Below are 229,817 nucleotides of genomic sequence, written 5' to 3'. Positions count from 1 at the left end.
CCAGGATGCGCGGCAGCGCGCTGGACGAGGTCTCGTGCCAGAACATGGCGGTGGTGATCAGGTCGAAATGCTCATCCGGGTAGTCCAGCGCTTCGCCGTTGGCCTGCACGAAACTCAGGTTGTGCGCGCCGAGCGACTGCGCGCGCGCATGGGCGTAGCGCAGCATCGGCGCCGACACGTCCACCGCGACCACTTCGGCATCGGGGAAGGCGAGCGCCAGCGGCACCACGTTGTGGCCCACGGTGCAGCCGATGTCGAGGATGCGGCGCGGCCGGAAGCCGGGACGGTTGGCGGCCAACCACTGGACGATCGCCTGGCCGCCGCCGTCGCTGTAGCTGCCCAGCATGCCAGCGGTGGTGACGAAGATGCCGGCGTCGTAGTTGGCGGCGGCCGAGACGTCGCCCTCCACCACCTCGGTGTGATAGCCTCCCGGCATGCAATGGATATCGACCGCGGTGGCGTAGCGCGGCGGCGTCACCGACGGGTCCAGGCGCAGGGTCGGCTTGTCGCGGTTGATTCGTTCGGCCGCGGCCACCAGACGGCCCAGCTGGCGGAACACCAGCGAACGGCCGGCCTGCTGGCGCTGTTCCATCGCGTTGCGGCGCAGCGCGCTCCAGAACTGGAATGCCGGATCCTTCTGCATCGCGCGGCGGATCTCGTGGCGGTCGGCCGGCTCCCGCCCGTGTTCGGCGACGAAGGCGGGCAGGGTGCGCTTTTCGTAGGAGAGGCGCACGCCCGGCGCCAGCTGCTGCGACAGGAACACGTTCATCTGCGCCAGCAGGTCGAAGCGCGCCACCTCGTCGTGGCTTGCTTCCGGCAGCATCGCGTGTCGTCCCAGCTGGGACCAGCTGGGAATGTTTGCCTTGTTGTTCATGGTGCTCGTGCTCCTCCTTTATGGCGTCCCGCGGCCGGCGGCGGGCCCTTCGCGGGCGGCCCCGGCATCCGGTTGCGCATCCTGGTTTATCGGTGGTACGATGTACTTGTCCGGACAAATGTACACGAATCCGGACGAATCGCCAAGAAAATTCTGGAAGGGCGGGACACCAGGCCGGACAGGTTCAGGGCGCAGGCGCAGCGGGCAGGAACGCCCGTCTCCGATTGAAGTCTATTTACGACAAGGCGAGAAATGAAGCCGATTCTACCGCAACAAAATACCGCGTCCGCGCGGTTCTACCCATGGCTGATCGCCGTGCTGGCGATGCTCGTGCTCCTGGTGACCAACGGCCTGGCGACCACCGGTATCACGGCCTTCGATGAGTCGCTGCTGAAGGAATTCGGATGGAGCCGCGGCCAGCTCAAGCTGCGCGACCTGATCACCCTGATGACCGCCGGCCTGCTGGCGCCCTTCGCCGGCGCGATCCTGGACCGCTTCGGCGTGCGTCGCCTGCTGCTGTGCGGCAGTCTGCTGTTCGCCGCGCTGTACTACGCCTACGGCAGCATCACCAGCCTGGCCCAGATGTACCTGATCCACGCAGGCTTCGGCCTGGTGCTGGTATGCGCCGGGATCAACGTGTCGGTGGTGATGGTGTCGCAGTGGTTCGTGCGCCTGCGCGGACGCGCGATCGGCATCGCGCTGGTCGGCAGCAGCCTGGGTGGCGTGGTGTTCCCGCCCCTGATGCTCGACCTGGTCACCGAAGGCGGCTGGCGCTTCGGTTTCCGCACGATGGCCTGGGCCGCCGTGATCCTGTTCGTGATCCTGTTCGTGCTGGCCCGCCGTCCGGAAGACAAGGGCATGACGGCGCTCGGCGCCGGCAGCGCCGCCAGTGCTGCCAGCGCCTCCGGTCCCGCCTCCGGCCAGGATGTGCGCTACCGCGACGCGATCCGCACCCGCAGCTTCTGGGCGCTCACCTTCGTTGCGATCTCCACCTACTACGCGATCCTGGCCATGGCCTCGCACCTGTTCCTGCACATGCGCGACCTCGGCTTCGATCCCAAGACCGCCGGCTCGGCGCTCGGCCTGCTGTTCGGGCTGGGCCTGATCAGCAAGTTCCTGTTCGGCTTCCTGGCCGACCTGCTACCGCCGAAACTGGTGTTCGTCGCCAACGTGGCCGTGATGCTGGTCGGCCTGGTCTTCCTGTCCACCTTCGACCGCCAGCTGGTCTGGGTCGGGATCGTGATCACCGGCTTCGGTTGGGGCGGCTTGTATACGATGATCCAGCTGCAGGCCGTGAACAACTTCGGCGTGACCGACGCCGGCAAGATCCTGGGCACCATCACCGCGCTCGACGCCATGGGCGGTGGTCTCGGCATCTGGCTTACCGGCGTGATGTTCGACCATTTCGGCAACTACCACGCGGCCTTCTATCTGCTGACCGGCCTGCTGGCGGCGGCGCTGCTGGCTTCGACCCAGGTGCGGCGCGAAATCGGCGTGGTGCGCGCCAGCCGCACGGCCGCCGCGCAGGCCGCCTGAGCGATCAGCGGCCGGGACCGGGCAGCAGCTCGGTCCATTCGCCGGCCGTCCCGCGCAGCATGCGCGGCGCCTGGCCGTCACTCACGGCCAGGCCGACCATCGCGATGCCCGACGGCAGACCGCAGGGATTCAGCGGCGCCGCCTCGGCCTGGGCCACCTCGTCGATTTCGATCAGAGTCTGTCCAGCCAGCTGCAGCACCCCAATTGGATAGCGGCTGTCCGCGGGACGCCCGAAGGCGGCGTTCAGCACCGTGATCCGGGTTTCCACACGCAATGCGGCGCCGCCCGCCAGCGCTTCATAAGCCGCCGCCGCTTCGCCGAGGCGCGGTACCGACAGTACCGGGATGAACAGGCGGTCGACCGGATCGACCGGATCGAGCGGCAGCGCGAACGGCGGCACCGGGGCCCGCACCTCGGTCAGGTACAGCACTTCGCCGGCCGGGCCGATGACCTGCATGGCGCGGATCTGGTCGCTGAATTCGAGGAAAGCCGGCTTGCCGATGATGCGGAACGGACTGCCGGGCAGTTCCAGCCGCATGGCCAGCCGGTCGACGTCGCGCACATTGACCTCGAGCGCGATCCAGCCGTGGCGCTTCAGCGGCGCCGGCGGCAGGCAGTCGGGCAGCTCGATCACGCGCAGCCATGCCGCCGCACCGGAGGCGGTGGACATGCACAGCATGCGCAGGCCGGCGACGTCCGGCAGGCCCCAGGCCGCGGCCTGGGCGGCGCCGATGCGGGCGTCGGCGATCGTGCGAAAGCCGAAGCAGCCGGCATAGGCGGCGGCGACGGTGTCGGCGCAGGGCGCCACCAAGGTCCCGTGCAGGACCGGGCCGCACAGCGGTTCACGCGTTTTCATAGGCGGCGCTCCTTTCCAGCAGTTCCGGGGTGCCCAGCAGGGCGTTCAGGCCGGCCAGGTCGAGCATGCGCGCACGGTAGCCGGCGGTGCTGCCGTCGCGCGCCAGGCGGGCCAGGAATTCCTCGGCCATGAAGGTATAGGCGCGCACCAGCGCGCCCGGGAAGATCGCCAGCGAGAACCCGAGTTCCTGCAGCTGCGCCGCCGACTGCACCGGCGTCGCGCCACCTTCCACCATGTTCGCCAGCAGCGGCACGCGCGCGCCGAATTCGCGCACGATGCGCTCCATCTGCGCGACCGATTCGGGCGCTTCGATGAACAGCGCGTCGGCGCCCGCCTCGAGATAGGCGTGGGCGCGCTCGAGCGCGGCCTCCAGGCCTTCGACCGCGATCGCGTCGGTACGGATCAGCAGCACGGTGTCCGGGTTCGCGCGCGCGTCGACGGCGGCGCGCACCTTGGCCACCATCTCGGCCTTGCCGACCAGGCGCTTGCCGGGCAGGTGGCCGCAGCGCTTGGGCAGCTGCTGGTCCTCGAGCTGGATCGCGGAGGCGCCCATGCGCTCGAAATGGCGCACGGTGCGCGCCACGTTGAGCGCGTTGCCGTAGCCGTTGTCGGCATCGACGATCAGGGGCAGGGCGACCCGGTCGCGCATTGCGGCGATGGTATCGGCCACCTCGGTCATCGAGACCAGGCCCAGGTCGGGCCGGCCGAAGCGGGTATAGGCCAGGCTGGCGCCGGACAGGTAGGCGGCGCCGAAGCCGGCGCGCTCGACCAGCGCGGCCGACAGGCCGTCGTAGGCACCGGGGGCGACCAGGATGTCGGGGCCCGCCAGCAGGCGTCTGAGGGTGGAAGCATGGGTCATCGGCGTTTTCCTAGTTGAGGTTCGTTGGCGAGGCGCTGCGCGAGGTGCGGCATCAGGCCGCCGGCGGCCAGCATCTGCAGCAGGAAAGGGGGAATCGGCTGGCACGACAGCGCGATGCCGGGACCGTCGATACGCCCGGCGGCCGGGTCGACCGCCACCCGGACACCGTCGGGAATCGCGGCCGCTCCCTCGCACACCAGCACTGCCAGGCCCAGGTTCAGTGCATTGCGGTAGAACAGCCCGGCGAACGAGGGCGCGACCACGGCCGCGATGCCGAGCCGCCTGAGGGCCTCCGGCGCCTGCTCGCGCGAAGAGCCGATACCGAAGTTGCGGCCCGCCACCAGCACGTCGCCCGGACGCACCGCCGCCGCGAAGCCGGGCAGCACGTCTTCCAGGCAGTGACGCGCGATCTCGTCGATGTCGCATTTCATGTACTTGCCCGGCGCCAGCGCGTCGGTGTCGATGTCGTCGCCGACCTTCCATACGCGGCCGCTCATGCTGCGCCCTCCATGCGGTCTTGCAGATAGGGCCGGGGATCGGCGATCCGGCCTTCCAGCGCCGAAGCCGCCACGGTCCAGGGCGAGGCCAGAAATACCTGGGCCGAAGCCGCACCCATGCGGCCCTTGAAGTTGCGGGCGGTGCTGGAAATCACGCGCGCGTTCTCGCCAAAGCGGTGCGCCCCGTAGCCGGCGCAGGCGCCGCAGGAATTCGGCAGCAGCGTGGCGCCGGCCTCGACCAGCGCGGCGAGCGTGCCCTCGCGCTCGGCCTGGCGCTGGTCGGCGGCGGAAGCGGGCGCCACCATCAGCGTGGTGCCGGCGGCGACCCGGCGTCCGCGCAGCACGCGCGCCGCCATGCGCAGGTCGTCGAGCTTGGCGCCGGTGCACGCGCCGATATAGGCGATGTCGATGGCCTGGCCGGCGTAGTTGCCGACATCGGCGGCGTTGGCCGGGCTGAATGGCGCCGCCACCTGCGGCGCCAGCGCGCCGGCATCGAAACGGTGGTGCGCCAGCAGCGGCGCTTCCGGGTCGCTGAACCAGGGCGCGGCGTCGGCATCCTTCACGCGCCTGGCCGCCAGCCATTCCAGGGTGGTCGCATCGGGCGCCACCAGGCCGGCCTGGCCGCCGAATTCGGCGGTCATGTTGGACAGCGTCATGCGTTCCTGCATCGACAGCGCACGCACCGCGCTGCCGCCATATTCCACCGCCTGGTACTGGCCGCCGTCCATGCCGAAACGGCCGCACAGGAACAGCATCGCGTCCTTGGCGCCGACGCCGGGCGCGAAGCGGCCTTCCCAGTCGATGCCGATGGTGTCCGGCACGCGCAGCCAGATCTGGCCCGTCACCAGCACCCCCAGCATCTCGGTGGCGCCGACCCCGAACATGTAGGCACCGAAGGCGCCGCCGGTCGGGGAGTGGCTGTCGCCGCCGACTGCCAGCATGCCCGGCCGCAGGTGGCCTTGTTCGGGCAGCACCACGTGGCAGATGCCAACTCCATCATGGAAGTGGCGGATACCCTCGCGCGCGACCCAGTCGCGCGTGAAGCGCAGGATCGCGCGGCTCTCGTCGTCGCTGGCCGGCAGGTAGTGATCGGTCACGATCACGTATTTTTCCGGATCCCATACCTTCACGCCGAGGCGTTCGAGCAGCGGCGCGACGCGGCGCGGACCGGAAGAATCGTGCGACATCGCGAGGTCGACATCGCAAGTAACGATGTCGCCCGGCGCGACGTGGGAACGGCCGCTGGCGCGCGCGATCAGCTTCTGGGCCAGGGTTTGGGGAAGAGATGGAGTGTTCATGCCTGGGGAGTCTCCTGGTCGGGACCGGCCGCGTCGCGTCCGAGCGACATGGTCAGCTGAAAGCGGTCGGGCCGGTACAGGGCCCGCAGGTAATCGACCAGGCGGCCCTGGTCGTCGTAGCTGGAACGTTCGATGCGCAGCAGCGGCTCGCCGGCGTTCACCAGCAGGGCCGCCGCCACCTGCGGCGGCGCCGCCACCGCCCCGATGGCCTGGTCGAAGCGTGCGATCGTCACGCCGCACGCGCGGAACAGCTCGAGCCGCAAACCCTTGGCCAGCGCCGCGCGGCTGTAGCGCGAGCCCAGCGGACGGGTCCAGCTCTCGAGCCAGGCGAAGGGCTGGCCCTGGTCGCTGCGCACCCGCACCACGTGCACCAGCGGGGCGTCTTCAGGCAGCGCGAAACGCGCGGCCAGCGCCGGCTCGGGCGCTTCGCGCGCGAACGCCAGCAGCGCCACCTCGGTGGCGCGGCCAAACGCGACCAGGTTGTCGAGGGTGGCGCTGAGCGAGCCTTGCAGCGGGCGGCTGGTGGGGCGGTAGATGACATGCGAGCCGCGGCCGCGGCTGCGCTCGATCAGGCCCTCGTGCGCCAGCTCGGCCAGGGCGCGGCGGCAAGTGATGCGCGATACCGCATGCCGTTCACACAGTTCGTGCTCGCCCGGCAGGCGCGCGCCGTGCGCCAGTTCGCCGGCCAGGATCGCGCCCTTGAGCTGGACATAGAGCTGGTGGTAGAGCGGCACCGGCGAGCCGGCCGAAAGCGCGGCTGGCGAAGGATTCTTTTTGCTGGGCATCGCAAATTCCGGCGTAAATGTTATATTGATAGGACATTTAAACAGAAGCCCGGAATGCGGTCAATGTCCGGACAAATAAACACATGACGGAACAACTCATCTCCCTCTCCATCGAAGACGGCTGCGCGGAACTGCGGATCGAGCGGCCGCACAAGCGCAACGCACTCACGCGCGCCATGTGGGGCGAGCTGCATGCCGCGCTCGGCGCGGTGGCGCGTTCAAGCGCCCATCTGCTGGTGCTGCGCGGCAGCGGCGGCGTCTTCAGCGCCGGCGCCGACATCGAGGAGATGGGCGCGTTCCTGGCCGACCCGGTCCAGCTGGCGGCCAGCAATGCACTGGTGCGCGACACCCAGCTGGCGCTCGAGCGGCTCTCATGCATGACGCTGGCGGTGGTGGAAGGCGCCTGCGTGGGCGGCGGCTGCGGCCTGGCCCTGGCCTGCGATTTCCGGCTGGCCACGGAGAATGCCCGGTTCGCGATCACGCCGGCGCGCCTTGGCCTGTTGTACAGCGCGGAGGATGTACGGCGCGTGGTGGGACTGGTGGGCGCTGCGCGCGCGCGCCAGCTGCTGCTTACCGCGCAGCCGGTCGACGCCGCCACCGCGCTCGGTTGGGGCATGCTCACCGAAGTATGCGATGCGGCCGGGCTGGACGAGCGCATCGCGGCCTGGCGCGCGCTGGCGGCCGAGGTGTCGCCGAACTCGGTGGCCGGCATCAAGCGCAGCATCGGCATGCTGGGCGGCGCCGAGCCGGCCGACTTCCAGGCGCTGGCGGAGCTGTTCGAGGCCGCGTTTGTCCATCCCGACTTCCGCGAGGGTGCGCGCGCCTTCCTCGAAAAGCGCGCGCCGCGCTTCCACCAGCCTTAAAAAAATTCGACGGCGGGCTAGCTCCCGCGCCGACATCGTGTACACTTATTTGTCCGGACATATTTCAATGCCGGGGACAAGGGAGAGTGACGATGGAAATGTCGAACAAGACAGCGCAGCAGATCTATCACGAAATCAGGGCGAATCCCGCGCGCGCGCGCTTCGGTTTCGGCCGCAAGGCGGCCCTGGTCAATATCGACGTGCAGAACGCCTACACGCGCGTCGACGAGTTCAAGACAGCCTACCAGACCGACCCGCGCCAGATCGAATACATCAACGCGCTGGCGCGGCTGTTTCGTGCCAGGGGCTGGCCGGTGGTGTGGACCTATGTCGCCTACATGGAGTCCGGCGAGGACGCCGGCGTCTGGGGCACCCGCACCAACACCGAGGATTCCCTGCAGAACATCAAGTTCGGCTCGCGCCGCGCCGAGTTCGACGAGCGCGCCGAAGTGGACCGCACGCGCGACGTCATCTACTGCAAGAAGATGCCTTCGCCCTTCTTCGAGACCCCGCTGCAGTCGCTGCTGGTGTGGCACCAGGTCGATACCGTGATCATCACCGGCGGGTCGACCTCCGGCTGCGTGCGGGCGATGGCGGTCGACGCGCTGTCGCGCGGCTACCGCACCATCGTCCCCGAGGAGTGCGTGGCCGACAAGCACGAGAGCTACCACTATGCCAACCTGACCGACATGCTGCTCAAGTACGCCGACGTGTTGCCGGTGGCCGAGGTGCTGGACTGGGCCGCGACGGGAGCGCCGGAATGAGCAGCGCGACCAGGGAAGACACCGGCTACTACGACTACTGGCCCTACGAGGGCCGCCCGCGCATCGTATGGCCGAACGGGGCGCGGCTGGCGTTCTGGGTGGCGCCCAACATCGAGTTCTATGAGCTCGACCCGCCAGCCAATCCGCAGCGCGCCCCCTGGCCGCAGCCGTATCCCGCGGTGGCCGGCTATTCGATCCGCGACTATGGCAACCGGGTCGGCCACATGCGCCAGATGGCGCTGCTCGACAAGTACGGCATCCGCGGCTCGATCTCGCTGTCGGCGGCCCTGTGCGAGCACCATCCCGAGATCATCGCCATGTGCCGCGAGCGCGACTGGGAATTCTTCAGCCACGGCATCTACAACACCCGCTACACCTACGGCATGAGCGAGGCCGAGGAACGCGCCATGATCCTCGACTCGATCGAGACCATCGAGCGCCACACCGGGCGCCGGCCGGCCGGCTACCTGGCGCCGGCGCTCTCCCATTCGCCGGTCACGCTCGACCTGTTCGCCGAACTCGGCGGCATCTACAGCTGCGACCTGTTCCATGACGACCAGCCCACCCCGCTGCGCGTGCGCGGCGGCCAGCGCATGATCTCGCTGCCGTATTCGCTCGAGATGAACGACACCATCGCCTACGTGGTCAACAAGATCGCGCCGCGCCAGTATGGACGCAACATCCGCGACTGCTTCGACCGCCTGTACGCCGAAGGCGAACGTTCGGGTACGGTGATGTGCGTGCCGACCCATAACTACCAGGTCAGCTGCCCGCACCGCCTGAAGGCCTTCGAGGAGTCGCTCGACTACATCACCAGCCACCCCGACGTCTGGGTGGCCACCGGGCGCGAGATCGCCGAGTACTACCTGGAGCACTACCACGACGCCGCGCTGGCCGACATCGCCCGCATACAGAAAGGAGGCGCACATGGCGCCCGACGCTGACATGGCCGCCTATCCGCGGCGCCGCTATGGCATGGACCACGAGCGCTACGACTGGCAGATGCTGGCGCACCGGCCGACGCCACCCTGGCCGGGCGACAAGCAGTTGGCGCTGTGGGTCAACGTCAGCCTGCAGTTCTTCCCGATGAACCCGGCCAGCAAGACGCGCCTGCCGGGCAGCATGACGATGCCCTATCCCGACCTGCGCCATTTCACCCTGCGCGACTACGGCAACCGGGTCGGAATCTACCGCTTCTTCGAGGCCTTCGACCACCATGGCGTGAAGCCCACCGTGGCGATGAACGCGCGCCTGGCCGAGCGCCATCCCTACCTGCTCGAGCGCGTTCTGGCGCGCGGCGACGAACTGGTGGCGCACGGCTGGGACATGGACTCGCCGCACGTGGCGCCACTGGCGCCCGAGGCTGAGGCCGAACTCGTGCGGCGCAGCCTGGGCCGCCTGCGCGAACTGTCGGGCCAGCCCGTGCGCGGCTGGCTCGGCCCGGGGCGGCTGGAAACCGCCGTCACGCCCGACCTGATCGCGGCCGAGGGCATCGACTACTTCTGCGACTGGGTCAACGACGACATGCCCTACCGCTTCCGCACCGCGGCCGGGTCGCTGTGGGCGATGCCGCTGTCGAACGAACTGGACGACCGCTTCGTCCTGATGGACAACCTGCACAGCGCCGAGTCGTGGATGGAGCAGGTAATGGACGCCTGCGACCTGCTGCTGGCGGAAGCGCGCGCCGCTGGCGGTGGACGCATCCTGGCCCTGTCCGTGCATCCGTGGATGCTGGGACAGCCGCACCGCATCGGCTATCTCGAGCGCGCGCTCGCCTACATCATGGGCCAGGACGGCGTATGGAGCGCCACCGCGGGCGAGATCGTCGATGCCTTCGCCGCGCGAAGCGGCGTCGAACCGGCGGCGGCGATTGACAGCGGCAATAACACATCCGTATAATTTGTCCGGACAAATGCCGACAACGGTCGGCTGCACCAAGAAGAGGAGCCAGCATGACCACCCTGATCGTCCTGTTTAACCTGAAGCCCGGCGTGTCCGCCGCCGACTACGAAGCCTGGGCGCGCGGCACCGACCTGCCGACGGCGGGCGCCCTGCCTTCGGTGGAAAAGTTCGAAGTGCTGAAATCGGTCTCGGTGCTGGGCAGCGCGGCAAGCGCGCCCTACCAGTACATCGAACGCATCGTGGTGCGCGACATGGCGCAGCTGGGCGCCGACATCGCCACCCCTGCCATGCAGCAGGTGTCGGCCGCGTTCCAGGCCTTCGCCGACAACCCGGTGTTCATCGTCACCGAAACCCTGTGAGGAGCGCCATGTATCCGGAACTGAAGGGCAAGACCGCGATCGTCACCGGTGCCGGCAGGAGTGCCGGCCTGGGCGCCGCGATGGCGCGCCGCCTGGCCGCCGAAGGCGCCCGGCTGGTGCTGGCTGACCTTGGCACCGGTCCCGAACGCACCGGCATGCCGGACGAGCTAGCCGCGCTGGCGGCCGAGCTGGAGGCGGGCGGCGCGGACGCTGTCGCCGTTGCCTGCGACATGCTGGTGCCGGCCCAGGTGCAGGCCCTGGTCGATGCCGCCATCGCGCGCTTCGGCCAGGTCGACATCCTGGTCAACAACGCCGGCGTGGGCGACATCATGAAGCCGATCGTCGAGCTGTCGGTGCAGGAATGGGACACGGTGCTGGGCGTGAACCTGCGCGGCGTGTTCCTCGCCACCCAGGCGGTGGCGCGCCACATGATCGCGCGCGGCGGCAGCGGGCGCATCGTCAACATCGCTTCCCAGGCCGCCAAGTCGGCCTTCCCGCATGCGGCCGCGTATACGGCCTCCAAGCACGGGCTGGTCGGGCTGACCAGGGTGGCGGCGCTGGAGCTGGGGCCGCACGGCATCAACGTCAACGCGATCTGCCCGAACCACGTCACCACCGGCCTTGGCGCCTGGCAGAACGAACACTTCAGCCAGCTGGCCGGCCAGAGCGTCGACGAGTACCTGGCCGACATGCGGCGCCGCATCCCGCTGGGACGCCCCGGCCTGCAGGAAGACACGGCCAATGCCTGCGCCTTCCTGTGCTCGGACCAGTCGCGCTACATGACCGGCGAATCGATGAACGTCAGCGGCGGCGAAGAGTACCACTGAGCCCGACCCCATTTTGAGGAGCAAGCGATGAAAGCAGCAAGCTGGAGCTGGCCGCAGGGCGCGCGCCTGGCGGTATCGATCGTGGTAAACGTCGAAGAAGGCTCGGAATACACGGTCGCCGACGGCGACGGCGTGACCGAGCCGGTCGACGAGCTGTCGGTGGTGCTGAAGAAGCCGGTGCGCAACTACGGCAACGAGTCGAACTACCGCTACGGCATCAAGGAAGGCGGTCCGCGCATCGTCGCGCTGCTGGAAAAATACGGCATCACCGCCACCTGGACCGCGGCCGCGCTGGCGCTCGAGCGCGCCCCCGAGCTGGCGCAGGCGATCCGCGCCGGCGGCCATGAGGCCTGCTCGCACGGCTACCGCTGGGTGCACCAGTACCGCATGAACGAGGACGAGGAGCGTGACTTCATCCGCAAGGCCGCCGACAGCATCGAGCGCACTACCGGACAGCGCCCGGTCGGCTGGCTGTCGCGCTACCTGATCACCGCCAACACCCGCCGCCTGCTGCAGGAAGAGGGTTTCCGCTACCACATGGACGACTACAGCGCCGACACCCCGTTCTGGGATTCGGTGCCCGGTTCTTCCCGGCCGATGGTGATCGTGCCCTATGCGCTCGATTCGAACGACATGAAGATGTGGGTGGCGCCGGCGCTCACGCCCGACCAGTGGCTCAAGTACGCGATCGACACCTTCGAGCTGCTGTATGCCGAAGGCGAAGCCGGGGCCCAGCCGCGCATGATGTCGCTCGGCCTGCACCTGCGCATCGCCGGCCGTCCGGGCCGGATTGGCGCGGTCGAACGCTTCTTCGCCCACATCAGCGCCAAACCGGGGGTCTGGATCACGACCCGGCGCGCGATCGCCGAACACTTCGAAGCCTGCAACCCGGCGCAGGCGGCCGCATGAGCGCCGCCGGCATGCGCTGCCTGCTGTTCGTGCCCGGCAACCGTCCGGAGCGCTTCGGCAAGGCGCTCGCCAGCGGCGCCGACGCGGTCGTGATCGACCTCGAAGATGCGGTGCCGCCCGCCGAGCGCGCGGCGGCGCGGGCGGCGGTGATGGACTACCTGGCAAGGCCGCGCCCGGCGGGCGTGGCGCTGGGGGTGCGCCTGAGCGCACTGTCCACCGCCGACGGCCTGCGCGACCTGCTGGCCCTGGCCGATAGCGGGGCGCGTCCCGATTTCGCCATGCTGGCCAAGGTCGGCGACGCCAGCGAGCTGCGTATCGCCGCCGGCCTGACGCATGCCTCGATCGCCCTGCTGGCGCTGGTGGAAACGCCGGCCGGCCTGGCCCGGGTCGAGGAGATCGCCGGCGCCGGGCCGCGCCTGGCAGGCCTGATGTTCGGCGGCGGCGACTTCGCTGCCGAGGCACGCGCTGAATTCCACTGGGAGCCGCTGCTGTACGCGCGCCAGCGCCTGGCCGCTGCCGCCGCCGCCGCCGGGATCGATGCGATCGACGTGCCTTTCCTGGACGTCGCCGACGCGGCCGGCCTGGAAGCCGAGACGCGCCGCGTGCTCAGCCTCGGCTACACCTGCAAGGCGGCGATCCACCCGGCCCAGGTGGCGCCGATCCAGTCCTGTTTCACCGCAGAACCCGCGCTGCTGGCGCGCGCGCGCGCCGTGGTGGCCGCCGCCGCAAACCATGGCGAGGGCGCATTCAGTTTCGAGGGCCGCATGATCGACCGTCCGGTGCTGCTGGCGATGCAAAGGATCGTCGCTCTGGCGGAACGCCAGGCGGCTCACAGTTGACTTAACAATACCGAGGAAAACAGATGGTACAGAACGTGAAACAGGTCGGCCCGCAGCGCTTTCGCGAGACCTTCGGCCGCTACTACGAGCAGTTCCAGGTCGGCGACGTCTATGAGCACCGGCCGGGGCGCACGATCACCGAGACCGACAACACCTGGTTCACCCTGCTGACGATGAACACCCATCCGATGCACTTCGACGAGCAATACGCCCGCGCGAGCGAGTTCGGCAAGTGCATCGTCTGCAGCCCGTTCACGGTGGCACTGATGGTGGGCATGAGCGTGACCGACGTCAGCCAGAAGGCGATCGCCAACCTTGGCTGGTCCGACATCCGCATGACCTTCCCGCTGTTCGCCGGCGACACCCTGACCTGCGAATCCGAAGTGCTGGAAAAGCGCGAGTCGGCCTCGCGCCCGGGCGCCGGCATCGTCTCGGTGCGCACCACCGGCTTCAACCAGGACGGCAAGGTGGTTTGCCAGTTCACCCGCACCATGCTCATTGCCCGCGACGGTTTCAGCGTCGAGGACAAGGTCAATTACTAGAAGGGCGCCCGATGAGCGATACCACCAGCTGGGACGAGCAGGACGAGCAGGCCATCCTCGACGCGGTATCGGCCTGGGTCGAGAAGGAGGTGCGCCCGATCGCGCGCCGCCACGACCAGGCCGACACCTATCCGCACGAACTGGTCGAGCAGATGAAGGAGCTCGGCCTGTTCGGCGCCACCATCGGCCAGGAGTACGGCGGACTAGGGCTGTCGGCGCGCACCTATGCCAGGATCGTGATCAAGGTGGCGTCGGTATGGATGGCGCCTTCGGGCATCTTCAACTCGCACCTGATCATGGCCTCGGCCATCGAACGCTGCGGCACCGAGGCGCAGAAGCGCCACTGGCTGCCGAAGATGGCCACCGGCGAGTTCCGCGGCGGGATTGGGCTGACCGAGCCGAACGCGGGCACCGACCTGCAGGCGATCCGCACCGTGGCGCGCCGCGACGGCGACAGCTACATCGTGAACGGCGCCAAGACCTGGATCACCAACAGCATGCATGGCCACGGCCTGCTGCTGCTGGTGAAGACCGACCCGCAGGCCGAGCCGCGCCACCGCGGCATGTCGATGCTGCTGGCGGAAAAGGGCGACGGCTTCGTGGTGGCCAACAAGATGAGCAAGCTGGGCTACCGCGCGATCGACACTTGCGAACTCGTGTTCGAGGACTACCGGGTGCCGGCCGATTGCCTGCTGGGCGGCGAGGAAGGCAAGGGTTTCCTGCAGGCGGTCGGCGGGCTCGAGCTCGGTCGCATCAACGTCGCTTCGCGCGGCTGCGGCATCGCCGCCGGCGCGCTCGAACTGGCGCTGCGTTATGCCCAGGAACGCGAAACCTTCGGCAAGCCGATCGCCCAGCACCAGGCGATCCAGCTCAAGCTGGCCGACATGGCGACCCGGGTGGAAGGAGCGCGCCTGCTGATCGAACAGGCGGCGCGCAAGTACGATGCCCACGAGCGCTGCGACCTCGAGGCCAGCATGGCCAAGCTGGCCGGCTCGGAAGCGGGCGTGTTCTGCGCCAGCGAGGCGATGCGCATCTTCGGCGGCTACAGCTACTCCACCGAGTACGAGATCGAGCGCTACTACCGCGACGCGATGCTGATGTGCATCGGCGAAGGCACCAACGAAGTGCTGCGCACCGTGATCGCCAAGCAGCTGGTCGAGAGGAACCGGATATGAGCCTGCCGCTTGCCGGGGTCCGCATCGTCGCGGTCGAACAGTATGGCGCCGGACCGTTCGGCTCGATGTACCTGGCCGACCTTGGCGCCGAGGTGATCAAGATCGAGAATCCGCACAGCGGCGGCGACGTCGCGCGCGCCAGCGGCCCGTTCTTCCTGGGAGAAGGCGACAGCCAGTTCTTCCAGACCTTCAACCGCAACAAGAAAAGCCTGTCGCTCGACCTCAAGCAGCCGGCCGGCCGCGCCGTGTTCGAGCGGCTCGTGATGAGCGCCGACGCGGTGATGAACAACCTGCGCGGCGACCAGCCGGACAAGCTGGGACTGACCTATGCCGCTTTATCTCACCTGAAGCCGGCGCTGGTGTGCGCCCACCTGTCGGCCTATGGCCGCGACAACGAGCGCGCCGCCTGGCCGGGCTACGACTACCTGATGCAGGCCGAAGCGGGCTACATGCACCTGACCGGCGAACCGGACGGCCCGCCAACCAGGATGGGCCTGTCGATGGTCGACTACATGACCGGGATCACCACCGCGCTGGCGCTGAGCGCGGCCCTGGTCGGCGCCGGGCGCACCGGCCGTGGGCGCGATGTCGACGTCAGCCTGTTCGACGTCGCCCTGCACCAGCTGACCTATCCGGGCACCTGGTACCTGAACGGCGGCCACGTCACCACCCGCCAGCCGGCGTCGGCGCATCCGTCGACGGTGCCCTGCCAGGCCTTCGCCACGGCCGATGGCTGGATCTTCGTGATGTGCATGACCGAGAAATTCTGGCAATCGCTGCTGGAAGTGCTGGACGCGCCGGCACTGGCGTCCGACCCGCGCTTCGCCAGCGTGGCCGGACGGGCCGAACACCGCGCCGCGCTGCTGCCGCAGCTGCAGCAGGCGTTCCGGGCGCGCCCGAGCGCGCACTGGCTGGCGGCGCTGGCCGGGCGCATCCCGATCGCGCCCATCTGCGCGCTCGACACCGCGCTCGACAACCCGCATGTGGCGGCCACCGGCATGCTGCAGTCGCTCGACCATCCGCAGGGGCCGTTGCGGGTGCTGAGCAATCCGATCAAGGTGAACGGCGCGCGCCTGCCCGGCCGCGCCTGTCCGCCGATGGGCGCCGACAACGCCGGCCTGCTGGCCGAACTCGGCTACGGCCCCGGCGACATCGCGGCGCTGGCGCAAGCGGGAGTGCTCTGATGAAGCTCGAGGGCATCCGGGTCCTGGACCTGTCGCAGTTCCTGCCGGGACCGCACTTGACCATGATGATGGCCGACCACGGCGCCGACGTGATCAAGATCGAGCCGCCAACCGGCGAGCCGGTGCGCGAGGTCGGGCTGCGCCAGAACGGTCACAGCGTCTGGTTCCGCAACACCCACCGCAACAAGCGCTGCATGACGCTCGACCTCAAGCGCCCCGAGGCGGTGGCCGTGTTCCTCCAGATGGCGGCGTCGGCCGATGTCATTGTCGAGGCCTTCCGCCCCGGCGTGGTGGCGCGCCTGGGCATCGGCTACGAGGCGGTGCGCGCGCGCAATCCCGGCATCGTCTACTGTTCGATCTCGGCCTTCGGCCAGACCGGACCGCTGAGCCGCAAGCCAGCGCACGACCTGTCGATCCAGGCCGAAACGGGCCTGCTCAGCGTCAACCTGGGCGCCGACGGGACGCCGGCGATGCCGGGCATGCCGGCCGCCGACATGGCGGCCTCGCTGATGGCGCTGTCGGCGATCCTGATGGCGCTGCTGCGCCGCGCGTATGGCGGGGGCGGCGACTACATCGATCTCTCGATGCAGGACGCGCTGCTGGCCTGGACCCCGAACGTGATGGGCCCGCCCTTCGCCGAAGGCCGTGATCCGGTGGTGCGTGACGAGCGATCCTGGGGCGGCGCCGCCATGTATGGCATCTACGCCACCGCCGACGGGCGCCACCTGAGCCTGGGCGGCAGCGAACCGAAGTTCGCGGCCAGCCTGCTGGGCGCACTCGGCCGGCCGGACCTGGCCGCCGCCTGCCGCCTGCCACCCGGGCCGGCCCAGGAGGAGGTCAGGCAATTCCTGCGCGCGACCTTCGCCACCCGCAGCCTGGCCGAGTGGACGGCGTTCATGGCGCCGCTCGACGTATGCTGGGCCCCGGTCCGCACGCTAACCGAGGCGCTGGCGAGTGAACAGGTGGCTGCGCGCGGCATGCTGGTGGAAGATCCGCCCGGCCAGCCGCATCTGGGGCTGCCGATCCGCTTCCGCGAAGAGCCAGGCCGATTGGTCCCCCGGCTCGACCAGCCGGGCGAATCGACCGCCGCCATCCTGGCCGAGCTGGGACTGGACGCCGCCGCCGTGGCCGCGCTGCGCGCGGCTGGCGCCGTGTAAGACTCAGGCGCGCTGCAGCACCGTCGAGTAGCTGAACAGGTGGCCCGGGTGCCAGCTGGCGGCATACAGGACGACCTTGCCGCGCCGGTCGACGTAGACCCGGTCGGTGCGGAACACCGGCGCGCCTTCCGCGCAGCCGAGCGCCTGCGCCGTCTCGCGGTCGGCTCCGGTGGCCGAGAAGGCCTGCTCGATATGGTCGACATTCTTCAGGTCGAGCATTTTCAGCATCGTCAGCACGCTGCGCTCGGGGTCGAGCAGCGCCTTGCGCACCGCCGCGCTGCCGGTGACGAAGTAGATGCGGGTAAAGGAAAACACCCGTTCGTCGTTGCGCTGGTGGCGCACCCCGCTCAGCAGGATGGCCTTGGCGCCGGGATTGCTTTTGAGGAAGCGCGCCGGCTCTTCGTCGAGCAATACTTCCTTCGATTCCAGCGCGCGCAGGCGGCTGGCATTGCCGTACTGGAGCAGGTCGTCGATGTTCTGGACATTGTGGTTGTAGTGGACCGGCGGCGTGTTCGACACCACTACCGAGCCCGAGCCCTGGCGCCGCTCGATCAGGCCGGCGGCTTCGACCACGTCGAGCGCCTCGCGCGCGGTATAGCGGCTGATGCCATAGTGCTCGCACAGGATCTTCTCGGTAGGCAGGAAGGAATCGACCGGATAAGTCCCCGCCGTGATGGCGTCGATCAGCTCCTGCGCGACCTGGCGGTAGCGGTGGCGCGGCTGCGCCGTGGTAGCGCCTGCGTTTTTCTTGCTTGCCGTTGCCTTCATGGTGGTCTTGTCGATGGATAGGTTAAAGTTGTTTTTGCAGGAGATGCCACTGCGCCGCCAGGCCGTCGCGGAACTGCGGGGCCGCGATGCCGATCAGCGCCTGGGCGCGGGCGGCCACGCCGAGGTAGCGCAGGTCGGCGCAGCCGTATTCGGTCACGACGCAGTCGACGTCGGTGCGGCCGACGCTGACCAGGCCCCCGAACGAAACGACGATACGCGACAGTGTGCCACCGCGCGCTGTTGCAGGCAAGGCAAGTATTGACATCCCGCCCTCGGACAGGCGCGCACCGCGTACAAAGTCGAGCATGCCGCCCACGCCGCTCACCTGGCGACCGTCGAGCGTTTCGCCATTGACCTGGCCGAGCAGGTCCACGTTCAGCGCGGAATTGATGCTGACCAGGCGCGGCAGCGCCGCCAGCGTGGCGTTGGCATGGGTATAAGCGACCGGGGCAAAGCGCGCCAGTCCGGGCTCGGCCAGGCGCCGGTAGAGCGCATCGGAGCCGAGCGCGACGCCGGTGACGACCGGCGGCGCCGTGCGGTCGGGGGCGGCCAGCGCGCCGCTTTCGGCCAGCCCCAGCAGGGCACTGGACACCATGCCCGAATGGATCCGCAGCTGGCGCCGTCCGGTCAGCTGGCGCAGCAGCGCCGCCTGCAGCCGGCCCAGGCCGAACTGCAGGGTGGCGCCATCGCCGATGCGTTCCGCGACCACGCGCGCCAGCGCTTCCATGGCCGGGTCGGGCGCCTCGTCCTCGACGCTCAGGAGCGGCAGGTCCGCTTCCACCGCGTAGTCGATGTCGTCCCAGTCGATCGAGGGTCCCACGGTGCGCGGCATGCGCGGGTTGACGTGGGCCAGGATGCGCGCGCCGCTGGCCAGCGCGGCCGGGGTGAAGTCGGCCGCCACGCCCAGGCTGCAGCGCCCGTCGGCGTCGGGCGGCGCGACCTGGACCAGCGCCAGGTCGAAACGCCCGCGGCGCGCCAGGTAGGGCGGAATCGCGTGGTAGTGCAGGGGCAGGTAGTCGACCCTGCCGGCGCGGTAGCCGGGATGCAGCAGGGGCGACATGAAGAAGGCGGTGGCGCGGCTGCCGCCGGCCACGGCGCTGAAGTCGACACCGTTGACACCGGGGATCCAGACCCCGCAGTATTCAGCCCCGGCACAGGAGGGCGGCGCGGCGCGCAGCCATGCCTCGAACAGCAGCGAATGGCCGGCGCAGCCGGGGGCGTAGACCCGGGCTTGCGGCGTGAGCAGCTGGTGCAGCCGCGCTTCGGTAAGCGGTTTGGGCATGAAGGAACTGGTTGCGAAATGGCGGACGAGCCGATAATATGTCCGGACAATTTCTATTATCCCAGAATACGGCGCCGTGAGCAAAACTTCGATCGCACCCTCCGCACCTTCCCTCACCGCGCAACTGGCGGCGCTGCTGGCACGGCCGGTCGGCGGCGCCGCCCGTGCCCGGGCGCGCCTGCACCTGGCCGACTGGCTCGGCTGCGCGGTGCTGGGCGCGGCCAGCCCGGCCGGTGCGGCGATGGCGGCGGCACTGGCCGGCGCCAGTCCGGGGCCCTGCCGCGCCCTCGGCCGCGGCGACTTCACACTCGACGCGGCGCTGCGCTTCAATGCCGCCCTCGGCAACGTGCTGGAAATGGACGACGTGCACCGCAGCTCGATCCTGCATCCGGGACCGGTAGTGGTGCCGACCGCGCTGGCGTTGGCGCAGCAGCGCGGGGCGCGCCTGGGCGAACTGCTCGATGCAATCGTGCGCGGCTACGAGGCGACGATCCGGATCGGGCGCGCGGTCGGCCTCAGCCACTACCGCTACTGGCACAACACCGCCAGCTGCGGCGGCTTCGGCGCGGCCGCCGCGGCCGGCTCGCTCTACAGCCTCGACCGGGCGCGCATGACCGACGCGCTCGGCAATGCCGGCAGCCGCAGCGGCGGACTGTGGCAGATGCGGCACGAGGATGTCATGACCAAGCAGTGGCACACCGCCGACGCCGCCGCCAGCGGCGCGGCCGCGGCGCTGCTCGCCTCCTGCGGCGTGACCGGGCCCGCGTTCATCCTCGAGGGCCCGCAAGGCCTGTTCGCCGCCATGTCGGACGATGCCGACCCGGCCCTGGTGACCCGCCCCGAAGTGGACTGGCTGATATTCGACACCAGCTTCAAGCCCTGGCCTGCCTGCCGCCACGCGCATCCCGCGATCGATGCGCTGCTGGGCCTGATGGCGCAAGAGGAAATCGCCGGCCCGGCGGTGGTCCGGGTGACGGTCGATACCTATGAGGACGCGCTGCGCTTTTGCGACCGGCCTGCGCCCGCCACCCCGGCCCAGGCCCGCTTCAGCATCCAGCACGCGCTGGCGGCGGTGCTGCGCCATGGCGCGCCGCGGCTCGAACATTACGCCGAAGCGGCGCTGGACGACCCGGCGCTGGCAGCCCGGCGCGCGACAATCGGCCTGCGCGCCGATCCCGCGATCTCGGCATGCTTCCCGCAGGCCTATGGCGCCCGCGTCGAACTGCTGCTGGACGACGGGCGCACCTTGCGGCACGAGGTGCGCGACACGCTCGGCGATCCGGCCCGCCCGCTGGCGCCGGCCCAGGTGCACGACAAGGCCACCACCCTGATGGCGGCCGCCGGCATCGCGAGCGCGGGCGCGCAGCGCCTGCTCGACATCGTCTTCACCCTGCCCGACGATGCCGATCCGGCGCCGTTCTGGGCGGCACTGCCATGAGGTTCACTTGACTGCCATCGATTCCCTGCTCGACCACGTGCTCGAAACCGGCTACGGCGACCTGCCCCCGGCCGCCGTGCAGGCAGCCCTTACCTTCATCTATGACAGCGTCGGGGTTGGCTTGTCCGGCGCGCGTCATCCGCGCAGCGCCCAAGTGCTGGCCGCCGCGCGCGCCTGGGGCAGCGGAAACGATGCGCAGGTCTGGGCCAGCGGCGAGCGCCTGCCGGCGCAGGCCGCGGCGCTGGTCAATGCCTATCAGGTCCACAACCAGGAATTCGACTGCGTGCACGAGGACGCGGTGGTGCATCCGATGGCCGTGATCCTGCCTTCGCTGCTGGCCTGGGCCGAGCGCCAGGGCGCAGTAAGCGGACGCGAGCTGATCCTGGCGGTGACGCTGGCGGTCGATGTCGCCGCCTTCGTCGGGATGGCGCAGGGCGCCCCGATGCGATTCTTCCGCCCGGCCATGTGCGGCGCGCTCGGCGCCACCGCCGGCCTGGCGCGGCTGGCCGGCGCCAGCCGCGCGGTGCTGCACAATGCGCTCGGCATCGCCTACAGCCAGCTGTCGGGCACGATGCAGGCGCACGTCGAAGGCTCGCCGATGCTGGCGCTGCAGGTCGGGATGAATGCGCGCGCCGCCGTCAGCGCGCTCGACCTGGCGCTGCAGGGCTTCGAGGGACCGAAGGATATCCTCGAAGGCCCCTTCGGTTATTTCGCCCTGTTCGACGGCCAGGCCGACTGGGCGCGCGCGAGCGCCGAACTGGGCCGCACCTTCCAGATCACCCGCGTCAGCCACAAGCCGTTTCCCACCGGGCGCGCCGCGCATGGGGCGCTCGACGCCCTCGCCACCCTGCAGGACCAGGGCGCCTTTTCGCCGTCCGAGGTAACACGCGTGCTGCTGCGCGCGCCGCCGCTGGTCGCGCGCCTGGTCGGACGGCCGCCGCTGCCGTCCATGGACGCCAACTACGCGCGCCTGTGCCTGCCCTACCTGGCCGCCGTCGCGCTGCTCGACGGCGGCGTCGGGCTGGATGCGGTCGACCCGGCCCGGATCGGCGCCGCCGACTGGCAGGCGCTGGCGGCGCGGGTCGCGGTCGAACCGTGGGCGCTGGACCAGCCGAACGCGCTGGCGCCGCAGCGCCTCGAGCTGGCGCTCGCCGACGGGCGCATGCTGGCGCTCGACCTGCCGCAGGTGCTCGGCCACCCCGAGCGCCCGCTGCCGCGCGCGGCGCAGCACGCCAAGTTCGCGGCTTGCTGCCGTTCGGCCGGCTTCGACGCCGCCGCCAGCGCCGGCCTCGAAGCCGCCCTGTCCGGCCTGGAAGGACTGGCCGACGTGCGCAGCCTTGCCGCGCTGCTGGCCGCGCCCCACTGAACACCACCACTGGAGAAGCAATGCATACCACGTACTACGAGTCTTTCGACATCAAGCAGGTGCTGCGCGACTTCCCGCTCGGCGGGCAGTTCATGGAGCGCTACGCCGGTATCGGCCGCGAAGCCCTGCGCGCCGAGCAGAACGCGCGCTTCATGCGCTGCGTGGCGCGCGCCTGGCAGATCCCGTTCTACCAGCGTGTGTGGGGCGCGGCCGGGGTCGAGCCGGGCGACATCCGCAGCCTCGACGACATCGCCAGGCTGCCGATCATCTCGAAGACCGACATCATGGAGAGCGTGCGCCTGCATCCGCCCTTCGGCGACTTCCACGGGCGCGATGTCCCGCTCGACGGCGCCGTGCCGCCGATGATCATGCATACTACCTCGGGTACCACCGGCCGCCCGCAGCCGCTGTTCTTCAGCCCGAAGAGCCGCGAGATCCAGAGCCTGCTGCTGGCGCGCATCTACCGGATGCAGGGCATGCGCCACGACGACGTGGTGCACTCGGTGTACGGGCACGGCATGATCAACGGCGGCCACTACGTGCGCGAGGCGGTCTTGCACTACACCCACGCCACCCTGATCACGCCCGGCACCGGGGTCGAGACGCCGTCGGTGCGCCAGGTCGAGCTGATGCGCGACTTCGGGGTCAGCGCGGTGGTCGGCTTCGCCGACTACATCAAGCGCCTGGCCGACGTCGCCGTGGCCCAGGGACTCGAGCCCGGCAAGGACATCCGCCTGCGCATGATTTCCGGCCACCTCGGGCGCGAGTCGCGCGAGGGGCTGGCCCAGGCCTGGGGCGGCGCGGTCGAGATGTTCGACTGGTACGGGGTCGGCGACACCGGCGCCATCGCCGGCGAGGGGCCGGACCACGACGGCCTGTACCTGATGGAGGACGCCCAGTACGTCGAGGTGACCGACGTCGACAGCGGCGCCCCGGTAGCCGACGGCGGCAGCGGCGACATGGTCGTCACCTGCCTGTACAAGGACGACATCTATCCGATCATCCGCTTCAACACCCACGACGTGACGCGGGTGCTGACCACGCCTTCGGCGATGGGCCTGGCGTTCCGCCGCATCGCCGGCTTCCTCGGCCGCAGCGACAACATGATCAAGCTTCGTGGCATCAACATCTTCCCGCAGGCGCTCGGGCCGCTGCTGGAGGAGCGTCCCGGCTTCGGCGGCGAATTCATCTGTACCGCCTCGCGCGACGCCACCGGGCGCGACGAACTGCTGGTGTCGGTCGAGACCACCGGTGCGCGCAGCGCCGAGGAAACCGCCGCCTACGAGAGCCTGCTGCGCCAGCGCCTGGGCGTCGAGATCCGGGTCGAACTGGTGGCGCCGCGCACGCTGGCCGCGCTGACCGGCACCGAGACGCGCCAGAAGCCGGTGCGGCTGATCGACAGGCGCTTCGCATGAACGGGCCAGCGCAGGCCGCGGCGGCGGTGTGGGACGACCTGGTCGAGCAGGGCGCGGCGCTGGCAGCTGGACACATCACCAGCGTGGAGCTGACCCGCGCCACGCTGGCGCGCATCGAGCAGCTGAACCCGGTGCTGAACTGCTACTTGCACGTCGATGCGGCCGGGGCGCTGGAAGCGGCCGCCGCCGCCGACGCACGGCGTCTTGCCGGCCGTCCACTGGGGCCGCTGGACGGCCTGGCGCTGGCGGTGAAGGACAACATCGATGTCGCCGGCATGCCCACCACGGCTGGCATGGCGACCCGGCGCGGCCGCATTGCCGTCGCCGACGCTTTCACGGTGGCCGGGCTGCGCGCGGCCGGCGCCGTCATCCTGGGCAAGCTCAACATGCATGAAGGCGCCCTCGGCGCCACCAACCGCAACCCCCATTATGGCGACTGCCACAACCCGCACCGCCTGGGCTACACCCCGGGTGGCTCGAGCGGCGGCTCGGCCTGCGCGGTGGCGGCGGGCATGGCGGCGGCGGCGCTCGGCAGCGATACCATGGGCTCGGTGCGCATCCCGGCCTCTTACTGCGGGGTGTCCGGACACAAGCCGAGCCGCGGGCTGGTCAGCACCGGCGGCAGCGTCGCCTGCAGCTACCGGCTCGACACCATCGGCCCGCTCGCGCGTTCGGCACGCGACCTGGCGCTGCTGATGGACGTACTGGCGCAGTTCGATCCGGCCTGCCCCGAAGCGCGGGCGTCCTGGCCGGCGGCCGGCCCTGCGCCGCAGACGCTGCTGGCGCCGTCCGACCTGGCCGCGCTCGGCGTCGATGCGGCGCTGGCCGCCTGCTTCGAGCGGCAGCTGGAGGTGTTCGCCGGACTCGGCCTGCGCATCCTGCGCGCGCCCTTCGCCGACTACGACTTCGGCGCCGCGCGCCGCGCCGGGCTGCTGTCCTGCGAGGGCGACATGCTGCTCGAACACGCGGAGGATCGCGCAGCCCAGCCGGATGCGTTTTCGCCCGAGCTGCGCGCCATGCTCGATTTTGCCGCCGGCAAGGACCTGGCAAGCCTGACGCGCGCCAACCGCACGATCGACCGCGCTGCGCTGCGCAGCCATGCCTGGTTCGACATGGCCGACATGGTGGCGCTGCCGACCACGCCGCAAACGGCGTTTCCGTTCACGGCACCGGTGCCGGCCAACCAGGCCGACCTGACCAGCATCGCCAACATGGCCGGATTGCCGGCGCTGAGCGTGCCGATGCCGGTGGCGCAGGGCGTACTGCCGGCCGGGCTGCAGCTGGTCGGGCCGCATGGCGCCGACCGCACGGTGCTGGCGCTCGGCCAGCGCTACCAGCAGGCCTGCGGCCACGTGTTCGCGCGCCCGGCGCCGGAGGCGCTTCAGGCCGGCTCGTAGAACTCCAGCCAGGCGCCGTCGGGCGCGCGCAGTCCCAGCATGCGCACCTTCCCGTACGGCGCCATCGTCATGGGCAGCGGTCCGAACTCGGGCGCCACGCCGCAGGCGTCCAGGTGCTGCGCGAAGGCGTCCATGCCGCGCACCGGCAGGCGCAGCGCGGCCAGGCCGGTATTCGGCGGGCGTGCCTCGTGCGCCGTGTCGCGGCCCTGCGCGCCGGTCAGTGCCACTAGCTCGATCGATCCCTCCATCGTCCCCTCGGGGTGCACGATCCCGATCTGCAGCCCGACCTGTCCGGCCAGCGAGGACGGCAGGCCGAACAGGTTGGGGCCCGGCCCCAGCGTCGGCACCGCATAGCTGTAGGCATTGCGGAAACCCAGCACGTCGCAGTAGAAGACGAGCGCGCCCTCCATGTCGCGCACCACCTGGCTCGAGTTGAACACCTGGCTCATCGATTTCATGTGGTCGAAACCGCGCAGCGGCGGAGCGACCCGCTCGATCACCGCCAGGCGCACGTTGTCGGGTCCCTTGGCCAGCCACTCGCGTACGTTGACGGCCCCGAAGTCCCACTGGTGGGGCGGGGCGGCGCCATGCCAGCCGCGCAGGCGCAGCGCCGCCGCCGCCGCCTCAACCTCGGGCACGCGTACGTTCAGGTCGAACAGGCCGCCGCTGTCCCAGCACTGGTCGTCGGCACGGATCTGCGGGCGCGCCGCGCCGTGCGCCAGGCGCACCATGCGCACGTGGCCGTTGGTGCAGTCGGGATGGCCGAGCAGCCATTCCTCGCCGGCTTCGCCCGGGCAGCCCCAGGCCGCGGCCAGCGCGGGATCGCATGCCCCCTCGTGGCGCAGGCGCCAGCCGCCGACATCGATCCATGCGGCGAAATGCGGCGCCGGGTCGGTGACCACCACCACCGCTTCGCTGAACCCTCCGATCCTGAATTTTTCCATGCCGGTTCCCATGTGATAATTTGTCCGGACATGTTATGGATGCCACGGACCGCTGTCAATCCTTGCATGCTGCGATTTTGGTTGCGGTCCCGGCCCGGGCGCTGCTATGATGGATAAAAGTTGTACGGACAAATAAACCGACCACAGAGGAGCCGCATGATCGACGAAGCATTTGCCGCAGAACTGACGCGGGTACTGGGACCGGACGGAGTACAACTCCAGCCGGAGCAGCGCAGCCGCTACGACCACGACATTTTCGAGCAGGGCGCGCAGGTTCCCGACGCGGTGCTGGCCCCGACCAGCGTCGAGCAGCTGGCGCAGGCCGTGCGCCTGGCCACGGCGGCCGGGCTGGCGGTGGTGCCGCGCGGCGGCGGCATGTCGTACACCGGCGGCTACCTGTCGGCCCGTCCCGGTTTTGTCACGATCGACCTGCGGCGAATGAACCGGGTGCGCGCGATCAATCTCGAGGACATGTACATCACGGTCGAGGCTGGCTGCACCTGGAACGACGTTTACCGTGCACTGGAAGGCAGCGGCTGCCGTACCCCGTACTGGGGCCCGTTGTCGGGGCTGCTGGCGACAGTGGGCGGCGCGCTGTCGCAGAACTCGATCTTCTTCGGCGCCGGCCAGCACGGATCGGCCGCCGAGAGCGTGCTCGGGATGGAGGTGGTGCTGGCCAGCGGCGAGGTGCTGGCCACCGGCGCCGGCAACCGCGTCGGCGGCACGCCCTTCTCGCGCTGGGGCGGTCCGGACCTGACCGGCCTGTTCGTCGGCGACTGCGGCGCGCTCGGCGTCAAGGCGGTGGCGACGCTGCGCCTGGTTCCCTGCGCGCGTGAGCTGGCGCATGCCTCGTTCGGCTTCGAGACCATCGAACACATGACGCGCGCCCAGGTCGAGCTGACGCGGCGCGGCTTGCCCTCCGAATGCTTTGGCGTGGACGATTACAAGATCCGCAATTCTTCGCAGATGGGCAACAAGCTGATCTCCGGCGCTAAGACCCTGATCGACGTGGCCGCGGCCGGAAAATCGCTGCTGAGCGGGGTGCGCAGCGCCGCCAAGGTGGCCTTGAGCGCCCGCTCGCTGGCCGACTACCCGTATTCGATCCACCTGACGGCCGAAGGGGCGAGCCAGGCGGAGGTCGAGGCCCGCATGGCGGAAATCGAGAAGGTGGCGGCCGAATGCGGCGGCAGCGTGACCGAGGGTGCGATCCCGAAGGTGCTGCGCGCGCGCCCGTTCGTGCCGCTGCGCTCGGTGCTCGGCTTCGATGGCCAGCGCTGGGTGCCCGTGCATGCGGTGCTGCCGCTGTCGCGGGCCGTCGAGGCGGTGGAGGCGACCGAGCGCTTCTTCGCCGAGCGTCGCGCGCTCATGGAAGAGCACGGGATCGTGTACTCGCCGCTAACGTCGAATTTCTATAATAGTTTCCTTCTAGAACCATGCTTCTACTGGTACGATGAAATCCTGCCGCTGCATGTGGAAGTGCTGGGCGAGGAACTGACCCGGCCATGGCGCACGCGCGCCGCCAACCCGGCTGCGCGCGCGGCGGTGCTGCAGATGCGCGCCGAACTGGCTGCCATCTACGACCGCATGGGTGGCATCCACTTCCAGATCGGGCGCGCCTATGCCTACCTCGACACGCTGCAGCCGCAGGCCGGTGCCGCGGTGCGCCAGCTCAAGGCGGTGTTCGACCCGCGCGGCCTGATGAATCCCGGCAGCCTGGGGCTGTAGCGGGGGAGACTGGCGGTGCCGCAGCGCCGCCGTATTGTGCAACGATGGTAAGCGAGACAAGGAACAGAATGGACAAGAAACCAGGCATCATCGCCTTCTCCCTGCTGGGAATGGCATTGGCCCTGCCGGCGGCCCGGGCCCAGACCGACCTCAAGACGCCGGAAGGCCAGATGGAAGCCTATGCGCGGATGCGGGCTGACCTCAGCGGCAAGGAAGTGTTCGCCGACTGGAACGCCACCATTTTCGCCGTGCTGCCGGGCGAGAAGCCGCGCCCGATCCTGAAGACCTACGGCTACAACGTCAGCCGCATGGAGAAGCAGCCGGACGGCGGCTACCACTGGATCTCGCGCGAAGTCTCGTACTACCGCGACCTCGCCACCGGCAAGCTGCTCGAGACCTGGAACAATCCGATGACCGGCGAGAACGTCGAGGTGGTGCACGTGGCCAACGACCCGGTCAACCACAAGTTCCCGTCGCCGAAGGTGGCGCCGCTGAACCTGCCGTTCCAGCAGCACGGCGAGATGACTTCGGTGCTGATCGACATGCCGCTGTCGTATCCGAACCCGCTGCAGCCGGAAGCCTATCCGAAGCAGTCCACCGGCAAGACCTACCTGGCCTCCGAGCACTTCGGCTACATGCTGCGCACCGCCGACCTGGTCAACCAGAAGCTGGATTCGGCGCCGGTGTACTACAACTGGTTCCGCACCGGTCCCTGGCTGCCCTGGATGAACATGGGCGGCAAGCCGGGCTACCTGATCTACAGCGGCGTCGGCAGCAAGCTGAGCGGATGGGACGCACTGCCGGCCGACGTGCGCGAGTTCACGCTCAAGCACTTCCCGCTGTACCGCCATGCGCCGTCGGAATACGTGACGCCGAACGTGACCAGCTGGACCTATTACCGCAAGCTGCAGGAAGCCAAGGCCGCCAAGAAATAAGCAGGCAAGGCAAAAAAAGGGCCGCGGTGCGCAAGCGCCGCGGCCCTTTTCCTATTTCGCAGCCAATTCAAGCCGGCGCGAACCACCAGGGCGAGGGCGCGCCGTCGCCGATCAGGAGCGCCTGCTGGCGGTAGAAGCGCGCCAGGCTGGCCCGTCCCATGCGCGAGCCGCCCAGTCCCGACAGCTTGAAGGACTGCTTCTCGGCGTCCTGCACCAGGCCGGTGAGGGACGCGTCGTTGATCGACACCGCGCCCACCTCCAGGCGTGCGGCCAGCGCCTCGGCGCGCGCGCGGTCGCGCGCGAACACGCAGGCCGACAGGCCGTAGCGGCTGTCATTGGCCAGCGCGAGCGCCTGTTCCTCGTCGTCGAAGGCCATCACCGGCAGCAGCGGGCCAAAGCTTTCCTCGCGCATCACCAGCATCGATTCGTCCACGCCGTCGAGCACCGTGGGCTGGCACCAGGTGCCGCCGCCATGGCGCTCGAGCGCGCCGCCGGTGAGAGCACGCGCGCCGCCGGCATAGGCGTCGGCCAGCTGGGCTTCCAGCACCGCGACCTGGGCCGGCGCGATCACCGGTCCCAGCTGCCCGGAGCGGATGTCCGGCCAGTTCGGACGCAGCGCCGCCACTTCGCGGCACAGCAGTTCCAGGAAGGGCGCATGGACTTCACGCGCCACATAGCAGCGCTCGATCGACATGCAGCTCTGGCCCGCATTGACCATGCTGGCCCAGGCGATGGCGCGCGCGGCCAGCGCCAGGTCGGCGTCGGCGCAGACGATGGCCGGGTCCTTGCCGCCCAATTCGAGGTGGGCCGGGATGAAGCATTCGGCAGCCAGCACCCCGACCTTGCGCCCGGTGGCGACGCTGCCGGTGAAGCACACGACGTCGACCTCGCGCACCAGCGCCTGGCCGGTCGGCCCGGCGCCGGTGACCAGCTGCAGCACGTCGGCCAGGGCCGGCACACGCGCGATCGCCGCTTCCAGCGCCGGGACGAAACGCGGCGTCACCTCGGACGGCTTGATCAGCACCGCGCTGCCGGCCACCAGCGCTGGAATGGCGTCGATCAGCGACAGCAGCAGCGGGAAGTTCCAGGGGCTGATGACGCCGGTGAGCGGGTAAGGTGTCTGCAGCTGGCGGATCGCGATCTTCGCTACCTGGGTCGAGGCGCGCGCAGGCAGGGGCGCGAGCAGGGCCGGCGCCTCGGCCAGCCAGCGGCGCAGGATACCCGCCACCGCATCGATCTCGATTACCGATTCGGTCCAGCGCCCGGTGTCGCGGCTCAGGCTGTCGAGCAGGGGCGCGCGTGCTTCCTCGAGCGCGGCGGCGAACTGGCGCAGGGCGGCCAGGCGCCCGTCCAGCCCGCGCGCCAGCCAGCCCGGCTGGGCGGCGCGCAGGCGGCGCGCGGCGCGCGCCACCTGCTCCCCGGAATGCACGCGCATCCGGTAATCGATCTCGCCGCTGCGCGGATTGCGTACTTCCAGCGTGGCCTTGTCACTCATGGATGATTCCCCTGTCGAGCAGTGCTTCGATGGCGCTGGCCTGGACCCGGCCGAAATGGCTGCGCTCCGGCAGCGCCAGCGCGCCGTCCGGCCCCAGCATGGTGCCGGGCGGGTAGACCGAACCGGCATAGGTGGCGGCGAACAGTTCCAGGCGCTGGCGCGACAGCATGTTGCCCATGCCGGGCTTGCGCCGGTGGCGGCGCAGCGCCGCGATGTCGATCGTGGCGTTGGCCGCCATCGATTCGCCGGCCGCCGCTTCGGCCAGCACCTCGCCGCGGTAGTCGACCACCTTCGACAGGCCGTCGGTGGAGGCGGATGGAATGTCGACCCCGAGGATGGTGGCGGTATTGGCCGAGACCACGAAGGCCGCGTTCTCGTAGGCACGGGCGCGCTTGGCGATGTCCTTCGGCGTCAGGCGCGGGCTCGCCACTTCGCTCGAGGCGTGCAGGATTACCTCGGCCCCGCGCAGCGCCAGGCTGCGCGCGATCTCGGGATACAGGATCTCTTCCGAGGCGACGCAGGCGAGCCGGCCGAGCGGCGTGTCGGCCACCGGGAACACGGCGTCCAGGCCATACACCGCCAGGTAGCGCTCCCACACGTCGTGCGGGGTGGGCGCATACAGCGACACCAGGCGCCGGTAGCGCAGGATCACCCGGCCGCTGTCGTCCAGGATGAAACTGGTCTGGAAATACAGGCCGGGGAAATGTTCGTCGGTTTCATAGGCGTTGCCGGAAAAGTAGACGCCGGTGGCGCGGCACAGTTCGCCCAGGCGCCGGTATTCCTCGCCGCCGGGCGCGATCGCGGCCTTGTCGGCCCAGGCCGGGATGCTGTCGCCCAGCGGGTAGCCGGTCAGGAAATACTCGGGCGCGACCACCAGTTTCAGGTCGGGACCGATGAAGGCCTTGCTGGCGCGGATCTGGCGCTCGACGCGCTCGATGCCAGCCATCATGCGCTCGCGCGCCTCCGCGCGGCTGGCGCAGGCGTTGACGGCGTGACAGGCAGTTTGCAGGGCCAGCGCCTGGTAGGAACCGGCATCCCGGTCGGTAGTTTCGGTGTGCATAAACGTGGGACTCGACATGGAAAAAGGCCGGCGCTGGCGCCGGCCCTTGCGTGCCTTACTGCTTGGCGCGCGAAAACAGGATGGGCAGGATGCGCGGACTCAGCACCAGCCGGATCAGCTTGCGGATTTCCTGCGGCGTCATGCTGGTTTCGCAGGGCATCATGCCGGCGACTCCCTGCATGACGAGTTCGCCGTCCTTGCGCGCCGCCGTATCGATGCGCACGTTCAGTTTCATGGCTGGGGTGGAGACTCGCATGGGATTCCTTGTCCTTGCTTATTGTGCGTCGGTCCAGGGCGCGAGCGCGACCGCGTTCTTGCCGGCGGCCCGGCCCGAGATCATGGCTTCGGTCAGGTAGGAACCGTTCTGGTACAGGTTCGAGAACATCGAGCCCAGCTCGCCCGCCTCGTACAGGCGCGGGATCGGCTTGCCGCCATGGTCGAGCACTTCGGACTCGATGTTGCGGCGCGCGCCGCCGCCGGTGCAGACGATGGCCGGCACCACCTCGATGGCGTAGAACGGGCCCTGCGCGATCGGCATCATGGTGGCGGCCGTGCGGCCGTATTCCGGATCCACGCCGGCGGCGCAGGCGTCGTTGTATTCGCGCACGGTGGCGGCCAGCTGGGCCGGGTCGCGTCCGATCTTGTGCGCCAGTTCCTCGATGCTGTCGGCGCGCACGATCCAGCCCTTGTCGATCTCGACCATGTTGTCCTCGCTCCACGGGTAGGCTTCGACCACGGCGTTCCAGGTCATCACCTTGGTGATCAGGGTGTTGTGGGCGCGCGTGATGTCGTCGAAGATCATGTGGATGCGGCCGACCCGGTGGTGGGCGGTGTCGACCCATTCGCCGCGAATCTTTTCCTTGTAGTGGGTGAGCTGCAGTTCCGCGGTTTCGTTCACGAAGCGGCGGTTGTCCTCGGCCACGTCGATCCAGCTGAAGGTCTGGAAGAACAGCTGGCGCAGGAATACCGTGTCGTGGCCGGGGAAGGAGAAGCCCGGCCAGATGCCGCCGGACTGGCCGCGGTTACGCAGGTGCCACATGTCGGCGCCGGCCTTCTGCAGGATCTTGAGGCCGTCGCCGGTATTGCCGGGCGTGCCCAGCGGATGGGCGCGCGCCAGGCCGAAGTAGTTGCGGTGCATGTCGAGGTTGTTCTCGAAACCGCCGGTGGCCATCACGACGCCGCGCCGGGCGCGGATGTTGCGGCGCTGGCCGTCCTGCTCGATCACCAGGCCGAACACTTCGAGGGTGTCCGGGTCCTGGATCAGGTCGACCACGCGCGAATCGAAGCGGTAGCGCACGTTGCGCTTGTCGACGTTGGCCTTGAAGGCCAGCCAGACGCCGCTCGGCAGCGGCAGGATGGTGGCGGTGTGGTGCACCGCTTCCTCGGCGCCCAGGTCGGGGAATTCGCGCACCGCGGCGCGGTCGGTGAAGCCGGTGCCGTGCAGGTAGGTGGCGCCGACTTCGGCGGCGCGCGCCTCGATCCATGGCTCGAGCCGCACCATGCGCTCGGCCCATTCGACCAGCATGTCTTCCGGAATCGGGTTGCTGGTGCTCATCGCGCGCTGGTACTCGACCAGGGCCTGCACGTTCTGGGAGATCAGCAGCGACTGGCCGGCGACGCGCGAGTTACCGCCCACATACTTCTCGGGCATTTTTTCGAGGATCAGGATCTCGGCGTCCGGATCGTGCTCGCGCGCCTCGATCGCCGTGCAGGCGGCGGCGAGGCCGAACCCGGCGATCACGACATCGGCTTCTTCATCCCATTGTGTCACGCTGTGCAAACTTGCCATTGCCATCTCCTGAGTGGAACCATGAAGCTTCCACTATGCATCGGGTTAGAATTTCAATCCAACAACAGAAGCGTGTGGCTTACAATGATTTCGTGTGGCGTGGCGGCAGCTGCGCCAGCCTTTCATTCGTCACCGGGCATCCATGGAACTTCGCGATCTGCGCTCCTTTCTTTCGGTCGTCGAGCACGCGAGCTTTTCGCGCGCCGCGCAACAGCTGGGCGTGTCCCAGCAGGCCATCAGCCGCCATATCCAGGCGCTCGAGCAGGCGGTCGGGGTGCAGCTGCTGGAACGCGACCAGCGCGCCGTCGTCCTGACGCCGCTCGGCCGTTCGCTGGTGCATTACGCGAACAACATCCTGGCCGAGAGCGCCGGCTTCCAGCGCCAGGTGGCCGACGCGCTGGCCGGCCGGCGCGCGCAGGTGCGGCTGGGGTCGAGCCCGACGGCCTCGACCCAGCTGGTGTCGGAAGCGGTGCTGTCGATGCAGCGCGACTGCGGCCACATCCACCTGGACGTGATCGCCGGCGCGCTCCCCTCGGCCGCGCACAGCCTGATGAACGGCGAGATGGACATCTTCGTCGGCATCGACAACGGCGCGCTCGAGTACGACGGGATCGAACGGGAGACTCTCGGCTCGGAACTGTATTGCATCGTGGCCGGCAAGCAGCACCCGCTGGCGCAGGAGAGCGCGCCGGCAGCGCAGCGGCTGGGCGAGAGCGACTGGATCCTCGGCCGCTACCTGGGCGAGGTCGAAGCCGGCTGGCGCGAGGCCTTCGTCTCCCGCGGCCTGCCGGTGCCGACGCCGAAGATCACCACCACCTCGCTCGATTTCTGCAAGACGGTGCTGGTGTCCAGTCCCTTCCTGTCGCTGCTGCCGAAACAGCTGGTGGAATCGGAGGTCGAGAGCGGCGCCCTGTCCTGCCTGATGACCGAGGGCTTCATGTGGGAGCGCCCGATCGCGCTGTTTTACCGGCGCAATACCACCTTCAACGAGGCCATCATGGCGACCATCGAGGCGATCCGGGTCGCCGCGCACAAGTACCGGCGCGCGCTCGCCGCCGCCCCATCCGGCCGCGCGGCCTAGTTGCGCAGGGTCAGGCCGTCCAGGCTGAAGGGCGGCGCTTCACCGCGCATGGCACCGGCCAGCAGGCTCGCGCTGCCGCAGGCGAAGGTGAAGCCGAGCGGCCCGTGGCCCACGTTCAGCCACAGGTTGCGGTAGGGCGTGGCGCCGATGATCGGGGCGCTGCTCGGGGTGGCCGGGCGCAGGCCGGCCCACACCGAGAGCTGCGAATAGTCGGCCGCGCGCGGCATGGTTTCCCTCACCTGGCGCGTCAGGCCGTCGACCCGCTTCGCATCGTGGCGCAGGTCTTCGCCCACCATGTCGACCATGGCCGCCACCCGCAGCTTGTCGCCGATGCGCGCGTACAGCACCTTGCGCTCGAAGTCGGTGACGCTGATCTCGGGCGCCACGTCGTCGGCGCGGATCGGCGCGGTCAGGCTGTAGCCCTTGAGCGGATACAGCGGCAGCTTGATGCCGACGCTGTCGGACAGGCTGCGGCTCTGGATGCCGGCGGCCAGCACGTAGCTGTCGGCCTGGAGCAGGCCCGTATCGAGCTCGACGCCTGTGATGCCGCGCTTGTCCGCCAGCAGGCGGCGTGCCTCGCCCTGCACGAAGCCCTGGAAGTTCGGGTGCTCGCGCAGGCGCGCGGCCAGCGCCAGGCAGAAGGCGTGACAGTCGGCCACCGCCTCGCCGCTGTTGTAGATGCCGCCGGCCAGCAGGGGCTCGGCCGCCGCCAGGGCCGGCTCGCGCGCGGCGCATTCGGCGGCCGACCAGATCTCGCCGGCGCCGGCCTTGCCGGCCGCCTTCTGGAACAGGTCGCGCGAGCGGTACACCACCAGCTTGCCAGCATCGCGCCAGTCGAAGTCCTCGAGCGGCACCGTCACTTCGAGCTGCTTCATGGCCTGGCGCGACAGTTCGCCCAGCTCCAGCAGCTTGGCCGTGGTCTTGCGGTTGACATCGGCGCGGCAGTGCGCGAGAAAACTGAGGAGCCAGCGGTACTGGCGCAGGTCGGCCTCGGGACGGAAATGCAGCGGCCCGGTTTCCTGGAACATCCATTGCAGGGCCTTCAGGGGCACGCCCTGGTCGGCCAGCGGTGACACGTAGCGGTAGCTGAGCTGCCCGCCATTGCCATAGCTCGCCCCGCTACCGACTTGCGCGGCGCGTTCGAGGACGGTAACGCGGTAGCCGGCCTGCGCCAGCCACCAGGCGGAGGTCAGGCCGACCACGCCGCCACCGATGACGATGATTTGCTGCATTCTAAACTCTTCTTCTTGTAGGATGGATGGAGCTTAGGCGCAGGCCCGCATGGGGGCCAATGAAAGTCGCGCCGCACGCCATAACCGAGGTATATGCGCAGGCATAGGTGTCCGTTGGCTTCATGTTGCCGGGCGTTGGCCGACAATGGCGTGGCGGTACAGCGCCGTGAGGATGCGTTCCTCGTAGCGCGCCAGAGCCGAATAGCGTCCCTTCTGCCGTGCCGGGTCGGCCGCGCTGCCGCCGGCCAGCACGATCATGCCGTCGCCGCGCGCGAGGTCGGCCGCGAACACGGAGCGCAGGCCATAGGCGTCGCCCAGGTGGCCCACCGCTTCGAAACCTCCGCCTTCCACCAGCGCCATGCCCGGACGGTCCGGGAACTGGGCGTTGCCCAGGCCCCAGGCATTGAAGAAGCCGCCCAGCGAGTCGCCATTGGTGCCGCCGGTGCCGCCGGCATCCAGGCTCCAGTGGCGCGCAAACATATGTTCCAGCGTCGCGCGCCCGAACAGGCGGGTGCCCGCGTGGACGCCGCCATTGATCAGCATGCGCATGATGACGCCCAGGTCGCGCGCCGAGATGCGCAGGCCGCCGGTCGGGCTGAAAGGCGTGGCGTTGGTGCCCGGGACGTAGCGTTCCAGGCCGGCCGGCGCGACGGGCGGCCGGGTGTGGTAGTCGTCGACCTGGGCGATCCAGGAACCGGCGGCGTTCCAGACCTCGGTGTCGGTGCTGCGCTTGCGGTACAGGGTGGCCAGCCGCGTCAGCGCCGCCGGCGGCAGTGCCGCGGGCAGGTAGCCGGCCCCCAGGCCGAGCGGCTGCAGCAGCAGGCGCTGCATCAGGAGGTCGAAGCGTTCGCCGCCGGCGCGCTCCATCAGGGTGCCGATCACGCCCCAGCCGAGATTGCAGTAGGTGAAATAGGCGCCCGGCGCGGCGCGCGGCGACCACATCGCGCCATTGCCGTACAGCGGGGCGCCCGGCACCAGCACGTCGCGCAACGCCGTGTCCAGCGGCCAGGAGTAGCCGCCCTCGTCGCGCAGCGAGGAGGTATGGGTGAGCAGGCTGCGCAGCGTGATGGCATGGTCCGGGAAGTGCGGGTTGCGCAGGGTGAAGCCGAGGTAGTCCGAGACGTCGGCGTCGAGCGCCAGCCGGCCCGCTTCCACCAGGCGCATCAGGCCCAGCGTGGTCACCATCTTCGATACCGAGGCGATGCGGAACAGGGTGTCCGGCGTGGCCGGCTGGTCGGGCAGGGCACTATTGCCGATCCAGCGCCGTCCGAAGGCCTGTTCATAGACCGGCTGGCCGCCGCGCAAGGCCAGCACAGACAGGCTGGCCAGCTGCATGGACGGATCGTCCACGATGGCGGCCAGTTCGGCATCGAGTGCCCCGTACGTGCCGCGGCCCGGACTGGCCGAGGCCGCGGCGGAAGAGGGGGCGGCCGCGAACAGTGGCTGGACCGTGCCCAGCAGGGCCATGCCCAGCAGGCTGCGCCTGCGCTCGTTCATCGCGGTCTCCTTGTCGTCTGGTAGCTGGTGATAGGTAAAAATGGGTTGCACCCGAACCAGCATACGGAGTGAGCGGAAGGCTTGCCAAATGAATAGCGGTGCTCGTGGCATAACCCATTTATATTGGTATCAAGTGGTATGCTCACGCGCATGACAAGCCGCCCCGCCTTCCAGGTCGACCTGGACGACAATTCGCCCCTGTACATGCAGCTGGCGCGCAAGCTCGCGCAGGACGTGCGCGACGGGCGCTACCAGGCCGACCAGGCCCTGCCCTCCGAACGCACGCTGTCCGAGCAGCTCGACGTCTCGCGCGTGACCGCGCGCAAGGCCATCGACCAGCTGGTCGAGCAGGGCCTGGTGGTGCGCCGGCGCGGGTCCGGCAACTACATCGCGCCGCGCATCGAGCAGCCGCTGTCCGACCTGTCGAGCTTTTCCGAACAGCTGCAGCAGCGCGGCTACACGCCGGGCAGCCACTGGCTGCGGCGCGAGATCGTGCTGGCCGACGCCGACGAGCAGCTCTCGCTCGGCCTGTCGCCCAACAGCCGGGTGGCGCGCCTGGAGCGCCTGCGCCTGGCCGAGGGCGTGGTGATGGCCTATGAGGTGAGCGTGATTCCCGCCGGCGTGCTGGCGCGCCCCGAACAGGTCGGCGGCTCGCTGTACGCTCACCTGGCCAGGAGCGGACACCAGCCGGTGCGCGCGCTGCAGCACCTGCGCGCAATGAACGCGCCGGCCTGGCTGGCGGCCCACCTGGCCGTGCCGGAAGGACGGGCGGTGCTGTTCATTACCCGCGTCGGCTACCTGGAATCGGGCGAGCCGGTGGAGCTGACCCATTCCTACTGCCTGAGCGACCACTACGACTTCGTCGCAGAACTGCGCCGCCCTGCATAACTTTTCGGCATGATGACGGGTGCAGCTTTCATGAGCTGGCTGCCGCAATTGGTATTACACTGGTTTTATCGATGACTTTGCATTAGAAGATACGGCAATGCTGAAAACCGAAACCCCGGCCGGGGACCATGCTTCCCTCGACCAGTATCCGACCGCGGAGCTGGTCAATGTCCTGGTCGACGACCAGCTGGGCGCGGTCAACGCGGTGCGCGCCGCCGCGCCCGCCATCGCGGCCGCCGTCGGCGCCGCGCTGCCGCGCGTGCAGGCGGGTGGACGCCTGGTCTATGTCGGCGCCGGCACCTCGGGCCGCCTTGGCGTGCTCGACAGCGTCGAGCTGTACCCGACCTTCTCCTGGCCGCACGAGCGCGCGCTGGCGCTGCTGGCCGGTGGTCAGGATGCCATGTTCGTCGCCGTCGAAGGCGCCGAGGACGATTTCGCGCAAGGCGCGGCCGACCTCAAGGGGGCGGGCGTGGATGCCCATGACGTGGTGCTGCTGGTCGCGGCTTCCGGCCACACGCCCTACGTGCTGGGCGCGCTGGGCGCGGCGCGCGAGATCGGCGCGCTGACGATCGGCTTCGCCAACAATCCCGGCGCGCCGGTGGCCACCGACGCCGAGATCGGCATCACGCTCGACACCGGCCCGGAAGTCATCTCCGGCTCGACCCGCCTGAAGGCCGGCACCTCGCAGAAGATCGCACTGAACACCTTTTCCAGCGCGCTGATGGTGCGTTTGAACAAAGTCTACGGCAACCTGATGGTAGACTTGAAGGCTACCAACGCCAAGCTGGTGCGGCGCGCCATCCGACTGACCGTGTTCGCCACCGGTGCCGAGGAAGCAGCGGCCCAGGCGGTGCTGGAACAGTGCGGCTACCACGTCAAGACGGCGGTGGTGGCCTTGGCCAAACAAACCAGTGTCGAGCAGGCACAGGCCCTCCTGGAGGCGGCGCACGGCAGCGTGCGCGACGCCATCGCGTAAGCATCCGCCTGCGCTGACGTCCTTGCAGCGCACCTGCCGGCCACGAAAGAACTATGCAGACTTCGAAAAGCCCGACGCATGCCGCCAGGCCCTGGATGTGGGTGCCGTCCCTGTACTTCGCCCAGGCGATTCCCTATGTGGTGGTAATGAGCCTGTCCGTCGTCATGTACAAGGACATGGGGGTGTCGAACGCCGACATCGCCTTCTATACCAGCCTGCTGTACCTGCCCTGGGTGATCAAGCCCCTGTGGTCGCCCGTGGTCGACATGTTCGGCACCAAGCGCCGCTGGACCGTGCTGCTGCAGCTGGCGGTGGCGGCCGCGCTGGTCGCGGTGGGCCTGTCGCTGCACTTGCCGAACTTCTTCGTCGCCAGCCTGGCCGTGATGTGGCTGATGGCCTTCAGTTCCGCCACCCACGACATCTCGGCCGACGGCTTCTACATGCTCGGCTTGCGCCAGCAGCAGCAGGCGGCCTTCGTCGGCGTGCGCTCCACCTTCTATCGCCTGGCCACGCTGGCCGGCCAAGGCCCGCTGGTGGTGCTGGCCGGCTACCTGGCTACCCAGCTGGGCGACGTCAACCAGGCCTGGTCTATCGTGTTCTTCGTGCTGGCCGCACTGTTCTTCGCCGCCTTCCTGTGGCACGGCCTGGTCCTGCCGCGGCCGGACAGCGACCACAAGGTGCGCGGGACCAGCAACCCGCTGCGCGACTTCTTCGTCACCTTCGCGCTGTTCTTCCGCAAGCGCGACATCTGGCTGATCCTCGGTTTCATTCTCACCTTCCGCCTGGGCGAGGCGCAGCTGCTCAAGCTGGTGGCACCCTTCCTGAAGGACCCCCTCGTCAAGGGCGGGCTGGGCCTCACCACCGAGCAGTACGGCATCGCCTACGGCACCATCGGCATCGCCTTCCTGACCCTGGGCGGGCTGGCCGGCGGCTACCTGATCTCGCGCCTGGGCCTGAAGCGCTGCCTGTGGCTGATGGTGTTCGCGGTGCACCTGCCGGACCTGGTCTTCGTCTACCTGTCGCAGGCGCAGCCGACCAGCTTCGCCGTGGTCTGCGCCTCGCTCGCGGTCGAGCAGTTCGGCTACGGCTTCGGCTTCACCGCCATGATGCTGTACATGATCATGGTCTGCGAGGGCGAGCACAAGACGGCTCACTACGCGATCTGCACCGGCCTGATGGCGCTTGGCATGATGGTGCCGGGCATGTGGAGCGGCGACCTGCAGGAATACCTCGGCTACAAGAACTTCTTCATCTGGGCCTGCCTGTCGACCATCCCCGCCTTCATCATGGCCGCGCTGGTGAAGATCGACCCCGAATTCGGCAAGAAGTAGCTTCCAACGAAAGAGATGCCCCAGCAATGCCCGACGCACCTGTGCGCCTGACCTCGCTCGACGCCTTCCGTGGCTTCACCATCGCCGCCATGGTGCTCGTGAATAATCCGGGCGACTGGGGCAACCTGCACGCGCAGCTGGCCCACGCCAAGTGGCATGGCTGGACCTTCACCGAATGCATCTTCCCCTTCTTCCTGTTCATCGGCGGCGTCGCCATGACGCTTTCGCTGGGCCGCCTGGCCGCCGCCGGCGCCGACAAGCCGCGCCTGCTGGTCAAGCTGGCGAAACGCGCCGCCCTGATTTTCCTGATCGGCTTCCTGCTCAACCTGGTCCCGCGCTTTGACTTCGAGCACGTGCGCATTCCGGGCGTGCTGCAGCGCATCGCCCTGTGCACGCTATTGGCCGCGCCGATCGTGGTCTACCTCGGCTGGCGCGCGCAGCTGGCCGTGATCGCCCTGCTGCTGTCGCTGTATGCGGTACTGATGCTGTGGGTGCCGGTACCCGGCATCGGGGCCGGCGTGCTGGAGCCGGGCCAGGACTTTGGCGCCTGGGTCGACCGGCTGCTGCTCGATGGCCACCTGTGGGTGCAGAGTAAAACCTGGGACCCGGAAGGCCTGGTCAGCACCTTGCCGGCCCTGTGCAGCCAGCTGTTGGGCGTGCTGGCCGGTCGCGTGCTGGCGGCGCAGCTGCCGCGCAGCGAGCAGACGGCGTGGACGCTGTGCGCCGGCCTGGTGTTCCTGGCGCTGGGATCGACCCTCGATGCGCTGCTCATGCCGATCAATAAAAGCCTGTGGACGGTGTCCTACTGCCTGTGGATGAACGGCTGGGCGCTGCTCGCCTTCGGCCTGTTCTACTGGCTGCTCGACGCCAACCCGCATGCGGCCGTGCGCGCCCGCGCCGCCGCCTGGGCCCGGCCCTTCGTCATCTATGGCATGAACGCGCTGTTCATCTTCGCCTTCTCCGGCTTCGTCGCCAAGATGCTCGGCTTTATCAAGCTGGCGCAGCCGGACGGCAGCCAGCTGTCGCTGGGGCGGGTGCTGTACGCGCCGCTCAAGGCGCTGCCGCTGGGCGCCGCCAATACCTCCCTGTTATATGCCATCCTCTTCAACGCCTGCATGTTCGCGATCGCGTATGCCATGTGGCGCAAGCGGTGGTTCGTCAAAGTCTAGAAAGTACAAAGGAACGCATGTGAAGCCCAACCTGAACAAACGCGCGTTCACGCTCGGCGCCCTCGGTAGCGCGCTGGCGCTGGCCGGATTCCTCAGCGCCTGCACCACCCAGCCGACCGTGTCCGAACCGGCCCCCGCCGAGCTGCCGCCGCCGGCGCCGCGCGAATTCCGCGCCGCCTGGGTCTCGACCGTGGCGAATATCGACTGGCCGAGCAAGCCAGGGCTGCCCGCCGCCGTCCAGCAGCAGGAAGCGCTCGCCATCCTCGACCGCGCGCTGGCGCTGAACCTGAACGCGATCGTGCTGCAGGTGCGGCCGGCCGCCGACGCCATCTACCCGTCGAAGATCGAACCCTGGACCGAATACCTGACCGGCGCCCAGGGCAAGCCGCCGGTGCCGATGTACGACCCGCTGGCGTTCTGGGTCAAGGAAGCGCATGCCCGCGGCCTCGAGCTGCACGCCTGGTTCAACCCCTACCGCGCGCGCCACGACAACGCGCGTTCGCCGGCGGCGCCGAACCACATCACCAACACCAACCCGTCCGCGGTCAAGCGCTACGGCAAGTTCATGTGGATGGACCCGGGCGAGGAAGCGGCCTCGAAGCAGACCATGGACGTGATCCTCGACGTGGTGCGCCGCTACGACATCGACGGCGTGCACATTGACGACTACTTCTATCCCTACCCGATCGAGGCGCCGGACGTGGCGGGCAATGCCCAGGCACTGGACGGCAAGCCCACAGCAAAAGCGGAACTCGATTTCCCGGACGGCCCGGCCTGGGAACGTTACCTGCTAGGGGGCGGCAAGCTCGATCGCGCGTCCTGGCGGCGCGACAACGTCAACCGCCTGATCGAAGCCATGTACAAGGGTATCCACCGCGAGAAGAGCTGGGTGCGCTTCGGCATCAGTCCCTTCGGCCTGGGCCGCCCGGACCGGCGCCCGCCCGGCATCGCCGGCTTCTCGCAGTACGACAAGCTGTATGCGGACGCCGAGCTGTGGCTGGAGAAGGGCTGGCTGGACTACTTCACGCCGCAGCTGTACTGGCCGGTGCGCCAGAGCGCCCAGTCCTATCCGGTGCTGCTCGACTACTGGATCGCCCAGAACCCGCTGGGCCGCCACATGTGGCCGGGCCTGTTCACCAGCCGCATCGGCGCACCGGCGCCGACCGTGAACTACGAGCCGCAGGAGATCGTGGAACAGATCGCGCTGACGCGCCAGCGCCCGCAGGCGGGCGGCCACGTCCACTTCAGCATGGTGGCCTTGAGCCAGAACCGCAAGGGCATCAGCGACCAGCTGCGCGCCAGTACCTACCAGGGCCAGGCCCTGGTGCCGGCCACGCCCTGGCTCAAGTCCGAAGGGCCCGGCACGCCCCTGGTCGCGGCCACGCGCGGCAAGGACGGCATCGCGCTCAGGCTCAAGGCCGGCAAGGCCACGGCGCGCTACGCGGTCTGGGCACGCCACGGCGGACAATGGCGCTTCACGGTGGTGCCGGCCGCGCGCGTGGACTGGACGGTGCCGGACGACGCCCGCCTCGGTCCCGCCGAGCAGGTGGTGGTGAGCGCGATCGACCGCCTCGGCAACGAGGGCGCGCGCGTGCACGCGTGGCGCAAGCCGTCGTAAGATCTGGCCATGCATCCACCCGACCAGCAGCAAGACAGTCCCCTCGGCCTCGGCATCGATGCCGGCGGCACCCAGACCCGCTGGGCCCTGGCCGGCCCGGACGGGCGCATCCGCGCCGAGGGCACGGCGTCCGGCCTGTCAGCCCTGCAGATGGGCAGTGCCGAGGGGCGCGAAACGGTGCACGCCGTGTTCGAGACGATCGCGCGCGCGGTACTGGCCCAGGGCCGTCCGGCCGCGGTGCGCGCCGGCATCACCGGCTTCGGCGAGGATGGCGGTGCGCTGCAGCGCTGCCTGGGCGAGCTGCTCGGCCTGGCGCCAGGCGCGGTGGTGCTGAGCAACGACATCGAGATCGCCTACCTGGCCAGCTTCCGGCCCGGCCAGGGCTACCTGGTGTACGCCGGGACCGGCTCGATCGGCGCCTACATCGACGAGCACCATGGCTTTCATCGCGCCGGCGGGCGCGGCGTGGTGCTGGACGATGGCGGCGGCGGCTTCTGGATCGCGCGCGAAGCGCTGCGCCACATCTGGCGCCGTGAAGACGAGTGCCCGGGTGCCTGGGAAGCCTCGCCGATGGCGCATGCCGTGTTCCAGCACGTGGGCGGCGCCGACTGGTCGTTTTCGCGCCAGTTCATCTATGGCCGCGAGCGCGGCGAAGTCGGCAAGCTGGCGATCGCGGTGGCCGCCACCGCCGGACGCGACCCGGCCGCCGCCGCTATCCTGCAGGAAGCGGGACGCGAACTGGCGCGCCTGGCGCAGGCCCTGATCGGGCGTTTCGGCCCGCGCCCGGTAGCGCTGGCCGGACGCGCCGCTGAACTGCACCCGCTGATCGCCACCACCATGCGCGCGGCGCTGCCGCCCGACACGGTGCTGGAACAGGCCAGCCTGCGCGCGCACTATGCCGCCGCGCGCCTGGCGGCCGAATCCATCACCTGAACCCATGACCCCGAACCCATGAACCCACAGGATTTCATCCGATGAAACAGCTGCTCGTCCCCGCCCTCCTGGCCCTGCTGGCCGGCTGCGCTACCACGCCACCGACGCCGCTTGCACCGACCGGCCCGAAGATCGACACCACCTACACGGCCAAGGGCCAGTCGAGCCGCGCGCGCTTCCTGGTGCTGCACTACACGGTGTCGGACAACCCGAGCTCGATCAAGATCCTGACCGAGCAGCAGGTCAGCGCCCACTACCTGGTCACGAACGGACCGCAGCCGGTGATCTACCGCCTGGTGGACGAGAACCGCGCCGCCTACCACGCCGGCGTGTCGAGCTGGAAGAACTACACGCAGCTCAACAGCAGCTCGATCGGCATCGAGATCGTGAACCCCGGCTGGACCAGCACGCCCGAGGGCGGGCGCCTGTTCTATCCATTCCCGCAGGAGCAGATGGATGTGCTGCTGCCGCTGCTGAAGGACATCGTCCAGCGCCACGGCATCGCGCCCGAGAACGTGCTCGGACACAGCGATATCGCGCCGCTGCGCAAGCAGGACCCGGGGCCGCTGTTCCCCTGGCAGCGCCTGGCCCAGGAAGGCCTGGTGCTGTGGCCGGACGCGAACCGCGTCGCCAACGTGCGCCCGATCTTCGAGGCGACGCTGCCCGACCTGTTCTGGTTCCAGCGCAAGCTGGCCACCCACGGCTTCGCGATCCAGCAGACCGGGATGCTGGACCAGCAGACCCGCACCGTGCTGTCCGCGTTTCAGATGAAGTACCGGCCTTCCGACTTCGCCGGCAATCCGGATGCCGAGACCGCGGCCCTGCTCGAAGTGCTGACCACGCCGGCCAATGCGCCGCTGCCGGTGGTGCCGACGCCGGTGACCACCGCGCCGGTGCCGCCGCTGCCGCCCGCCACGCCGCCAGTGCCGGTGGTGCCCGAGACGGCACCGGCGCCGGCCGCGCCGCTGCCGGTACCAACCCCGGTCCCGCCTGCCCCCATGCCCGCGCCTGTGGCTGTGCCGACCCCGGCCACGCCGCCAGTCCCGGCCCCGGCCGTCGTGCCGGCCACGCCGGCTGCCGTGAACACCCCATGACGGTCGCCGCGTCCGTGTTTTCCCTGTATCCTTCGGAAAATCCGCGCCGTGCGCGCGGAGTCTCTACTGAAGGATAAAGCGATGCGCCTGCGTCATATCGAAGTGTTCCACGCCATCATGCAGGTCGGCACCATCAGCGGTGCCGCCCAGGTTCTCCATATCTCGCAGCCCGCGGTGACCAAGGTGCTGCAGCATGCCGAGCTGCAGCTGGGCATGCCGCTGTTCGAGCGCGTGCGCGGCAAGCTGTATCCGAAGCCCGAGGCGCATCGCCTGTTCGCCGAAACCGAGAAGCTGAACCGCGACCTGCAGGGCATCCGCCGCCTGGCCGCCAGCCTGAAGGGGCGGGCGGTCGAAACCGTGCGCCTGGTGTCGACACCGACCATCGCCATCAGCGTGCTGCCGCAGGCGATGACCGTGTGGCGGCGCGACTTCCCGCAGGCGCGCTGCGAGCTGGCGACCCACCACACCAGCGAGATCGTGAACGCGCTGCGCCTGGGCGAAGCCGACCTGGCGCTGTCGCTGCAGGATCCGCGCCACCCCGGCATCGTGGCCGAGCCGATCGCGCACGGCAACCTCACCGTGATGGCGCCCGCCGGCACCTGGAGCGTGGAAGAACTGGCCAAACCCTTCACCGCCGATGGCCTGAGCGGAGAACTGATCGGCCTGAACGACGGCGACCCGCTGGGCGAGATCGTGGTGGCGGCCTGCGAAGCGCAAGGCGTGCAGCCGGTCTACCACACGGTGGTGCAGACCTACCAGATCGCGCGCTCGCTGGTGGAAGCCGGGGCCGGCCTGGCCGTGCTCGACCCGTTCACGGCCGCCTCGGCCGACCCAGGCAGGGTCCAGTGCCGCACCTGGTCGCCGACCATGCCGGTGCACCTGTACCTGCTGAGCGCCAGCCATTCCCCCCTGTCGCACGGGGCGCGCGAGCTGGCCAACTGCATCGGCGCGACCGCGCGCGCCTGTCTCGACAAAGCCTGAACCGAAAATCGCCCATGAGCCTGACCGTCGCCAGCGAGGACATCGCCGGCAGCCCTGAATTCCGCCACCTCACCAGCATCGCCGGCATCGCGATCGACCTGCGCTACGCCAGCAGCAACAACTTCGTCGGCCGCGACCTGTATTCCCCTTTCGACTGCGCCTGGCTGCACCGCGACGCGGCGGCCGCGCTGGAACGGGTGGTGGCCTGGCTGGCCGGGCACCGGCCCGGCTTCACGGCATTGGTGCTGGACGCCCTGCGCCCGCAGCGCGTGCAGCAGCAGCTGTGGGACACGCTGGCCGGCACCGGCCTGCAGATGTACCTGGCCAATCCTGCACGCGGCTCGATCCACTCGTATGGCATGGCGCTCGACATCACTCTGCTGGACGAGGCGGGCCGCGAGCTCGACATGGGCACCGGTTTCGACGACATGACCAACCTGTCGCACCCGGCGCTGGAGGAAGGCTTTCTCATGACCGGCGAACTCAGCGAGGAACAGGTGGCCAACCGGCGCCTGCTGCGCAGCGCGATGCTGCAGGCCGGCTTCGTCGGCATCAATACCGAATGGTGGCATTTCGATTGCGGCGACCGGGAGCTGGTGCGCGCCACCTACCGCCGCGTGCTCTGATCCACGACAATCCCGACCATCCCCCTACCCGCCGGGAATTGCAAATATTGCATCTTTGTGAATAGAATCCATTTCTTTCACTGATAGGAGATCACTATGCGCATGCATCCCTTGCTGGTCCTGTTGTGCGGTGCCGCCATCGCGCCGGGCGCTTTTGCCCAGCTGGCATTCCAGGACGTGAAAGGCGGGAAGGACCATCCGCTGCTCTCGCGCTTCAGCGGATCGGTCATGGTGGGGTACAGCGAGATGCAGTACGAGGAGGCGGAGCTTCCCACTGGCCGCCCCTATTTCAAGAACAACAAGCTGCTGCTCGACCAGGCCTTGAAGCTGGAAGGAAAATACACGCGCATCGCTTACGTGTTTCCAACGGACCGCTCCGGCCTGGAGGTGTTCCGCAATTACCAGGCCGCGCTGGCGAAGGCCGGCATGAAGGTGGTCTATACCTGTGAAAAGGAAGCCTGCGGCTACCTGGGGTCGTATTACAACAGCAGTTATCTGCTGAGGGACGGCTTCCTGAACAGCTCGACCTTCCGCAATGCCTTCAATTCCGGCCTGTCCGAACCGCGCTACCTGGTGGCGAAAGGCGCGAAAGCCGACGGCACCGCCGTCCACGTGGCGCTGCTGGTGGCGCCGCCGCTGCGTGGCGACCTGGGCGGCGTGTCGCTGCAGATCGTCGAAGGCAAGCCGATGGAGACCGGCAAGGTGGCCGCCACCCTGAGCGCGGACGAGATGGCGCGCAGCATCGCCTCGGAAGGGCGGGCGGCCGTGTATGGCGTGTATTTCGACACCAACCGGGCCGCGGTGAAACCGGCATCGAAGGAAGCGCTCGGCGAGATGGCCAGACTGCTGCAGCAGGACGGCAAGCTGAAGGTGCACATCGTCGGCCATACCGACAACCAGGGCGCGCCGGCGCACAACATCGACCTGTCGCAAAAGCGCGCCGAGGCGGTGGTCGCCATCCTGGCCTCCGAATACCGCATCGACGCGAAGCGGCTGAGCGCAAAGGGCGTGGGCGCCTATGCGCCCGTCGCGTCGAACGATGACGAAGCTGGCCGCGAGAAGAACCGGCGTGTCGAACTGGTGAAGCAGTAGCGGCTTGCGTGCCGCTGCCGACGCGCACCGGCGGCCCGGCACTGTACGTCTAGTTCTTGTAGATTCCCGCTTCCAGCGTCACGTCGCCCACCCGTAGGATATACGTCGTCTTCGGCTCGATCTTGCCGGAAGCCGGGTTCTTGTAGGTGTAGTCGACCCAGCCCTTGCCTTTGGTGGCGGCCAGTTCGACGATCTCGCGCCGGTAGTACTTGCCGTTGGTGTCGGGCGCGTCGAGCAGGTCCTTGCCGATCAGGGCCGGGTTGGCCGGGTGCGCCAGCATGACCGCGGTCTTCGCGTCGCGCATGTGCAGGTAGAGCGCGCCATCATTCAGATAAAAGGCCGGGTCCTTGGCGTTGATCCGCTCGATCATGCGCGCCTTGCCTTCGGTGCGCAGCACGGCGGCGCCTTTCTCGACCAGCGCTACCGCTTCTTTTTCGGTGGCCTGGGCAGTCGCAGCCGCAGCTGCGGCCGCATGCGCGGCAAGGACCAGTCCCAACAGTGCTGCAGTCTTGGCAAGCTTCATGTGTGCTCCTGTGTCGTTCTCCGGGAAGACAAGTGTGCAGTCGAATGCTTGCTCAATGGCACCAAAAGCAGAAAGTGTTGCGCTGCTTCAATAGCCAGCTGGACAGCAAGCCAGTACGGGAGCTAGAGTGCCGTTTTCTTCTGGATGGAGCGAGCCATGTCCGATGTCCTGTTGCTGCGCTGGCTGCTCACCGCGCTTGCCGGCGCCTGCCTGCTGGCAGCCCCTGGCCTGCAGGCGCAATCGGTCGCCCTGACTTTCGACGATGGCCCGAGCCTGGCGGCCACTCCACGCCTGTCGCCGCAGGCGCGCAACGCGGCCATGCTGGCCGCGCTGGCCAGGCACAAGGTGAAGGCGGCGCTGTTCGTCACCGCGGGCAATGGAGCGGTGAAGCCGGAAGCACTGGCGCTGGCGCGCGCCTGGGGGCAGGCTGGACATGCGATCGGCAACCATACAATGAGCCACCCCGATCTGGACAATGCGAAGACCACGCTGGCCCGCTACCAGCAGGAGCTGCTCGACTGCGACCGCATCATCGCCACGCTGCCCGGCTACCAGAAATGGTTCCGCTTTACCTATCTGCGCGAAGGGAATACGCCGGACAAACGCGACGGCATGCGCGCCTTCCTGCGCGGACAGGGCTACCGCAACGCCTATGTCTCGCTCGACACCAGCGACTGGCGCCTGAACGACAAGCTGGCCGAGGTGCTGGCCAGGGATCCGCAGGCCGACGTGGAACCGATCCGCCAGGCCTACCTGGCGCACATCCGCCAGCGCGCGCTGGCCTACCGCGAGCTGGCGCAGCGCCTGCAGGGACGCGACATCCCTCAGGTCCTGCTGCTGCACCATAACCTGATCAATGCACTGTGGCTGGACGATGTGCTGCGCCAGTTCAGCGACATGGGCTGGCAGTTCACCACCCCGACCGAGGCCTTCGCCGATCCGGTCTACCAGCTGCAACCGCAGCGCAATGCGCCCGGGCAGAGCCTGCTGATCTCGATGGGGCGTAGCCTCGGCCTGGGCACACAGGACATCGGCCTGCGCCTGATGGACGACGGCGACTTCGAAATCGAAGCTTTGCGCCAGCAGGGCCTCTAGCGCCACCAGCGCCTCTAGCGCCCCGCTGCGGCGGCTTCAGGCAGGACAGGCATGGCAGGCGCGGGCAGCACTTCCGCCCCCGGCGCGGCGCCGGAACGCGCCACCCAGTCCACCAGCGCATCGAGCACCGCGCGGCCGCGTCCGTTGCCGGCCTGCTCGCTGTTGACCATGGCGACGAACACGTTCTGTACGCCGTTCGCGTCCGGCACGTAGCCGGCCAGCGCCACCACGTTGCGCAGCGTGCCGGTCTTCAGGCGCGCGCGGCCGGCCGCCGGGCTGCCCTGCAGGCGGCGGCGCAGGGTGCCGTCGATGCCGGCGATCGGCATGCTGGCCAGGAATTCCGGCATCCACGGGCTGCGCAGGCCGGCCTGCAGCAGGTAAGCCATTTGCTGGGGCGTGATGCGCTCGAGGCGCGACAGGCCCGAACCGTTTTCGATGACGAAACCGGCATCGTCGATGCGCTGGGCGCGCATCCAGGCGCGCACCGCGGCGTCGGCGCGCGCGAAGCTCGTCTCGCCCTCCACCGTCGGGACGGCGCTGGTCGCGGCCCCTTCCGGCGCCAGGCTGCCCAGGCTCAGGAACAGGGTGCGCGCCAGCAGGTTGTCGGACGGCTTGTTGGTGTCGCGCACCAGTTCCGGCAGCAGGCGCGAGCTGTGCTCGGCCAGCAGGGTCGAATCCGCCGGCGTATTGCCAGCCACCACCGTGCCGCTGAACTTCCCGCCCAGCTCTTTCCACTGTTGGCGGAACAGGCGCTCGAGGTAGTCATCGCGGTCCAGCACATTGATGCTGTAGCTGCGCGCGCAGTCCTTCGGGAAGGTGCCGTGCAGCAGCACCTTGATCCGGCCATCCTGCTGGCGCACCGCTTCCGGCAGCTTCCAGCCGTCTTCCCACCTGGCGCAGTCGGCGTCGACCAGGGTCATGCTCGACCCGATCGAGACCCGGTCCAGCGCCGGCTGCATCTGCAGCTGCAGGCGCTTGGCCGTGGAACGCAGGTCGATCTGCAGCATGTTCTTGTTCACCAGCAGCGCGTCCGGGATCACGTTGTAATAGGCCTCGGGCGACTCGTCGAAGGGGGGCTGGCCGAGATCCATGCGGGCCGGCTGCCACAGGCTGCGGTCCAGTACCAGCTTGCCCTCGATACGGCTGATGCCCCGGTAGCGCAGCGCGCGCAGCATGGTTTCCAGGGCCTCGCCGGAAAAGTCGGCGTCCGCGCCGCCCTTCAGGAACAGGTCGCCGCGCAGCACGCTGCCATCGACCTGGCCGCTGGTGCGCAGCTCGGTGCGGGCGCGAAAGGCCGGGCCCAGGCGCTCCAGGCTCACCAGCGTGGTCACCAGCTTCATGGTCGATGCCGGCTGCATCGGCCGGTCGGCCCCGTGCGACAACAGCACGCTGTCGCCTTTGAGCACCAGCACCCCGAGTGCGTCTTCCGGCAGGCCCTGCTGGGCCAGCATCTGGGCTACCGGGGCCGGCAGCTGGGCATGGGCCGCGCCGAACGCGGCGCACAGCACGGAGGCGAGAACGAAACGGCGCAGCATGGACACTCCTTAACCGAAGAACAGGTAGGCGACGAAGATCGCGCCGATCACGCCGGCCAGGTCGGCCAGCAGGCCATAGCCGATCGCATAGCGCGTCTTGCGGATGCCGACCGAACCGAAATACAGCGCAATGATGTAGAAGGTGGTGTCGGCCGCGCCCTGCAGGATGCTGGCCAGGCGGCCGACGAAGGAGTCGACCCCGTAGGTGGTCATGGCATCGATCATCATGGCGCGCGAACCGCTGCCCGACAGCGGCTTCATGAGCGCGGTCGGGAGCGCGCCGACGAAGTCGGTGGGCAGGCCGAGCGCGGTGCAGATCCAGGCGAAGCCGCTGACGATCAGGCCAAGAATGCCCGAGTTGCGCACCACGCTGATCGCCACCAGCATGCCGACCAGGTAGGGGATGATGCGCAGCGAGGTCTCGATGCCGCCCTTGGCGCCTTCGATGAAGGCCTCGAACACGTTGACCTTCCTGGCCAGTGCGCCGACCATGAAGGCGGCGATGATCGAGAACAGGATCAGGTTGGCGGCGACCACCGACACCAGCTGGATCTGCGCCTTGTCGAGGAAGACCGTGAAGTACCAGACCAGCAGGCCGATCAGCGCCGTCAGGCCGCCGATCCAGCCGAACACGGCCGGGTGCAGCAGGTTGATGCGCTGGCGCAGGCTGACCGCAATGATGCCGGTCATGGTCGAGCAGTAGGTGGCGATCAGGGTCGGGATGAAGATGTCCGCGGGATTGGCCGCCCCCAGGATGGCGCGCTGGGCCATGATCGCCAGCGGGATGATGGTCAACCCGGACGTCTGGATCACCAGGAACATGATCTGGGCGTCGCTGGCTTCGTCCTTGCTGGGGTTGAGCGTCTGCAGGCTTTCCATCGCCTTCAAGCCGAACGGCGTGGCGGCATTGTCCAGTCCCAGCATGTTGGCCGAGAAGTTCATCACCATGTGGCCGTTGGCCGGGTGGTCCTTCGGCACGCCGGGGAAGATGCGCGAGAAGAAGGGCGCGATGACGCGTGCGAACAGGTTGATGGCGCCCGCCTTTTCACCCACGTTCATGATGCCGAGCCAGAGCGTCATGACGCCGGCCAGCGGCAGGGCGATGTCCATTACCGCCATCTTGGCTGACGAGAAGGTGCCGTCGATGATGCGCTTGAAGATTTCGGAGTCGCCCAGGAACAGCCACTGCGCGAGTGCCGCCACGAAGCCGACGAGGAAAAAACCGGTCCAGATGTAATTGAGTGCCATGTGATTGCCGCCGCTGAGTCCTACGATTGTGCAGCGAGAGTATAGGCTGGGAATAAGCTGCAAGGATGAAAGAATGCAACAGCGCCATGTTCAAAAGTTATGAGCCCCGGGGTTTTCATAGGGCAGGACGTTTCCGGCAGGGCGCCGCCCGGGGCCGGAGCGGGGCTTCTTTCTTTTAATGGCAGGAAGAATCAGGGCATAATCTTTTCCTATCGCCACGCTTACCGGAGACCAGCATGCAGCGTCCATCCCGTTCCAGCCTGTGCAGCCTCGTGTTCGTGCTGGGCAGCCTTGCCGCCCTCCAGGCCCATGCCGACACCCCGGCCCCGGCTGCGCAGCAAGCCCCGGCTGCCAGCCGCGCCGAACGGGTCGCCGCCCTGCTGCCGGAGATCGACAAGTCCTACGCGGAGCTTGCCGCCAAGGAACACTTGCCCGGGCTGGTGTACGGCGTGGTCCTCGATGGCAAGCTGGTGCACGTCCGTTCGCTCGGCCTGGCCGACGTGGAGCGCAAGATCCCGGTGGACAGCTCCACGGAATTCCGCATCGCCTCGATGACCAAGAGCTTCGTGGCGATGGCGGCGCTGAAGCTGCGCGACGAAGGCAGGCTGCGCCTCGACGACCCGGTTGCCGACTACCTGCCCGAACTGCGCCAGCTACAGCTGCCGACCACCGATTCGCCCGCGCTGACGATCCGCCACCTGATGACCATGTCGAGCGGCCTGCCCGAGGACAATCCCTGGGGCGACCGCCAGATGGCGCGTTCCAACGCCTGGTTCGAGCAGCTGGCCGGCGCCGGCCTGTCGTTCTCGAGCGCGCCCGGGCAGTCCTTCGAATACAGCAACCTCGGCTACATCCTGCTGGGCAAGGTGGTGAGCAAGGCCGCGGGCATGCGCTTCCAGGACTATGTCACGGACCGGATCCTGCGGCCGCTGGGCATGCACAACACCCGCTGGGAATACCGCCAGGCCGCTCCCGGCAAGCTCGCGCTCGGCTACCGCTGGGAGCGCGGGCATTGGGAGCCCGAACCGATCCTGCCCGATGGCGACGGCGCCGCGATGGGTGGGCTGATCACGACGGCGGACGACTTCGCGCGCTACATCGCCTTCCACCTGGACGCCTGGCCGGCCCGCAACGATCCGGACCAGGGACCGCTGCGCCGCGCTTCGGTGCGCGAGATGCACCTGCCGCAGGCGTTCACGGGCCTGGCCGCCAAGGCAACGATGAGCGACCGCAAGACGCCGAATCCGCGCATCCACTTCTACAACTATGGACTGGACTGGACCCGCGACAGCCGCGACCTGGTCACCGTGGGCCATGCGGGCGGACTGCCCGGCTTCGGCAGCCAGTACCGTTTCGCGCCCGAGCACGGGGTCGGCACCTTTGCCTTTTCCAACCTGCGCTACGGGAACGTGTACGGGCTCACCAACCGCATGCTCACCATGCTGACCGAGCGCGCCGATCTCGGCCCGCGGCCGGTGGCGGTCTCGCCGGTGCTGGCGGCGCGCCAGCAGCAGGTGGCGCGGCTGGTCCAGTCCTGGGATGCGGCGCTGGGCAGCACGCTCGTGGCTGACAACTTCTTCCTCGACCGCTCGCGCGAGGACTGGATCGCGCAGGCGCGTGAAACCCTGGCGCCGATCGGCAAGGTCCGCTCGGTCGGTCCGATCACGGCCGAGAATGCCCTGCGCGGCAGCTTCCCGCTGGTCGGCGAGCGCGGCACGGTGAAGGTCCGCTTTACCCTCACCCCCGAGCGCGAGCCGAAGCTGCAGGAGCTCGAGCTGCAGCCGGTCAAGCAATGAGGCCGTCCACCGCTTTTTTCACGACACCATGCTGTTCCGCCTGACCGCCCTGTCACTCCTGTTCCCGCTGCTGTGCGCCGCCAGCGCCAGCGCACAGCCGCCCGCCAGGGCGCCGGAAAAAGTCCTGCGCATGTTCCTGTCCACCAGCGAAACCGGGCTCGATCCGGCCGTGGCCTCGGACAACGCCACGCTGTCGCTGCTGGAAAACCTGTTCGACCCGCTGCTGCGCTACGACTACCTGGCGCGCCCGGCGAAGCTGCGCCCGAATACCGCCAGCGCCATGCCGGAAGTGAGCGCGGACGGGCTGACCTACACCTTCCACATCCGTCCCGGCATCCGCTTCACGCCGCACCCGGCCTTCGGAAGCGGGACCGGCAAGGGGCGCGAGATGACGGCGCAGGACTACGTCTACAGCATCAAGCGCCTGTACGACCCGGCCCTCAAATCGCCCTGGGCCTATATGTTCGAAGGGAAGATCGCGGGCGACGAGGTGCTCAGGAAGGACTACGATGTGGACCGTCCGGTGGCCGGCCTGCAGGCGCCCGACCGCTATACGCTGCGCATCCGCTTGAGCGCGCCGGATCGGAACTTCCTGTTCTACCTGGCCATTCCCGCCAGCGGCGTGGTGGCGCGTGAAGTGATCGAGGCCCATCCGGGCCAGGCCGGCAACCACCCGGTCGGCACCGGCCCTTTCATGGTGGGCGAGTGGAAGCGCAGCGACCGCATCGTGCTGCTGGCGAATCCCGATTCGAGCGCCGTGTTCGAGGCGGCGCCCGAGGCGCAGGCGGGCTACAGCGCGCAGGACCGCGCCATCGCCGCCGCCCTGGCGGGCAAGCGCCTGCCGCGCGTGGACCGGGTCGAGGTGCGCATCGCGGAGGAATTCCAGGGCCGCATGCTGGGCTTCCTGAACGCCGAATACGACTACCTGGAGCAGATCCCGGAATCGATGACCGACATGGTGGTGCGGGACGGCCAGCTGAAACCCGAACTGGCGGCGCGCGGCATCGTGCTGTCGCGCTTCCCGGTGCTGCAGACCTACTACATGTGGATGAACATGGAGGATCCGGTGCTGGGCGGCTACGGCAAGGAGCGGGTCGCGCTGCGCCGCGCGATCGCGCTCGCCTACAACAACGCCGAGGACATCGCGCTCCTGAAGAAGGGCTTCGCGATCAAGGCCGAGTCGCCGCTGCCGCCAAATGTGCTGGGCTACGACCCGGCCTACCGCAGTCCGGTGCCCTACGACCCCGCGCTGGCCAACGCCCTGCTGGACCGCTACGGTTACGGCAAACGCGACCCGGACGGCTTCCGGCGCCAGCCGGCGCCGGGCCGCCCCGGCGACACCGTGCCCCTGACCCTTACCATGCACAGCGAGGCCACGGTCGGCGGCCGCCTGCGCGACGAATTGTGGCGCAAGTGCCTGAACGCGATCGGCCTGCGCGTCGTGTTCCGGTCGGACAAGAAGACCGAGATCATCAAGGCCTCGCGCCTTGGCACGGTGCAGATGTTCGAGAGTAACTGGATTGCCGACTTCCCCGACGGCGACAATTTCTACCAGCTGCTGTATGGCCCGAATGCGGGCCGCGCCAACTATGCACGCTTCAACCTGCCGGCGTATAACGTGCGCTACGAGCAGGCGCGCCAGCTGGCCGACGGACCCAAGCGCCAGCAGCTGTACTTCGAGCTGAACCAGCTGATCCATGCCTATAACCCCTGGGTGCCGCTGACCCATGTGCTGTCGGGTGACCTGCGCCATCCGTGGCTGAAAAACTACAAACGGCACCCGGTCGAATTCACGACCTGGCGCTATCTGGATATCGATGTTGCGCAAAGGGCACGCTCTGGCAGAGGGACGCGTGAGCTTCCGTGAGTTTTTCCTAATTTGAACATTCCCCTTAGTTATACTTGCCTCTGGATATTTCATTGGAAAGCAGCACAGGGCTGCGCATACCCTGAAATCATAAAAATGAAGTAATGGCTACACATTACGACAAGAGCAGTCGGCCAGGACTTCCCTGGCCGCCAAGGGAAAACGTTAGGAGAAACGCGTGAAGTTAAAGAAGCTCGCCCATTTGATCGCCCTGATGGGAGCGGTCGGCCCGGTCGTCGCACAGGATCTGCCTGTCACCGGCAAGATACAGCGTGTCGAGATCACCGGCAGTAGCATCAAGCGCATTGCCAAGGAAGGCGCGCTGCCGGTCGAGACCATCACGGCCAAGCAGTTGCAGGACCAGGGCATCGTCACCGCCGAGCAGCTGATCGCGACCCTGAACGTGAACGGCAACGGTTCCGACAACCTGGCCTCGAACGCCGACGTGACTTCCGGCGCCCAGCGCGGCAACAACGGCGCTTCCTCGGCCAACCTGCGCGGCCAGGGCGCGGATTCGACCCTGGTGCTGCTCAACGGCCGCCGCGTGGCGACCCACGGCATGAAGGGCTCGGCGGTCGACCTGAACTCGATCCCGATGGCGGCGGTCGAACGCGTCGAAGTGCTGAAGGACGGCGCTTCCGCGATCTACGGCACCGACGCGATCGGCGGCGTGATCAACTTCATCCTGAAGAAGAACTACAAGGGCCTGGAAACCCAGGCCTTCATCGACGTGACCGAAGCGGGCGGCAGCGAGATCGGCCGCGCTTCCATTACCGGCGGCTGGGGCGACCTGCAGACCGACGGCTGGAACGTGCTGGCCACCTTTGCGCGCAGCGAGAACAAGGCCCTGCGCGGCGACCAGCGCGACTTCGTGAACACCTTCCAGCCGGACCGCGGCGTCTCGGTGGATACCCGCGGTTCGCCGCACGCCAACGTGTTCGCCACCACCATCGCGCCAACCCTGCTGTCGCGCACCGGCACCGGCCCGACCCTGCCGGGCGGCGGCACCACCGCCTATAGCGGCATCAGCATCCTCGACCTGCCGGGCGGCGCGGGCTGCACCAGCATCGACGGCCAGGGTCCGTATGACGAGAAACTGTGGAACAGCGCCGGCGCCGCCTATGGCTGCGCCTGGGATACCGGCCGCGCTGCCGTGCTGCAGCAGCCGGTCGAGAACAACAACGCGCTGGCGCGCGCCACCTTCCAGTCGGGCGACCACCAGTTCTTCATCGAAGGCGTGGCCTCGAACGTCGAAGTGTCCAAGCGCTTCTCGCCGAACCAGATCTCGCCGGGCACCACCACCTTCAACGCCAGCTCCTTCTACCCGAGCACCGGCGCGGCCTATGACACCGTGTACAACGCGCTGGTCAAGGTGTTCCCGAGCGTGGCCGCCAACTACGGCCTGCCGATCGCCTACCGCTGGCGCTGCATGGAGTGCGGCAACCGCGAGATCGTGACCGAATCGAAGGCCGCGCGCCTGCTGATCGGCGCCGATGGCCCGGTCAACCTGTTCGGCCGCAGCTTCGACTACCGTGTCGGCGCCTCGCGCGCCTTCAGCGAGTCGGAATCGCGCCTGGGTACCGGCTATAACTACACCGCCGCCCTGGCCAGCGCCCTCGGCACCGGCAAGATCAACCCCTTCCTGCTGCCGGGCCAGACCCAGTCGGCGGAAGCGATCGCCCTGATCAACAGCACCTCGGCCGCGGGCGTCACCCTGTACGGCGGCAAGACCGTGCTGACCCAGGTCGACGGCGCACTGTCGGGCGAGCTGTTCAGCCTGCCAGCCGGCGTCGTGATGGGCGCGGCCGGCTTCGACCTGCGCCGCGAAGAGTACAAGTTCAACGGCGACAAGCGCGCCGCGGCCGCCCGTCCGGTGATCCTGAACGCCCCGTTCGACGACACCAATGCGCTGGACAACGTGCACCGCGACATCAAGGCGGTCTATGCCGAGCTCCTGATCCCGGTGGTCAAGAACCTGGATGTGACGCTGGCAATCCGCCGCGACCACTACAGCGGCATCGGCAGCACCACCAATCCGAAGATCTCGTTCCGCTACCAGCCGATTCCGGAACTGCTGCTGCGCGGTTCGTACAACGAAGGCTTCCGCGCCCCGTCGTTCAACCAGCTGTACAACGGCATCACCGAATCGCCGTACGCCGGCAAGGACCTGGTCGACCCGGCACGCTGCCCGACCGGCCTGGTCGACGCGACCAAGCCTGGCTGCGAATCGATCACCCCGAACATCTACACCGGCGGCAAGAGCGACCTGGGTCCGGAAACCGCGAAGCAGGGCACGGTCGGTATCGTGATCGAGCCGTTCAGCTGGTTCTCGGCCAACGCCGACCTGTGGGAGATCCGCAAGCAGAACACCATCGACTCGTTCAGCACCTCGACCATGGTGGCGAACTACAACCTGTTCTCGGACCGTTTCATCCGTGACGCGGCGGGCAACATCGCCATCATCGACCAGCGCTGGGTCAACGCCGGCGAACGCATCACCCGCGGCCTGGAAGTGGGTGCCCGCTTCAACGGCAAGTTCAGCACCGGTTCGCAGTGGACCGCCGGGATCGACGGTTCGCGCCTGCTGGAGAAGAAGTCGCGCGCCACCACCAACGCCGAATTCGGCAAGAGCGAGGTGGGCCGCTTCGTGTTCACCGGCGACCTGGGCCTGAAGTGGAAGCACAGCGCCTACGCTACCTACAAGTACGGCAACTGGAGCACTATGCTGCAGAACATCTACCGTTCGGGCTACACCGACCGCGTGCTGCCGGGCGTGGCCAACGGCCTGGTGAAGCCGGTCAACCTGAACCCGAAAGTGGACGATTACTCGATCTTCCACCTGACGGCGACGTACACCGGCATCAAGAACCTGTCGCTGACCGCGGGCATCAAGAACATCTTCGACGAAGATCCGCCGTTCGCGATCACCTACGACGACAACACCGGCGCGGGCAGCACCTGGGAACCGCGCGTGGCGGACCCGCGTGGCCGTTCCTTCACCCTGATGGCGACCTACAAGTTCTTCTGAACCGATCGCCGCGTTGAGTGAACCGGCGGCCCGCATCGGGAGGCGCAAGCCTCGCGACGCGGGCCGTTTTTCTTTTGTGAGCGTATCGCGTATGACCCTCAGCCGACGCCGCTTCGGCGCACTTGCCGCCGCCGGCTTTTCCGCCCCCGGGCTGGCGGCGGCCGGCCCGCTTTCCGGGCCTTCCTCCCGTCTGCTCAAGCCGCCGCGCCTGCGGCCGGGTGACCTGGTCGGCGTGGTTGCCCCGGGCGGCGTGGTCGACGACCGCCTGATCGAGAAATCGGTGCGCAACATCGAGGCGCTTGGCCTGCGCGCCAGGACCGGGCGCTACCTGCGTGCCAGCTTCGGCAACTACGCCGGCTCGGTGCAGCAGCGCCTGGCCGACCTGCACGCCATGTTCCTGGATCCGGAAGTGAAGATGATCTGGCCGGTGCGCGGCGGGTCCGGCTGCATCTCGCTGCTGTCGAAGCTGGACTACGCCCTGATCCGCCGCAACCCGAAGATCCTGCTCGGCTACTCCGACATCACGGCGCTGCACCTGGCGATCCACAACATGGCGGGCCTGGTCACTTTCCACGGCCCGGTGGCCTCGTCCACGCTGGCCGATTACCCGCGCGAGCACATGCTGGCCGTGCTGTGCGATCCACGGTCGACGTACACGATCCCGATGGCGCCCGAGAATGTCGTCAAGGCGAGGACCATGCCGCACTTCGGCATCCGCACCGTGACCGCGGGCGTCGCTACCGGCCGGCTCCTGGGCGGCAACCTGTCGATCGTGGCGGCGCTCGCGGGCACGCCCTACGCGGCGGACTTCCGCGACAGCCTGCTGTTCCTTGAAGAAGTGGACGAGGCGCCCTACCGGCTGGACCGCTGGATGACCCAGCTCGACCTGTCGACCGGCTTTGCCAATGCGGCCGGGGTGATCGTCGGCGTCTGCGAGGATTGCGCGCCCCAGGATGGGCAGCGCTCACTGAGCCTGGACCAGACCTTCGACCAGCACCTGCGGCCCCTGACGATTCCGGCGGTAACGGGCTACCCGATCGGCCACATCCGCCACCAGTTCACGGCGCCGGTCGGTGTGCGGGCGCGGCTCGACACGACAGCGCAGACGGTGACGCTGCTCGAACCCGCGGTTTCCTGACACCACGCGCTATTCGAGCGTGAAGAGGAATTTGACCGGATAAATCATTTCACAGGGCTTGCCTGCGCACAGGCCTGGCTTATAGCGCTGCATCATCATGGCCATCGCAGCGGCGCGTCCAAACTCCGGGTGGGGGGCGCTGTAGGCCTTGGCCGAAGCCGGTATGCCGTCAGGTCCGACCGTGACATACACCAGCGTCTGGCCTTCCAGCTCCAGGCGCGCGTAGCGGCTGTAGAATTCGCTGAGTGCGTCCTTCAGCTTGCCTTGCTGGCCGGGGAGCGGGTAGGGGGGCTCGTCACGGTCATCCAGGGCAGGATAACTGTTGCGTAGCGCGTTTTGCTGCGCGGCCGGTAGCGCCTCCCATGCCAGGTCGCCGGTGTTGCGAACGTCGTCCCTGCGGGAGTCGCGGCGGGGGCGCGGATTCAGGTCGCTTGCGAAACCGTCACGGAATTCGCCGCTCCAGCGCCGTCCACTGCCGCCATAGACGATCGATCCCTGTCCATTGAATTCGTCGTCGCGCCATTCGCCTTCATAGCGGCCACCCAGGGTGAAGGTTTCCTTGCCGCGGCCATGGCGCTTGCCGGCCTTCCATTCGCCTTCATAGAGGGAGCCGTCGGCACTGATGCGGGTGCCGCTACCATCCGGCTGCCCGTCGGTCACGCCGCCTTCGTATTGCGCGCCATCGCGGTACTCGAAATAACCGGCGCCGTGTGGCACGCCACGCCGAAAGCTGCCGAGATAGCTGCCGCCGGGGTAGGCCAGCTTGCCGGCGCCGCTGACTTCACCGCGCACCAGGTTCGCTTCCAGGCGACGCTTGCCGCGGTCGCCCGCGCCATACCATTCAAGCACGCCTTGTCCTTCCGCATACCCATCCTTGCAGGCGCCATTCCAGGACACGCCGACACGGGTGGGCGCAGGTTCGACGGGGGCAATGCGGCAGTCGGACTTGCCGGCAAATGCCGGCTCGCCCGCCCGCGACGGCGCGGACAGGGCAAGACAGGACAGGAACACAATGGACAAGCGCTTGATCGGCATGGCTGGCTCGGGTGACGGTCGATTTCTTCAATCTACCTGAATGCTCATCGATACAGCGCCGACCTGGCGGCCATCGATGCGGTACAGGTCCGCCACTTCGCCGGTCACATGAAAACCGCTGCGCGCATACAGCGCACGCGCCTTGTGGTTCTGCGACAGCACTTCCAGGTCGACCCAGGCAAAGCCGCGGGCGCGGGCCCAGGCCAGCGCTTCCTGCAGCAGGCGCGCGCCCAGGCCGAGGCGGCGCAAGTCATGGCGCACGCCCATGCCGAGCAGGGTGCGGTGGCCGCAGGCCGGTTCCGGCCGGCCGCGCAGGTCGACGTGGCCGGCCACCGCGCCGGCACCGTCCAGCGCGATCCACACCTGGCGCCAGCCCGGCTGGCCGGCCGGTGTGGCGACGCCGGCCGCGAAGCGTTCCCGCATCGCCAGCGGCACGCCGGCCTCGGTGGGCGCCATCGGCTGGAACAGGACGCCATCGCGCCCGTTCTCGGCCAGCTGTTCGCCCAGGTAGGCGAACAGGGCTGGCAGGTCGTCTGCCGTGGCAGGACGGATCGTGGTCAAGGATGGCGTCACAGCGCGCGCGCGATCAGGATCTTCTGGATGTCGCTGGTGCCCTCGTAGATCTGGCACACGCGCACGTCGCGGTAGATGCGCTCGACCGGGAAGTCGGCCACGTAGCCGTAGCCGCCGAACACCTGCATGGCGCTGGAGACCACGCGCTCGGCCATCTCGGAGGCGAACAGCTTGGCCATCGCGGCTTCCTTCAGGCAGGGCAGGCCCGCATCCTTCATCGCGGCCGCATGCAGGATCAGCTGGCGCGCGGCCTCGATCTGCATTGCCATCTCGGCCAGGCGGAACTGCACCGCCTGGTGCTCGAAGATGGCCTTGCCGAAGCTCTCGCGTTCTTTTGCATACGCCAGCGCAGCCTCGTAGGCCGCGCGCGCCATGCCGACCGACTGCGAGGCGATGCCGATGCGCCCGCCTTCGAGGCCGGACAGGGCGATCTTGTAGCCCATGCCTTCCTCGCCGATCAGGTTCTTGGCCGGCACGCGGCAGTTGTCGAACACGATCTGCGCCGTGTCCGAGGAGTGCTGGCCCATCTTCTGTTCCAGGCCGGCGACGATGTAGCCGGGCGTGTTCGTCTCGACCCAGAAGGCGCTGATGCCCTTCTTGCCGGCGGCTTTATCGGTGACGGCCATGACGATGGCCACGTCGCCGTACTTGCCGCTGGTGATGAACTGCTTGCTGCCGTTGATGACGTAGTGCTCGCCATCCTTGACGGCCGTGGTGCGCAGGGCTGACGCGTCGCTGCCGGTGTGCGGCTCGGTGAGGGCGAAGGCGCCCAGCATCTCGCCGCGCGCCAGCGGCACCAGGTAGCGCTGCTTCTGTTCCTCGTTCGCATACATCATGGCGATCGAGCACACCGGGCAGTTGTTGACCGAGATGATGGTCGAGGTGCCGCCGTCGCCGGCCGCGATCTCTTCCAGCACCAGCGCCAGCGACACGTAGTCCAGGCCCGCGCCGCCGTACTGCTCGGGCACCGCGACGCCGAAGGCGCCCAGGCCGGCCAGTTCCTTCAGCTCGTCCTTCGGAAAATAGTGGTCGCGGTCCCAGCGCGCGGCGTGGGGGGCCAGGCGCTCCTGTGCATAGCTGCGCAGGGCGTCGCGGATCATCTGGTGTTCTTCGCTCAGTATCATCGTGTCTCGTGTCTTGTTATTTGCTTGGCTTACCAGGGAAGCGGCGAGCCGTCGTGGTCAAGGAAGGCGCCGTTGCTGGACGCGTCGATCCGGGCCAGGGTAGCGCGCAGGTCGCGCACGCTTTGTTCCACCGTGAGGCTGGCGCCGGCGCCGCCCATGTCGGTCTGCACCCAGCCCGGGTGGAAGGCCACGCAGGTTGCGCCCTGCGCGCCGTAGGTGATGGCGGCATCCTTCAATACGGAATTGAGCGCGGCCTTGCTGGCGCGGTACAGGGTGCCTTCCGTGGAATTGCGCGCGCCGATCGAACCCATCTTCGAGGAGACCACGCCCAGCTTGCCGCGCGCGGTGGCGACCAGCGGCGCCACGATGGGCAGCAGGCGCATCGCCGCCAGCACGTTGGTGTGCATGACGGCGTCGAATTCGGGGCCGGTCGGAAAGCCCGAGCCGGACGGGCCGTACACGCCGGCCACCAGCCAGGCGGCGTCGATCTTCTCGTCGTCCAGCTTCCAGGCCATGCCGGCGATGGAGTCGGCGCTGGTCACGTCCAGCTGGTGCGATTCGGCGCCGTCGGCGGTGAGGGCATCGCAGTCGCTGGCCGAGCGCGCGGTGGCGATCACGCGCCAGCCGTCGCGGCGGTACTGGCGCACCATCTCGCGGCCGATGCCGCGCGAGGCGCCGAGGATCAGGACGGTAGGCATTGCAGACTCCTTGTACGGGTTGTCGTAGGGTGGACAGGAGACCTGCCCACCCCGGCATTCAGACCAGTTCGATCGCCATCGCGGTCGCTTCGCCGCCGCCGATGCACAGCGAAGCGACGCCGCGCTTGCCGCCGGTACGCTTGAGCGCGCCCAGCAGGGTGACGATGATGCGCGCGCCCGAGGCGCCGATCGGGTGGCCCAGGGCGCAGGCGCCACCATGGATGTTGACCTTGCTGTGCGGGATGCCGAGGTCGCGCATGGCGGCCATCGGCACTGCGGCGAAGGCTTCGTTGATTTCGAACAGGTCGACGTCGCTGGCCTTCCAGCCGGTCTTGGCGAACAGCTTCTTCATCGCGCCGATCGGCGCGGTGGTGAACAGGTTCGGTTCCTGGGCGAACGTAGCGTGGCCGAGCACGCGGGCGATCGGGGTCAGGCCGAGTTCCTTGGCCTTCGACTCGCGCATCATGACCAGCGCCGCAGCGCCGTCGTTGATCGACGAGGACGAAGCGGCGGTCACGGTGCCATCCTTCTTGAACGCCGGCTTCAGCGACGGGATCTTGTCGACCTTGGCCTTCAGCGGGCCTTCGTCCTTCTCGACCACCAGTTCGCCGCTGCGGGTGGCAACGCTCACCGGCGCGACTTCCCAGTTGAACCAGCCTTCGTTGCTGGCCGCCTGCGCGCGCTTCACGGATTCGATCGCGAAGTTGTCCTGCTCTTCGCGGGTGAACTGGTAAGTGGCCACGCACTCTTCGGCAAAGGTGCCCATCGAGCGGCCTTCGCCGGTCTTTTCGTTGCGCGAGTAGGCATCTTCCAGGCCGTCGAGCATCATGTGGTCGAACATCGGCGCGTGGCCGATGCGGTAGCCGCCGCGCGCCTTCGGGATCAGGTAGGGCGCGTTGGTCATCGATTCCATGCCGCCCGCGACCACGATGTCGGCGCTGCCCGCGACCAGCTGGTCATGGGCGAAGATCGCGGCCTGCATGGCCGAACCGCACATCTTGGAGAGGGTCACGGCGCCGGTGGACAGCGGCAGGCCGGCCTTGATCAGCGCCTGGCGCGCCGGGGCCTGGCCCTGGCCGGCCATCAGGCAGTTGCCGAAATAGACGTGTTCGACGCTGTCGGCAGCGACGCCGGCGCGCTCCACCGCGGCCTTGATCGCTACCGCGCCGAGGTCGCTCGCCGATTTCGACGAAAAATCGCCCTGGAAGGCACCCATCGGGGTACGGGCGGCGCCAACGATAACGACTGGATCATTCATGGTTCAGGTTCTCCAAAATGGGTGGCGCTGCAGCGGGTGAGTGAGCATGCATGGTGTGCGCCGTGGTGGGGTTTGCTGGATGACAGAAACGGATCTGCTGTGGGTAAGGGAAGACGTCGTCGACGACGCCTGCCAGGATGCGGTCCTTGTGCGATTGCCAATACGCGCGGGTCAACAGTTCCGCGTGATGCTGCATGAAGTGGTGCCGGATGCCCGGATTTCCAAGCAGGAAGCGGCCAAACTGTTCCGGAAACACGTCGTGCCTGCCGATCGGGTACCAGGGCTCCGAGGCCATCTCGTCTTCCTCGTTGCGCGCCTGGGGTATATCGCGGAACTGGCAGTCGGTGAGGTATTCGATCTCGTCGTAATCATAAAACACAACGCGCCCATGGCGGGTAACGCCGAAATTCTTGTAAAGCATGTCGCCCGGGAAGATGTTGGCGGCGACCAGGTCCTTGATCGCATTGCCATACTCGACGATGCCGTGCTCGACGCGCCCCTCGTCGCCTGCCGCCTGCGCCTCTGCCAGGTAAAGATTGAGCGGCACCATGCGCCGTTCGATGTACAGGTGGCGCAGCACAATGCGCTCGCCCTCGATCTCGACCAGCGAGGGCGCGTGCTGGCGCAGCTCGGCCAGCAGCTCCTCGGAAAAGCGCGCCAGCGGGAAGGCGACGTCGGAATACTCGAGCGTGTCGGCCATGCGCCCGACGCGGTCGTGGTGCTTTACCAGCAGGTACTTTTCCTTGACCTGGGCGCGCGTGGTTTCCTTCGGCGGCGGATACCAGTCCTTGATCACCTTGAACACGTAGGGGAAGGAAGGCAGTTCGAATACCAGCATCACGAGGCCGCGGATGCCGGGGGCGATGCGGAACAGGTCGGAGCTGTGCTTCAGGTGCTGCAAGAAATCGCGGTAGAACAGGGTCTTGCCCTGTTTCTGCAGGCCCAGCACCGTATAGATCTCGCTGCGCGGCTTGCGCGGCATGAGGCTGCGCAGGAAGGCGACATAGGCCGAGGGCACCTCCATGTCCACCAAAAAGTAGGCGCGCGTAAAGCTGAACAGCAGGGTGATGTGGTAGACCTCGAGCAGCACCGTGTCCAGCACCAGCTGCCCGCCGGCGTCGTGCAGCACCGGAATCACGAACGGATAGTCGCGCGGGCCGTTGATGACGCGTCCGACGACATAGGCGCCCTTGTTACGCAGGAAGGGGCTGGACAGCACCTGCAGCTGCAGGTTCGGTTCCGCCCGTTCCAGGCCGCAGGCCTGCACCATGCGCGCCTCCACCAGCGCCAGGTCGCGTTCGAGGTCGGCGAAGGGAACGGCGAACTGGAAGTTGGTCAGCACCCGGCGCAGGGCCGTGCGCAGGCCGTCGGCGGCCGGATAGTACACGCGGTAGGTCGGCTGCGGTTCTTCGGTCTCGATGTACTCGGTGGAGATCACCGGCCGCACGAAGATGTAATCGTTGTGGTAGTAGCTGCGGTGCAGGATATGGCAGCTGACCGAGTTGAAGAAGGTCTCGGCCAGTTCCGGCTGCTTGTGGCCGGCCAGCTGCCCGATGTAGTGCAGCTTGATCTCGCGCCAGACCGGGTCACCCAGTTCTTCCGTCGTGTAGCCGTCCTGCAGGACCTGCACGCATTCCTGCACCCGGCGGTCGTAGAAGTCGATGCGCGCACGCGCGGCCGCCTGCGCGGTGCTCCAGTCGGCGGCCTCGAAATGGCGGCGCGCCTCCTGGCTGGCCTGGCGGAACAGGCGGTAGTGCTTGTCGAAGCCGTCGAGGATGGTGCGCGCGACGTCGAAGGCGATCCGGGAAGACAGCAGTTTGGGGAAGGCTTGCTGGGTCATCGTGCGTCTCGCGCGCCATGTAGCGTTGAACGCGTGGGCGGTGCATCCGCCCACCCTACATTACATCGTCTCGCCAAACAGCTCGCGGCCGATCAGCATGCGGCGGATCTCGCTGGTGCCGGCGCCGATCTCGTACAGCTTGGCGTCGCGCCACAGGCGGCCGACCGGGTACTCGTTGATGTAGCCATTGCCGCCCAGGGTCTGGATCGCCTCGCCCGCCATCCAGGTGGCCTTCTCGGCGCTGTACAGGATGGCGCCGGCGGCGTCCTTGCGCAGGGCGCGCACCTGTTCCGGCGAGGTCGCGCGGTCGCAGGCCTGGCCCACGGCGTACACGTAGGCGCGGCAGGCCATCATGGTCGAATACATGTCGGCGATCTTGCCCTGCATGAGCTGGAATTCGCCGATCGCCTGGCCGAACTGCTTGCGCTCGTGGATGTAAGGCACCACGACATCCATGCAGGCCGACATGATGCCCAGCGGGCCGCCGGACAGCACGGTGCGTTCGAAGTCCAGGCCCGACATCAGGACGTTGACGCCCTTGCCGACGCCGCCCAGTACGTTCTCGACCGGCACTTCGCAGTCCTGGAACACCAGCTCGCCCGTGTGCGAGCCGCGCATGCCCAGCTTGTCGAGCTTCTGGGCAATCGAGAAGCCCTTGAAGCCCTTTTCGATCAGGAAGGCGGTCATGCCGCGCGGGCCCGCTTCGAGGTCGGTCTTGGCGTACACCACCAGGGTGTCGGCGTCCGGACCGTTGGTGATCCACATCTTGGTGCCGTTCAGGACATAATGGTCACCATTCGGGCCGCCCTTCAGTTCGGCCTTGAGCTTCATGCTGACGACGTCGGAACCGGCGTTCGGCTCGGACATGGCGAGTGCGCCCACGTGCTCGCCCGAGATCAGCTTGGGCAGGTACTTGCGCTTCTGCTCTTCGCTGCCGTTGCGCTTGATCTGGTTGACGCACAGGTTCGAGTGGGCGCCGTAGGACAGGCCGACCGAGGCCGAGGCGCGCGAGATTTCTTCCATGGCGACGATGTGCGCCAGGTAGCCCATGTTGGCGCCGCCGTATTCCTCGCCCACGGTGATGCCCAGCAGGCCGAGTTCGCCCATCTTCTTCCACAGGTCCATCGGGAACTGGTCGGTCCGGTCGATCTCCGCCGCGCGCGGTGCGATCTCGCTTTGGGCGAACTGTTGTACGGCTTCGCGCAGCGCGGCGATGTCTTCGCCATGGTCAAAGGTCAGGCCTGGGAGATGCAGCATGGTCGTCCTCACGTGAACGGTGGTTGAGCGGGAATGAAAGGTGCATGATACTCGCCTCTTACGTTAACGTAAACGTCAACCAAAGGGCAAAAAAGGCGGAGCCGCTGCTGCTCCGTTCGCTCAGGCCGCGTCCTGGCGCGCGCTGTTTTCAGCCAGCAGGCGGCGGCATTCTTCCTCATGGGCCGAGATTTCTTCGAGCGCCATCTCGATGTCGGCGCGCTGCTGCTCCAGCGTCACGCGCTGGTGGGCGAGCACGCCGAGGAAGCGGTCGATCTGGGCCACCGTGTCGCGCGGCGATTCGTACATGTCGACAATGCTCTTGATTTCCGACAGCGTCAGGCCGAGGCGCTTGCCGCGCAGGGTCAGCTTCAGGCGGGTGCGGTCGCGCGGGGTGTAGACACGGTTGCGCCCGCCCACGCCTTCGCGCTTGGGGCTGAGCAGCCCCTGGTCTTCGTAGAAGCGGATGGCGCGGGCCGTGATGTCGAATTCACGGGCCAGTTCGGCGATGGTGTAGGTAACCATGGTGCTAGGGTAGAAAACCTGGACAGGAAAGCGGCATGCGCAAATGGCTTACAATCCCGGTTGCGCATTTCCGTTTACGTTAACGTTAATGCATTGTAGCGCGACCGCTTGTCGACGAACACGAAAGTTTTCCATGAATCCGCTCGAAGCCCAGCTGCACTATCCCTTTGGCGACACCATCCCCCTGCCGGGCAGCGTGCAGGAGCTGGCGCCCGGCCTGGCCTGGATCCGCATGCCCTTGCCGTTCGCGCTCGACCACATCAACCTGTGGCTGCTGCGCGACGAACAGGAGAGGCAGGCTGGCTGGAGCGTGGTCGACTGCGGCGCCGCCACCGACGCCACGCGCGCGGCATGGGAGCAAGTGCTCGCTCACGGCCTGGACGGCGCGCCGCTGCTGCGCATCTTCGCCACCCATTGCCATCCGGACCACGTTGGCCTGTCCGGCTGGCTGGGCGAGCGCGTGGCCACCGGTTCGGCTGCGCCATTCTGGACCACGGCCGGCGAGTTCGCCTTTGCCCGCATGATGGCGGCGGCCCTGCCGGGCGTCGACGGCCCATCGGCCATCCCGCACTTCGAGCGCCATGGCCTGGTCGATCCGTCCATGCTCGAGCAGATGCGCAGCCGCAAGAACTACTATCCCTCCCTGGTGCCGGCCGTGCCCGAAGCGTATACCCGCCTGCGTGATGACGACCTGGTCCAGGTCGGCGGCGTGGAGTGGCGGGTGATCACCGGTTTCGGCCATTCGCCCGAGCACGCCGCGCTGTATGCGCAGGCTCTGGGCGTGCTGATTTCCGGCGACATGGTCTTGCCGCGCATATCGACCAATGTTTCCGTGTTTGCGGTCGAGCCGGAAGGCAATCCCCTTGCGCTCTATCTCGCGTCGCTGGAAAAATTCACAAACTTGCCCGAAGACACGCTCGTGCTGCCTTCGCACGGCAAGCCCTTCCGCGGCCTGCATACCCGGATCCGTCAGTTGCGCGAGCACCACGCGGCGCGCCTGGCCGAGGTCCTGGTCGCCTGCGCCACGCCAATGTCGGCGGTGGACATCGTGCCCCTGATGTTCCGCCGCCAGCTCGACGCCCACCAGCTCAGCTTTGCTCTGGGCGAGGCACTGGCCCACCTGCACAAGTTGTGGCACGAGGGCCTGCTGCGCCGCAACCGTGGCGTCGATGGCGTAGTGCGCTTCCAGCGCGCCTGAAATTATCGAAATCAATGCCACAATCACGTGGCATATGACATATTCTTTCCAATAAGATATATTTTCATACCCCAAATGGGGAATGGGAGCGAAATTTCATGGGCTTTTAGCATGGAAATTCTATTAAATAATCACATCTTTGTTACTTTTTAAGGGTATGATTGTCCGTTGCCGGTGCTCAGCAGTCTGGAGCCGGCCATCTGACATGAATCGTAAGTACAATGAATTCGACAAATGAACGGGAGAGCTTCAGTGAGCGCCTGCAGCAGGCGCTGAAGAACGCCCACTACTCGCCCGATAGCCCGACTCGCCTCGCCAGGGAATTCAACATCCGTTTCGAAGGCCGCCCGATCACCGTCCATGCAGCCCGCAAGTGGCTCGTCGGAGAAGCCATCCCGACCCAGGAAAAGCTGCGCATGATCGCGCAGTGGCTGGGCGTGCCGGCCGATTGGCTGCGTTTTGGCGGTGTCGAGCAGGCGAACGGCGGCGAAAGCAGCCAGGGCGCCCGCTTCGAATCGGCCGACGTCAAGCTGATCGCGGACCTGCAGCGCCTGGATGACCACCACCGCCAGCTGGCCCGGGAGTTCATCCGCATGCTGGTGCGCATGAACCACCAGAAGCCCGAGCAAAAATAGTTTCGCAGTTGCACTTTTCGTACGCCTGAGGGCGCACAAACGGCTGGAGCTGGGTCATAATCAGCCTGTGGCAAGCGGGTCCGCTGCCACAGGGTCAGGGACTCATCGAGGAGCAGCCGCCGTATGCGAAACAACTACGCCAACACCGCCCAGCTCAAGGAACTGATGACCGCCCCGCCAATGACGGCGGCGCGCCATGCCGAGGTGATGCGACAACGGAATGCCCGGCGGCGGATGATCGAGGAAGCGCGCGAGGCGAAGAAGGCCGACGACCCGATGTTCGACGGCGACAAGCGCTGACGCGGATACGGGGCGGATCAGCCGTCCCGGCCGTGGGCCGTATCCTTCATCCCGGCCCATCGGGGGGCCTGGGCATTGTCGAGTCCCAGCAGATCGAGCGCACGGTCGACCGTATGTTCCACCATCTCTTCGATCGTCGCCGGCCGCTGGTAAAAACTCGGCAGGGGCGGGAACACGATGCCGCCCATTTCCGTCACGGCCGTCATATTGCGCAGGTGGGCCAGGTTGAACGGCGTCTCGCGTACCATCAGCACCAGCCTGCGTCTCTCCTTCAGCATCACGTCCGCGGCGCGCGTGACGAGGTTGTCCGACAGTCCGTGCGCGACCGCCGCCAGGGTCTTCATGGAACAGGGAGCGATCACCATGCCGTCGGTCTGGTAGGAGCCGCTGGCGATCGAAGCGCCGATGTCGCGGTTGCGGTGGACGACGTCGGCCAGCGCTTCGGCGTCGCGCCGCTGCAGGCCGAGTTCCTGGTGCAGGGTGAGGGAGGCGGCGTCCGACACCACCAGGTGGGTCTCGATTGCGGGCATCGCATGCAGGCGCCGCAGCAGCTGCACGCCATAGACCGCGCCGGTCGCACCGGTGATGGCGACGACGATGCGGCGCCGGTCCTCACCGCGCGCTCGGCCGGTCATGGATCAGCCGTTCTTGAGCAGGGACTGCAGTTCGCCCGATTCGTACATTTCGTTCATGATGTCCGAGCCGCCGATGAATTCGCCGCGCACGTACAGCTGCGGGATGGTCGGCCAGTTCGAGTAATCCTTGATGCCTTGGCGGACTTCGGCGTCCTCCAGCACGTTGACGGTGGCGATGTTATCGACGCCGCAGGCTTTCAGGATCTGGATGGCGCGGCCCGAGAAGCCGCATTGCGGGAACTGGGCGGTTCCCTTCATGAACAGCACCACCGGGGTGTTGGTCACGGTCTCTTTGATCCAGTTTTGAACGTCGCTCATGTGTGTGCCTTCAGTGGGAATGGTTGGATGCCGACATTCTATAAGAATTCGGCAGGGCAGGCATGCAGGCCGCGGCCGGGTGTGACAATCCACGTGTTTTCGCCGCCGAAAATGCCGCTATGATGCTTGCACGCCATCCAAGACCGGAGCCGCCATGAGCACCTACCAAGGTTTTGCGTCCATGCCAACGCCGCTGCTGTGGATCATGGCGGCCCTGTTCACCCTGCCCGGGCTGTACGACGTGCTGCTGCCCGGCGCCGACCAGCCCCCGGAAGACCTGATGCTCGGCGCGGCCCAGCTGCTGGCGGGCGGCTTCCTGCTGTATTGCGCGGTGCAGGCCTGGCGCCAGCGCCGCGCCGACCTCGGATCGAGCCGCACCACTTTGGTCGGCTATGCCTGTTTCGGCCTGTTCTGCCTGTGCTTCATGGTGAAGGTGGGGGCCATCGCCCTGCGCATCGCAGCCTGAGTTCCTTGACCTGGCATCGCCGGCCCGCGACTGCGGTATGATCGCGCGGTTTTCCATCGACTCCAGGCCTGAACCATGCAACAGCCACCGCGCCGCGGCCCTTCCGCCGGCATCAACCTGCTCATTGCCGCCCTGCTCGGGATCCCCGGCGTCATCAACCTCGCCGGCGGCATCCTGCGCGGCGGCGTGGGCGAAATCATCTGCGGCGCGGCGGCGCTCGGCTATGCGCTGTTGCTGCTGCGCGACGCGTTCACCATGCGCAAGACCGGTCGTCCGGCCATGCCGCAAGCGCGCATGCTGATGATCGGCTTCGGCTTCCTGAGCGTGTACATGGTGGGCCTGTTCCTCAAGCACAGCCGCTGACGAGCTGCCGGCCGAGGCAGACCGAGAGCGCGCTGCCGATGTATTTCCCCCACGGCGGCGCATCGGCGTAGCCGTGGCGCCGGTAGAACGCGACTGCACGCAGGTTGGCGCGGCGCGTGGACAGGCGCAGTTCACGGTAGCCCAGCGCTCTAGCCTCGGCTTCGAGCGCGGCCAGCAAGGCCGCGCCTGCGCCGCTGCCGGGGCGCGCATACATGCGCTTGAGTTCGGCCACGCCCGGCAGCAGCGGGCGCAGCGCGCCGCAGCCGAGCGGTTCGCCATGCGCATCGCGCGCAATCAGGAATGCAGCTTGCGGGCCTCGCACCTCGTCCGGATCGAAGGAGGAGGCACCGCTGTCGCCGGTGAGGGCGCGCAGCGTGGCGTCGAGTTCCGCCAGCAGCGCCTGGGCGTCGGGGCTGGCGGGATCGGCCCGCGCGACGCCCGCCGCCATCATTTCTTCAGCTTGGCGAAAGCGGCCGCCATCGCGCCGCCGGCGGCCGGCGCCGGACGTTCCTGGCGCTGGTGCTGGGCAAGGCGCTTGCTGTCGTTGCGGTCGCCGCGCTGTTCCGGACGTGCGCCCGGCTGCGGCGCGCTGTCGCCCAGGCGCATGGTGAGCGCGATGCGCTTGCGCTTGGGGTCCACTTCCAGCACCTTGACCTTGACCACCTGGCCGGCCGTGACCACCGTATGCGGGTCCTTCACGAAGCTGTTCGACAGGGCCGAGATGTGCACCAGGCCATCCTGGTGCACGCCGATGTCGACAAAGGCGCCGAAGGCGGCGACGTTGGTCACCACGCCTTCCAGGATCATGTCCGGGCGCAGATCCGCGATCTCTTCCACGCCTTCCTTGAAGGTGGCGGTGGTGAATTCCGGGCGCGGGTCGCGGCCCGGCTTTTCCAGTTCCTTCAGGATGTCGGTCACGGTCGGCACGCCGAATTTTTCATCGGCATACTTGGCCGGATTCAGCGACTTGATCAAGGCGCTGTCGCCGATCACCGCCTTCATGTCGCGTTTGATATCACCCAGGATCTTCTCGACCACAGGATAGGATTCCGGGTGGACCGCCGAGGCATCGAGCGGGTTCTCGCCGTTCATCACGCGCAGGAAGCCGGCCGCCTGCTCGAAGGTCTTGTCGCCCAGGCGCGGCACCTTCTTCAGCGCCGCGCGCGAGGCGAACGCGCCCTGCATGTCGCGGTAGTGCACGATGCTCTGCGCCACGCTGCCGGACAAGCCCGAGACGCGCGCCAGCAGCGCGCTTGATGCCGTGTTCACGTCCACGCCGACCGCGTTCACGCAGTCCTCCACCACCGCGTCGAGCGAGCGCGCGAGCTGGGTCTGCGACACGTCGTGCTGGTACTGGCCGACGCCGATCGACTTCGGATCGATCTTGACCAGTTCCGCCAACGGGTCCTGCAGGCGGCGCGCGATCGAGACCGCGCCGCGCAGCGAGACGTCCAGTTCCGGCAGCTCGCGCGAGGCGAATTCGGAGGCCGAGTACACCGAGGCGCCGGCTTCCGAGACGACGATCTTCTGAAGCTTGAGCTCTTGATTCTGCTTGATCAGGTCCGCGGCCAGCTTGTCGGTCTCGCGCGACGCGGTGCCGTTGCCGATCGAGATCAGCGACACATTGTGCTTCGCCGCCAGCTGGCCCAGCACGTGCAGGGCGCCTTCCCAGTCGTTGCGCGGCTGGTGCGGGTAGACGGTGGCGGTATCGACCACCTTGCCGGTGGCGTCGACTACCGCCACCTTGACGCCGGTGCGCAGGCCTGGGTCCAGGCCCATGGTGGCGCGCGGGCCGGCCGGCGCCGCCAGCAGCAGCGCCTTCAGGTTACGCGCGAAGACGTTGATCGCATCGCTTTCCGCCTTCTCGCGCAGCGCGCCCATCAGCTCGGTCTCGATGTAGACCGAGGTCTTCACGCGCCAGGTCCAGCGCGCGGTATCGAGCAGCCACTTGTCGGCCGGACGGCCTTGCGCCTTGATGCCGAAGGCGGCGCAGATGCGGTTCTCGCAGGGATTGTGCGGCGCGTCCCACTTCGGCTTCTCGGGCTCCGAATCGAGGCGCAGGACGACGTCCAGCACGCCCTCGCGGCGCCCGCGCATCAGGGCCAGCGCGCGGTGCGAAGGAATCGTGGACAGGGTCTCGGAATAGTCGAAGTAGTCGGCGAATTTCTCGCCCGCGTCCTCCTGGCCTGCCACCACCTTCGACGCGACCACGCCGTGCTCCTGCACGTATTCGCGCAGCGACTGCAGCAGGCTGGCGTCCTCGGCGAAGCGCTCCATCAGGATCTGGCGCGCGCCGTCGAGCGCCGCCTTGGCATCGGGCACGCCTGGATTGGCGCCGCCATCGGCGTTGGTGAAGGCTTCGCGCAGGTAGCCGGCGGCGGTTTCTTCCGGATTGAGCGCCGGATCGTCGAGCAAGGCCTCGGCCAGTGGCGCCAGACCCGCTTCGATCGCGATCTGCGCCTTGGTGCGGCGCTTCTGCTTGTAGGGCAGGTACAGGTCTTCGAGGCGGGTCTTGTCCTCGGCGTGGGTAAGCGCATCGAGCAGCGCCGGTGTCATCTTGTTCTGCTCCGTGACCGAGGCGATGATCGCGGCGCGCCGGTCCTCGAGCTCGCGCAGGTAGCGCAGGCGCTCTTCGAGCAGGCGTAGCTGGATGTCGTCCAGGCCTCCGGTGGCTTCCTTGCGGTAGCGCGCGATGAAGGGGACGGTGGCGCCTTCGTCGAGCAGGGCGACGGCGGCGGCCACCTGGGCCGGTTTGGCGGACAGTTCGAGGGCGAGGCGTTGTTCGATGGAGGGCAGCATGGTGCGTGAATCAGGCGATCGCAAAAAGGTCAAGCGAACAATGATACGCAAACGCGGACGATACGCCAGTCTTGACAGCCGCACCTGAACATGCGAGAACAGTCGGCTGCGCGCGCGCATCGCGGCGCCCCTTGCAAGTTTTGCCTGCTACGTGCGATTCCGAACAAAACAGAAGCGCTCGTATGAAGGATAATGGTATTTATTGTCGTTTTTGATACGAGTCACAAGACCCATGCACACAGTCGATGATCATCGCGAGAACGCCGCCGACGCATCCGCGCTGGCACCCGCGCAGGCACCTGCCGTCGCCCGCGTTCCCGCACGCGCTCCCGCCCTGCCCGCACCGGTGGTGAGCTGGCTGCAAAGGGTCGAAGCGGCTGCCCACCCGCAGCCGAAACTGAGCGACGAGATCGCCGATCCGAAGGCCGTGCAGTACAAGTTCGTCTACGTGATGGCCCCTACCAGCGGCGGGCGCCACGTCGCCATCTGCCTGTGCAAGGCGCGCCTGCGTCCGAACGGCGAGGTCGCCGCCGCCAGTCCGGTGAGCGAAGTGTTCTCGCTGCTGTCGGCGCCGCCCGCTTACCTGGAGGGCGACGACGTCGACCTGGTGCGCTTCTTCATCGCCATGCGCAGCGGCTCGGCGCAGGGTACCAGCGCCACCGAACCGAAAGGGAAAGTGGGCGCCATCCTGCTCCAGATGCTGCTCGAGCAGGGCAAGCTGCTGTGGGCGAACTCCTGGTCCGACATGGCCGGTGGCCTGGTCTATCCGCTGCAGGCCGGCCCGACCCGCCTGGCCAGCCTGGCCTGGCGCGACGAGGGCCGCGTGGCCAAGCTCGGATGGTCGGTGGAACCGGCCAAGGGCGCGACCCACAGCGGGGCTGACCTGATCGACTACATGCTGCCGACCGATCCGCCCTGGTACATCGACAATCTGTCGATCGGTCCGCTCGAACTCAATCGCGGCGGGGTCGACATCTCGCTGGCCGAATTGCAGGCGCTGGTGGCGCAGGCGCCGGCGCTGTCCGGCACCGACAAGAAACGCGTGTCGCAGCTGCTGCTGGCGCACGGCCTGCAGACCTTGATGCCGCTGCCGCAGCCGCTGACCCAGCGCCTGCGCAACGACGTCAAACCGATACCGCACCTGCTGCTCGATTCCGTGCAGATGTCCGAGGGCGGCAGCCCGCGCTGGCACGACTTCGCCGTGCTGGCCTACGACTACGACGGCCAGCGTGTCTCCTTCGATCCGGCCCAGCGCGTGGTGCGCCAGATCGGCGACATCACCGAGGTCATCGAACGCGATCCGAAGGCCGAAGCCGCGGCGCTCAACGCCCTCAACGAGATGGGCTTTCGCAAGCCGGCCAGCGCCCCCTTCAACGCGATGGCCGGCGCGCTGGTGCTGGACAGCCAGGCGCACTGGCTGCGCTTCGCCGAGGGCGACCTCGATGCCCTGTCCGACGCCGGCTGGCACGTGCAGAAGTCGGCCAAGTACCGCTACGACACGGTCGCCGTCGAGGACTGGTATGCCGACATCGATGAACCGGTCGAGGCGGGCAATGCCTGGTTCGAGCTCGAACTGGGCATCATGGTGGCGCGCAAGCGCGTGCCGCTGCTGCCGGTGCTGGTGCAACTGATCCGCAGCGCGCCACTCGAATTCGATCCGGCCGTGCTGGCCGCGCATGGGGAACAGGACCAGATGCTGGCCACGCTGCCGGACGGCGTGCGCGTGGCGCTGCCCTGGGCCCGCGTCAAACCCATCCTGGCCACCCTGGGTGAACTCTACTTCAACGACAAGATCAAGAACCGCCTGCGCCTGTCGACGCTGGACGCGGCGCGCCTGGAAGACCTGGCGCGCGGCCTCGAGCTGCGCTGGACCGGCGGCGAGCGCCTGCGCGAGACCGGCCGCAAGCTGAGCCAGTTCGGCTCGGTGAAGAAGGTCGAGGCGCCGGCAGGACTTCAGGCAACGCTGCGCGACTACCAGCTCGATGGCCTGTCGTGGATGCAGTTCCTGCGCGAGTACGACCTGGGCGGCATCCTGGCCGATGACATGGGCCTGGGCAAGACCGTGCAGACCCTGGCCCACATCCTCACCGAGAAGGAAGCAGGGCGCCTGACCAGCCCGGCCCTGGTGATCGCCCCGACCAGCCTGATGACCAACTGGTTCGATGAAGCCGCGCGCTTCGCGCCCAGCCTGAAGGTGCTGCTCCTGCAGGGCAAGGAGCGCATGGACCTGTTCGACCAGGTCGCGCAGGCCGACATCGTGCTGACCACCTACGCGCTGCTGCCGCGCGACGAGGAAAAGCTGCGCGAGCACCACTACCACCTGGTGATCCTGGACGAATCGCACTACATCAAGAACACCCGCTCGAAGGCGGCGCAGACGGCCGGTTCGCTCAATGCCAACCATCGCCTGTGCCTGTCCGGCACCCCGCTGGAAAATCACCTGGGCGAGCTGTGGTCGCAGTTCCACTTCCTGATGCCGGGCCTGCTGGGCGACGAGAAAAGCTTCAACAACCAGTTCCGCCACCCGATCGAACGCCAGGACGACACGGTGCGGCGCACCCTGCTCAACCGCCGCATCAAGCCCTTCCTGCTGCGCCGCACGAAGGACAACGTGGCCAAGGAGCTGCCGGAAAAGACCGAGATGGTGCGCCGCATCGAACTCTCCGGTCCACAGCGCGACCTGTACGAAACGGTGCGCCTGGCAATGGACAAGAAAGTGCGCGACGAGATCGACCGCAAGGGCGTGGCGCGCAGCCAGATCGTGATCCTGGAGGCGCTGCTGAAACTGCGCCAGGTGTGCTGCGACCCGCGCCTGGTGAAGGCGATGCCGGCCAAGAAGAATTCGGCGCCGGTATCGGCCAAGCTGGCCGACCTGATGCAGATGGTCGAAGACCTGCTGGGCGAAGGACGCAAGATCCTGGTGTTCTCGCAGTTCACCAGCATGCTGTTCCTGATCGAAGAGGAACTGGCCGCGCGCGGCATCCACTATGCGCTGCTCACCGGCGAGACGCGCGACCGCTCGGCGCAGGTCGCCGCCTTCCAGCAGGGCGCGGTGCCGATCTTCCTGATCAGCCTGAAGGCGGGCGGCGTCGGCCTGAACCTGACCGCGGCCGACACGGTCATCCATTACGACCCGTGGTGGAACCCGGCGGCCGAGAACCAGGCCACCGACCGCGCCTGGCGCATCGGGCAGGACAAACCCGTGTTCGTCTATAAACTGATTGCCAAGGGTACGCTGGAAGAAAAGATCCAGCTGCTGCAGCAGAAGAAGTCGGAGCTGGCGCAGTCGATCCTGGCAGAAGGCGAATCGCAGAAGATGGCACTGACGCAGGAAGACCTGCAGGCGATCTTCGCGCCGCTGGAAGAATAGGCACGCGCCAGTAGAAGGACGTGAAAAAGGCGGCTGGTTTGCACCAGCCGCCTTTTGTTTTGAAGCGTCTTGAGCGTCTTACTTGTAGAACGCCTCGACCTTGCCTTTCAGCTTGATCAGCATCGGCTTGCCCTTGCGGTCAAGCGTGCGGCCGGCGGCGACCTTGATCCAGCCTTCGCTGATGCAATACTCTTCCACGTCGTGGCGATCCTTGTCGTTGAAGCGGATGCCAATGTCGCGCTGGAAGACGTCGCGGTCATGAAAAGGGCTGCTCGGGTCGATCGAGAGCCGGTCCGGGAGTGGGGGGAGGGTAGCGGTATCGTTCATAGACGCGAATTATCCACCAACTAGGCGCCGTATGGCGCATTTTTCATCGGTTCGCACGGCGCCGCGCCAGCCGTGGCTATACAAGAGGGCAGCATCGACGATATACTCCTGGCAACTCTCATTGTTTCACCGCTAACAGAAAGTCCAGATGACTCCAAGCCCGGCTGCCGATCCCACCACTGCGGCCAGCTCCGAGCACGCTGGCGCTGCTGACCATTTCCGACTACTTGCCGAACTCGGCGGCGACATCGCCGTCCGCATCGACCTGCCGGATTGCACGCTGCGCTACCTGAGCCCGGGCTTTTCCACGCTACTGGGCGCCGATGGCGCCGCCTTGCAGGCAGTGCTGGCCGGTGGCGGCGCACAGGAAGCGCTGGGTGCGCTCGGCCGGCAGCTCGCGGCGGGCGCGGCGGGGGCGCCGGGTGAACGCCTGGTGCAGGAAGTCGAGGTGCGCAATGCGCACGGCCATCCGCTCGGGCTGCAGGTGATCACCAAGGTCGTGCAGAATGACGATGGCGGCAGCACGCTGCTGGCCCTGTTGCGCGACCTGTCGCCGCAGCGCGCCCACCTGGCCGACCAGCGCCGCTTCGCGAGCCTGCTGAACCACGAATTCCGCACGCCGCTGGCGACCATCGACGGCGCGATCCAGCGCCTGGAGGCGACCGCGCACGGCGCCGACGAAGCGGTGCGCCAGCGCTACCGCAAGATCGCGGTCGCCGTGGACCGCCTGATCGCGATGCTGGACGAATACCTGTCGCCGGACCGGATGGCGGCGATCGGCAAGGTGCGCCAGCCGAACACGATCGTCGCGCGCGAGCTGCTGGAAGCGGGCGTGCAGCAGCTGCGCGCGGCTGGACGCGAAGCAGTGGTCGAGATGGACGGCGACGAGAATGCGGCGGCGCTGCGCGGCGAGCCCGAAGGGCTGCGGCTGGCGCTGAAGGTCCTGGTCGACAATGCATTGCTGTTCTCGCCGGCCGGCACGCCGGTCGGACTCGGCGTGCGGCGCAGCGGCAGCGGCGTCGAATTCACGGTGCGCGACGAAGGTCCCGGCGTACCTGCGCAGGATGCGGCGCACATCTTCGACAAGGGCTACCGCGGCAGCAATGCGGCCGGCCTGCCGGGCAGTGGACTCGGGCTGTACATGGCGCATTCGATCGTCGATGTCCATGGCGGCATGTTGCGCCTGGGCGAGCGGGACGGAAAGCGGGGTACCGAGTTCCGGCTCTGGCTGCCCGCACAGCATATGGGCGGACAACAACAACTTGCCTCATCTCCGCCCAGCAGTGATAATCGGACCGATCATTAACATGGCCAATCCATGACGCAGATACTGATTGTTGAAGACAATGGCGAATATGCCGACGACATGGCGGAATTCCTGAGGGAGCTCGATCATGACGTCACGATTGCCAAGACCGCGAGCGAGATGTGGGCGGCGCTGACGCGCACGCCGGCAGCGGTTGTCGTACTCGACCTCGGCCTGCCGGATGAAGACGGCTTCAATGTCATTCCGCGGATGCGCCAGCTGTATCCCGAGATCGGCCTCCTGGTGCTGACCGGGCGGGTCGCGTTCGACCACCGCATCCTGGGCTTGCGCCTGGGCGCCGACCATTACCTGACCAAGCCGATCAAGTTTCCTGAACTGGCGGCCCACATCGAAGCCCTGGACCGCCGCGTGCGCCCCACCGATCCGGCGCCGGCGCCGAGCAAGTGGACGCTGCGCGTGAGCGCGCGCCAGCTCGAGCTGGGTGGCAAGGTGATCGACCTGACCGAGAAGGAGTGCAATTTCCTGCACCTCCTGACCATCAATACCCGCCCGGTCCCGCGCCAGGTGATCGTGGCTGGCATGGGCGGCGAGGACCCGGATGCCAGCCGCCGGGTCGACATGCTGGTCTACCGCCTGCGCAAGAAAGCCCGCTCCGGCCTCGGCCAGGACCTCCCCCTGCGCAGCGCCTACGGCGAAGGCTACAGCCTTTCCGCCGGCTTCACCCTCTCCTGACCCCTCGGGGTCAGAGTCGAATTTCCAGACAATTTCCCAAAATGCCCTACGATACAAAGAGGGTCAGAGTGCAATTATCGAGTAATTGATCCGAAATCAATGGGGTCAGTGTCGAATTATTGAGCAATTGCTCACTATACTTCCCAGTGGAGCATGTACGGCATGCACCTCCAATGTAATTGGGGACAGAGTCGGCAGCATTCCTCCGAAGTTTGAGCTTAATGGGGGACAGAGTAAAACTTCTCGGCTAAAATGCCTGCTCGACTTTTGAGCACGCCATGGCACGCCTTCCCCGACTCGTCATTCCGCAGCAGCCACACCACCTCATACAGCGTGGCAACAACCGCCAGCCCATCTTCCGGGAAGAGGTGGATTACCAGCATTTTCTTGCCTGGCTCAAGGAAGCGGCGCGCTTCTACCAGGTGGCGATTCACGCCTATGTGCTGATGCCCAACCACATCCACCTGTTGGCGACGCCATCCGACAAGCTCGGCCTGGCACTCATGATGCAGAAGGTCGGGCGCTTCTATGTCCCCTGGTTCAACCACAAGTACGCACGCACGGGCGGCCTGTTCGAAGGGCGCTTCCGCACCTCGCTGATCGATACGGACAGCTATTTCCTGGCTTGCAGCCGGTATATCGAGCTCAACCCGGTGCGCGCCGGCTTGGTGGCCGCTCCCCTGGATTACCCCTGGTCCAGCTATGCCCACCATACCGGCATGCGCACCGACGGGCTGATCACCGATCACCTCCTGTATTGGGGCATGGGCAATACCCCCTTCCAGCGTGAAGCGGCGTATTCGGAACTGGTCATGCAGGGCATTCCACAGGATGAAGTCGACTTCGTGACCACGGCCGTCCTGAAGAACCAGCCCCTTGGCTCGGACACTTTCAAGGCGGAACTGGAGCGCAAGACCAAGCGCCAGATCCTGCCCGCCAAGCGTGGGCGTCCATTCCGGGAACCAATTCCGCCGCTGCCGAGTACATAAGTCGCGGCCAAGGACGAAAAGTCATCGAACGGCACGCCAGGCGTGCCGTTTTTTATGCGGCATAGCATCTAGGAAAAAACAAGTTTTTCTCCTGAAATCAGAGACTTATCAGTAAGCAAGAAGATGTTTGAACAAGTCATTTTACTCTGTCCCCAATTAAATACCGCTTGGGAAAGTTATCAAACAATTCGACTCTGACCCTAATTGTTCTTGTTGCCGATTGTGTTGCATTGCACTATTCTCGATTTTCGACCCCCGAAAAGTTGTGGAGATTGCCTCATGATTGCCCAAGGTTTGTACGATCCAGCCAATGAGCACGATGCCTGTGGCGTCGGTTTCATCGCCCATATCAAGGGCAACAAAAGCCATTCCATCATCGAGCAGGGCCTGCAAATCCTGAAGAACCTCGACCACCGCGGCGCGGTCGGTGCCGACCCGCTGATGGGCGACGGTGCCGGCATCCTGATCCAGATCCCCGACCAGTATTTCCGCGACGAGATGGCCAGGCAGGGCGTGGAGCTGCCGCCGCCCGGAGAATATGGCGTCGGCATGGTGTTCCTGCCGAAGGAACACGCTTCGCGCATCGCCTGCGAACAGGAGATCGAGCGCGCCGTGCGCATCGAAGGACAGGTGGTGCTCGGCTGGCGCAACGTGCCGGTCGACGAGGCCATGCCGATGTCGCCGTTCGTGAAGGCGAAAGAGCCAGTGATCCGCCAGATCTTCATCGGCCGTGGGCCCGACATCATGGTCACCGACGCGCTCGAGCGCAAGCTGTACGTGATCCGCAAATCCTCCGGCCACGCGATCCAGGCGCTGAAACTCATGCACGGCAAGGAGTTCTTCGTGCCCTCGATGTCGGCCCGCACCATCGTCTATAAAGGCCTGCTGCTGGCCGACCAGGTGGGCGTCTACTACAAGGACCTGCAGGACCCGCGCTGCATCTCCGCCCTGGCCCTGGTGCACCAGCGCTTCTCCACCAACACCTTCCCGGAATGGCCGCTGGCGCACCCCTACCGCCTGATCGCGCACAACGGCGAGATCAACACCGTCAAGGGCAACTTCAACTGGACCCGCGCACGCGAAGGCATGCTGAAGTCGGCCGTGCTGGGCGAAGACCTGGGCAAGCTGTTCCCCTTGATTTACGAAGGCCAGTCCGACACCGCCTGTTTCGACAACGCGCTCGAATTGCTGGTGATGGCGGGCTACCCGATCGCCCAGGCGATGATGATGATGATCCCGGAAGCCTGGGAAAACCACACCGCGATGGACGACAACCGCCGCGCCTTCTACGAATACCACGCCGCGATGATGGAGCCCTGGGACGGCCCCGCCGCCATGGCCTTCACCGACGGCCGCCACATCGGCGGCACCCTCGACCGCAACGGCCTGCGTCCGGCGCGCTACGTGGTCACCGAGGACGACCTGGTGGTGATGGCTTCCGAATCCGGCGTGCTGCCGATCCCCGAATCGCGCATCGTCAAGAAGTGGCGCCTCCAGCCCGGCAAGATGTTCCTGATCGACCTGGAAGCCGGCCGCATCGTCGACGACAAGGAACTGAAGGACACTTACTCGAATGCCAAGCCCTATAAAGCCTGGATCAAGTCGGTGCGCATCAAGCTCAATGAAATCAAGCTGTCCGAGAGCCAGCTGGCCCAGCACCGCGCCCAGGATGCGCAAGGCGAAAAGGCTCCCATTGCCCTGCTCGACCGCCAGCAAGCCTTCGGCTACACCCAGGAAGACCTGAAGTTCCTGATGGCGCCGATGGCGGTGCTGGGCGAGGAAGCCACCGGCTCCATGGGCAACGACTCGCCGCTGGCGGTGATGTCGAACAAGCTCAAACCTTTGTATAACTACTTTAAACAATTGTTTGCGCAAGTGACGAACCCGCCGATCGACCCGATCCGCGAAAGCATGGTGATGTCGCTGGTGTCCTTCATCGGACCGAAACCCAACCTGCTGGACACGAACAACGTCAATCCGCCGATGCGGCTGGAAGTGTCGCAGCCCATCCTCGGCTTCGACGACATGGCCCGCCTGCGCGCGATCAGCCTGCACACCGGCGGCAAGTTCAAGTCGTATGAGCTGAACATCTGCTATCCGGTCGCCTGGGGCAAGGAAGGCATCGAGGCCAGCCTGGCCTCGCTGTGCGCGGAAGCGGTCGATGCGGTGAAGTCCGGCCACAACATCCTGATCGTCTCGGACCGCAGGCTGTCGAGCGAACAGGTGGCGATCCCCGCGCTGCTGGCCACCTCGACCATCCACCAGCACCTGGTCGGCCGCGGCCTGCGCGCCTCCACCGGCCTGGTGGTGGAAACCGGTTCGGCGCGCGAGACCCACCATTTCGCCCTGCTGGCCGGCTACGGCGCCGAAGCCGTGCACCCCTACCTGGCGCTGGAAACGCTGAGCGACCTGGCGCGGCACCTGCCGCACGAGATGGATGCCGACAAGGCCATCACCAACTACACCAAGGCGGTCGGCAAGGGCCTGATGAAGGTGATGTCGAAGATGGGCATCTCCACCTACATGTCGTATTGCGGCGCCCAGATCTTCGAGGCCGTGGGTTTGAACAAGTCGCTGGTCGACAAGTACTTCCGCGGCACCTCCTCGACGGTGGAGGGCATCGGCTTGTTCGAAGTGGCCGAGGAAGCGCTGCGCTTGCACGGTCTCGCTTTCGGCAACGACCCGGTGCTGGCCAATGCCCTCGACACCGGCGGCGAATATGCCTTCCGCGTGCGCGGCGAGGACCATCTGTGGACCCCGGACGCGATCGCGAAACTGCAGCATTCCACGCGCGCCAACAACTACGGCACCTACAAGGAATACGCCCAGATCATCAACGACCAGAGCCGCCGCCACCTGACCCTGCGCGGCCTGTTCGAGTTCAGGATCGATCCATCGAAGGCCATTGCGCTCGACGAAGTCGAGCCGGCCAAGGAGATCGTCAAGCGTTTCGCCACCGGCGCGATGTCGCTTGGCTCGATCAGTACCGAGGCCCACGCCACGCTGGCCATCGCGATGAACCGCATCGGCGGCAAGTCGAACACCGGCGAGGGCGGCGAAGACCCGCGCCGCTACATGGGCGAGTTCAAGGGCATCAAGATCGCCAAGGGCGAGACGCTGGCCTCGATCCTGGGTTCGGACCGCGTGGTGGCCGACATCCCGCTGCAAGAGGGCGACTCGCTGCGTTCGAAGATCAAGCAGGTGGCGTCGGGCCGTTTCGGCGTCTCCGCCGAGTACCTGGCGTCGGCCGACCAGATCCAGATCAAGATGGCGCAGGGCGCCAAACCGGGCGAAGGCGGCCAGCTACCGGGCCACAAGGTCACCGAGTACATCGCGACGCTGCGTGTGTCGGTGCCCGGCGTGGGCCTGATCTCGCCGCCGCCGCACCACGACATCTATTCGATCGAAGACCTGGCGCAGCTGATCCACGACCTGAAGAACGCGAATCCACAAGCTTCGATTTCGGTGAAACTGGTGTCGGAAACCGGCATCGGCACCGTCGCCGCCGGCGTCTCGAAAGCCAAGGCCGACCACGTGGTGGTGGCGGGCCACGACGGCGGCACCGGCGCCTCGCCACTGTCCTCGGTCAAGCATGCCGGCACGCCCTGGGAACTGGGCCTGGCCGAGACCCAGCAGACCCTGGTGCTCAATGGCCTGCGCAGCCGTATCCGGGTACAAGCCGATGGCCAGATGCGCACCGGCCGCGACGTCGTCATCGCCGCCATGCTGGGTGCCGATGAAATCGGCTTCGCCACCGCGCCGCTGGTGGTCGAAGGCTGCATCATGATGCGCAAGTGCCACCTGAATACTTGCCCGGTAGGCGTGGCCACCCAGGATCCGGTGCTGCGCGCCAAGTTCCAGGGTAAACCGGAACACGTGGTGAACTACTTCTTCTTCGTGGCCGAGGAAGCGCGCCAGATCATGGCGCAGCTGGGCATCCGCAGCTACGACGAACTGATCGGCCGCACCGACCTGCTGGACAAGGCGAAAGCGATCCAGCACTGGAAGGCGCAGGGCCTGGATTTTTCCAGGATCTTCTACCAGCCGAAGCTGGACGCACCGCGCGAGCTGTTCCACACCGACGTCCAGGACCACGGCCTGGACCGCGCCCTAGACCACAAGCTGATTGCCCAGGCCAAGGCCGCGCTGGAAAAGGGGGAGCGGGTTTCCTTCATCTCGCCGGTGAAGAACCTGAACCGCACCGTGGGCACCATGCTGTCGGGCGAAGTGGCCAAGCGCTATGGCCATGCCGGCCTGCCCGACGACACCATCCACATCCAGCTGCAGGGTACCGCCGGCCAGTCGGCCGCCGCCTTCCTGGCAAGCGGTATCACGATCGACCTGGTCGGCGAGGGCAACGACTACGTCGGCAAGGGCCTGTCGGGCGGGCGCATCATCGTGCGGCCGAACACCGAATTCCGCGGCTGGGCGGTGGACAACATCATCGTCGGCAATACCGTGCTGTATGGCGCGATTTCCGGTGAAGCCTTTTTCAATGGCGTGGCCGGCGAGCGTTTCGCGGTGCGTAACTCGGGCGCGGTGGCGGTCGTGGAAGGCTGCGGCGACCATGGCTGCGAGTACATGACCGGCGGGACGGTCGTGGTGCTGGGCGAGACCGGGCGCAACTTCGCGGCCGGCATGTCGGGCGGCGTAGCCTTCGTGTACGACCCGAACGGCGAGTTTGCCGGCAAGTGCAACACCGCGATGGTGAACCTGGAACCGGTGCTGTCCACGCGCCAGCAGGACGACAAGGCCGGCTGGCACAGCCAGACCCGCAACGGCGAGCGCGAGTCGGACGAAACCATCCTGCGCCGCCTGATCGAGCGCCACTTCAAGCACACGGGTTCGACCCGCGCGCGCAACCTGCTGGACGACTGGGCCAACAGCCGCGGCAAGTTCGTGAAGGTCTTCCCGACCGATTACAAGCGCGCCCTCGAGGAGATGCACAACTCGAGCATGGAAGAAGCCAACGACAAGATCGAACTGGCTGCCTGAGCAGACCTGCAAGAGAAGGAAGGAACACAACGTGGGCAAAATTACCGGCTTCATGGAATTCGAGCGGCAGGAAGAGGGTCACCTCGAACCGGCTGAACGCGTCAAGAACTACAAGGAATTCGTGCTGACCCTCACCGACGGCCAGGCCAAGGTGCAGGGCGCGCGCTGCATGGACTGCGGCATCCCGTTCTGTAACACGGGCTGCCCGGTCAACAACCAGATCCCCGACTGGAACGACCTGGTCTATCACGGCAACTACCGTGCGGCCGTCGAGAACCTCCACTCGACCAACAACTTCCCCGAATTCACCGGCCGCATCTGCCCGGCCCCCTGCGAATCGGCCTGCACGCTGGGCATCAACGACGACCCGGTCGGCATCAAGTCGATCGAGCGCAAGATCGCCGACAGCGGCTGGGAACATGGCTGGATCGTGCCGCAACCGGCCGCCAGCAAGACCGGCAAGAAAGTCGCCGTGATCGGCTCCGGTCCGGCCGGCCTGGCAGCCGCCCAGCAGCTGGCGCGCGTCGGCCACGAGGTCACCGTGTTCGAGAAGAGCGACCGCATCGGCGGCCTGCTGCGCTATGGCATCCCCGACTTCAAGATGGAGAAGGGCCTGATCGACCGCCGTGTGGAGCAGATGAAGGCAGAGGGCGTGAGCTTCCGCACCAGCGTCCTGGTTGGCAAGGATTTCCCTGCCAGCGTATCCAACATGGCGCGCGATACGATCTTCCCGGAAGACCTGGAGCAGGAATTCGATGCCGTGGTGCTGGCCGGTGGCGCCGAACAGCCGCGCGACCTGCCGGTGCCCGGACGCGAGCTGAAGGGCGTGCACTTCGCGATGGACTTCCTGCCACAGCAGAACCGGGTCAACGCGGGCGACAAGCTGAAGGACCAGATCAAGGCCACCGGAAAACACGTGGTCGTGATCGGCGGCGGCGATACCGGTTCCGATTGCGTCGGCACCTCGAACCGTCATGGCGCGGCTTCCGTCGCCCAGTTCGAACTGATGCCGATGCCCCCCGAGCACGAGAACAAGCCGCTGGTCTGGCCCTACTGGCCGACCCGCCTGCGCACCTCGTCCTCGCATGAAGAAGGTTGCCAGCGCGACTGGGCGGTGGCCACCAAGCGGCTGGAAGGCAAGGGCGGCAAGGTGGAAAAACTGGTGGCCTGCCGCGTCGAGTGGAAGGACGGCAAGATGAGCGAAGTGCCGGATTCGGAATTCGAGATGAAAGCCGACCTCGTGTTCCTGGCCATGGGTTTCGTGTCGCCGGTGCAGACCGTGCTGGACGCCTTTGGCGTGCAGAAGGATGCGCGCGGCAACGCGCGCGCCACGACCGACGGCGAGCGTTCCTACCAGACCTCGAAGCCGAAGGTGTTCGCGGCCGGCGACATGCGCCGCGGTCAGTCGCTGGTGGTCTGGGCCATCCGTGAAGGCCGGCAGTGCGCCCGTGCGGTCGACGAATTCCTCATGGGAAGCTCCGTACTGCCGCGCTAGGCGTTTTTTCATGCGCGATGAAGGCGGCTGCGGCCGCCTTTTCTTTTGGCTTGCCGCCTTGCTGTGGACAGCATCCAACAGCGAGCCGGTATTTACCGCTACCGACACACTTATGTGCGTGCACGCACGATGACCTATCAGGCAATGTTCGTACGCTAAGCCTTATTGCGGTGCATCATGCACCACGAAATACGATGTGTGAAAAAAGATACATGCAAAAATGTATGATTCATCGCCTTCGGATGTTTGTTGATATAATTTAACAAGAGTAAATGTTGGTAGACATACATATCTCTTAAAAAACAAACCCTTACAGACGAAATTATCTGACTCATCGGTTAGTTTTCTTGCATGCACATACCAGGGAAGCGTCCCAAAAATGGGCTGCCTCAAGCGGGGCTTGAGCTTTCTGCACTACAATAACGGATTACCCAAAATTTAATGACGCTGTGTCAAACCTAGTTGAAATCCGCGATCTGCACTTTGCATACGGAGAGCGTTCCATCCTGTCGAACCTCCGTATGGACTTCCCGCGCGGGAAGCTCGTCGCCGTCATGGGCGGCTCGGGCTGTGGCAAGACGACCGTCCTGCGCCTGATCGGCGGCCAGATCCGCCCGCAGCGCGGCGAGGTGCGCGTTGGTGGCGAGGTCGTGCACCAGCTCAATACCGAGGGCCTGTACCGCCTGCGCCGCCGCATGGGCATGCTGTTCCAGTTCGGCGCGCTGTTTACGGACCTGTCGGTATTCGACAACGTCGCCTTCCCGCTGCGCGAGCATACCGACCTGCCGGAAGAGCTGATCCGCGACCTGGTCCTCATGAAACTCAATGCCGTCGGCCTGCGCAATGCGCACAGGCTCAAGCCTGCCGAGATCTCGGGCGGCATGGCGCGCCGGGTCGCTGTGGCACGCGCCGTCGCGCTCGACCCCGAACTGATCATGTACGACGAGCCCTTCGCCGGACTCGATCCGATCTCGATGGGCGTGACCGCCAACCTGATCCGCAACCTGAACGACGCGCTCGGCTCGACCTCGATCCTGGTCTCGCACGACGTGCACGAATGCTTTGCCATTGCCGACTACGTGTATTTCATGTCTGCCGGCAAAATCGTCGCGGAAGGTACGCCAGCCGAGCTGCGCGTCTCGCAAGATCCTTATGTGAAGCAGTTCGTGAACGCGGCGCCGGATGGTCCGGTACCCTTCCATTATCCGGGCAAGTCGCTGGCCGACGACCTCGGGCTGGGAGTGCGCCCATGATCGCGCGTCTCCTGGAAACCGTCGGCCGCAGCGTGCGCGAAGCGATCGGCAGCGTCGGCTTCGCCACGCGCGCCTTCTTCAACCTGCTCGGCGTCTCGCCGGGCGCCTTCCGGCGCCCATCCCTGATCTCGGAACAGATCCATTTCATCGGCAACTATTCGCTGGTGATCATCATCGTTTCCGGCCTGTTCGTCGGCATGGTGCTGGGCCTGCAGGGCTATTACACCCTGAACCAGTACGGCGCGGAACAGGCGCTGGGCCAGGTGGTGGCGCTGGCGCTGGTGCGCGAACTCGGTCCGGTCGTGACCGCGCTGCTGTTCGCCGGCCGCGCCGGCACCTCGCTCACGGCCCAGATCGGCCTGATGAAAGCCGGCGAGCAGCTGTCCGCCATGGAAATGATGGCGATTAATCCAGTCCAGCGCGTGCTGGCGCCGCGCTTCTGGGGCGGCGTGATCGCCATGCCGATCCTGGCTGCCATCTTCTCGGCGGTGGGCGTGTTCGGCGGCTACCTGGTCGGTGTGCAACTGATCGGCGTGGACGAAGGCGCGTTCTGGTCGCAGATGCAGTCCGGCGTGGATGTGCGCGCTGACGTACTGAACGGCGTATTGAAAAGTTTTATCTTCGGTATCGCGGTCACGTTCACGGCGCTGTTCCAGGGTTACCAGACCAAGCCCACGCCGGAAGACGTGTCGCGCGCCACCACGCGCACCGTCGTCATTGCGTCGCTGATGGTCTGGGGCCTGGACTTCATCATGACCGCATTGATGTTCAATAAATAAGCAGTCAAGAAACTAAACAAGAGTTACTAGGGTATTCGTATGCATCGCAAAACTATCGACGTCTGGGTTGGCCTGTTTGTCCTGCTGGGCGTGGCCTCGCTGTTGTTCCTGGCCCTGCAGGCCGGCAACATGAGCACGATCTCGTTCAGCAAGACCTATGCCGTGACCGGCAAGTTCGACAACATCGGCGGCCTCAAGCCGCAGGCCCCGGTCAAGAGTGCCGGCGTGGTGGTGGGCCGCGTGGGTGAAATCACCTTCGACGACAAGACCTACCAGGCGCTCGTGCGCCTCGATATGGAGCCAGGCTATAAATTCCCGAAAGACAGTTCGCTCAAGATTTTGACCGCAGGCCTGTTGGGCGAGCAATACATCGGTATCGAACCGGGTGGCGACACCCAGAACCTGGCCGACGGCGACCGTATCAACCGTACCCAGTCGGCGACGGTGCTCGAAGACCTGATCAACCAATTCATCTATAGCAAGGCCGCTGAAGGAAAGGAAGGTAGTGAATGAACCACTTGCCATACCGCCGCATGCAAGGCCTGGCGGCCATCGCCGCCGCGCTGCTGCTGACCGGCTGCGCCACAACCGGTAATCCGCAGGATCCGCTGGAAGGCTATAACCGCGCCATGTTCAGCTTCAACGATGCGGTCGACCGCAGCGTCCTGAAGCCGACCGCCACCGCCTACAAGAACGTGACGCCAAGCTTCGTGCAAACGGGCGTCAACAATTTTTTTGGTAACTTGTCGGACGTGTGGAGCGCCGTCAACAACCTCTTGCAGGGCAAGGGCGAAGCCGGCATGGGCGACCTGAGCCGCGTCACGCTGAACACGACCTTCGGGGTCCTGGGACTGTTCGACCTGGCCTCGGAAGCCGGCCTGCCGAAACACAACGAGGATTTTGGCCAGACCCTGGGCGTATGGGGCATCCCGAGCGGTCCGTTCTTGATGTTGCCGGTACTGGGCCCATCTACGGTGCGTGACACCGCGGCCCTGCCAGCCGACATGGGCGGCGACATCTGGAAGTACAAGGAACCGGCCAACTGGCGCAATATCGGCGCCGCCGTGCGCGTGGTCGACAAGCGCGCCAGCCTGCTCGATGCCACCAACCTGCTGGAAGATGTTGCACTGGACCGTTACGAGTTTCTTCGCGATGCCTACCTCCAGCGCCGCCAGAGCCAGGTCTACGACGGCGACGTGCCGCGCCAGCAGGAAGAGGCGGACGAGGCGACCAGCAATGCCGAACCGGCCGCCAACCCGGCTGGAAAAGCGGCAGTGAAACCGGGTAAGTAACAAGTCCTTACATACCGGTGTCATCCGTAGACCAGCACGCAGAGTTAACCGGGGACATACCGCGCTTCCCGATCAGGATGCGCCGCCCCAACCATAAGGAAAGTACATGAAACCTATCATCCAACTGATCGTAGCAGCCAGCGCCACCATCGCCTTCGCCACTTCGGCCATCGCTGCCGAAGCGCCGGATGCCCTGGTCAAGCGCATCAGCGCCGACGTCATCGAGACCGTCAAGACCGACAAGGACATCCAGGCCGGCAACCGCAAGAAGATCATGGACCTGGTAAATTCCAAGATCCTGCCGCACGTCGATACCCAGAAGATGACCCAGCAGGCGGCCGGCCGCTTCTGGCCTCAGGCCACCCCGGAGCAGCAAAAAGCATTGACCCGCGAATTCACCACGAAACTGGTTTACACCTACTCGGGCGCGCTGTCGACCATCACGAACGAGACCGTCGAGTTCAAGCCGATGGTCGCCGAACCCGGCGCCACCGACGTCGAGGTGCGTTCGCTGGTGAAATCGGCCCGCCGCGAGCCGATCATCCTGAACTACCGCCTGTCTCAAGGCCCGCAGGGCTGGAAGATCTACGACCTCAACGTGCTGGGCGCGTGGCTGGTCGAAGCCAATAAAAGCTCGTTCACCAGCGAGATCAACAAGACCGGCATCGATGGGCTGATCAAGAAACTGACCGAGCAAAACCAGCAGCTGGCAAACAAGCCAGTGAAGGCGCCAAAGTAATGGCCGAAGCCAATACCATGCTCTCGCTCGATGCCCTGACCTTCCAGAGCGCCCGCGGCGCGCTGGAGCAGGGCTGCGCGGCGATCGCCGCCGGCGACACCGTGTTCGACCTGGGCGGCGTCAAGGCCGCCGATTCGTCCGGCGTGGCGGTGCTGCTGGCATGGCAGCGCCGTGCCCGCGTGGCCGGACGGCGGCTCAGCTTCATCAACGTTCCCCAGAACGTGCAGAAGCTGGCTGCGCTGTATGGCGTGGACGGGCTGATCCAGTAGGGTGGGCGGCTATGCCGCCCACGCGGTGATACGTACAATGTGCGGCGCCGCGACGGCAGTTCAAGCGATAGCCATCAGCGCATGGGGTGTTCCGGTCTAGTGGACCAGAACACAAGCCCCCCACTCCGTGCCTCACTCCCGCCGAATGACCCGCCGGCCGCTTGTATGTGCAATTTCCCCTATAATGGGCCGTTTCCCCCACGGCCTCGCGCGTCCGCGCCGCCGCTCCCAACAAGAATGACAGCGATCCAGATTAACAGCGTCGAAAAGAGCTACAAGGGTTTCAAGGCCCTCAAGGGCGTCTCGATGAACATCGAGGAAGGCGAGTTCTTCGGCCTCCTCGGCCCCAACGGCGCCGGCAAGACCACCCTGATCTCCACCGTGGCCGGCTTGATCCGCCCCGACGCGGGCAGCATCAGGATCCATGGCCATGATGTCGTCACCGACTTCCGCGAAGCGCGCAAGCGCCTCGGGGTGGTGCCGCAGGAACTGGTGTTCGATCCCTTCTTCACCGTGCGCGAGACGCTGCGCCTGCAGTCCGGCTACTTCGGCATCCGCAACAACGACGCCTGGATCGACGAGGTGATGCACAACCTCGACCTGACCAACAAGGCCGACGTCAACATGCGCGCCCTGTCCGGCGGCATGAAGCGCCGCGTGCTTGTGGCCCAGGCCCTGGTGCACAAGCCGCCCGTGATCGTGCTGGACGAGCCGACCGCCGGCGTCGACGTCGAGCTGCGCCAGACCCTGTGGAAGTTCATCTCGCGCCTGAACCGCGCGGGCCATACCGTGGTCCTGACCACCCACTACCTGGAAGAAGCGCAGGCCATGTGCCAGCGCGTGGCCATGCTCAAGCTTGGCGAGGTGGTGGCGCTGGACACCATGTCGGCGCTGCTGCGCCGCGTGTCCGGCTCGCAGCTGGTGGTGCACTTGAGAAGCGGCGAGCTGCCCGAGGGCCTGCGCCCGCTGGTCTCGCACGACGAGCACGACCAGAACAACGGCAGCGGCAACCGCTATACCTTGCGCGTAAACGACGTCAACGAAGTCGAAGCCATCCTGGCCAGCCTGCGCGCGGGCGGCGCCGTGATCGACGAGATGCAGCTGGAGCAGGCCGACCTGGAAGACATCTTCCTGCAGATCGTCGGCAGCAGTGGGCAAGATGCGCAGCCGGGAGGCCCGCAATGAACCTGTTCTCCGTCGGTTTCCGTACCCTGTTCTATAAGGAATCGCTGCGTTTCTGGAAGGTGGCCACCCAGACCGTCGCCGCGCCGATCGTCACCGCCATGCTCTACCTGCTGATCTTCGGCCACGTGCTGGACGGCCGCATCGAGATGCTCGACGGCGTCAGCTACACCGCCTTCCTGATCCCCGGCCTGGTGATGATGAGCGTGCTGCAGAACGCGTTTGCCAACTCGTCTTCCTCGCTGATCCAGTCGAAGATCACCGGCAACCTGGTGTTCATCCTGCTGCCGCCGCTGTCGCACGCCGAGATCCTGTCGGCCTACATCGCGGCCTCGGTGCTGCGCGGGCTGGCGGTCGGCTTCGGCGTGTTCGTGGTCACCGCTTGGTTCGCCCACCTGAGCTTCGTAGCGCCGCTGTGGATCATCGTGTTCGCCCTGCTGGGCGCGGCCATCCTCGGCACCATGGGCGTGATCGCTGGCATCTGGGCCGAGAAGTTCGACCAGCTGGCCGCTTTCCAGAACTTCCTGATCATGCCTGCCACCTTCCTGGCCGGGGTGTTCTATTCCATCCAAAAACTGCCACCGTTCTGGCTGGCGGTCTCGCATTTCAACCCGTTCTTTTATATGATTGACGGGTTCCGCTATGGGTTCTTCGGCAAGTCCGACGTCTCGCCCTGGACCAGCCTGGCCATCGTGTCGGTGTTCTTCGTGGTACTGGCGGCCATCGCGGTCAACCTTCTCAAACGCGGCTACAAGCTTCGTCACTAAAGAATTCACTGGAGTTTCCCCGTGTCGACCACACCTGAACTGATCCACAGCTACATCAGCGCCGGCCTCGAATGCACGCACCTGCATGTCGAAGGCGATGGCCAGCATTTCACGGCCGTCATCGTGTCCCCGAGCTTTGCCGGCAAGCGCCCGATCCAGCGCCACCAGCTGGTGTACGCCGCGCTCGGCAACCGCATGCGCGAGGAAATCCACGCGCTGTCGATGAAGACCCTGACTCCCGAAGAGTACGGAGGCTAAGCATGGACAAGCTCCAGATCGTTGGCGGCAAGCGCCTGAACGGCGAGATCGCCATTTCCGGCGCCAAGAATGCCGCGCTGCCCATCCTGTGCGCCGGCCTGCTTACCGGCGGCGACCTCGAACTGTCGAACGTGCCGCGCCTGCACGACGTGCGTACCATCCTCAAGCTGCTGGCCCAGACCGGCCTGAAGGTGACCCAGGACGACGAACGCGTCACGCTCAATGGCGCCAATATCACCTCGCTCGAAGCGCCGTACGAACTGGTGAAGACCATGCGCGCCTCGATCCTGGTACTCGGCCCCCTGCTGGCGCGCTTCGGCCAGGCCAAGGTCTCGCTGCCGGGCGGCTGCGCGATCGGCTCGCGTCCGGTGGACCAGCACATCAAGGGCCTGCGCCAGATGGGCGCCGAGATCACCATCGAAGGTGGTTATATCCATGCCAGGACCGACGGCAAGCTCAAAGGCGCGCGCATCTATACCGACATGATCACCGTGACCGGCACCGAGAACCTGCTGATGGCTGCCACCCTGGCCGAAGGCGAAACCGTGCTGGAGAACGCCGCGCGCGAGCCGGAAGTGACCGATCTGGCCAACCTGCTCGTGGCCATGGGGGCGAAGATCGAGGGCATCGGCACCGACCGCCTGGTGATCCAGGGCGTCGAGTCGTTGCACGGCGCGCAGCATGCCGTGATCTCGGACCGCATCGAGGCGGCGACTTTCCTGTGCGCGGTGGCGGCCACCGGCGGCGACATCGTGCTGCGCAACACCCGTACCGACACGTTCGACGTGGCGCTCGACAAGCTGCGCCAGGTCGGCCTGCAGCTCGACGTGGGCAGCGACACGATCCGCGCGCGCATGGACGGCCGCCCCCATCCGGTGTCATTCCGCACCACCGAATACCCGGGCTTCCCGACCGACATGCAGGCCCAGTTCATGGCCGTGAACATCCTGGCCGACGGCCCGAGCAAGGTGACCGAGACCATCTTCGAGAACCGCTTCATGCACGTGCAGGAGATGAACCGTCTCGGCGCCCAGATCGCCACCGAGGGCAATACCGCCTTCATCAAGGGCGTCGACCGCCTGGTCGGCGCGCCGGTGATGGCGACCGACCTGCGCGCCTCGGCGTCCCTGGTGATCGCCGGCATGGCGGCCGAAGGCACCACCGTCGTCGACCGCATCTACCACCTCGACCGCGGCTACGACCGCATGGAAGTGAAACTCTCGGCGGTCGGCGCCGACATCGTGCGCATCAAAGAATGACCATGACTAGTAAAACTGGCGCGCCGGGCCTGATCCTGGCGCTCTCGAAGGGCCGCATCTTCGAAGACACCCTGCCGCTGCTGGCAAGCGCGGGCATCACGGTGACCGAGAACCCGGAAACCTCGCGCAAGCTGATCCTGCCGACCAACGACCCGGGCGTGCGCGTGCTGATCGTGCGCGCCAGCGACGTGCCGACCTATGTCCAGCATGGCGCCGCCGACTTCGGCGTGGCCGGCAAGGACGTGCTGCTCGAGCATGGCGGCGAAGGCCTGTACCAGCCGATCGACTTGCGCATCGCTTCCTGCCGCATGTCGGTGGCGGTGAACGCCGGCTTCGACTACGAGAACGCGGTGCGCCAGGGCGCGCGCCTGCGGGTGGCGACCAAGTTCGTGCACACCGCGCGCGAGCACTTCGCCAGCAAGGGCGTGCACGTCGACCTGATCAAGCTGTACGGCTCGATGGAGCTGGCGCCGCTGGTCGGCCTGTCCGACGCCATCGTCGACGTCGTCTCGACCGGCGGCACCCTGCGCGCCAACAACCTGGTCGAAGTCGAAAAGATCATGGACATCTCCTCGCGCCTGGTGGTCAACCAGGCCGCGCTCAAGCTCAAGCGCGAGCGCCTGCAACCCATCCTCGATGCCTTCGAACGGGCGACTGAGGCGTCCCCATCCCAAGCAAAAGGTTAACGCATCATGGCAGTACGGATCCGCAAGCTCGACTCCACCGCACCCGACTTCAGGCAGACGCTCGATGCCCTGCTGGCCTTCGAGGCCGAGACCGACGACGCCATCGAGGCGAGCGTCGCGAAGATCCTGGCGGAGGTGAAGCATCGCGGTGACGTGGCCGTGCTGGAATACACGAACAGATTCGACCGCATCCCGAACGGCGGCGCCACCTCGATGGCCGCCTTCGACGTCAAGCAGGCGGAGCTGGATGCGGCGCTGGCCGCGCTGCCGGAGGCGCAACGCGCTGCCCTGCGCACGGCCGCCGGGCGCATCCGCGTGTTCCATGAACGCCAGAAGCAGGAGCTGAACGGGTTCACGTTCACCGAGCCCGACGGCACCGTGCTGGGCCAGCGCGTGACGCCGCTCGACCGCGTCGGCATCTACGTCCCCGGTGGCAAGGCCGCCTATCCGTCGTCGGTCCTGATGAACGCGATTCCGGCGCAGGTCGCCGGCGTGCAGGAAATCGTGATGGTGGTGCCGACCCCGGATGGCGTGAAAAACCAGATGGTGCTGGCGGCCGCCGCGATCGCCGGCGTGACCCGCGTGATCACCATCGGTGGCGCCCAGGCCGTGGGCGCGCTGGCCTACGGCACCGAGACCATCCCCGCCGTGGACAAGATCGTCGGCCCCGGTAATGCCTACGTGGCGGCGGCCAAGCGCCGCGTATTCGGCACCGTCGGAATCGACATGATCGCTGGCCCGTCGGAAATCCTGGTGCTGTGCGATGGCACGACCGACCCGGACTGGGTAGCAATGGACCTGTTCTCGCAAGCCGAACACGACGAGCTGGCCCAGGCCATCCTGCTGTGCCCGGACGCGGACTACATCGCGCGCGTGGAGGCGAGCATCCACAAGCTGCTGCCGACCATGCCGCGCGCGGCGACCATCACGACCTCGCTCAGCGACCGCGGCGCCCTGGTGAAGGTGCGCGACATGGTGGAAGCCTGCGACATCGCCAATGCCATCGCCGCCGAGCATCTCGAGATCTCGGCCGAAGAACCGCTGCAATGGGCGGACAGGATCCGCCATGCGGGCGCCATGTTCCTTGGCCGCTTCTCGTCCGAGTCGCTGGGCGACTATTGCTGCGGTCCGAACCATGTGTTGCCGACCTCGCGCACCGCGCGCTTTTCCTCGCCGCTGGGCGTATACGACTTCCAGAAGCGCTCCTCGGTCATCCAGGTGAGCGAGCAGGGCGCCCAGACGCTCGGCAAGGTGGCCGCCGAACTGGCCTATGGCGAAGGCTTGCAGGCGCACGCCCGCAGCGCGGAACTGCGTCTGAAGACATCATGAGCACCTGGGTCGACCAGGTGTTCTGCGAGGATGCGCTGCCGGGCCTGGCGCGCATCCCGGACGCATCCATCGACCTGATCCTGACCGATCCGCCCTACAACCTGGGCAAGGATTACGGCAACGCATCCGACCAGCAGAGCGTCGAGGCCTACCTGGCCTGGACCGAGGAGTGGATCGACGCGGCACTGCCCAAGCTCAAGCCCAACGGCAGCCTGTACATCTTCCTCACCTGGCGCCACGCGCCCGAGATCTTCGTGATGCTGAAAAAGCGCATGACGATGATGAACGAGATCATCTGGGACCGCCGCGTGCCCTCGATGGGCGGCAGCGTGCGCAGCTTCTCCTCGGTGCACGACACCATCGGCTTCTTCGTGAAGCGCAAGGATTACTACTTCGACCTCGACGCGGTGCGCATCCCCTACGACGCCGAGACCAAGAAGGCGCGCTCGCGCTCGATCTTCATCGGCGCCAAGTGGCTGGAAGTGGGCTATAACCCGAAAGATGTGTGGAGCGTGTCGCGCCTGCACCGCGAGCATCCGGAGCGCGCCGACCACCCGACCCAGAAGCCGCTGGAAATCATCGCGCGCATGGTGAAGGCATCCTGCCCGCCCGGCGGCATCGTGCTCGACCCCTTCATGGGGAGCGGCACCACGGCGATCGCCGCGCGCCATGCCGGCCGCCATTTCACCGGCTTCGAACTGAACCCCGCCTATTGCGACATCGTCCGCGCGCGCCTGGCCGCGCCCGAGGTGCCGGTCGCCGGCAGCAAGCCGGGAGCCAGGGCGGGAACCAAGAAACGCAAGAGCGCGAAGAACGCTCCCCTGAACGAGGAAACCGTATGACATCGGGCATCACTGCGATCGACAAGCTGATCGAAAACACCATCCGCGCCGACGTGCGCGCCATCGCCAGCTACCATGTGCCCGACGCGAGCGGCTACATCAAGCTCGACGCGATGGAAAACCCGTATGAATTGCCGGACACGCTGCGCGCGGAGCTGGGCCAGCGCCTGGCCGACGCCGCGCTGAACCGCTATCCGGTGCCGTCCTATACCACGCTCAAGCGCAGGATCTGCGCCGGCCTGGGCGTACCAAGCGGCTATGACGTCCTGCTCGGCAACGGCTCGGACGAACTGATCGCCATCATGGCCACCGCCATCGCGCGCCAGGACCGGAAGGCGGTCGTCATGGCCCCGACCCCGGCCTTCGTGATGTTCGCCCGCTCGGCCCAGTTCGCGGGCGCCGACTTCGTCGGCGTGCCGCTCAACAGCAACGATTTCTCGCTCGACCTGCCGGCCATGCTGGGCGCCATCGCGCGGCACCAGCCCGCGCTGCTGTTCCTGGCCTACCCGAACAACCCCACCGGCAACCTGTTCGACGAGCAGGCCATGGAGGCGATCATCAAGGCCATGGGCGAGACCGGCATCGTGGTGGTCGACGAGGCCTACCAGCCGTTTGCGAAGAAAAGCTTCATGGACCGCCTGCCGGCCTTCCCGAACCTGGTCGTGATGCGCACCCTGTCCAAGCTGGGCCTGGCCGGCATCCGCCTCGGCTACCTGTCGGGTGATCCGAAGCTGCTGGAACAGTTCGAGAAGGTGCGCCCGCCCTACAACGTCAATGTGCTGACCCAGGTGGCGGCCGAGTTCGCGCTCGACCACCTCGATGTACTCGACGGCCAGGCCGAGCTGCTGAACCAGGAGCGTACGCGCCTGGCGGCCGAACTGGCGGCGCTGCCCGGGGTCGAAGTGTTTCCATCGGCGGCGAATTTCATTTCGCTGCGGGTACCCGACGCCGACAAGACCTGTGCAGAACTAAGCACGGGAAAGGTGTTGATCAAAAATTTGAGTAAAATGGACAAGATGCTGGCCAACTGCATCCGCGTCACGGTCAGCACCCCCGAAGAAAACACCGCATTCCTGAATGCCCTGAAAGCATCCCTTTAAGCGCAGCGCTTCCGCCAGGAAGTGCTGTCCAGATGAGCCAGCAATGACCCGCACCGCCGACATCACGCGCAACACCAACGAAACGCAGATCCGCGTTTCGATCAACCTCGACGGCACCGGCCGCCAGAAACTGAACACTGGCGTTCCCTTCCTCGACCACATGCTCGACCAGATCGCGCGCCATGGCATGATCGACCTCGAAGTCGACGCCGTGGGCGACCTGCACATCGATGCCCACCATACCGTCGAGGATACCGGCATCACGCTGGGCATGGCGGTGGCCAAGGCCGTCGGCGACAAGAAAGGCATGACCCGCTACGGCCACGCCTACGTGCCGCTGGACGAAGCGCTGTCGCGCGTGGTGATCGATTTCTCCGGCCGTCCCGGCCTGGAAATGCACATTCCCTGGACCCGCGCCATGATCGGCACCTTTGATGTCGACCTGACGGGTGAATTCTTCCGCGGCTTCGTGAACCACGCCGGCGTGACCCTGCACATCGACAACCTGCGCGGCGTGAATGCGCACCACCAGTGCGAAACCGTGTTCAAGGCCTTCGGGCGCGCGCTGCGCATGGCCACCGCGCTCGACGAGCGCGCCGCCGGCATCATTCCTTCGACCAAAGGCAGCCTGTAGGTTGGGGAACATGCGTACCATGACGAACAAGATTGTGGTGGTCGATGGCCTGGGTAACCTGCGCTCGGTGGCGCAGGCGCTGCGCGCCGCCGCGCCCGAGGCCGACATCCTGGTGTCGAACAAGCCGGAAGACATCGATGCGGCCGACCGCATCGTGCTGCCCGGGCAGGGTGCGATGCGCGACTGCATGCGCAGCCTGCGCGAATCCGGCGCCGAGGACGCCCTGCTGCGCGCCGTGAAGACGCGCCCGGTAATGGGCGTGTGCGTCGGCGAGCAGATGCTGTTCGACGCGAGCGAAGAGAACGACGGCACGCCGGGCCTGGGCCTGCTGCCGGGCCGCGTGGTCCGGTTCCAGCTCGACGGCAGGCTGCAGGCCGACGGCTCGCGCTTCAAGGTGCCGCAGATGGGCTGGAACCGCGTGCGCCAGACCCGCGCCCACCCGCTGTGGGAAGGCGTCGAGGACGGCAGCTATTTCTATTTCGTGCACAGCTACTACGCCGTGCCGGAGCAGGCCCAGGACACCATCGGCGAAGCCGACTACGGCGCCATGTATACCTGTGCCGTGGCGCGCGACAACCTGGTCGCCACCCAGTTCCACCCCGAGAAAAGCGCGGCCGCCGGCCTGCGCCTGTACCGCAATTTCATCCACTGGAAACCGTAAGCCTTTACCTTCATTCCCGTCAACCAACCGACAACGACCATGCTGCTGATCCCCGCCATCGACCTCAAAGACGGTCACTGTGTCCGCCTGAAACAGGGTGACATGGACCTCGCCACCGTATTCTCCGAAGACCCCGCCGAGATGGCGCTGCACTGGCTCAAGAAGGGCGCGCGCCGCCTGCACCTGGTCGACCTGAACGGCGCCTTCGCCGGCAAGCCGAAGAACGAGGCGGCGATCAAGTCCATCCTGAAGACCGTGCAGGACTACGCCGAAGAGATGGGCATCGAGGAAATCCCGGTCCAGCTGGGCGGCGGCATCCGCGACCTCGACACCATCGAGCGCTACCTGGACGACGGCATCACCTACATCATCGTCGGCACCGCCGCGGTGAAGAACCCGGGCTTCCTGCACGACGCCTGCGGCGCCTTCCCGGGCTCGATCATCGTCGGCCTGGACGCCAAGGACGGCAAGGTCGCCACCGACGGCTGGAGCAAGATGTCGGGCCATGAAGTCATCGACCTGGCCAAGAAGTTCGAAGGCTATGGCGTGGAATCGATCGTGTACACCGACATCGGCCGCGACGGCATGATGGCGGGCGTGAACATCGAAGCCACCGTCAAGCTGGCCCAGGCCGTCCGTATCCCGGTCATCGCCTCGGGCGGCGTGCACAACCTGGCCGACGTGGAAGCGCTGTGCGCGGTGCAGGACGAAGGCATCGAGGGCGTGATCTGCGGCCGCTCGATCTACGAAGGCACGCTCGACCTGGCCTCGGCCCAGGAACGCGCCGACGCACTCACCGAGGGCGCCCAGGCTTAAGCTCCATGCTCGCAAAACGCATCATTCCCTGCCTCGACGTCACCGGCGGCCGCGTGGTCAAGGGCGTCAACTTCACCGAGCTGCGCGACGCCGGCGACCCGGTCGAGATCGCGCGCCGCTACGATGCACAAGGCGCCGACGAGATCACCTTCCTCGACATCACCGCCTCGAGCGACGGCCGCGACCTGATCCTGCCGATCATCGAAGCCGTGGCCTCGACCGTGTTCATCCCGCTCACCGTCGGTGGCGGTGTGCGCAAGGTCGAGGACGTGCGCCGGCTGCTCAATGCCGGCGCCGACAAGGTGTCGATGAACACCTCGGCCGTCACCAACCCGCAGCTGGTGTTCGACGCGGCGCAGAAGCACGGCTCGCAGTGCATCGTGGTGGCGATCGACGCCAAGCAGGTCGCGCCGGGCAAGTGGGAAGTGTTCACCCATGGCGGGCGCAACGCGACCGGCCTGGACGCCGTCGAATGGGCGCGCAAGATGGAAGCGCTCGGCGCCGGGGAACTGCTGCTGACCTCCATGGACCGCGACGGCACCAGGGCCGGCTTCGACCTGGGCCTGACGCGCGCCGTGTCCGACGCGGTCGGCATTTCCGTGATCGCCTCGGGCGGCGTGGGTGGCCTGCAGGACCTGGCCGACGGCATCCTGGAGGGCCACGCCGACGCGGTGCTGGCCGCCAGCATCTTCCACTACGGACAGCACACGGTCGGCGAGGCCAAGCGCTTCATGCTTGACCGCGGCATCCCGATGCGCCTGGAGTGAACATGCCGACCAACGCAAAATGGCTGAACAAGGTGCGCTGGGACGAGCACGGCCTGGTGCCGGTGATCGCCCAGGAAGCGGCGAGCGGCGATGTCGTGATGTTCGCCTGGATGAACCGCGAGGCGCTGGCCAGGACCGTGGAGCTTGGCGAAGCCGTTTACTGGAGCCGTTCGCGCAGGAAGCTGTGGCACAAGGGCGAGGAGTCCGGCCATACCCAGAAGGTGCTCGACATCCGCCTCGACTGCGACGAAGACGTGGTCCTGTTGAGAATCGAGCAGAAGGGCGGCATCGCCTGCCATACCGGGCGCCACTCCTGCTTCTTCCAGCAACTGAAGGACGAGGACTGGCAGGCGGTCGAACCCGTGCTCCAGGACCCCGCCACCATCTACTCCCAGGACAAGAAACACCCATGAACGATATCCTGGCCCGCATCGCGGCCGTGATCGAGTCGCGCAAGCCGGCCGCCGGCGGCGACCCCGCAAGCTCCTACGTCGCCAAGCTGTTCAGCAAGGGCGACGACGCGATCCTCAAGAAGATCGGCGAAGAAGCCACCGAGACCGTGATGGCCGCCAAGGACGCGCGCGTCTCGGGCGACGCCTCCAAGCTGCTGTACGAAACGGCCGACCTCTGGTTCCATTCGATGGTGCTGCTGGCGCAGTTCGGTTTGACGCCGCAGCAGGTGGTCGACGAGCTGGCGCGGCGCGAAGGCGTGTCCGGCATCGACGAAAAGGCGGCGCGCACCGAGTAAGCCGGGGCGTGCGTGCCATGCCCATCGGCAGTGTCATAATCGGGCTTTCGACGCCGCGCGTTCACCGCCTCTGGAGACAAGATGGATAACTGTATTTTTTGCAAGATCGTCGCCAAGCAGATCCCGGCCAGCGTCGTCTACGAAGACGACGAGGTGCTGGCCTTCAAGGACATCAACCCGGCCGCGCCGGTGCACCTGCTGGTGATCCCGAAGCAGCACGTGGCCACCCTGTCCGACTGCACCGACGCGCACGCGGCCGTGCTGGGCAAGATGCTGGCGCTGGCGCCGAAGCTGGCGCAGGAGCACGGCATTGGCGTCACGTCCGATGGCAATGGCGGGCACAGTGGCGGCTTCAAGACCCTGATCAACAGCGGGCCGGATGGCGGACAGGAGGTCTACCACCTGCACCTGCACATGTACGGCGGCAAGCGCCCATGGCGCGGTCTCGGTACCTGAGGGCAAGGAAACTTTTAATCGTGGCAAGCATAGGGCAAGCAAGCCCGCATGGCGTATACTGAAACGCAGGCTTTTCCGATTTTACAGGCGCAATGCGTCTTGCTAGGAGATAAACATGGGTTCGATGAGTATTTGGCACTGGGTCATTGTCCTGGTCGTCGTGATGCTGATTTTTGGCACCAAGAAGATCGGCAATATCGGTTCCGATCTCGGTAAGGCAGTCAAGGGCTTCAAGGATGGCGTGAAGGGCGAGGAAGACAAGGCGAATCCGAACGCCGCGGCCGCCCAGCCGCAGCAGCAGGTGGCCGACAAGTCCACCATCGACGTCGAAGCCCGCGACAAGACCCGTCACTGATCCCCGGGCATGATCGATCTCGGACTGTCGAAGCTGGCGATCATCGGTGTTGTCGCGCTGATCGTGATCGGCCCTGAAAAGCTGCCGAAGGTGGCGCGCATGGCGGGCACCCTGTACGGGCGCGCCCAGCGCTACCTGCACGACGTCAAGTCCGAGGTCAGCCGCGAGATCGAGCTCGACGAGCTGCGCAACCTGCACAAGGAAGTGCACGAGAGCGCGCAATCGTTCAAGTCCGAGGTCGAGCAGTCCATGTCCAGCCACGTCGACGAAGTCGAAGCGCTGTGGGACGGCAGGGAACACCTGCCTTCGTCTTCGTCCTCTTCCCATGCGTCGTCGCATGGCTTCGTCAGCACTGCCGACATCGAACGCAAGGCACGCGATTTCCGCCGCAAGAAGCTGGTGCGTACCTCGGCCGTGCCGAGCTGGTACAAGCACCGCCACGGCGGCAAGACCCATGTGCTGTCGGGCGCCGCGCGCGTGCGCAAGTTCCGCCCCGGCTCCAGCAAATCCAAGACTTCCTTTTTCTAGATGACCGAAGAAGCCGCAGGCGAAGAAACCTTCATTTCCCACCTGGTCGAACTGCGTGACCGCCTGGTCAAGGCGTCGATCGGGATCGCCATCGCCTGCGCGGCGCTGTTCATCTGGCCCGGCCCGTCGCAGGTCTACGACCTGCTGGCCGCGCCCATGATCGCCTCGCTGCCGCCAGGCGCCAAGATGATCGCCACCGGCGTCGTCTCGCCTTTCCTGGTGCCGATGAAGGTGACCCTGCTGCTGGCCTTCATCCTGTCGCTGCCCTGGGTGTTCTACCAGCTGTGGGCCTTTGTCGCTCCCGGCCTGTACGCCCACGAGAAGCGCCTGGTGCTGCCGCTGGTGATCTCGTCCTCGCTGCTGTTCATCGCCGGCGTGGCCTTCTGTTACTTCTTCGTGTTCGGGCGCGTGTTCCACTTCATTGGCGAGTTCGCGCCCACCTCGATCGCGGTCACGCCCGACATCGAGAACTACCTCGACTTCGTGATGTCGATGTGCCTGGCGTTCGGCGCCACCTTCGAGGTGCCGGTGGTGGTCATCATCCTGGTGCGCATGGGCATCGTCAGCATCGAGAAACTGCGCGCGATCCGCTCCTACGTGATCGTCGGCGCGTTCGTCATCGCGGCCATCGTCACGCCGCCGGACGTGGTCAGCCAGCTGGCCCTGGCCATCCCGATGTGCCTGCTGTACGAGCTGGGCCTGCTGGTGGCGCCGATCTTCGCGCGCGTCACCCGGGCGCCCGAGGAACACGCCTGAGGCGGCGCCGTAGCGCGATCCTATGCCTTCGGCATCATCTGCCGGGCTCCCGCTGTTCTTTCTTGTGATTGCCTCCTGGGCATGCAAATATTGCGCTCCCGCATTTAACGCACAGGATACGCATGTCTTTCCTTTTCCCGCTCCGCTGCGTCGGCATCGTGCTGCTTGCCGTCCTGGGCGCCTCCGCCGCGGCCGCGCCCGCCGATCCGCTGCCGCTCGACCCCCAGCTCAGGTTCGGCAAGCTGGACAATGGCCTGAGCTACTACATCCGGCCCAACGCGCGGCCGGCCCAGCGCGTCGAACTGCGCCTGGTCGTCAACGCCGGGTCGATCCTGGAAGACGAGGACCAGCTGGGCGCTGCCCACTTCGTCGAACACCTGGGCTTCAACGGCAGCCGCCATTTCAAGAAGCAGGAACTGGTGTCCTACCTGCAGTCGATCGGCATCCGTTCCGGGGCCGACCTGAACGCCTTCACCAGCTTCGACTCCACGATCTACGTCTTGCCGGTCCCGACCGACAAGCCGGGCAACCTGGAGCAGGGCTTCCGGGTGCTGGAGGACTGGGCGCACGGCATGACGCTGTCGGACCAGGCCATCGAGGACGAGCGCGGCATCATCCTCGAGGAGAAGCGGTTGCGCAACGGCCACGGCCGGCGCATGCAGGAAGCGACCCTGCCGAAGCTGGCCAACGGGTCGCGCTACAAGGACCGGCTGCCGATCGGCACCGAGGCGTCGATCGCCGGCAACCGGCCCGACGCGCTGCGCCGCTTCTACCGCGACTGGTACCGGCCCGACCTGATAGCGGTGATCGTCGTCGGCGACATCGACCCGGAGGAAGCGCAGCGCCTGGTGCGGCGCCACTTCGGCCACATCGCGATGCCGGCCGCGCCGCGGCCACGGCCACAGTATCCGCTGCCTGCGCTGGGAGAGCCGGACGTCCTCGTCTACGCCGACCCCGAGGCGCCCGGCAGCACCCTGCGCCTGACCTGGTCGAGCTACCAGCGCGCTCCGGCGGCCACGGTCGCCGACTTCCGCACCGTGCTGCAGCGCCGCCTGTTCTCGGAGCTGATGCGCATGCGCCTGGCGCGCCTGCCGGTACTGGGCGGCTTCGTTGGCGAATCGGCCTCGCCCTTCGGAACCAACCAGCACACCTATACCGCCACGGCCGGGATCGGCCCGGCCGGCGTGCACAAGGCGATCGATGCGCTGGTCGGCGAGAACCAGCGGGTGCGCCAGTTCGGCTTTTCCGCCACGGAGCTGGAGGCGGCCGGGCGCAGCGTCCTGGCCAGTTACGAGCACGCCTACAAGGCGCGCGACAGCCGCGCATCGGCGGCGCTGGTGGGCGCCTACGTGCGCCACTTCCTGGCCGGCGAACCGGCGCTCGACATCGAACAGGAAGTGGCCTACGCGCGCAGTGACCTTCCGGCGATCACGCAAGAAGACATGCATGCCTATGCCAGGGCCGTGATTCCCGGTGACGGGCCGAAGCTGGTGCTGTACACCACCACTCCCAACGGCACGCAGCCGGTTCCCACCGGTGCGGAGCTGCTGGAGCGGGTCAATGCGGCGCTGAAGACGCCGCTAACGCAGCTCAAGGAAAAGGCCCTGCCTGCCCAGCTGATGGCGCAGCAGCCGGCGCCTGGGAGCATCGTCGAACAGCACGAAGACAAGCTGCTCGGGGTCACCCGGCTGCTGCTGTCGAACGGCGTGAAGGTGGTGCTCAAGCCCACGCCCTTCAGCCGGGACAGCGTGCAGATGGCGGCGCTGCGCCCCGGCGGACAGATGCTGTTCGCGGACGCCGACAAGGACGCCCTGCGCTTCGGTGGCGTACTGCACCGGGCGATGGGCGCCGGGCCATACAGCGTGCTGGACCTGTCGCGTATCCTGGCGGGCAAGAACCTGACGCTCACGGCCAGCATGGGTCCGTACACCGACCACCTGAACGGGAGCAGCAACAGCGGCGACCTGGAGACGCTATTGCAGCTGAACTACCTGGCGATGACCAGTCCGCGCCGCGACAAGGCGATGTTCCGCTCCTTCGTGAACAGCAATGCCACGCTGGCCCAGACCCAGGCGGCGGTGCCCGAAGGGCGCTTCGCCGATGCGCGCGAACTGGCCGTGTATGGCGGCCACCCACGCAGCCAGTTGCGGCCCCGTCCCGAGGACTACCGCAACCTGGACATGGACCGCAGCCTCGAACTGTTCCGTTCACGCATGCTCAATGCCAAGGGCATGAGCTTCTACTTCGTGGGCGACTTCGAGGTCGAGGCGATCAAGCCACTGCTGGCCGCCTACGTCGCCACCTTGCCTGTCTCCGAGCTGGCGCTGTCCTACCGCGACCCCGGCATCCGCCAGGTGCCCGGCGTCGTCCGGCACGAAGTCAGGGCGGGCGTCGAGCAGAAGAGTGTGGTCACCTTCGATTTCGGCGGCGAGATGGACTACTCCCGCAGCGAAGCGACGGCCTTCGCGGCGATGGTCGAGGTACTGAACCTGCGCATCCGCGACGCGCTGCGCGACCGCCACCAGCTGATCTACACGGGCGGCGCCAGCGGCCGCTATGGACGCGTCCCGCGCCCCTTGTACTCGCTCGCCATCCAGCTGCCCACCGCGCCCCAGCATGTGGAGAAGATCGAGGCGGTGCTGTGGGCAGAGATCGCGGCCCTGCAGGAGAAGGGACCGACGCCGGAAGAGCTGAACAAGGTCAGGCAGGGCATGCTGCAGGTCTATCGCAAGTCGCTGAAGGAAAACAACTACTGGCTGGTGCGCCTGCAGAATGCCGACCTGGAAGGGGACGACCCGGGCGACATCCTCACGGTGGCGGAGCGCATCGAAGCGGTGAGCGCGGACGGGGTGCGGGCGGCGGCGCAGCGTTTCCTGACCAGGGAACGCCATGTGGAGATGGTGCTCAGGCCCGAAGCCTGAGGCGGGCAGGCAGGGGCTCCGCGCGTACCGGATGACCTTGCCTGCGACGATTACCGGGTGGGCGGAAAAATCCGCCCACCCTGCAGGTGCCTGTTGACGCTTACTGCATCATCAGCTCGGCGATCATCTTCACCGGCGCATTGCCGTAGCCGAGGAACTGGTCGTGGAATTCCTTCAGGTTGAAGCGCTCGCCCAGCTGCTGCTTGCGGCGCTCGCGCAATTCCATGATTTGTTCGTAGCCGCTGTAGTAGCTGGTCAGCTGCACCGAGGTGAGCTGTACGCGGCGCCACTTTTCCTCGGCTTCCTGGCGCGTCTGGAAGGCCTGGCGGGTCAGCAGGTCGATCGCTTCCGGCCGCTGCATGCCGAGCACGTGGACGCTGTAGTCGAGGATGGTGTTGGTGACGCTGCGCAGGTTCCACTTCGAGTACATCAGCCACATCTCGGGCGCGTTGTCGCCATAGCCGTTTTCCAGCATCATGCGCTCGCCGTACACGGCCCAGCCCTCGACCATGGCGCCGTTCCCGAACAGCGACTTCACCAGCGAAGGCGAGCGGTTCGCATACACCAGCTGCGCGTAGTGGCCGGGAATCGCCTCGTGGATGTTCAGGATCTGCAGGATCCATTCGTTGTACTCGCGCAGGCTGCTCTCGGCCTGTTCTGGTGTCAGGTCGTCCAGCGGCGTGACGTTGTAGTACGTCTTGTCCTTCGGCCGGTAGGGGCCGGGCGCGTCGATGCTGGCGCCGGCCACGCCGCGCTGGTACATCGGGGTCTCGCGCACTTCGAGCGGCTTGTCGGCGTCCAGCGTGAGCAGGTTTTTCTCGACGACGAACTTGTGCAGGGCCGGGATCTGGCGCCGGATCTCGGGCAGGAAGTTCTCGCGCGCGACGTGGCGGCTCGACAGCTTGTCGATCATCATGCCGATCTTCTGGAAGCGGTCGCGCGGCTTGGCCACGCCCGCCATGGTGCGCGGCCACAGTTCGTCGGAGATCGTGTCCATGCGGGTGAGCAGCTCCTCGCGCGTGGCCAGCGCCTTGCGGAAGGTCTGCTCGGCGCTGCTGGAAGACTGGATCTCGAGCGCGAACTTCTGCTCGTACAGCGCCTTCCCGGCACGGAACGGACGCGGGCTGGCCGCATTTTTATCGAGCGCCGTCAGGAAGTCGACATAGCCCAGCACGGCGCTGCCGGCGTTCGCGATGCGCTGTGCGAAGATCGCCTTCTCTTGCGGGTTCAGGATCGATTCCTGCGCCGCCTTGCCCAGGTCGGCCAGCACCGCGATGGTGCCCGGGGCCTGGGCGATGGCGAGCTGGGTGTGCTCGCGGGTCGGGTTGACGATCGAGGCCTGCGCCGCTTCATAGAAGGCCGGCACATCGGCCAGGCGCTTGAGGATGGTGCGCAGGCGCTGCGGCTTGGCGGCGTACTCGGTGTTCAGGATCAGGTCGAGCGGCTGGGCGATGTTGTGCAGCGAAGGATTCCACGCGTATTCGCGCCAGGTCGCTAGGCTCCAGCGGTCCCTCTCCAGCTTGTTCACCAGCAGGGCCAGGTCGGTACGCTGGCGGTCCGACAGCTGGCGGGAGTCGAGCTTGTTGAACTTCTCCAGCCACTCATTGACGAAAGCCAGCTTCCTGGCGCGCGTGGCGGCGTCCGGAATGGTGAGATTGGCGGCCTGGTCGAACTTGCCGACGTAGATGCCGCCTTCCGGGTCGATCCGCCACAGCGCGGTCAGGTACTGCATGCTCATCGTGTCGAAGCGGCGGTCGAGACGTTTTTCGCTTGCCCGTGCGGACGGTTCGGACGGTGCGGCGCTTGCGGTAGCGGCTGCGGCGGCGGTCGCGGCGGCTGCCTTCTTGCCGGATTTCTTGACCGGTGCTTTCGACTTGTTCGTTTTCGCCTTGACCACCTTGGCGGCCTTGGCCTTGCCCTTGACGGGCTTGCTCGGCTTGGCGCTGGCGGGCGCCAGCGCGAAACTCGCCAGCAGGACTGCCAGCGCGATTTTCGTTTTCATCATCCTGTTCGAACCCTGAGTTGTGAAGGCCGGAGCCCGGAAGAGTAGCACCATTCAGGCCGCTTGCGGACCGCTGAAACATTCCGACACGTATCCCGGGCTTAATCGACGGCGCCGGAACGGATCATCTGCTGGTGGATGGCATTGACCGTTTCCACGGCCTTGCGCCCGCCCGCGATGTGGTGCAGGACGATCTCGCTCTCCTTGGTGAAGCGGTGGCCGATGCGCACCGTGTACGAACGCGTGACCCAGCTGACGAAGCCGTTGACGTAGCTGGCTTCGTCCATGTCGCGCCACTTCACGCCCGCCACGCCGCGCGCCCAGGGCAGCACGCCCGAGACCACCCAGACACCGACGTCGTCGTAGTACAGCTGCACGCTGCGCACCAGCAGGAAGCGGTAGACGACGATCAGGCTCGAGCCCGCCAGCACCGCGGCGGCGGCCAGTTCGTTCCAGCGGAAGGACAGGGGCAGCGCGACCAGGAACAGCAGGCCGGCCAGTGCCAGCACGCCGGCGTAGGCCGTCCACGATTTGACGCCGATGACGCGCGCCTGGGGCGTCATTGCCGCTTTGTCCAGTTCCATCCGTTTTTGCTCGTCCATAAAAGCGGCATGATCACATGGAATGTCATGCAGCGCCAAGGCCTTGTTCCAGCATGGCCAGCATCTCGCCCGGCGACATGCGCGCCGCCATCTCGGTGCCTTCCAGCAGGCTGTCGGCCAGGTCGCGCTTGCGGCCATGCAGTTCGACGATGCCTTCCTCGATGGTGCCGCGCGCCACCAGCCGGTAGATCGTGACCGGGCGCTGCTGGCCCATGCGGTGGGCGCGGTCCGAGGCCTGGTCTTCCACCGCCGGGTTCCACCAGGGGTCCATGTGGATCACGTAGTCGGCCGCGGTCAGGTTGATGCCGACCCCGCCCGCCTTCAGGCTGATCAGGAACAGTTCTCCTTCGCCGGCCTGGAAGGCATCCACCCGGCGCTTGCGCTCCTGCATCGGGGTGGCGCCGTCCAGGTACTGGTAGGGAATGTGCTTGCCGTCGAGGTAGCTGCGGATCAGGGTCAGGTGATCCACGAACTGGCTGAACACCAGCACCTTGTGGCGGTTTTCCAGCAGGTCGTCGACCAGGCGCGCAAAGGCCATCAGCTTGCTGCTGGCGATGCCGGCGCCGGGCGCCACCAGTTCCGGGTTGCAGACGGCGCGGCGCAGCCGCATCATCTCGGCCAGGATCTCGATCGACTTCTGGCTTTCCGGCCCCTCGAGCGCGGCCAGCTTGTCGAGCGCATCGCGGCGCAGCGATTCGTACAGCGCGCTTTCTTCTTCGGTCAGCTCGACCGGCAGCACGATCTCGGTGCGCGGCGGCAGCTCGGCCAGCACCTGCGCCTTGGTGCGGCGCAGGATGAAGGGCTGCGTCAGCCGGCGCAGCCGGGCCCGGGCGCCGGCTTCGGCGCGTTTGTCCTGTGCCTTTTCGATCGGCCCGGCAAAGCGCAGCTGGAACTGGTCGGCGCTGCCTAGCAGGCCGGGGTTGATGAACCTGAACAGGTTCCACAGCTCGCCCAGGTGGTTTTCCAGCGGGGTGCCGGTGGCCGCCATGCGAAATCCCCCTTGCAGCGCCATCACGGCCTGCGAGCGCTTGGTGTGCATGTTCTTGATGGCTTGCGCTTCGTCCAGCACGATGCTGTGCCATGGCCGTTTTGCAAACAGCGCCGCTTCCTGCTGGAGCAGGCCGTAGCTGGCCACCACCACGTCGAAGGGACCGGCTTGTTCCAGCATCGCGGCGCGCTCGCCCGGACCGAACAGTTTCAGGTTCAGCGTCGGCGCGAAGCGCTGGGCCTCGGCGATCCAGTTGAGGCAGACCGAGGTCGGCGCCACCACCAGCGCCGGACCGTCCGGCGCACGCGTGAGCAGCAGGGCCAGGGCTTGCAGGGTCTTGCCGAGGCCCATGTCGTCGGCCAGGCAGGCGCCGACGCCCAAGTGGGCCAGGCGTCCCAGCCATTCGAAGCCTTCGCGCTGGTAGTCGCGCAGCTCGGCCTGCAGGGTGGAAGGCAGCGCTGGCGTATAGGTGTCGCTGTCGGCGATGCGCTTTACATGCTGGCGCCAGGCGGCGTCGCTGTCCACGCTGCCGGCCTCGCGCGCCAGTTCCGCCAGCGAGAAGCTGGCCAGTGGGTGCATGCGCAGTTCATCGCCATGGAGCGTGCCATAGTCGGCCAGCTCCATCAGGCGCCGGTGCAGCTCGTCGCTCAGGGCCAGGTAGTCGTTGTCGCCCAGCGCCACGAAGCGGCTCTTCCCTTCGCGCAGGCGCTCCAGCAGCGAACGCAGGTCGAGCACGCGCCCTTCGTCCACCACGATGTCGCCGTTGGCGGCGAACCAGTCACGCTCGCGCCGCACCTGGAGGCGTACGGATTTGGAGGTGGCACGCTTCGACACGCGGAATTGTTCGCCTTCTGGCCAGGCCACCACGACCTTGTCCGGATCGACGCCGCGCAACTCGTCCACCAGCTCCAGGCATTGCAGGGGCTGGCCCAGCAGCCATTCGCCGTGCTCGGGTTCCGCGTGTTCGAGTGCGTGGCAGGCACTGGTCAACCGGCGCTCGGCGTCGCGCTCGGCGTTCAGGTCGCGCTTCGCCTCGGTGCGCACGCCGTTCACGTCGGCGATCACGCTTTCGGCGCCGGCGCCGGGCGCATAGTAGGCGCCATTGTCCAGCGGGCGCACCAGGATCTGCAGGCTCAGGCCCTGCTGGTAGGGACGCAGGTGCAGGTGCAGGCGCGGGTCGGCCGCCACCTGTTCCAGGTCGCCCGGGCTGGCGCCGATGTCCGACTGCACCGTCACGATCGAGGAGATCGCGCTGATCGCGCGCAGTACGCGGCGCTCGGCTTCCACCGGCACTTCCAGGCCGGCGCCGACGATGGCGGCGATGCGCCGGTGTTCCTCGTTGACGCGTACCAGGCGCAGGCGGGTCGGCGTCTCGCGCGTGACGATGACGTCGCCATCCTGCTCGCCCGGCGCCGGATGCAGCGAGATGGTGACCTTGGCGCCGCGCGCCTTCACCAGCAGTTCAGGTTCTCCCGGCAGCAGCTCGACCCGGGTGCCGGGCGAATCCATCCAGAACAGCAGCGGGTGGCCGACCAGGGCGGCCACGGCCTTGTCCAGCTCGAACTCGAAGCGGATGCCGGTGCTGCCGTAATAGCGCCGCCCGGCGATGCTGGAAACCGCCTGCACGTCCTGGGCGCTGAGGAATTCGAGCGCATGCGCCTCTTCGGCCAGGCGCTTCAGGCCGACGGCGCGGCCGCGGCTCCAGCCGCCCTGGGCATCGCGCTTCTGTTCGCGCGGCTCCAGTTCGCGCACGCCCATGTGCTCGTCGTAGCGGATCATCCACACCAGGCGCGACTCGCGCACCACCTCGGCGTTCAGCGCTGGCTGCAGGTTGATCAGGGCGTTGAGCTGGCGTTCCCAGGCTTCCTCGCGCTCGAACCAGTGGGTGAGGTCGCTGAGGCGCTGCCTGCGGCGCAATTCGCTTGCGCGCGCTTCGTGCGCGACCGCACCGGGTCCGCCGACCTGCGCCAGCAAGCCGGCCAGCTGGGCCGACAGCAGGTCGAAGCCGGCGGCTTCCGACTGCGCCAGCATGTCCTCGATGTCCTGGCGCTTGCCCGGCAGTTGCGGCAGGCCCAGCCAGTGGTGCATCAGCGCGCGGAAAGTAAACGGCTCGAGCGCCATCTCCCAGCTGCGCGAGGCCAGCACCTCGGCATCCACGGTGCCGCGCCGGATCTCCTGCAGCATGCTGAGCTGGAAGAGCACGGCCGTCTCCGGACGCTGCACTGCGCGGGTGGCGATCTCCAGCCAGGCATCGGCCAGTTTCAGGTGGGCGGGCTGGTTGCTGCGCAGCAGGGCAGCCAGGTAGAGGTGGGCGCCGATGCCGTGGAAAATCGCCTTGCGCTTGCCGGTTTCGCGGCGCAGTCCCTTGAGTGCCGCCTCGGCGCCGGGCAGGCCCGTCTCGGGGTCGTCGCGCAGCAGGGCGACGACGCTGCGCAGGAACAGTCCCGCCGCATCCGGCACCTCGGCCAGCAGCGCCAGGGCCGCGTCGAGGCGGCCGCACAGGATGAAGTGCTCGCCCAATGCGATGCGCAGGCCGATCGCGGGTTCGCCCTGGGCTGCGTGCGCTTCGGCGGCGGCGCGGATCACGGGCGCCAGCGCCGGCTCGCGCTGCGCATGCTGCACCAGTTCGGCAAGGATGGCGTCGCGCAGCTGCGGGTGGATGCGCTCCATGAGCGCGGGCGAAAACGGTCGTGCGCAGACCTCGACCAGGGGATGCAGGTAGGCGGCTTCGTGGCAGCGCAGGCAGGCATCCAGCAGCGGCATGACGGCCGCGGCCGGCTCGCCCGTGAACAGGCGCATGCGCAGCAAGGCCAGGCCCTGGCGGTAGCTGCGCAGGACCGGCGTGCCCTGCCAGTCGCGGCGCAGCGGTGTCACGCGTTCATACGCGCCTTGCAGCTCGCGGAACAGACTGGAAGCCAGCGCCCCTTCCAGCGCCGGGCCGACCGCGCCTGGTGCGATCGCGAATCCGCGTCCGGCGGCTTCCGTGACCAGGCCTTGCTGGCGCAGGCGTTCCAGCTCGTCCGCCCATTGCCCGTCCGGCAGCGGCAGGCCGGCCGCCATCAGGTGTTCGAGTATGCGCTGGCGGCCCATCGGCTCGCCCGCCATGGCGAGCAGGGCCAGGATCGCCGCTTCGCCGCTAGCCAGTTCCTGATGAATCATGCAGCCGGCAGGTGTTCGATCTCGAGTGCCGGCAGCCCGGGCGGCACCGGAATGCCGAACACGCGCAGGTAGAACACCAGCTCCGATTCCAGCGTCGTCACCACGCTGTCGGCCTTGCGGAAACCATGGCCTTCGCCTTCCAGGGTGAGATAGGCCACCGGCACCCGGCGCGCGCGCAGCGCCTCGACCATGGTCTCGGACTGGCGGGGCGGCACCACCATGTCGTCCAGGCCCTGGAAGAAGATCATCGGGCGCGTGAGCTTGTCGGTATGGTGGATCGGCGAGCGCTCGCGGTAGACCTGTTCGGCACGTTCCGGCGGCGCGATCAGGTACTGGTTGTAGTGCGACTCGAACTTGTGCGAATCCGCATCCAGCCCGGCCAGGTCGGACACGCCGTAGTAGCAGGCCCCGGCCTTGAACAGGTCGTGGAAGGCCAGGGCACACAAGGTCGTCAGGCCGCCGGCGCTGCTGCCGCGCACCAGCAGGCGCTCGCGGTCGGCCAGGCCCTGATCCGCCAGGTAGCGGGCCCCGGCCACGCAGTCCTCGACATCGACCACGCCCCACTGGCCCTTGAGCAGGTCGCGGTAGGCGCGGCCGAAGCCGGTGCTGCCGCCGTAGTTCACGTCCAGCACCGCGAAGCCGCGGCTGGTCCAGAACTGGGTCGCCAGTTTCAGGGTACTGGCCGCCATGCCGGTCGGGCCGCCGTGGCCGATCACGATCAGGGGCGGCAGTTCGCCGGCCTGGGGGGCGAAGTCGGCATTGGTCGGCGGGTAGTGGAAGGCGTGGGCCGTGCGGCCGTTCGCGCTCGGGTAGCTGATCGACTGCGGGACCGACAGGTAAGCCACGCTAGGCAGTTGCGCGATCGAGCGCGCCAGGACCTCGTGCCGGCCGCCATCGAGGTCGATGCGGGCCAGTTCCAGCGCCACGGTGGGGGCGCCGCCCAGCAGCGCGACCGTGTGCCCGTTCACGCGCAATTCGCGGATTTCTTCGTAAGGTGTTGCGACCTCGGTCAGTTCACCGCCGCGCAGGCGCGCCAGCCTGCTGACGCCGCCCTCGATGCGGGCGCAGACGATCTCTTCCTCCGAACGAAAACCGTAGAGCGAGCCGCCGAAGGTCCACTGCGGTCCGCCAAATTCCGCCGCGCGCGGGCACAGGGCTTCCACCACGCCATGCGCGTAGCGGTACAGGTTCCACCAGCCGCTGCGGTCGGACACGAAGTGCAGCACGCCGCCAGGAGACCATTCCGGCTGGCAGACCGATTCCTGCGGTCCGCCCGCCACCAGCCGGCCATTGGCCAGCGTGCCGTCTTCCAGGATCTCGGCCAGCCACAGCTCGCTGCCTTCCCAGGGCATGCGCGGATGGTCCCAGCACAGCCAGGCCAGCTGGCGGCCGTCCGGCGAGATGCGCGGCGCGGCATAGAAGTCGTTGCCCGCCACCAGCACCGTTTCGACACCGTCGAAGCCGATGGCGGCGATGGTGTTGTCGGGATAGTGGCCGCCGGCTGAATGGTCTTCGCGCACCGCGACCAGGCGCCGGCGCCCCGCATCGGCCACGAAGTCGGCATAACGCTGCTGGTTATCCGCGGCCGTCACCGGGAACGGCGCCGCGCCCGCTTCGGCCCGGTAGATACGGCTGTCGGCATGGTTGGAAAACCAGGCGACACCGCCGGCGACCGTGTATGCGCCGCCACCGTATTCGTGTACCTTGCTGCGCACATTGAAGGGTGCCGGCGTCAGTTCGCCGCGGCTGCCGACCAGGGTCGAGCGTCCCGCTTCGCTGGCCCGCCCTTCCAGCCAGTACAGGCAGGCGCCGTCGAGCACCAGCGAAGACAGGGGCGTGGCACCGGCCGCGACGATGGCGGCAGTGATGGGGGAGGTCCAGGTGCCGCACGGGGCTTGCTGTTTGGTCATGGCAGTATTTTCTTCGACAAGAAACGCATTATAAGTGGGGCCCCAAGGATGCGATAATAGAGGTTTTCCCTCCGCATCCATTGTCAGCCATGCCACAATTCGCCCCGCTCCAGAACGACACCTTCCTGCGTGCGCTGCTGCGCCAGCCGACCGACTATACCCCGGTGTGGCTGATGCGCCAGGCGGGCCGCTACCTGCCTGAATACCGGGCGACGCGGCAGAAGGCGGGCTCTTTCCTGGGGCTGGCGAAGAATCCCGATTACGCCACCGAAGTCACCCTGCAGCCCCTGGACCGCTATGCGCTGGACGCCTCGATCCTGTTCTCCGACATCCTGACGGTGCCGGATGCGATGGGCCTGGGCCTGTACTTCGCCGATGGCGAGGGCCCGAAGTTCGAGCGCCCGCTGCGCACGGAAGAGCAGGTGCGCAGCCTGGTCGTACCGGATATGGCGTCGCTCGACTACGTCTTCAAGGCGGTGACCCAGATCCGCACCGAGATCAATGGCCGCGTGCCCCTGATCGGCTTCTCGGGCAGCCCCTGGACCCTGGCCTGCTACATGGTCGAAGGCGGCGGTTCGCGCGAATTCCACACCATCAAGAAGATGATGTACCAGCGCCCGGACCTGATGCACCACATCCTGGACACGAACGCGCGCGCGGTCAGCCAATACCTGAACGCCCAGATCGACGCTGGCGCCCAGGCCGTGATGATCTTCGATTCCTGGGGCGGCGCGCTGGCCGACGGCGCCTACCAGCAGTTCTCGCTGGACTACATGCGCCAGGTCGTGAGCCAGCTGCAGCGCGAGAAGGACGGTGTACGGATCCCGGCCATCGTCTTCACCAAGGGCGGCGGCCTGTGGCTGGACGAGATGGCGGACATCGGCGCCGATGCGCTGGGCCTGGACTGGACGGTCAACCTGGGCAAGGCGCGCGCCCTGGTCGGCGACCGCGTGGCCCTGCAGGGCAACCTGGACCCGGCCATCCTGTTCGCGGCGCCGGAGCAGATCCGCGCCGAGGTCGAGCGCTCCCTGAGCGCCTACGGCAAGCCGTCCAACGGCCATGGCCACGTGTTCAACCTGGGCCATGGCATTTCCCAGTTCACCCCGCCGGAATCGGTCACCGCCATGGTGGAGGCCGTGCATGGCTTCAGCCGCAGGCAGCGCGCTGGGTGAACCATCGCTGCGGCGGATGGTGTTGCCGCAGCAAAATCACACTTGTTCACAAGTTCGTCAAACAGCAAATTTATTCCTGTGGACATCTTTGCTGGATGTGAAAATACCTAAGTCAATGATTTATATAACTTTTTTTCACGGCGAACTGTAGGTATACACAGTAGGGCTTCCTACTTATGGGTAAATTGTCCCAGCCTCCTGCCCATTGTTCACAAAGTTATCAACAGGTCGATGGATGAGCTGGGAAAAGTGCTTGGTTTACGCGGACTTAGCTCAACTCTTCAAGTAAGCTCTGAAGATTCTGGTGCGCTGCAGCGAGTTTTCCCAGAGCACATGTGCAGTTATGCACAGCAAGCCGGTTCCAGCCTGGGTTGTTAACAGGGATAACTTGCGGTTTGCAAGTACTTGAATTCATTGGAAAATTTATTGTTGTCCCAGCGAATCGGCTGATTTCGCTTGATCTAACGTAAACCTCGGACGGGGTCAAGCGCCGCGCTATTCACAAAGTTTTCCACAGCCACTGCACATCAAAAGGTTGGAATTGGCACACTGTTTTCTACAGGTCGCGCTCGACACCCCGCTCAACAGCTGCTTCGACTACCGTTGGGAGTATGAAGCGGGTGCGGAACCGGTCGTCGGCCAGCTGGTGCTGGTGCCTTTCGCACGGCGCGAAGTGGTGGGCCTGATTGTCGCCATCAAGGAAAACAGCGAAGTTCCGGTGGACAAGCTCAAGGATGCGATCGCGGTACGCAGCCAGCTTTCGCCCTTGCCCGAGCGCTGGCTGGCGCTGGCGCGCTTCGCCGCCGACTACTACCAGCGCCCGCTGGGCGAAGTGGCGCTGCCGGGCCTGCCGAAGAACCTGCGGGTGCCGAAGACCGTGGCGCTCGACCGCGCGCTCAAGAAGCTGGCGAAGGACGCGCATCCGCACGATCCGGCCCCGTCCAACATGCCGGCGCTGAACCCGGCGCAGCAGGAGGCGGCCGACGCCATCGGCGGGGCCCTGGGCTTTGCACCGATGCTGCTGTACGGTGTCACCGGCAGCGGCAAGACCGAGGTCTACCTGCAGGCCTGCGCCCAGGTGCTGGCGCGCGATCCGGACGCCCAGATCCTGATCCTGGTCCCCGAGATCAACCTGACCCCGCAGCTGGAAGGGAATATCCGCGCGCGCTTTCCCGGCCTGATGCTGGCGACCCTGCACAGCAGCCTGTCCGAGGGCGAACGCATGCTGCACTGGCTGGCCGCGCACCAGGGCCGGGCGCGCATCGTGCTGGGCACGCGCCTGGCGATCCTGTCCTCGCTGCCGCACCTGCGCCTGATCGTCATCGACGAGGAGCACGACCCGTCGTACAAGCAGCAGGAAGGCCTGCGCTACTCGGCGCGCGACCTGGCGGTATGGCGTGCGCACCAGCTGGCGATCCCGATCGTGCTCGGCTCGGCCACGCCCTCGCTGGAAAGCTGGCACCATGCGCAATCGGGCCGCTACCGCAAGCTGGAGCTGCGCGAGCGCGCAGTGCGCGACGCCGTGCTGCCCGCCGTGAAGCTGGTGGACCTGGAGCGCGACCGCCCGAAGGATGGCCTGAGCAGCGCCCTGGTCGCTGCGCTGCGCCAGCGCCTCGACCGCGGCGAGCAGTCGCTGCTGTTCCTGAACCGGCGCGGCTATGCCCCCGTGATCTGCTGCGACGCCTGCGGCTGGATCAGCAACTGCACCCGCTGCACCGCCTTCATGGTGCTGCACCGTCCAGAACACCGGCTGCGCTGCCACCACTGCAGCCTGGAGCTGCGCATCCCGCGCCACTGCCCGACCTGCGGCAACGTCGACCTGCAGCCGCTGGGGCGCGGCACCCAGCGCGTCGAGGAGGGCTTGCAGGCGATGTTCCCGGAAGCGCGCATCCTGCGCATCGACGCCGATTCCACGCGCCTGAAGGGCAGCGCGCAGGCCGCCTTCGACAGCGTGCACCGGGGCGAGGTCGACATCCTGGTCGGCACCCAGATGGTCGCCAAGGGCCACGACTTCAAGAAACTGACCCTGGTCGGCATCCTGAACCCCGACACTGCCCTGTTCTCGCAGGATTACCGGGCCAGCGAGCGCCTGTTCGCGCAGCTGATGCAGGTGGCCGGCCGGGCCGGCCGGGCCGGCGCGGCCTCCGAGGTGCTGGTGCAGACCCGCTACGCCAGCCACCCGCTGTACGGCGCCGTGATGCGCCACGACTACGACCGTTTCGCCGGCAGCCTGCTGGCCGAGCGGCGCCAGGCCGGGCTGCCGCCCTACATGTACCAGGCCCTGCTGCGCGCCGAGGCGCCCGCGCTGGCCGATGCGATCGCCTTCCTGGAAGCGGCGCGCGACAGCCTCGTGTTCGAGGCCGTGACCGTCAACGACCCGATTCCGATGACGATGACGCGCGTGCACAACGTCGACCGCGCCCAGCTGCTGGTGGAATCGGGCTCGCGCCCGGCGCTGCAGGCCTTCCTGCGCGAGTGGGTGGAGCTGCTGCGCGCCATGAAGTCGCGCGTGCGCTGGTCGCTCGAGGTCGACCCGCTCGATATCTGAGCGCGGGAAGCTCCTTGCCCCTAGCGGTGCGGGCGAGGGCGCCCGAAATCGCGTATCGTTTCGTCATGAATCGTGTACGAGGCAGGGAGGAACCATGAACAGATTGGATGTGGACGTCGCCGTGATCGGTACCGGCACCGCCGGCATGACCGCCTACCGCGCGGCGAAGGCGCAGGGCGCGCGGGTGCTCGTCATCGAAGGCGGCGAGTACGGCACCACCTGCGCCCGTGTTGGCTGCATGCCCAGCAAGCTCCTGATCGCCGCGGCGGAAAGCGCCCATGCGATGCGGCACAGCGCGCCCTTCGGCGTGCATGCGGGCGAAGTCCGCATCGACGGGCGCGCCGTCATGGAACGCGTGCGGCGCGAGCGCGACCGCTTCGTCGGCTTCGTGCTGGAGAGCGTCGCTTCCTTCCCGGAGGAAGACCGGCTGCGCGGCCATGCGCGCTTCACCGGCCCGCATACCCTGCTGGTGGACGGGCATACCGAGGTCCGTGCCGCGCGCATCGTGATCGCCACCGGCTCGTCGCCGCTGCGCCTGCCGGCGCTGGCCGATGGCGGGCCCGGGGTCGTCACCAGCGACGACGTGTTCTATTGGGACACGCTGCCGGAATCGGTGGCCGTGATCGGCACCGGCGTGATCGGCCTCGAGCTGGGCCAGGCCCTGCACCGGCTCGGCGTGCGCGTGAAACTGTTCGCGCGCGGCGGCAGCATCGCCCAGCTGAGCGATCCGGAGGTATTGCGCTGCGCCACCCGCGTGCTGGGCGGCGAGCTCGATATCCAGTTCCAGTCGACGGCGCTGGGGGCGGTGCAGGAAGGCGGCCGGGTCGCGCTCACGGTGGCCGACGCGCTCGGCACGGAAAGCACCGAGCGCTTCCAGTGTGTGCTGGTGGCGGCCGGGCGCAGGCCGAACGTGCACGATCTCGGGCTGGAACACAGTGGCCTGGAGCGCGGGCCGGACGGCATCCCGCTGTTCGACGCGCGCACCATGCAGTGCGGGACCAGCCACGTCTTCATCGCGGGCGACGCCAACGACGAGCGCCCGCTGCTGCACGACGCGGCCGACCATGGCAAGATCGCGGGCGACAATGCAGGGCGCTATCCGGACGTGCGTCCCGGCCTGCGCCGCACGCCGATCGCGGTCGCCTTCACGGAGCCGAACATCGCGACCCTGGGCGCCAGCTACCGCCAGCTGTGCGCGGGCGGCGGGCGCAAGTTCGCGGTCGGCGCGGTCTCGTTCGAGAACCAGGGCCGCAGCCGGGTGATGCTGCAGAACCAGGGAATGCTCCGGGTGTATGCGGAATTCGGTTCGCGCCGCTTCCTGGGTGCCGAGATGATCGCGCCGCGCGCCGAGCACCTGGCGCACACGCTGGCCTGGGCCTGCCAGATGCGCATGACGGTGGACCAGATGCTGGACATGCCCTTCTACCACCCGGTGATCGAGGAGGGCGTGCGTACCGCCCTGCGCGACCTGTCCCGTTGCCTGGCGGCCGGCGAGAGCGACGTCGATGCGGCCGATACCGAACCGGGAACCTGAACGCTACCCGGGCCGGGCGCTCAGTTCAGGTAGCTTGCGTCCAGCTTGCCTTCCTCGGCCAGCTGGCGCAGGATGCGCACCGTATCGATGTCCGCTTCCTGGTAGGCCGAGCGCTTGAAGTCGTCGTACATGGCGTTCGCCGGGTCGGTATGTTCGCCCTGGCCGTCGTCGTAGCAGAAGCGCACCAGCAGCACGCCTTTGGCCGGCGCCTCGATCCGCATGAGCAGGCTGGATGCGGCGATCTCGCCCTGGGCCGGCACTTCGTAGCGCACTTGCTGCAGCGGCGTCAGGTGCACGACATCGTCGACCACCAAATCGCCGTAGCGCAGGCGGCGCTTGAAGCTGCCGCTGCTGCGCTCGCCGATCGTGCATTCGTCCAGGTGCGGCACGAACAGGGTCGGCGATTCGGCGCGCAGCACCAGGCCGCGCCATAGCTGCTCGACCGAGAGGGTGTCGGCCAGCGGGTTGAGCGGATCGTTGATCTGGATGAGATGTTCAAATTTCATGAGCGGTGTCCATAATGCCCTGGCGCAGTGCGCCACAAGGGAGGGATGGTACCCGATTGTGGTCGCTGGCGTCGCCATGCCCGCGTCCGCATCTGGCCCGGCAGGCGCTATATACTCTCGTCCATGAAGCGAACTTTCCCGTCCCTGCCGGCGCTACCCGCCCTCCTGCTCGCGCTGGCCTGCATGCCGGCGGCGCACGCGGGCGAGGTGCAGGTCGCGGTGGCCGCCAATTTCAGCGCCCCGATGCACGACATCGCCGCGCAGTTCGCGCGCGACACCGGCCACAGGGCGCTCGTGGCCACCGGCGCGACCGGCAAGTTCTATGCGCAGATCCGCCATGGCGCACCGTTCGAGGTCCTGCTGGCCGCGGACGAAGCCACCCCGGCCAGGCTGGAGCGGGAAGGCCTGGGCGTGTCCGGCACCCGCTTCACGTATGCCACCGGCCGGCTGGCGCTATGGTCGGCGCGGGCAGGCTATGTCGACGGCGCCGGGACGGTGCTCGCCACCGGCGACTTCCGCCACCTCGCCATCGCCAACCCCAGGACCGCCCCGTATGGGGCGGCGGCGATCGCGGTGCTGCGCAAGCTGGGGCAGCTCGACCGGCTGCAGGGCCGGCTGGTGCAGGGCGAGAACATCGCCCAGGCGCAGCAGTTCGTCAGCACCGGCAACGCCGAACTGGGCTTCGTCGCGCTGGCCCAGGTCAGCCGCGACGGCAGGCTCACCGGCGGTTCGGCCTGGATCGTGCCCGCCAGCCTGCATGCCCCGATCCGCCAGGATGCGCTGCTGCTGAAGAAAGGGCAGGGCAACCCGGCCGCGCGCGCGCTGCTCGACTACCTGGCATCGGCGCCGGCCCGGGCCATCATCCAGTCCTACGGCTACGCCCCCTGACCCGGATGGCAAGCAGCGACTTCGCAGCCGTCTGGCTGACCCTCAAGCTGGCCAGTGTCGTGACCGCGCTGCTGCTGGTGCTCGGCACGCCGCTCGCCTGGTGGCTGGCGCGCACCCGCTCGCGCCTGAAGGGCGTGGTGGGCGCGGTCGTGGCCCTGCCGCTGGTGCTGCCGCCCACCGTGCTCGGCTTTTACCTGCTGGTGGCGATGGGGCCGGAAGGTCCGGTGGGACGTGCCACCACGGCGCTCGGCCTGGGCACGCTGCCCTTTACCTTCCCGGGGCTGGTGGTGGGCTCGATCCTGTATTCGATGCCTTTCGTGGTCCAGCCGCTGCAGAACGCGTTCGAGGCCATCGGCGCGCGGCCGCTGGAGGCTGCGGCAACCCTGCGCGCCAGTCCCTGGGACAGTTTCTGGTCGGTGGCGGTGCCGCTGGCGCGGCCCGGCTTCCTGTCCGGCGCCATCCTCGGCTTCGCGCATACGGTCGGCGAGTTCGGCGTGGTGCTCATGATCGGCGGGAACATTCCGGACAAGACCCGCATGGTCTCGGTGCAGATGTACGACCACGTCGAGGCGATGGAATATGCGCAGGCGCACTGGCTGGCCGCCGGCATGCTGGTGTTCAGCTTCCTGGTGCTGCTGGCGCTGTACACCTTCAACCCGCCCGCGCTGAACAGGGGCAGGCGGTGAGCGGCATCCGCGCCCGCATCCGCATCGACCGCGGCGGCTTCGTGCTGGACGCCGACCTGCACCTGCCCGCGCGCGGCGTCTCGGCCCTGTTCGGACATTCGGGCTCGGGCAAGACCACCTGCCTGCGTGCCATCGCCGGCCTGGAACGCGCGCCGGGCGCGCTGGTGGCGCTGGGCGAGGAGGTCTGGCAGGACGAGGCGCGCGGCGTGTTCGTGCCGACCCACCGGCGCGCCCTCGGCTACGTGTTCCAGGAAGCGAGCCTGTTTCCCCACCTGAGCGTGCGCGGCAACCTGGCCTTCGGGATGAAACGGGTGGCCGCCGGCGAACGCCAGTTCGCTCTCGGGCCGGTGGCCGAGATGCTGGGCATCGGCGCGCTGCTCGAGCGCCGTCCGCACAACCTGTCCGGCGGCGAGCGCCAGCGGGTGGCGATCGCGCGCGCCCTGCTGTCCTCGCCGCGCCTGCTGCTGATGGACGAGCCGCTGGCCGCGCTCGACCTGCCGCGCCGGCAGGAGATCCTGCCCTATCTGGAGCGCATGCACGACGAGCTGTCGATCCCGATCGTGTACGTGAGCCATGCGCCGGACGAAGTGGCGCGCCTGGCCGACCACCTGGTGCTGCTGGACGCCGGCCGGGTGGTGGCGAGCGGTCCGCTGAAGGAGGTCCTGGCGCGCACCGACCTGCCAGCCGCGTTTGCCGACGATCCCGGCGTGGTGCTCGATACGGTGCTGGCCTCGCACGAAGCCGACAACCTGTCCTGCTTGCAGTTCCCGGGCGGTTCGCTGTTCGTGGGCCGGCGCCGCGAAGCGCTGGGCAGCCGCCTGCGCTGCCGCATCCATGCGCGCGACGTCAGCCTGGCGCTCGAGCGGCCCCACCGCAGCAGCGTCCTGAACCTGCTGCCGGCCCTGGTCACGGCCTGCGCCGCCACCGACACGCCCGGCCATGTGCTGGTGCAGATGCGGGTGGGCGAAGCCACGCTGCTGGCGCGGATTTCGGAGCGCTCGCGGCGCGAGCTCGACGTCCGCCCGGGCCTGCAGGCCTGGGCCCAGGTCAAGGCAGTGGCGCTGCTCACTTAACGCTACCCGCCTGTTGCAAACCGGCCAAGACGGAAAAATCGGGACGCCGGTTTTTGGCGCGACGTCCAACTCAGCCGTACAATACCCGGCCATTCCGCAGAAATCTTCCCATGTCCAACGCACCCAAATTCGGCCTCAACGGGCCGCAGAGCGAAGCCGTGCTCTATCTCGACGGCCCTTGCCTGGTGCTGGCCGGCGCCGGCTCGGGCAAGACGCGCGTCATTACGCAAAAGATCGCCTACATGATCGAAGACCGCGGCTACGATCCGCGCACGATCGCGGCGCTCACCTTCACCAACAAGGCGGCGCTCGAGATGCAGGAGCGCATCGCCAAGCTGCTCAAGCAGCCCAAGCAGGCCAAGCAGCTGACCGTCTCCACCTTCCACTCGCTGGGTGTGAAGATCCTGCGCCAGGAAGCGGCCGGCGTCGGCCTGAAAGACAAGTTTTCGATCATGGACAGCGACGACTGCTACACCGTCGTGTCCGACCTGGCGCTCACCACCGATAAACAGGAAATCCGCCGCATCCAGAATGCGATCTCGCTGTGGAAGAATGGCCTGGTCGACCCAGAAGATGCGATCCGCGAGGCGAAAGACGAGGACGAAGCCATGTCGGCGCGCGTCTACCGCAGCTACCTGGCCACCCTGCAGGCCTACCAGGCGGTCGACTTCGACGACCTGATCCGCCTGCCGGTGGAGCTGTTCCGCAATAACGAATCGATCCGTGACCGCTGGCAGCGCCGCCTGCGCTACCTGCTCATGGACGAATACCAGGACACCAATACCTGCCAGTACGAGCTGGTGAAACTGCTGGTGACGGGCCTGGGCAAGAAGCCGATGTTCACCGCCGTGGGCGACGATGACCAGGCGATCTACGCCTGGCGCGGCGCTTCGGTCGAGAACCTCAAGACGCTGCAGACCGACTTCCCCGACCTGCGTGTCATCAAGCTGGAACAGAACTACCGCTCCACCACCCGCATCCTGCAGGCGGCCAACGCCGTCATCGGCAACAATCCGAAACTGTTCGAGAAGTCGCTCTGGTCCGAGCATGGCCTGGGCGAGCCGATCGAGGTGCTGGGCATGCAGAGCGACGAGCAGGAAGCCGAGCAGGTGGCCATCATGATCTCGGCCGACCACTTCCAGCGCAAGAACAAGTGGACCGACTACGCCATCCTGTACCGCGGCAACCACCAGGCGCGCATCATCGAGCAGGCCCTGCGCAAGGAGCGCATCCCGTACACGATGTCGGGAGGGCAGAGCTTTTTCGACAAGGCCGAGATCAAGGACATCATCGCTTACCTGCGCCTGATTGCGAACCAGGACGACGACCCGGCTTTTATTCGCGCCGTCACGACCCCGAAGCGCGGGGTCGGCATGGCCACGCTGGAAACCCTGGGCGAATTCTCGAAGCAGTGGAACTGCTCGCTGTTCGAGGCCGCGCGCAAGGGCGGGCTGGAAGCCAAGTTGGCCGAGCGCCAGCTGGCGCCGCTGCGCGACTTCTGCCGCTTCCTGCTGGAGCTGGAAGACCGCGCCACCCGTCCGGGCCCATCGGGCAGCGGCGACAACGCGGCCGAGGTGCTGGACGACATGATGAAGGAGATGAACTACGAGCACTACCTGTACGAGAGCTTCGACGACCGCGCGGCCCAGGCCAAGTGGCAGAACGTACTGGAATTCACCAACTGGCTGAAGGAGCGCGGCCGCGGCGGGCGCGACCGGGATGGAGAAGAGAAAAACCTGCTCGAGCTGACCCAGATGGTGGCCCTGATGTCGATGCTGGAAGGCGCGGACGAGGAACAGGACGCGGTGCGCATGTCGACCCTGCACGCCTCGAAAGGCCTGGAATATCCGCACGTGTTCCTGGTGGGCGTGGAAGAGGGCATCCTGCCGCACAAGGGTGACCCGGATGCGCCGGTGGAGGTGATGGCCGCGCGCATCCAGGAAGAACGGCGCCTGATGTACGTGGGCATCACGCGCGCCCAGCGCACCCTGCGCCTGAGCTGGTGCAAGAAGCGCAAGCGCGCGGGCGAACTGGTGCATTGCGAGCCCTCGCGCTTCATCAAGGAGATGGCGCTCGACGTGGGCGACGCGCCACCGAAGGAAACCGAAGTATTGACGCCGAAAGAACGCCTGGCCAGCCTGAAGGCGTTGCTGGCGATGCCAAAGGTGTAAGTCTTTGGACAATCCGTTGCGTGGAAGCCTTGGCGAGCTGCCAAGGCTTGCGCACGATTGAAAAACAGCCATTGACTTCAACTGGTCGACAAGAAATACTTTGAGGAAAGCGAGCCCATCCTTCGGCGCCGCGCCCACTTCCTCCTACCTCACGCATGGCAACCGTTTCCGACCTGACCATTACGCCCGTCTCCGGGCTGAACCATATTGACGCATTGCTGGATGTCGGCCCCGACTGGAACTTCGTCACCGGGCTGCCTGCACCGAACACGATCTACTACACGTTCTCGATATCGAGCGGTAACGAGAGCGGCGTGAGCGGCCACGAAGCCTTTACCCTGGCCCAGCAGAATGCAACGTATACCGCGTTCGCCTACCTGCAGCGCATCACCGGCATCCAATTCGTCGAGACCGCGATCGGCAGCAATGCCCAGATCCACCTGGCAAACCTGAATCTCGACGGCAGCAATACGACCGGCCTGTGCAGCTGGCAGAGCAGCTACAGCTATGCCTCGGACAATACGCTGGTCGAGTACACCGCCAACGCCTACGTCTACCTCGACAACGTCGAGTGGCGCGCCCAGAACCGCGACCTCGATCCGGGCGGCTCCGGCTACCAGACCCTGCTCCACGAGCTGGGGCATGCGATGGGCCTGAAGCATTCGTTCGAGGGCATCACCCTGCCGGGGGCGGAAGACAACACCAACTACACCCTGATGTCCTACAACGACGTTGGCGGCCCGCACAGCAGCTACAGCCCGTACGACATCGCGGCCTTCGACTGGCTGTACGGACGCGACGGCCTGCGCGGCGCCCTCGGCATCAATTCGACCGGCGGCGGACGCTACATCAGCGGCTCGGCCCACGCCGAAGCGATCAACGGCACGGCTGGCGACGACGTCCTGGTGAGCGGCGGCGGGAACGACGCCATCGATGGCGGCGCCGGCAACGACACGGTCGTGCTGGGCGGCCTGCGCAGCGAATACACCATCAGCAATGGCGCCAACGGCAGCGTGGTCGCGGCCCACGCGACGCGCGGTACGGTGACCATCGCCAACGTCGAGCAGTTCGCCTTCAGCGACATCATGGTCGGACGCTCTCAGCTGATGGGCACGCCGGGAGGCGGCGATACCACCCCGCCGCCGGCGCCCACGCTGTCGGTGCCGACCAATGCCGCCGGTTATGCCGCCGGCAACCGTCCCGCGTTCAGCGGCCAGGCCGAAGCGGGCGCCCTGGTGCGCGTGTATGCGGGCGACCTGCTGGTGGCCGAGACCCAGGCCGCTGCCAACGGCAGCTGGAGCGCGGTCCCGAATGCCTTCGCCGATGGCATGAACTACGCGGTGCGCGCCACCGCGACCGATGCCGCCGGCAACGTGTCGTCCTCGAGCGGTACCGTGAGCTTCCATGTCGATGCGACCGCGCCGCTGGTGCCGACCCTGGCGGTGGCCAAGAATAGCGCCGGCTACGCCGCCGGCAACCAGCCGCAGGTCAGCGGCCAGGCAGAAGCCGGCGCGCTGGTGAGCGTGTATGCGGGCGACCAGGAGGTGGCGCAAACCCGCGCCGACGCGAGCGGCAAGTGGCTAGTGACCACCAGCGCGTTTGCCGATGGCCTGAATTACGCGGTGCGCGCCACCGCGACCGACGCCGCCGGCAACGTGTCGGTGTCCAGCGCTCCCGTGAGCTTCCATGTGGACGCGACCGCGCCGGCCAAGCCGACCCTGGTGGTGGCCAAGAACGCCGGCGGCTACATCGCCGGCAACCAGGCGCAGGTGAGCGGCCAGGCCGAAGCGGGCGCGCTGGTCCAAGTGTACGAGGGCAACCAGCTGGTGGCCGAAACCCGCGCCGGCGCGACTGGCGCGTGGACGGTTGCCACCAGCGTCCTGGCCGATGGCCTGAACCACACGCTGCGCGCTACCGCCACTGATGCCGCCGGCAACGTGTCGGTGTCGAGCGCCCTTGCCAGCTTCCATGTGGAAGCGACGGCGCCCGCCGCCCCGACCCTAGCGGTATCGAAGAATGCCGCCGGCTACACGGCCGGCAACAAGCCGCTGGTGACCGGCGAAGCCGAAGCCGGTTCGCTGGTGCGCGTGTATGCGGGCAACGTGCTGGTGGCCGAGACCCGGGCCGATGACAGCGGCCTGTGGACGGTCGTTACCAGCGCCTTCGCCGATGGACTGAACTACACGCTGCGCGCCACCGCCACCGATGCCGCCGGCAACGTCTCGGTGTCGAGCGGCACCGTGAGCTTCCATGTGGATGCGACCGCGCCGGTCAAGCCGACCTCGGTGCTGGCGCTGCAGGGGGGCGGCAACCAGCCGGTGTTCAGCGGCACCGGCGAAGCCGGCACCACCATCGAGATCGTGCGCATCAAGGACGCCACCGTGATCGGCCGCACGGAAGTCAACAGCAACGGCAGCTGGAAGCTCGATTCGGCCGCACTGCCCAATGGCAGCTACGAAGTGGCGGCGGTCTCGATCGACCGTGCCGACAATGCCACCAGCGCCGACAACCGCCTGAATTTCAACATCAACAGCGCGCTGAACCTGGCCGGCAACAACGGCAACGACCGTTTCACGCCGGGCGCCGGCAACAACGCGATCGACGGCATGGATGGCCTGGATACGGTGTCCTACGCCGGCCTGCGCGGCAACTTCACGATCGAGCGCGGCGTGTACGGCGTGACCGTCACCGACAAGAGCGGCGCGCTGGGCAGCGACAACCTGGTCAACGTCGAGCGCATCCAGTTCGGCGACACCATGGTGGCGCTGGACATCGACGGCGCCGCCGGCGAGGTGTACCGCCTCTATCGCGCCGCCTTCGACCGCGAGCCGGACAAGGGCGGCCTGGCGTTCTGGATCAAGGCGCTCGACAGCGGCAAGTACTCGCTGAACGACATCTCCGCCATGTTCCTGGCCGACCGCGAAGCGCGCGAGCTGTATGCGAGCGATCCGTCGGACGCGTATTTCGTCACCAAGCTGTATGCCCACGTGCTGCACCGTCCGGCCGAAGGCGCGGGCTTCGACTACTGGGTCAAGGGGCTGGAACTGGTCTCGCGCGCCGAAGTGCTGGCCTTCTTCTCGGAGAGCGTGGAGAACCAGGCGCAGGTGATCGGCGTGATCAACAACGGCATCGAGTTTCCCCTCGGCTAAGGAGCCCCTATGAGCCAGGAAGACCGTTTCGTCGATATCGAGATCAAGCTCGCGCACCAGGAAGACCTGGTCGAGACTCTGAACCAGACCATCTACCGCCAGGGCCGCCGCATCGACCAGCTCGAAGCGATGGTCGCCGCGCTGGCGGACCACATCCGTACCCTGCAGTCGACCCGCGGGGGACCGGTCAACGAAAAGCCGCCCCACTACTGAGGCGCTCTCCCAGCCGCCGTCCCAGGGCCAGCAGGGTCAGGGTCGGCGGCAGGCCCCAGGGCTGGGGAATCACCGACGCATCGCACACGTACAGGCCGTGGACGGCGCGCAGCTCGCTGTCCACGCCTGTTTTCCCGTCGAGCTGTCCGCCGATCGGCACGCTGCCGCCCGGATGGGCCGCGAAGTGGTGGGTGGCGAACACCCGCCGCGCGCCAGCCTGGCGCAGGATCGCGCGCGCCATCCCGATGCCTTCCGCCAGGCGCGCCCGGTCGCCCGGCGTGAGGCGCTTGTCGACCCAGCGTGGCCCGATGCTGCCGCCGATCTCGTCGCGGATCTTCACCATCACGCTCAGCGTATGCCGATGCGCCCCCAGCCGGCCGATGCGGCCCGCCTGCAGCGCGAAGGCCGCGTACATCGGCGCCGGCAGCGTGAGGTCGGCCAGGGCGATGCCCCGCTCCGGGAAGCTGGCGCCGGCCGCCATCGGCACCTCGGCCCCGCCGTCCAGGTCGTCCACGCCGCCCATCACCGCCACCACCGGGTCGCTGAAGAAGGACGCGTGGCGCGGCCCCAGGCCGGAGGCATGCAGCAGGCGCGGGCTGCCGATGCCGCCGCCGGCCAGCACCACCAGCGGCGCGTGCGCCACCTGCGTGGCGCCAGCCTGCACATATTCGACCCCGACCGCGCGGCCGCCTTCCAGCAGCACGCGTCGCACCCGGCTGCGGTCGCGCAGTGCGGCGCCCTGGCGGCATGCTTCGTCGACGAAGTCGCGCGCGCTCCACTTCGCGCCGAAGGGGCAGCCGTACACGCAGCGCCAGCAGCCGCTACGGCAGGCCTCGGGGCGGATCATCTTGTCCAGCTTGTTCCAGGCAAAGCCAGCGGCGCGCGCCGCCGCCATGATGCGGGCGGCCATCGGGCCGACCAGGCTGTCGGGCAGGGGAGCGAGCGGCAGTTCGGCGCGCAGCGCGGCCAGGTGCGGCGCCAGGTCGATGCCGTGCGCCGCGAACATCGCGGGGGGCGGGTCGGCGGCGGTGGCGAAGTTCAGCGCCGAGCTGCCGCCCAGGGTGGCGCCGGCCACCAGCAGCGAGGCGTCGCGGTGCAGCCAGGCGCCGCGGCCGGGCAGGGCCATGCCGGCCATCTGGCCCAGGGTGCCGGCCAGCGGCGCCGCGCTGCCCTGTTCGAGGACCAGCACGCGGGCGCCGGCGCGCGCCAGCGTGCGCGCGCTGCTGGCGCCGCCGGGGCCGGTACCGACGACGATCGCGTCATAGGACAGCTTCATGGGAGCAGGAATCCGTGCATGAGGGCGGGGTTGAGCGCCGATGCTAGCACGCGCGACCGGCGCCCGCTGATACATGCGGATACATGCCTGAAACATGGCCGATACATATCGTTTTTCATGTGACTTGGTGCATACAAGCCTGCTATGATCGTCGCGCAGAGGCTGTCGAGCATGCCCGGCAGCTCCCTCCAAGAGACTGTGAAAGATCGCATGAACCGCCCTCAACTGCTCATCCTTGCCGCCAGCCTCGCGTTCGCCCACGCTGCCGTGGCGGCACCTGCGCTCGACGCCGCCAACCCGTTCGCCCGGCCCAGCAGCCTGCCGCTGAACTACCCGGCCTTCGACAAGATCAGGAACGAGCACTTCCTGCCGGCCTACGCGGCCGGCATGGCCGACCAGTTGCGCGAGATCGACGCGATCGCGGCCAATCCCAGGGCGCCCACCTTCGACAACACCATTGTCGCCATGGAGCGCAGCGGCCAGCTGCTGGCGCGCGTGAGCGCCGTGTTCTCGAACCTGCAGACCGCCAACACCAATGAGGTGCTCGATGCGGTGGACCGCGAGATGTCGCCAAAGCTGGCGGCCCACAACGATGCGATCTACCTGAACCCGGCGCTGTTCAAGCGCGTGCAAGCCCTGCACGACAAGCGCGCCAGCCTCAAGCTCGACGCCGAATCGCAGCACCTGCTCGAGCGCGTGTACAAGGAATTCGTGCGCGCCGGCGCCAGGCTGTCGGCCGCCGACAAGGACAAGCTGAAGAAGTACAACGCCGACATCGCCTCGCTGCAGTCCGACTTCTCGCAGCGCGTGCTGAAGGAAGCGAATGCCTCGGCGCTGGTGGTCGACACCCGCGCCGAGCTGGCCGGCCTGTCGGAAGCCGAGATCGCGGCCGCCGCGGCGGAAGCGGACAAGCGCGGCCTGAAGGGCAAGTACGCGATCGCGATCGTCAACACCAGCAGCCAGCCGGCCCTGTCCAGCCTTACCGACCGCAAGACCCGCGAGCGCCTGATGGCAGCTTCGCTGAATCGCGGCAGCCGCGGCGGCGAATATGATGCGCGCGAGCTGGTGCTCAAGCTGGTGCGCCTGCGCGCCGAACGCGCCGCCCTGCTGGGCTACCCGAACTATGCCGCCTACTCGCAGGAGCTGGAGACGGCCAAGAACCCGGCCGCGGTGAACCGCCTGCTGGCCGAACTGGCCCGGCCGGCGGTGAACAACGCGCGCAAGGAAGGCGCCGAGATCCAGCAGCTGATCGACCGCGAGAAGGGCGGCTTCCAGCTCGCCTCCTGGGATTGGCCGATCTACCAGGACAAGGTGCGTGCTGCAAAGTACAACTTCGACGAGAACCAGTTGCGCCCGTATTTCGAGCTGAACCGTGTGCTGGTGGACGGCGTGTTCTTTGCCGCCACCCGCGAGTACGGCATCACCTTCAAGGAGCGCAAGGACCTGCCGGTGTACGACCCGGACGTGCGCACCTTCGACGTGTTCGACCACGATGGCAAACAGCTGGCGATCTTCATCTTCGACCCTTACGCGCGCGGCAACAAGCAGGGCGGCGCGTGGATGAACGAGTACGTATCGCAATCAACCCTGCTGGGCCGCAAGCCGGTGGTCGGCAACCACCTGAACATCCCCAGGCCGCCCAAGGGCCAGCCGACCCTGCTGACCTACGACGAGGTGCGCACCGCCTTCCATGAGTTCGGCCACGCACTGCACGGCATGTTCTCGAACGTGAAGTACCCGCACTTCTCGGGCACCAATGTGCCGCGCGACTTCGTCGAGTATCCGTCCCAGGTCAACGAGATGTGGGCGATCTGGCCCGAGGTGCTGGCCAACTACGCGAAGCACCACCAGACCGGCGCGCCGATGCCGAAGGCACTGCTGGACAAGGTGGTCGCCTCCAAGAAGTTCAACCAGGGCTATCTCACCACCGAATACCTGGCCGCGTCTCTGCTCGACCAGCGCTGGCACCAGCTGACGCCCGACCAGATCCCGTCTGACGTGCTGGCCTTCGAGGCCAAGGCGCTGAAGGATGCGGGGGTCGACTACGCGCCGGTGCCGCCGCGCTACCGCACGACCTATTTCTCGCACTCGATGAACGGCGGCTACTCGGCCGGCTACTACGCCTACCTGTGGAGCGAGAAGCTCGACGCCGACACGGTCCAGTGGTTCACCGAAAGCGGCGGCTTGAGCCGCAAGAACGGCGACCACTTCCGCAAGACCCTGCTGTCGCGTGGCGGCAGCGCCGATGCGATGCAGCTGTTCCGCAACTTCCGCGGCCGCGATCCGGTCATCGAACCGCTGCTCGAACGCCGCGGCCTGAGCGGCAACTGAGCCAGCCGGCACCCCACTTTTTCGCGCCATGCAGGCGCCGCCGGGCCACCAGCCCGGCGGCGCCCGGCAGGCATGTTTCAACGTAGTTCAATCAATACCCGAGACACCATGAACCGTCCCCGTATGCTCCTGATCGCAGCCAGCGTCGCCATGGCCAACCTGGCCCATGCCGCGCCGCTCGACGCCGCCAACCCATTCGCCAAGCCGAGCACCCTCCAGTACGGCTACCCGGCCTTCGACAAGATCAGGAACGAACACTTCGCGCCGGCCTTCGAGGCCGGCATGCGCGAACAGGCTGCTGAAGTCGAAGCGATCGCCAACAACAAGGCGGCGCCGACCTTCGAGAACACCATCGTCGCGATGGAGCGTTCGGGCCGGCTGCTGAACCGCGTGTCCACCGTGTTCGGCACCCTGGTCGGTTCCTACACCAACGACAGCCTGCAGGCCCTGGACAAGGAGCTGGCGCCGAAGCTGGCCGCCCACGGCGACGCGATCCGCCTGAACCCGAAGCTGTTCCAGCGCATCCAGGCCCTGTACGCCAAGCGCGACAGGCTGGGCCTGGACGCCGAGTCGACCTACCTGATCGAGCGCTACCACAAGGACTTCGTGCGCGCCGGCGCCAAGCTCTCCAGCGCCGACAAGCAGAAACTGCGCGAGTACAACAGCAAGCTGGCCGCCCTGCAGACCCAGTTCAGCCAGAACGTACTGAAGGAAGTGAATGCCTCGGCCTTCGTGGTGGACACCCGCGAAGAGCTGGCCGGCCTGCCGGAGAGCGCGATCGTGGCAGCCAGCGCCGAAGCCAGGAAGCGCGGCCTGGACGGCAAGTTCGTGATCCCGGTCGTGAACACGACCCAGCAGGGCCCGCTGTCGCAGCTGACCGTGCGCGGCACCCGCGAGAAGCTGCTGTCGATCTCGACGGTGCGCGGCTCGCGCGGCGGCGAGTTCGACAACCGCGACATCGTGCTGCAGCTGGCCAGGCTGCGCGCCGAGCGCGCCGAATTGCTGGGCTACGGCAGCCACGCCGCCTACTCGCTGGAAGACCAGACCGCCAAGGACACGACCGCCGTCAACAAGCTGCTGTCCGAGCTGGCCGTGCCTGCCGTGCGCAACGCCAGGAAGGAAGCCGCCGAGATCCAGCAAATGATCGATGCCGAAGCTGGCCCAAACCAGGGTGGCTTCAAGGTCGCCGCCCATGACTGGAACTACTACAGCGACAAGGTGCGCGCCGCCAAGTACGCTTTTGACGTCAACCAGCTCAAGCCTTACTTCGAACTCGACCGCGTGCTGAACGATGGCGCCTTCTTCGCCGCCAACAAGCTGTGGGGCATCACGTTCAAGCAGCGCAAGGACCTGCCGACCTACGACGCCGACGTGCGCGTGTACGACGTGTTCGAAGAGAACGGCGCGCACCTGGCGATCTTCGTGCTCGACCCGTATGCGCGTCCGAACAAGCGCGGCGGGGCCTGGATGGGCGCCCTGGTCAGCCAGAGCACCCTGCTGGGCAACAAGCCGGTCATCACCAACAACCTGAACCTGGCCAAGCCGGCGCCGGGCGAGCCGACCCTGCTCACCTGGGACGAAGTACGTACCACCTTCCACGAATTCGGCCACGGTACCCACGGCTGGTTCTCGAAGGTGAAGTACCCGCGCTTCTCGGGCACCAGCGTGCCGCGCGACTACGTCGAGCTGCCGTCGCAGGTCTACGAGATGTGGATGGCCTGGCCGGAGGTGCTCTCCAATTATGCCAAGCATTACCAGACCGGCGCACCGATGCCGAAAGAACTGCTGGACAAGCTGCGCGCCTCGCAGAAATTCAATGAAGGCTACCGCACGACCGAGTACCTGGCCGCCGCCGTGCTCGACCAGCGCTGGCACCAGCTGGGTTCGAAGGCGATCCCGGGCAACGTGAAGTCGTTCGAGGAACAGGCGCTGAAGGAAGCGGGCCTGGACTTCGCGCCGGTCCCGCCACGCTACAGCTCGACCTACTTCTCGCACGCCTTCTCGGGCGGTTATTCGGCCGGCTACTACAGCTACCTGTGGGCCGAGCGCCTGGATGCCGACGCCGGCGAATGGTTCAAGGAAAACGGCGGCCTGCAGCGCAAGAACGGCGAGCGCTTCCGCCAGATGGTGCTGTCCAAGGGCGGCACCATGGACGCGGTGCAGATGTACCGCGATTTCCGCGGCCGCGACCCGGTCATCGAGCCGCTGCTGGAACGCCGCGGCCTGAACTAAACCCAGGCAAGCCGGCGCACGCGCCGGCTTGTTGTTCATTCAGCTTTTTTCGACAACCATAACAAGGGGACACCATGATCCGTCCACACATCCTGCTGGTCGCTGCCGCCAGCGCCGTCGCCAGCATGGCCGCCGTCGCTGCCCCGGCATCGATGCTCGAGGCCTCGAACCCGTTCGCCAGGCCGAGCACCTTGCCGCTGCAGTATCCGGCCTGGGACAAGATCCGTAACGAGCACTTCGCGCCGGCCTTCGCCGAAGCAATGCGCCAGGAAGCGCTCGAGATCGAGGCGATCGCCAATAACAAGGCGGCGCCGACGTTTGAAAACACCATCGTGGCGATGGAGCGTTCGGGCCAGCTGATGAACCGCGTCAGCACCGCCTTCGGCACCCTGACCGGCTCCTACACCAACGACACCCTGATCGCCCTGGCCAGGGACCTGGCGCCGAAGCTGTCGGCCCACAACGACGCGATCCGCCTGAATCCGGCACTGTACGCGCGCATCAAGTCGCTGTATGACAGGCGCGTTAAGCTGGGCCTGGACGCCGAATCGCAGTACCTGATCGAGCGCTACCATACCGATTTCGTGCGCGCCGGCGCCAGGCTGAATGACGCCGACAAGCAGAAGCTGAAGGAAATGAACGGCCAGCTGGCCGCGCTGTCGACCCAGTTCGCGCAGAACGTGCTCAAGGAAGCCAATGCCTCGGCCCTGGTGGTGGACACCCGCGCCGAGCTGGCCGGCATGAGCGACAAGCAGATCGACGCCGCCGCGCTCGAGGCCAGGAAGCGCGGCCTGGACGGCAAGTTCGTGATCCCGGTCGTGAACACCACCCAGCAGGCAGGCCTGTCGGTGCTGACCAACCGCGCCACCCGTGAAAAGCTGCTGGCAGCCTCGCTGGCGCGCGGCTCGCGCGGCGGCGAGTTCGACAACCGCGAGGTCGTGCTGAAGCTGGCCAGACTGCGCGCCGAGCGCGCCGTACTGCTGGGCTACCCGAACCACGCCGCCTACAACCTGGAAGACCAGACCGCGAAGACAACCGGCGCCGTCAACGGGCTGCTGGCCGAATTCGCCAGGCCGGCCGTGAACAACGCGAGGAAGGAAGCGGCCGAGATCCAGAAGGCGATCGACGCCGAGAAGGGCGGCTTCCAGGCCGGCCCGCAGGACTGGGGCTTCTACAGCGACAAGGTGCGCGCCGCCAAGTACGCTTTCGATGCCAACCAGCTCAAGCCCTATTTCGAACTGAACCGCGTGCTGCAGGACGGTGTGTTCTTCGCCGCCAACAAGGAATTCGGCATCAGCTTCAAGGAACGCAAGGACCTGCCGACCTACGATCCGGACGTGCGCGTGTTCGACGTGTTCGACCACGACGGCAAGCAGCTCGCGATCTTCACCCTCGACCCCTACGCGCGCGCCACCAAGCGCGGCGGCGCCTGGGCCAATGCCTGGGTCGCTCAAGCTAAGCTGATGGGCACCAAACCGGTCATTGCCAATAACCTGAACATCGCCAAGCCGGCCGCGGGAGAGCCGACCCTGCTCACCTACGACGAGGTGCGCACCACCTTCCACGAGTTCGGCCACGCGCTGCACGGCATGTTCTCGGATGTGAAGTATCCGCGCTTCTCGGGCTCGCGCGTGCCGCGCGACTATGTCGAATTCCCGTCGCAGGTGAACGAGATGTGGATGACCTGGCCGGAAGTGCTGGCCAACTACGCCCGCCACTACCAGACCGGCGAGCCGATGCCAAGGGCGCTGCTGGACAAGGTGCAGGCGTCGCAGCAGTTCAACGAAGGCTTCCGCACCACCGAGTACCTGGCGGCCGCGCTGCTGGACCAGGCCTGGCACCAGCTGGCGCCGGACCAGATCCCGACGGACGTGCTGGCCTTCGAGGCCGCGGCGCTGAAAAAAGCCGGCGTCGACTTCGGCATGGTGCCGCCGCGCTACCGCACCACCTACTTCTCGCACACCTTCGCGGGGGGCTATGCGGCCGGCTACTACGGCTACCTGTGGGCCGAGAAGCTGGACGCGGACACCGTCAACTGGTTCAAGGAGAATGGCGGCCTGACCCGCAAGAACGGCGACCACTTCCGCAAGACCCTGCTGTCGCGCGGCGGCACGCTGGACGCGATGCAGATGTACCGCAACTTCAGCGGGCGCGATGCGCAAGTCCGGCCGCTGCTGGAGCGCCGCGGCCTGACCGGGGAATAAGCGCCGGCGGCCACGCGAGGCCGGCCGCTGCGGCCGGCGGGCTTCACGTAGAATCGGGGGACGGTGCCATGGCGTCGTTCCCTTTTTTTTGCACGGCACAATTATCTTCACGGTCAGCAAGCGATGAGTGTTCAGTCCCTTCACGGTATTACCTTAGAATCCCTGTTAACCCGCCTCGTCGCGCATTACGGCTGGGAAGGGCTCGGCCGCAGGGTCGACATCAACTGCTTCCGGAACGATCCGAGCATCAAGTCGAGCCTGAAATTCCTGCGCCGTACGCCGTGGGCGCGCGAACAGGTCGAGAAGCTGTATCTCGATACCCGTTTCACCAACTAGCGAGAACGACATGCTGAGTGACAAGCAGAGCGAGCACGATGCCAGCCTGAAGGCGCGCCTGAAGGCCTTGCATCGCCAATTGCAGGAAACCAAGGACGTCGATCCGGAGCTGGAAACCCTGTTGCGCCAGCTCGACGGCGACATCGACCGGGCCCTTGCACGCCGGGCCGAGCAACAGCTTGATGACAATACCTTTGGCCTGGGAACACGCACCCAGGAGCTGGCGGCGCGCTTCACGGTGCGCCATCCCGGTGTCTCGAGCGGCCTGCGTGAACTCGGCAATATCTTGTCGAACATGGGCATCTAGCCGCTATCGCGCGCGGCACGGGGCGGTGATAATGCCACAAGTCATTGATAACTAAGCCATTTTCCGGTCGGTGAGACGACCGGAATAGGGTTTTCCGGTACAATACCGGCCAATGAACGCCCCCCTGAACCTTTTCGCGAGCGTCCCGAAGCGCTCCAGCCGCGCTCCCACCGCGCCCTTCCTCCCGATGTCCCGTGCCGAAATGGACAAGCTCGGGTGGGATTCGTGCGACATCATCCTGATCACCGGCGACGCCTACATCGACCACCCGAGCTTCGGGATGGCGCTGGTCGGCCGCCTGCTGGAAGCGCAGGGCTACCGCGTCGGCATCATCAGCCAGCCGGACTGGACCTCGGTCGAGCCCTTCCGCGCGCTCGGCAAGCCGAACCTGTACTGGGGCATCACCGCCGGCAACATGGACTCGATGGTCAACCGCTACACGGCCGACCGCAAGATCCGTTCCGACGACGCCTACACCCCGAACGCCGAGCCGAACAAGCGTCCGGACCGCGCCGTCACCGTGTACTGCCAGCGCGCCCGCGAAGCCTTCCCGGGTGTGCCGGTGATTGCCGGCAGCATCGAGGCCTCGCTGCGCCGCATCGCCCACTACGACTACTGGTCGGACAAGGTACGCCGCTCGGTGCTGTTCGAGTCGAAGGCCGACCTCCTCATCTTCGGCAATGCCGAACGCGCGCTGGTGGACGTGACGCGCCGCATCGCCGCGGGCGAGAACATCCGGAACATCCGCGACCTGCGCGGCACCGCCTTCCTGGTGCCGCACGGCTGGATGCCGGACGAGGAGTGGAGCGTGCACAACTCGACCCGGGTGGACGTGCCGGGACGTATCGACGCGCACCCGAATCCGTATGCGATGGCGCAGGAAGACACCAAGGCTTGCGCCACCGAGAATGCGCAGCCGGAGCCGGAAGTGAAGCCGGTGGTGATCATGACGCGCGAGGAGCGCCAGGCCGCCGCCCGTGAAAAGGCGCGCAAGACCGTGGTGCGCCTGCCTTCGTTCGAGACCGTCAGTACCGATCCGGTGATGTACGCGCACGCCTCGCGCGTGTTCCACCTCGAGTCGAACCCGGGCAATGCGCGCGCCCTCGTCCAGCAGCACGGCGACCGCGACGTGTGGCTGAATGCCCCGCCGCTGCCGCTCGCGATGGACGAGATGGATAACGTGTACGACCTGCCGTATGCGCGCGCGCCGCACCCGAGCTATGGCAAGGCCCACATCCCGGCCTGGGAGATGATCCGCTATTCGGTGAACATCATGCGCGGCTGCTTCGGCGGCTGCACCTTCTGCTCGATCACCGAGCACGAAGGCCGCATCATCCAGAGCCGCTCGGAGCCGTCGATCCTGCGCGAGATCGAACTGATCCGCGATACGACCAAGAACTTTGCAGGCACCATCACCGACCTGGGCGGCCCGACCGCGAACATGTACCGGCTGGCCTGCAAGGACAAGAACATCGAGCAATCCTGCCGCCGCCTGTCCTGCGTGTACCCGACCATCTGCAGCAACCTGGGCACCGACCACAGCAAGCTGATCTCGCTGTACCGCAAGGCGCGCGCGATCCCCGGCATCAAGAAGATCCTGATCGGCTCCGGCCTGCGCTACGACCTGGCCGTGCGCTCGCCCGAGTACGTGAAGGAACTGGTGACCCACCACGTGGGCGGGCTCCTGAAAATCGCGCCGGAGCACACCGAGCAGGGCACGCTGTCGAAGATGATGAAGCCTGGCATCGGCGCCTACGACGAGTTCAAGCGCCTGTTCGACAAGTATTCGATCGAGGCGGGCAAGAAACAGTACCTGATTCCATACTTCATCGCGGCGCACCCGGGTTCGACCGACGAGGACATGCTGAACCTGGCCCTGTGGCTGAAGAAGAACAATTTCAAACTCGACCAGGTGCAGACCTTCACGCCCACGCCGATGGCGATGGCGACCACCATGTACCACTCGGGCAAGAACCCGCTGGCGAAGGTGACGGAAGACTCGGAAGTCGTCGAGACCGCCAAGAGCGGCAAGACGCGCAAGCTGCACAAGGCCTTCCTGCGCTATTACGATCCGGAGAACTGGGGCGTGATCCGCGAAGGGCTGCGCCGCATGGGCCGGGCCGACCTGATCGGCAACGGCGAGCGCCACCTGGTGCCGGCGTCCGACGAAGGCGCCACGATGGTGCGCGAAGACCGCCGCGTGCCGGGCGGCGTGCCGAAAGGGCGCACGATCGAGGTGGCGCCCAAGCGCGCCGCGCGCGCCGGCGAACGTGGCGAGCGCAAGCCGGCGAACGCGCCGTTCGCGCCGCCGCCGGGCAAGGCCAAACCGTCGATCCTGGCAACCATCAAGTCGAAGCCCAAGCGCTAGGGTAGGCGGCTTGTGCGTGCGTGAACGCGGCAGCAGCTGTTCATACGGGAGTTGAACGCGTGGGCAGGAAACCTGCCCACCCTACAACCCCGCTTCTGGGCTAGCGGCCCCGCGCCGCTCGCGCCCGATGTCGAGGTCCACCGCCGCCTGGCGCGCCCGCAGTGCGCGCGCATGGCGGTGGCGCGCGCGCAGCCGCGGGTTGGTCATCAGGCGGCCCAGGGTTTCGCCGACCACCATCACCACGCCCAGCAGCGGCAGCACCAGCATCAGTCCCACCACCCCGGCCAGCGCGCCGCCCACGAAGATCATCAGGACCGTCACCAGGGGATGCACGCGGATGCTGCGCCCCAGGGTCAGCGGCAGGAACACGAAGTCGTCCAGCAGGCGCACCAGCACGAACACGCCGATCGCGCCGTAGGCGATGAAGGGGTTGGCGGGAGCGTCGGTCGAGGCCACGATCACCACCAGCAGGCAGCCGGCGATCGAGCCGACGATGGGCACCCAGGCCAGTACCGCGCAGAACAGTCCCAGCAGCAGGGGCGAGGACACCCCGATCGTCCACAGGCCCAGCGCCAGCACTGCCGCGTCGAGCACGGTCAGCCTGAGCAGGCCTTCGAAGTAGCGGCGCGCGGTCTGGTCGACTTCATGCAGCAGGTAGAGTGCGCGCTCGAAATAGGCGTTCGGCACCGCGCGCGCCAGGAACTTCTTGAAGCGCAGGCCGTCGCGCAGGAAGAAGAAACTGAGGAAGGGCGCCAGCAGCAGCGACGGGATCCAGGTTGCCAGCCCCATCAGGATCGTGCCCAGGTGCTTCTCGGCGAAATGCTCGGTATGGGCGCGCAGCAGGCCGTTCACGGTGGCCGTCAGGCGCATTTCCGCCAGCATGGGAAAGCGTTGTTCGAGCAGGGCCGTGCTGTTGTGGACGAAAGCGAGACCGCCGTCGAGGTAGAGACCGAGCGTCTTTTCCCAGGTCGCTTCTTCCGGTCCGCGGCTCCAGTTCAGGGCCGCCGCCAGCGCCAGCGCGGACAGGGCCAGGAACAGCAGGCACACCATCAGCGCGGCGCTGTTGCGCCCATGGCCGGCGCGCACCAGGCGCTGCATCGGGCCGACCAGGATGTAGTGCAGCACGGTGCCGAAGATGAAGGGCAGGGCCAGCCACAGCACCTGCTGCACCACCAGCAGCAGCACGCAGGTGGCGGCGATGATGCCGGTCCAGACCACCGGCCCGGCGCGCCCGCCGCCGTTCACAGCGCTTCCAGCTGGGGCCGGCCGCTGCCCATCCATTCGCGCAGGCGCAGGCCGATGTGGCGCGCCAGCGCGAGCGAGATCTTGTAGCCGATCACGGCGTCGGTTTCCAGCAGGCCGAGGAAGTCGGCGCGGAAGAACACCGCCATCTCGCAGGGCTCGAGGGCGCGCGCCTGGGCGTTGCGCGGCGAGTTGTCGAGCAGGGCCAGGTCGCCGAAGAAGCTGCCGGGCGCCAGCTCGGCCACTACCTGCTTGCTATCCCCCTGCTGCTTGGTGATGACCACCCTCCCGCTCATGATCAGGTATAGCGCCTGGCCTTCCTCGCCTTCGTCGAACACGATCTCATCGGTGAGATAGCGGCGTTCGTGCAGCAGGCCGTCGACGATTTCCAGCTCCAGGGGTGTCAAGGTCGAAAACAGGGAAGAATTCTTCAGGCGGTGCAGGCGCGGCGACATCTTGGGCGGCTTGAGGAAACCGAAAATCACGATTGCTCCGAATAGGGCGGTAAGTACGGTGGTGCAGGTATGTTGCCAGATGATTATCCGCGATTCGATGCCTGAGTGCACCAGAAAGCTGTCGGTGAATGGTCACCATGTGTAGCGCATAGAAACTGTTGCGCTGGAGAGAATGTCTCGTCGAAGCTGTTCAATTGTGCAAGCCCTCCCAATGAAAACATGTAATATAGTTCTCTAGGGCAACATATATGATGAAAGCGCTATCGTGAGCCTGAAGCACAGATGGGGCATCCCTGGGAACATGCCGTGATCGACATTTCATCTTTCGTGCTGGCACTGGGTGTTGGCAATATCGCGTTTGCCGTGCTGATGGCGGGATACATGCGCGGCGCGGCGGCCAGCCCCGGCCTGCGCCTGTGGATGTGGGCCCGGCTCGGCATCGGCCTGTGCCAGCTGCTTGGCTGGTGCCGTCCCATGCTGGATCTGCCGGCCCTGCATGGGGTGGAAGGCGCCGCCTGGGTACTGGCGGTGTCGCTGGAAGTGGCGGCCTATTGCATCTTCTTCGGCTTCGCGCGCTGGCGGCGCATCCTGCTGCCGGTATCCGCGCTGGCGCTGGCGATCGTGCTGGCGGCCGGCAGCGCCGGGGCCTCGGTGGAGTACCTCACCACGCTGGTGGCCGGCTGCGTGGCCCTGTTCGCTGCGGCGATGGCCTGGATCCTGCTGCGTCCGCGCCGCCGGGCCTCGCTCCTGCAGCGCATCATCGGCGTGAACGACGCCGTGTTCGCGGTCGCGGTGGCGCTATGGGCGGCCAGCGGCCTGCGGGCCGGACTTCCGCTGGAGCCGCGCGCCGCCCAGGAGGCGGCCTACCTGGCCGGCTATCTCCTGATGATCGTGAACGGATTCGGCTTCCTCCTGCTGTGCAAGGAGCGCGACGATGCCGAGATGGCGCGCCTGGCCACCACCGACAGCCTGACCGGCCTGCCCAACCGCCATGCCTTCCTCGAACGCGCCGAGCAGGCGCGCCAGGCGGCGCTGCGCCAGCGCCAGCCGCTGGCACTGGCGATGCTGGACATCGACCACTTCAAGCAGATCAACGACCGCTTCGGCCATGCGACCGGCGACGAGGCCTTGATGGTCTTCGCGCGTACCGTGCACGGCAGCCTGCGTGCGCATGAAACCGTCGGCCGCCTGGGCGGCGAGGAATTCGCGGTGGTGCTGCCGGGGACGGGCCTGGCCGGTGCGCTCACCGCCGCCGAACGCCTGCGCCAGGCGGTGCGCGCGGCGGCCGTGATCACCAGCGGCACGCCGTACACGATGACGGTGAGTATCGGGGTGGTGGTGCTCGATCCGAACGAGACGCTGGGCATGGCGCTGGCACGGGCGGACCATGCCCTGTATGCGGCCAAGAGCGGAGGGAGGGACCGGGTTGAAGCGGCCATGCCGCAGCAGCGCCGGGCGTGAATCCGTCGCTGGACGGCCCTGCCGCTCGAGCGCATGGGCGAAAAGAAAGGCGCTGTCACCGTTTTCTGTTGATGGCTTCGATCGCGATCCGCAGCAATTGTTCTGCAGTCGTGATGCGTTCGCCTTCGAGCGCCCAGCGCCAGCCCAGATAGTTGGGCAAGTAGCGTGAGGCCACGCCGCGGAAGTGGCTGAGCCACTGCCGCAAGCGCGCGTGATAGGCGTTGACGTTCTGGACGTGGATGGCGCCGGCAGCTCGGCGACGGACCCGTATGCCGGCCTGCAGGTTGACCGCCTCATGCGCAATGCGGTGCTTGCGGGCGAACGCGCGGTAGGCAGCGTGGGAATCGCTCACCAGCAGCACCTGCCGGTCGAGCTTGGGCAGCAGATGGCGCTCCAGCTGCCCGGCTTTCAAGGGACCCCGGCCTACGACCGCATCGATCGTCTGTCCGCTACGGTCGCGCGCCACCAGGATGCAGTCGAGCTCGCTTGAAATTCCGCGCTTGTGTGCCCGACCACCGCGCTTGCGCGCCGGCCTGTCCAGCTTGCGCGACCCCTTTTGCGATTCGAGGATGAACATCTCGTCCGCTTCGGCGATGCCGCTCAAGGTCTTGGGACGATCGTGCCTGGCCTGGTCGAGAAAGCGGTGGCGCCACCGGAAGGCCGTGTTGCGGTGTACGCCGACCTCCCTGGCCGCTTTGCGCACCGATTTCGAATCGAGCATCGTGTTCAGGTAGTCGAGCCACTTCTCCCGTAGCCGCAGGTGCGCCAGTGGCGTTCCGCTCAGGTCGTTGTAGGTGCGGCCGCACTCACGGCAGCGGTAGCGCTGCAGGCCGTTGGCCTGGCCATGCCGGTAGTAGCGCTCGCAAGCGCAGGCGGGACAGCGGCGCTTGCCTTCCTTGAACTGGGCAATGAGGGCGACGATGCGGTCGAGTCCGGCAGCCGGATGCAGGGCCGAGAGCGTCTGCAGGCGCTGCGGCACGTTCAGTGCGGGCAGCTGGGCGAACCACTTCCTGAAGCGGGGAGCGCGCATGATCGGTTCCTGTCGAGGGAGACAGGGGTTCGACCGCCGAACTGCTCGGCAGTTCAGACCTCATCCATAGGTCCGGTTGACTGCGCCAAAAGAAAAAGGGTCCGATTTCTCGGACCCTTGTTCCTTGATGCTGGCGGAGCGGACGGGGCTCGAACCCGCGACCCCCGGCGTGACAGGCCGGTATTCTAACCAACTGAACTACCGCTCCATGACTCTGGAACCTGGACCTGGCTGCAAGGCAGCCGATCCGAAAAAAAGGTCCGACGAATCGGACCTTTTCCTTGATGCTGGCGGAGCGGACGGGGCTCGAACCCGCGACCCCCGGCGTGACAGGCCGGTATTCTAACCAACTGAACTACCGCTCCGTTTACTCTGATCAGTACTTCGATCAACCTGCTGAATGCGTGGTGGGCGCTGAGAGGCTCGAACTCCCGACCTAATCCTTGTAAGGGATCCGCTCTACCAACTGAGCTAAGCGCCCGGCTTCTCTATCCAGAGGTTTCTGTCCGACGCTTGTCATCGCGTCCGAAGAGGCCCGAATTATAGAGGCTGGAATTCAAGGTATGCAAGGGTTTTCGAAAAAAATAGAAAATTGTCGGAAACGCAGGTTTTCACGGCGCCGGCACTTTTGTGCAAATATCATGGCCCGCCCTGAATGAAAGCCGCCATGCCTACTGCCCACCCGCTGTTGCTACGCCTGTTCCAGGCCGCGCTGGCCGCCGCCGATCCCTACCACCTCATCGCGCCGTACCTGCCACCGCCTCCGGCAGGGCGCACGCTGGTGCTTGGCGCCGGCAAGGCGGCAGCGCGCATGGCCGAGGCGGTCGAACGCCATTGGCGGGGGCCGCTCGCAGGACTGGTGGTCACGCGCTATGGCCATGGCGCGCCGACCCGCCACATCGAGGTGATCGAAGCCGGCCACCCGGTGCCGGATACCGCCAGCGAACAGGCGGCGCGGCGCATGCTCGAGGCGGCCGCGGGACTGGGGCCGGACGACCTGGTACTGTGCCTGCTCTCCGGCGGTGGCTCGGCCCTGATGGCGCTGCCCGCGGCGGGCATCGGCTTCGAGGAAAAGCGCGCGCTGCACCGGGAACTGCTGCGCTGTGGCGCGCCGATCGGCGAGATCAACCGGGTGCGCCGCCACCTGTCCGCCATCAAGGGCGGGCGGCTGGCGCTGGCCTGTCACCCGGCCCGGGTCGTGACCCTGGTCGTGTCCGACGTGCCGGGCGACGACCCGGCCGTGGTGGCCTCGGGCCCGACCGTACCGGACGGCAGCACCGGGCGCGATGCGCTCGCGATTCTCGACAAGTACGGGATCGTCGCGTCGGATGCCGTGCGCGCCGTCCTGCTCGATGCGCGGCCGGCGGCGCCGCTGCCGGGCGATGCGCGCCTGGCGCGCAACGAAGTGCACGTCATCGTCACCGCCCAGCGGGCGCTCGACGCCGCGGCCGATGCCGCGCGCGCGGCCGGCTATGCGCCGCTGATCCTGTCCGCCAGCATGGAAGGCGAGGCGCGCGAGGTCGCGCTGGTGCATGCCAGTATTGCGCGCCAGGTGGTGCAGCACGGCCAGCCCCTGCCTGCGCCCTGCGTGATCCTGTCCGGGGGCGAAACCAGCGTCACCGTGCGCGGGCAGGGCAGGGGCGGGCGCAACGCCGAGTTCCTGCTGGCCCTGGGGCTTGCGCTCGACGGTTTGCCCGGCGTGCATGCGCTGGCGGCCGACACCGACGGCATCGACGGCAGCGAGGACAATGCCGGCGCCTGGCTGGCCCCCGGCACCCTGGCCCGGGCCCGCGCCCAGGGGCTCGATGCGGGCGCGCGCCTGCGCGACAACGACGGCTACGGCTTCTTCGGTACGCTCGGCCAGCTGCTCGTCACCGGTCCCACCCGCACCAACGTCAACGATTTCCGGGCCATCGTCATCGAGGGCGACGTGTTGTAAATGCCCGTCAACATGGCATCCCGCCTTGCATCGAAACATGCACATTACTAACAACACGCGCCTTAAAAACCGGCAAGATTGAAATAACGGCAACCCGCTGCCGGCTGCGAGAGATCGGAGACATCGGTTCTTTTCTCCGGTTCACCAACGAACCGTGCCAATGGGGCGTTCAATTCAAGGGCAATTTCTGATATCGCATCAGGTCCTACTCCCTGCAAAGGCCGCGCACTGCGCGGCCTTTTTTCATTCCGTTAGGAAAAAGGTTTTATAAATTTCACTTTGAAATGTGGCATACGTTATTTGCCGATTTAAACCTTTTCCCAAAGAAAAAATGTTTTTGAACATCGTGATCGATTTCGTGTTGTTAATACACCGAAATTGTATCGAATTGTCACGCGTGGTCTCTTCCTTTCGTATTACGCTGCTTTCGCCGCATACAGACGGCACCGGGCATGACCCGGAAATCAACGACACAGGCGAGGCGCATTTCGCTTGACGGAAAACATATCAATAAGGAAGAAACATGAAGCAAACGCATTCGATTCATCCTGCAATGTTGAAGATGTGCGCTGCAATCTCGCTCGCGCTCGTGACGGCTGCGGCCGGCGCGGCAGAGCAGAAATTCATCGTGGAGACAGACCGTATCATCGTGAAGTACAAGGATTCGGCGCCGGCCGCCAAGGGCCTGGCCCGCGCCGCCGCCGTGACTGCCGACCGCAAGGCCAAACTGGACCGCGCCGGCCAGGAATTCGGCATGCTGGTGAGCAGCAGCCACACCATCTCGACTGGCGCCCACGTGTTCAAGCTGAACGGCCGCAAGCACCTCGACGAGGTGAAGAAGCTGGCCGCCGAAATGATGGCGCGCGATCCGAGCATCGAATATGCCGAGCCGGACCGCATCATGACCCACATGGCGACCGCCAACGATCCTTATTATGCCCAGCAGTGGCACTATACCGACACCACCGGCGGCCTGCGCCTGCCGACCGCGTGGGACAAGTCCACCGGCAGCGGCGTGGTGGTGGCCGTGATCGACACCGGCTACCGTCCGCATGCCGACCTGAGCGGCCAGATCCTGCAGGGCTACGATTTCATCAGCACCGCCGCCATCGGCAACGATGGTAACGGCCGCGACAGCGATGCCAGCGATCCGGGCGACTGGGTGGCCGCGGGCGAGTGCGGCACCGGCTCGCCGGCGTCGGGCTCGAGCTGGCACGGCACCCACGTGGCCGGTACCGTGGCCGCCAAGACCAACAACAGCCTGGGCGTGGCAGGCGTGGCGTACAACGCCAAGATCGTGCCGGTGCGCGTGCTGGGCAAGTGCGGCGGCTATACCTCCGACATCGCCGACGCGATCACCTGGTCCTCGGGCGGCACCGTGAACGGCGTGCCGGCCAATGCCAACAAGGCCAAGGTGCTGAACATGTCGCTGGGCGGCACCGGCGCCTGCGATGCAACCACCCAGAGCGCGATCAATGGCGCCCGTTCGCGCGGTTCGGTCGTGGTGGTGGCGGCCGGTAACGACAACATGAACGTCAGCAACGCCAGCCCGGCGAACTGCTCCGGTGTCATCGCCGTGGCCGCCACCGGCAAGACCGGCGGCCGCGCTTCCTACTCGAACTACGGCACCCTGGTCGACGTGGCGGCGCCAGGCGGCGACGGCAGCTACAGCGTGATCTCGACCCTGAACGCGGGCACCTCGACCCCGGGTTCGGACAACTACGCCGGCTACCAGGGCACCTCGATGGCCACCCCGCACGTCGCCGGCGTCGCCGCGCTGATGTTCGCCGCCAAGCCGACCCTGACCCCGGACCAGGTGGAAAGCATGCTGAAATCGACCGCGCGCGCCTTCCCGGCGAGCTGCTCGGGCTGCGGTACCGGTATCGTGGACGCGACCGCGGCGGTGAATGCGGCGATCGGCGGTACCACCACCCCGACCGGTCCGACCATCGCCGAAACCGAGTCGAACAACACGCTCTCGAGCGCCGACCTGGTCTCGACCGCCGGCACCACGGTGAACGCCAACATGGGCAGCAGCACCGACACCGATTACTTCCGTGTCGATCTGCCGGCAGGCAAGACCCTGAGCGCGACCATGACCCCGGGCGCAACTTCGGACTACGACCTGTACGTGTACAACAGCGCGGGCACGCTGCTCGGCCGTAGCGAGAACGGCGCCGGCGCAGCCGACAACGTGAGCTCGGCCAACACCGGCAGCACCGCCTCGACCCGCTATGTGCGCGTGGTGTACTACAGTGGCGGTACCGGTTCGACCAGCGGCAAGTACACCCTGCAGCTGAACTGGTAAGCCACGGATGAAGCGGCGCTCGCGGGCGCCGACTTCCTCCCGAAGGCGCGGCATGCCGCGCCTTTTTTTGACGTCCTGCAAGAAAAAACGGATACTGTATGAAATAACAGTAGTCGGCCTTGCCGTCACCTGACGACGTCGATGTGAATTCCCCGCTCCGTAAAATCATCCACTGCGATTGCGACTGCTTCTATGCGTCGGTCGAGATGCGCGACGATCCTTCGCTGCGCGGGCGTCCGCTCGCCGTCGGCGGCCGTCCCGACCAGCGCGGCGTGATCGCGACCTGCAACTACGAAGCGCGCCGGTTCGGCATCCACTCGGCCATGGCCACGGCCCAGGCCATGAAGCTCTGTCCGCAGCTTCTGGTGATTCCGCCGGCCATGGAAAAATACCGGATTGCCTCGCGCCAGATCATGGACATCTATCGCGACTACACCGAGCTGGTGGAGCCGCTCTCGCTCGACGAAGCCTACCTCGACGTCAGCGACTCTCCCCACTGCAAGGGCAGCGCCACCCTGATCGCGCAGGAGATCCGGCAGCGCATCTTCGACACCGTCGGCATCACGGCCTCGGCCGGGGTGGCGCCGAACAAATTCGTGGCCAAGATCGCGAGCGACTGGAACAAGCCGGACGGCCTGTTCCTGGTGCGTCCGGACGAGGTGGATGCCTTCGTCGCCGCGCTGCCCGTGAAAAAGCTGTACGGCGTCGGCAAGGTGACCGCCGAGAAGATGCACCGCCTGGGCCTGCAGACCTGCGGCGACATGCGCCACTGGAGCATCGAGCGCCTGACCGAACACTTCGGCAGCTTCGGCTACCGCCTGTACAAACTCTGCCGCGGCATCGACGAGCGCGCAGTCAATACCTCGCGCGAGCGCAAGTCGGTCAGCACCGAGGAAACCTATACGCCCGACGTGCCCAGCCTGGATGCCTGCCTGAAGCTGCTGCCGGAACTGGTCGAGCACCTGCTGGGCCGTATCAAGCGCAATGGCGCTGAGAAATTCATCCACAAGCTCTTCGTAAAAATCAAGTTTTCGGACTTCCAGCAGACTACCGTCGAGTGTGCCGGCCACGCGCCGCACATGCCGACCTACGCGCGCCTGATGGAAACCGGCTGGGCCCGTCACAGCCGGCCGGTACGTCTGCTCGGCGTGGGCGTACGCCTGGGCGATACCGAGACGGCCGAGCAGCTGCGCCTGTTTGACGACGTAATGCCCGGCGCCATCGTCGAGGCCATTGACGGCTCGGCAACAGATTAATTTTTTCCCGCCGCTGCCGGCCGTAATGTCCAGTTGGCAGCGTAGAATGTCGTTCCCTTGAAATACTGAAACAATCGGATAACAGCGTATGTGGTTCAAGAATCTCCAGATTTACCGCCTGCCCGCTCCCTGGGCATTCAACCCCGAACAAATGGAAGAAGCGCTGCAGTCGCAGGCTTTCACGCCCGCCAGCAGCAATGAACTGCTGCGCCAGGGCTGGGATTCGCCACGCGGCAATGGCAAGCTCGTCCACGTCGTCAACAAGCAGATGCTGATGATGCTGGGTACCGAGAAGAAGCTGCTGCCGAGCTCGGTCATCAACCAGGTCGCCAAGGCCAAGGCCGCCGAACTGGAAGAGCAGCAGGGCTTCCCGCCCGGTAAAAAAGCCATGAAGGAACTGAAGGAGCGCGTGGCCGACGAGCTGCTGCCGCGCGCTTTCTCGATCCGCAGCAACGTCTGGGTCTGGATCGATCCGGTCAATGGCTGGCTGGTGGTGGACGCGGCCAGCCCGTCGAAGGCGGACGACGTCATCAAGCTGCTGCTCAAGGCCGTGGACCGCATGCCGCTGGAATCGCTGCGCGTGCAGCGCTCGCCGGTGGCCGTGATGACCGGCTGGCTGGAAGCGGACGAAGCGCCCTACGGTTTCACCATTGACCAGGACACCGAACTGCGCGCCACCGGCGAAAGCCGCGCCGCCGTGCGCTATGTGAAGCATACGCTGGAGCCGGACGATATCCGCCGCCACATTGCTTCCGGCAAGCAGTGCACCCGCCTGGCCATGACCTGGAACGACCGCATCAGCTTTGTGCTGACCGAATCGCTGGCGATCAAGGGCGTCAAACCGCTGGACGTGATCAAGGAAGGCGAAGCCGTCACCTACAGCGACGATGAGCGTTTCGACAACGACATCACCCTGATGACGGGCGAGCTGGCCAAGCTGCTGGCCGACGTGGTCGAGGCCCTGGGCGGCGAAGCCAAGGCCTGAATCCCTGGCCGGTGCGCGCTGGCACCGGCCATTTCCCTGGAAAACAAGGTGTTTCCAAGCACCTTCCGCCAAAGGTGGGAGGGCGTCGTCGGCGATCTTTACAGCGTATCTAGTGCCGCGAAAAAAGTTCGTTATTTAACATTGACTTAACAATTGGCACGTTCCTTGCTAAAAGTTTTCGGCAACTTCCGATTAACTTTCAGGGATGACCGCCAAGATGAAACTCAAACAGCTTTTCGCCATTGCATTGCTCGGCTCGGCCTCGCTGGCACAAGCCGCCAACCTCTCGTTCACCGGTAATTTCACCTACGATAACGATGTCCAGCGCTTCAACTTCACGCTGACCGAGGCCGGGAAGGTGACGCTGCGCAGCTGGTCATACGCCGGCGGCGTGAACGCCGCCGGACAAACCATCCTGCGCGGTGGCTTCGATCCCATCCTCGCCCTGTTCAGCGCGGACGGCACCCGGATCGCCGAGCAGGACGACGCCGGCTGCAGCCTGGTGGACCCCGACGCGGTAACCGGGTCCTGCTGGGATGTCAACCGTAGTGCAGATTTGCTCGCCGGTAACTACATCGTGACAATCCAGCAATATAGCAATTTCTCACTTGGGGATTTGTCCGCTGGATACACCTACGATGGCGTCGATAACCGCAATTTCCGTGATGGTTTCGTCGATGAAAACGGCGACCGCCGCGATTCGCACTGGGCCTTCGACATCCTGAATGTCGCCAGTGCCGAGATCCCGCCGGATGAGCCGGGCGAGGTGCCGGAGCCGGCTTCGCTGGGGCTGCTTGCCGCAGGCACTGCGGGCCTGGCGATGGCACGCCGCCGTCGCAAGCTGCAGGCCTGAGTGCTGGCTGGCGTGATCCGGCTGTCGTGGCCGGATCACGCCAGGCAAGGGCTGCCATTATTGGGTGAAATAATATTTCAATAATTTCATCTAAATGAAATAAAATTTCACCCTTGTGCAGGCTATTTGGCAGCGATTTCTTCGCTCGTTGCCGGCTCGCGCTGGCCGCCATCCCCAGTTTCGGGCTTGCCGTTCGAATACGTCGGCCCCGGCCGGTTCTGGTGCGGCGCCGGCTTGCCCGGCAGGGGCGCCAGGGCCCTGGCCTTGTCCAGGTCGATGCCCGCCACCTCGGCCACGCGCCGTCCGTAATCCTCGTCGCAGTGCCACAGGTGCCACACCATGCGGAGCTGGATCGGTTCCGGGCATTGCTTCAGGTCGCCGCCCACGTTGCTGACCAGGTCATCGCGCTCCCAGTCTTCGAAGCTGCGGTAGCGCGCGCCCGCCTGGCCGTAGTCGTCCATCGTGCGCGTGCTCTGGTAGCGGCCCAGGTGGCCTTCCACGTACTGGTGGTACTCCTTTTCCGGCTTCGGCGCCTCGTCGTAGCCGCCCATCAGGCTCGGTTCGTAGTTGATGTGCTTGTCTTCGCCGCGGCCATCCACGTAGAACGTCATCTGGCCGTCGCGCTGGTTGGTGCGCGCCGCGGCGGCTTCCTGCGGCTGGTTGATCGGCAGCTGCAGGTAGTTCGGGCCGACGCGGTAGCGCTGCGTATCGGAATAGGACAGGGTACGGCCCTGCAGCATCTTGTCGTCCGAAAAATCGATGCCATCCACCAGCACGCCGGTGCCGAAGGCGGACTGCTCGGTTTCGGCGAACACGTTGTCGGGGTTCTTGTTGAGCACGAGGCGGCCCACCGGCAGCAGCGGGAACTGGTCTTCCGGCCAGCGCTTGGTATCGTCCAGCGGATCGAAATCGAGTTCCGGATGCTCGCCGTCGCTCATGATCTGCACGCAGAATTCCCATTCCGGAAACTCGCCGCGCTCGATCGCCCCGTACAGGTCGCGCGTGGCGTGGCTGGTGTCGTGCGCCTGGATCTCGGCCGCCTGGCTGGCGGTGAGGTTGCGCACGCCCTGCTTGGGCTGGAAGTGGAATTTCACCAGGTGCGCCACGCCCTGGTCGTTCACCAGTTTATAGGTGTTCACGCCCGAGCCCTCCATCTCGCGGTAGGTGGCAGGGATGCCCCATGGGCTCTTGACCCAGGTGACCATGTGCAGGGCCTCCGGATGGCCGCAGATGAAATCGTAGAAGCGCCAGGGCTCCTGCTGGTTGGTGACCGGGTCCGGCTTGAAGGCGTGGATCATGTCCGGGAACTTGATCGCGTCGCGGATGAAGAAAACCTTCAGGTTATTGCCCACCAGGTCCCAGTTACCGTCCACGGTCTTGAACTTGATGGCGAAGCCGCGCGGGTCGCGCGCCGTCTCGGGCGACTCCCTGGCCCCGATCACGGTCGAGAAGCGCACGAACACGGGCGTTTGCACGCCGACCTCGCCCAGCACCCGGGCGCGCGTGTACTTGCTGGCCGGTTCGCCGCCGATCGTGCCGTAGGCTTCGAAATAGCCGTGCGCGCCGGTGCCGCGCGCGTGCACGACGCGCTCCGGAATGCGCTCGCGGTCGAAGTGGGTGATCTTTTCGATGAACTGGTAATTCTCGAGCGTGGCCGGACCACGTTCGCCCACCGAGCGCAGGGACTGGTTGTCGCGGACCGGGTGGCCCTGGCGCGTGGTCAGGAAGGGACGCTGCTCGTTCATTGCTCTCTCCTCGGACAGATTCTCTTGGAGAGAGCAGTATAGGGAGGCGCGTGCCCGTGCAGCGCGCGCCTGCCGCTCGGAATTAGAGCTGTTGGAACACGCCGGCGGCGCGGTTCTTGGTCACGTTATCCCATGGGAACACCTGGCCGTTCATGGCGACATAGACGCCAGTTGGCAGGGTCTGGGCGACGCCACAGGCGAAGCCAAGGTTGAACAGCGCGTCCGAATTGGCGATCTCGTAGGGGATCATGGCACCGGTCAGCACGATGGTCTGGCCGAGCTCGGCCGCGCCCAGCACGGCGGCGGTCTCGCGCATGGTGTCGGTGCCGTGGATGATGACGATGGCGCGCTCATTGGCGGCCTGGCAGGATGCCAGCACGCGCTGGCGGTCGGGGTCCTGCATGTCGAGCGAGTCGAGCAGCGGCAGCACCTCGAGTTCCACCGGCACCGTCATGCGCGAGCGTGCAATCACGGCCGGCAAATGGCTGTCGGCAAAGCCCAGTACGCCGTTCAGTTCGTTGTAGTGTTTGTCGAAAGTGCCGCCGGTGGCGATGATGCGCAAAGTCATGTTGGTTTGTCCACGTGCAGAAAAAAAGGTGGGTAATGATAGCCGCAAACGGTAGTGTATCCGTATGCGACGCGCTAGAATCGTCCGGATCGGATGAGTCCATTCCCTTTCTTTTCTTCACTCCATTTGTTCCCATGAAAGCCGTTGCCCCGGGTACCGTCATCTTCCACCGCCATCGCGGCTATGGCGTGATCACCCACGTCAACCTGCTGACGGGGTGGATTTCGGCGCGTTTCGGCAGCGAGCAGCGCACCCTCGACCTGAACCTGTCGAGCGACGAGGTGCAGCATGCCGACGGCGAGCCGATCCTGTTCCGGCGCGCGCCGCCCGACCGCATGCCGCACGCACGCCTGATGGCGATGGTGCGCGCGCTGCACGAGGCCGGCTACCAGAAGCTCTACCTGTATTCCTGGCCCAAGCCGTCCGGCCTGCACTGGCGCTGGCACCTGTTCACGGGACCGCGCAACTGGATGCAGCGCACCTGGCGCGAAGGCTGGTACGGTTCGGGCGCCGACTACAACAACAATCCGGTGATGGGGTGGGGCGACTCGCCGGGTGCCAGCACGGACGAGCTGGTCCACGCCCTGGCGAAGTTCGACCCACAGGGACTGTCCCAGGCCCTGGGCCGTGACGAAGACCATACGGCCTGGTTCGCCCGGGCCTGCGAGCTGCTGCTGCCGGGCTACATGTACAGCCTGAACATGGAGCGCCCGGCCGGCGCCGCGCTGGTGGAAGCGCCGCCGGTACCGGTGGTGCCGGTACGCGCCGGCCTGCAGCCCTATGCCGGCCCGGCCCCCGGCTGGCCGCCGGGCTGGGCCGGCCTCTGGACCGGCACCCACGTGCTGCCGGCGCCGCGGCCCAGCCTTACCGGCGCACCCGAACCCGAGCTCAGGCAGGAAAGCTAGCGCCTGCCCAGCGCTTCCGGGTTCAGGATATTGTCCGGCTGCCCGGCGGCGAAGCGCAGGACGTTCTCGAACGCTGCCTGGAAATAGATCTCGTAACTGTCCTGTTCCACATAGCCCAGGTGGGGCGTGGCCAGCACGGTCGGGATGCGCAGCAGCGGCGCATCCGGACGTAGTGGCTCGCTGGCGAACACGTCCAGCGCCGCCTGGGCCGGGCGTCCGGCGCGCAGTGCCTGTTCGAGCGCGCCTTCTTCCACCAGTTCCGCGCGGCTGGTGTTGACGAACAGCGCATCCGGCTTCATGCGCGCGAAATCCTCGGCCTTCACGATGGCGCGCGTGGCCTCCGCCAGGCGCAGGTGCAGGCTCAGCACGTCGGCCTGGGCGAACAGCGCGGCGCGCGACGCGGCCGCCTCGTAGCCATCGGCCGTGGCCGCCTGGCGGCTGCCTTCGCTGCCCCAGACCAGCACCCGCATGCCGAAGGCCTGGCCATAGCTCGCCATCAGGCGTCCGATCTTGCCGTAGCCCCAGATCGCCAGGGTGCGTCCGCGCAGCGAACGGCCGAGGCCATTCAGTACCGGGTTGGTCGAGGCCGTTTGCCACAGGCCATCCTTGAGGTTGTTCGCATACGGCAGGATCTTGCGGCTGGCCGCCATGATCAGGGCCCAGGTGAGTTCCGATGGCGCGACCGGCGAGCCGATGCCCTCGGCGATCGCGATGCCCAGTTCGCTTGCGGCGGCGACGTCGACGTGGCCGCTGAGCTTGCCGGTCTGGGAGATCAGTTTCAGGTTCGGCAGGCGCCCCAGCAGCGCGGCAGGGAAGGCCGTGCGCTCGCGGATCAGTACCACTGCCTCGAAGGGAGCCAGGCGGATCGCCAGCTGGCCGAGTCCGCGCGCCGAACTGTTGAAGACCTTGACCTCGTGGCCGTCGAGCAGGCGGAAGCAGGACAGGCCGCGCACGGCGTCCTGGTAATCGTCCAGTACAGCTATTTTCATGGGAGTTGCATCCAGATAATGTTACGCGCGTAGCGAAATAACAGCTTACAAAAACTCGCGGAATAGCCTACTACATTGCTCGGATATTCTGGCTACTTTTTTGTAGTAGCTGAGCATGAATCATGGTTTTCAGGGTGTACAATCGGCCAATTATTGAGGGTGCGACACAGGCGTCGCCGACCCTGCAGCACCGTTCCCGGTCCGCCACCGACCGTTGACACCACCGCCCGCCGCCGCAGCGCCGCGCTCCGATGGAGCGGATCGCCATTCCAAGGCATGGCCAGCGCGGGGAGCCGAGTGTACCGGAACAGACAGCATTCTTAATTGGTATTGGAGGACTCTATGAACCAGCCCGTGATGAGCGGCGTCGCCGCACTGAACGTTCCCGCCCACGTCAAGCACCAGAAGCTCATCAATTGGGTCGCGGACATCGCCGCCCTGACGAAGCCCGACAGCATCTACTGGTGCGACGGTTCCGAGGAAGAGTACGACCGCCTGTGCGCACAGATGGTCGCGGCCGGCACGATGAAGAAGCTGAATCCGGAAAAGCGCCCGAACTCCTACCTGGCCTGGTCCGACCCGTCGGACGTGGCCCGCGTCGAAGACCGCACCTATATCTGTTCGGCTACCAAGGAACAGGCCGGCCCGACCAATAACTGGATGGACCCGGCCGAGATGCGCCGCACCCTGAATGGCCTGTTCGACGGCTGCATGGCCGGCCGCACGCTGTACGTGGTGCCGTTCTCGATGGGCCCGCTGGGCTCGCCGATCGCCCACATCGGCGTCGAACTGTCCGACTCGCCCTACGTTGCCGTCAACATGCGCATCATGACCCGCATGGGCAAGGCCGTGTACGACGTGCTGGGCAGCGACGGCGAGTTCGTGCCCTGCGTGCACACCGTCGGCATGCCGCTGGCCGCCGGCCAGAACGACGTGCCGTGGCCGTGCAATGCCACCAAGTACATCGTCCACTACCCGGAAACCCGCGAGATCTGGTCCTTCGGCTCGGGCTACGGCGGCAATGCGCTGCTGGGCAAGAAATGCTTCGCGCTGCGCATCGCCTCGAACATGGGCTACCAGGAAGCGCAGGCGGGCGGTACCGGCTGGCTGGCCGAGCACATGCTGATCCTCGGCGTCGAGTCGCCCAAGGGCGACAAGAAATACGTCGCCGCCGCCTTCCCGTCGGCCTGCGGCAAGACCAACTTCGCCATGCTGATCCCGCCCAAGGCTTTTGACGGCTGGAAGGTCACCACCATCGGCGACGACATCGCCTGGATCAAGCCGGGCCAGGACGGCAAGCTGTACGCCATCAACCCGGAAGCCGGCTACTTCGGCGTGGCCCCGGGCACCAACGACAAGACCAACCCGAACTGCATGGCCTCGCTGCGCGAGAACGTGATCTTCACCAACGTGGCGCTGACCGACGACGGCGACGTGTGGTGGGAAGGCATGACCAAGCAGGCCCCGGATCACCTGATCGACTGGCAGGGCAAGGACTGGACCCCGGCCTCCGGCACCAAGGCCGCCCATCCGAACGCACGCTTCACCGTCGCCGCCACCCAGAACCCGGTGATCGACGCCGCCTGGGACGACCCGGCCGGCGTGCCGATCTCGGCCTTCATCTTCGGCGGCCGCCGCTCGACCACCGTCCCGCTGGTAACCGAAGCGAACAACTGGGTGGAAGGCGTGTACATGGCCGCTACCATGGGTTCCGAGACCACCGCCGCCGCCGCCGGCCAGATGGGCATCGTGCGCCGCGATCCGTTCGCGATGCTGCCTTTCATCGGCTACAACATGAGCGACTACTTCCAGCACTGGCTGAACCTGGGCAAGAAAGTCGAAGCCGCCGGCACGGCACCGAAGATCTTCTGCGTCAACTGGTTCCGCACCGGTGAAGACGGCGGCTTCGTGTGGCCGGGCTACGGCGACAACATGCGCGTGCTGAAGTGGATCCTGGAACGCGCCGAAGGCAGCGCTGCCGAAGGTCAGCAGCACCTGTTCGGCACCTCGCCGAACTACGCGGACCTGAACTGGGAAGGCGTGGACTTCACCGAACAGCAGTTCACCCAGATCACCTCGATCGACAAGGATGCCTGGAACGAGGAACTGAAGCTGCACAGCGAGCTGTTCGAGAAGCTGGCCTACCACCTGCCGCAGGAACTGGTCGATACCAAGGCCAGGCTGGAGAAGCAGCTCGCCGCCTGAGCTGCACGATCCTCATGCAAAGGACAGGCCGAGGCCTGTCCTTTTTTATGGCGACCCGGGTCGATTGTCCGGTAGCCAAAAGAAAACGGCCCGGTCATCGACCGGGCCGTTTTTACTCATCCGCCCGATCAGGAACGGCGGCGGCGTACGGCGCCAGCGCCCAGCAGGCCCAGGCCCAGCAGCGCCAGGCTGGCCGGTTCCGGCACGTCGGTGGCCGGCGGGGCGGTGTCGTTGAAATCCACGCGCAGCGTGGCTTTGGCGATGCTGAAGTCACCGCTGGTGGCTTGCACCTGTGCGCTGATCAGGCCATCCGCGATCAGCTTCGCCAGTGCATTCGCACCCAGCGCGACCGTTTCTTCGGTAGTGCCGCCATTGTTCGCATGGTTGTTGCCGTTTGGCGTGTAGCTTTGACCAAAGCCCGGGAAGGAGATCGTGAAGGTTTCCTGGCCCTTGTTCGGATCGGTAACGAACAGTTTCAGTTCAGCAAAGAAAATGTTTTCGAGCAGGCCATTCGAAGCGGCGAGCATCGCATTGATATCGAAATCGATCAGGGTGGATGCCAGGCCACCGGCGCTGAGCGCTTTGTTGACCGTGGTTTCGGCAGTGATCTGGCCTGCCTGTGCCGGCATGGCCAGCGCGAGGCTGCAGGACAGGGCGGCGAAGAGTTGCTTGATCGTGTTCATGGATAGCTTCCTGATTAGTTTGACAATATCCTTAAAGCACATTTTATGCCAGGAAATTAATTCCATTAATAAACAATGATTTACATCAATCTGTACTAATCAGGAGTGATTTCTGTCAAGAATCTCGACACTAGAGGGCGCAAAGCGACACTTCGGCAAGATCTTTCTTAAAATTTATCAATATTGCCGATTGAAAAGTGCAATTGCCTTCGTTACAAGCGCGTTATGCGTAATCAAGCGTTTTTCAGGAGAGGATTGTCTTAATTTCTGTAAAGTTTTCCGACATGAGGCACACCGGAAGGCAAGACCAGGCACCGCTGCGGCATCTCATGCAGTGCCATTACCAAGACCCCGCGCCATCGCGGCCGCCAGGACGGGAATGATCGCCAGCACCAGCAGCTCGCCCATCAAGATCCGGCGCAGCCGGCCGAGTTCATCTTGCGCTGGAACGAAAGCGCTATCGGCTTTCAAGCTTTTCTGCCAGGCCGCGATGCGCATGCTGGGCCGGATCGACAGCAGCCCGACCACGCCGAAAGCGGCGATCTTCGCCCAGAACACTGGATTATGCAGGTAGAAGTCCGGTCCTTTCGCGCCGAACCAGACGCGAATGAAGCCGGCGGCCAGGATCGACAGCGCCAGCAGGCCGTAGGCGGCATCGACGCGTCCCAGCAACCGTACCGTTCCGGAGGACATGGCAGCCGGCCGCGCCAGCGCCAGTTGCGCGGCCAGCACGGCCGCGATACCGAATACGATCAGGTGGTGGAGGCTGGCAAGGAGGAAGTCGCTCATGGTGGCACCGGTCGTCGACGTGCGCATACTGTACACGTGTTCCGCGCCCGCCCGGTGCCCGGCGGCGAACCAATCGGGCGTGTGCCGGTCTCATTCCCACAGTCATTTTCACGTACTCGAAGTGGCGCTACCCGATCCGCGTGGGGTTGAGCCTGTCGGCTTGTTCAACGCCGAGCGTAGGGTGAAACGGTCATGAACGGAACGCGAGCGCAGCCGTTCAAGCGCGTCTTCCGGACGCCTCAGTTCCAGCCCATCAGGCAGGGCGGCACCAGCAGCAGCAAGGCCAGCACCAGGTAGATCAGCTGCAGCGGGATCATCCACCTGGCCCAGGTCAGCCAGGGAATGCGCGCCAGCGCCAGCACCCCCACCGTGATGCCGGAAGTCGGGATCATTGGCGTCGACAGTTCGCCCAGCTGGAAGGCGAGGATGGCTGTCTGGCGCGACACGCCCACCAGGTCCGCCAGCGGCGCCATGATCGGCATGGTCAGCGCGGCCTGGCCGCTGCCGGAGTGGATGAAGAAGTTGATCACCGACTGGATCAGGTACATTTTCTGGGCGGCGAACACCGGATGACTGGACTGCACCAGCGGCATCAGCTCGTGCAGCATGGTGTCGATGATGTGGGCGTCGCGCGCGATCACCATGGTGGCGCGCGCGATCGCGATCACCAGCGCGGTGGGCGCCAGGTCCTTCACGCCCTGCATGAAGGAGGCCACCCAGTCATCGGCCTTGATGCGCCCGACCAGGCCGACCACGATCGCCATCGCGAGGAACAGGGCCGCGATCTCGTCGATGAACCATTCGTAGCGCACCACGCCGATCACCATCGTGCCCAGCGTGAGGGCGAAGATCGCCAGCACCGCCGCATGGCGCCCAGTCATGCGCTCGTGTTCATGGGTGCCCGGGTCCGGCATGTCCTGGCGTTTGCCCTGGTCCAGTACATAGGTCGGGCTGAGCGCCGGATTGCGCTTGACGCGCGCCGCGTACCACATCAAAAACAGCACCGTCACCAAAGTCGCGCTGGCCCATACGACCAGGCGGTAGCCCATCCCCGAGAACACCGGCACCCCGGCGATGCCCTGGGCGATGCCGACGTTGAAGGGGTTCAGGAAAGCCGCGCCGAAGCCGACCTGCGAGCCGAGAAAAGGAATCGACACGCCGGTGACGGTGTCGTAGCCCAGCGCGAGCGCCAGCGGCACGAAGATCAGGATGAAGGGGATCACCTCCTCGTTCATGCCGAAGGTGGCGCCGCCCAGCGAGAACAGGGTGACGAAGACCGGGATCAGGAGCGTGCGCACCAGCGGCGAGCGGGTATGGGCGCGCGCGATCGAACGGATCGCGGTGTCGATCGCCTCGGTCCGCTGCAGCACCGCGAAGGCGCCGCCGACGAACAGCACGAAGCCGATGATCTGCGAAGACTCCACGAAGCCCTTGATCGGCGCCTTGAGCAGCGCTACCAGCCCTTGCGGTGCGCTTTCGACATAGTGGAAGGAGCCTGGATCGACCAGCTGGCGGCCATTGACCAGGTGGGTGTCGTACTTCCCGCCCGGGACCAGCCAGGTGGCCAGCGCGATCAGCGCCAGGATGGCGAACAGCAGCACGAAGGTGTTGGGCATTCGGAGGCGCATGGACTCACTCACTCACTGGCTTAACAGGGGACCGGAACGGAAGGGCGTCGCGCCCGCGATTTTACAGACCTGCATGCCGCGCATCAGGTGGCGGTGGGCCGTGCTGGCGAACAGCAGGCCCTCCTGCGATGCGCGCAGGGTAGCGGTGGCGCCGCTGACCGGATTGACGATGTCGGCCACCGCTTCGCCGGCCACGACGCGTTCGCCCAGCGCTTTCAGGAACACCAGCACCCCCGATTGGGGCGCATGCAGCGGCTCGACGCCTGCCAGTGGGGTGGGGTCGCATTGCGGCGCCGGCAGCGCGGCGACCGGGATGTCGAGCAGGCCCTCGCGCGCCAGGAACTGCAGCAGGGCCTGCGCATCCTGCTCGGCGTAGTCGTAGCGCACGTCCATCTCGCCGCGCAATTCGACCGTCACGGCGACGCAGGCCGGGGGAACCGGCATGTGCGGACCGAAGTGCGCGGCCAGGTCCCACCACAGGCGGCTGCAGGCTTCGTCGAAAGGCGCACCCCCCGAAGCGTCCGCGAGCAGCAGGGCGCGCGCGCCCAGCAGCGCGGCCAGCGGCGCCGCCCGCTCGGCCAGCGCCGCGCCCGCATACACGTGCAACAGGCCCTCGTTATCGCAGTGCAGGTCGAGCACGACGTCGGCGTCGATCGCCATCGACAGCAGGGTCTTCTTCAGCAGCTCGACATTGTCCTGTGGCTCCCAGCGCGCCACCGCGGCGCGCGCCTCGTGGCGGATCGCGGCGACGTTGGCCTGCGGGTCGGAACCGAGACGCCCGGCCAGCGTCTCCTTGAGTTCCCCCGCGACGTGCAGGAAGGCGCGGTTGAAGTTGATGCCGGTGCCGAGGTCGAAGCGACCGAAGGGCGCGCCGTGCACCACTTGCGACAGGCCGATCGGATTGGCGGCCGGCACCAGCACGATCTCGCCCTTGATGCGTCCCTCGGCATCGAGCCGCTCCAGCGCGCGCCGCAGGAACTGCGCCACCAGCATGGCGGGCACTTCATCGGCATGCAGCGCGGCCTGGATGTAGGCCTTCCTGCCGCTGCCGGGCGTCCCGTAGTGGCAGGACACGAGCTGGTGGATGGCGACGCCCTGCTCGGTCGCGATCGGATGGGTCTGTATATGCATGCGGGTTCTCCACTGGCTGGCAGGGGCTGCTGCTCCGCTGCCGGAAACGTCATGTCGGTTTTTTTACACAGGCTGAGTGGATGAAAGAATATTTTCAAATTCCTGTTGAGTTTGCCACAGAAGGTGATTACATTTGGCAAATATTTTGAAATTTGCATGTCATAAAGAAAAGCGACCGAGACAACATGCCTGCGCCCGCCCGATCCAATGCTTCACCCGACATCGGCTTCGCCGAGTCCACGCTCGGCCAGTCGCTGCTGCGCATGCTGGCCGAAGGCTCGGCCTCGAACCGGGCGATCGCCGACCACCTGCTGCGCAACCAGGTGCGCGTGACCGCACTCGGGATCGAGGAGCTGGCCGACGCCTGCGAAGTCTCGACCGCCACCATCAGCCGCTTCGCGCGCGACCTGGGCTTCAAGAACTACGCGGCGATGCGAAGCGCGGTGGCCGAGACCTTGCAGTCGGTGTTGCAGCCGGTGGAGAAGCTGCGCAGCACCATCGCGCGCCGCGCCGCATCGCCCGCGCTGGAGAGCCTGGGTTATGCCGAAGCGGGCATCATCGCCACCAGCCGCGCGCTTACCAAGGACGAGCTGGATCGCATCGGTAGCGTCCTGATGCGCGCGCGCACCGTCTATGTGCTCGGTTTCGGCCTGTCCACCTTTCTTGCCGGCGCGCTGGCCATGCATCTGCAGCCCTTCTGCCGCCACGTGGTCGAAGTCGCCGCGGCCGGCGGCACCGAAGTGGCGGCCAGCCAGCTGGCGACCGTCACCGACAAGGACGTATTGGTCGTGATCTCGCTGCCGCGCTACACGCTGGCGGCGGTTTCCCTGACCCGCTTCGCGCGCGACAGCGGCGCCACCGTGGTTTCGATCACCGATTCACCCGCCTCGCCGCTGGCCGAACTCGGGCACCACGTGCTGTATGCGCACAGCGCGCATCCAGTGCTGCCCAGCAGTTCGAGCGCGGCCCTGGCCATCATCGAGGCGCTGGCCGTTTCCCTGATGACCTCAAACAAGGCCAACGTCGCCAAGGCGGCCCGCCACACCGAGGCAATCGCCGCCTATCTGTATGGCGAGCACCAGATTCGTACCGGCAGCACGCAGAAAAAAGAGGGCGCCCGCAAGCGCCAGTCCGTGAAGAAGTCCTGAGCCATCACCAACAGGGAGCAATGCATGAGCAAGCACATTTCGAGTACCTTGCGGCCGACCATCCTGGCCGCGAGCGTCGTGGCCGCACTTGGCCTGATGGCACAGCAGGCCTGGGCCCAGGCCACCTTGCAGCCGGACGTGCCGAAGATCCAGCGCGTGGAAGTCACGGGCTCGCTCATCAAGCGTCTCGACACCGAGGCGGCGCTGCCGGTGGAAGTGATCTCGCGCGAAAACATCGACAAGATGGGCGTCACCACCGCCGCTGAACTGGTGAAGAACATCAGCGCCAACACGGCGCCCCTCACGGACGGCCCCAGCATCTCGGACTCGACCTCGGGCCAGCGCGGCTTCAACGGTGCCAACATGCGTGGCATCGGCGTGTCCTCGACGCTGATCCTGCTGAACGGCCGCCGCCTGGCCAACTTCGCTTCGCCCGGCGACAACGCCGGCGTCGACCTGAACAACATCCCGGCCGGCGCCATCCAGCGCGTCGAGGTGCTCAAGGACGGCGCTTCGGCGATCTACGGTACCGACGCGATCGGCGGCGTGATCAACTTCATCACCCGCAAGGACTACACCGGCATCGACCTGGCCGCATCGGCCGCCGGCACCCAGCACGGCGGCGCCGGCAAGCGCACCGTCAGCCTCAGCGGCGGTACCGGCGACCTGGCCACCGACCGCTTCAACGTCTGGGGCGTGCTCGACGTGCAGCAGCTCGACGCTCTGCGTTCCGGGCAGCGCAGCTTCATCGCCGAGCGCGCGCTGGCCACCACGCTGCCGGCCCAGATGTCGAGCAACACCTTCCCGGCCAACGTCGACATCTCGGCCGCGCAGCGCAGCGCCCTGATCGCCGCCGGCCTGCTGCCGGCGGGGAGCCGGGTCAGCCGCGTCAACCCGAGCGCGCCCAACTGCAACCCGCCCGCCACCGTGTATGCGGCCCAGGGTCCGGGCGGCGTGGCCGGCTGCAGCTACGACTACATGGAAGACACCGAGATCTATCCGGATTCGCGCAAGCTCGGCTTCATCGGCCGCGCCACCTTCCAGCTCGATGAGAACAACCAGCTGTTCGCCGAGTTGGTGCAGACCGAGGCCACCACCAAGTACGTGCTGTCGCCGAACCCGGTCCGCATCCGCAACCTTCCGGTCGCCATCCTGCCGGAAGCCTACCGCCGCGCCCTCACCGGTCCCGGCCTGCCCGCCACCTTCAGCGGCATCCGCTACCGCATGAAGGAAGCAGGCAACCGCAGCAACGAGGTCACCAGCGAAGGCCAGCGCCTGGTGCTGGGCGCCACCGGCAACGTGAAAGGCTGGGACTACGACCTGGCCCTGGCACGCGCCGAGAACCGCGCCGACGACCGCTACTTCGACGGCTACGTCCTGTTCGACAAGTTCGATGCCGCCGTGCGCAGCGGCACCGTGAATCCGTTCGCACCCTCGTCCCAGGCCGGACTGGACCTGATCAACTCGATCAAGGTCGACGACGTGGCACGCAAGGCCAAGGGCGTATCGACCTCGATCGACGGCAAGATGTCGCGCGCCCTGGCCACGCTGGGCGGCGGCGACCTGGCCCTCGCCGTCGGCGGCGAATTCCGGCGCGAGCACCAGATGTTCAACCCGTCGCAGCTGCTCGTATCGAACAACATCGCCGGCGACCGCGACAGCACGGTGCCGGCCGGCGAGCTGCTCGAGGTCGAGACGGCCGACAACACGCGCAAGGTCGGCTCGGTGTTCGCCGAGATCAATGCGCCGTTCACCAAGGCGCTGGAGATGCAGTTCGCGCTGCGCTACGACCACTACAGCGAAGTCGGCTCCACCACCAATCCGAAGGTCGGCCTGCGCTGGCAGCCGAATACGACCTTCCTGCTGCGCGCCTCGGTGGGTACGGGTTTCCGCGCGCCTTCGCTGTCGGACCTGAAGCGTCCCACCATCTTCGGCACCTCGGCCGGCATCCTGACCGACCCGCAGTGCGTGGCGCAGGAAGGCAGCATCGACCTGTGCACCGACCAGTGGGGCGTGGAGCGCCGCTCGAACCCCGACCTGAAGCCGGAAAAATCGCGCCAGTTCACACTCGGCACCGTGTTCGAGCTGAACAAGCGCACCAACTTCTCGATCGACTACTGGAATATCGAGAAGAAGGACGTGATCAGCACCCTGGGCGAGCAGGTCATCATCGAGAACCCGGCCGCCTATAACGGCAAGTACATCGAGCGCGACGAAGACGGCTTCATCTCGAACATCCTCCTGATGAAGGAAAACCAGGGCCGCCTGAAGACCTCGGGCATCGACATCGCGGCCGACTGGCGCAGCGAGCGCGGCGCCTGGGGCCGGTTCGGCGTGAACCTGTCGGGTACCCGCATCCTGAAGTACGACCGCCAGTACGGTCCGTCCGAGCCCTTCCGCAGCAACCTGGGCGTGTTCCTGAACGACCAGGCGATCCAGAAGTGGCGCCACCGGGTCAGCTTCGAGTGGGACGGCGGCCCGGCCACCCTGACCCTGGCGAACCAGTACTCATCGAGCTACACCGACCAGAACACCACCTACGACCCGTTCACCGACACGCTGCTGGCGCCGAACCATGTGAAGGCCTATTCGCTGTGGGACCTGACCGGCAGCTGGGCCATCACCAAGCAGCTCAAGCTGCGCGCCGGCGTGCTGAACCTGCTGGACAAGGATCCGCCGTTCTCGAACCAGGCCTATTTCTTCCTGGCCGGGTACGACCCGAGCTACACCGATCCGCGCGGGCGCAACGCCTTCGTCAGCGTGAACTACGCGTTCCGCTAAGCGAGGCCCCATGCTGAAAAGCCTGTGTTTCGCGCTGGCGCTCGCCGGCGCCTCCGCTTCCGCAGCCGTTACGGCAGAGGGCTTCGGCGGCACTGCCGCCGAAGCCCCTCCGAAGGGATCGCTGGTCATCATCGGCGGCGGCCTGCGCGCCGAGAATGCCGCCGTGTGGCAGAAGATCGTGGACCTGGCGGGCGGCAAGGGCGCGCGCATCGCCGTGTTCCCGACCGCCGCCCAGAACCCCGCTTTCGAAGGGAGCAAGGCGGCCGAGAACCTGAACCGCCATGGCGCCCGGGCCTTCGTGGTACCGCTGGCGCCCAAGCTTGCAGGGAGCGACGCGCGCAAGGCGGCCGAGGACCCGGCGATCGCGGAGGCGGTGCGCGGCGCCGGCGGCGCCTTCTTCACCGGCGGCGACCAGGCCCGCATCACGGGTTCGCTGCGGCGGCCGGACGGCGGCAACAGCGCGGTGCTCGATGCGCTGTGGTCGATGTACCGGCGCGGCGGCGTGATCGCCGGCACCAGCGCCGGCGCCGCGATCATGAGCAGCACCATGTTCTACGATCCGCCGCTGGACGTGATCCCGGTCCTCAAGCACGGGGTGGTGGACGGCAAGGACATCGCGCCCGGCCTGGGCTTCATCGGCGAGGACGTGTTCATCGACCAGCACCTACTGGTGCGCGGCCGCTTCGCGCGCATGCTGCCGGTGATGCTGGCCAAGGGCTACAAGCTGGGACTGGGGATCGACGAGAACACCGCCGCCGTGGTCGGACCCACGCGCGAGGTGACGGTGGTCGGCTATACCGGCGCGCTGGTGCTGGACCTGACCGACGCCGGCAGCGACAGGGCCAAGCCCCTGTTCAACCTGTCGAACGCGCGCGTCAGCTACCTGGACAACGGGGACCGTTTCAACCTGGTCGATCGCAGCTATACGCCCGGTCCGGGCAAGGAGCCGGTCGACACGCGCCTGCGCGAGCACCGCGAGGCGCTGTTCTATACCGACATCCTGGGCAATACCTCGATCGTCAACCTGCTCGAGAAGCTCGTCGACAGCAAGCTCGAGCGCGCCACCGGCCTGGCCTTCGAAGGACCGGCCAGCCGGGCGCCGGAACGCGGCTTCGAGTTCACCTTCACCCGCGTGCCGGACAGCCGCGAGTACGTGACCAACCGCGAGGACGCCTGGTCGATCTACCGCATCCGGATGGACGTGCGGCCGGTGCGGATGCAGCAGCCGCTCTACACGGTGGAATGAAAAAAGGCCGCCCTGGCAATGCCAGGGCGGCCTTCGTGTTCCGCGCGCAGGGATCAGCTCTTGAGCAGCGGCTTGAGGTACTTGCCGGTGACGCTGGCCTTGTTCTTCGCCACCTCTTCCGGCGTGCCGCTGGCGACGATCTGGCCGCCGCCTGCGCCGCCTTCGGGCCCCAGGTCGACGATCCAGTCCGCGGTCTTGATCACATCGAGGTTGTGCTCGATGATGGCCAGCGTATTGCCCTGGTCGCGCAGGCGGTGGATCACCTTCAGCAGCAGGTCGATGTCGGCGAAGTGCAGGCCGGTGGTCGGCTCGTCCAGGATGTACAGGGTACGCCCGGTGTCGCGCTTGGACAGTTCCAGCGACAGTTTGACGCGCTGCGCCTCGCCGCCCGAGAGCGTGGTCGCGCTCTGGCCCAGCTTGATGTAGCCGAGGCCGACATCCAGCAAGGTCTGCAGCTTGCGCGCGATGACCGGCACCGGCTTGAAGAACGCGTGCGCGTCTTCCACCGTCATGTCCAGCACTTCGGTGATGCTCTTGCCCTTGTAGTGCACTTCCAGCGTCTCGCGGTTGTAGCGCTTGCCGTGGCAGACGTCGCAAGGCACGTACACGTCCGGCAGGAAGTGCATCTCGACCTTGATCACGCCGTCGCCCTGGCAGGCTTCGCAGCGGCCGCCCTTCACGTTGAACGAGAAGCGGCCCGCCGAGTAGCCGCGTTCCTTGGCGGTCGGCACGGTGGCGAACAGGTCGCGGATCGGCGTGAACAGGCCGGTATAGGTCGCCGGGTTCGAGCGCGGGGTGCGGCCGATCGGCGCCTGGTCGACCGAGATCACCTTGTCGAAGTGCTCCAGTCCGTGGATCGCATCGTGCTCGGCCGGTTCGGTTTGCGAGCCGTACAGGTGGCGCGACAGGGCCGGATAGAGGGTGTCGTTGATCAGGGTCGACTTGCCGGAACCGGACACGCCCGTCACGCAGGTCATCAGGCCCACCGGCAGGGTCAAGGACACGTTCTTCAGGTTGTTGCCGCGGGCACCGGTAATCACCAGCTGGCGCGCCGGATCGGCCTTGGTGCGCTTCTTCGGCACGGCGATCTTGCGGCGGCCGTCCAGGTACTGGGCAGTCAGCGAATGCTCGCTCTGCATGATCTCCGGCAGCGAACCGGCCGCGATCACGGCGCCGCCATGCACGCCCGCGCCCGGCCCCATGTCGACGATGTAATCGGCGGTGCGGATCGCATCCTCGTCGTGCTCGACCACCAGCACCGAGTTGCCGATGTCGCGCAAATGCTTCAGGGTCGCGATCAGGCGGTCGTTGTCGCGCTGGTGCAGGCCGATCGAGGGTTCGTCGAGTACGTACATGACGCCGGTCAGGCCGGAACCGATCTGCGAGGCCAGGCGGATGCGCTGGGCTTCGCCGCCGGACAGCGTATCGGCGCTGCGGTCGAGCGACAGGTAATCGAGGCCGACGTTGTTCAGGAACTTCAGGCGGGCCGTGATTTCCTTGATGACGCGCTCGGCGATGTCCCGCTTGGCACCCGACAGTTCCAACGTCTCGAAGAAGGCCAGAGTGTCGCGCAGGGGTTTATCGGACACCTCGTAGATGGCGCGCTGCTGCGCGCCTTGTCCGATTTTCACGTAACGGGCTTCGGTACGCAGGCGAGCGCCTTCGCAGGCCGGGCATTTCTTCTCGTTGATGAACTTGGCCAGCTCTTCCTTGACCGCCATCGAATCCGTTTCCCGGTAGCGCCGCTGCAGGTTGTTCACCACGCCTTCGAAGGTATGCTCGCGGATCACGGTGCGGCCGCGCTCGTTGACATAGCTGAACGGGATCGTGGCCTTGCCGGAACCGAACAGCACGGCATCCTGGGCCTGCTTCGGCAGCGTGTCGAAGGGCTTGTCGAGGTCGAAGTCGTAGTGCGCCGCCAGGCTCTGCAGCATCTGGAAGTAGAACTGGTTGCGCCGGTCCCAGCCCTTCACGGCGCCGGAGGCCAGCGACAGGTGGGGGAAGGCGACGATGCGCTTCGGATCGAAGAACTCGATATGGCCGAGGCCATCGCATTCCTGGCAGGCGCCCATCGGGTTGTTGAACGAGAACAGGCGCGGCTCGAGTTCCTGCAGCGAGTAGCCACAGACGTTACAGGCGAACTTGTTCGAGAAGACGGTTTCCTTTTCGGTGTCCATCTCGTAGGCCACGGCGCGGCCGTCGGCCAGGCGCAGCGCGGTCTCGAAGCTTTCGGCTAGGCGCTGCTTGATCTCCGGATTGACCTTGACGCGGTCGATCACGACGTCGATGCTGTGCTTCTCGGTCTTTTTCAGTTTGGGCAGGTCGTCGATCTCGACGATCCTGGCCGCGTTGACGCCGCTGGCGACGCGGAAGCGCACGAAGCCCTGGGCCTGCATGGCCTGGAACAGGTCGGTATGCTCACCCTTGCGGCCCACCACCACCGGGGCCAGGATCATCAGCTTGGTGCCTTCCGGCATGGCCAGCACGGCATCGACCATCTGCGAGACGGTCTGGGCCGCCAACGGCTCGTGCGGGTGCTGCGGGCAGTAGGGCGTGCCGACGCGCGCGTAGAGCAGGCGCAGGTAGTCGTGGATCTCGGTGACGGTGCCGACCGTCGAGCGCGGATTGTGCGAGGTCGCCTTCTGCTCGATCGAGATGGCCGGCGACAGGCCTTCGATCAGGTCGACGTCCGGCTTTTCCATCAGTTGCAGGAACTGGCGCGCGTAGGCCGACAGCGACTCGACGTAGCGGCGCTGGCCCTCCGCGTACAGCGTGTCGAAGGCGAGCGAGGACTTGCCCGAGCCGGACAGGCCGGTGATGACGATCAGCTTGTTGCGCGGCAGGTCGAGGTTGATGTTCTTCAAGTTGTGCGTGCGCGCACCGCGAATTCGAATTTCTTCCATTAAGTTTTTGAAGTCTTTCTGTCAGTTTGCGGGGCCGGCACACGAAGAGCGGACGCGGTGGGCGGGCCTGTCGGGAGAACCCATTAGTGTAGCTCGTTTTTCGAAGTGCTGTACATGCATCCAGCACTTTGGTGCCGGAAGGCGACGTTTCGATGCCAGCTTCGCATCGTCCGGCAGGGGGCGAAAAACGGGGTGTGTCCTAGGTGGGTCGCATCCGCTGCTGTTCAATGACAAAGCGGCCAGCCGGGCGAAATTTTTTTGGACCGGGTGGTTCAAAGCCTGTTCGGGACTTGTCAACCAGGCTCAAAGGTGCGTGTGCAAATGGCGCAAAAAATCTCTTTTTTTCGCTGCTCATCGGCCCCATAATAGTTAGCTGCAGCACTACGTTCCCTGACGTTGAGCACCCACGCAGAGTCAGGGCTCTACAAAATTTACTGGAGTATCAACATGGCATCAGTCAACAAGGTCATCATCGTCGGCAACCTGGGCCGCGACCCGGAAATCCGCTACATGCCGAGCGGCGACGCGATCGCGAACATCGCGGTGGCCACCTCGTACAAATCGAAGGACCGCCAGACCGGCGAGCAGAAGGAACTGACCGAGTGGCACCGGATTTCCTTCTTCGGCCGCCTGGCCGAGATCGTCGGCCAGTACCTCAAGAAGGGCTCCTCGGTCTACGTCGAAGGCCGCCTGCAGACCCGCAAGTACACCGACAAGGACGGCATCGAGCGCTACGCAACCGACATCATCGCCGAGAACATGCAGATGCTGGGCGGCCGCCAGGGCATGGGCGGTGGCGACAGCATGGGCGGCGGCATGGGCGGCATGGATGACGGCGGCTACGAGCCGCAGCAGCGTCCGGCACCGCGCCAGGCGCCGCCGGCACCGGCAGCGCGTCCGCAGCCGCAGCGTCCGGCACCGAATTTCTCGGACATGGATGACGACATCCCGTTCTAATCGAGCCTAAACATACTTTTGTTGGTCAGAAGACCTCTTCTCTCTATGAGAAGGGGTCTTTTTCTTTATCCACATCAATTTCTAAATTTGGTTTCACCACCATTTAATCGCGCTGAATCAGATTAGTGAGTAGGTGACGCAATTCATCGCCAAACATATCCATTTTTGCTTTGTTGCGCAAATCAGGCTGGGGCAGCGTGGAATCATAGGCCTGGGAGCCTGAACGGATGAAACCAGCTCGACAGAAGTACCGCGCGACAACTGGAAGACGTACAAAAAAGCGTCGAAGTCACGCGGCCCGCTGCTCATCTGGCCCGACCTTGACGATGAGGTGCCACGGCCAGCCGAGCGGCAAGCGCGGGTAAAGCCAGACGTTCAGCGATAAGATGATCCGGTTCTGCCTGAGCATCAAGTGCTTCATCAATGTACCACTGCGCCAGGCTATGGGCATGGGCAAAGCCCGCTGCGTCTGGGTGGGCTCGATTGGCTGGTGCCGGACTATGGCGATGGCGCTTACGACACGAAGGACAGCCATGAAGCCATCGCTTTGCGCGCCGCGCATGCCATTAGGCTGACCCGCAAGAACGTCAAACCCTGGAAGACGAATCGCTACAGTGCCGATGCACGGAACTGGAAGAAGTGAAGAATAGCGCCAGCTCGGCCTCTGCTCAACTTGCTTATCAAAGGCGTTTAGAGTGCGAACTTGACGATGGAAACAGCGACGATCAGAGCAATAAACGCTAACGAGAATCGTCTTTGCGTCCTGTCGGTCGTGCCGATTGCCATCGCAAGTTGAATTACGATGATGAGCACCACCAACGTAAACAGGAATACGGTCCGGTTCCCAGAGGGATCCTCGATTGCCCCCGCAGAAATCGAAGGATCCAATTCCTCTACCCAGTCATATTTCCTTGGAGAGAAAAGGAGAGCGACGAGCAAGCCGAAGATCGAAAATACATGACCCAATATTCGCAGTAAGCTTCGCATGCCAATACCGCCATTAATTTAAAAGCCTTGAAAATCGCGGCCAGAAATTCACAATAAAATTTCCATAGCTCATATTCTTCTTGATTTGGTCAAGTGAGAGCGATATGCCGCGGTTATAGCGCGCGCCAACGATACGCACCTGCTCCATGCCAAGAAGCGGGCGCGTCTGCTGCAGCTTGTCGTGGTCGATGAGTTGCCTTAGATGACGAGCTACAGTATTGATATTAAACACGTCCTGCTGAAGACAATTTGCCAGCTGGCGCAGTTGCGCCGACGACATTTTGGCCGGATCGATCCCCATCGTATGGGCTGCAGTTCGAAGCTGCATGCTAACAGAACCGAAGGATGTTTTTGTTGGCAGACTGGTAACAGTCTGCTTATCTACTAGAGGGGGGCCGCTCCAGTCAAAAGTTCGTACTTCAAAGGCAATACGATCGATAGAGTTTGGATCACCCCCTACTTCAATCCAACATACGCCTGCGAGCAACTCGGGAGGGAAGCCCTCACGGGTCGCGGCTGCCCTGATCGCGTTCTTGTTCTGCTTAACCCAAGCGTCTTTAAACCGCTGAATATATGCTCTACCACCGCCCAATGTTGAAGGGAGCGTCTTCCATCGCACCAGATCTGTGAATCCCCACTTAGGATGATCATTTTTTGACGCACTACAAGATAACTGTTCCATAAAAATCCTTAGGAAAGTCACAGGAACTGACAATAGTGAAAAATAGTAAGAGCATCGCAACGCCCGCAGCAGCGACCCTTTGAGCAGATTATGACGTGCTGCGTTCCATCCCTGTTTGCCAACCGCCAACCTTCTAGTCTTTTTGTTTCATCATTTATCCAAAAATCAAAGGTGCGGCGGCCGACCATTTGAGATTCTGGCTTCGACCTGAATACTTTACGTCAAGGCAAGCCCGGACATCTAGATCCCTCGGATCTACATTTGCAAACCAGCTGCAACTTGAGTGGTCCTTCGACGAAAGCTACGGCACCGTCTGTCTAGATCTTTTCTTGGGTGTTGTCCCCTCGGACTATTGAAAGGTCCGCTTCTGGCCGAAAGTCGAAGGTCGGAATTGCTCAATGTACGGTATTGCTGTCCGCACAATTAAGGAGTTTTGTTAGGGGTATTTATTCGTGGCCGGGAACACCCTTGTCCGGCTCGTCGGGAATCACATACACGTCGCCCGCCGTCGCCCCCGCCTCGTGCTTCCTGGCCCGCAGGTCGCGGTAGACCGCGGCGCGCATGATGGTCATCGATACCACCGGCGCCGTCATCAGGATGAACACCGAGATGATGAGCTCGTGGATAACGAGGCGCGACTGCGCGGCCGTGAAATACAACATCGAGGCCAGCAGCAGGCAGCCGGTGCCGAGGGTGATGCTGATCGCCGGGCCGTGGATGCGCTGGTAGAAGGTCGGCAGGCGCAGCAGGCCGAGGGCGCCGATCAGGACGATGCTGGCACCCAGCACCAGCAGCAGGGCCACCGGCAGCGCGGCCCAGGCCGGGATGTGCTCGATGCCGCCCAGCAAGCCGCTCATTCGATGACCTCCCCGCGCATCAGGAACTTCGCCATCGCCACCGTCGAGACGAAGCCCACCAGCGCGATCAGGATCGCCCATTCGAAATAGACCTGGGTGCCGAAGCGGATGCCCAGCACCACGGCCAGCAGCATGCCGCACATCCATAGCGTATCCAGCGCCAGCACCCGGTCGTGCGCCGAAGGACCGATCAGCAGGCGCAGGGCGCAGAAGCCCATCGCCAGCAGCACGCACACCATCGCGTAGGCGATCGCCAGTTCAAGCAGGGTTTCCATGGTCCTTCTCTCCTTCGAAAATCTCGATCAGCGGGCGCTCGTAGCGGCGCTGGATGGTATCGATCCACCATTGGCGGTCGTGCAGGTCGAACACGTGCAGCGACAGCTCGTAGCGTTCCGGCAGGATCTCGACCCAGACCGTCCCCGGCGTCATGTTGATCAGGCAGGACAGCATCGCCAGGCCGTAGGGGTCGCGCAGCGTCAGCGGCACCCGGATGAACTGCGCGTTCACGGTGCTGTGGTCGCGTACCAGGATGATGGCGCAGACGTTGAAGCAGGAGCGCACCACTTCGACCGAGGCCATCGTCATCAGGCGCAGGAAGGTGACGGGCGCGCGCAGGCGCGGATAGCCGAAGGGCTGCAGGCGGCGCGTCAGCAGCGGGATGGCGAAACCGAGCGCGGCGCCGAACAGCAGGTTGGCCGGATCGAGGGTCTGGTTGAGCAGCAGCCACAGCGCGCACAGGCACAGCGACACCACCGGGTGGGGCAGCCAGGGCATCATGGCGCCTCCCCCGCTGGACTTGCCTGCGGCGCCGGTACCGGCGCCGTGCCGCGCACCTGTCCGATGTACAGGGCGGGGCGGTGCAGGTCCGCGCTGGCGCGGCCGAGGTAGTCGAGCACCGGCTGCGCCTGTACCGTCATCAGCACCGAGACGGCCAGCAGCGCAGCCACCGGCAGCACCTCGGCGCTGTGCAGGCGCGGCGGGCCGAGGATCTCGGCGGCCCAGAAGGTACGCACCCCGAAGCGCATCAGCGAGATGATCGCCACCAGGCCCGACACGATGACGAGCGCCATCAGGCTCCAGCCGCGCGCACCGACCGGCGCCGCCTCCAGGCCCGGGTTGACCAGGGCGTGGAACATCCCGAACTTGGCCACGAAGCCCGACAGCGGCGGCAGGCCGGCAATCATCAGCGCGCAGGCAGCGAAGGCGAGCGACAGGAAGGCCATCGCGGCCGGCACCCCGCGCCCCTTGGGCTCGGCCGGCGTGTCCTCGACCGCGTAGGCTTCCATGGTCAGGGCCAGCATCGCGGCGCCGGGCGTGCGGATACGGTCGATCAGCTCGATCAGGAGGACGAAGGCGGCCAGCGCGATGGTGGAAGCGAGGAAGTAGTACAGGCCGGCCGCGACCAGCGAGGCCTGGCCGTAGCCGATCACGGCCAGCAGCGTGCCGGAAGAGACGATCGCCGCGTAGCCGGCCATGCGCCCGGCGGTGTCGGTGGCCAGCATGCCGGCCGCGCCGAACACGATGGTCGCCATGCCGCCCCACAGCAGGGCATCGTAGCCGTAGCGCGCCAGTTCGCCCGCGCCGTCCGGGAACACCAGCAGCCAGATGCGCAGGACGACATAGGCGCCGACCTTGGTCATCAGCACCAGCAGCGCCGCCACCGGCGGCGAGGCGGCCGAATAAGTGGTGGGCAGCCAGGAACCGAGCGGCCACATGGCGCCCTTGACCAGGAAGGCCAGCGCCAGCACCGCCGCCCCGACCTTGAGCAGGCCGACGCTGTGCGCGGGCAGGCTGCCCACGCGCGCCGCCAGGTCGGCCATGTTCAGGGTGCCGGTGGTGGCGTAGATCAGCGCCACCCCGGTCAGGAACAGCAGGGCCGCGACCAGGTTGACCGCGATGTACTGGATGCTGGCGCGCAGGCGCGCCACGTTGTAGCCGTGCAGGACCAGGCCATAGGAGGCGGCCAGCATCACCTCGAAGAACACGAACAGGTTGAACAGGTCGTGGGTCAGGAAGGCGCCGTTGATCCCCATCAGCAGGAACTGGAACAGCGAATGGAAGTGCACCCCGATCCGGCTCCAGCGCGGCTGCGCATAGTGCAGCGCGGCCAGGGCCAGCAGCGCGGTCAGCACCAGCATCAGGGCCGACAGGCGGTCGGCCAGCAGCGCGATGCCGAACGGGGCGGCCCAGTTGGCGGCGAGGTAGATAGCCATGCCGTCCGGCCAGGCGCGGTCGGCCAGCAGCACCAGCGCCAGGGCGTTGGCCAGCAGCCCGAGCACCGACGCGTAGCCGAGCGCGAACTTGAAGCGGTGCCGGCCCTCGGTAAGCGGCACCAGCAGTGCGCCGCACAGCAGCGGCAGCAGCACCGGCACGATGAGCAGGTGGCGGGTCCAGTCGAGGCTCATGCGTCCGGCTCCTCGCCGTCCACGTGGTCGGTGCCGGTCAGGCCGCGCACCCCGATCATCACCACCAGGTAGAGCGCGGTGGTGGCAAAGCCGATCACGATCGCGGTCAGCACCAGGGCCTGCGGCACCGGGTCGGCCAGCAGCGCCGGATCGGGCGTGGTGCCGGCCGGCGTGAGCGGCGGCCGGTCCACCTCCAGGCGGCCCATCGCGAAGATGAACAGGTTGACGGCATACGACATCAGCATCAGCCCGGTGAGCACCTGGAAGCTGCGCGGACGCAGCACCAGCCAGATGCCGGAACCGAACACGATGCCGATGGCGAGCGAGAGCACGATTTCCATCAGCCGATCTCCTTGGCGGGCGGGATGCTGGCCAGCACCGCGCTGCGGCTGGCGCTGGCCGGGATGCGCCGGCTGCGCAGCGACTGGTGCGCCAGCGCCACCAGGATCAGCATGGTGGTGCCGACCACCACCAGAAACACGCCGAGGTCGAACACGAAGGCTGTCGGCACGTGCAGCTCGCCCAGCAGCGGCAGCGTCAGGTGCGCCGTATGGCTGGTGAGGAAGGGATAGCCGAGCAGCCAGGCTCCCAGGCCGGTACTGCAGGCGATGATCAGGCCCCAGCCGATCCAGCGGTGCGGGCGCAGGCGCAGGTGCGACTCGACCCAGTCGGTGCCGGCCACCATGTACTGCACGATCAGGGCGGTGGCGAAGATCAGGCCGGCCACGAAGCCGCCGCCGGGCAGGTTGTGCCCGCGCATGAAGAAGTACACGGAGAGTACGCCCATCACCGGCAGCAGGAAACGCAGGTACACGGCCTGCACCATCAGGTAGCCGTCGCGCGCCTGCTCGCCCGGCTTCTGGCCCACCGCCGGATCGACGTCGCTGGCCTGCTGCACCGGGATGGCGATGCTTTCCGGCGCCGGGCGGAAGCGGCGCAGCAGCGCGTACACGGTGAGCGCCACCGCCGACAGCACGGTGATCTCGCCCATCGTGTCGAAGCCGCGGAAGTCCACCAGCAGCACATTGACCACGTTCGCGCCGCCGCCTTCGGCCAGGGCGTGGCGCATGAAAAAGTCGCGCAGGTCGGTGGTCGCCCCTCCCTGGGGCAGGCTCAGGACCGCGTAGCTGGCCGCGGCCAGGCCCAGGCCGCCGGCCACGGCAATGAGAATGTCGCGCGAGCGGCGCAGCCAGGTCGCGCCCGGGACCCGGCCCTTCAGGTGGGCCGGCTGGAAGCGCGGCGGCAGCCAGCGCAGGCCGAGCAGGACCAGCACCGTGGTCACGGTCTCCACCATCAGCTGGGTCAGGGCCAGGTCCGGCGCCGACAGCCACAGGAAGGTGGCGCTGGTGGCCAGGCCGGTGCCGCCCACCAGGGCCAGCGCCGCCAGCCGGTGGTACTTGGCCTTCCAGGCCGCGGCCACGGCGCAGCCGGCGCCGATCAGCCACAGCAGGGCAAACAGCGGATGCAGCTCGCCCAGCGCGCCCGCCAGCTGGAAACCGGCGATGCCGGGCACCGGCCAGGCCAGCAGCACGGGCACCGCCACCATCATCGCCGTCAATACCAGCAGCTGCGGCTGCAGGCGGCGGGTACCGGTATGGCGCACCAGCCAGGACGCGCCCTGCGCCAGGCCGAGCATGATGTTCTCGTAGAGCTGGGCGCCTTTCAGGCGGTGCAGCACCGGCACCCGGTCGCGCTGCGCCAGCTCGAAGCGGTTGCGCAGGATGAGGTAGGCGACGACGCCGCCGCCCAGTGCGATCACGCTCATCATGAGCGGCAGGTTCAGGCCGTGCCAGATCGCCAGGTTATATTCGGGCATGGCGCGTCCGAGCACGGCCTGCGCGGCCACCGCCAGCACGTCGCCCACCACGCGCTCGGGCATCACGCCGACCGCGATGCACAGCAGGACCAGGAGCTCGATCGGCACCCGCATCCAGCGCGGTGGCTCGTGCGGCTCCTCCGGCAGGTCGTGCGCCAGCGGCCCGAAGAACACGCTGATGAAGCGCAGCGAATAGATCACGCTGAACAGGCCCATCAGCGCGGCCGCCACCGACATCCACCAATTCTCGCTGCCGCCTACCACCAGGGTCTCGGTGAAGAACATCTCCTTCGACAGGAAGCCGTTCAGCAGCGGCACACCGGCCATCGCGGCGCTGGCCACGATGGCCAGGGCGGCCGTGTGCGGCATGGCGCGCTTCAGGCCGCGCAGCATGCGCATGTCGCGCGTGCCGGTTTCGTGGTCGACGATGCCGACCGCCATGAACAGCGAGGCCTTGAACACCGCATGGTTCATGGTATGGAAGATCGCCGCCACCACCGACAGCGGCGTGCCGATGCTGAGCAGGACCGTGATCAGGCCCAGGTGGCTGATGGTGGAATAGGCCAGCAGGCCCTTCATGTCGTGCTGGAAGATCGCGAACAGGGAACCGAGCAGCAGCGTGCACACGCCGGCACTGCCCAGGATCCAGGTCCATTCCTCGGTGCCGGCCAGGGCCGGCCACAGGCGGATCAGGAGGAACACGCCGGCCTTCACCATGGTAGCCGAGTGCAGGTAGCTCGAGACCGGGGTCGGCGCCGCCATCGCGTGCGGTAGCCAGAAGTGGAAAGGGAATTGCGCGCTCTTGGTCAGCGCGCCCAGCGCCACCAGGGTCAAGGCCGGTACGTACCAGGCATGGGCGCGGATCCGGTTGCCCGCCCCCAGCACTTCCTGCAGGTCGTAGCTGCCGGCCATGTGGCCGAGCAGCAGCATCCCGGCCAGCAGGCACAGGCCGCCGATGGTGGTGACGGTGAAGGCCATGCGCGCGCCGCGGCGCGCATCGATGCGTTCCTGCCAGTAGCCGATCAAGAGGAAGGAGGTGACGCTGGTCAGTTCCCAGAACACCACCAGCTGGATCAGGTTGCCCGACAGGACCACGCCCAGCATGGCGCCCATGAAGGCCATCATGTAGGCGTAGAAGCGGGGCACCGGATCGCGCCGCGACATGTAGTAGCGCGCATACAGCAGCACCAGGGCGCCGATGCCGAGCACCATGATGGCGAACACCCAGGCCAGGCCGTCCATGCGCAGGTGGATGTCGAGTCCGAGGCCGGGCAGCCAGGCATAGCGCTCGTTCAGCACCGTGCCGCCGGCGATCCCGCTGAACTGGGCGATGGCCAGCGCCAGGGCCGCCAGGGTGGCAATGCCGGCCACAAGCGCCGGGCGGTCGCGCGAATCGGATGGCATGCAGGCCGCGACGAAGGACGCGCCGAAGGGGAGGAGCAACAGGAGCAGCAGGAGCATGGTTCAGCTCCCGCCGCAACGGACTGGCCGATCAGCCATCGCCACCGCCTTCCGCGCGCACCAGCAGGGTGTCGCAGGGCAGGTGCTGGAGCAGGTCGTCGCCGCGGCTGCCCATGAACATGCGCGCCACGCCGGAGTGGCGGCGCACACCGAGCACGGTCAGCTGGACGTTGCAGTCGAGGGCGTAGCGCGCGGCCGCCTCGGCCACCCGGCCGTGCGCCACCGTGGCGCTGAGCAGGGCGCGGTCTTCCGGCGCCAGCGCGCAGCCGTCGAGGAAGCGTTCGCTGCGCACGAGGGCTTCGTCCACCGCGGCGGCCAGCAGTTCGCCGGGGGCGCCGGCGCCGCCTTCCAGCACGTGCAGCAGGGTCAGGCGGCGGCCCGGGAACAGGCGCAGGGCGGTCTCGAGCGCGCGCCGCGCGGCATTCGAGAAATCGTTGGCCACCACGATCCGTTCATAGCTGCCGCGGGTGCGCTGGCGTACTACCAGCAGTGGCTGCTCCAGGTCTTGCGACAGGCGGGTCGCGGTCGAGCCGAGGATCAGTTCCGGCAGGCTTTCGTCGCGCGAGGCGCCCATCACCACCATCGCATCCGGCATGCCGGCAGCGGCGTCGAGGATGCTGCCGGTGACCTCGCCTTCCAGCACCCGCAGCGTGGGCGCCAGCCCGGTCCCGGCGAATTCCTCGTCCAGTTCGCGGCGCGCGGCGCGCTCGAAGGAGGGGACGGTGCTGGCGCCATCGAGCCAGGAACCGACTTCCTCGGGCGTCTGCGGCCCATCGCGCACGGTCAGGACGACCAGCTCGGCGCGCCACTCGCGCGCCAGCTGCTTGGCGCGGTCGAGTGGGCGGTCGCAGCGGGCACCGAGATCGGTGGCCAGCAGCAGGCGCTGGGGCGGAATCGGGAGCTGCGGCGGCAGCGGCAGCTCACCTAAGATGCTGTCGGTCACACGGCCCTCCATGCGGGGGTGAATGGCAAATATGCCTACTGTACTGTTTTTGCACGGGTTCTTGCAACGCATTACCTCTGCTACATCAGCAAAACAATGGTTCAGGCACGCCATGTACTTGCTGGCAGGGACGTGCGCGCCGCGCCCGCGAGGGTTGATAAGATGACAGCATGCACATCCTTTGGAGCTACCTGCGTCCGCACTGGCGGCTGGCCGCGCTGGCCCTGCTGCTGGCGGGGCTGGCCCAGGTACTGAACCTGGTCGATCCGATCATTTTCGGCAGGATCATCGACGACTATGCGCTGCATCCCGGCCTGCGCAGCGACGAGGAACGGGTAGCGGGCGTGCTGCGCCTGCTGGGCCTGGCCGTCCTGGTGGCCCTGCTGGCGCGCCTGGCGAAGGCGCTGCAGGACTACGTCACCCGGCTGGTGGTGCAAAAGCTCGGCGTGGCCATCTTCAACGACGGCCTGCGCCACGTGCTGCGCCTGAAATACCAGGAGTTCGAAGACCTGCGTAGCGGCGAGACCCTGTCGCTGCTGCAGAAGGTGCGCGCCGACAGCGAGCGCTTCATCAATACCTTCATCAATACCGTGTTCGCTTCGCTGGTGGGCGTGTCCTTCCTGGTCTGGTATGCGGTGACCAAGCATTGGCTGCTGGTGCCGGTGTTCCTGGTCGGGGTGCTGGTGCTGGGCGGACTCACGGGCCTGCTGAGCCGCGAGATCAAGACCCAGCAGCGTTCCATCGTGCGCGAGACCAACCGCAATTCCGGGTTCATTACCGAGTCGCTGCGCAACATCGAGCTGATCAAGAGCCTGGGCCTGACCTTCACCGAGATCCGCCGCCTGAAGGCCCAGACCGACAGCATCTTCGCGCTCGAGATGGAAAAGGTGAAACGCATCCGCCTGCTCGCCTTCCTGCAGGGCAGCACGCTGAGCCTGTTGAGGCTGGCGATCCTGTTCGCGCTGCTGTGGCTGATCTTTCGCGACGTGCTGTCCACCGGCGAACTGATCGCCATGCAGTTCATCTCGGTGGCGATCTTCGCCCCGCTGCAGGAACTGGGCAACATCATCCTGGCGCACCGCGAGGTCGAGGCCTCGCTGCTCAATTTCCGCCACCTGATGGACAAGCCGATCGAGCGCCGGCCGCAGGACTTCGTCGAGATCGGGCCGCTCGAGCAGATCCGTTTCGCCGGCGTGGGCTTTCGCCATAAGGGGGCGGCGGAGGATTCGCTGGTGGACATTTCATTTGGCGCCAGCCTGGGCCGGACCCTGGCTTTCGTCGGCCCGTCCGGATCGGGCAAGTCGACCCTGGTGAAACTGCTGGTCGGCCTGTACGCGCCGGCGCGCGGCAAGGTGTACTACAACGAGATCTCGACCGAAGACCTGCGCTACAACGAGGCGCGCCGCCAGATCGGCTTCGTGACCCAGGAAACCCATCTGTTCGCGGGCACCATCCGCGACAACCTGCTGTTCGTGAAACCGGATGCGAGCGATGCCCAGATCATGGCGGCGCTGGAGCAGGCTTCCTGCGCCGGCCTGGTGGCGCGCTCGCCCGAAGGGCTGGACACCATCATCGGCGAGCGCGGCATGAAGCTGTCGGGCGGCGAAAAGCAGCGCCTGTCGATCGCGCGCGCCCTGGTGCGCGAACCGCGCCTGCTGATCTTCGACGAGGCGACCTCGGCCCTGGACTCACTCACCGAAGAGCAGATCACGAACACCGTGCGCGACATCTCGGCGCGCGCCAGCCAGATCACGATCCTGATCGCGCACAGGCTGTCGACCGTGATGCATGCGGACACGATCCACGTGCTGGAAAAGGGACGCATCGTGGAGACCGGTTCGCACGAGGAACTGGTGGCGCAGAAAGGACTGTATTACGCGATGTGGCGGCAGCAGATCGGCGAGCGGCCGGTGCCGCCCGGCGCGGAGCAGGCACCCGACTGAGCGCGCTGTTTGACCGTGCAGGTGTCATCTCGAATATGCATGACAGCCATTCTTATTTCGAATATTTAACAATTCGAGTGGGTAAGCCAGGTCATTCATCCAATAAATTGGGAAAGCGGGAAATGCGGAGTCCGGCTTATTGCTGAGCACGCATTTCCCTTTTTATTGCTGTATTGCCGGGGCAGCAGGGAAAGCGATGTAACTGCCGCACGCTTAATCAAACTCGGCAGTATTAGTCGTTTTCTGCACGGTTTTTATGCATCTTATTACCGTTAACCACGGTTTCTTCCTGCATCGTCAACAGAATTGCCATTTTTGCGTCGACCTACAACAACAGCAAAAAATATTTTTCCATGCGGCAAGCAAAGAATTTTTCCGAGCGGTAAAATTGCCGCCTATCAGCTTTCGACGCCAACTTCCGGGTTGGCGTTTTGCTTTTCAGGGCATATCAGCAGTTTTTATTTCTCGAAAAATTTAACAATTTTCCTGGCCTCGATGCATACCACCGTTTCCGCACACCGCAGTTCTTCTTTCGCACAAACCCAACAGTACACACTGCCCGTCCTGTTCGCACTATTCGGCCTGATCATGGGTTCCTGGGCCGGCCGCATCCCGGCCCTGGCCGAGCGCGTGCAGGTTTCCCACTCGGCGCTGTCGATGGTCCTGCTGTGCGGCGGCCTGGGCGCCGTCGTGTCCTATCCGATCTCGTCCTTCATGATGGGCCGCTTCGGCGCCCGCAAGTCCTTGCTGTTCTCCGGCCTGGCCCTGCTGTGCGTGCTGGTCTCGATCGGCATGGCGCCGACCGTGCCGCGCCTGATGCTGTCGGTCCTGATGCTGGGCATTACGGCCAGCACCTTCGACGTCGCCATCAATTCGGCAGCGACCCGGCGTGAGAAGCAGACCGGCAAGTCGGAGCTGTCGATGCTGCACGGTATCGGCTGCGCCGGCGGCCTGGCCGGTGCCACCCTCGGCAGCCTGATGGCAAGCATGAAGATCGCCCCGGCCACCCACTTCGTGATGCTGGCCGGACCGCTGGCCCTGGTGCTGTGGGGCGCCTTCAGCCTGATGGACGCGAACGACAGCGTCGAGCAGGTCGAAAAGAAGTCGTTCTCGCTGCCGCGCGGCCCGCTGGCACTGCTGGGCCTGCTGGGCTTCCTGGGCTCGATGTCGGAAGGCAGCATCGCCGACTGGAGCGGTGTGTTCCTGAAAGAGCATTTCGGCGCCTCGGACGGCCTGGCGCCGCTGGCCCTGTCGTCCTTCTCGGTCATGATGCTGCTGTCGCGCATGGTTGGCGACAAGTTGAAGCTGCGCTTCGGCGCCCGGCGCCTGGTCACCCTCGGCTCGCTGGTGTCGGCCTGCGGCCTGTTCTTCGCGGTGCTGGCGCCGAACGCTGTTGTCGCCCTGGCCGGTTTCGCGGTTGCCGGTCTCGGCCTGTCGCTGCTGTTCCCCTTCGTGTTCAGCGCCGCCGGCGCCCAGGGGCCGATGGCCCTGGCCGCCGTCGCCAGCATGGCCTACAGCGGCAGCCTGATGGGCCCGCCGGTGATCGGCGCCGTCGCCCACTTCGTCGGCATGCAGGCCGCCATCGCCTATGTCGGCATCCTGTCGCTGGGCATCGCCTTCGTTGCCAGCCGCACCCGCCTGCTCAAGTAAGCGGTCGGCCCTTCCAACGCAGATCGCGCCCGCCGTCTGCGTTTTTTTTCGTCCATCCGGGCGGTCAAGGCGGGCAGCGTGAAAGGCGGTTATGATCGGGGGATTCTCCAGCCCGGCCAGATGCCGATTTCCACCATGCTCCAGACACCCGCATCCTTCACGCCCCTGTTCGCCCCCCGTCCCGATCCCGCACCCCTGAGCTTCCTGTTCCATGGCGGGCGCCTGCTGGTACGTGAGCACGACCTGGCGCTGCCCGATGCGGCCATGCTCGAGCGGCTCGACGTCGACCGCACGCGCCTGCAGCCGCTCGGCCTGTATGGCGAACGTTACTGCGAGACAGGCTGGTTCGACAGCGAACCGGCGCTGCCGCCGGGCTACGCGCTGCGCGGCCTGCGTTCGCTGTTTGCCGACATGGACGAAGGCCTGCTGGGCCTGGCGGCGCGCGCGGCCCAGGTGGCCGAATGGGCGCGCACCCACCGCTTCTGCGGCGCCTGCGGCAGCGGCACCATCCTGGCGGCGGGCGAGCGCTGCTACAAGTGCGTGCAGTGTGGCCATATGGCCTATCCACGTATCTCGCCGGCCATGATGGTCCTGATCAGGAAGGGCGACAGCGTGCTGCTGGCGATGCACCTGGCCTCGCCGACCAAGCGCTTCGTGCCGCTGGCCGGCTTTTTGGAAGCGGGCGAATCGGTGGAGGAGGCGATCCACCGCGAAGTGTTCGAGGAGGTGGGCTTGCGCGTGCAGAACCTGCGCTATTTCGCGAGCCAGTCCTGGCCCTTCCCCCATTCGCTGATGCTGGCCTTTACCGCCGACTACCTCGATGGCGAGATCCGCCTCGACACCAACGAGATCGCGGAAGCGCGCTGGTTCGGACCGGATGACGAATGGCCGGAACGGGTGCCGCACATTTCCGTGTCGAGCGTGCTGGTCGACGCGCACCGGCCACCGGGACGCTAGCCGCAACGGGTCCGGGATGGCTGCGCATGGGGCATTCCTGTGCTCAATCAAAAGGCAGCGGCCCCGGTAAGCATGGCGCATTTTCTATATACTGGCGGCAATCGATTTTTTAAGGTTTCACCATGTCTGACAAAGAAGCTTTCACCGAACACGACTGGCGCCGCCTGCTGTCCAGCCTGGGCGAGGATCCGGATCGTCCGGGCCTGCACGAGACGCCGGCACGCGTGGCGAAAGCCTGGAAACACTGGACCTCGGGCTATGACCAGGACCCGGTCGAAGTGCTCAAGGCGTTCGAAGACGGCGCCGAGGAGTACAATGAATTGATCGTGGTGCGCGGCATTCCGGTGTACAGCCACTGCGAGCATCACCTGGCGCCTTTCTTCGGCAAGGCCACCGTCGGCTACCTGCCGAACGGCAAGATCGTCGGCCTGTCGAAGCTGACCCGCCTGGTGGATATTTTTTCCAAGCGCTTGCAGGTGCAGGAGCGCATGACGATCCAGATCGCCAATGCGCTGATGGAAGTGCTGGAGCCGAAGGCAGTCGGTGTGGTCGTCAAGTGCCGCCATATGTGCATGGAAAGCCGTGGCATCCGCGCCATTGGCGAGGAAACCATCACGTCGGCCATGCTGGGCGACCTGCAGCCGAACCTGGCTCTGCGCACCGAGTTCCTGGCCCTGGCGCGCGACTGAGGCCGCTGCCGGCCATCGCCCGATGGCCGGGTCCGTCTTGGAACCTGTTCCGGATCGGCGGCCTCCAACGAAGTTTGGAGGTGCGCCATGGATCGTCCGGCCTATCCCAGCGATATTTCGCGCGAACAGTTTGAAACCGTGCGCGGCATGCTGGAAGCGGCGCGCCGCAAGACCCGCCCGCGCAAGCATGACCTGTACGACGTGTTCTGCGCCGTCCTCTACTTCCTGAATACGGGCGCGACCTGGCGCAAGCTGGGGCCAGGCTTTCCTCCCTGGCGCACCGTGCACGAATACTTCACCCAATGGACCATGCTGCGCGATGGCGAGCGCAGCCTGCTGGAAAGCGTGCTCGAACGCAGCGGGCGCGACCAGGAACTGGCGAAGCTGCGGGGCATGCTGATGCGGCCCTGAATCCGAGCGAGCGGAACATTCCGGCCCTGTCACAATCTGTTGCATTTTATTGAACAGTGCAACGGTTGAGCTCGGTTATGCTGACGGAATATTGCTAAATATTCATTATCTGGCGATCCACGCCAACCTGCGCCATGGTCGAGCACCTCAACCTCATCCTGTTTGCTGTCCTGAATGCACCTGCCGGCCTGGACGGTTGGCCACTGCTGGGCGCCATGTTCGCCGCCGAGTGGCTGATCTACCTGGTACCCCTGTCCCTGGTGGTGCTGTGGCTGGCGGGCGGCGGACCGGTGCGCGAGGTCGCGCTGCGCGCCTTTGTCGCGGCCATGTGCGCGCTCGCGCTCAACAACCTGATCGGCCAGCTGTGGTACAGCCCGCGTCCCTTCGTGCTCGAGGTCGGCCACACCTTCCTGCTGCACGCCGCCGACAGTTCTTTCCCGAGCGACCATGCGACCAGCATCTTCTCGGTGGCCCTGGTGCTGGCGTTCAGCAGGGTGCCGGCGGCGCGCCGTACCGGCTGGCTGTTGTTGCCGCTGGCGCTGGTGGTGGCCTGGTCGCGCGTCTACCTGGGCGTGCACTGGCCGAAGGACATGGCGGGCGCGCTGGCGATGTCGGCGGCGATGGCGCTGCTGGCCGGGACGCCGGCGCTGCGCGCCGCCTGCGCCCAGCTGCTGCCACTGACCGAACAGCTATACCGCCGGGTGCTGGCGGCGCCGATCGGGCGCGGCTGGCTGCGGCCCTGAGCGGGACCTCGGCGCTTTCTCAGGTTTCCGCCGAAGCCGTCCCTGCCGCCTCGAACACCAGCTTGCCCTGCGCGTCGAGGTGGAACACGCCCAGCGCCTGGCCGCCCACGGCGTCCGCCTCCGGCGCATCCCGCTCGCTGCAACTGGCGGTTTCCACCTGCCAGGCGTCTTCGCCCGCGCGCAGCGTATATACATTCGGGCCGCTCTCGAACAGCTCGACCTCCATTCCCGCCAGTGCGACTTCGCCCAGCGCGAACTGGCGCTGGCACTCCGGCAGCCGGGTGGCGGTCAGGCGCAGCGAGGCTTGCTTGCTCCAGAAAGCATCCTGCACCACGCGTAGGGTAAGCGAATGGTCGCTGCCCGCGATCCGATAGCTGGCCGTATCGTTGACGCAGCCGGCCAGCAGCGTGGCAAGCGGCGCAATGAAGAGGAAGGAAGGCGTGCGCATGGGGGTTCCGTCGTTAAATGATGCGTGGGTGCATCGCTTCAAGGAGTATAGGGGCGGAGTATAGAAGCGCCATCGGACGCACGCAACCGCAGGACCGGGATCCCGCTGGCCTGCAAGGACATCGATGCGCTCAAGGAGTCGTGAGCGAAGGGCTGGTTCCGTTCACGGGCGCGCGATCTGCAGCAGGTCGGCCGGCGTGCCGAACTCGCGCTGCGGACCGGCGCGCCGCAGCGCCTCGATCGGCGCATAGCCCCAGCTGACCGCGCCGAAGGCCACCCCGGCCTTGCGCGCCGCTTCCGCATCCATGGCCTGGTCGCCCACGTACAGCGCATGCGCGGGCGGCACCGCGGCGCGCTCGACCACCTTGCGGATGCGCGTGGCCTTGCCGAATACCGACATGCCGCATTCGTAGTGTCCGAACAGGGCGCTCAGTTGCGGACCCAGCACCAGGCGCACGTTCTGTTCCGAATTCGACGAGACGATCGCCAGCCGCACCCCCGCACCGTCGAGCGCCTGCAGCACCTCGTCGACGCCCTCGAACAGCGGGATGGACGCGGTATTCTCGCGCATCAGGCCGATGAAGCTGCGCGAGGCCAGCGGCAGCTTCCAGGCCGGCATGCCGACCTGGCGCATGATCGTGCGGGAGTCGTGGTGGCGCAAGGCCTGGGCCTGCTCGGCGCTCACGCGGCGAAAGCCATGCCGGTCCGCGATCTGGTTGAACACGCTGACGAAGAAGGGGAAGGAGTCGGCCAGCGTGCCGTCGAAGTCGAAGATGGCGAGGCGGTAGGACATGGCGAAAGGCGAGTGGTGGTGCGCCGATTATAGTCTCCGGCAAGTCGTGCCGCCGCCGATCGCGACAGCTGGCTCGCGAACGGCGCCTTGGCATGGGCGCCTGGCGCGATCACATGCTTCAGGCCGCCATTGGCGCCGCCACCGTTTCGTCCGCGGTCCCGGTCATCGCCACATGCCGGTTCACCGCCGACAGCACGGCGCGGAAGGAGGCGGTCACGATGTTGCTGTCGATGCCGACCCCGAACAGGGTCGGGCCGCTGCCCACGCGCAGCTCGACGTAGCAGGCGGCGCGCGCGTCGGCGCCGTGGCCGATCGCGTGCTCGTGGTAGTCCATCACGCGGATGTCCAGGCCGAGCGCGTTCACGAAGGCGTCGATCGGACCGTTGCCGCTGCCCTGGCGCAGCTGCGGCACGCCTTGCTGGGCAACGCTCAGTTCGATCTGCACGCCGTGCGCGCTGTCTTCGACCATGCGGTGCGCCACGTACTGCCAGGGCGAGACCTGCTCCAGGTATTCGCGCGAGAACAGGGCGTGGATGTCGGCCGCGGCCACTTCGCGCCCGGTGGCGTCGGCCATGTGCTGCACCACGCGCGAGAATTCGATCTGCAGGCGGCGCGGCAGCTCCAGGCCGTACTCCTGCGCCAGCAGGTAGGCCATGCCGCCCTTGCCGGACTGGCTGTTGACGCGGATGACGGCGTCGTAGCTGCGACCCAGGTCGGCCGGATCGATCGGCAGGTAGGGGACTTCCCAGATCGCATCCGCCTTCTGCACCGCGAAGCCCTTCTTGATGGCGTCCTGGTGCGAGCCCGAGAAGGCGGTGAACACCAGGTCGCCCGCATACGGATGGCGCGGGTGCACCGGCAGCTGGTTGCATTCCTCCACTACCTGGCGCACCGCGTCGATGTCGGAAAAGTCCAGGCCCGGATGCACGCCCTGGGTGTAGAGGTTCAGGGCCAGGGTCACCAGGTCGACGTTGCCGGTGCGTTCGCCATTGCCGAACAGGCAGCCCTCGACACGGTCGGCGCCGGCCATCACGGCCAGCTCGGCCGCCGCCACCGCGGTGCCGCGGTCGTTGTGCGGGTGCACGCTGACGATGAGCGATGCGCGCCGTTCCAGGTGGCGGCACATCCACTCGATCTGGTCGGCGTACACGTTGGGCGTGCTCGCTTCCACCGTGGACGGCAGGTTGACGATCATCTTGTTGTCCGGCGTCGGTTGCCAGACGGCGCTGACGGCGTCCACGATGCGTTTCGAGAAATCGAGCTCGGTGGTGGAAAAGGACTCGGGCGAGTATTCGAGGCCCCAGCGCGTTTCCGGGTGCTGCGCCACCAGGTCCTTGACCAGCTGGGTACCCGTGACGGCGATCTGCACGATCTCGTCCTGTTCCATGCCGAACACCACGCGGCGAAATACCGGCGCCACCGAATTGTAGATGTGGACGATGGCCTGCTTCGCGCCGGCCGCCGCTTCCACGGTGCGGCGGATCAGCTCTTCGCGGGCCTGGGTCAGCACGATGATGCTGACGTCATCCGGGATCCGGTTCTCCTCGACCAGCATGCGCACGAAATCGAAGTCGGTCTGCGAGGCCGACGGGAAACCGACTTCGATTTCCTTGACGCCGATTTTCACCAGCATCTCGAAGAAGCGCAGCTTCTTCTCCGGGCTCATCGGCTCGATCAGGGCCTGGTTACCGTCGCGCAGGTCGGTGCTCATCCAGATCGGCGGGCGGGTGATGCTACGGCCGGGCCATTGGCGATCGGCGAGCTGGACGGCGGGGAAGGGACGGTATTTGGCGGCGGGTTGCTTGTGCATGATCGTTTGCTCCTGGGTGACACGACGGGCCGGTGAGGGCGGAAGTGTGGCGGCGGGCTGCCGGACGGGCCACGAAACGCTAGGCCCGGCAACCGGTCGCTAGCTTTAGCAGGAGGCGGAACTGTGCGCGTGCGCCGAGCGCCAGCACGGTGCTGGTGATGGAGAACGACAGGGAGGAGATGGAAAACTGGGACATCGGTACGACTTTCCTGGCTGCTTGGGGCCGGCGGGAGCGCCGGTACGTACGGGCGGAATCAGGCCGGTAGTAGCAGGCCTGCCAGCGATAGCGCGCCGGCGGCAGGTAGGGAAGTCGACAGATGCAGGTGGAAAGACATGCGATTCACTCTAAAAGATGAAAGATGCAGTGTCAAGCAAAAAATTGGTGCAATGCGCAAACGGCGGCCCTTTCTGCAACGCATTGCCATCGGTGGTATACTGGTGGCTGTCGTCGACGCAGTGTGCTCGACTTTCTCCCGGCTCCGTATCCTCAGGTTTGATACGCCGCCGCCCAAGCCTCCGCACCCGCCATCCCCGCAGCAGGCGCGCGCTTCTTTTTCTCCACCCTGGCCGCGGTCAGGCCAGCATCAGTATCAATGCCGCCAGGCCGTCACGACGACAGCGCGGTGCGACCGACGTTTTAACGTGTTATCAGCCTGCGCGCCGCGCGGGCCGTCACCCAGCTTTAGGAGAGCTAGCATGGCCAAAGAAGAACTGATCGAAATGAACGGACTGGTGTCCGAAATCCTTCCCGAAATGCGTTTTCGCGTCAACCTGGACAATGGTCACCAGCTGATCGCCTACACCTCGGGCCGCATGAAGAAGAACCACATCCGCATCCTGGCGGGCGACCGTGTCACGCTCGAGATGTCGCCATACGACCTGAACAAGGGTCGCATCACTTTCCGCCATATCGAAAACCGTGGCCCAACGGGCCCGCGTCCGGCGCCGCGCCGCCGCTGACCCTGCGCGGCCTGTGCAACGCAGGCCTGCGCTTCCCTTGGAAGCGCGCATGGGCGCCTGCGTCGTTCAACGGTGCTGGCAACAAGCATGATCGGCTTTACAATGTTGCTACCCTAAAAACAGGTGAGCGACGATCCATGGCCCATATCCACCCTGCCGGCTGGCGCGAGATGTCCGTCACCGGTTCCGCCGCCCGTGAAATCGAAACCCTGACCCTGCTCGAGAAGCGCCTGTCCGACACGCCCTACGAGATCTACCACGGCGTGCACTGGACCAATGTCGAGCACGGCTTCTCGGCCTATGGCGACATCGACTTCATCATCGTCGCGCCAAACGGCCGCCTGCTCCTGATCGAGCAGATCGCCGGCTTTCTCAACGAGACCCGCGACGGGCTGGTGAAGAACTACCAGGGCAAGCCGCGCAGGATCCGCCACCAGATCCTGCACACCATCGAAGGCTTCTCGCGCCGCTACCAGGGCGAACTGTCGATCGACTACCTGCTGTACTGCCCGGACTACATCGTCAAGGACCCGCAGCAGGCCGGCATCGACCCCAGCCACATCATCGACGCCACCACCAAGGGCCGGCTGGGCGCGACCATCCGCGAAATCCTGCCCATCACCCCGCGTACCGAGGACTTCGACCGGGTCACGCGCTACCTCGGCGACACCCTCAGCCTGCGCCCGGACCCGAGCTCGATGATCGGCTGCGCTACCAGCATGGTCACGCGCCTGTCGGGCGGCCTGGCCACCTGGGCCCGGCGCCTGGAATTCTCGCCCTTCCGGCTGCGCGTGATGGGCACCGCCGGCAGCGGCAAGACCCAGCTGGCGCTGGCCGAATACAGCGCCGCCATCGACGCCGGCCTGCGCCCGCTCTATGTCTGCTTCAACCGTCCGCTGGCCGACCACATCGAGCGCCTGGTGCCGGCCGGCGGGCGCGTCGCCAACTTCCACGAACTGTGCGACGCCTGGCTGCGGGCCCAGGGCAAGACCCCGGACTACGGCTCGCCCACGGTGTGGGACGAGATCGAAGGCGGCCTGGCCTCGGCGGCACTGCCCGAGACCTGGCAGTACGACGTCGTCATCGTCGACGAGGGCCAGGATTTTTCGGGCGCCTGGCGCGATATCGTGCTGCGCATGCTCAAGGAAGGCGGGCGCGCCATGTGGCTGGAAGACCCGGACCAGAACCTGTACGGCAAGCCCATGGTGCCGCTGCCCGGCTGGGTGGTGCTGCATTCGAACACCAACTACCGCAGCCCGCGCGAGGTGGTGCAGATGCTGGGCTCGATCGGCGCGGTGAGCCAGCCGGTGGAAGCGGGTAGTCCGTTCAAGGGCGCCGACATCGAAGAGCTGACCTATCCGGAAGGTGACGTCGACGCCATGCTTTCCCAGACCCGGCGCGCCGTGACCCTGTGCCTGGCAGCCGGCTTCGGACGCCAGGACATCGCGATCTGCTCCTTCCGTGGACGCGAGAAATCCGCCATCCTCAAGCTGGACAAGCTGAACGATGCTCACACGCTGCGTTCCTTCACCGGCGCCTATGACCTGTTCGGCAACCCGGTGTTCCGCGAGGGCGGGCTGCTGGCCGAATCCGTGTACCGCTTCAAGGGCCAGTCGGCGCCGGCGCTGATCTTCACCGAGATCGACTTCGAGGACATGGACGAGCTCACGCTGCGCAAGCTGTTCGTGGGCATGACGCGCGCGCGCCTGAAACTGGTGCTGGTGATGAGCGAGCGCGCCTCGGTGCAGTTCCTCGACCGGATGAGCGGGGGCGCGGACGCTAGCGCGTGACGGCGCCGGCCAGCGCCCGGAACACGCTGCTCGCATGCCGTCCACTGGCCGCATCGTCGTAGCCGCCGGCCGTGACCACCACCACCAGCGCCAGCGAGGGGACGATGAACAGGCGCTGGCCGCCGTTGCCGAACGCCGCATGCCAGTGGTGCGCGCCACCCGCCGCCTCGACCGTTCCGCTCCACCACTGGTAGCCGTAGCGCAGGCCGTCGCCGGTCTCCACGCGCGGCTGCAGCGATTCGGCAATCCACGCCGCCGGCACGAGCTGCCGGCCCTGCCACTGGCCGCCCTGCAGCACCAGCTGGCCGATCGTCGCCAGGTCGCGCGGACGCAGGCGCAATCCGGCAAAGGCCATCGGACGGCCGCGCAGGTCGGCTTGCCATTCCCAGTCGGTAATGCCGAGCGGTGCGAACAGCCGGCTGCGGGCGTACTCGGGCAGGGGCATGCCGACCCGCCGCGCCAGTACCTCGGCCAGCACCGCGGTGCCGCCACCGTTGTAGTTGAAGCGCCCCGCCGCCCCCATCGGCCGGGCAAACAGGTAGCGCGCCTGCGAACTGCGCCAGTACAGGCCGGTTTCATCGTTGCGCATGCCGTAGCGGACCGGCTCTTCCCACTCAAGGCCGCTGGTCATGGTGAACAGCTGGCGCAGCGTGACGGTGTCGCGGCCCTGCGTCTTCAGGTCGGCCAGCTCCGGGTACAGGCCGAGCACCGGCGTGTCGAGCGGCGGCGTGCGCCCTTCGCCCTGGGCGATGCCCCATAGCAGGCTGGTCACCGACTTGCTGATCGAGCGGATGTCGTGGCGCGTGGCCGCATCGAACTGCACGGTGCGCGCGAACGGCATCCAGATCGTGCGGTCCTTGCCGCTGTAATAGCGTTCGGCCACGGGCGCGCCATGGCGCAGGATGACGATGGCATGCAGGTTGGCGCCGTCGCGTAGCGGCGCGTCCAGCACCTGGCACAGGGATCGTGGGACGAAGCCGGCCGCGGCGATGTGGCCATGGTCGCAGGGAGGCACGGGCCCGGGTGCGCCCAATGCGGCGGCCGGTATCGCCCCGATGACCAGGACCAGCCAGGAAGCAGTCAAGCGTGCAAGCAGGCGCGGTGTCATCATGAGTTTGGTGGCGAATGCAGGTAGCCGGAAGTCAGCCTATTGAAACACACCAGTTTCCTTCTGGCATGAGCAATCCGATGAGATTGTCGAAAGCATGGCTGAACTGGCGATTCAGGCGCGCGATGACACAATCCGGACAGACAGGCGGCGAACCCGTGCTAGCATTTTCCCATCCATACCAGGGAGAACACATGAACACGTGGGATGTCGCGGGAGGCGCGCGCCAGCGCCTGAAACTGTTGGGTGCATCGGTGCTGATGGTGCTGCTGGCGGCCTGCGGCGACCACCCGCCCAGGGACAAGGACGATGACGACGATGACCGCCCGCCGGTACAGGCCTTGAGCATCGTCGCCGGCAGCGCCACCGAGACAGGCAGCGTGGATGCGACCGGCGCCGCCGCGCGTTTCAATAACCCGAGCGGCATCGCCATCGATGCGGCGGGCAACCTGTACGTGGTCGACCGCGGCAACCGGACCATCCGCAAGATCACGCCGGCGGGCGTGGTCACCACCCTGGCCGGGTCGGCGGGTGCCGGAGCAGGGTTCGCGGACGGCACCGGCGCCAGTGCGCGCTTCACGGATCCGGTCGCGATCGCCATCCACCCCACCAATGGCAGCTTGTACGTGACCGACCAGCTACGCATCCGCAGCGTGAACAGCAGCAGCGGGCAGGTGGGCACCGCCACGACCATGGCGGTCGGGAACAACGTCGACGGCCGCAGCATGGATGCCGTGTACCCGGGCGCGATCGCGGTCGACCCGCAGGGCAACCTGTTCATGACCAACAGCTACAGCACCCGCTACCAGAGCGGCAGCACGACCGGCATCATGGAAGGCGTGTACACGATGGACAACCTGTTCGGTCCCCGCTCCCTGGAGCCGCGTGGCATCGCCCTCGGCCCCCAGAGCCACGTCTTCGTGTATGACCTGAACAAGACGATCAGCAGGACCGGCAACGTCAACCTGCTGGCGCGGCTGGCGGGCACGCCCAACGTCACTGGCTCGGCCGATGGCGCTGCCGGGGCCGCCAGTTTCGGTTCGGTGGTGGCGTTGGCGGTCGATCCGCAGGAGAACGCCTATGCAGCCGACAATGGCAACAACCTGGTGCGCAAGATCAGCCCGCAGGGTGTAGTCAGCACGGTGGCCGGCAAGCGCGGCTCGCAGGTTCTGACGCCGGGTGCACTGCCAGCCAGCCTGGCGGGCGTGCGTGGCATTGCGACGGATGGCAAGGGCGTTTTGTACGTCACCTCGGGCCAGGCCGTGGTAAAGATCATCCTGCCATAAGCCGGCTTCGCTCGAGGTGGGCGAGCGCCAGAGCGGATGCGTGGCGGCAGCACGACAGCATGACCAGGAGCTGAGGGCGTTCTTGCCATCACCCGGGACTGCGCGATGCACCGCCAACAGCGAGCGGCAGGAATATCTTTCCCGGTATTAACACCGATTTGGTACGATCTCGGGATGATCGCTACCTCCGGCCTTGCAGCCACCCCTCCACGCATCCGTCGTCGTCAAACCCTGGCCCTCGTGCTCCTGGTCGTCACCGGCGTCATCAATTACCTGGACCGTGCCACCCTCGCCGTCGCCAACGAGTTCATCCGCGCAGACTTGGGCCTGTCGCTTGGCCAGATGGGCTTGCTGCTGTCCGCGTTCTCGTGGAGTTATGCGCTCTGCCAGCTGCCGGTAGGTGCGCTGGTCGACAAGATCGGGCCGCGCTGGCTGCTCGGCGCAGGCCTGGTGCTATGGTCGCTGGCGCAGGCCGCCGGTGGATTGGTGTCTAGTTTCGGCTGGTTCGTGCTCGCCCGGATCGTGCTCGGGATCGGCGAAGCGCCGCAATTTCCGGCCGCCGCACGGGTCGTGAGCAACTGGTTTCCGCTCAAGGCGCGCGGTACGCCAACCGGCATCTATAACTCTGCCTCGCCGCTTGGTTTCGCGCTGGCACCCCTGTGCCTGTCGCCCCTGATCGCCGCGACCAGCTGGCACTGGGCCTTCTTTGTTACCGGGGCGCTCGGCATCGTCGCCGCCGTGGTCTGGGTCAGTCTCTACCGCGATCCCGTGCGCGAACAATTGACTGAAGATGAAAAGGCCTACCTGGACGAAGGGCAGTCGCTGGAAGCCGCGCCGAAGGCGGGCTTCGCGTCCTGGCGCGCCCTGTTCCGGCAGCGTGCCACCTGGGGCATGCTGCTCGGATTCTTCGGCTCGGTCTACCTGAACTGGGTTTTCCTGACCTGGCTGCCTGGCTACCTGCGCACCGAGCGCCACATGGATGTCGCCTATGTCGGCGTGGCGGCCACGATTCCCTTCGTGTGCGGCTTCGCCGGCGCGCTGGTGGCCGGCTGGGCGTCAGACCGGATCACACGCCGGGCATCCTCGGCGGTCGCCGGGCGCCGGACGGCCGTGGTGCTGGCCATGCTGGGCATGGTCGCGTTCACCATTCCGGCCGCGCTGGTGGAAAGCAATACCGCAGCGATTGCCTGTATCTCGGTGGTGATCTTCCTGGCCAACGCGGCATCGGCCTGCTCCTGGTCGCTCGCGACCGCCGTGGCGCCGCGCAGCCGCGTGGCTTCGCTGGGCGCGATCCAGAACTTCGGAGGATTCATTGGCGGGGCATTGGCGCCGATTTTCACCGGCTATATCGCCCAGAGCTGGTCTTTCGTGCCAGCCTTGCTGACCGGGGCCGGGATTGCCTTCCTGGGTGCGATGTCCTATCAATTCCTGGTACTTCGCCCAATTCCCGAACAGGATTAACGTCGTATGCCCAGGGGGACTTGGGCTGCTTCTGCATGTCGACGACCTCGCGCGTTATCGTGCTCTAGCGCAAAGCGCTCCATACAAGCCCACCTTCTAATACTCTCGTCTTGTTCAATCGCGATCCCATTGGTCAGATACGGAGAATGAAATGCATCTCATGATGCCTGCGACGCTGTGTGTACTCTACTTCGGTCTGGGAACGGCATTCGCTGCAGAATCGCAGCTTCCTTCCGACGTAACCAGGTATGTGGACGGGCGCGAGGCTTGTGACCATTTCCGCGAAGAGTTTCCCGACCCGCCCGATAAGAAGCGAATGAGAGAAATCGAGCGCGAGATTCGCAAACTCTGCACGGGAACCGATAAGAAACTCGAAAAATTGAAGCGCAAGTACGCGAGGAACGAGGCCGTATTGAAGCGCCTGAATGAGTTTGACGAGAAGATCGAGGCGCCAGCGCGAAAGGCCCCGCTTTAAGTCAGAAGCGATCTCGCGCTTGCCCTTGACTACGCTGGATAAAGAAATGGCCTCGCAAGAGGCCATTTCTTTATGAACAGGAAGTAGATCAGACGTCGATATTCCCCGCCTGCAGCGCATTGGTCTCGATGAAGTTACGACGCGGCTCCACCTCATCCCCCATCAGCGTGGTAAAGATCTGGTCCGCCGCAATCGCGTCCTCGATCTGCACCTTCAGCAGCCTGCGCACGGTCGGGTCCATCGTCGTTTCCCACAGCTGTTCCGGATTCATCTCGCCCAGACCCTTGTAACGCTGCTTGCTCACGCCACGTTCCGCTTCGTCACGCAGCCAGATCATGGCCTCGTGGAAGCCGCGCACCGCGAATTCCTTCATCTTCTCGCCTTCGCCGCGGCGCATGATGGCGCCTTCGCCGATCAGGTCCTGGAAGGTGGCGGCCGCGTTGGCCAGCACGGCGTAGTCGTTGCTCTGCACGAAATCGGCGTCGATCGAGGTGACGTTCACGTTACCGTGGCGCATGCGTTCGATGCGCAGCGCGTGCTTCTCGGACAGTTCGTCCGAACGCACCACCACTTTCACCGCCGGGTCCTTGATCGCCGTTTCCATCGCCTTGGCCGATGCCTCGGCTTTTTCCAGCGTGCTCATGTCCAGCGTGACGCCGCCCGTGATCGCGGTCAGCGCGGCGCGGTCGATCACGCGGGTCAGGCGCATCATGATGGCGTTCGACAGGTTGTACTGGCGCACCAGCTCGCCCAGGGCCTCGCCGGTGATCGGCTCGGCGCCGTCGCGCGGGATCAGGGACGCGTTGTTCAGCGCCACCGACATCATGTAGCTCGCTTCCTCGACATCGTCCTTCAGGTAGCGCTCGTCGCGGCCGGCCTTCACCTTGTACAGCGGCGGCTGGGCGATGTAGATGTGGCCGCGTTCCACCAGTTGCGGCATCTGGCGGTAGAACAGCGTCAGCAGTAGGGTACGGATGTGGGCGCCGTCGACGTCCGCGTCGGTCATGATGATGATGCGGTGGTAGCGCAGCTTGTCGACATTGAATTCGTCCGGGCCGATCGAGGTGCCGAGGGTCGCGATCAGGGTGGTGATCTGCTCGGACGACAGCATCTTCTCGAAACGCGCCTTTTCCACGTTCAGCACCTTGCCGCGCAGCGGCAGGATGGCCTGGAACTTGCGGTCGCGGCCCTGCTTGGCCGAGCCGCCTGCCGAGTCACCCTCGACGATGTACAGTTCGGCCAGCGCCGGGTCGCGTTCCTGGCAGTCCGCCAGTTTCGAGGACAGGCCAAGGCCGTCCATGATGCCCTTGCGGCGGGTCAGGTCGCGCGCCTTGCGCGCGGCTTCGCGGGCACGCGCCGCTTCCACGATCTTGCCGCAGATGATCTTGGCGTCGTTCGGCTTCTCCATCAGGAAGTCGGTCAGGGTCTTGGCCACGATCTCTTCGACCGGGCCGCGCACTTCGGACGACACCAGCTTGTCCTTGGTCTGCGAGGAGAACTTCGGCTCCGGTACCTTCACCGACAGCACGCAGGTGAGGCCCTCGCGCATGTCGTCGCCCGAGATCTCGACCTTGGCCTTCTTGGCGAAGTCGTTCTCGTCGATGTACTTGTTGATCACGCGCGTCATCGCCGCGCGCAGGCCGGTCAGGTGGGTGCCGCCGTCGCGCTGCGGGATGTTGTTGGTGAAGCACAGCACCTGCTCGTTGTAGGCGTCGTTCCACTGCATCGACACGTCCACCGAGATGTTGGTGCCCTGTTCCGACACGCGTTCGCCGGTGGCCTGGAACACGGTCGGGTGCAAGACCGATTTGGCCTTGTTGATGTACTCGACGAAACCGCGGGTGCCGCCTTCGAAGGCGAAGACTTCTTCCTTGCCGGTGCGGTGATCGCTCAGCTTGATGTTGACGCCGTTGTTCAGGAAGGAGAGTTCGCGGATACGCTTGCTCAGGATCTCGTAGTGGAACTCGACGGTGGTGAAGATTTCCTCGTCGGCCCAGAAGTGGACCTCGGTGCCGCGCTTGTCGGTCTCGCCGATGACCTTCATTGGAGACACTTCCACGCCGTCCACCACCTCGATCAGGCGGTCGATCGGAACACCGCGCGAGAATTCCAGCTGGTGGACCTTGCCCTTCTGGCGCACGGTCACGCGCAGCAGCTTGGACAGCGCGTTCACGCAGGACACGCCCACGCCGTGCAGGCCGCCCGACACTTTATAGGAGTTCTGGTTGAACTTGCCGCCAGCGTGCAGTTCGGTCAGGGCGATTTCGGTCGCCGAGCGCTTTGGCTCGTGCTTGTCGTCCATCTTGACGCCGGTCGGGATGCCGCGGCCGTTGTCGGTGATCGAGATCGAGTTGTCCGAGTGGATCGTGACGTGGATCTCGGTGCAGTAGCCGGCCAGCGCCTCGTCGATCGAGTTGTCGAGCACCTCGAACACCAGGTGGTGCAGGCCGGTGCCGTCCGAGGTGTCGCCAATGTACATGCCCGGACGCTTGCGCACCGCTTCCAGGCCTTCCAGGATCTGGATCGAGGACGCGCCGTATTCATCCGCCTTGGGGGCGGGGGTCATTTCTGGTTGGGTATTCTCGGACATGGACTGCTTTCTATAAAACGGGTAATCCAGGGCTGTTGCCAGCCTGTGCCGCCGCGCTGGCCTGGGCCGGTGCGGCGGGGAGTGCTCTACCTAGCTAAGCACGAATCAAATACGCATCGGCATGACGACATACTTGAAGTCGCCATTGTCGGGAATCGAGATCAGCGCCGACGAGTTCGAATCGCCCAGCGCGATGTTCACCTGGTCGCACTTCAGGTTGTTCAGCACGTCGAGCAGGTAGGTGACGTTGAAACCGATGTCGATGGTGTCGCCACCGTAGTCGATCTCGAGTTCCTCGACTGCTTCTTCCTGGTCGGCATTGGTCGAGCTGATCTTCATCACGCCCGGCTCGATGATGCAGCGTACGCCCTTGAACTTGTCGCTGGTCATGATCGCGGCGCGCTGCAGCGAACGCAGCAGTTCATCGCGGCCGATCGTGAACTCGTTCTTGTAACCCTTCGGGATCACGCGGGTGTAGTCAGGGAACTTGCCCTCGACCAGCTTCGATACCAGCTCGATGTCGGCAAAGCTCAGCTTGACCTGCGAGGCGGCGATATCCAGGCGCACTTCCTCGTCGCTTTCTTCCAGCAGGCGCTGCAGTTCGATGATGGTCTTGCGCGGGATGATCACTTCCTGGCGCTCGAAGGACTGCTCGGCGGCCACCTGGCAGAAGGCCAGGCGGTGGCCGTCGGTGGCCACGGCGATGATGTTGTTACCGTCCAGCACCAGGAGCAGGCCGTTCAGGTAGTAGCGGATGTCCTGCTGGGCCATCGCGAAGTGCACCATGTTGAACAGGTGCTTCAGCGTTTTTTGCGGCAGGGTGACGGAGGCGTTGTAGCTGTCGGCCACGGAGACGGTCGGGAACTCCTCGGCCGCCAGGGTCTGCAGGGCAAAGCGCGACTTGCCGCTCTGGACGGCCAGGCGCTTGTTCTGCAGGGTCATGGTGACGTCGCCCGATTCCGGCAGCGCGCGCAGGATGTCCAGCAGCTTGCGCGCCGCCACCGTGGTGCCGGTCACGTCGTCGCCGGCGCCAATGTCGGCGTGGGTCGTGATCTGCACTTCGGTGTCGGTCGAGAGGAAGGAAACGCTGGCGCCATTCTTGCGAATGAGGATATTGGCCAGAATCGGCATGGTGTGCCGACGCTCGACAATACCGCTCACGATCTGCAGTGGCCGGAGAAGCGTGTCTCGGGTGGATTTGACCAGTTGCATAGATATCCTCAGTTAAGTATTAATTTATTTATTGCTATCGCTCTATTTTGCCAATTGCTCTTGGCAAACACAATTCTCGTAGCGTGGCGGGGTAGTTCAGGCCAGTGGCCTGGACTGCGCCCACGCGGTCAACTATCGCCGGCAATGTCGCGGCATATCGCCCTGTAGCGATCACCGCGTGGGCGGGAGAACCCGCCCACCCTACGAAAATCCTCAATCAGCCCTTCAGCGTTTGTTCCAGCACATGCAGCTCGTGGTTGCACTCGGCATTCTTCTGGCGGTCCTGGGCGATCTTGCGCACCGCGTGCAAGACGGTGGTGTGATCACGGCCGCCGAACAGCTCGCCGATCTCCGGCAGGCTCTTTTGCGTCAATTCCTTGGCCAGGTACATCGCGATCTGGCGCGGGCGGGCGATATTCGCCGGCCGGCGCTTCGAATACATGTCCGCGACCTTGATGTTGAAGAAGTCCGCCACCGTCTTCTGGATGTTCTCCACCGAGATCTGGCGGTTCTGCACCGACAGCAGATCCTTGAGGGCTTCCTTCACCACGTCGATGGTGATGTCCTTGCCGTGGAAGCGCGAGTAAGCCAGGATCTTGCGCAGCGCCCCTTCCAGTTCGCGCACGTTCGAGCGCAGGTGCTTGGCCACGAAGAACGCCACGTCGTCCGACAGGGTCACGTTTTCGGACTGCGCTTTTTTCAGCAGGATCGCCACGCGCATTTCCAGCTCCGGCGGCTCGATCGCCACCGTCAGGCCGGAGTCGAAGCGCGAGATCAGGCGGTCGTCCATGCCGGTGATCTCCTTCGGATAGGTATCCGAGGTGATGATGATCTGCTTCTTGGCCGCGATCAGCGCCTCGAAGGCATAGAAGAACTCTTCCTGCGTACGGCTTTTACCACCGAAGAACTGGATATCGTCGATCAGCAGCATGTCGAGCGAGTGGTAGTAGTGCTTGAAGTCGTCGAAGCCCTTGCGCTGATAGGCGGTAACGACGTCGCGCACGTACTGCTCGGCGTGGATGTAGCGGATGCGCGCGTTCGGGTTGTCGGCCATGACCTGGTTGCCGATCGCATGGATCAGGTGGGTCTTACCGAGGCCGACGCCGCCATAGAAGAACAGCGGGTTGTACGAGACGCCCGGGTTGTTGGCGACCTGGATCGCGGCGGCGCGCGCCAGCTGGTTGGCCTTACCGGTCACGAAGCTCTCGAAAGTAAGGTCCGTGTTGATGCGGCTCTGCTCGCGCTTGGGCGAATTGGCGATGTTGACGTTGCCCTGGGTCGGCGCTTCCGGCTGGCGCGGCGCATTGAAGTTGGGTGCGGCATTGCCGTCGGCAGCGCCAGCCGATGCAGGACCGGCCGGCTTCTTGGCCGGATTGTTCTTCGGGTCGAGCACGAACTGCACTTCCACCGGCGCTTCCCAGTACTGGCAGGCGAGCTCGGTGATGCGCTTGGCGAACTGCGTCTTGACCCAGTCGAGTTTGAAGCGGTTCGGCGCCGCGATGCGCAGCTTGCCGTCCTCGTAGTCGAGCACGACAAGCGATTTGATCCACGCACTATATTGCTGCGGCGTCAGCTCGAGTTCCAGCTGCGCGGAACAGGTCTGCCAAAAGTTTTCCATACTTCGCTAGTTGATACGTAACACGCTATTTTACCTGTCTCGGGCGAAGTTATCCACAGGTTGCACCCACTATTTTCAACGAGAACCACTATGCTGCGCGATTCGCGGGCAGTGCGGAGAACCCATCGGTAAAAGGCCGGGAAACAACGGCATTCTTGACAGCTGGACCGTAAATCGTGTCTAATTCAGGGTTCCCCGTCCGTGCGCCATATCAAGTCGACAGTGTCGGCACCAGGTTGTCCGGGCGAAAACGAGTATCCCCTGTGGCGTGACGCTGGCTTAACCATCTGCGAACTGTCATTGGCGACGAATCCTGACACGACGTCAGACCCGATTTTGCACTTACTTTTGCTTTAAGCGAGACCACCATGAAACGTACTTACCAACCTTCCGTCGTCCGTCGCAAGCGTACGCACGGCTTCCGCGCACGTATGGCTACCCGTGGTGGCCGCCAAGTCCTGAACGCTCGCCGCGCCAAGGGCCGCAAGCGTCTGGCTGTCTAAGTTTTAGACACCTGATCGACGCGGTCGGCATGACAGGCGAAGGTTCGCACGACTTCGCGCGCGTTCGGCGTATCGTTAAAACGGATGAGTTTTCATCCGTTTTTCGTTTGCGGCCGACGCAAAAATCCGCGCATTTCGTGCTCTATACCCGACCCAATTCGTTGCCGCATGCGCGGCTGGGCGTCGTTGCGGCCAAGCGTTTCGCGCCGCGCGCGGTCACCCGCAACACGATCAAGCGCGTCACGCGCGAAGTCTTCCGCACCAGCGGCTTGCTGCCTGTCGATTGCATCGTGCGCCTGGCGCGTCCGGTCAACGGCAAGGACGGCCCGGCTACCACGCGCAGCCTGAAGGCCGCGCTGCACGCCGAGCTCACGCGCCTGTTCGCTTCCCAGCGTGCGCGCCGCGCCGCGCCGCCGCCGGTACCCCCGACGCCATGAAGACGCTGCTGGTCTGGTTCCTTCGCGGCTACCAGCTGCTGCTGTCCCCGCTGCTCGGGCAGAAATGCCGTTTCTACCCGACCTGTTCCAATTATGCGATCGAAGCCCTGCGCGTCCATGGCGCTGCCAGGGGCTCGCTGCTGGCCGCGCGCCGCGTGTGCCGCTGCCATCCCTGGAATCCGGGCGGCGTCGACTTCGTGCCGGCGCCGAAGGACAAGGACCAGCCATCTCCACCAGCCGCTCGCGGTTGTAACCACTCCTGACTAGACTCCAATGGAACTCAATAAACGTACCGTCCTGTGGATCGTGTTCGCCATTTCCCTGATTGTTCTCTGGAACAATTGGATGGTGGCTAACGGCAAACAGTCGCTGTTCTCGCCCGCGCCGCCAGCGGCCCAGGTGGCGCAGCAAGCCAAGCCGAACGACGTACCGGCCGCCGCCCAGCAGGGCGCGGGCGCCGTGCCTGGCGCCGCCGCGCCCGCAGCCGCGCCGGCCAGCCAGCGCGTCACCATCGCCACCGACGTGGTCAAGGTCGACATCGACACCCTCGGCGGCGTCATCAAGCGCCTCGAACTGCTGAAGTTCGCCGACGAAATCGACAAGAACAAGAACAAGGTCCTGTTCGACGTAGGCGGCAAGAACACCTACCTCGGCCAGACCGGCCTGATCGGCCAGACCCCGGCCGGGGTGCTGCCGAACCACCAGACCCCGTTCACCGTCCGCGGCGGCGCGCCGACGCGCGACGCCAATGGCAACGTGCAGCTGGTGCTGGATGCGGAGCAGGGCGGCGTGCGCCTGACCAAGACCTTCACCTTCAAGAAGGGCGACTACACCATCGGCCTGCGCCATGACGTGACCAACCTGTCCGCCGCGCCAGTCCAGCCTTCGCTCTACCTGCAGCTGCAGCACGACGGCAACAAGCCGGCCAACGATTCCTGGTTCATGTCGAGCTACACCGGCCCGACCCTGTACACCGCCGAAGACAAATACCAGAAGCTGAGCTTCGAAGACATCGAGAAGGGCAATGCCGAGCATTCGGCCAAGGCCAACAATGGCTGGGTCGCGATTTCGCAGCACTTCTTCGTCTCGGCCTTCATCCCGGCCGACAAGGCGCAGCGCGACATCTACACCAAGAAGATCGCCACCAACCTGTATGCGATCGGCACCGTGCAGCCGCTCGGCAACGTGGCGCCGGGCGCCACCGTCTCGACCGACAGCCGCCTGTACTCGGGTCCGCAGGACGAGAAGACCCTGGAAACCATCACCCCGGGCCTGGAGCTGGTGAAGGACTACGGCATGCTGACCATCATCGCCAAGCCGATCTTCTGGGTGATGGACCATCTGCACGCCCTGCTGGGCAACTGGGGCTGGACCATCGTCGCGCTGACCGTCCTGATCAAGCTGGCCTTTTTCCCGCTATCGGCCGCCGGCTACCGCAGCATGGCCAAGATGCGCGTGGTGACGCCGAAGATGCAGGCGATCCGCGAGCGCTACAAGAACGACCCGCAGAAGATGCAGCAGGCCACCATGGAGCTGTACAAGACCGAGAAGATCAACCCGCTGGGCGGTTGCCTGCCGATCCTGGTGCAGATGCCGGTCTTCTTCGCTCTGTACTGGGTGCTGCAGTCGTCGGTGGAGATGCGCGGCGCGCCGTGGGTGGGCTGGATTACCGACCTGACCCAGCCGGACCCGTTCTTCATCCTGCCGATCATCTACGCGGTGTCGATGTTCATCACCACCAAGCTGAACCCGCAGCCGGCTGATCCGGTGCAGGCGAAGATGATGCTGTTCATGCCGCTGGCATTCTCGGTGATCTTCTTCTTCTTCCCGTCGGGCCTGGTGCTGTATTGGGTGGTCAACAACATCCTGTCGATCGCCCAGCAGTGGGTCATCACCAAGAAGTTCGAGACCGGCGCCGCCAAGTAAGCCTTCGCCTCGCCATCGAAGCCCGCGCTCGCGCGGGCTTTTTCTTTGCCCCGTATCCCTTACAATCCCCCCATGAAACTCGACACCTCCCCCATCGCCGCCATCGCCACCGCTCCCGGCCGCGGCGGCATCGGCGTCGTGCGCGCCTCCGGCAAATCGCTCGCCCCGCTGATCGATGCCCTGTTCCCCGGTACCCGGCTGGCCCCGCGCCACGCTACCTACCTTCCATTCAAGAACGCCGGCGGCGAGGTGATCGACGAAGGCCTGGCCTTGTACTTCAAGGGACCGCATTCCTATACCGGAGAAGACGTGCTCGAACTGCAGGGCCACGGCGGCCCGGTGGTGCTGCAGATGCTGCTCGCGCGCGTGCTGGAAGCGGGCGGCGAGTCCGGCCTGCGCCTGGCCGAACCGGGCGAGTTCACGCGCCGCGCCTTCCTGAACGACAAGCTCGACCTGGCCCAGGCCGAGGCGGTGGCCGACCTGATCGATGCTTCCACCGAGGCGGCGGCGAAGTCCGCCTCGCAGTCGCTGTCGGGCGCGTTCTCGCAGGTGGTGCACAAGCTGGTCGACCAGACCATCAACCTGCGCATGCTGGTCGAGGCCACGCTCGACTTCCCGGAAGAGGAAATCGACTTCCTGGAAAAATCGAACGCGCGCGGCCAGCTGGCCATCATCATCGAATCGCTGGAACACGTGTTCCGCCAGGCCGCCCAGGGCGCGCTGCTGCGCGAAGGCCTGAACGTGGTGCTGGTGGGCCAGCCGAACGTGGGCAAGTCGTCGCTGCTCAATGCCCTGGCCGGCGCCGAGGTCGCGATCGTCACCCCGATCGCCGGCACCACCCGCGACAAGGTCACCGAGACCATCCAGATCGAGGGCATCCCGCTCAACATTATCGACACCGCCGGCATCCGCACCGATGAAGGCATGGACGTCGTGGAGCGTATCGGCATCGAGCGCACCTGGGGTGAAGTCGGCAAGGCCGACGTGATCCTGCACCTGCTCGACGCCAGCCTGGGTCCGAGCGCGGCCGACGAGGAGATCGTGCGCGCCTTCCCGCAGGGCGTGCCGGTGCTGCGCATCTGGAACAAGATCGACCTGTCCGGCCACAAGGCCTCGATCGACGCGGCCGCCGACGCCACCCACCTGTACCTGTCGGCCAACGAGAAGCTCGGCATCGACCTGCTGCGTGCGGAACTGTTGCGCATCGCCGGCTGGCAGCAGACCGGCGAGTCGCTCTACCTGGCGCGCGAACGCCACCTGATCGCCCTGCGCGCCGCACGCGAGCACCTGGAACTGGCGCGCCAGCATGCGATGCAGGACGACCAGTCGCTCGACCTGTTCGCCGAGGAACTGCGACTGGCGCAGGACCAGCTGTCGAGCATCACGGGGCAGTTCACGCCGGATGATCTGCTCGGCGTGATCTTCAGCCGCTTCTGTATCGGGAAGTAGGGTAGACGTAGGCCGGTCCACACGTCAAAACCTGGCAAAAGCTTGCGCTTTTCCCATGGCAACTTTGAACTTGATGGCTACAGTCGGCGAATCCGCTCCACCATGGCGCGGCCTATTGTCCGATCTGCTGGCGGCCGCGGTGTCTGCCCTGCCTCGCGCGCCATCGTTCGGCGCCGACGCCGTCACGATGTTCAGGAGCCGCTTATGCATTGTCCCGTCTGCTCAACAGAACAAGTACGCAAGTTCAGCATTGTCTACGAAGAAGGCACGTCGCGCGGCAGTTCGGAAGGATCATCCGACCATCCGCGCGACAAGGCAAGCTACACGGCCGAGCACTTCTCGCAGACCGCACTGGCCGCGCGCTGCAGCCCGCCGCATGAGCCGGACGTCGGATTTGTCCTTGGCAGCATTGGCATCGTCCTGTCGGTCTGCGCCGGCATCCAGCTCGGCAAGGCGACCGCCAGCTTGTGGTGGGGCATGGGGTGTTTTTTTGTCGTGCTCTGGACGCTCTACCTTGTCTGGCGGCTGCTGTTGGCAAAGCGCGCGTTCGCCCGGTACGAGGCGGCTTACTGGTGCTGGGAGCAGTCGTGGGTGTGCATGAGCTGCGGCGTTAGCTTCAAAACCCGAGCGCCGGACAATTCCTCCGCCGACGCCAGGCTATCGTGAGCCCATCGCGGCAGTAGCCGCGCTAGGTTGTCTACTTCGACCGGACAATTGGCCTCTTCTGTATCGCAAAGGAAGCGATCCGCACCCTGCGTTTAGCTTTATAAAGTCTTGCAACGGTCCAGGTCGATTAATAAATACCGCTTGCTGGTATTGTTACCGTAACGACGTTCCTCCTGCGTTATGACTGACCAAAATCGTCTCCATCCTTATCAGCTTGTACGATCATAGTTATCCAGCAACGAGCAGGGAGACGATGGTTTAATACATGTATTCCTGCAGTTCATGTTCTTAGCTTGGATGGTTGCTCAATTTAACATGGGCAGTCCGTTTGGTGAACTCACCATTAGAGGAACTTTTGTGATAACGGATATGGAATTTGATGTGCAGATACTGACATGGAATGGTTCAGGCAAGTTCAAGGCGACAACAGGACTTCCGCATTATCAAATGCCAGAGTATTCTTGCTTTAAGGACCGCGGACCGATTCCAGAAGGTGTTTATAAAGTGTTGGTTGCGCATCGAGACAAGGCTAAGGATGACGGCACAGGGAGCTGCAACTTATCTCCAGCTGGGGAATTCAGACAATTCCTAGGAAAGCAGAGGCCGGCAACTGCGAGGTCTATTGGGCAAATTGGGGATGGGACCGGGTAAGGCTGGAAGCAGCCAACATCAAAACGCGGAACGCTTGCACGCCTATCCGCAGCGGCTTCTATCTACACGATTCAACCAAAGGTTACAGCCACGGATGTATCGAGGTCGAGACGAGATTTTCGCCGTTTTGCGATCACGTGCGACAGCCAATTCACGCGGCTACTTCACCTTGAAGGTGAAGTATATTCCTGGAAGAGTAACAAACGGAGAAACCCGTGCCTAAATGGATTCAACTTCTACTGTTGCTTGGTACATTTGGCAGCTTGGCCTTGAATGCTCGTGCTGAGCACATTACCTTTCACAATGAGTTGGCGGCCTGTGTGACAATCAAGACGATCACTACAGCAACGGCATCGAACGTGGTGTTGGCGAACACTAACATTCAATTGCGCAAGTCAATCGGCGAATGCGGATGTCTTTCGGCGCTTGCGGTCTATATCAGCAGTGTGGGCCGCGGAGGTGTTCAACAGATACTACAGGAGGGATTGATCAGGCTCGACCGTGACGGGGAAAAAACCTTTGTTCTTGCGACTGAGCCGAGGCTGATCGAGAAAAAGGCAGTTCAGGTGCGATTATTCTGCGCCCCACCCTTATAGATATTGTTTGCTGCCGCCCTTGTACCGCAATTAGCGCGCAGTCTTTTTGTTGTGCTGCAAGCACTTGATTGTATCTGGAGAATGATGCTCGCAAAGCCCCCGTGCGCCGAAGGCTCCCTGCCTATCGTGAACCCGTCGCGGCAGTAGCCATGCTAGGCTTGTCCAATCGACCGGACAGGAGAGCAGGAACGATGAGGAACATGCATGGCTGGCAGCGGCGCCGGGTGTTGGGTGGGAGCCTGGCGCTGGTCGCCTGCACCCTGCTGTCGTCCTGTGCCAGCCTGGTCGGCCCGCGCCAGGTGGAAGTCCCGCTGCACAAGCTGCAGGCCGGCCTCGAGCGCCGCTTCCCGCTCAAGCACCGCCTGATGCAGGTATTCGACATCCGACTGTCGCGCCCGCTGCTGTCGGTCCAGCCGGAGCAGGGCCGCGTCGCGCTGGCGCTCGATGCATCCGTGTCGCCACCGTTCGCGCGCGATGCCTGGAGCGGCAACCTGGCCTTCTCTGGCCGGCTATATGTCGACCCCGGTCGCCCGGCCGTCATGATGGCCGAACCGCGCGTCGACCGGCTCGTCATCGGCGCCAATCCGGAGGCGGAACGCCAGCTCACGCGCGTCGCCAATACCCTGATCGATACCGTCGCGCGCGACATGCCGGTCTATGCCTTCGACCCGCAGGACCTGCGCTATGCCGGTGTCCAGTACGTTCCGGTGCGGATCGAGACGACCCGCTCGGGCTTGCTGGTCACGCTCGAGCCGGCCCGCTAGCCTGGCAGGCGCAGGTGTTGTGCGCCTGCCGAATCGGCGTGATGGGATTGCAGAGCCGCGCCAATCGGCGCACACTAGGACCGGATACAGGCAGGGCAGTCCGAAGCGCGGTTCCACTGCGGTCCGCGCTTGAGGTTTCTCATAGGCATGATGTTCCACTGAAGTAATCTGCATGGAACGCAGTCTGTCGCAGGGGGTGATCTTGGAACCGATACAGGAAGTTTTTCCGGACAACGGGCTCGCCGCCGAGCCAGTGCTTGCCGCGGTGGGAGGACGCGTTCCCGCCATGCCGGCGCGCCTGAGTTTGCCGCCGAAGGGCGCATGCTGGTATTGCGAGAAACCGCTCGACAGCGTCCGCCGTTTCTGCGGCAAGACCTGCGCCGATTCCTTCGACGAGGAAGCGGAGTTTACCCGCTAGGACCTGGGCTGCGAAGGGTGCACAGCGGGTAGTGTCGCCAGCGCCCGTTCGAAATCGAAGGCCGCAACGGCCTGTTCCAGTTCCGCCATGCGCGCCTCGCCGAGGCGTGCGCACAACCCGACGCGTTTGCGTGCCACGAATTCCTGGGCGCCGCTGTCGCCAAGGTCGAGCAGCGTACATAGCTGCGCCATTTCCCTGTCATCCAGCGTGCCTGAGCCGCCAGCCTCGGGCACGGCGGCGGATGCCAGCAAGGCATCCACCTGTGCGATCACGCGCGCCAGTTCCGTGTCCATCCGGGTCGCCAGGGCGTGGTCGGCGGGGGCGCCGGCGCGCAGACCGTGCTCCAGCTCCTGCGCCAGTGCGCGCAGGGGGCGCGCTTCGATCATCGCGGCCGCGCCCTTGATGGTATGGGCGAGGCGCTGGGCCAGCGCCAGGTCGGCGGCGGCCAGCGCGGCGCGCAGGTGCGCCACGGCGCCGGCATAGTCGGCGCGAAAGCGGGCCACGACGCGCAGGTACATCGCGCGGTCACCCATCATCCGTTCCAGGCCGGTGGCGACATCGAGCGCAGGCTCGGCAGGGGAAGGAAGGACGCTCACCGCGTAGTGAACGACCAGTCGCGGCTTACCGGAGCGCCGTTCACGGTGCCCGAGAAGCTGACCTCGTAGGTCGTGCCGGCTTTGAGCACCGCCAGCGGGATGATGGCGATGGCGCTGCGCCTGGCCGGGTCGGCCGACGAGTTCACCACCTGTACCTGCAGGTTGGCGCCGCCACGCGGGCGCACCGTGAAACTCTGCATCGCCAGCGGCGCATCGAGGTTGGCGTGCACGCTGATCGGGTAGCCGACTTCGTTGATGCCGGCGACCGGGTCCGGTTCTTCGCTGTCGCTCAGGAAGTTCGGCAGCACGCCGGCCTGGCCGCTGAAGGGCCAGGTGACCACGGTATTGGCGGCGATGCCGGGGCCGAAGCCGTTGCGGGTGGCGAAATCGGCGGTGAAGTAATGGTAGCCGCGCGCGCTGGTCGCGGCGCCGGTGCCGATCTCGCGGAATTTCGGCTCGAATATCACGAAGCGATGGTAGATCGCGGTGATCAGCTCTTCGGCCATGTAGAAGCCGCTGCCATTGGCCGCGCCCGAGATCACTTCGCCAAAGGCATAGCCCGTGGCGGGAATGAGGTAGCCGGCCGCATTCAGGCGATCGCGCAGCGTCGCGCCGGTAAAGCCGGGCTTGCCGGCGACCTGGTCGTGGCTCATCAGGTTGTTGGTGCGCAGGTATTCCGAGTGGCCGAGCGCGGCGTTGTTGATCAGGACATTCTCGGTGACGGCCGGCACGCCGAGCTGCGCACGGCGGTAGTTGATCCAGTTGCGGCCGTCGAGGGCGGTATTGTTGCTCAGTACCGGTGCTACGGGGCCACCCGCCACGGGAGGAAGGCCGGCCTCCGGCGGCGCGGCTGCGGACGGCGAGGCCACGACCGCGCCGGCGCTGTCGCTCCCGCCACCGCAGCCAGCCAGGGTCGATGCGGCCACCAGCGTGGCAATGAGGAAACGCCAGCGAGGCATATAGCTCATGTTGCAACTCCTGTCAATACTGTGAAACGAAGCGCCATTCTAGAGCAAAATGCCGGCCCACGACGGGCGGGGCGTTGCGCAACGCCAGCTTATTTCGCTCCCTGTAGAATAAGACATCGATTTGATTGCCGAGTGCCCATGACACCCACCACCTCCCGCAGCCGCGCTCGCCTGGCGCGCGCCAAGTTCGCCCTGCCCAGCTTCGTCACGCTGCTGTCGATCGCCTGTGGCTTCGGCAGCATCGTGATCTCGGTGGACAATGCGCACGTCGGCGCGCCTGGCGACTACCGCCTGGCAGCGATCCTGCTGGTGCTGGCCGGGGTATTCGATGCGCTCGATGGCTTCGTGGCGCGCGCCACCAATACCCAGTCCAGTTTCGGCGTGCAGCTCGACTCGATCGCCGACGTGATGAACTTCGGCTGCGCCCCCGGCCTCCTGCTGTATTGCTATGGATTCGCGCAGCAAAGCGCCGCGCACCCGACCCTGGTGCGCATGGGAGGACTGGCCTGTTTCGTGTTCGTCGCCTGCGGGGCGCTGCGCCTGGCGCGCTTCAATGTCATGGTCGGACGCACCGACCCGCGCTACTTCGTCGGCATGCCGATCACCGCCGGTGCGGCCTGCGTGGCCTCCGTGGTGGTGGCCTGGCCCGCGCCGGCAACCACCATGGCGCAGTGCTTCGCGATCATCGCCCTGATGATCGCGGTGGGCACCCTGATGGTGTCCACCATCCGCTTCCCCAGCTCCAAGCACCCGCGCGGCAAGGTGATGCTGGCGCTGCTGGGCGTGTGCGCGGTGCTGCTGGCGCTGCTGCAGACGCGCTTCTTCGTGCTGTTCTTCCTGCTGTACGTGTGCGCGACCCTGCTGCTGAACATCGCCTGGCGCACCGGCTGGCGTGGCATCGCGCCGCCGGTGGTGTACGAAGACTGAAGGCTGCGCGCGGTCCTGCGCCTACGCGAACTTGTCGAGCATCGCCGCCAGGTGCGCCGCGCGTGCCTGCGCTTGCGCGAGGTCGGCCGCGTTGCCGGCCTGGGTCTGGATCGCCCCCGCCAGCAGCTGCACGAAGGAGCGGTCGAGCGCCTTGCGCGCCGCCGCCATCTGCTGGGCCACGGCGTCCACGTCGGACGGTTCGGCCGCCAGCGCCACCAGCTTCTGCACGCCGCGCAGCTGGCCTTCGACGCGCGCGAGCCGGTTCAGCAGGTCCTTCTTCTGCTGCGCGGTGAGGGCGCTGCCCTCCACCATCTTGAGCGGACTGTCCGCCATGTCAGGCCACCATCTCAGGCCACCTCGTGCCCGCGCGCGGCGCGCAGGATGCGGAACCAGTCCTCGCGCGCCAGCCGGATGCCGGCGCCGGCCACCGCGTCCCGGATCGCTTCCAGGCGCCCGCTGCCGGTCAGCGGGATCGGACGGCTGGGCAGCGCCATGATCCAGGCGAACAGCACGGTGGCGAGTGGCTGCTCGATGCGCGCGGCGATCTCGCCGGCCACGGTGCGCACTTCGACCGCACGCGCATCGCTGGCGGTGAACAGGCGCCCGCCGCCCAGCGGCGACCAGACCATGGGAGCGATGCCCAGGTCCTGCAGGCCGTCGAAGGTCTGGTCGAACATCGCGTCGGTGGCCAGCGGCGAGAACTCGACCTGGTTGGTGGCCAGCGGCACGCGCCGGTTCAGGCATTCGAACTGGTGCCGCGTGAAGTTCGACACGCCCACGTGGCGCACCTTGCCGGCCTGCTGCAGGCGGGTAAAGGCTTCGGCGATCTCGTCGAAGTCCATCAGCGGGTCCGGACGGTGGATCAGCAGCAGGTCGAGGTGGTCGGTGTGCAGCTGGCGCAGCGAGGCCTCGGCCGATGCCACGACGTGGGCGGCGCTGGTGTCGTAGTGCTGGATGCCGTGCCGCGGATGCTTGCCGGAGACCAGGCGGATACCGCACTTGCTCACCAGCTCGATGCGCCCGCGCAGCGAGGGCTGGGCGCGCAGGGCTGCGCCGAACAGGCTTTCCACGCCATAGTCGCCGTAGATGTCGGCATGGTCGAAGCTGGTCACGCCCAGCGCGAGGCAGGCTTCGATGAAGGCCACGCGCTGCCCGACGTTCATGTCCCATTCGTGCATGCGCCACATGCCGGCCACGATGCGCGAGAGTTCGGGGCCGCCCTCGCGGGTGCGGATACGCGGGCAGTGCAGGTCGGTGGGGAGGATCGTCATGGTGGGAGGAATCACGGGGGAGTGTCCGATTATAGCGGCGCGGGGCAGCAAAAAGCCCGTCCGGCTGTGCGCGGGACGGGCTGTCATGCATGGCGCCGGGATTACTGCATCCAGAGACGCATCGAGTCCCAGGCACGGCCGAAGATGCTGGCTTCCTGCACTTCTTCCAGGGTCACCACCGGCAGCGCCAGCAGCGGCTTGCCGTCCACCATCATCTTGACGGTGCCCACCTGCGCATTGCGTGCCAGGGGGGCGACCAGCGGGTCCTTGTATTCCAGGGCCGCCTTCATCTTGCCCGCCACGCCCTTCGGCACGGTCACCAGGATGTCGCGGTTGAAGCCCAGCTTCACGGTCGATTCCGCACCCTTCCACACCGGCACCGACTTCACCGCCTGGCCTTTTGCATACAGCTTGACGGTGTCGAAATTCTGGAAGCCCCAGTTCAGCAGCTTCTGGCTCTCCTGGGTGCGCACGTCGGGCGAGCTGGTGCCCAGTACAACCGAGATCAGGCGGCGCTGGCCGGCATTGCCGTTCGGGCGGCGCGCCGAGGCGATCATGCTGTAGCCCGAGGAGTCCGTGTGGCCGGTCTTCATGCCGTCCACGGTCGAGTCGAGCCACAGCAGGCGGTTGCGGTTCTGCTGGGTGATCTTGTTGTAGGTGAACTGCTTGATCGAGTCGATCTTGTAGAACTCGGGGAAGTCGCGGATCACGTTCGCCGCCAGGATCGCCAGGTCGCTCGCGGTCGAATAGTTGTTCGGATCGGGCAGGCCGTGCGGGTTGGCGAAGCGGGTGCCCTTCAGGCCCATGCGCTGCGCTTCGCGGTTCATCAGGTTCACGAAGGTGCCTTCGTCACCGGCCACGGCTTCGGCCAGGGCCACCGCCGCATCGTTACCGGACTGGATCATCAGGCCGTGCAGCAGGTCGTTCACCGACACCGGAACCTTCGGATCGATGAACATCTTCGAGCTGCTGCCGTCGACCTTCCAGGCGCGTACCGACACGTTCACCATCGTGTCCAGGCTCACCCGCTTGTCGTGGATGGCGCGGAAGGTCACGTAGGCGGTCATGACCTTGGTGAGCGAGGCCGGTTCGATCCGGGCGTGCTGGTCTTGCGCGGCGATCACCTGGCCGCTGGTGGCGTCGAGCAGCAGCCAGGACTTGGCTGCGATGGTCGGTGCCGGGACGGTCTGTGCGCTGGCCGAGGCCATCAGCAGGCTGGCGGCCACGGCCGCTAACAGTTTTTTCATGGGAGAGTTCGTCTGTAAAAAATGCCAATGCAGAAGTGCGCAAGGCAATACGGCGCGTCGCTGCCCCGGTATTGCCTCAAAAGAAGAGACTCATTATTGCACAGCGACCGGATCAAATGTCACGTCGCCACATTTCCACGACAAGATTTTTGATGTGGCCGAGCTTGCGATGGAAGAAATGGTCGGCGCCCGGGATCACGGTCACGGGGATGTCGAGCAGGCGCGCCCAGTCGAACACTTCCTGCAGCGTGATGGTGTCGTCCAGCTCGCCATGGATGAGGATGGTGTCGGCTGGCACCGGCGGCATCGGCCATTTGCCGGCGGCGGTACCGACCAGCACCAGGCGCTCGGCGGGACGGCCTTCCTGGACCAGGCGCTGCTGGAACTGGGCCTGGACGAAGGTGCCGAAGGAAAAACCCGACAGGGCCACTGGCAGGCCCGGGTACTGCGCGGTCATGTGGCGGTACATGATGTCCATGTCGTCCACTTCGCCGCGGCCGTCGTCGTGCACGCCTTCCGATTCGCCCACGCCGCGGAAGTTGAAGCGCGCCGTGGCATAGCCGAGGGTGACGAAGGTGCGCGCCAGGGTCTGGGCCACCTTGTTTTCCATGGTGCCGCCGTACAGCGGATGCGGGTGCGCCACCAGCGCGATGCCGCGCGGTGCGCCGTCCGGCAGGTCGAGGATGCATTGCATCTTGCCGGCGTGGCCGTCGAGGGTAAACTTGTGCGAAAACTTGTTCATGACTTGCTTGCTACGGGTAAGAAAGCGGGTGGGATCAGATCTTCAGGCGTTCCACGACCTTGCCGCCCACCAGGTGGGTGTCGATGATGTCGTCGATGTCGGCGTTGTCGACATAGGTGTACCAGGTGCCTTCCGGATAAACCACGAGCACCGGGCCTTCCTCGCAGCGGTCGAGACAGCCGGATTTGTTGATGCGCACCTTGCCCGGGCCGCTCAGGCCGAGCTCCTTGATGCGCTTCTTGGCATGCTTCTGGGCGCCCTCGGCGCCGCACTTGGCGCAGCTGGGACGGGCGTCCTTGCCTTCGCGCTCGTTCAGGCAGAAGAAGACATGGTGCTGGTAGAAGGGGCGTTCGTCGTTCATGTCGGTCTCGTCTAAAAAGGTGCTGGCGCGCCGCGCCACGCACAATGATACGGCATAAGGCGGCCGGACCCAGCCTAGGGCGCCGGCTCGGGCGCGGGTGGCTGGGCTTCCTGCCGGTTCAGTTGGTGTGATGGCAGTAGCAGGAACCACAGGGCGAAGAAGGGCCAGAGCAGGGCCATGAACTGGGCCGCGCCATTAAAGTTCAGGAACTTGCCCTGTACCCAGCCCTGCAGCGTGGAAGCGAAATAGGGGTTCACCGGCACTGTGTTCACCACGATCAGGCTCAGCACCAGGCTGACCACCGCCAGCCGGCGCTGCGCCACCTGCGGCGCGAACACCAGGCCGGACAGCATGATCAGGCCAATCAGGAAACCGCCTTCGGCGCCGGGCGTGACCCAGATGAAGGCGTTATCGGGCCGGAACAGCAGCGCGATCGACAGCGTCTTGACCAGCAGCGCCACCGCCAGGATCGACAGCATCAGCAGGAAGCGCGGGGCCCCGCGCCGCACCAGGCACATCAGGGTCAGGACGGCGCCGGTCATGCCGCAGGCGGTGATGATGGTCTCGGACAGCCAGTACTGTTCCGCCGTGATCACGGCGTCGCCGCGCAGCATGGCCACCAGGTCGATGTCGGCGTCGAACCAGCGCGACAGCCAGCCGGAGACGATCGGCAGCACCTGGCCGTGCCCGAACAGGTAGCTTTGCGGGTAGATCTGCGCCAGCGGCCACAGCGCCACCAGCACCAGGCCCTGGCTGGCGTAGGGCGCGAACCAGCGCCGCCGCAACTGGAACAGGCGGCTGCGGTCGAGCAGGCCGGGCGCCCACCAGGCGCCGAGCAGGGCGCCCAGCAGGCAGCCGCCGGCATTGGTCACCAGGTCCAGGTTGGAGGGCACGCGGCTGGGCAGGAAGTTCTGCACCGCTTCCATCGTCATCGTGACCAGCACGCCGGCCAGCGCCGCCAGCAGCACCGCCCATACGCCGCGGATGCGCGGGTACACCGAGAGCACCAGCAGCATCCCGAGCGGCACGTAGCCGATGATGTTGACGCCGACGTCGAAGCCGGTCCAGTAGCGCGGCTTGACCAGGTTCAGGAAGGTGAACAGCGGCAGGCCGCTGTCGCGCCAGCCGGAGAACGGGTACCAGCTGGCATACACGATCAGCAACAGGTAGGCCAGCAGCGCCGCGCGCGAGATCGGCGAGCCGCGTCCTTCGCGCTGGCGCTCGCGCAGGTCGACGGCGACCTTGGCGCGGTTCATCGCTTGCGGGTGTCGAGCGTGGCCAGCCAGGCCAGCATGTCGGCCGTGATGCCATCCATGCTGGCGGCCAGCGCGCGCGCGCCGCCCGCCGCGTCGGCGCTGGCCGCCGGGGTGGCGCGCGTGAAGCTGCGCTGGTCCACCAGGCGGTGGTCGTTGAACAGCGAGGCACGCAAGGTCAGCTGGCCTTCGCTCTGGCTCACGCCGCCGAAGGCATGGACGAAATCTTCCACTTCAACGCGCAGCAGCGGTACCCCGGTCGAGGCGTCGGTGGCCGACAGCACCTTGATGCCCGACTGCGCAAGGCGGGTCTTGATGCGCTGGGTAACCAGCTGCAGCGGGCTGCTGGCCCAGCGGCTGTTGGCATAGGTATGGGCCTGCAGCGCATCGGCATAGTTCAGGCGGTAGTACATGCGCTCGTTTTCGAGCGCATCGGGACCGGTGGCGTCCATCACCACCAGCGCGGCCGGCGTGGCTGTCGCCGCCCCCTGGCTGGCTGGCGTGGCGCCCATGGCGGCCGGGCCGAAGTCATAGGTCGTGTTGTCCTGGACCTTGCTGCCGGCGCAGCCGGTCAGCAGCAGCGCAGCGGTGGCGGCGAGGACGGTGGCGGGGCGGGACAGGAAGCGGAGCGGATAGGCGGTCACGGTGGTCCTCATTTGGTCGGTGGCACGAAGCCCGGTTCGCCCGGACCCGGCCGGGCGCTCGGCGCGCCGAACAGGATGCTCTGCGGGCGGTCGGACAGCGAGGTGGCGGTGCGCTTCACGGCGCGCAGGGCGCCGCGCGCCTCGTCGGTCATCTCGACGACGTGCGGCAGGGTTTCGAGTTCGAGTTCGCTGGTGGCGGACTGCAGCGAGCCGATGGCGCCGTTCAGGCGTTCGAGCGGACCATCCGGGCCCTGCAGGCGGGTGGACAGCGCCTTGTAGCTGTCGGCGGTGGCGTCGACGCTGCTGGCGGCGGCGTCGAACGACTCCAGGCTGCGCTCCAGCTTCGCGGTAAGCGCGGGCATGCGCGCGAAGGTCGGCTCCAGCTTCTGCGGGATGGCCGCGTAGGCGTTGGCCGCCTTGCCGATGCTGTCGAAGGCGCCGATGATGGTCTGCTGGTTTTCCGGGCCCACCAGCTTGCTCAGGCTGTCCGTGATCTGCTCGGTTTTCTCGAGGATGGCCAGGCCGCGCTTTTCCAGCTGGTCCAGCAGGCCCGGGCGCAGCGGAATGCGCGCCGGCCGGTCCTCGCGCTGCGCCAGGCGCGGCGAGCCGGTGCGGTCGTCGTCGAGCTGGATGAAGGCGATCCCGGTCACGCCCTGGTAGCCGAGCGAGGCGAAGGTGGTGGTGGTGATCGGCGAATCCTTGTCCACCGACAGGCGGATCAGGATCTGGCCGGTGACGCGCGGGTCGAACACGATCTCGTCCACCCGGCCCACCTCCAGGCCGCGGTAGCGCACCGTGGCCTGCGGATTCAGGCCGGGGATCGACTGGGTGGTGACGATCTCGTAGGGCACCAGTTCCGTGCGGTCGCGGTTGAACCACAAGCCGGCCAGCACGGCCGCGATCACCAGCGCGATCGTAAACACGCCTGTCATCAGGGCATACGACCTGTTTTCCATATCAGTCCTCCGAATCGTTCTGGGCGTTGCGCTCTTCGAGCACTTCCAGCGCCCGCTGGCCGCGCGGGCCCAGGAAAAAGTGTTTGATGAACGGGTGCTGCACCCGCAGCACGTCGCACGCCGGCCCCACCGCCAGTACGTGCTTCTCCGCCAGGACCGCGATGCGCGAGGACAGCGCAAACAGCGTGTCGAGGTCGTGGGTGACCATCACCACCGTGAGTTTCAGCTCGCTGTGCAGGGTCTGGATCAGCGAGACGAAGGCGTCCGACAGATCGGGATCGAGGCCCGCGGTGGGTTCGTCCAGGAACAATAAACGGGGTTCGAGGGCGAGGGCGCGCGCCAGAGCGGCGCGCTTGATCATCCCGCCCGACAGGTCGGAGGGCATCTTGTTGGCGTGCTCCGGCCCCAGCCCCACCATGTCCATCTTGAGCAGCACGGCGTCGCGGATCACGTCTTCCGGCAGCGCGCGCAGCTCGCGCATCGGCAGGGCGATGTTGTCGAACACGGTCAGCGCCGAGTACAGCGCGCCCTGCTGGAACAGCATGCCCCAGTGGTTGCGCATGTGCTGCAGCTGGTCCGGCTTGGCCTGGCTGATGTCTTCGCCAAAGACCTTCACGCTGCCCTGGCTGGGCCGCTCCAGGCCCAGCATCTGGCGCAGCAGCACGGTCTTGCCGGTGCCGGAGCCGCCCACGATGCTGAGGATCTCGCCGGCATAGATGTCGAGGTTCAGGTCCTGGTGCACCACGGTGCGGCCGAAGCGCGTCCAGAGATTGCGGATCTCGACCACCGGCGGGCCGACATCCTCGTCCGGCTGCTTGTTCAGGCGCTGCGGCGTGCGCTGTCCGGTATCGGCCATCAGAACCCCACGTCGTTGAAGATGATGGCGAACACCGCGTCGGCAAGGATCACCACAGTGATCGCCGTGACCACCGCGGTGGTGGTGCCGCGCCCCAGGCTTTCGGTGTTCGGCTTGATGCGCAGGCCGAAGTGGCAGGACACCAGCGCGATCAGCATGCCGAACACGCAGCCCTTGAGCAGGCCGATCGTGTAGTTCACCACCGGCACCGCATCCGGCAGCTTCTGGATGAAGTAGCGGAAAGCCAGGCCCAGCTCGATCTTGGCAGAGACCATGCCGCCGATCAGGGCCATGGCGTCGGTCCATACCACCAGCAGCGGCATCGAGATGGCGAGCGCGATCACCTTCGGCATGATCAGGCGCTGGCCGTGCGAGATGCCCATCACCAGCATGGCGTCGAGTTCCTCGGTCACGCGCATCACGCCCAGCTGCGCGGTGATCGAGGAGCCGGAGCGGCCGGCCACCAGGATCGCCGCCAGCAGCGGGCCCAGTTCGCGGATCACCGACATGCCGAGGATGTTGACGATGTAGATGTCGCCCCCGAACATGCGCAGCTGCTGCGAGGACAGGAAGGACAGCACGATCCCGATCAGGAAGCCGACCATGGCGGTGATGCCGAGCGCCTGGAAGCCGGAGTGGTAAATGTTGGCCGAGATCTCGCGCCAGGGCCCGGCCTGCGGACGGCGCAGGAAACGGCCGATGTCGAGCACCAGCTGGCCGATCAGGCTCAGGAAGCCGCGCAGGTGCTCGAAGAACGACAGTATGCCGCCGCCCAGCACGATCAGCCAGTGCAGCGGACTGACGCGGTGGCGTGGCAGGGCCAGCGCGCTGGCCTTCTCGATGCGGCCGAACAGCTCTTCGTGGTGCGGGTCGAGCCGCAGGCGTCCGGGGCGCCGCTTGCCCCAGGCATTCCAGAACATCTGGGCGCCGACATGGTCGAGGCGCTCGATGCCGGACAGGTCCCATTCGAGACTGTCCTGGTTGCGCAGCGCGCGCAGGGTGCGGGTGATCGCCTTCAGGGCGCCCTTCTGGGTCAGCGTATGGATTTGCCAGACACCGCTCGCCACGACAGATTGGCCCGCGCCGCCGGCGGATGCGGGCGCTGCGGGATGCTGGATGGTTAATATTGGCGCATTTTCAATCTGCATTGCGCCAGTGTAAAAGAGAATCGTTATCGCTGCTACACGCTACCTAACAGAGTGCCGCAGCCTGCTCAAGCCGCCAAATGGCGCAGCTGCCGCTCCGGCACCGCCGCCGCCGGCCTGGCCGCATGCACGGTATCGAGCTTGCCCGCGTAGTCGGACGCCAGCAGTGCCGCGGCCTGCGCCGGTGCCATGCCGCGCAGCTGCAGCCATTCCTGCACCAGCTTGGCCAGCTTCTCGAGGGCGATGCGGTGGGTGGCGTCGGTGCGGGTGTAGAGCCAGTCCGCGAAGGCCATGAAGTTGTCGAACGGCGCCTCTCCCAGCAGGGCGCGGGTGCTGTGCGTAAAACGGCCCGAGTTGGCCACCAGGTCCCAGTAGCGCGCGAAGCGCGCCAGGCGCTGCATGGTCGCGAAGTCGATCAGGCTCGTGGCCAGCACGGTATAGGGCGGGTAGGGATCGTAGACCATGCCGAAAGCCTCGGTATGGCGGATGATCGGCGTGCCGCGCAGGCGTTTCAGGATGCCGAACTGGATCTCCTGCGCCCCGAGTTTGACCAGCTGGTCAAAACCGCGGGCGAAACTGGCGACGTCTTCGCCGGGCAGGCCGGCGATCAGGTCCACGTGCAGGTGGGTGCTGGCGTGTTCGGTGAGCCAGCGGATGTTGTCGGCGGCCTTGGCATTGTCCTGGCGCCGGCTCACCAGCGCCTGTACCTCGGGATTGAAGCTCTGGATGCCGATCTCGAACTGCAGCGCGCCCGGCGGGAACTGCGCGATGGATGCCTTCAGCGCCTCCGGCAGGTGGTCGGGCACCAGCTCGAAGTGGGCGTACACCGGGTCGTCCGGGTGTGCAGCCAGCTTGTCGAGGAAGAACTGCATGATGCGCAGGCTGGTCTTGACGTTCAGGTTGAAGGTGCGGTCGACGAACTTGAACAGGCGCGCGCCGCGTGCATACAGGGCTTCCATCTCGCCCAGGAAGGTCTCCAACGGGAAGGGCCAGGCCGTCTTGTCCAGCGAGGACAGGCAGAACTCGCACTTGAACGGACAGCCACGCGAGGCTTCCACGTAGAGGGTGCGATGGGCGATGTCCTCCTCGCTATAGAGCGAATAGGGCAGGGCGATCTCCGCCATGGGCGGCTGCACGCCGGCGTGCACCTTCATCAGCGGCTGCGGGCCGTCCAGGATCTCGCCGCACAGCTTCGGGAACGTGACGTCGCCCCAGCCGGTGACCACGTAGTCGGCCAGTTTCACGATCGCCTGCTCCCCTAGCTCGTGCGAAACCTCGGGGCCGCCCAGCACCACGGTCACCTCCGGGGCAACGCGCTTGAGCATGGCCACCAGGCGGGTGGTCTCCTCGACGTTCCAGATATATACGCCAAGGCCGACGATGCGCGGCGCGTACGCCAGGATGCGTTCGACCAGGTCGGCGGTCTTGGCGCCGATGACGAATTCCTGGATCCGGGTCTGCTCCTGCAGCGCGCCCATGTTGGCCAGCAGGTAGCGCAGGCCGAGCGAGGCGTGCGTGTAGCGGGCGTTGAGGGTGGAAAGCAGGATCGTCATGGCAGGCGCAAGCAGGAAGGAAAGGGGACAGCAGGCATTTTAAGCGCTGCCGCGCCGGAAAGCGCTGGCATTGTGCCAAGCCCCGCTCCAGCTTGTGGCAATTTGACTATCCGCCCTGTCAGTTTAGCCACAGTGCATGGCACATCGAACTTGTTTAGGGTTAAAGTGCTGTACTTGTTCTTTTTTTCATCTCTCTAGCGCGCCGTGGCCGCAGAAAGCGTCTCATGCAAGTCCGAACCAGAACCCCATTCGCCTACCGGTTTGCCCTGGGCACCACGCTTGCGCTGGCGCTGGGCGCCTGCAGCAGCGATCATGACGGCGATGCGACCTCGCCGGTAGAGCCGCCAGTGCAGACGGCTTCGCGCATCGAGGTCGAGCTCTCGCGTACCACCTATGGGGTGCCGCACGTGCGCGCCAACGATTTCCGCAGCCTGGCCTATGGCCTGGCGCACGCCTATGCCCAGGACAACCTGTGCATGTTCGCCGACTCGGTGGTGACCGTGCGCGGTGAGCGCGCGCTGTTCTTCGGTCCGGACGCCATGCCGCGCCAGCGCACCGACGACGAATACGGCGGCGGCAGCAACTACATGAACGTGACCAACGAAGAGAGCGACTTCTTCTTCAAAGGCTACCTCGACATCGAGCAGCTGCGCGCCAACTATGCCGCCGGCCCCGCCGAGCCGCGCCAGCTGCTGGAAGGTTTCGTCGAAGGCTACAACCGCTACCTCAAGGACAACGCCAGCAAGCTGCCGGCCGCCTGCGCCAACGCCAAGTGGGTGCGTCCGATCACGGTCGACGACATGTACCTGATCGTGGCCGAGAAGGCGCTGCACGCATCGGGCCAGGCCTTCGCCCGCGACTTCGTCAACGCCGGCCGCGTGCCTGGCACCGCCGTGAGCCTGGCCAAGGCCACGTCGCGCCGCGTCGACGGCAAGGCCCTGCTGGCCCAGGTCGAGCAGTCCAAGGCATCTGGCCTGGGCAGCAATGCGATGGCCGTCGGCAAGGACCTGTCCGCCAATGGACGCGGCCTCCTGTTCGGCAATCCGCACTATCCCTGGACCACCACCGACCGTTTCTACCAGGCCCACCTGACCGTGCCGGGCAAATACGACGCGATGGGCGTGATCATCGGCGGCGTGCCGGCGATCGTGATCGGCTTCAACAAGGACGTGGCCTGGAGCCATACCGTCACCACCGCCAACCACTTCACCACCTTCCGCCTGGCGCTGGACCCGACCGATCCGACCGGCACCACCTATCTGTACGATGGCGAGCGTCGCAAGATGACCTCGAAGACCGTCTCGGTCGATTCGCTGCAGCCGGACGGGCAGGTAACCAAGCGCAGCAAGACCTTCTACTTCAGCCACCAGGGCGCCGTCATCGTGCGTGCGGCGGCCGGCCTGACCTGGACCTCGACCGCGGCCCACGTGCTGGCCGACCCGAACCGCTACAACACCCGCATGCTCGAGCAGTGGCTCGGCATCGGCACCTCGACCAGCGTGCGCGGCCTGAAGGACTCGCTCGACAAGGTGGTTGGCCTGCCATGGGTGAACACGGTCGCGGCGGACCGCGACGGCAATACCCTGTACGCCGATGCCAGCGTGGTGCCGCACATGAATGCCGACAAGTTCGTCAACGGCTGCCTGCTGCTGCAAGCAGCGCTGCTGTTCGATGGTTCGCGCAGCAGCTGCGGCTGGGGCCAGGATGCGGGCGCGCCGGCCGGCATCTATGCACCGGCAACCGCGCCGTGGATGATGCGCACCGACTACGTCGGCAATTCGAACGACAGCTACTGGCTGACCAATCCGAAACAGCTGCTGGTCGGACCGGCGCCGCTCGGTTTCTCGCCGCTGTACGGACGCGTTAACGCCGAACAGTCGCTGCGTACCCGCATCGGCTTCCGCCAGTTCGATGAACTGGTGGCGCAGAAAGGCAAGCTGACCCTGGCCGACATGCAGGCACTGGCCTTCTCCAACCGCGTCAACGCGGCCGAACTGGTGCTGCCCGAACTGCTGCCTGCCTGCGCGGCATCGGAAGACGCGCTGGTGCGCCAGGCCTGCACCGTGCTGCAGGGCTGGGACCGCCGCGCCAACGTCGACAGCCGTGGCGAAATCCTGTTCCGCGAATTCTGGGCTGGCGCCAACGCGATCCCGAACAAGTGGGCGGTGCCCTTCGATCCGCGCGACCCGGTCAACACGCCACGTGGCCTGGCGCCGACCGCCACCCCGGCGATGCTGACCGCCCTGCGCAACGCGGCCCAGAAGCTGCAGTCGCTGAACATCGCGCTCGACGCCCGCCTGGGCGACTACCAGGTCGAGCCGCGCAACGGCGTGCGCATCGCCATCCATGGCGGCAACGGCAACCAGGAAGGCACCTATAGCGCGATCAGCATGCGCACCGGCCTGACCAAGGACGGCTACGTGGGCGTGAACCACGGCCAGAGCTACATCCAGACCGTCACCTTCGATGCGCAGGGCCCGATCGCCCAGGGCATGCTGACCTACAGCCAGTCCACCGATCCGAAATCGCCATGGTATGCCGACCAGACCCAGGTCTATTCGCGCAAGGAATGGCCGGTGCTGCCGTTCACGCCGGAGAAAATCAAGGCCGACATGAACTACCTCACCACGACCTTGCGTGAATAAATGTCGTATGCATGGTGAATTGCCATGAGTAAAAAGGGGTGTCTAAAATGGGCACCCCTTTTTTTTTCGGATCGGCCAGCCATGCTCCTCACGAATATCGAAACCATCCCCGGCAAATCCATCACCGTCTGCCACGGCGTTGTGTCGGGCAGCTCGGTGCGTTCCAAGCACGTGGGGCGCGACATCATGGCCGGCCTGAAGAACATGGTTGGCGGCGAGCTGCGCGGCTATACCGAGCTGCTGGAAGAATCGCGCGAGCAGGCCACGAACCGCATGAAGGCACAGGCCCTCCAGCTGGGCGCGAATGCGATCGTCAACGTGCGCTTCTCGACTTCCTCGGTGGCGGCCGGTGCGGCCGAGATCTACGTCTACGGCACCGCGGTCACGGTCGGCTGAAATGGAATATCTGATCCTGCTGGTGTTCTGGTCGGTGCCGGTGGTGCTGGGCTATGTGTTCGGACGGGCCGCCGAGTCGCGCCACTACCGTTCGATCCACGCGCGTGAGAAAGCGCAGTTGCAGATGCCCGCGACCTCGCTCAAGACGCTGCTGCGCGGCGGAGACGTGGCACGCAGCAAACTGGTAACGGGCAGCGTCGTGATTTCGATCGACTATTTCAAGAAGGCTGCTTCGGCCCTGCGTTCGCTGGTTGGTGGACCGGTCAAATCCTACGAGACCCTGCTCGACCGCGCCAAGCGCGAAGCCATCCTGCGCCTGAAGGAGAGCTGCCCAGGCGCGGACGAGATCATCAACATCCGGCTGGAGACCATGCCCCTGGCCGGCAGCCAGCGTGGCCAGGTGACGAGCGTCGAAGTCCTGGCCTATGGCACCGCCATCTATTATGTGAAACATGAAGTACCGGCCAGCGCTGCCTGAACATAACGACAACATCTCGCATGAGCATCCGCTCAAGGATTTCCTGTTGATCCTGGGCGGGCTGTCGCTGGCGGTGCTGGTGCTGGTCTGGGCGCTGGGCCTTGCGGTGGACCTGGTCGTGGACAAGATGAGTCCCGCCACCGAAGCGCGGATCACCGAATTGATGGCGCTCGAGCCGCCCGGGCGCGGTCCGGCGTTCGCTGCGCACGAGGCCTGGTTGCAGTCGCTGGCGGACGGCATGCGTGCCTGCGCCGGCCTGGACGGCCCGGTGCAGGTACGGATGCGCCAGTCCAAGGATGCAAATGCCTTCGTCATGCCTGGAGCGACCGTCATCGTCCATTCCGGGCTGCTCACGCACCTGCGCTCGGAGAACGGCATGAGCTTCGTGCTGGCGCACGAACTGTCCCACCTCGTCCACCGCGACCACCTGCGCGCGCTCGGGCGCAGCCTGGTCATCGTCGCGGCGGCCACCGTGCTGACCGGGGACGGTTCGTGGGCCACTGGCGTGCTGGCGCCGGCCGAGCACCTTGGCCAGTCGTATCATTCGCGCGAGCGGGAAACCGCCGCGGACATGGGCGCACTGCGGATCCTGCAGTGCCGTTACGGTCACATCGGTGGCGCGACGGAATTCTTCACTTCCCTACACAGGAAGGATACGGAAGCGTCGGCCTTGACGCATTACCTGGCCTCGCACCCATCGGCGCAGGCACGCATCGAAGCCTTGGAGCGTGCCATCCGCCAGAGCGGACTACAGGCCGGTCCGGTGCGCCCCTTGCCGAGCCTGTGACTTTTTCGTCGACAACGAAAAAGTGGGCTTGACGCATCTCATCGGCTCGCGCATAATCTCATTCCTCTGCTGCTGACGAACAAAACGATTCGCAGCGATAGCAGAAGACAGAACAACGGTTCTTTAACAATCAACAGTCGATAAGTGTGGGCGTTTGATGAAGGTGCCGGCTGGGTTCGCTCAGCTGCATACTTAAATTATCAAATGTTCACAAAAGTATTAAGCGTTGTCCCAGCAATGGGATAGCGGTCAGTATCTTGAGTGAGCGACCCGGCAGCAATGCCGGTGACACGAAAGTGTCAACAAACAGAGATTGAACTGAAGAGTTTGATCCTGGCTCAGATTGAACGCTGGCGGCATGCTTTACACATGCAAGTCGAACGGCAGCACGGGCTTCGGCCTGGTGGCGAGTGGCGAACGGGTGAGTAATACATCGGAACGTACCCAGAAGTGGGGGATAACGCAGCGAAAGTTGCGCTAATACCGCATACGTTCTACGGAAGAAAGTGGGGGATCTTCGGACCTCATGCTTTTGGAGCGGCCGATGTCTGATTAGCTAGTTGGTGGGGTAAAGGCTCACCAAGGCGACGATCAGTAGCTGGTCTGAGAGGACGACCAGCCACACTGGAACTGAGACACGGTCCAGACTCCTACGGGAGGCAGCAGTGGGGAATTTTGGACAATGGGCGCAAGCCTGATCCAGCAATGCCGCGTGAGTGAAGAAGGCCTTCGGGTTGTAAAGCTCTTTTGTCAGGGAAGAAACGGCTGAGGTTAATACCTTCGGCTAATGACGGTACCTGAAGAATAAGCACCGGCTAACTACGTGCCAGCAGCCGCGGTAATACGTAGGGTGCAAGCGTTAATCGGAATTACTGGGCGTAAAGCGTGCGCAGGCGGTTTTGTAAGTCTGACGTGAAAGCCCCGGGCTCAACCTGGGAATTGCGTTGGAGACTGCAAGGCTTGAATCTGGCAGAGGGGGGTAGAATTCCACGTGTAGCAGTGAAATGCGTAGAGATGTGGAGGAACACCGATGGCGAAGGCAGCCCCCTGGGTCAAGATTGACGCTCATGCACGAAAGCGTGGGGAGCAAACAGGATTAGATACCCTGGTAGTCCACGCCCTAAACGATGTCTACTAGTTGTCGGGTTTTAATTAACTTGGTAACGCAGCTAACGCGTGAAGTAGACCGCCTGGGGAGTACGGTCGCAAGATTAAAACTCAAAGGAATTGACGGGGACCCGCACAAGCGGTGGATGATGTGGATTAATTCGATGCAACGCGAAAAACCTTACCTACCCTTGACATGGAAGGAATCCTGGAGAGATCTGGGAGTGCCCGAAAGGGAGCCTTCACACAGGTGCTGCATGGCTGTCGTCAGCTCGTGTCGTGAGATGTTGGGTTAAGTCCCGCAACGAGCGCAACCCTTGTCATTAGTTGCTACATTT

198 protein-coding genes, 3 tRNA genes, 1 rRNA gene and 3 pseudogenes (1 of these 205 running past the window's edge) are annotated in these 229,817 nt (G+C 66.2%); 126 read left to right on the top strand and 79 right to left on the bottom strand.

Annotated elements, in window-relative coordinates:
• Positions 1-874, bottom strand: the 5' portion of a protein-coding gene (locus tag LE190_RS15785; protein ID WP_225239591.1) for a class I SAM-dependent methyltransferase. The gene continues 341 nt to the left of window position 1, outside the view; only the first 874 of its 1,215 coding nucleotides appear in the window; its start codon is at positions 872-874; its stop codon lies beyond the left edge, outside the window.
• A gap of 252 nt (positions 875-1,126) precedes the next feature.
• Here LE190_RS15785 and LE190_RS15780 point away from each other — a divergent pair, with 252 nt between their 5' ends.
• A complete protein-coding gene (locus LE190_RS15780) occupies positions 1,127-2,410 on the top strand; it encodes an MFS transporter (protein WP_225239590.1) in 1,284 nt (427 codons plus the stop codon).
• A gap of 4 nt (positions 2,411-2,414) precedes the next feature.
• Here LE190_RS15780 and LE190_RS15775 read toward each other — a convergent pair whose 3' ends face one another.
• From LE190_RS15775 to LE190_RS15755, 5 genes are read right to left on the bottom strand one after another with little or no spacing between them, the layout of a single operon-like run.
• Positions 2,415-3,266, bottom strand: a complete 852-nt coding sequence (locus LE190_RS15775; protein WP_225239589.1) for a hypothetical protein — start codon at positions 3,264-3,266, stop codon at positions 2,415-2,417.
• On the bottom strand, positions 3,253-4,125 hold the full coding sequence (locus LE190_RS15770) for an isocitrate lyase/PEP mutase family protein (RefSeq protein ID WP_225239588.1): 873 nt from the start codon (positions 4,123-4,125) through the stop codon (positions 3,253-3,255). Before LE190_RS15770 ends, LE190_RS15775 begins: the two co-directional genes overlap by 14 nt.
• Positions 4,122-4,622 (bottom strand): LeuD/DmdB family oxidoreductase small subunit, encoded by a 501-nt coding sequence (locus LE190_RS15765; RefSeq protein ID WP_225239587.1) that lies wholly within the window; start codon positions 4,620-4,622, stop codon positions 4,122-4,124. Before LE190_RS15765 ends, LE190_RS15770 begins: the two co-directional genes overlap by 4 nt.
• Positions 4,619-5,920: a 3-isopropylmalate dehydratase large subunit gene (locus LE190_RS15760; protein WP_225239586.1), complete on the bottom strand. Its 1,302-nt coding sequence runs from the start codon at positions 5,918-5,920 to the stop codon at positions 4,619-4,621. The genes LE190_RS15765 and LE190_RS15760 overlap by 4 nt, the downstream gene beginning before the upstream one ends.
• Positions 5,917-6,705, bottom strand: coding sequence for a GntR family transcriptional regulator (locus tag LE190_RS15755; protein WP_225239585.1), 789 nt, complete (start codon positions 6,703-6,705; stop codon positions 5,917-5,919). The genes LE190_RS15760 and LE190_RS15755 overlap by 4 nt, the downstream gene beginning before the upstream one ends.
• Positions 6,706-6,788: 83 nt before the next feature.
• Here LE190_RS15755 and LE190_RS15750 point away from each other — a divergent pair, with 83 nt between their 5' ends.
• The 12 genes from LE190_RS15750 (at position 6,789) to LE190_RS15695 (ending at position 17,226) form a co-directional block, all read left to right on the top strand.
• Entirely contained in the window at positions 6,789-7,568 is a 780-nt protein-coding gene (locus LE190_RS15750) for an enoyl-CoA hydratase/isomerase family protein (RefSeq protein WP_225239584.1), read from the top strand.
• 92 nt (positions 7,569-7,660) lie between these two features.
• Positions 7,661-8,332, top strand: coding sequence for an isochorismatase family protein (locus LE190_RS15745; protein ID WP_225239583.1), 672 nt, complete (start codon positions 7,661-7,663; stop codon positions 8,330-8,332).
• Positions 8,329-9,276, top strand: coding sequence for a polysaccharide deacetylase family protein (locus LE190_RS15740; RefSeq protein WP_225239582.1), 948 nt, complete (start codon positions 8,329-8,331; stop codon positions 9,274-9,276). The genes LE190_RS15745 and LE190_RS15740 overlap by 4 nt, the downstream gene beginning before the upstream one ends.
• Entirely contained in the window at positions 9,260-10,231 is a 972-nt protein-coding gene (locus tag LE190_RS15735) for a polysaccharide deacetylase family protein (RefSeq protein ID WP_225239581.1), read from the top strand. Before LE190_RS15740 ends, LE190_RS15735 begins: the two co-directional genes overlap by 17 nt.
• 53 nt (positions 10,232-10,284) lie before the next feature.
• Positions 10,285-10,593 carry a RedY/HapK family protein gene (locus tag LE190_RS15730; RefSeq protein ID WP_225239580.1) on the top strand — a complete coding sequence of 103 codons (309 nt, stop codon included), beginning with the start codon at positions 10,285-10,287 and terminating at the stop codon, positions 10,591-10,593.
• Between the two features lie 8 nt (positions 10,594-10,601).
• On the top strand, positions 10,602-11,420 hold the full coding sequence (locus LE190_RS15725) for an SDR family NAD(P)-dependent oxidoreductase (RefSeq protein WP_225239579.1): 819 nt from the start codon (positions 10,602-10,604) through the stop codon (positions 11,418-11,420).
• Between the two features lie 27 nt (positions 11,421-11,447).
• Complete coding sequence (locus tag LE190_RS15720) at positions 11,448-12,329, top strand: polysaccharide deacetylase family protein (protein ID WP_225239578.1); 882 nt, start codon at positions 11,448-11,450, stop codon at positions 12,327-12,329.
• Positions 12,326-13,168: an HpcH/HpaI aldolase/citrate lyase family protein gene (locus LE190_RS15715; protein WP_225239577.1), complete on the top strand. Its 843-nt coding sequence runs from the start codon at positions 12,326-12,328 to the stop codon at positions 13,166-13,168. Before LE190_RS15720 ends, LE190_RS15715 begins: the two co-directional genes overlap by 4 nt.
• Before the next feature lie 23 nt (positions 13,169-13,191).
• Positions 13,192-13,710, top strand: a complete 519-nt coding sequence (locus tag LE190_RS15710; RefSeq protein WP_225239576.1) for a MaoC family dehydratase — start codon at positions 13,192-13,194, stop codon at positions 13,708-13,710.
• 11 nt (positions 13,711-13,721) lie between these two features.
• Entirely contained in the window at positions 13,722-14,885 is a 1,164-nt protein-coding gene (locus LE190_RS15705) for an acyl-CoA dehydrogenase family protein (protein WP_225239575.1), read from the top strand.
• Positions 14,882-16,069 carry a CaiB/BaiF CoA transferase family protein gene (locus LE190_RS15700; RefSeq protein ID WP_225239574.1) on the top strand — a complete coding sequence of 396 codons (1,188 nt, stop codon included), beginning with the start codon at positions 14,882-14,884 and terminating at the stop codon, positions 16,067-16,069. The genes LE190_RS15705 and LE190_RS15700 overlap by 4 nt, the downstream gene beginning before the upstream one ends.
• Complete coding sequence (locus LE190_RS15695) at positions 16,069-17,226, top strand: CaiB/BaiF CoA transferase family protein (RefSeq protein WP_225239573.1); 1,158 nt, start codon at positions 16,069-16,071, stop codon at positions 17,224-17,226. Before LE190_RS15700 ends, LE190_RS15695 begins: the two co-directional genes overlap by 1 nt.
• Positions 17,227-17,229: 3 nt before the next feature.
• Here LE190_RS15695 and LE190_RS15690 read toward each other — a convergent pair whose 3' ends face one another.
• Together LE190_RS15690 and LE190_RS15685 are read right to left on the bottom strand one after the other, a co-directional pair.
• Positions 17,230-17,994, bottom strand: a complete 765-nt coding sequence (locus LE190_RS15690; protein ID WP_225239572.1) for a GntR family transcriptional regulator — start codon at positions 17,992-17,994, stop codon at positions 17,230-17,232.
• A 22-nt stretch (positions 17,995-18,016) separates the two neighbouring features.
• Complete coding sequence (locus LE190_RS15685; protein WP_225239571.1) at positions 18,017-19,276, bottom strand: acetyl-CoA hydrolase/transferase family protein; 1,260 nt, start codon at positions 19,274-19,276, stop codon at positions 18,017-18,019.
• Positions 19,277-19,352: 76 nt separating this feature from the next.
• Here LE190_RS15685 and LE190_RS15680 point away from each other — a divergent pair, with 76 nt between their 5' ends.
• The 4 genes from LE190_RS15680 to LE190_RS15665 are packed head-to-tail and all read left to right on the top strand — an operon-like array spanning position 19,353 to position 24,892.
• Entirely contained in the window at positions 19,353-20,714 is a 1,362-nt protein-coding gene (locus tag LE190_RS15680) for an MmgE/PrpD family protein (RefSeq protein ID WP_225239570.1), read from the top strand.
• Between the two features lie 7 nt (positions 20,715-20,721).
• Entirely contained in the window at positions 20,722-22,080 is a 1,359-nt protein-coding gene (locus LE190_RS15675) for an MmgE/PrpD family protein (RefSeq protein WP_225239569.1), read from the top strand.
• Between the two features lie 20 nt (positions 22,081-22,100).
• Complete coding sequence (locus LE190_RS15670) at positions 22,101-23,495, top strand: phenylacetate--CoA ligase family protein (protein ID WP_225239568.1); 1,395 nt, start codon at positions 22,101-22,103, stop codon at positions 23,493-23,495.
• Entirely contained in the window at positions 23,492-24,892 is a 1,401-nt protein-coding gene (locus LE190_RS15665; protein WP_225239567.1) for an amidase, read from the top strand. The genes LE190_RS15670 and LE190_RS15665 overlap by 4 nt, the downstream gene beginning before the upstream one ends.
• Here LE190_RS15665 and LE190_RS15660 read toward each other — a convergent pair.
• On the bottom strand, positions 24,877-25,836 hold the full coding sequence (locus tag LE190_RS15660) for a VOC family protein (RefSeq protein WP_225239566.1): 960 nt from the start codon (positions 25,834-25,836) through the stop codon (positions 24,877-24,879). The genes LE190_RS15665 and LE190_RS15660 overlap by 16 nt on opposite strands.
• Positions 25,837-25,992: 156 nt before the next feature.
• On the opposite strand from LE190_RS15660, the gene LE190_RS15655 reads away from it, so the two are divergent.
• A complete protein-coding gene (locus tag LE190_RS15655) occupies positions 25,993-27,561 on the top strand; it encodes an FAD-binding oxidoreductase (RefSeq protein ID WP_225239565.1) in 1,569 nt (522 codons plus the stop codon).
• 68 nt (positions 27,562-27,629) lie between these two features.
• The gene (locus LE190_RS15650) at positions 27,630-28,496 is read left to right on the top strand and encodes a DUF1838 family protein (RefSeq protein ID WP_225239564.1); all 867 of its coding nucleotides are present in this window, start codon (positions 27,630-27,632) and stop codon (positions 28,494-28,496) included.
• 67 nt (positions 28,497-28,563) lie between these two features.
• Here the strand turns inward: LE190_RS15650 and LE190_RS15645 are convergent, their stop codons facing one another.
• The 4 genes from LE190_RS15645 to LE190_RS15630 are packed head-to-tail and all read right to left on the bottom strand — an operon-like array spanning position 28,564 to position 32,840.
• Entirely contained in the window at positions 28,564-29,991 is a 1,428-nt protein-coding gene (locus tag LE190_RS15645; protein WP_225239563.1) for an aldehyde dehydrogenase family protein, read from the bottom strand.
• The gene (locus tag LE190_RS15640; RefSeq protein WP_225239562.1) at positions 29,984-31,051 is read right to left on the bottom strand and encodes a nitrilase-related carbon-nitrogen hydrolase; all 1,068 of its coding nucleotides are present in this window, start codon (positions 31,049-31,051) and stop codon (positions 29,984-29,986) included. Before LE190_RS15640 ends, LE190_RS15645 begins: the two co-directional genes overlap by 8 nt.
• A gap of 55 nt (positions 31,052-31,106) precedes the next feature.
• Positions 31,107-31,307 (bottom strand): hypothetical protein, encoded by a 201-nt coding sequence (locus LE190_RS15635; protein ID WP_225239561.1) that lies wholly within the window; start codon positions 31,305-31,307, stop codon positions 31,107-31,109.
• An 18-nt stretch (positions 31,308-31,325) separates the two neighbouring features.
• Positions 31,326-32,840, bottom strand: coding sequence for an FAD-dependent oxidoreductase (locus LE190_RS15630; RefSeq protein ID WP_225239560.1), 1,515 nt, complete (start codon positions 32,838-32,840; stop codon positions 31,326-31,328).
• 142 nt (positions 32,841-32,982) lie between these two features.
• On the opposite strand from LE190_RS15630, the gene LE190_RS15625 reads away from it, so the two are divergent.
• Positions 32,983-33,921 (top strand): LysR family transcriptional regulator, encoded by a 939-nt coding sequence (locus LE190_RS15625; RefSeq protein ID WP_225239559.1) that lies wholly within the window; start codon positions 32,983-32,985, stop codon positions 33,919-33,921.
• Here the strand turns inward: LE190_RS15625 and LE190_RS15620 are convergent.
• Positions 33,918-35,153 (bottom strand): D-amino acid dehydrogenase, encoded by a 1,236-nt coding sequence (locus tag LE190_RS15620; RefSeq protein WP_229517235.1) that lies wholly within the window; start codon positions 35,151-35,153, stop codon positions 33,918-33,920. The two genes, LE190_RS15625 and LE190_RS15620, sit on opposite strands and share 4 nt — an antisense overlap.
• A 120-nt stretch (positions 35,154-35,273) precedes the next feature.
• A complete protein-coding gene (locus tag LE190_RS15615) occupies positions 35,274-36,650 on the bottom strand; it encodes a serine hydrolase domain-containing protein (RefSeq protein WP_225239558.1) in 1,377 nt (458 codons plus the stop codon).
• Positions 36,651-36,800: 150 nt separating this feature from the next.
• Here LE190_RS15615 and LE190_RS15610 point away from each other — a divergent pair, with 150 nt between their 5' ends.
• From LE190_RS15610 to LE190_RS15565, 10 genes and pseudogenes are all read left to right on the top strand, one after another.
• Positions 36,801-37,538, top strand: coding sequence for a GntR family transcriptional regulator (locus LE190_RS15610; RefSeq protein ID WP_225239557.1), 738 nt, complete (start codon positions 36,801-36,803; stop codon positions 37,536-37,538).
• 97 nt (positions 37,539-37,635) lie between these two features.
• A complete protein-coding gene (locus tag LE190_RS15605; protein ID WP_224947065.1) occupies positions 37,636-38,514 on the top strand; it encodes an N-acetylmuramic acid 6-phosphate etherase in 879 nt (292 codons plus the stop codon).
• Between the two features lie 53 nt (positions 38,515-38,567).
• On the top strand, positions 38,568-39,845 hold the full coding sequence (locus tag LE190_RS15600) for an MFS transporter (RefSeq protein WP_225239556.1): 1,278 nt from the start codon (positions 38,568-38,570) through the stop codon (positions 39,843-39,845).
• 26 nt (positions 39,846-39,871) lie between these two features.
• Complete coding sequence (locus LE190_RS15595; RefSeq protein WP_225239555.1) at positions 39,872-41,014, top strand: acyltransferase family protein; 1,143 nt, start codon at positions 39,872-39,874, stop codon at positions 41,012-41,014.
• A gap of 19 nt (positions 41,015-41,033) precedes the next feature.
• Entirely contained in the window at positions 41,034-42,632 is a 1,599-nt protein-coding gene (locus LE190_RS15590) for a glycoside hydrolase family 10-like protein (RefSeq protein WP_225239554.1), read from the top strand.
• 9 nt (positions 42,633-42,641) lie between these two features.
• Positions 42,642-43,565, top strand: a complete 924-nt coding sequence (locus tag LE190_RS15585) for an N-acetylglucosamine kinase (RefSeq protein WP_225239553.1) — start codon at positions 42,642-42,644, stop codon at positions 43,563-43,565.
• Between the two features lie 41 nt (positions 43,566-43,606).
• A pseudogene (locus tag LE190_RS15580) lies at positions 43,607-44,401 on the top strand (N-acetylmuramoyl-L-alanine amidase); the annotation flags it as partial.
• A 339-nt stretch (positions 44,402-44,740) separates the two neighbouring features.
• A complete protein-coding gene (locus tag LE190_RS15575; protein WP_225239551.1) occupies positions 44,741-45,640 on the top strand; it encodes a LysR family transcriptional regulator in 900 nt (299 codons plus the stop codon).
• A 14-nt stretch (positions 45,641-45,654) separates the two neighbouring features.
• Positions 45,655-46,266, top strand: a complete 612-nt coding sequence (locus LE190_RS15570; protein ID WP_225239550.1) for a M15 family metallopeptidase — start codon at positions 45,655-45,657, stop codon at positions 46,264-46,266.
• Between the two features lie 96 nt (positions 46,267-46,362).
• Positions 46,363-47,358: an OmpA family protein gene (locus LE190_RS15565; protein ID WP_225239549.1), complete on the top strand. Its 996-nt coding sequence runs from the start codon at positions 46,363-46,365 to the stop codon at positions 47,356-47,358.
• Positions 47,359-47,407: 49 nt separating this feature from the next.
• Here LE190_RS15565 and LE190_RS15560 read toward each other — a convergent pair whose 3' ends face one another.
• Entirely contained in the window at positions 47,408-47,881 is a 474-nt protein-coding gene (locus LE190_RS15560) for a cache domain-containing protein (RefSeq protein WP_225239548.1), read from the bottom strand.
• A 156-nt stretch (positions 47,882-48,037) separates the two neighbouring features.
• On the opposite strand from LE190_RS15560, the gene LE190_RS15555 reads away from it, so the two are divergent.
• Entirely contained in the window at positions 48,038-48,976 is a 939-nt protein-coding gene (locus LE190_RS15555) for a polysaccharide deacetylase family protein (protein WP_225239547.1), read from the top strand.
• Positions 48,977-48,990: 14 nt separating this feature from the next.
• On the opposite strand, the gene dacB is transcribed toward LE190_RS15555, so the two are convergent.
• On the bottom strand, positions 48,991-50,511 hold the full coding sequence (gene dacB / locus LE190_RS15550; RefSeq protein ID WP_225239546.1) for a D-alanyl-D-alanine carboxypeptidase/D-alanyl-D-alanine endopeptidase: 1,521 nt from the start codon (positions 50,509-50,511) through the stop codon (positions 48,991-48,993).
• A 9-nt stretch (positions 50,512-50,520) separates the two neighbouring features.
• Positions 50,521-51,759: a nucleoside recognition domain-containing protein gene (locus LE190_RS15545; RefSeq protein ID WP_225239545.1), complete on the bottom strand. Its 1,239-nt coding sequence runs from the start codon at positions 51,757-51,759 to the stop codon at positions 50,521-50,523.
• 236 nt (positions 51,760-51,995) lie between these two features.
• Between LE190_RS15545 and LE190_RS15540 the strand changes: the two genes are divergently transcribed.
• The 4 genes from LE190_RS15540 to LE190_RS15525 all read left to right on the top strand — a co-directional run bounded on the left by LE190_RS15540 (position 51,996) and on the right by LE190_RS15525 (position 59,588).
• A complete protein-coding gene (locus tag LE190_RS15540; RefSeq protein WP_225239544.1) occupies positions 51,996-53,555 on the top strand; it encodes a serine hydrolase domain-containing protein in 1,560 nt (519 codons plus the stop codon).
• A gap of 28 nt (positions 53,556-53,583) precedes the next feature.
• On the top strand, positions 53,584-55,422 hold the full coding sequence (locus LE190_RS15535; RefSeq protein WP_225239543.1) for an ABC transporter substrate-binding protein: 1,839 nt from the start codon (positions 53,584-53,586) through the stop codon (positions 55,420-55,422).
• Positions 55,423-55,600: 178 nt separating this feature from the next.
• A complete protein-coding gene (locus tag LE190_RS15530) occupies positions 55,601-58,450 on the top strand; it encodes a TonB-dependent receptor domain-containing protein (RefSeq protein ID WP_225239542.1) in 2,850 nt (949 codons plus the stop codon).
• Positions 58,451-58,541: 91 nt separating this feature from the next.
• Positions 58,542-59,588: a S66 peptidase family protein gene (locus LE190_RS15525; protein WP_225239541.1), complete on the top strand. Its 1,047-nt coding sequence runs from the start codon at positions 58,542-58,544 to the stop codon at positions 59,586-59,588.
• Between the two features lie 9 nt (positions 59,589-59,597).
• Here LE190_RS15525 and LE190_RS15520 read toward each other — a convergent pair whose 3' ends face one another.
• The 8 genes from LE190_RS15520 to LE190_RS15485 form a co-directional block, all read right to left on the bottom strand.
• Complete coding sequence (locus LE190_RS15520; protein ID WP_225239540.1) at positions 59,598-60,623, bottom strand: energy transducer TonB; 1,026 nt, start codon at positions 60,621-60,623, stop codon at positions 59,598-59,600.
• Positions 60,624-60,650: 27 nt separating this feature from the next.
• Positions 60,651-61,184 (bottom strand): GNAT family N-acetyltransferase, encoded by a 534-nt coding sequence (locus LE190_RS15515; protein ID WP_225239539.1) that lies wholly within the window; start codon positions 61,182-61,184, stop codon positions 60,651-60,653.
• A gap of 8 nt (positions 61,185-61,192) precedes the next feature.
• Entirely contained in the window at positions 61,193-62,320 is a 1,128-nt protein-coding gene (locus LE190_RS15510) for an acyl-CoA dehydrogenase family protein (protein WP_225239538.1), read from the bottom strand.
• 29 nt (positions 62,321-62,349) lie between these two features.
• Positions 62,350-63,018, bottom strand: coding sequence for an SDR family oxidoreductase (locus tag LE190_RS15505; protein WP_225239537.1), 669 nt, complete (start codon positions 63,016-63,018; stop codon positions 62,350-62,352).
• A 58-nt stretch (positions 63,019-63,076) separates the two neighbouring features.
• Entirely contained in the window at positions 63,077-64,276 is a 1,200-nt protein-coding gene (locus LE190_RS15500; RefSeq protein ID WP_225239536.1) for an acetyl-CoA C-acyltransferase, read from the bottom strand.
• Positions 64,269-66,116, bottom strand: a complete 1,848-nt coding sequence (gene aceK, locus LE190_RS15495; protein WP_225239535.1) for a bifunctional isocitrate dehydrogenase kinase/phosphatase — start codon at positions 66,114-66,116, stop codon at positions 64,269-64,271. Before aceK ends, LE190_RS15500 begins: the two co-directional genes overlap by 8 nt.
• A gap of 60 nt (positions 66,117-66,176) precedes the next feature.
• Positions 66,177-67,373, bottom strand: a complete 1,197-nt coding sequence (locus LE190_RS15490; RefSeq protein WP_225239534.1) for an isovaleryl-CoA dehydrogenase — start codon at positions 67,371-67,373, stop codon at positions 66,177-66,179.
• Between the two features lie 120 nt (positions 67,374-67,493).
• Positions 67,494-67,895 carry a MerR family transcriptional regulator gene (locus LE190_RS15485; RefSeq protein WP_225239533.1) on the bottom strand — a complete coding sequence of 134 codons (402 nt, stop codon included), beginning with the start codon at positions 67,893-67,895 and terminating at the stop codon, positions 67,494-67,496.
• Positions 67,896-68,028: 133 nt separating this feature from the next.
• Between LE190_RS15485 and LE190_RS15480 the strand changes: the two genes are divergently transcribed.
• The 3 genes from LE190_RS15480 (at position 68,029) to LE190_RS15470 (ending at position 70,028) form a co-directional block, all read left to right on the top strand.
• Positions 68,029-69,093: an MBL fold metallo-hydrolase gene (locus LE190_RS15480; RefSeq protein ID WP_225239532.1), complete on the top strand. Its 1,065-nt coding sequence runs from the start codon at positions 68,029-68,031 to the stop codon at positions 69,091-69,093.
• Between the two features lie 221 nt (positions 69,094-69,314).
• Positions 69,315-69,728 (top strand): hypothetical protein, encoded by a 414-nt coding sequence (locus tag LE190_RS15475; RefSeq protein ID WP_224947090.1) that lies wholly within the window; start codon positions 69,315-69,317, stop codon positions 69,726-69,728.
• 123 nt (positions 69,729-69,851) lie between these two features.
• Positions 69,852-70,028: a hypothetical protein gene (locus LE190_RS15470; protein WP_224947091.1), complete on the top strand. Its 177-nt coding sequence runs from the start codon at positions 69,852-69,854 to the stop codon at positions 70,026-70,028.
• 17 nt (positions 70,029-70,045) lie between these two features.
• On the opposite strand, the gene LE190_RS15465 is transcribed toward LE190_RS15470, so the two are convergent.
• Positions 70,046-70,663, bottom strand: a complete 618-nt coding sequence (locus LE190_RS15465) for a UbiX family flavin prenyltransferase (RefSeq protein WP_225239531.1) — start codon at positions 70,661-70,663, stop codon at positions 70,046-70,048.
• Positions 70,664-70,666: 3 nt separating this feature from the next.
• Positions 70,667-70,981, bottom strand: coding sequence for a Grx4 family monothiol glutaredoxin (grxD, locus tag LE190_RS15460; RefSeq protein ID WP_225239530.1), 315 nt, complete (start codon positions 70,979-70,981; stop codon positions 70,667-70,669).
• 154 nt (positions 70,982-71,135) lie between these two features.
• Between grxD and LE190_RS15455 the strand changes: the two genes are divergently transcribed.
• Both LE190_RS15455 and LE190_RS15450 read left to right on the top strand, forming a co-directional pair.
• A complete protein-coding gene (locus tag LE190_RS15455) occupies positions 71,136-71,447 on the top strand; it encodes a hypothetical protein (RefSeq protein ID WP_225239529.1) in 312 nt (103 codons plus the stop codon).
• Positions 71,448-71,522: 75 nt separating this feature from the next.
• Positions 71,523-71,810: a hypothetical protein gene (locus LE190_RS15450; RefSeq protein ID WP_225239528.1), complete on the top strand. Its 288-nt coding sequence runs from the start codon at positions 71,523-71,525 to the stop codon at positions 71,808-71,810.
• Here the strand turns inward: LE190_RS15450 and LE190_RS15445 are convergent.
• On the bottom strand, positions 71,794-72,261 hold the full coding sequence (locus LE190_RS15445) for a GNAT family N-acetyltransferase (protein ID WP_225239527.1): 468 nt from the start codon (positions 72,259-72,261) through the stop codon (positions 71,794-71,796). The two genes, LE190_RS15450 and LE190_RS15445, sit on opposite strands and share 17 nt — an antisense overlap.
• Positions 72,258-74,609: a Tex family protein gene (locus LE190_RS15440; RefSeq protein WP_225239526.1), complete on the bottom strand. Its 2,352-nt coding sequence runs from the start codon at positions 74,607-74,609 to the stop codon at positions 72,258-72,260. The genes LE190_RS15445 and LE190_RS15440 overlap by 4 nt, the downstream gene beginning before the upstream one ends.
• Positions 74,610-74,841: 232 nt before the next feature.
• Between LE190_RS15440 and LE190_RS15435 the strand changes: the two genes are divergently transcribed.
• Positions 74,842-77,979 carry a DEAD/DEAH box helicase gene (locus LE190_RS15435; protein ID WP_225239525.1) on the top strand — a complete coding sequence of 1,046 codons (3,138 nt, stop codon included), beginning with the start codon at positions 74,842-74,844 and terminating at the stop codon, positions 77,977-77,979.
• A 78-nt stretch (positions 77,980-78,057) separates the two neighbouring features.
• Here LE190_RS15435 and LE190_RS15430 read toward each other — a convergent pair whose 3' ends face one another.
• Positions 78,058-78,306, bottom strand: coding sequence for a DUF3297 family protein (locus LE190_RS15430; protein WP_224947098.1), 249 nt, complete (start codon positions 78,304-78,306; stop codon positions 78,058-78,060).
• A gap of 148 nt (positions 78,307-78,454) precedes the next feature.
• On the opposite strand from LE190_RS15430, the gene LE190_RS15425 reads away from it, so the two are divergent.
• From LE190_RS15425 to LE190_RS15280, 30 genes are all read left to right on the top strand, one after another.
• On the top strand, positions 78,455-79,612 hold the full coding sequence (locus LE190_RS15425; protein ID WP_225239524.1) for a sensor histidine kinase: 1,158 nt from the start codon (positions 78,455-78,457) through the stop codon (positions 79,610-79,612).
• A 12-nt stretch (positions 79,613-79,624) separates the two neighbouring features.
• Positions 79,625-80,305: a response regulator transcription factor gene (locus tag LE190_RS15420; protein WP_225239523.1), complete on the top strand. Its 681-nt coding sequence runs from the start codon at positions 79,625-79,627 to the stop codon at positions 80,303-80,305.
• Between the two features lie 278 nt (positions 80,306-80,583).
• A complete protein-coding gene (locus LE190_RS15415; protein ID WP_225239522.1) occupies positions 80,584-81,294 on the top strand; it encodes a transposase in 711 nt (236 codons plus the stop codon).
• A 279-nt stretch (positions 81,295-81,573) separates the two neighbouring features.
• Positions 81,574-86,289, top strand: coding sequence for a glutamate synthase-related protein (locus tag LE190_RS15410; RefSeq protein WP_225239521.1), 4,716 nt, complete (start codon positions 81,574-81,576; stop codon positions 86,287-86,289).
• Positions 86,290-86,320: 31 nt separating this feature from the next.
• Positions 86,321-87,784 carry a glutamate synthase subunit beta gene (locus LE190_RS15405; RefSeq protein ID WP_225239520.1) on the top strand — a complete coding sequence of 488 codons (1,464 nt, stop codon included), beginning with the start codon at positions 86,321-86,323 and terminating at the stop codon, positions 87,782-87,784.
• Positions 87,785-88,233: 449 nt separating this feature from the next.
• Entirely contained in the window at positions 88,234-89,037 is an 804-nt protein-coding gene (locus tag LE190_RS15400; protein ID WP_225239519.1) for an ABC transporter ATP-binding protein, read from the top strand.
• Positions 89,034-89,816, top strand: coding sequence for a lipid asymmetry maintenance ABC transporter permease subunit MlaE (gene mlaE / locus LE190_RS15395; RefSeq protein ID WP_225239518.1), 783 nt, complete (start codon positions 89,034-89,036; stop codon positions 89,814-89,816). The genes LE190_RS15400 and mlaE overlap by 4 nt, the downstream gene beginning before the upstream one ends.
• Positions 89,817-89,855: 39 nt before the next feature.
• Positions 89,856-90,329 (top strand): outer membrane lipid asymmetry maintenance protein MlaD, encoded by a 474-nt coding sequence (mlaD, locus tag LE190_RS15390; protein ID WP_225239517.1) that lies wholly within the window; start codon positions 89,856-89,858, stop codon positions 90,327-90,329.
• Positions 90,326-91,108: an MlaA family lipoprotein gene (locus tag LE190_RS15385; RefSeq protein WP_225239516.1), complete on the top strand. Its 783-nt coding sequence runs from the start codon at positions 90,326-90,328 to the stop codon at positions 91,106-91,108. Before mlaD ends, LE190_RS15385 begins: the two co-directional genes overlap by 4 nt.
• 106 nt (positions 91,109-91,214) lie before the next feature.
• Complete coding sequence (locus LE190_RS15380) at positions 91,215-91,847, top strand: MlaC/ttg2D family ABC transporter substrate-binding protein (protein ID WP_224947115.1); 633 nt, start codon at positions 91,215-91,217, stop codon at positions 91,845-91,847.
• A complete protein-coding gene (locus LE190_RS15375) occupies positions 91,847-92,116 on the top strand; it encodes an STAS domain-containing protein (protein WP_224947116.1) in 270 nt (89 codons plus the stop codon). The genes LE190_RS15380 and LE190_RS15375 overlap by 1 nt, the downstream gene beginning before the upstream one ends.
• Before the next feature lie 237 nt (positions 92,117-92,353).
• Positions 92,354-93,301, top strand: a complete 948-nt coding sequence (locus tag LE190_RS15370; RefSeq protein WP_225239515.1) for an ABC transporter ATP-binding protein — start codon at positions 92,354-92,356, stop codon at positions 93,299-93,301.
• Positions 93,298-94,065 (top strand): ABC transporter permease, encoded by a 768-nt coding sequence (locus LE190_RS15365; protein WP_225239514.1) that lies wholly within the window; start codon positions 93,298-93,300, stop codon positions 94,063-94,065. The genes LE190_RS15370 and LE190_RS15365 overlap by 4 nt, the downstream gene beginning before the upstream one ends.
• Before the next feature lie 21 nt (positions 94,066-94,086).
• Positions 94,087-94,323: a BolA family protein gene (locus LE190_RS15360; protein WP_225239513.1), complete on the top strand. Its 237-nt coding sequence runs from the start codon at positions 94,087-94,089 to the stop codon at positions 94,321-94,323.
• A 2-nt stretch (positions 94,324-94,325) separates the two neighbouring features.
• Positions 94,326-95,582, top strand: coding sequence for a UDP-N-acetylglucosamine 1-carboxyvinyltransferase (gene murA / locus LE190_RS15355; protein WP_225239512.1), 1,257 nt, complete (start codon positions 94,326-94,328; stop codon positions 95,580-95,582).
• Positions 95,583-95,584: 2 nt separating this feature from the next.
• Entirely contained in the window at positions 95,585-96,268 is a 684-nt protein-coding gene (gene hisG / locus LE190_RS15350; protein WP_224947121.1) for an ATP phosphoribosyltransferase, read from the top strand.
• A 6-nt stretch (positions 96,269-96,274) separates the two neighbouring features.
• The gene (hisD, locus tag LE190_RS15345; protein ID WP_225239511.1) at positions 96,275-97,597 is read left to right on the top strand and encodes a histidinol dehydrogenase; all 1,323 of its coding nucleotides are present in this window, start codon (positions 96,275-96,277) and stop codon (positions 97,595-97,597) included.
• Positions 97,594-98,439: a DNA-methyltransferase gene (locus LE190_RS15340; RefSeq protein ID WP_225239510.1), complete on the top strand. Its 846-nt coding sequence runs from the start codon at positions 97,594-97,596 to the stop codon at positions 98,437-98,439. Before hisD ends, LE190_RS15340 begins: the two co-directional genes overlap by 4 nt.
• The gene (hisC, locus tag LE190_RS15335) at positions 98,436-99,539 is read left to right on the top strand and encodes a histidinol-phosphate transaminase (RefSeq protein ID WP_229517231.1); all 1,104 of its coding nucleotides are present in this window, start codon (positions 98,436-98,438) and stop codon (positions 99,537-99,539) included. Before LE190_RS15340 ends, hisC begins: the two co-directional genes overlap by 4 nt.
• A gap of 43 nt (positions 99,540-99,582) precedes the next feature.
• Complete coding sequence (hisB, locus tag LE190_RS15330; protein ID WP_224947125.1) at positions 99,583-100,173, top strand: imidazoleglycerol-phosphate dehydratase HisB; 591 nt, start codon at positions 99,583-99,585, stop codon at positions 100,171-100,173.
• 19 nt (positions 100,174-100,192) lie between these two features.
• Positions 100,193-100,834: an imidazole glycerol phosphate synthase subunit HisH gene (hisH, locus tag LE190_RS15325; protein WP_225239509.1), complete on the top strand. Its 642-nt coding sequence runs from the start codon at positions 100,193-100,195 to the stop codon at positions 100,832-100,834.
• 39 nt (positions 100,835-100,873) lie between these two features.
• Positions 100,874-101,650: a 1-(5-phosphoribosyl)-5-[(5-phosphoribosylamino)methylideneamino]imidazole-4-carboxamide isomerase gene (gene hisA / locus LE190_RS15320; protein ID WP_225239508.1), complete on the top strand. Its 777-nt coding sequence runs from the start codon at positions 100,874-100,876 to the stop codon at positions 101,648-101,650.
• A 5-nt stretch (positions 101,651-101,655) separates the two neighbouring features.
• Positions 101,656-102,417 carry an imidazole glycerol phosphate synthase subunit HisF gene (gene hisF, locus LE190_RS15315; protein ID WP_225239507.1) on the top strand — a complete coding sequence of 254 codons (762 nt, stop codon included), beginning with the start codon at positions 101,656-101,658 and terminating at the stop codon, positions 102,415-102,417.
• 2 nt (positions 102,418-102,419) lie between these two features.
• Positions 102,420-102,830 (top strand): phosphoribosyl-AMP cyclohydrolase, encoded by a 411-nt coding sequence (hisI, locus tag LE190_RS15310; protein ID WP_225239506.1) that lies wholly within the window; start codon positions 102,420-102,422, stop codon positions 102,828-102,830.
• Entirely contained in the window at positions 102,827-103,165 is a 339-nt protein-coding gene (locus tag LE190_RS15305) for a phosphoribosyl-ATP diphosphatase (RefSeq protein ID WP_224947130.1), read from the top strand. Before hisI ends, LE190_RS15305 begins: the two co-directional genes overlap by 4 nt.
• 81 nt (positions 103,166-103,246) lie before the next feature.
• Complete coding sequence (locus tag LE190_RS15300; RefSeq protein ID WP_225239505.1) at positions 103,247-103,621, top strand: histidine triad nucleotide-binding protein; 375 nt, start codon at positions 103,247-103,249, stop codon at positions 103,619-103,621.
• A 115-nt stretch (positions 103,622-103,736) separates the two neighbouring features.
• Positions 103,737-103,976, top strand: coding sequence for a Sec-independent protein translocase subunit TatA (gene tatA, locus LE190_RS15295; protein ID WP_225239504.1), 240 nt, complete (start codon positions 103,737-103,739; stop codon positions 103,974-103,976).
• Between the two features lie 9 nt (positions 103,977-103,985).
• Positions 103,986-104,504 (top strand): Sec-independent protein translocase protein TatB, encoded by a 519-nt coding sequence (gene tatB, locus LE190_RS15290; RefSeq protein ID WP_225239503.1) that lies wholly within the window; start codon positions 103,986-103,988, stop codon positions 104,502-104,504.
• Positions 104,505-105,260, top strand: coding sequence for a twin-arginine translocase subunit TatC (gene tatC / locus LE190_RS15285; RefSeq protein WP_225239502.1), 756 nt, complete (start codon positions 104,505-104,507; stop codon positions 105,258-105,260).
• A 122-nt stretch (positions 105,261-105,382) separates the two neighbouring features.
• A complete protein-coding gene (locus LE190_RS15280; protein ID WP_225239501.1) occupies positions 105,383-108,181 on the top strand; it encodes a M16 family metallopeptidase in 2,799 nt (932 codons plus the stop codon).
• A 100-nt stretch (positions 108,182-108,281) separates the two neighbouring features.
• Here the strand turns inward: LE190_RS15280 and LE190_RS15275 are convergent, their stop codons facing one another.
• From LE190_RS15275 to LE190_RS15260, 4 genes are all read right to left on the bottom strand, one after another.
• Positions 108,282-110,186 carry a DUF885 domain-containing protein gene (locus tag LE190_RS15275; protein WP_225239500.1) on the bottom strand — a complete coding sequence of 635 codons (1,905 nt, stop codon included), beginning with the start codon at positions 110,184-110,186 and terminating at the stop codon, positions 108,282-108,284.
• A 98-nt stretch (positions 110,187-110,284) separates the two neighbouring features.
• Positions 110,285-110,767, bottom strand: coding sequence for a hypothetical protein (locus tag LE190_RS15270; RefSeq protein WP_225239499.1), 483 nt, complete (start codon positions 110,765-110,767; stop codon positions 110,285-110,287).
• A 43-nt stretch (positions 110,768-110,810) separates the two neighbouring features.
• Positions 110,811-114,932, bottom strand: a complete 4,122-nt coding sequence (locus LE190_RS15265; protein WP_225239498.1) for a DEAD/DEAH box helicase — start codon at positions 114,930-114,932, stop codon at positions 110,811-110,813.
• The gene (locus LE190_RS15260) at positions 114,929-116,842 is read right to left on the bottom strand and encodes a S9 family peptidase (RefSeq protein WP_225239497.1); all 1,914 of its coding nucleotides are present in this window, start codon (positions 116,840-116,842) and stop codon (positions 114,929-114,931) included. The genes LE190_RS15265 and LE190_RS15260 overlap by 4 nt, the downstream gene beginning before the upstream one ends.
• A gap of 89 nt (positions 116,843-116,931) precedes the next feature.
• Between LE190_RS15260 and hemE the strand changes: the two genes are divergently transcribed.
• From hemE to LE190_RS15245, 3 genes are all read left to right on the top strand, one after another.
• Positions 116,932-118,014 carry a uroporphyrinogen decarboxylase gene (gene hemE / locus LE190_RS15255; protein ID WP_224947140.1) on the top strand — a complete coding sequence of 361 codons (1,083 nt, stop codon included), beginning with the start codon at positions 116,932-116,934 and terminating at the stop codon, positions 118,012-118,014.
• A gap of 541 nt (positions 118,015-118,555) precedes the next feature.
• Positions 118,556-120,562, top strand: a complete 2,007-nt coding sequence (locus LE190_RS15250; protein ID WP_225239496.1) for a primosomal protein N' — start codon at positions 118,556-118,558, stop codon at positions 120,560-120,562.
• Between the two features lie 94 nt (positions 120,563-120,656).
• A complete protein-coding gene (locus LE190_RS15245) occupies positions 120,657-122,096 on the top strand; it encodes a dihydrolipoyl dehydrogenase (protein WP_225239495.1) in 1,440 nt (479 codons plus the stop codon).
• Between the two features lie 20 nt (positions 122,097-122,116).
• On the opposite strand, the gene LE190_RS15240 is transcribed toward LE190_RS15245, so the two are convergent.
• A complete protein-coding gene (locus LE190_RS15240) occupies positions 122,117-122,602 on the bottom strand; it encodes an SRPBCC family protein (RefSeq protein WP_225239494.1) in 486 nt (161 codons plus the stop codon).
• A 123-nt stretch (positions 122,603-122,725) separates the two neighbouring features.
• Here LE190_RS15240 and modA point away from each other — a divergent pair, with 123 nt between their 5' ends.
• From modA to LE190_RS15210, 6 genes are all read left to right on the top strand, one after another.
• Positions 122,726-123,490, top strand: a complete 765-nt coding sequence (gene modA, locus LE190_RS15235) for a molybdate ABC transporter substrate-binding protein (RefSeq protein ID WP_225239493.1) — start codon at positions 122,726-122,728, stop codon at positions 123,488-123,490.
• A gap of 5 nt (positions 123,491-123,495) precedes the next feature.
• The gene (gene modB / locus LE190_RS15230; RefSeq protein WP_225239492.1) at positions 123,496-124,176 is read left to right on the top strand and encodes a molybdate ABC transporter permease subunit; all 681 of its coding nucleotides are present in this window, start codon (positions 123,496-123,498) and stop codon (positions 124,174-124,176) included.
• Positions 124,173-125,249, top strand: a complete 1,077-nt coding sequence (gene modC / locus LE190_RS15225; RefSeq protein WP_225239491.1) for a molybdenum ABC transporter ATP-binding protein — start codon at positions 124,173-124,175, stop codon at positions 125,247-125,249. The genes modB and modC overlap by 4 nt, the downstream gene beginning before the upstream one ends.
• 110 nt (positions 125,250-125,359) lie before the next feature.
• On the top strand, positions 125,360-127,420 hold the full coding sequence (locus LE190_RS15220) for a UvrD-helicase domain-containing protein (protein ID WP_225239490.1): 2,061 nt from the start codon (positions 125,360-125,362) through the stop codon (positions 127,418-127,420).
• 155 nt (positions 127,421-127,575) lie between these two features.
• Positions 127,576-130,569, top strand: coding sequence for an Ig-like domain-containing protein (locus tag LE190_RS15215; RefSeq protein WP_225239489.1), 2,994 nt, complete (start codon positions 127,576-127,578; stop codon positions 130,567-130,569).
• A gap of 9 nt (positions 130,570-130,578) precedes the next feature.
• Positions 130,579-130,782 (top strand): SlyX family protein, encoded by a 204-nt coding sequence (locus LE190_RS15210; RefSeq protein WP_224947149.1) that lies wholly within the window; start codon positions 130,579-130,581, stop codon positions 130,780-130,782.
• Here LE190_RS15210 and LE190_RS15205 read toward each other — a convergent pair.
• The gene (locus tag LE190_RS15205; protein ID WP_225239488.1) at positions 130,757-132,058 is read right to left on the bottom strand and encodes a GMC family oxidoreductase N-terminal domain-containing protein; all 1,302 of its coding nucleotides are present in this window, start codon (positions 132,056-132,058) and stop codon (positions 130,757-130,759) included. The two genes, LE190_RS15210 and LE190_RS15205, sit on opposite strands and share 26 nt — an antisense overlap.
• Positions 132,059-132,268: 210 nt before the next feature.
• Here LE190_RS15205 and LE190_RS15200 point away from each other — a divergent pair, with 210 nt between their 5' ends.
• The 6 genes from LE190_RS15200 (at position 132,269) to LE190_RS15175 (ending at position 141,836) form a co-directional block, all read left to right on the top strand.
• On the top strand, positions 132,269-134,389 hold the full coding sequence (locus LE190_RS15200; protein WP_225239487.1) for a M3 family metallopeptidase: 2,121 nt from the start codon (positions 132,269-132,271) through the stop codon (positions 134,387-134,389).
• A gap of 108 nt (positions 134,390-134,497) precedes the next feature.
• Complete coding sequence (locus LE190_RS15195) at positions 134,498-136,621, top strand: M3 family metallopeptidase (RefSeq protein ID WP_225239486.1); 2,124 nt, start codon at positions 134,498-134,500, stop codon at positions 136,619-136,621.
• A gap of 74 nt (positions 136,622-136,695) precedes the next feature.
• Entirely contained in the window at positions 136,696-138,825 is a 2,130-nt protein-coding gene (locus LE190_RS15190) for a M3 family metallopeptidase (RefSeq protein ID WP_225239485.1), read from the top strand.
• A 123-nt stretch (positions 138,826-138,948) separates the two neighbouring features.
• Positions 138,949-139,161, top strand: coding sequence for a VF530 family protein (locus LE190_RS15185; RefSeq protein WP_224947154.1), 213 nt, complete (start codon positions 138,949-138,951; stop codon positions 139,159-139,161).
• A gap of 10 nt (positions 139,162-139,171) precedes the next feature.
• The gene (locus tag LE190_RS15180; protein WP_225239484.1) at positions 139,172-139,468 is read left to right on the top strand and encodes a DUF4404 family protein; all 297 of its coding nucleotides are present in this window, start codon (positions 139,172-139,174) and stop codon (positions 139,466-139,468) included.
• 112 nt (positions 139,469-139,580) lie between these two features.
• Positions 139,581-141,836 (top strand): YgiQ family radical SAM protein, encoded by a 2,256-nt coding sequence (locus tag LE190_RS15175; protein ID WP_225239483.1) that lies wholly within the window; start codon positions 139,581-139,583, stop codon positions 141,834-141,836.
• Positions 141,837-141,917: 81 nt separating this feature from the next.
• On the opposite strand, the gene LE190_RS15170 is transcribed toward LE190_RS15175, so the two are convergent.
• Together LE190_RS15170 and LE190_RS15165 are read right to left on the bottom strand one after the other, a co-directional pair.
• Positions 141,918-143,081 (bottom strand): AI-2E family transporter, encoded by a 1,164-nt coding sequence (locus LE190_RS15170; RefSeq protein WP_225239482.1) that lies wholly within the window; start codon positions 143,079-143,081, stop codon positions 141,918-141,920.
• Positions 143,078-143,563 carry a cyclic nucleotide-binding domain-containing protein gene (locus LE190_RS15165; protein WP_225239481.1) on the bottom strand — a complete coding sequence of 162 codons (486 nt, stop codon included), beginning with the start codon at positions 143,561-143,563 and terminating at the stop codon, positions 143,078-143,080. The genes LE190_RS15170 and LE190_RS15165 overlap by 4 nt, the downstream gene beginning before the upstream one ends.
• Positions 143,564-143,815: 252 nt before the next feature.
• On the opposite strand from LE190_RS15165, the gene LE190_RS15160 reads away from it, so the two are divergent.
• Positions 143,816-144,994, top strand: a complete 1,179-nt coding sequence (locus LE190_RS15160; protein WP_225239480.1) for a GGDEF domain-containing protein — start codon at positions 143,816-143,818, stop codon at positions 144,992-144,994.
• 55 nt (positions 144,995-145,049) lie between these two features.
• Here LE190_RS15160 and LE190_RS15155 read toward each other — a convergent pair whose 3' ends face one another.
• The 4 genes from LE190_RS15155 to LE190_RS15140 form a co-directional block, all read right to left on the bottom strand.
• Positions 145,050-146,024, bottom strand: coding sequence for an IS1595 family transposase (locus LE190_RS15155; RefSeq protein WP_225239479.1), 975 nt, complete (start codon positions 146,022-146,024; stop codon positions 145,050-145,052).
• A 131-nt stretch (positions 146,025-146,155) separates the two neighbouring features.
• A tRNA-Asp gene (locus LE190_RS15150) sits at positions 146,156-146,232 on the bottom strand.
• Positions 146,233-146,312: 80 nt separating this feature from the next.
• Positions 146,313-146,389 (bottom strand) — tRNA-Asp (locus tag LE190_RS15145).
• Positions 146,390-146,429: 40 nt separating this feature from the next.
• Positions 146,430-146,505: transfer RNA gene (locus LE190_RS15140), tRNA-Val, on the bottom strand.
• A gap of 186 nt (positions 146,506-146,691) precedes the next feature.
• On the opposite strand from LE190_RS15140, the gene LE190_RS15135 reads away from it, so the two are divergent.
• The 6 genes from LE190_RS15135 to LE190_RS15110 all read left to right on the top strand — a co-directional run bounded on the left by LE190_RS15135 (position 146,692) and on the right by LE190_RS15110 (position 153,365).
• The gene (locus tag LE190_RS15135) at positions 146,692-147,963 is read left to right on the top strand and encodes a glycerate kinase type-2 family protein (RefSeq protein ID WP_225239478.1); all 1,272 of its coding nucleotides are present in this window, start codon (positions 146,692-146,694) and stop codon (positions 147,961-147,963) included.
• 337 nt (positions 147,964-148,300) lie between these two features.
• Positions 148,301-148,459, top strand: coding sequence for a hypothetical protein (locus tag LE190_RS15130; protein WP_225239477.1), 159 nt, complete (start codon positions 148,301-148,303; stop codon positions 148,457-148,459).
• A gap of 132 nt (positions 148,460-148,591) precedes the next feature.
• Entirely contained in the window at positions 148,592-150,271 is a 1,680-nt protein-coding gene (locus tag LE190_RS15125) for a S8 family peptidase (RefSeq protein ID WP_225239476.1), read from the top strand.
• Positions 150,272-150,414: 143 nt separating this feature from the next.
• The gene (gene dinB, locus LE190_RS15120; protein WP_225239475.1) at positions 150,415-151,527 is read left to right on the top strand and encodes a DNA polymerase IV; all 1,113 of its coding nucleotides are present in this window, start codon (positions 150,415-150,417) and stop codon (positions 151,525-151,527) included.
• 88 nt (positions 151,528-151,615) lie between these two features.
• Positions 151,616-152,512, top strand: coding sequence for a recombination-associated protein RdgC (locus LE190_RS15115; RefSeq protein ID WP_224948148.1), 897 nt, complete (start codon positions 151,616-151,618; stop codon positions 152,510-152,512).
• Positions 152,513-152,729: 217 nt separating this feature from the next.
• Complete coding sequence (locus LE190_RS15110; RefSeq protein ID WP_225239474.1) at positions 152,730-153,365, top strand: DVUA0089 family protein; 636 nt, start codon at positions 152,730-152,732, stop codon at positions 153,363-153,365.
• Positions 153,366-153,487: 122 nt separating this feature from the next.
• Here LE190_RS15110 and LE190_RS15105 read toward each other — a convergent pair whose 3' ends face one another.
• Together LE190_RS15105 and LE190_RS15100 are read right to left on the bottom strand one after the other, a co-directional pair.
• A complete protein-coding gene (locus tag LE190_RS15105) occupies positions 153,488-155,110 on the bottom strand; it encodes a catalase (RefSeq protein WP_225239473.1) in 1,623 nt (540 codons plus the stop codon).
• 82 nt (positions 155,111-155,192) lie between these two features.
• On the bottom strand, positions 155,193-155,678 hold the full coding sequence (locus LE190_RS15100; RefSeq protein WP_225239472.1) for an asparaginase domain-containing protein: 486 nt from the start codon (positions 155,676-155,678) through the stop codon (positions 155,193-155,195).
• A 134-nt stretch (positions 155,679-155,812) separates the two neighbouring features.
• On the opposite strand from LE190_RS15100, the gene LE190_RS15095 reads away from it, so the two are divergent.
• The gene (locus LE190_RS15095; RefSeq protein ID WP_225239471.1) at positions 155,813-156,583 is read left to right on the top strand and encodes an L-asparaginase; all 771 of its coding nucleotides are present in this window, start codon (positions 155,813-155,815) and stop codon (positions 156,581-156,583) included.
• On the opposite strand, the gene LE190_RS15090 is transcribed toward LE190_RS15095, so the two are convergent.
• A complete protein-coding gene (locus LE190_RS15090; RefSeq protein WP_225239470.1) occupies positions 156,580-157,572 on the bottom strand; it encodes a D-2-hydroxyacid dehydrogenase family protein in 993 nt (330 codons plus the stop codon). The two genes, LE190_RS15095 and LE190_RS15090, sit on opposite strands and share 4 nt — an antisense overlap.
• Before the next feature lie 342 nt (positions 157,573-157,914).
• On the opposite strand from LE190_RS15090, the gene LE190_RS15085 reads away from it, so the two are divergent.
• Positions 157,915-159,777, top strand: a complete 1,863-nt coding sequence (locus tag LE190_RS15085; protein ID WP_225239469.1) for a phosphoenolpyruvate carboxykinase (GTP) — start codon at positions 157,915-157,917, stop codon at positions 159,775-159,777.
• A 128-nt stretch (positions 159,778-159,905) separates the two neighbouring features.
• On the opposite strand, the gene LE190_RS15080 is transcribed toward LE190_RS15085, so the two are convergent.
• From LE190_RS15080 to LE190_RS15065, 4 genes are all read right to left on the bottom strand, one after another.
• A complete protein-coding gene (locus tag LE190_RS15080; RefSeq protein WP_225239468.1) occupies positions 159,906-160,526 on the bottom strand; it encodes a PEP-CTERM sorting domain-containing protein in 621 nt (206 codons plus the stop codon).
• 261 nt (positions 160,527-160,787) lie between these two features.
• Positions 160,788-161,249, bottom strand: a complete 462-nt coding sequence (locus tag LE190_RS15075) for a DUF2214 family protein (protein WP_225239467.1) — start codon at positions 161,247-161,249, stop codon at positions 160,788-160,790.
• Between the two features lie 239 nt (positions 161,250-161,488).
• On the bottom strand, positions 161,489-162,877 hold the full coding sequence (locus LE190_RS15070) for a YfcC family protein (protein WP_225239466.1): 1,389 nt from the start codon (positions 162,875-162,877) through the stop codon (positions 161,489-161,491).
• A gap of 12 nt (positions 162,878-162,889) precedes the next feature.
• Positions 162,890-164,008 (bottom strand): succinylglutamate desuccinylase/aspartoacylase family protein, encoded by a 1,119-nt coding sequence (locus LE190_RS15065; protein ID WP_225239465.1) that lies wholly within the window; start codon positions 164,006-164,008, stop codon positions 162,890-162,892.
• A 185-nt stretch (positions 164,009-164,193) separates the two neighbouring features.
• On the opposite strand from LE190_RS15065, the gene LE190_RS15060 reads away from it, so the two are divergent.
• The 3 genes from LE190_RS15060 to LE190_RS15050 are packed head-to-tail and all read left to right on the top strand — an operon-like array spanning position 164,194 to position 169,183.
• The gene (locus LE190_RS15060) at positions 164,194-165,156 is read left to right on the top strand and encodes a MurR/RpiR family transcriptional regulator (protein ID WP_225239464.1); all 963 of its coding nucleotides are present in this window, start codon (positions 164,194-164,196) and stop codon (positions 165,154-165,156) included.
• A gap of 24 nt (positions 165,157-165,180) precedes the next feature.
• Positions 165,181-167,937, top strand: coding sequence for a TonB-dependent receptor (locus LE190_RS15055; protein WP_225239463.1), 2,757 nt, complete (start codon positions 165,181-165,183; stop codon positions 167,935-167,937).
• 10 nt (positions 167,938-167,947) lie between these two features.
• Positions 167,948-169,183, top strand: coding sequence for a cyanophycinase (locus LE190_RS15050; protein ID WP_225239462.1), 1,236 nt, complete (start codon positions 167,948-167,950; stop codon positions 169,181-169,183).
• Positions 169,184-169,236: 53 nt separating this feature from the next.
• Here the strand turns inward: LE190_RS15050 and uvrA are convergent, their stop codons facing one another.
• Positions 169,237-172,086, bottom strand: a complete 2,850-nt coding sequence (uvrA, locus tag LE190_RS15045) for an excinuclease ABC subunit UvrA (RefSeq protein WP_225239461.1) — start codon at positions 172,084-172,086, stop codon at positions 169,237-169,239.
• A 447-nt stretch (positions 172,087-172,533) separates the two neighbouring features.
• On the opposite strand from uvrA, the gene ssb reads away from it, so the two are divergent.
• Together ssb and LE190_RS22155 are read left to right on the top strand one after the other, a co-directional pair.
• Entirely contained in the window at positions 172,534-173,043 is a 510-nt protein-coding gene (gene ssb, locus LE190_RS15040) for a single-stranded DNA-binding protein (protein ID WP_225239460.1), read from the top strand.
• 227 nt (positions 173,044-173,270) lie between these two features.
• Positions 173,271-173,674: pseudogene (locus tag LE190_RS22155) on the top strand (transposase); the annotation flags it as partial.
• A gap of 369 nt (positions 173,675-174,043) precedes the next feature.
• On the opposite strand, the gene LE190_RS15030 reads toward LE190_RS22155, so the two are convergent.
• The 8 genes from LE190_RS15030 to LE190_RS14995 form a co-directional block, all read right to left on the bottom strand.
• Positions 174,044-174,712: a hypothetical protein gene (locus LE190_RS15030; RefSeq protein WP_225239459.1), complete on the bottom strand. Its 669-nt coding sequence runs from the start codon at positions 174,710-174,712 to the stop codon at positions 174,044-174,046.
• Between the two features lie 446 nt (positions 174,713-175,158).
• Positions 175,159-175,569, bottom strand: a complete 411-nt coding sequence (mnhG, locus tag LE190_RS15025) for a monovalent cation/H(+) antiporter subunit G (RefSeq protein WP_307734711.1) — start codon at positions 175,567-175,569, stop codon at positions 175,159-175,161.
• On the bottom strand, positions 175,566-175,844 hold the full coding sequence (locus LE190_RS15020; protein ID WP_224948097.1) for a K+/H+ antiporter subunit F: 279 nt from the start codon (positions 175,842-175,844) through the stop codon (positions 175,566-175,568). Before LE190_RS15020 ends, mnhG begins: the two co-directional genes overlap by 4 nt.
• A complete protein-coding gene (locus LE190_RS15015) occupies positions 175,828-176,346 on the bottom strand; it encodes a Na+/H+ antiporter subunit E (protein ID WP_225239458.1) in 519 nt (172 codons plus the stop codon). Before LE190_RS15015 ends, LE190_RS15020 begins: the two co-directional genes overlap by 17 nt.
• Complete coding sequence (locus LE190_RS15010) at positions 176,343-177,974, bottom strand: monovalent cation/H+ antiporter subunit D (RefSeq protein ID WP_225239457.1); 1,632 nt, start codon at positions 177,972-177,974, stop codon at positions 176,343-176,345. Before LE190_RS15010 ends, LE190_RS15015 begins: the two co-directional genes overlap by 4 nt.
• Entirely contained in the window at positions 177,971-178,315 is a 345-nt protein-coding gene (locus tag LE190_RS15005; RefSeq protein WP_224948094.1) for a Na+/H+ antiporter subunit C, read from the bottom strand. The genes LE190_RS15010 and LE190_RS15005 overlap by 4 nt, the downstream gene beginning before the upstream one ends.
• A complete protein-coding gene (locus LE190_RS15000; RefSeq protein ID WP_225239456.1) occupies positions 178,315-181,251 on the bottom strand; it encodes a monovalent cation/H+ antiporter subunit A in 2,937 nt (978 codons plus the stop codon). Before LE190_RS15000 ends, LE190_RS15005 begins: the two co-directional genes overlap by 1 nt.
• Before the next feature lie 31 nt (positions 181,252-181,282).
• A complete protein-coding gene (locus tag LE190_RS14995) occupies positions 181,283-182,194 on the bottom strand; it encodes a universal stress protein (protein WP_225239455.1) in 912 nt (303 codons plus the stop codon).
• Between the two features lie 170 nt (positions 182,195-182,364).
• On the opposite strand from LE190_RS14995, the gene LE190_RS14990 reads away from it, so the two are divergent.
• From LE190_RS14990 to LE190_RS14965, 6 genes and pseudogenes are all read left to right on the top strand, one after another.
• Positions 182,365-184,137: an ABC transporter ATP-binding protein gene (locus LE190_RS14990; protein ID WP_225239454.1), complete on the top strand. Its 1,773-nt coding sequence runs from the start codon at positions 182,365-182,367 to the stop codon at positions 184,135-184,137.
• A gap of 588 nt (positions 184,138-184,725) precedes the next feature.
• Positions 184,726-185,787 (top strand): MFS transporter, encoded by a 1,062-nt coding sequence (locus LE190_RS14985; protein ID WP_225239453.1) that lies wholly within the window; start codon positions 184,726-184,728, stop codon positions 185,785-185,787.
• 135 nt (positions 185,788-185,922) lie between these two features.
• Positions 185,923-186,744: an NAD(+) diphosphatase gene (nudC, locus tag LE190_RS14980; RefSeq protein ID WP_225239452.1), complete on the top strand. Its 822-nt coding sequence runs from the start codon at positions 185,923-185,925 to the stop codon at positions 186,742-186,744.
• A 122-nt stretch (positions 186,745-186,866) separates the two neighbouring features.
• Complete coding sequence (gene folE / locus LE190_RS14975) at positions 186,867-187,433, top strand: GTP cyclohydrolase I FolE (protein WP_225239451.1); 567 nt, start codon at positions 186,867-186,869, stop codon at positions 187,431-187,433.
• An 87-nt stretch (positions 187,434-187,520) separates the two neighbouring features.
• Positions 187,521-187,796, top strand: a pseudogene (locus LE190_RS14970) (transposase); the annotation flags it as partial.
• Positions 187,797-187,978: 182 nt separating this feature from the next.
• Positions 187,979-188,587: an undecaprenyl-diphosphatase gene (locus LE190_RS14965; RefSeq protein ID WP_225239450.1), complete on the top strand. Its 609-nt coding sequence runs from the start codon at positions 187,979-187,981 to the stop codon at positions 188,585-188,587.
• Positions 188,588-188,606: 19 nt separating this feature from the next.
• Here the strand turns inward: LE190_RS14965 and LE190_RS14960 are convergent, their stop codons facing one another.
• The 3 genes from LE190_RS14960 to leuA form a co-directional block, all read right to left on the bottom strand.
• Positions 188,607-189,035, bottom strand: a complete 429-nt coding sequence (locus LE190_RS14960; protein WP_225239449.1) for a hypothetical protein — start codon at positions 189,033-189,035, stop codon at positions 188,607-188,609.
• A gap of 162 nt (positions 189,036-189,197) precedes the next feature.
• Positions 189,198-189,827 (bottom strand): HAD-IA family hydrolase, encoded by a 630-nt coding sequence (locus LE190_RS14955; protein ID WP_225239448.1) that lies wholly within the window; start codon positions 189,825-189,827, stop codon positions 189,198-189,200.
• 118 nt (positions 189,828-189,945) lie between these two features.
• A complete protein-coding gene (leuA, locus tag LE190_RS14950; protein WP_225239597.1) occupies positions 189,946-191,640 on the bottom strand; it encodes a 2-isopropylmalate synthase in 1,695 nt (564 codons plus the stop codon).
• 693 nt (positions 191,641-192,333) lie between these two features.
• Between leuA and infA the strand changes: the two genes are divergently transcribed.
• Together infA and LE190_RS14940 are read left to right on the top strand one after the other, a co-directional pair.
• Positions 192,334-192,597: a translation initiation factor IF-1 gene (infA, locus tag LE190_RS14945; protein ID WP_224948081.1), complete on the top strand. Its 264-nt coding sequence runs from the start codon at positions 192,334-192,336 to the stop codon at positions 192,595-192,597.
• Between the two features lie 137 nt (positions 192,598-192,734).
• Positions 192,735-194,387 (top strand): ATP-binding domain-containing protein, encoded by a 1,653-nt coding sequence (locus tag LE190_RS14940; RefSeq protein WP_225239447.1) that lies wholly within the window; start codon positions 192,735-192,737, stop codon positions 194,385-194,387.
• Here LE190_RS14940 and LE190_RS14935 read toward each other — a convergent pair.
• Positions 194,377-195,498 (bottom strand): serine hydrolase domain-containing protein, encoded by a 1,122-nt coding sequence (locus LE190_RS14935; RefSeq protein WP_225239446.1) that lies wholly within the window; start codon positions 195,496-195,498, stop codon positions 194,377-194,379. The two genes, LE190_RS14940 and LE190_RS14935, sit on opposite strands and share 11 nt — an antisense overlap.
• A gap of 191 nt (positions 195,499-195,689) precedes the next feature.
• Between LE190_RS14935 and LE190_RS14930 the strand changes: the two genes are divergently transcribed.
• From LE190_RS14930 to LE190_RS14920, 3 genes are all read left to right on the top strand, one after another.
• Positions 195,690-196,781, top strand: a complete 1,092-nt coding sequence (locus tag LE190_RS14930; RefSeq protein WP_225239445.1) for an NHL domain-containing protein — start codon at positions 195,690-195,692, stop codon at positions 196,779-196,781.
• 174 nt (positions 196,782-196,955) lie between these two features.
• Positions 196,956-198,242: an MFS transporter gene (locus tag LE190_RS14925; RefSeq protein ID WP_225239444.1), complete on the top strand. Its 1,287-nt coding sequence runs from the start codon at positions 196,956-196,958 to the stop codon at positions 198,240-198,242.
• A gap of 151 nt (positions 198,243-198,393) precedes the next feature.
• Positions 198,394-198,717 (top strand): hypothetical protein, encoded by a 324-nt coding sequence (locus LE190_RS14920; RefSeq protein ID WP_225239443.1) that lies wholly within the window; start codon positions 198,394-198,396, stop codon positions 198,715-198,717.
• 88 nt (positions 198,718-198,805) lie between these two features.
• Here LE190_RS14920 and gyrB read toward each other — a convergent pair whose 3' ends face one another.
• The 3 genes from gyrB to dnaA all read right to left on the bottom strand — a co-directional run bounded on the left by gyrB (position 198,806) and on the right by dnaA (position 204,137).
• Entirely contained in the window at positions 198,806-201,307 is a 2,502-nt protein-coding gene (gene gyrB / locus LE190_RS14915) for a DNA topoisomerase (ATP-hydrolyzing) subunit B (RefSeq protein WP_225239442.1), read from the bottom strand.
• Between the two features lie 105 nt (positions 201,308-201,412).
• Positions 201,413-202,519 carry a DNA polymerase III subunit beta gene (dnaN, locus tag LE190_RS14910; RefSeq protein ID WP_224948076.1) on the bottom strand — a complete coding sequence of 369 codons (1,107 nt, stop codon included), beginning with the start codon at positions 202,517-202,519 and terminating at the stop codon, positions 201,413-201,415.
• Between the two features lie 217 nt (positions 202,520-202,736).
• A complete protein-coding gene (gene dnaA, locus LE190_RS14905; protein ID WP_225239441.1) occupies positions 202,737-204,137 on the bottom strand; it encodes a chromosomal replication initiator protein DnaA in 1,401 nt (466 codons plus the stop codon).
• Between the two features lie 368 nt (positions 204,138-204,505).
• Here dnaA and rpmH point away from each other — a divergent pair, with 368 nt between their 5' ends.
• From rpmH to LE190_RS14860, 9 genes are all read left to right on the top strand, one after another.
• A complete protein-coding gene (gene rpmH, locus LE190_RS14900; RefSeq protein WP_040378179.1) occupies positions 204,506-204,640 on the top strand; it encodes a 50S ribosomal protein L34 in 135 nt (44 codons plus the stop codon).
• Between the two features lie 29 nt (positions 204,641-204,669).
• Positions 204,670-205,077: a ribonuclease P protein component gene (gene rnpA, locus LE190_RS14895; RefSeq protein ID WP_224948074.1), complete on the top strand. Its 408-nt coding sequence runs from the start codon at positions 204,670-204,672 to the stop codon at positions 205,075-205,077.
• Positions 205,074-205,340, top strand: a complete 267-nt coding sequence (gene yidD / locus LE190_RS14890) for a membrane protein insertion efficiency factor YidD (RefSeq protein WP_224948073.1) — start codon at positions 205,074-205,076, stop codon at positions 205,338-205,340. The genes rnpA and yidD overlap by 4 nt, the downstream gene beginning before the upstream one ends.
• A 10-nt stretch (positions 205,341-205,350) precedes the next feature.
• Positions 205,351-207,003 carry a membrane protein insertase YidC gene (yidC, locus tag LE190_RS14885; protein ID WP_224948072.1) on the top strand — a complete coding sequence of 551 codons (1,653 nt, stop codon included), beginning with the start codon at positions 205,351-205,353 and terminating at the stop codon, positions 207,001-207,003.
• A 72-nt stretch (positions 207,004-207,075) separates the two neighbouring features.
• The gene (gene mnmE, locus LE190_RS14880) at positions 207,076-208,452 is read left to right on the top strand and encodes a tRNA uridine-5-carboxymethylaminomethyl(34) synthesis GTPase MnmE (protein WP_225239440.1); all 1,377 of its coding nucleotides are present in this window, start codon (positions 207,076-207,078) and stop codon (positions 208,450-208,452) included.
• A gap of 204 nt (positions 208,453-208,656) precedes the next feature.
• A complete protein-coding gene (locus LE190_RS14875) occupies positions 208,657-209,118 on the top strand; it encodes a hypothetical protein (RefSeq protein WP_225239439.1) in 462 nt (153 codons plus the stop codon).
• Positions 209,119-209,984: 866 nt separating this feature from the next.
• Positions 209,985-210,365, top strand: coding sequence for a DUF2195 family protein (locus LE190_RS14870; protein WP_225239438.1), 381 nt, complete (start codon positions 209,985-209,987; stop codon positions 210,363-210,365).
• Between the two features lie 191 nt (positions 210,366-210,556).
• Positions 210,557-211,129: a DUF1439 domain-containing protein gene (locus LE190_RS14865; RefSeq protein ID WP_225239437.1), complete on the top strand. Its 573-nt coding sequence runs from the start codon at positions 210,557-210,559 to the stop codon at positions 211,127-211,129.
• 172 nt (positions 211,130-211,301) lie between these two features.
• Positions 211,302-211,547, top strand: a complete 246-nt coding sequence (locus tag LE190_RS14860; protein WP_225239436.1) for a hypothetical protein — start codon at positions 211,302-211,304, stop codon at positions 211,545-211,547.
• Here LE190_RS14860 and LE190_RS14855 read toward each other — a convergent pair.
• Together LE190_RS14855 and LE190_RS14850 are read right to left on the bottom strand one after the other, a co-directional pair.
• Positions 211,544-212,143: an Hpt domain-containing protein gene (locus LE190_RS14855; protein ID WP_225239435.1), complete on the bottom strand. Its 600-nt coding sequence runs from the start codon at positions 212,141-212,143 to the stop codon at positions 211,544-211,546. The genes LE190_RS14860 and LE190_RS14855 overlap by 4 nt on opposite strands.
• Positions 212,140-213,111: a CAP domain-containing protein gene (locus LE190_RS14850; protein WP_225239434.1), complete on the bottom strand. Its 972-nt coding sequence runs from the start codon at positions 213,109-213,111 to the stop codon at positions 212,140-212,142. The genes LE190_RS14855 and LE190_RS14850 overlap by 4 nt, the downstream gene beginning before the upstream one ends.
• Positions 213,112-213,249: 138 nt before the next feature.
• Between LE190_RS14850 and pssA the strand changes: the two genes are divergently transcribed.
• Positions 213,250-214,038, top strand: a complete 789-nt coding sequence (gene pssA, locus LE190_RS14845; protein WP_225239433.1) for a CDP-diacylglycerol--serine O-phosphatidyltransferase — start codon at positions 213,250-213,252, stop codon at positions 214,036-214,038.
• A 21-nt stretch (positions 214,039-214,059) separates the two neighbouring features.
• Here pssA and LE190_RS14840 read toward each other — a convergent pair whose 3' ends face one another.
• The 11 genes from LE190_RS14840 to LE190_RS14790 all read right to left on the bottom strand — a co-directional run bounded on the left by LE190_RS14840 (position 214,060) and on the right by LE190_RS14790 (position 224,066).
• Positions 214,060-214,371 (bottom strand): metal-sensing transcriptional repressor, encoded by a 312-nt coding sequence (locus tag LE190_RS14840; protein ID WP_225239432.1) that lies wholly within the window; start codon positions 214,369-214,371, stop codon positions 214,060-214,062.
• Positions 214,372-214,385: 14 nt separating this feature from the next.
• Entirely contained in the window at positions 214,386-215,309 is a 924-nt protein-coding gene (locus LE190_RS14835) for an aldo/keto reductase (protein WP_225239431.1), read from the bottom strand.
• Between the two features lie 101 nt (positions 215,310-215,410).
• Entirely contained in the window at positions 215,411-216,556 is a 1,146-nt protein-coding gene (locus LE190_RS14830; RefSeq protein ID WP_225239430.1) for a D-alanyl-D-alanine carboxypeptidase family protein, read from the bottom strand.
• Positions 216,557-216,668: 112 nt separating this feature from the next.
• Positions 216,669-217,298 carry an alpha/beta hydrolase gene (locus LE190_RS14825; RefSeq protein ID WP_225239429.1) on the bottom strand — a complete coding sequence of 210 codons (630 nt, stop codon included), beginning with the start codon at positions 217,296-217,298 and terminating at the stop codon, positions 216,669-216,671.
• Positions 217,299-217,332: 34 nt separating this feature from the next.
• Positions 217,333-217,659 (bottom strand): (2Fe-2S) ferredoxin domain-containing protein, encoded by a 327-nt coding sequence (locus LE190_RS14820; protein WP_225239428.1) that lies wholly within the window; start codon positions 217,657-217,659, stop codon positions 217,333-217,335.
• Positions 217,660-217,733: 74 nt separating this feature from the next.
• Positions 217,734-218,915, bottom strand: a complete 1,182-nt coding sequence (locus LE190_RS14815) for a VanZ family protein (protein ID WP_225239427.1) — start codon at positions 218,913-218,915, stop codon at positions 217,734-217,736.
• Positions 218,912-219,556, bottom strand: a complete 645-nt coding sequence (locus LE190_RS14810) for an ABC-type transport auxiliary lipoprotein family protein (RefSeq protein ID WP_225239426.1) — start codon at positions 219,554-219,556, stop codon at positions 218,912-218,914. The genes LE190_RS14815 and LE190_RS14810 overlap by 4 nt, the downstream gene beginning before the upstream one ends.
• 8 nt (positions 219,557-219,564) lie before the next feature.
• The gene (locus LE190_RS14805) at positions 219,565-220,512 is read right to left on the bottom strand and encodes an MlaD family protein (RefSeq protein ID WP_225239425.1); all 948 of its coding nucleotides are present in this window, start codon (positions 220,510-220,512) and stop codon (positions 219,565-219,567) included.
• Between the two features lies 1 nt (position 220,513).
• Positions 220,514-221,368, bottom strand: coding sequence for an ABC transporter ATP-binding protein (locus tag LE190_RS14800; RefSeq protein ID WP_225239424.1), 855 nt, complete (start codon positions 221,366-221,368; stop codon positions 220,514-220,516).
• Positions 221,368-222,516 (bottom strand): MlaE family ABC transporter permease, encoded by a 1,149-nt coding sequence (locus tag LE190_RS14795; protein ID WP_225239423.1) that lies wholly within the window; start codon positions 222,514-222,516, stop codon positions 221,368-221,370. Before LE190_RS14795 ends, LE190_RS14800 begins: the two co-directional genes overlap by 1 nt.
• Positions 222,517-222,581: 65 nt before the next feature.
• Positions 222,582-224,066 (bottom strand): B12-binding domain-containing radical SAM protein, encoded by a 1,485-nt coding sequence (locus LE190_RS14790; RefSeq protein ID WP_225239422.1) that lies wholly within the window; start codon positions 224,064-224,066, stop codon positions 222,582-222,584.
• 224 nt (positions 224,067-224,290) lie between these two features.
• On the opposite strand from LE190_RS14790, the gene LE190_RS14785 reads away from it, so the two are divergent.
• From LE190_RS14785 to LE190_RS14765, 5 genes are all read left to right on the top strand, one after another.
• Positions 224,291-226,711 (top strand): penicillin acylase family protein, encoded by a 2,421-nt coding sequence (locus LE190_RS14785; protein WP_225239421.1) that lies wholly within the window; start codon positions 224,291-224,293, stop codon positions 226,709-226,711.
• 81 nt (positions 226,712-226,792) lie between these two features.
• Complete coding sequence (locus tag LE190_RS14780) at positions 226,793-227,107, top strand: YbjQ family protein (RefSeq protein WP_225239420.1); 315 nt, start codon at positions 226,793-226,795, stop codon at positions 227,105-227,107.
• A 1-nt stretch (position 227,108) separates the two neighbouring features.
• Positions 227,109-227,585 carry a YbjQ family protein gene (locus LE190_RS14775; RefSeq protein WP_225239419.1) on the top strand — a complete coding sequence of 159 codons (477 nt, stop codon included), beginning with the start codon at positions 227,109-227,111 and terminating at the stop codon, positions 227,583-227,585.
• Complete coding sequence (locus LE190_RS14770; protein WP_225239418.1) at positions 227,560-228,372, top strand: M48 family metallopeptidase; 813 nt, start codon at positions 227,560-227,562, stop codon at positions 228,370-228,372. Before LE190_RS14775 ends, LE190_RS14770 begins: the two co-directional genes overlap by 26 nt.
• Positions 228,373-228,687: 315 nt before the next feature.
• Positions 228,688-229,817: ribosomal RNA gene (locus tag LE190_RS14765) — 16S ribosomal RNA — on the top strand; the annotation flags it as partial.

The sequence above is a fragment of the Massilia hydrophila genome (genome assembly GCF_020208145.1).
In the GTDB taxonomy this organism is placed as follows: domain Bacteria; phylum Pseudomonadota; class Gammaproteobacteria; order Burkholderiales; family Burkholderiaceae_D; genus Telluria; species Telluria hydrophila.
This window is presented reverse-complemented; position numbering and strand designations above follow the sequence as displayed.

What these genes read in the sequence shown, in the direction of transcription:
- LE190_RS15280 (WP_225239501.1), top strand. Translation starts at nt 105,383, where the DNA reads ATGTCTTTCCTTTTCCCGCTCCGCTGCGTCGGCATCGTGCTGCTTGCC.
- LE190_RS15190 (WP_225239485.1), top strand. Translation starts at nt 136,696, where the DNA reads ATGATCCGTCCACACATCCTGCTGGTCGCTGCCGCCAGCGCCGTCGCC.
- yidC (WP_224948072.1), top strand. Translation starts at nt 205,351, where the DNA reads ATGGAACTCAATAAACGTACCGTCCTGTGGATCGTGTTCGCCATTTCC.
- pssA (WP_225239433.1), top strand. Translation starts at nt 213,250, where the DNA reads ATGACACCCACCACCTCCCGCAGCCGCGCTCGCCTGGCGCGCGCCAAG.
- LE190_RS15620 (WP_229517235.1), bottom strand. Translation starts at nt 35,153, where the DNA reads ATGCAGCAAATCATCGTCATCGGTGGCGGCGTGGTCGGCCTGACCTCC.
- LE190_RS15720 (WP_225239578.1), top strand. Translation starts at nt 11,448, where the DNA reads ATGAAAGCAGCAAGCTGGAGCTGGCCGCAGGGCGCGCGCCTGGCGGTA.
- LE190_RS14955 (WP_225239448.1), bottom strand. Translation starts at nt 189,827, where the DNA reads ATGTCCTACCGCCTCGCCATCTTCGACTTCGACGGCACGCTGGCCGAC.
- LE190_RS15375 (WP_224947116.1), top strand. Translation starts at nt 91,847, where the DNA reads ATGGCCGAAGCCAATACCATGCTCTCGCTCGATGCCCTGACCTTCCAG.
- LE190_RS15135 (WP_225239478.1), top strand. Translation starts at nt 146,692, where the DNA reads ATGCCTACTGCCCACCCGCTGTTGCTACGCCTGTTCCAGGCCGCGCTG.
- LE190_RS14840 (WP_225239432.1), bottom strand. Translation starts at nt 214,371, where the DNA reads ATGGCGGACAGTCCGCTCAAGATGGTGGAGGGCAGCGCCCTCACCGCG.
- LE190_RS15220 (WP_225239490.1), top strand. Translation starts at nt 125,360, where the DNA reads ATGTCCAACGCACCCAAATTCGGCCTCAACGGGCCGCAGAGCGAAGCC.
- murA (WP_225239512.1), top strand. Translation starts at nt 94,326, where the DNA reads ATGGACAAGCTCCAGATCGTTGGCGGCAAGCGCCTGAACGGCGAGATC.
- LE190_RS15635 (WP_225239561.1), bottom strand. Translation starts at nt 31,307, where the DNA reads ATGCGAGTCTCCACCCCAGCCATGAAACTGAACGTGCGCATCGATACG.
- LE190_RS14815 (WP_225239427.1), bottom strand. Translation starts at nt 218,915, where the DNA reads ATGAACCGCGCCAAGGTCGCCGTCGACCTGCGCGAGCGCCAGCGCGAA.
- LE190_RS15385 (WP_225239516.1), top strand. Translation starts at nt 90,326, where the DNA reads ATGAACCACTTGCCATACCGCCGCATGCAAGGCCTGGCGGCCATCGCC.
- LE190_RS15435 (WP_225239525.1), top strand. Translation starts at nt 74,842, where the DNA reads ATGCACACAGTCGATGATCATCGCGAGAACGCCGCCGACGCATCCGCG.
- LE190_RS15560 (WP_225239548.1), bottom strand. Translation starts at nt 47,881, where the DNA reads ATGAAGCTTGCCAAGACTGCAGCACTGTTGGGACTGGTCCTTGCCGCG.
- LE190_RS15095 (WP_225239471.1), top strand. Translation starts at nt 155,813, where the DNA reads ATGAAAGCCGTTGCCCCGGGTACCGTCATCTTCCACCGCCATCGCGGC.
- LE190_RS15585 (WP_225239553.1), top strand. Translation starts at nt 42,642, where the DNA reads ATGCATCCACCCGACCAGCAGCAAGACAGTCCCCTCGGCCTCGGCATC.
- LE190_RS15440 (WP_225239526.1), bottom strand. Translation starts at nt 74,609, where the DNA reads ATGCTGCCCTCCATCGAACAACGCCTCGCCCTCGAACTGTCCGCCAAA.
- LE190_RS15605 (WP_224947065.1), top strand. Translation starts at nt 37,636, where the DNA reads ATGCTGAAAACCGAAACCCCGGCCGGGGACCATGCTTCCCTCGACCAG.
- modB (WP_225239492.1), top strand. Translation starts at nt 123,496, where the DNA reads ATGGCAAGCAGCGACTTCGCAGCCGTCTGGCTGACCCTCAAGCTGGCC.
- LE190_RS14935 (WP_225239446.1), bottom strand. Translation starts at nt 195,498, where the DNA reads ATGATGACACCGCGCCTGCTTGCACGCTTGACTGCTTCCTGGCTGGTC.
- LE190_RS15480 (WP_225239532.1), top strand. Translation starts at nt 68,029, where the DNA reads ATGAATCCGCTCGAAGCCCAGCTGCACTATCCCTTTGGCGACACCATC.
- LE190_RS15625 (WP_225239559.1), top strand. Translation starts at nt 32,983, where the DNA reads ATGGAACTTCGCGATCTGCGCTCCTTTCTTTCGGTCGTCGAGCACGCG.
- LE190_RS15070 (WP_225239466.1), bottom strand. Translation starts at nt 162,877, where the DNA reads ATGCGCCTCCGAATGCCCAACACCTTCGTGCTGCTGTTCGCCATCCTG.
- LE190_RS15065 (WP_225239465.1), bottom strand. Translation starts at nt 164,008, where the DNA reads ATGCATATACAGACCCATCCGATCGCGACCGAGCAGGGCGTCGCCATC.
- LE190_RS14860 (WP_225239436.1), top strand. Translation starts at nt 211,302, where the DNA reads ATGGAACGCAGTCTGTCGCAGGGGGTGATCTTGGAACCGATACAGGAA.
- LE190_RS14775 (WP_225239419.1), top strand. Translation starts at nt 227,109, where the DNA reads ATGGAATATCTGATCCTGCTGGTGTTCTGGTCGGTGCCGGTGGTGCTG.
- LE190_RS15275 (WP_225239500.1), bottom strand. Translation starts at nt 110,186, where the DNA reads ATGATGAAAACGAAAATCGCGCTGGCAGTCCTGCTGGCGAGTTTCGCG.
- LE190_RS15300 (WP_225239505.1), top strand. Translation starts at nt 103,247, where the DNA reads ATGGATAACTGTATTTTTTGCAAGATCGTCGCCAAGCAGATCCCGGCC.
- LE190_RS15210 (WP_224947149.1), top strand. Translation starts at nt 130,579, where the DNA reads ATGAGCCAGGAAGACCGTTTCGTCGATATCGAGATCAAGCTCGCGCAC.
- LE190_RS15470 (WP_224947091.1), top strand. Translation starts at nt 69,852, where the DNA reads ATGCGAAACAACTACGCCAACACCGCCCAGCTCAAGGAACTGATGACC.
- LE190_RS15015 (WP_225239458.1), bottom strand. Translation starts at nt 176,346, where the DNA reads ATGATGCCCTGGCTGCCCCACCCGGTGGTGTCGCTGTGCCTGTGCGCG.
- dnaA (WP_225239441.1), bottom strand. Translation starts at nt 204,137, where the DNA reads ATGGAAAACTTTTGGCAGACCTGTTCCGCGCAGCTGGAACTCGAGCTG.
- infA (WP_224948081.1), top strand. Translation starts at nt 192,334, where the DNA reads ATGGCCAAAGAAGAACTGATCGAAATGAACGGACTGGTGTCCGAAATC.
- LE190_RS15500 (WP_225239536.1), bottom strand. Translation starts at nt 64,276, where the DNA reads ATGAATGATCCAGTCGTTATCGTTGGCGCCGCCCGTACCCCGATGGGT.
- LE190_RS15240 (WP_225239494.1), bottom strand. Translation starts at nt 122,602, where the DNA reads ATGAAATTTGAACATCTCATCCAGATCAACGATCCGCTCAACCCGCTG.
- rpmH (WP_040378179.1), top strand. Translation starts at nt 204,506, where the DNA reads ATGAAACGTACTTACCAACCTTCCGTCGTCCGTCGCAAGCGTACGCAC.
- LE190_RS15510 (WP_225239538.1), bottom strand. Translation starts at nt 62,320, where the DNA reads ATGATACTGAGCGAAGAACACCAGATGATCCGCGACGCCCTGCGCAGC.
- hemE (WP_224947140.1), top strand. Translation starts at nt 116,932, where the DNA reads ATGCCACAATTCGCCCCGCTCCAGAACGACACCTTCCTGCGTGCGCTG.
- LE190_RS15640 (WP_225239562.1), bottom strand. Translation starts at nt 31,051, where the DNA reads ATGCACACCGAAACTACCGACCGGGATGCCGGTTCCTACCAGGCGCTG.
- LE190_RS15085 (WP_225239469.1), top strand. Translation starts at nt 157,915, where the DNA reads ATGAACCAGCCCGTGATGAGCGGCGTCGCCGCACTGAACGTTCCCGCC.
- mnmE (WP_225239440.1), top strand. Translation starts at nt 207,076, where the DNA reads ATGAAACTCGACACCTCCCCCATCGCCGCCATCGCCACCGCTCCCGGC.
- LE190_RS14780 (WP_225239420.1), top strand. Translation starts at nt 226,793, where the DNA reads ATGCTCCTCACGAATATCGAAACCATCCCCGGCAAATCCATCACCGTC.
- hisH (WP_225239509.1), top strand. Translation starts at nt 100,193, where the DNA reads ATGACGAACAAGATTGTGGTGGTCGATGGCCTGGGTAACCTGCGCTCG.
- LE190_RS14940 (WP_225239447.1), top strand. Translation starts at nt 192,735, where the DNA reads ATGGCCCATATCCACCCTGCCGGCTGGCGCGAGATGTCCGTCACCGGT.
- LE190_RS15755 (WP_225239585.1), bottom strand. Translation starts at nt 6,705, where the DNA reads ATGCCCAGCAAAAAGAATCCTTCGCCAGCCGCGCTTTCGGCCGGCTCG.
- LE190_RS15215 (WP_225239489.1), top strand. Translation starts at nt 127,576, where the DNA reads ATGGCAACCGTTTCCGACCTGACCATTACGCCCGTCTCCGGGCTGAAC.
- LE190_RS15155 (WP_225239479.1), bottom strand. Translation starts at nt 146,024, where the DNA reads ATGCGCGCTCCCCGCTTCAGGAAGTGGTTCGCCCAGCTGCCCGCACTG.
- LE190_RS15765 (WP_225239587.1), bottom strand. Translation starts at nt 4,622, where the DNA reads ATGAGCGGCCGCGTATGGAAGGTCGGCGACGACATCGACACCGACGCG.
- LE190_RS15725 (WP_225239579.1), top strand. Translation starts at nt 10,602, where the DNA reads ATGTATCCGGAACTGAAGGGCAAGACCGCGATCGTCACCGGTGCCGGC.
- LE190_RS15695 (WP_225239573.1), top strand. Translation starts at nt 16,069, where the DNA reads ATGAAGCTCGAGGGCATCCGGGTCCTGGACCTGTCGCAGTTCCTGCCG.
- LE190_RS15540 (WP_225239544.1), top strand. Translation starts at nt 51,996, where the DNA reads ATGCAGCGTCCATCCCGTTCCAGCCTGTGCAGCCTCGTGTTCGTGCTG.
- LE190_RS14990 (WP_225239454.1), top strand. Translation starts at nt 182,365, where the DNA reads ATGCACATCCTTTGGAGCTACCTGCGTCCGCACTGGCGGCTGGCCGCG.
- LE190_RS15545 (WP_225239545.1), bottom strand. Translation starts at nt 51,759, where the DNA reads ATGGCACTCAATTACATCTGGACCGGTTTTTTCCTCGTCGGCTTCGTG.
- dnaN (WP_224948076.1), bottom strand. Translation starts at nt 202,519, where the DNA reads ATGCAACTGGTCAAATCCACCCGAGACACGCTTCTCCGGCCACTGCAG.
- hisF (WP_225239507.1), top strand. Translation starts at nt 101,656, where the DNA reads ATGCTCGCAAAACGCATCATTCCCTGCCTCGACGTCACCGGCGGCCGC.
- LE190_RS15505 (WP_225239537.1), bottom strand. Translation starts at nt 63,018, where the DNA reads ATGCCTACCGTCCTGATCCTCGGCGCCTCGCGCGGCATCGGCCGCGAG.
- LE190_RS15090 (WP_225239470.1), bottom strand. Translation starts at nt 157,572, where the DNA reads ATGAAAATAGCTGTACTGGACGATTACCAGGACGCCGTGCGCGGCCTG.
- LE190_RS14965 (WP_225239450.1), top strand. Translation starts at nt 187,979, where the DNA reads ATGGTCGAGCACCTCAACCTCATCCTGTTTGCTGTCCTGAATGCACCT.
- LE190_RS15730 (WP_225239580.1), top strand. Translation starts at nt 10,285, where the DNA reads ATGACCACCCTGATCGTCCTGTTTAACCTGAAGCCCGGCGTGTCCGCC.
- LE190_RS15525 (WP_225239541.1), top strand. Translation starts at nt 58,542, where the DNA reads ATGACCCTCAGCCGACGCCGCTTCGGCGCACTTGCCGCCGCCGGCTTT.
- LE190_RS15735 (WP_225239581.1), top strand. Translation starts at nt 9,260, where the DNA reads ATGGCGCCCGACGCTGACATGGCCGCCTATCCGCGGCGCCGCTATGGC.
- LE190_RS14930 (WP_225239445.1), top strand. Translation starts at nt 195,690, where the DNA reads ATGAACACGTGGGATGTCGCGGGAGGCGCGCGCCAGCGCCTGAAACTG.
- hisD (WP_225239511.1), top strand. Translation starts at nt 96,275, where the DNA reads ATGGCAGTACGGATCCGCAAGCTCGACTCCACCGCACCCGACTTCAGG.
- LE190_RS15445 (WP_225239527.1), bottom strand. Translation starts at nt 72,261, where the DNA reads ATGATGGCGGCGGGCGTCGCGCGGGCCGATCCCGCCAGCCCCGACGCC.
- LE190_RS15535 (WP_225239543.1), top strand. Translation starts at nt 53,584, where the DNA reads ATGCTGTTCCGCCTGACCGCCCTGTCACTCCTGTTCCCGCTGCTGTGC.
- gyrB (WP_225239442.1), bottom strand. Translation starts at nt 201,307, where the DNA reads ATGTCCGAGAATACCCAACCAGAAATGACCCCCGCCCCCAAGGCGGAT.
- LE190_RS15565 (WP_225239549.1), top strand. Translation starts at nt 46,363, where the DNA reads ATGCGCATGCATCCCTTGCTGGTCCTGTTGTGCGGTGCCGCCATCGCG.
- mnhG (WP_307734711.1), bottom strand. Translation starts at nt 175,569, where the DNA reads ATGAGCGGCTTGCTGGGCGGCATCGAGCACATCCCGGCCTGGGCCGCG.
- LE190_RS15415 (WP_225239522.1), top strand. Translation starts at nt 80,584, where the DNA reads ATGGCACGCCTTCCCCGACTCGTCATTCCGCAGCAGCCACACCACCTC.
- LE190_RS15425 (WP_225239524.1), top strand. Translation starts at nt 78,455, where the DNA reads ATGACTCCAAGCCCGGCTGCCGATCCCACCACTGCGGCCAGCTCCGAG.
- LE190_RS15740 (WP_225239582.1), top strand. Translation starts at nt 8,329, where the DNA reads ATGAGCAGCGCGACCAGGGAAGACACCGGCTACTACGACTACTGGCCC.
- LE190_RS14785 (WP_225239421.1), top strand. Translation starts at nt 224,291, where the DNA reads ATGCAAGTCCGAACCAGAACCCCATTCGCCTACCGGTTTGCCCTGGGC.
- LE190_RS14850 (WP_225239434.1), bottom strand. Translation starts at nt 213,111, where the DNA reads ATGAGCTATATGCCTCGCTGGCGTTTCCTCATTGCCACGCTGGTGGCC.
- LE190_RS15410 (WP_225239521.1), top strand. Translation starts at nt 81,574, where the DNA reads ATGATTGCCCAAGGTTTGTACGATCCAGCCAATGAGCACGATGCCTGT.
- uvrA (WP_225239461.1), bottom strand. Translation starts at nt 172,086, where the DNA reads ATGGAAGAAATTCGAATTCGCGGTGCGCGCACGCACAACTTGAAGAAC.
- LE190_RS14835 (WP_225239431.1), bottom strand. Translation starts at nt 215,309, where the DNA reads ATGACGATCCTCCCCACCGACCTGCACTGCCCGCGTATCCGCACCCGC.
- LE190_RS14800 (WP_225239424.1), bottom strand. Translation starts at nt 221,368, where the DNA reads ATGGCCGATACCGGACAGCGCACGCCGCAGCGCCTGAACAAGCAGCCG.
- LE190_RS15450 (WP_225239528.1), top strand. Translation starts at nt 71,523, where the DNA reads ATGCAACAGCCACCGCGCCGCGGCCCTTCCGCCGGCATCAACCTGCTC.
- LE190_RS15715 (WP_225239577.1), top strand. Translation starts at nt 12,326, where the DNA reads ATGAGCGCCGCCGGCATGCGCTGCCTGCTGTTCGTGCCCGGCAACCGT.
- LE190_RS14985 (WP_225239453.1), top strand. Translation starts at nt 184,726, where the DNA reads ATGGGTTCCTGGGCCGGCCGCATCCCGGCCCTGGCCGAGCGCGTGCAG.
- LE190_RS14770 (WP_225239418.1), top strand. Translation starts at nt 227,560, where the DNA reads ATGAAGTACCGGCCAGCGCTGCCTGAACATAACGACAACATCTCGCAT.
- ssb (WP_225239460.1), top strand. Translation starts at nt 172,534, where the DNA reads ATGGCATCAGTCAACAAGGTCATCATCGTCGGCAACCTGGGCCGCGAC.
- LE190_RS14830 (WP_225239430.1), bottom strand. Translation starts at nt 216,556, where the DNA reads ATGAAAAAACTGTTAGCGGCCGTGGCCGCCAGCCTGCTGATGGCCTCG.
- LE190_RS15340 (WP_225239510.1), top strand. Translation starts at nt 97,594, where the DNA reads ATGAGCACCTGGGTCGACCAGGTGTTCTGCGAGGATGCGCTGCCGGGC.
- LE190_RS15750 (WP_225239584.1), top strand. Translation starts at nt 6,789, where the DNA reads ATGACGGAACAACTCATCTCCCTCTCCATCGAAGACGGCTGCGCGGAA.
- LE190_RS15600 (WP_225239556.1), top strand. Translation starts at nt 38,568, where the DNA reads ATGCAGACTTCGAAAAGCCCGACGCATGCCGCCAGGCCCTGGATGTGG.
- mlaD (WP_225239517.1), top strand. Translation starts at nt 89,856, where the DNA reads ATGCATCGCAAAACTATCGACGTCTGGGTTGGCCTGTTTGTCCTGCTG.
- LE190_RS15780 (WP_225239590.1), top strand. Translation starts at nt 1,127, where the DNA reads ATGAAGCCGATTCTACCGCAACAAAATACCGCGTCCGCGCGGTTCTAC.
- LE190_RS15455 (WP_225239529.1), top strand. Translation starts at nt 71,136, where the DNA reads ATGAGCACCTACCAAGGTTTTGCGTCCATGCCAACGCCGCTGCTGTGG.
- LE190_RS15080 (WP_225239468.1), bottom strand. Translation starts at nt 160,526, where the DNA reads ATGGAATTAATTTCCTGGCATAAAATGTGCTTTAAGGATATTGTCAAA.
- LE190_RS15110 (WP_225239474.1), top strand. Translation starts at nt 152,730, where the DNA reads ATGAAACTCAAACAGCTTTTCGCCATTGCATTGCTCGGCTCGGCCTCG.
- LE190_RS15305 (WP_224947130.1), top strand. Translation starts at nt 102,827, where the DNA reads ATGAACGATATCCTGGCCCGCATCGCGGCCGTGATCGAGTCGCGCAAG.
- LE190_RS15650 (WP_225239564.1), top strand. Translation starts at nt 27,630, where the DNA reads ATGGACAAGAAACCAGGCATCATCGCCTTCTCCCTGCTGGGAATGGCA.
- LE190_RS14805 (WP_225239425.1), bottom strand. Translation starts at nt 220,512, where the DNA reads ATGGAAAACAGGTCGTATGCCCTGATGACAGGCGTGTTTACGATCGCG.
- dacB (WP_225239546.1), bottom strand. Translation starts at nt 50,511, where the DNA reads ATGCTGCGCCGTTTCGTTCTCGCCTCCGTGCTGTGCGCCGCGTTCGGC.
- LE190_RS15160 (WP_225239480.1), top strand. Translation starts at nt 143,816, where the DNA reads ATGGGGCATCCCTGGGAACATGCCGTGATCGACATTTCATCTTTCGTG.
- LE190_RS14795 (WP_225239423.1), bottom strand. Translation starts at nt 222,516, where the DNA reads ATGCAGATTGAAAATGCGCCAATATTAACCATCCAGCATCCCGCAGCG.
- LE190_RS15595 (WP_225239555.1), top strand. Translation starts at nt 39,872, where the DNA reads ATGCCCGACGCACCTGTGCGCCTGACCTCGCTCGACGCCTTCCGTGGC.
- LE190_RS15575 (WP_225239551.1), top strand. Translation starts at nt 44,741, where the DNA reads ATGCGCCTGCGTCATATCGAAGTGTTCCACGCCATCATGCAGGTCGGC.
- modA (WP_225239493.1), top strand. Translation starts at nt 122,726, where the DNA reads ATGAAGCGAACTTTCCCGTCCCTGCCGGCGCTACCCGCCCTCCTGCTC.
- LE190_RS15490 (WP_225239534.1), bottom strand. Translation starts at nt 67,373, where the DNA reads ATGCTGCATCTCCCAGGCCTGACCTTTGACCATGGCGAAGACATCGCC.
- LE190_RS14960 (WP_225239449.1), bottom strand. Translation starts at nt 189,035, where the DNA reads ATGCGCACGCCTTCCTTCCTCTTCATTGCGCCGCTTGCCACGCTGCTG.
- LE190_RS15710 (WP_225239576.1), top strand. Translation starts at nt 13,192, where the DNA reads ATGGTACAGAACGTGAAACAGGTCGGCCCGCAGCGCTTTCGCGAGACC.
- LE190_RS15020 (WP_224948097.1), bottom strand. Translation starts at nt 175,844, where the DNA reads ATGGAAACCCTGCTTGAACTGGCGATCGCCTACGCGATGGTGTGCGTG.
- LE190_RS14920 (WP_225239443.1), top strand. Translation starts at nt 198,394, where the DNA reads ATGCATCTCATGATGCCTGCGACGCTGTGTGTACTCTACTTCGGTCTG.
- folE (WP_225239451.1), top strand. Translation starts at nt 186,867, where the DNA reads ATGTCTGACAAAGAAGCTTTCACCGAACACGACTGGCGCCGCCTGCTG.
- LE190_RS15610 (WP_225239557.1), top strand. Translation starts at nt 36,801, where the DNA reads ATGACAAGCCGCCCCGCCTTCCAGGTCGACCTGGACGACAATTCGCCC.
- LE190_RS15175 (WP_225239483.1), top strand. Translation starts at nt 139,581, where the DNA reads ATGAACGCCCCCCTGAACCTTTTCGCGAGCGTCCCGAAGCGCTCCAGC.
- LE190_RS14820 (WP_225239428.1), bottom strand. Translation starts at nt 217,659, where the DNA reads ATGAACGACGAACGCCCCTTCTACCAGCACCATGTCTTCTTCTGCCTG.
- LE190_RS15000 (WP_225239456.1), bottom strand. Translation starts at nt 181,251, where the DNA reads ATGCTCCTGCTGCTCCTGTTGCTCCTCCCCTTCGGCGCGTCCTTCGTC.
- LE190_RS15205 (WP_225239488.1), bottom strand. Translation starts at nt 132,058, where the DNA reads ATGAAGCTGTCCTATGACGCGATCGTCGTCGGTACCGGCCCCGGCGGC.
- tatA (WP_225239504.1), top strand. Translation starts at nt 103,737, where the DNA reads ATGGGTTCGATGAGTATTTGGCACTGGGTCATTGTCCTGGTCGTCGTG.
- LE190_RS15100 (WP_225239472.1), bottom strand. Translation starts at nt 155,678, where the DNA reads ATGACTTTGCGCATCATCGCCACCGGCGGCACTTTCGACAAACACTAC.
- grxD (WP_225239530.1), bottom strand. Translation starts at nt 70,981, where the DNA reads ATGAGCGACGTTCAAAACTGGATCAAAGAGACCGTGACCAACACCCCG.
- hisI (WP_225239506.1), top strand. Translation starts at nt 102,420, where the DNA reads ATGCCGACCAACGCAAAATGGCTGAACAAGGTGCGCTGGGACGAGCAC.
- nudC (WP_225239452.1), top strand. Translation starts at nt 185,923, where the DNA reads ATGCTCCAGACACCCGCATCCTTCACGCCCCTGTTCGCCCCCCGTCCC.
- LE190_RS15380 (WP_224947115.1), top strand. Translation starts at nt 91,215, where the DNA reads ATGAAACCTATCATCCAACTGATCGTAGCAGCCAGCGCCACCATCGCC.
- LE190_RS15465 (WP_225239531.1), bottom strand. Translation starts at nt 70,663, where the DNA reads ATGACCGGCCGAGCGCGCGGTGAGGACCGGCGCCGCATCGTCGTCGCC.
- LE190_RS15265 (WP_225239498.1), bottom strand. Translation starts at nt 114,932, where the DNA reads ATGATTCATCAGGAACTGGCTAGCGGCGAAGCGGCGATCCTGGCCCTG.
- LE190_RS15665 (WP_225239567.1), top strand. Translation starts at nt 23,492, where the DNA reads ATGAACGGGCCAGCGCAGGCCGCGGCGGCGGTGTGGGACGACCTGGTC.
- LE190_RS14825 (WP_225239429.1), bottom strand. Translation starts at nt 217,298, where the DNA reads ATGAACAAGTTTTCGCACAAGTTTACCCTCGACGGCCACGCCGGCAAG.
- LE190_RS15260 (WP_225239497.1), bottom strand. Translation starts at nt 116,842, where the DNA reads ATGACCAAACAGCAAGCCCCGTGCGGCACCTGGACCTCCCCCATCACT.
- LE190_RS15700 (WP_225239574.1), top strand. Translation starts at nt 14,882, where the DNA reads ATGAGCCTGCCGCTTGCCGGGGTCCGCATCGTCGCGGTCGAACAGTAT.
- LE190_RS15270 (WP_225239499.1), bottom strand. Translation starts at nt 110,767, where the DNA reads ATGGAACTGGACAAAGCGGCAATGACGCCCCAGGCGCGCGTCATCGGC.
- LE190_RS15430 (WP_224947098.1), bottom strand. Translation starts at nt 78,306, where the DNA reads ATGAACGATACCGCTACCCTCCCCCCACTCCCGGACCGGCTCTCGATC.
- LE190_RS15030 (WP_225239459.1), bottom strand. Translation starts at nt 174,712, where the DNA reads ATGGAACAGTTATCTTGTAGTGCGTCAAAAAATGATCATCCTAAGTGG.
- LE190_RS15630 (WP_225239560.1), bottom strand. Translation starts at nt 32,840, where the DNA reads ATGGCAAGTTTGCACAGCGTGACACAATGGGATGAAGAAGCCGATGTC.
- LE190_RS15200 (WP_225239487.1), top strand. Translation starts at nt 132,269, where the DNA reads ATGAACCGCCCTCAACTGCTCATCCTTGCCGCCAGCCTCGCGTTCGCC.
- LE190_RS15370 (WP_225239515.1), top strand. Translation starts at nt 92,354, where the DNA reads ATGACAGCGATCCAGATTAACAGCGTCGAAAAGAGCTACAAGGGTTTC.
- LE190_RS15005 (WP_224948094.1), bottom strand. Translation starts at nt 178,315, where the DNA reads ATGGAAATCGTGCTCTCGCTCGCCATCGGCATCGTGTTCGGTTCCGGC.
- LE190_RS15245 (WP_225239495.1), top strand. Translation starts at nt 120,657, where the DNA reads ATGAACAGATTGGATGTGGACGTCGCCGTGATCGGTACCGGCACCGCC.
- LE190_RS15690 (WP_225239572.1), bottom strand. Translation starts at nt 17,994, where the DNA reads ATGAAGGCAACGGCAAGCAAGAAAAACGCAGGCGCTACCACGGCGCAG.
- LE190_RS15655 (WP_225239565.1), top strand. Translation starts at nt 25,993, where the DNA reads ATGATCGACGAAGCATTTGCCGCAGAACTGACGCGGGTACTGGGACCG.
- LE190_RS15060 (WP_225239464.1), top strand. Translation starts at nt 164,194, where the DNA reads ATGCCTGCGCCCGCCCGATCCAATGCTTCACCCGACATCGGCTTCGCC.
- hisB (WP_224947125.1), top strand. Translation starts at nt 99,583, where the DNA reads ATGACCCGCACCGCCGACATCACGCGCAACACCAACGAAACGCAGATC.
- LE190_RS15050 (WP_225239462.1), top strand. Translation starts at nt 167,948, where the DNA reads ATGCTGAAAAGCCTGTGTTTCGCGCTGGCGCTCGCCGGCGCCTCCGCT.
- LE190_RS15185 (WP_224947154.1), top strand. Translation starts at nt 138,949, where the DNA reads ATGAGTGTTCAGTCCCTTCACGGTATTACCTTAGAATCCCTGTTAACC.
- LE190_RS14790 (WP_225239422.1), bottom strand. Translation starts at nt 224,066, where the DNA reads ATGACGATCCTGCTTTCCACCCTCAACGCCCGCTACACGCACGCCTCG.
- LE190_RS15485 (WP_225239533.1), bottom strand. Translation starts at nt 67,895, where the DNA reads ATGGTTACCTACACCATCGCCGAACTGGCCCGTGAATTCGACATCACG.
- LE190_RS15010 (WP_225239457.1), bottom strand. Translation starts at nt 177,974, where the DNA reads ATGAGCCTCGACTGGACCCGCCACCTGCTCATCGTGCCGGTGCTGCTG.
- LE190_RS15115 (WP_224948148.1), top strand. Translation starts at nt 151,616, where the DNA reads ATGTGGTTCAAGAATCTCCAGATTTACCGCCTGCCCGCTCCCTGGGCA.
- LE190_RS15615 (WP_225239558.1), bottom strand. Translation starts at nt 36,650, where the DNA reads ATGAACGAGCGCAGGCGCAGCCTGCTGGGCATGGCCCTGCTGGGCACG.
- LE190_RS15775 (WP_225239589.1), bottom strand. Translation starts at nt 3,266, where the DNA reads ATGAAAACGCGTGAACCGCTGTGCGGCCCGGTCCTGCACGGGACCTTG.
- hisG (WP_224947121.1), top strand. Translation starts at nt 95,585, where the DNA reads ATGACTAGTAAAACTGGCGCGCCGGGCCTGATCCTGGCGCTCTCGAAG.
- LE190_RS15645 (WP_225239563.1), bottom strand. Translation starts at nt 29,991, where the DNA reads ATGAGTGACAAGGCCACGCTGGAAGTACGCAATCCGCGCAGCGGCGAG.
- LE190_RS15075 (WP_225239467.1), bottom strand. Translation starts at nt 161,249, where the DNA reads ATGAGCGACTTCCTCCTTGCCAGCCTCCACCACCTGATCGTATTCGGT.
- LE190_RS15705 (WP_225239575.1), top strand. Translation starts at nt 13,722, where the DNA reads ATGAGCGATACCACCAGCTGGGACGAGCAGGACGAGCAGGCCATCCTC.
- LE190_RS15670 (WP_225239568.1), top strand. Translation starts at nt 22,101, where the DNA reads ATGCATACCACGTACTACGAGTCTTTCGACATCAAGCAGGTGCTGCGC.
- rnpA (WP_224948074.1), top strand. Translation starts at nt 204,670, where the DNA reads ATGACAGGCGAAGGTTCGCACGACTTCGCGCGCGTTCGGCGTATCGTT.
- LE190_RS14865 (WP_225239437.1), top strand. Translation starts at nt 210,557, where the DNA reads ATGAGGAACATGCATGGCTGGCAGCGGCGCCGGGTGTTGGGTGGGAGC.
- LE190_RS14875 (WP_225239439.1), top strand. Translation starts at nt 208,657, where the DNA reads ATGCATTGTCCCGTCTGCTCAACAGAACAAGTACGCAAGTTCAGCATT.
- LE190_RS15365 (WP_225239514.1), top strand. Translation starts at nt 93,298, where the DNA reads ATGAACCTGTTCTCCGTCGGTTTCCGTACCCTGTTCTATAAGGAATCG.
- LE190_RS15055 (WP_225239463.1), top strand. Translation starts at nt 165,181, where the DNA reads ATGAGCAAGCACATTTCGAGTACCTTGCGGCCGACCATCCTGGCCGCG.
- LE190_RS15570 (WP_225239550.1), top strand. Translation starts at nt 45,655, where the DNA reads ATGAGCCTGACCGTCGCCAGCGAGGACATCGCCGGCAGCCCTGAATTC.
- LE190_RS15745 (WP_225239583.1), top strand. Translation starts at nt 7,661, where the DNA reads ATGGAAATGTCGAACAAGACAGCGCAGCAGATCTATCACGAAATCAGG.
- LE190_RS14925 (WP_225239444.1), top strand. Translation starts at nt 196,956, where the DNA reads ATGATCGCTACCTCCGGCCTTGCAGCCACCCCTCCACGCATCCGTCGT.
- LE190_RS15760 (WP_225239586.1), bottom strand. Translation starts at nt 5,920, where the DNA reads ATGAACACTCCATCTCTTCCCCAAACCCTGGCCCAGAAGCTGATCGCG.
- LE190_RS15770 (WP_225239588.1), bottom strand. Translation starts at nt 4,125, where the DNA reads ATGACCCATGCTTCCACCCTCAGACGCCTGCTGGCGGGCCCCGACATC.
- LE190_RS15555 (WP_225239547.1), top strand. Translation starts at nt 48,038, where the DNA reads ATGTCCGATGTCCTGTTGCTGCGCTGGCTGCTCACCGCGCTTGCCGGC.
- LE190_RS15475 (WP_224947090.1), top strand. Translation starts at nt 69,315, where the DNA reads ATGAATTCGACAAATGAACGGGAGAGCTTCAGTGAGCGCCTGCAGCAG.
- tatB (WP_225239503.1), top strand. Translation starts at nt 103,986, where the DNA reads ATGATCGATCTCGGACTGTCGAAGCTGGCGATCATCGGTGTTGTCGCG.
- hisC (WP_229517231.1), top strand. Translation starts at nt 98,436, where the DNA reads ATGACATCGGGCATCACTGCGATCGACAAGCTGATCGAAAACACCATC.
- LE190_RS15195 (WP_225239486.1), top strand. Translation starts at nt 134,498, where the DNA reads ATGAACCGTCCCCGTATGCTCCTGATCGCAGCCAGCGTCGCCATGGCC.
- LE190_RS15420 (WP_225239523.1), top strand. Translation starts at nt 79,625, where the DNA reads ATGACGCAGATACTGATTGTTGAAGACAATGGCGAATATGCCGACGAC.
- LE190_RS15520 (WP_225239540.1), bottom strand. Translation starts at nt 60,623, where the DNA reads ATGCCGATCAAGCGCTTGTCCATTGTGTTCCTGTCCTGTCTTGCCCTG.
- LE190_RS15105 (WP_225239473.1), bottom strand. Translation starts at nt 155,110, where the DNA reads ATGAACGAGCAGCGTCCCTTCCTGACCACGCGCCAGGGCCACCCGGTC.
- yidD (WP_224948073.1), top strand. Translation starts at nt 205,074, where the DNA reads ATGAAGACGCTGCTGGTCTGGTTCCTTCGCGGCTACCAGCTGCTGCTG.
- tatC (WP_225239502.1), top strand. Translation starts at nt 104,505, where the DNA reads ATGACCGAAGAAGCCGCAGGCGAAGAAACCTTCATTTCCCACCTGGTC.
- hisA (WP_225239508.1), top strand. Translation starts at nt 100,874, where the DNA reads ATGCTGCTGATCCCCGCCATCGACCTCAAAGACGGTCACTGTGTCCGC.
- LE190_RS15660 (WP_225239566.1), bottom strand. Translation starts at nt 25,836, where the DNA reads ATGGAAAAATTCAGGATCGGAGGGTTCAGCGAAGCGGTGGTGGTGGTC.
- LE190_RS15180 (WP_225239484.1), top strand. Translation starts at nt 139,172, where the DNA reads ATGCTGAGTGACAAGCAGAGCGAGCACGATGCCAGCCTGAAGGCGCGC.
- mlaE (WP_225239518.1), top strand. Translation starts at nt 89,034, where the DNA reads ATGATCGCGCGTCTCCTGGAAACCGTCGGCCGCAGCGTGCGCGAAGCG.
- LE190_RS15685 (WP_225239571.1), bottom strand. Translation starts at nt 19,276, where the DNA reads ATGCCCAAACCGCTTACCGAAGCGCGGCTGCACCAGCTGCTCACGCCG.
- aceK (WP_225239535.1), bottom strand. Translation starts at nt 66,116, where the DNA reads ATGACCCAGCAAGCCTTCCCCAAACTGCTGTCTTCCCGGATCGCCTTC.